This is a genomic window from Commensalibacter melissae (genome assembly GCF_009734185.1).
Classification (GTDB): Bacteria; Pseudomonadota; Alphaproteobacteria; order Acetobacterales; family Acetobacteraceae; genus Commensalibacter; species Commensalibacter melissae.
The window spans coordinates 590,858-821,543 of record NZ_CP046393.1; the positions used below are offsets into that span (position 1 = coordinate 590,858).

Below are 230,686 nucleotides of genomic sequence, written 5' to 3' on the forward strand. Positions count from 1 at the left end.
TTTGTTTGTTTGTATTAAGAGCATAAATAAATCATATATCCACCACAGCCAGACAATTCCGCAAAAAACATAACCTATCAGGACTATTTTTGTAACTAATCCTAAAACCATAAGGAAAGCCATCAGGATACCGGTAAAAAATTTGTTGATATAGATACGATGCACCCCGAAGAAACCCAAAAAAAACCAAAGGATCATAGCGATTACAAATGATCGGTTTCTAACATTTAAATTGGTTACCAGACTTATTAATCTTTTACATTCCTTTAAAGTTAAATTGTTATTGAACATTGATGATTAGCTTCCATTAAAAATTAATGATCAATGTATTATATAGTTTAAATATTTTGATTTTAAATGTATTGGGATATGGGAATGTACTATTAACTGTTTGTTAAAAATATAAATAAATTATTGATTTATGTTTGATCAATGTTCATTATTATTGAACATTGATTGTAAATAATATGCAACAAACTTTGAATCATTCAAGAAACTATTCTATTCTTCATAAAAAGCGCAAAGTTTGTTTCCATCAGGATCACGAAGATAAGCCAGATATTTATTTGTTCCTTTGCGTAAACCTGGAGGGTCCTCAATTGACACACCACCATTGGCTATTCCTGCGGCATGGAATTGATTGACCTGTTCGGGAGAGTTCATTTGAAATCCGATAGTTCCACCATTGGAATAAGTTGCAGCCTGTCCGTTGATTGGCTTGCAAATAATCAGTTTTTGACCATCCTTCGCATAAAAAGGGCGCCTCTTTTTATCAAATCCTGAATCGGAAAGATTCATAACCTTGAAAATAGCATCATAGAATTTCTTTGCTTTTTCTACATTGTTAGTGCCGACGCAGATGTGACTGAATAACATATTTATTTCCTTATAGAATTACTTGATTTGTATAAATAGGTTAGAATTGATATTGCCTTTTCACAATGAATTTTTTAATCTTTTGATTGTTTTTGAAGAAAAATGAGAGAAATTAAATCGTATCTCTCCTTGAGACCCTCCAAACTCTTCACCCTTTGCAATAATTATTTTTTGTTTTAACCATTCCTGTAAAAGGGTGGACAATTCCTTGTTTTTGTCTGGAGGACATTTTGAATAGAGATAAAGTCCACCTTTTGGAGGTTGAATTTGGAACAGAGATTGGTAATTTTGATCCAACCAATGACATAAATTCTTTGCTTTTTTCGAAAGTTTTTTCTGTAAAAAATTGAAATGATTATCCATTTGATGGGTTAAATAATACTGGGCAAGTAATTGTGGTAAAACACTTGTTCCACCCTCGATTTGACGTCTAACATTGGCAAGCTGATGGATAATGGGACGAGGGGCTATAATCCAACCAGCACGGATTGCTTTACCAATATATTTAGATAAAGAACCAAGATATATAACCTGTTTGTATTTGTCATACATTTTGATAGATCTACAATCAGTATTCTCATCAAATGAAAGCAGGCTATATGCATCATCTTCAATAAGTGGAATTTGATTATCATGACAAAGCCGTAGGATTTCTTTTTTACGAAAAGATGAAAGGATTGAACCGGTTGGATTTTGAAAAACTGGATTTAAAAAAATCATTTTTACGGGATGTTTACGAATCAATTTCTGGAGTATTTCTGGGTTCACCCCATTTTGATCCAGTGCAGCAGGATGAACACGTAAACCGGAAGCTTGAAAAATGGGAAGTCGGAAAAAAGAGGAAGGGGTTTCTACCGCAATATGATCGCCTGGCCCTAACAAGGTTTGAGTCAATAAAAAAAGGGCTTGCTGAGTTCCAGTTGTAATCAGAATTTCGGATAGGTCAACTGATATACCTATACGTTTTTTCATATGATATTGAACGGCCTGGCGAAAGGAATAAAGACCTAGAAGTGTAGTTTCATCATCTTGTTCTAACGATAGAACATGTTGCCAGGGTAAATCGGTAGGATCAATTTTTGGTAAAAGGGAAGGTGCAAGATCACCAGTTGCCATATCAATAAGGTTGATATGCTTTTCCTGGGCCTTTTTACGTAATTCTTGTATATGAATCTGATAGGGATCTCGCTGATATTGGGTATATACCGATTTGACAGGATACCAATTCATTGATGGATAAAGATTTATTTCATGTTTGAGCGGATTTACATACGATCCACTGCCTATTTTTCGAATTAATAATTTTCGATCTGTCAATTCGTTCAATGCACGGATAACAGTTGAACGATTGATGTTCAGGAGATGGCTCAACTGCCTTTCAGAAGGCAATCGTTCACCAGGACCCAGGGTACCATTGATAATGGCTTGCTGAATAAGATGAATAAGTTGTTGATATAACGGTTTATTGGAAGAGGAAGACAAAGTCCACATGATGATCAAACCCTGAGCACAGAGTCATGATATAATATAAATATATTTTTTCTATCTTATTTTTTCATAATCATTGTGGAATTATTTTCATTATTGGATATTATTAAGCTAGGATCTTGATTATAAAACATATCCCTTGCAAAATTGCCAATTGTATTTGTTGTAAAGGCGTCGAACGATCCTCCTACTATCCCTCCAACAAATGGAACAATTTTTGTCAAATTTATAATTCCAGTTGATCCTGCTTTGGTTATCAATCGAAAACCTACTGCTTGGTTAATAGTTTTAAGCATTTCACGTGTTATATATTTTTGTATTGTAGAAATTGTGAGTTTCTGTGTGATTTGAACTCCAGCTTTTTTGAAAATTTCAGAAATACTACTACCTGTAAGACATGTATAACATAAAGTTCTAACTTCATCTTGTTTGGGATCAAATTTATTTATGCATGCAATAGCTGTTACCATGCGTAATTGTATATATATAACAGAGGCTATATTGGCTGGTACGGCTAACGGTAAGGTTATAAGGCCACCCATGTTTGATAAAAAACCAGAAGTGGCTGCTTTAGAATTTTGCCATCTAATGAGACTGTTAATAGCATCTAATTTGTTATAATTACTATTTTTTAAATACGATTCACCTAAATTTTGAGCACTTACAAAAGTTTGGAATCCATTTATTGAATTATTGTATGCCCAATCAAGGGTTTTAACCATTAAATTTGTCTTTTTTTCAATATCACGAGTATTCATAATAGTTACTTTACAGTTATTTCATTTTGGTTAAAAAATAATTACAATTATTGATTTAATCAAATAAATTTTTAAAATAATTGTAATAAATGAGGTAATTTTAAAGTGAGGTTATAAATTTAATTATATATAAATTGGATGGGTTTGAATCATACCAATTGGATGTTTTAATTCCCTGAATGTTTATGCATGATAATCTTAATTTAAACCGGAGAATATATTAATGAATAAAAAAGTAGGATCTGAAAGAGTAAAACGTGGTATGGCCCAAATGCAAAAGGGTGGGGTCATTATGGATGTTGTGAATGCAGAACAGGCAAAGGTAGCAGAAGCAGCGGGTGCAGTTGCCGTGATGGCTCTGGAACGGGTTCCTTCTGATATCCGTGCTGCTGGAGGGGTGGCTCGTATGGCTGATCCAACTATTGTCGAGGCTGTTATGAGAGCGGTGACTATTCCTGTAATGGCAAAAGCCCGGATTGGTCACATTGCCGAAGCTCGCGTACTTGAAGCGATGGGTGTTGATTATATTGATGAAAGCGAGGTTCTTACACCTGCAGATGATGAATACCATTTGCTGAAAAGTGAATATACAGTGCCTTTTGTGTGTGGATGCCGTGATTTAGGTGAAGCGTTGCGCCGTATCGGAGAAGGTGCCTCTATGTTAAGGACCAAGGGGGAACCGGGCACAGGTAATATTGTTGAAGCTGTACGTCATATGCGCAAGGTTCAGTCACAAATTCATCATGTAATGGGATTGAAAGACGATGAATTGATGGTATATGCACGTGATCTTGGTACACCTTATGAATTGATTAAACAGGTCAAACAACTTGGCAAATTACCTGTTGTAAATTTTGCTGCGGGCGGTGTGGCAACACCTGCGGATGCGGCCTTGATGATGTCATTGGGTGCTGATGGTGTTTTTGTTGGATCCGGTATCTTCAAATCAGAAAATCCCGAAAAATTTGCCCGTGCAATTGTTCAGGCAACAACTCATTATGAAGATTACAGATTGATTGCCGAATTATCCAAGGGGTTGGGTGTGCCAATGAAAGGTATTGAAATGAGCAAATTATCAGTGGATGAACGAATGCAAGAACGGTCCCACTAGATTTTGGGAAGGGGGAAATTTAAATTTCCCCTTTATGAAATTTTTATAATGTTGATTAAAAAGGTATATATGAACCATTATGTATAAAAAAATTGGGGTTCTTGCGTTACAAGGAGCAGTGAGTGAGCATATTGCCCAGTTGCAGGGATTGGGTGTTTTGGGAATTGAGATCAAAACAGCAGAAGATCTTAAGCGGGTGAAGGGATTGATTATACCTGGTGGTGAATCAACAGCAATCAGCCGTTTGATACAAGAAGTTGGACTTTATGAACCAATACGTGATTTTGCAAGAAAAAATCCGGTTTTTGGTACTTGTGCAGGCTTAATTTTGTGTGGTTCCTCTATTACAGATGGTGGAGAGAAATTAAAACTTTTAAATTTGATCGACATTGACGTAACACGTAATGGTTTCGGTCGTCAGATTGACAGTTTTGAAGTTGATTTGGATATAAGGAATATAGGAAAAAATATTCCTTCCGTTTTTATTCGCGCCCCTTATATTGCTTCAGTTGGTGAAGATGTAAATGTCCTGGCGGAATATGATAAAAAAATCGTTATGGCGGAACAGGGGAATATTCTAGTTTGTTCTTTTCATCCCGAATTGACTGATGATAATCATGTAATGCGTTATTTTATGGATAAAATTCCGGATTAATTCTTGAAAAAATCATTTATTAATTACAAATTTTTAAAAAATTTAGCCAATATCTTAATAAATTATTGATATTGGCTTATTTATATGAAACTGTTTTATTTGTTAAAATAAATTTAATTCCATTCATCCAGTTTCCAATCGCCTTTATTCCAGTCATTATGCAATTCTGTCGCTTTTTCTTCTAAATTTTGATCTAAGATAGCCTGATGTATAGTTCGCATTAGTCTTTGGTAATAGGCAAGATTATGCCAGGTTAGCAACATTGCTCCAAGGATTTCCTTGCTGCGGAAAAGATGATGGATATAGGCACGACTGTGTTTTGAACAGGCGAGGCAATCACATTCTGGATCAATAGGTCGCCGATCATGAATGTGACAGGCGTTTTTCATATTAAGTGTGCCACGGCTTGTATAGGCACGACCGGTTCTTCCCGCTCTTGTTGGCATGACACAATCGAACATGTCAATCCCCCGCATAACTGATCCCAACATATCCTGTGGCGTTCCCACACCCATTAGATAACGAGGTTTGTCTGATGGAAGATAGGGAACAGTCACATCAAGGGTTTCAAACATTTGTTCTTGGGGTTCACCAACAGCAAGTCCGCCAATTGCATAACCTTCAAATCCTATTTTGTTTAATGCTTCCGCGCTTTCAATCCTTAAATCGGGTTCAATACCTCCCTGAACAATGCCGAATTGAGCATAACCAGGTCTTGTCTTGAAGCGTTTTCTTGACCGTTCCGCCCAACGCATCGACATACGCATTGAGCTGGCAATGGTATCATGACTGGCTGGAAGTGCAGGACATTCATCAAAACACATGGTTATGGTGGCATCAAGCAGATATTGAATATCCGTCGAGGATTCTGGTGTCAATTTATATGTGGATCCGTCAATATGAGAACGAAAGGTAACACCTTCCTCGTTCAGTTTACGTAAGGCCCCCAGAGACATAACCTGAAACCCGCCAGAATCCGTTAAAATAGGTCCAGACCAATCCATAAATTTGTGTAATCCACCCAGTTCATGAATCAGTTCCGCCCCTGGACGAAGCATCAGATGATAGGTGTTTCCCAATACTATTCCCGCTCCGGTTGAACGGACAGCATCCATGGTCATGGCTTTGACTGTTCCCACTGTTCCTACAGGCATGAAGGTTGGCGTGATTACGTCGCCATGAGCAGTATGTAATATTCCCGCACGGGCTTTATGATCTTGAGCTTGTTGTGTCCAATGGAATTTTAACGATGTCATGATTAGTGTGTCAAATTAAAAAAGGTCAATTTATTGATGTTATATAAATTTATTCTATGAAAAGGAAGATTAAAAAATTATCTAATTATCATGGATATTGAAAATTTATCATAATCTGGGGGATAATGATCATTAATAAAATGATTATATTCTTTGAAATTCTTACGAGTTTTTAAAAACCTGAATATTTTAACATTATAATTGATAAATATTATATTTAAAGATAGGCATTTAATATAGTTAATATTCATTCAGTAATAAATTAAAGTTATTTAAGCGAAAATTTAATAAATTCTAAAATTGATTTTATGTCATTATTTTTGACAGTAGAATGTAAAAAAAATATTTTTTTTTATATTTGATATTGTGTCCATCCTTGGTTCATGCCCAATCTTATGGTGAAAAATTGGTTCAAGCGACAATAGATAATTTAAAACCGGCCTATTGTAAAAATCATTTAGCTAAAATAATAAATATTGTTGAAAATTGTTACGTAAATGCAGATAAGGACGATAACCATAATTTAATCAATCAAAGTATTGCAGAAGATATGGCTGTTGTTGGTTCTATTCAGAAAAAACAGAATCAGTTTCTTAATTTCTCCTAGAAAAATCCCTATAATAATTTATCTTGCATGAAACCTGAAAATGTTTCATTTATTTAAAATGACAGGGTTGTTATAACTCAAGAAATTAAAATACTTTGTTTATTATAAAAATTCTTTTTCAATAATACATGCATCCCCGTAAGAATAAAAACGATAATTGTTTCGAATAGCATGTTCATAGGCTTGACGCATTTTTTCTGTTCCACCAAAAGCGCAAACCAGCATAAATAATGTGGATCTGGGTAAATGAAAATTAGTCATCAAAATATCGATGGATCTGAATTGATGACCTGGACGTATAAAAATGGATGTTTCCTGTTGAAAAGGGTGAAATATTCCTTGTTGATCAATTGCACTTTCCAATAATCGCAAGGTTGTTGTTCCCACCGCGATAATACGTCTTTTTTCAACTTTAGCTTGATTCAATCGTTCAGCGTTTTCTGGACTGAGCACGCCATATTCTGCATGCATATGGTGATCATTGATGTTTTCACTTCGCACTGGTAAAAATGTTCCAGCACCCACATGTAGAGTAAGGGCCAGCCGTTCAACACCTTTATGATCAAGCTGGGTTAATAATTCTTCTGTAAAATGCAATCCGGCTGTAGGAGCGGCAACTGCACCAGGATTTTGTGAAAATATTGTGTAATAATCCAGCTCATCCCTTTCAGTTGGTCCATAGGGACGACGAATATAGGGAGGTAGCGCCAATTGACCAGATGTATTAAGCCATTTATCAAATTCATTACCCTCAAGATTAAAACGGATGAACGCACCACCACCTGTTTCAAGTTTTACCACTGTGGCAAAACATTTTTTATCTGGAAAATCAAGGCGGTCTTGTTTCTTTAAACGTTTACTGTTTTTGATCAATACATGCCAAGTACCATCTCCCATCGGTCGATCAAGTGTAATGCCAATGTGAGCCATACCCCTTTGTGCGAATAATTTGGCGGGAATGACCTTTGTATCATTGGCAATCAAGATATCACCTTTTTGAAAATAACAGGGTAAATCCCGTATTGTTTTATCCTGAAATTTTCCCGATTTTGATGGAATGTAAAGAAGTTTGGCAGCCTCTCTGGGACGGGCCGGATGCTGGGCAATGCAATGTTCAGGAAGCTTGAAATCAAAATCTGCAGTAAGATCAGTCATGGATTATTATGGTTGGGCCATTAAAAAATGTTGAGAATATACATTTATTAAATGTATATTTCGGTTAGAAAGATCAAGAGATAAGAATTATTGGTTCTCTTGGCAAGTGTACAAACGAACTGTATCGTCTTCATAACGTATATCATTTAATGTTTTTTCTTCAGTTAAAATACGGCATCCTGTCACATCGGGATTATCTTTTGCTCCAACGCGATAATAAGCCAATGAATTCTTTACTGGTTTCCCTTGTTTAATCGTATCATTATTAAAATTACCCATAACCATAAAGGATAATCTTTCCGCCTGTGTTATCTCATGTGGCGTGAAAATGGCGCTGGTTAGAGGGAAAGCGTTTTTTTGTAATTGATCGTAATAGGCAGGTAACTTATTTTTCGAAAATTGATGCAAGGTACTCATATTATAGATTAATGCAATGATTGCTAATAATAAGGTTAGTAATTTTGTATAATAATTAACATCACGCCCAATTAAAATGGCACTGATGATACAGATCAAAATTATATGGGTATAACTGTAATGGGCCAGTCTTGTTTTGGCGAGACTGAAGATCAGAAAACTTGACAGGATTGCAGAAAGAATGATTAAAATATCATATGAAAACATTTTCCATTTTCTAAATGAAAAAGAATAAATCAAGGCGAAAATGAAAATTATGGTGATCAGACTAAAATGATCCACAAGCTGATTAAAAAAATACCAGATGGAATGGTAATGACCTGTAATACGGTCAGAGGCTCTGGCTATAAGGTCATAGCGGTACATTTCCTTGATAAAATCGAACTTGTCATAGGGGTAACGTAATGCTAGCCAGATTAATATAGGTGAAAAAAAAACGATTATGGGAAAGGTAAATGATTTTATTGAAAGCTGTTTGTTTTTGAATAAATAACCGTAAGCAATAAAATAGGGAATAGCCATAAAAAGAGCATGCCAGCTTTTTGTTAAAAAAGCCAAGGCAGAAAAAAAAGCCGCAAGTGCAATATGTCGGGTATCATTTTTACTTGCTAGGGCGATTACAACCATAACTTGGCAAAATATATAAAAAGCATCCGCGTCTCCAGAACGGAAACCGTGGGTTTTGATTATCAGGGATGCAGTAAATAATAGGGATAAAAAAAGAATGGAGCTGATTATATTATATTTTTTATATGTGTAATAACAGACAATACTGCAAAGCAGTATTGTTGAGACTATTGAAAATAATCGTACCGTTAAAATGGATTTTCCAAATAAAGAAATGATAATACAAGTTGGTAAAAAGCTGAGTATGGGCTTTAAATTCCACATATCAGTTTTATTCATCCATGTGTTGATAATCCAGTTTTTATTGATATTCATTTCAATTGAACTGACTGCATGACGGCTTTCGTCCCAGCTATCGAAATGGGTAAGATTTATGTGATAGAAAAGGGTGCAATAGAAAATTGCAAGAAGTATAAACAATAGAATAATAAAAAAATTTTTTCTTGTTAATAAAAACATAATTATTCAGTCATCATTATAAAAAGCGGGGTTTTATTCATAATTAATTATTTCGTTAGAAAATATAGGGTTTGAATGAGCGTTAAAATGTTAATTTATAAATTTTTACAAGAAAATAAAGATATTTCGTTCTGATCATGTTTATTTTTTAATTCTGTTACTTTTTCAGTTATGGGATGACATCGATTGATATCGGAATTGTCATTGCCTTGATCACGATAAAAAACCAGTGCTTTTGATATGGGTTTTCCATATTTGATTTTATCATAATTGAAATTGCCAAATACCATGATGGCTAAACGTTCATTCTGTTCTATATGTTGTGGTACATATAAGGTATTATATTTTGGATAGGCATTTTTTTGAAGTTGATAATAATAGTCTGGCAAATGTATTGAAGAGATTTTATGTAGATTGGTAAATGCAAAAATAACTGCTATAAAACTTAGAATAATAATAAAATATCGGGTATATTTATTAATGTCTCGACCAATCAAAATACTTGTGACCAGACAGATTAATATAATATGCGTATAGCCATAATGGTAAAGTTTTGTTTTAGCCATACTGTAAATCAGCAGACTACTCAAAATGGCTGATAAATAAATGATGATATCATAAGTTAAAAAATGTTTTTTCCTATATTTGTAACTATAAAATATGGAAAATATAAATGTTAAAAAAATGAGGCCAAAATTATTGAATAAAATTTTTATAAAATAATTCCAGCCATGAATATGATTTTCAATCATATGGGAGGAGCGTTTTATTAAATCATAACGCACCATTTCTTTGATAAAAGCAAAACCATCATATTGATAACGTATGCCAAGCCATATTAATATGGGCAAACTAAAACAAATGACAGGATATAAAATAGCTTTTATATTGAACCGATGGCTTTTAATTAGATAACCATAGGAAATTAAAAAGGGTAAGCCCAGGAAAAGAGCATGCCAACTTTTTGCTAGAAAAGCTAACGATGAAAAAAAAGCGGCCAGAGTAATATGAAAATGATCATACTTTGTTGCTAATGATAATGTTGCGATAATTTGACAAAGGATAAAAAATGAATCAATGTCGCCGCTTCTGAAAGCATGGTTACGAATTAAAAGTGAGGTTGTAAATAGAAGTGAAATAAAAAGAATGGCTGTGTAAATATTATATTTTTTAATTGTATAATAACAGACAAGATTACATAAAAATATTGCACATAAAAGAGAAAAAAGACGGATTGCTAGAATTGATTTGCCAAAAAGTAAAATCATTAGACAAGTTGGCAGAAAACTTAAAATAGGTTTTAAATTCCACATGTCGGGTTGGCCAGCCCAACTGTTTATAATATAATTATGATTGTAGATCATTTCCAAAGCACTGACGCCGTGTCGGCTCTCATCAGAACTGGCAAAAGGGATTTGGTTGATATGAAAGAATAGAATAAAAATAAATAAACCCATTAAGGCTATTAATAAAATATTCCAAAAATTCTTTATGATTATTAACATGTTTAAAATATTTATAGATTAAAAATAATTTTTTTATATTAAAATGATTCGGAGTCAATGAATATTATACAATAAAATTCTATATAATAATAAATTTATAATGAATATAAAGACTTGCAGTTTATTTGTTATTGTGAAGGAATATAATTTAAATATTTAAATTATATTAGAAACTACGAAGCATGATAGTAGGATTAATAGTCTAATCAACTATGATATTTTTTATAATCTGGATAATCTACTAGTTTCATAAATCGCTTTATGTTGTAATTAATCTATCTTTAACAAAAGTTATATTTTAACTATTAAAAAAATGATTAATATTTTTTATAGCACAATACGGTTTATTACCAATTAAACTTTTGGTTTTGTTAAACTATTTATCATTTGATATTATATTATAAAATTTAATCGGTTTTTTTTCTAAAAGCATCTAAACTTATAACCTGTGATTTCTCTTTCGATGCGTTACTTTCCTTAGAAGGTTTAGCATCTTTTAATTCTTCCATATTATTTGTAACTGTACGGAGTGTTTGAACAGGTGTCTTTTCTTCAGATTGAATCACGGTTAGACTAGAGGGAATAGGCTGAAAATTAAATGCTAGATTAACAAACGGATCTGCAAACCCAATAACAGATCCGAACGGAATAACCAATATACTCCCAACTCCGCCAAATGAAAGACCAACAGACATTTGCTGTTTAATTCTGTTGATTTTCAGATCCCAAAATTGATGTTGTAAAACAATCGTCATTTCTTCTGGATATTTTTCTTTAAGTTGGGGTGGAAGAATCACATCAGGATAGTCGGTTTTAAACTGGATATAGAAATTATGACTCCCAGGCAGTCCATCTTTTGCAACTGATTCCAGAGCTTTTAACATGACCTCACGATAGGCAGCTTCAATCCATTCATTATATGGTAAAAGGGAAGGGGGGTTTTCGTTAGAACCTGAATTATCTGAATTGGTCATTGTCTAAACTTTAACTATAAAATCAATAATCTAAAGTGAAGGGTTTCTGTTGCCCGGCACCCTTCAAGCCGCGCTTGTCACATTGGCTTATTAGGCCGCGATAGCGTGTGCCTCGAAATTATCGTTGGCATTTGTAAAAAACAGTCCGATAACGGTGGTACAATACCGAGCAAAAAATATATCTTTACTACGCGTGTCGATCCTGTTTCGTCCCCATAAGCTTTATGGTGGAGACGCCGGGTACCGCCCCCGGGTCCACTACGCCTATTTCATATACCGTTTATTGCCATAGTTGGGTAAACCAACAATTTTAATATAATAATATTTCACTAATAAAAAAAGGGGAAATTAATTTTTTTTGATCCAAATTAAATTTCTGGGTAACCGTAATTAATTTCCAATTGTTTTTACTTATTATTTCTTTATAATTTTCCGTAATAATCTTAACAGGAAATAAGCGATGAAAAAATCAGTAATCTTTGGAACAACCGCAGTCATTCTTGTACTAGGTTCAAGTCTTGGAGGTGGATATATCTATCTTCAGCATCAGCTACACAATCGTCTTGATGCGGGAATTAAAATGTTGGAGCAATCCTTTCCGGGTTCTTCTATTGTTTATGATCGCAGTGTAACCAATGTATTCACACGTAGTGCCATTTTGGAAAAAGTGAAGATCAAAGGCCAGTCTGGGCAATTATATACAATGGATAAATTGAATATCAAATCTGGTTCACGTAATGGATTGATGAGCGCTACAATTGATAATTTTGAGACAAAAATTGATAGTGACTTGATGATGAATAACGGGCAGATTCACGTTGATCATATTGATTTAAACAATTTTGTTCCCAGAAAGGATTTGCTTGACATCGATGCATCTGGAAAAATCAAGAGTGTTTATTTTTCAAAGGCAAAATTTGATTTGTTAAATCTGAAGAATATTACAATGAAATTATCTTCTGGATCGGAAAAGATAGCAATAGCTCAATATCAAATCAAAAATTATGGATTAGATCGAAAATCCGACCAAACTTTGAATGATTTCCGTTATTATGATAAAGTTAACAATCGGGACAATTATTTCAATATTCAATCACTTCAGATTAAGGATTTGAGTTTTGCTAAATTTTTCCAAAATATTGAATATGGAAAAACATTTGAATTTGCAAGTGACGAACCTAAACTTTTTCATATTAAAAATGTCGAATTAAAAATTGATGCTGCACGATACCAGCTTGGTGACATGCAAATTTCGACAGAAAAAGATGGAAAAAACCGTTTGTTTAGAGGTAATAAATTCGATAACTTACAATTACAAACCGATAGTGATCCAAGACTGTACGCTTTAAAGCAATATGGTTATGATCAACTAAATCTGTTCGGGAATTTGTCCGCGCAGTATCATTATGATCTGCAAGAATGGAATCTTGAACCGTTCCAGATTGGTGCAAAAAATATTGGGAATGTAAAAATTAATGCTCGTGTAAAAGGTCCGGAAAAACCATCAGCAAATAATGAAATGGCAATGATAAATGATTATAAGATTGTATCCTTTACAATGCATTTTCGTGATGATGGATTAATACAACATTTGGCTGATCTTAAAAGCCGTGAAAAGAATGAATCCGTTGATCAGATTAAGCAAGAATGGATTGAGGATTTACAGAAACCCGATAGAGATTTTCCGGAATTGTCTAAACAAGCTGGAAATGCTGTCATTGATGTTATTCATCATCCGGATCATGAGCTTACAATTGAGGTTAATCCGGATAAACCTTATTCATTTTTAGATCTAACTTCATATAATGCTAGTCAGATAATTGATCATTTGAATATTAAGGTTCATAGTGATTCTAAGCATTAATAATGGATTTTATAAAATAAATTCATGAATTTATTCGGCTGGATTGAATAAACTTACATAAATTACATTTTCAAGATGTGCAAAATGAATAAATTGAAAAAAGTATTTTTCTCTCTATTTGTTTTGCTTTTTATTTATTATAGGACTGAATTTATATAATATACGTTATGGGGAGGCTCCGTTCATATTAGAATACACGCATAATGCCCTGACACGGATTGCAGGAAAAAAGGGCATTATTCATATTCCAAGGCGTTTGTCCTTAAAGTTTTCCAAACGGTCATTTTCGAGAATATAAATGTGATGCTTGAAGATGGTAGTCATTTAAATGTTAAGAAAATAGGGATTTCAAATAACGGTTTCTGGGAAACTTCAATATAGAAAACCGTTTTAAACAGGGTTCATGTGAACTTTGATATTGGCAGAATAAATGCTGAAAATTGGCGGATTAAATCTTTATCCCATCAGCTAAGCGGGATAGATTATTTTTACAAGACCAGAGTATCGGAAAAGTCAGGGTATCAAATTCATATTAACTATTTGAGAACAGAGGGTATGGGAAACGGTACAAGAATTATTTTGGGAAGTATAGCCAATTTTTTATATAAAACAGGCTATCATTCAATTACGGTTGATTTTTCATATGATGATAATCAGTCATTTTTTACTAATGAAGCCTGCTATATATTTCGGAAAAAATTTTGTCCACATTGATCTGTCCTGTTTATTGGGTTTGAATTTAAAGCCGCATTTTTTTTAAATAGCTAACGAGGGGAATATGCAAATCATGACTGTTAAAAACCATTAAAATCATATATTTTAGGAAAATAGTTTTATACTGGTTTATAAATAATTTCTTAGTCGTACTTAAAATGAGTAAATAGATTATTATGGCACTTACAGAAGAACAACAGGCAGATATTAAAGCGCAGTCAAGTCAGCAACTTTATACAAAACGACCAATTTCACCAGGTTTGGAAGAAATGCTTTATCAAGCTTTTCCAGTACTGGATCATGGATTTGTCAGGGTTGTCGATTATATGGGTAATGATTCTGCAATTGTTCAGGCAGCCCGAGTTTCATATGGAACCGGTACAAAAAAAGTATCGGAAGACCGTGGTTTAATTCGATATTTAATGCGTCATTATCACACAACCCCTTTTGAAATGTGTGAAATTAAGTTTCATGTTAAATTACCAATTTTTGTAGCACGACAATGGATTCGTCATCGTACGGCCAGCGTGAATGAATATTCGGCCCGATATTCAATAATGGATAGAGAATTCTATATTCCCGAACCTCGCGTATTGGCAATGCAAAGTAAGGTTAATCATCAAGGTCGGGGAGAAGTTCTTTCTGCTGACCAATCAGAGGCAGTTCTATCGCTTTTACGTAATGATGCGCAAAAATGCTATGATGATTATGAAAAAATGCTTCGTAATCCTGAAGAAAATGGTTTTGGGCTGGCTCGTGAGCTTGCCAGAATGAACTTGACCTTGAACAGTTATAGTCAATGGTACTGGAAGATTAACTTACATAATTTATTTCATTTCTTGCAGTTAAGAATTGACTCGCATGCACAATATGAAATCCGTGTTTATGCTGAAGTAATGCTGAAAACGGTTCGGGCATGGGTTCCTCTGGCTTGTGAGGCATTTGAAGATTATCGCAAAGGAGCTGTAACATTTTCCTCGACCATGATGAATGTTATTGGCAAGTTGTTAAATGGACAATCTGTTGATCAAGCTGACAGTGGATTAAGCAAACGTGAATGGACAGAAATGATGCAGATTCTGGATCATTACAAATCCTAGAGTTAATGTGTATATAAAATCTCTTGGAAAGATTGAAAATGGAAAAACTTTTATATGTTGCTGGTATTATCATTTTATTTATCGGCATTGTTGCAGCGATGTGGTTTCTTCCTTTTGGACGTAATCTAGATGCGGATAATCAGTATCTACATGAGACTTTTTATACAAAGAAAAAATGAACTATGCTAAATATTTGATTATAAATATGAAAGTAGTTGAAAATTTCATTATGGATTATAAAGATAAAAAGAATCTTCCTGTCGATGAATATGAGTATGAATTGCCTGGTAAATCCGTCCATTCATCATCTGAATCAATGGGAGAAAGTTTTTTTACCCAACCTTCAAATCTTGATTCTAATATTAAACCTCTAGATCCAAATCAAAAAATCGAATTTGCCACTTTACGCCCTTGGTATATTGCCTGTACTTTCGTTTTGGTTTTGGGGTTGATTTTCGAATTTGGAATTTTAGGAAAAAACGGAAAGCAGGGACCTTTATGTCGGTATATGCCAAAAAATAAGGTTTGTTATGTTTTGGCAGGTCCTGGATCTTCTTTAGAGAAATAGATTCGGGGTGACAGGGTTTTTAGGAATTTTTGCTATTTGCAAGTCCTGTTTTACAAATGGCGGGATAAATTAAATCTGCAATAGCATGGTAGGCTTGACTTTCTGGGCCATCAGGTTGTTGAACGGTTATGGGAATTCCCTCATCTGATGCCGTACGGATCGCAGGTAAAATAGGTATTTCCCCCAAAAAAGGGATATTCAAAGCTTTGGCTTCTTTTTTAACACCATCCTGTCCAAATATATAGGTTTTTTCCTGACAACGAGGGCAAAGAAAATAAGACATATTTTCAATGATACCCAATATAGGGGTTCGCGTTTTCTGAAAAAGAGAAATACCTCTTTTGGCATCCAATAAAGCAATATCCTGAGGTGTGGAAACCATTATAGCACCATCTAATTTAATGGATTGGCCAAGGGTAATTTGAACATCACCCGTCCCAGGAGGCATATCAATCAACATGATATCCAACTCTCCCCATTTTACGTCTGACAACAGTTGTTTGACCGCTCCCATTACCATGGGTCCCCGCCATATAACCGCCTGATTCGTGGGAACCAGCATGCCAATGGAAATTGCTGAAATACCCCATGCCGTCATTGGGATCAGTTTGTGGTCTCTTACTTCTACCTTGCCTTTTAGATCAAGCATATGTGGAATGGAAGGGCCATAGATATCAGCGTCCATGATGCCAACCTTTAATCCTTTTTGGGACAAGGCAATCGCAAGATTGACAGTTGTTGAGGATTTTCCAACACCTCCTTTTCCCGAAGCGATTGCAATGACACATTTAACCGAATTGAGAGTTTCAATGGGTTTGGCATTTTTTATATTATTTGCTTTTATTGAAGTTGTATCTGATTTGGTATGACCGGTTTGTTTGGGTGGGAATACCAAGCGTTTTGATATGGTTGGATCATGTAAGCCGGAAGAAATGGCATTCATAAAAACACGGGCTTGTTCCACATCTTTAAGCTGACTTAAATGGTGTTCGATTTTTGCCCGTAATGGTTCCACTTGAGCGGGATCGACATTGGGGACTTTTAACGTTATATGTATTTTTTGGTTTTCAATATGAAGCGTTTCAATCAAATCAGTGTCTAGCAGCCGAATATGGGGAGACCATGGAAGCGTAAAATCTTTCAAAGCCTCTTTGACTTTTTGCCGGTTAATTGAAATAGGGTTATTCATGTAAAACCTTGAAGAAACAATCATTAAAAAATGTAATTATCAAGTTTATTTTAAAAAGTATATAACAGATTTGTAAAGTTGTAATGAAGCTCTGAAACTAATTTTCTTCATTTTATTTAGAAAGAAAATGTAGAATTAATTGGAAAGAATCGTTAAGGAATAAAGTTCTGTTCAAACAGCAAAAAAAATCAAAAAGGGATCATCGTATCGATGCTTTGCGTGGATTGGCGCTGATCATGATGTATATTGACCATATTCCTGAAAATCTTCTAAATCGTTTTACCATGCGGAATGTAGGGTTTGCCGATGCAGCAGAAATTTTCGTATTATTAGCTGGATATGCTTCCTGGCTTGCATATGGAAGAAGGATTCCGCTTGACGGGTTTTGGAAAATTTGCAAAAGGATTTTTGCACGTTGCTGGAAAATTTATCTTTTTCAGATAGGCTTGGTATTAATTACATTATTCAGCATCTATCAGTGGCGTCGAATATGGATATTGCCAGTTGATTTTTTAGAGCCTGAATTGGCGCATGGTCACAGTATCTTAAGAGTATTCTGGCGGTTGTTGCTTCTGGACGCATTGCCAAGTAATCTGAATATTTTGCCACTCTATATCATTTTACTCGCCTTTTTTCCCATCCTTTATTTAATCATGAAATATCGTTGGTGGTTGGCGTTGGGAATAAGTTTTTTGCTATGGGGTTGGGTTAATCTTGATCCATGGTTCAATTTTCCTAACTGGCTTGATCCTGATGGTTGGTTTTTTAATCCTTTAGCATGGCAGTTTTTATTCACGCTTGGGGTTTATGGTTCTATTCTTGCAGGTAAGCATGAAGGTAATTTTCCATATTTTGTATGGTTACAGGGACTTGCTATCGCTTATTTAATCTTTTCTTTCCTAGAAGCGTTTCCATGGGGATATTGGGGATTACCCGATTTGAGATTGATAGAACTGCATACTCCTGCAAAGGCTTATCTTTCACCATTGCGATTGATGGACGTTATCGCAATATTTTACCTTGTTCAATCTTCAAAATGGACCAAACAATTTTCCGAAAATAAAGTTGGACAGCTTTTGGCTTTATATGGTCGACACTCGCTGGAGGTTTTTTCCTTGAGTACGGTTTTTGATCTATGGGGGCGTTTGATGTTCGCTAGCTGGGGACAATCATTATTTTTGCAGCTAGGTATAAATTGTATCGCAATATATATTCTTTATCTCCTGTCTTTATATCTTGATAAAAAAAGACAACGATTAAGAACTATCAATCTAAGATCCCAATAATATTATTAAAGTTCAATAATTTCAAAAATCAGGATTTATTCAGAAATAAGCTTATCATGAATTCATGTCTAAGATGTTAGAATTTTAAAACAGTGTAACCATAAAATCATGATTTTAGATAGATTTATATTTATTTTAATGAATTTTATGGTTAAATTAATTCAGTTATTTGATCTCTGCATGTTTTTAGAAAAGAGATAAGTTTGCGCATGAAGTAACCTGTAATAATGCTGTTATTATTTTTAATGAATAAAGAATAAGTATGTCAAAAAATCTTTTTCAAGGGGATTTGATACGTTGTTTGATCCTTACCATGGGGATTTTCGGTTTGGTTTCAACTCATCGGTTGCAAGCTCAACCTGCTGTTAACTTACCTTTTATAGGTCGTTTAACTTGGCCAGATAAATTTAGTTCTCGATGTTCTTCTGGTAGTTTTGCAAATGTTGCCGAAAAATTATTGCCGACGGTGGTTAATATCTCAACCAGTCGAGTTCTTAAACCGGGGCAGCATGACGATGAAGATGATGACAATACGGAGGATACCGCTTCTGATCCAGATTCCCCTTTCGAAAAATTCTTTCAAAACTATATGAATGGCAAGAGTGGTCCTGATGACGGTATGGATCATCTTCAGGCGTTGGGTTCTGGTTTCATTATTGATTCATCAGGCCTTATCGTAACAAATTATCATGTTATTAAAGATGCCGACCAGATTTTGATAACTTTACAGGATAATCGGACGGTTAAAGCTGTATTAAAGGGATATGACGAAAGAACAGATATTGCCTTACTTAAGATTAATGTGAAAGAACCATTAACCATTGCGCATTTTGGCAATAGTGATTATTCAAGGATAGGTGACTGGGTTTTGGCGATTGGTAACCCATATGGTTTATCTGGAACCGTGACATTCGGTATTATTTCGTCAAGGGGAAGGGATATAGAACAGGGGCCATATGACGATTTTATTCAGACAGATGCCCCAATCAACAAGGGAAATTCCGGAGGTCCCTTATTTAACATCAAAGGAGAGGTCATAGGCATTAATACAGCTATTTTTTCACCTTCTGGAGGGTCAATAGGTATTGCTTTCGCCATACCTGCCAATGAGGCAAGGGATATTATCAATCAGCTTCGTGTAAACGGCAAGGTGACTCGTGGATGGATTGGTGTTCGTATCCAGGAAATTAATGAAAGTATAGCGAGTAGCCTGAATGTAAAACCGTTTCAGGGAGCCTTGGTTGTAAAAATTGAGAAGGGTAGCCCTGCTGATAAAGCTGGATTAAAATCTGGCGATATCATAGAAAAAATAAATAGCCAGGTTGTTACAGCCCACACAATGCCAAGGATGGTTGCTGCCGCTCCCATTCATTCACAAATTAATTTAACAGTTATAAGACGGGGAAAAGTTGTTGATTTACCCATAGAGATACAAAATCTTGAAGAAAATGAGGAAAGTAAGGAGAGTGATATTCAAGATGAAAAGGCAAGGGTATTAGTAATTAAAGATCTGAATATTACGGTCAGTACGATAACGAATTTACTAAGACAGAAATATAATCTGGCAGAAAAACAGCAGGGCGTTGTAGTGACCACCGTACATCATAAAGAGAAAAATTTGATGCAGCGTTTAAAGCCTGGAGATGTAATTGTGGGAACAAATACTAAAACTGTAAATGATGTTGATATGCTTCAACAGGCAATCACAAGTGTAAAAAAAGAAAACAGAAATCCTGCTTCAATGCTTTTGCTGGTTCAAAGCGGTTCCGTTATGCATTGGGTTGCAGTCCCGTTCGTTTCCGAAAGAAACAAAAGCGATCATAAACGATAATTCTGATCATGGATTCCAGGATTTACGGTTAATCGAGCAAGGTATAAATGAGGTTTGGAATTAAAAAGCTGAATTTATATCCCGCTGTTATTCAAAGTGTTCGGTTATTATTATCTGTAGCAACAGCAAGCCTACTTGCACATCTATGTAAATTGAACGAACCTTATTGGGCTTTAATTACAGCTGTTATCGTGACGCAAAGTCGTATCGCTCAAACCCTTCAGACCAGTCGTGATCAAATTATTGGTTCTCTGATTGGTGGAATTGCAGGGATCATAGCCATTGCCTTGCAGATTTATTGTGGCTGGTCACCGATTATAGTGTTTACAATCGTAATGATTCCGATGGTTATGTTCGTTTCATGGCGTCCCACCATGAGGCTTGGAGTTGTGACACTTGCAGTCGTTTTTCTATTCCCTTCACCCGGAGGGATTTTTGAAAGACCTTTTGATCGTATCTTTTCAATTGTTGTAGGTGTATTGGCCTCTTTATTGGTTAGTTATTGTATATTGAGACCTCAGGCTAGATATCATGCCTTTTTACATGCCAAGGAAGCTTTTAGTAAATTATATAAATTATTGCACGCTGTATTGATTGAAGGAATTTCATGGGATGCTGTTGAAGCTAAAAATGATGAAATCATTACAGAACTTCGCGAATTGGCCAGTGATATAGATGAAGCACGTAAAGAACGACCTACCTGTGTTTTGGAAGAAACGGATCCTGTGCTTGTGCAATTATTTCCAATTTTGCGACGTTTGCAAAGTGATAGTATTTTTGTGGCAAGAGCAATGGAGGCTTATGGTCAAAAATTACATCCCAATACCGAAAAAGCCTTGGAACATGCTTTAAAAGAAATATTTTATTTTTTTAAAATTCAGTCTGTAAGACAGGCCAACGGCAAACATAAAAAATTGCGGAATGCCTGTGATATTCATGTTGATTTTGATTCCTTGTTAAATCCACTGCTGGAAGAGGCTAAAAAATCTTGCCCTTCCATCATTCAATTTACATTAAAGGCGCTTTGTAATGATTTTTGCAGAGGTCATGATATCTTTTCCTCATGAAATGCTTTTAACGATATTATTTTGGTTTCTTATAGTTTGAGATTTCATCATCGCTTAATGTTCTTGCTTCATTGGCAAGCATTATTGGTATGCCATCCCTAATTGGATATGCCAGACCTGCATTGCAACTGATCAGTTCATCAGCTTTACGATCATAAATAAGAGGGCCTTTTGTCACAGGACAGACAAGGATTGAAAGCAGTTTTGGATCAATGGGAGGGGTATTTTGAGACATTTGTTTATCCTTTAATGAATTAGATAAATTCTATTGGCAATCGGGCTTAAGAAAATAATAAGGTTGATAATTGACGACGCCCCTGTAACGTAGCTGGATCGTCAAATCCCCAAGATTCAAAAAAACGTAACAATTGTTTTTTTGCAGCTTCATCATTCCAGCTTTTGTCTCTTTTCATAATTTCAAGCAATTCATGTGCGGCTTCATTTCTTTTTCCGGCACCATTTAAAGCGGTTGCCAGTTCATAGCGTGCCTGATAATTATCTGGATCCGATTTGATTTTATCCATTAATGCCTGTGTTTCCCCAGTGTTTTTTTTACCTTCCAGAGCAAGTTCAATAGCAGATTTCGCACCTATAATTTCAGCATGATCTTGTATGGATTCCGGAACTTGTTCAAGACTTTCCTGTGCCGCTTCTGGTCCTGTACTGGCAAGAATTGATCGTATCAACCCGCCCCATGCTTCCGGTTTTTCAGGTTCCAGTTCAAGGGCTTGGGAAAAAACACCCATTGCCTCATCGAATTTTTTGTCATGCAACAATGATTGTCCCTGTTCAATTAAATCCGTGCTGGGCATTGCACTACCAGCGGTTTTTAATAATTGACTGACAAATTGTTGAATTGCATTTTCAGCTTGCACCCCTTGAAATAAATCGACTATTTGCCCCTGCCAAAAAGCAGCAACCAGAGGGATAGACTGAATGGGAAGGCCGATCTGCATCAACTGTTGGACAAGAGCTTGATTCGCATCTATGTCGATTTTTACAAGTTTTACGCGTCCTTGAGTGGCATTTGCAATTTTTTCCAATAATGGTGTAAGTTGTTTGCAAGGGTTGCACCAATTCGCCCAAAAATCAACTAAAACAGGAATTTTTTGGCTGGCTTCAACGACTTCCTGAACAAAGTTATTTTGATTACCTTCAATAATACTCGTTTTGGAAGAAGAAGCCGAGGAAATGGCTGTTCCATGTTCAGTCAAAAGTTGACCTTTTGCAGGTTGGGACGGGGAGTTAAAAAGCGCCATAAATCATATCCTGTTTCATTTAAATGAAAAATTTGATTCTCATATGTTTAACAATTTCTAGGTATTAGAATTGATTTTTGTATATATTATAGTGGATGAGAGACAGGAAATAAAAATAATTTTTAATTTTTGTTTTTTCCGCTTGCATCTTTAATAGAAATATCATAAAAGGCTTTTACGCTCTTCAGAGCGGGCGTAGCTCAGGGGTAGAGCACAACCTTGCCAAGGTTGGGGTCGTGGGTTCGAATCCCATCGCCCGCTCCAATTAATAATTTATTAAGTTAAATATTACTTAATATAGATTAATTTTTTAATCAAATAATCATTATATTTTCTGTAGCGTACAAAAGAAATTATATGAAATTAATTCATATATTGTTATTAAATGTATAAATGCTTGAGAATAAGATATTATCGTCATAACTTGGTGTTTATTTTAAATATTCCAACTAAATATAGTTCGTAATAAATTCAAAAGGTTATATGATTTTTTATTTCAAAAATAATTCATATAAACTGAAAATTTCCATTATTGATTTTTCTTGGAATTCATTATTTAAATTTTTATCAGATAATTTGTCATTTCAACAAATATATATCGTTATTTTTAAATCATATTTTTAAGTTAATATAATGAAGTTATCGTAATTAGTGTTTTAAAGCTTTTATGGTCTTTACATGACAAAAAATTGATAATTTTAAAAAAACCAAATTTTATAATTTTTAAATATGGTTCAAGAGATTAAATTTAATCAGAAAAAATTGTCTTTATATTGTGCAATAGGTTCGCAGCTATTATGTATCAATCATTATTTTTTTAATGGACTAGATAAAGATTGAAGAGTAATTGTGAAAAAAAAGTTATTGGTTTTACTTTTTATTTTATTGGGATTTGGAATTTGTGTTCAAGCGCAAATTCCATGTCAAAATAAGTTTTTATATGGAAAACCGCCAGTTATTGAATGGCCGATAAAAACAGTCTGCTTTAAAGATTATGCCGCTTCTTTTTCAGATATAACTTTGGGGAATATTTATTCAGCTGAATTTTTGACAAAAAATCAGGTAATGGCTAGTAAGAATATGAAAAGATATGGTAAATTTGATAATCGTGATCCTGTTATCAGGGATTACAGAGGGTCAGGTTTTGATCGTGGTCATATGACGCCTAGTGGGGATATGCCTGATTATCAATCTCAGGTACAGACTTTTATCTCTAGTAATATTGTACCTCAGACAAAGCAGCTGAATAGTGGAAAATGGAACTGGATTGAACATAATGTAAGGAAAATGGCAATATCCTACGATCAGTTATATGTTATAACAGGTTCTTATTTTCAGGAACCGGTCAAAAGAATCGGTTATGACGGAGTATGGATTCCGTATGCAGTCTGGAAAGCGGTTTATATTCCGTCCTTAAAAAAGGGTGGGGTTTATTTTTGTAAAAATTCACATAGGCCTGTATGTTATCGCATGAGTATAGCTTTTTTCATTTACAAAACCGGGATTGATCCTTTTCCAGCGTTATCCAATGATATCAAGGAAAATAAATTTCCCTTGCCTAAACCTATTCGTCCAAGGGTTAAGTAATATTTTTATATTTTGAAGACAAGAATTGAATTTAATATAGAATACTGTTTCTGACCTTTTTGAATAGTTAATGAGAATTTTATTGTATTATGCTTTTTATCAGCATATTTTTCATACACTTATGTGTATTGGTAGTACCGGGCCCTGATTTTCTATTAAATTCTAGAACAGGGTTAACAGGCAATAAAAAAGCTGTCATTCAAGTTGTAACGGGTACAACATTGAGGGCAATTATCTGGGTTTTGTTCTCGTTGTTGGGATTGCACCTTATTTTTCAATATTACCCTTTTTTACGAGAATTAGTTTTATTTGGCGGGTCAGTTTATTTATTTTATCTGGCATTTCAGATTTACAGATCGGCTGATTTACCATTGCCGGCAGAGCACGGCATTGGTCATTCATATTTTTTTACTGGATTGCTTACCAATTTAACCAACCCGAAAGCTTTACTCTATTTTTCAAGTATTTTTTCAATTATTCATTTTGGGTCAAATCCTTCCACTGTTTTTTTTATTTTTATTATGATAACGCTTGAAACCCTGATCTGGTTTCTTTTTGTAGGATTGGCTTTTTCACATTCCGGGATACAAAAACAATAAGTCTAGGATAGATAGATTATTAGCATGTGTTTTTATAATGTTTGCATGCTCAATTATATTTAAATTATTTGTAAAATAAACTATCCTTATTATGTATAATTAAGTTGGTATTAAACTATTTAGTATATTCCATGGTTGTGAATATTTGAAAATAGGAACACATAATCAGAGGATTTGTGATGTTAACGATTATTCAATCTCCGTCAAAATATATCCAAGGTGCTGGTGCACTTGAAAAAGTTGGTAAATATGCCTTGATGCTGGCCAATAGTTATTTGGTTGTCGCTGATAGTTTTGTAATGAATTTGACACAAGCCACATTGGAAAAAAGTTTCCAAATTTCCTCGGTGCAGGCATATTTTGAAATTTTTAGGGGAGAGTGTTGTAAAAAAGAGATTAATCGTTTAGGGAAAATTCTACAGAGGCACGGTTGCAAAGGGGTTGTCGGTGTTGGTGGCGGGAAAGCCCTTGATACAGCGAAAGCCATTGCGTTTTATAATAAGGTTCCGGTTATAATTGTGCCGACAGCTGCATCGAATGATGCGCCGACCAGTGCTTTATCTGTAATTTATACCGAAGATGGTGCTTTTGAGGAATATTTGATGTATCCTTCCAATCCTGATATGGTAATTATGGATAGCACAATTGTTGCCAATGCACCCCTTCGTTTATTGATTTCAGGAATGGGAGATGCATTATCTACCTATTTTGAAGCCAGAGCCTGTTATGAGGCAAGAGCTGTCTCCATGGCAGGGGGGCAATCAACATTGGCAGCCTTGAATTTGGCCAGGTTATGTTATGAAACCTTGTTGGAGGAAGGGTTGAAGGCGAAAGCGGCTGTCGAGGCTGGAGTTGCTATAAAAGCTGTCGACCACATTATCGAGGCGAATACGTATTTAAGTGGTATCGGATTTGAAAGTTCTGGCCTGGCAGGGGCACATGCAATCCATAATGGATTAACCGTTCTTGAAGAATGTCATTCCATGTTACACGGTGAAAAAGTTGCATTCGGCACATTAGCCCAGCTTGTACTTGAAAATGCGAAACAGGAAGAATTGGAAACCGTTCTTGATTTTTGTGTACAAATAGGTTTACCGGTTACTCTTGACCAAATTGGTATACAGGATAATGATGATCTTAAGGGAAAAATAATGAAAGTGGCAAAGGCAAGTTGTGCTAAAGATGACACTATACACAACATGCCTTTCGAAGTTACTGAAGATCAGGTTTATGCCGCTATTATGGCTGCTGATAGAATTGGTCATAAATGGTTAAAAAACTATAATATTGTTTTGTAGCTGCATACAATCATACGCAATTTCGTGAGATTGTGTATGATATTTTGTTAATTATTTTGTATTGGATTGAAAATCAATTTTTCTTAAATTAGAAAGCGCCCTAAAATTACATTCCTTGACATGATAAATCATACATTCTTCAGTTTCATGTGGATTTTTTAGGGATTGTCCATCCTGGTCAAAAGATATCCTGCATTTCTTATAGCTGATAATTAATTTATTTTTCTTGAGTGCAAAAGGATCAACAAAACCCGTAATCTCAATTTTGCAGCTTGGAGTGTTATAATGAATCATGCCATAAGCGGGATAGTATGGCATATAACCTACAGCTGCATAATTAACCTGAGTTCTGTTTTCATAGAGAATTAAATTAACGGGGTCCTTTTCGACAGTTTGTTCTGTAATGGATTGTGATGAATGAGATGGATTCATTGCCATTGTGGGTAAAGATAAAATAATGCAGATAATTGTAAATGCATATTTTATTTTTGATATCAAGGATAAGGATTTCATTTGGGTTGACCTTTTTCTTCGGATTTGCTTGAAGAAATATTCTCTTTAATCGTTATCGGATAAATACGGTTTACTATTGGCAATGTTTCAAAAGAGCAAAAATCCCCATGCCATGTACTACAAGGAATTGTCTCACTAAGTATTTTCAATTGATGGTTTTTTGTAATTTGCATAGATATTTTGCAATAGGGATCTTCTTTGGCAGTGAATTCTAGTTTTGATGGATCATGATGGTTGAGTATCGTATTTCCATGGGTATTTGCCTGACAGGTAGGAGAATTGTAGGTTATTAAAGTTGCTCCGGGATGGATGGGATCTAAGGCTATGACATAATTTTTGCTTATGCCGACATGGCTTTCGAAAATTTCTATTTGTGGTAAAATTCTAGACGCTTTATTTAATGGACCGATTTTAACACTGGATTTTGTGTTTGAAGATCTTGCATATGTCAAATTCGATAGAACAGTCAAAGAGATTATTAGAGACAGGATTGTATACGATAAATATTTTATCAATCTAAAACTCCACATTAGGGTTTTAATAAAAATTATTCTAAATGAAGGTTTAGGATAAACGTAATCTTGTTCTGATTTCAAGCTTGTAAAAAATTAAAGCTTAAGAATCAAATTGTGAAAATTAGAATGCCATATTTTATATTAATAATAATGGCATTTATTTTAAATCAGTTCATTTCATAAAAAAGTTGTTGAATAGTATCTAATTCATTAATCTTGTTTGCCAAGATAAGTTGTAACAAAATTCTAGCTTTTTGCGGGTTTAAATCAGCTGCGGCTATAAATTGGTTGGCATCATCATTAACTTCAACATTACGATTGACAAATCCGCTCCCCGTTCTGCTGGATCGAACAACAATAACGCCCTTACTTGCGACCTTTTTCAATGCTTGTATTGCCTGGGTTGATGTATTTCCATCGCCAACACCAGCAAGGATTATGCCTTTTGCACCTCTTTTGACCGCATCATGAATAAGATCTCCATCCATTTGGATATGAGAATAAATAATATCAACACGCGGAAAAGGAGCTTTTTCAGGAATGGTGTAAATATGTTTCCTTGCATTACTGGACGTACGGTAAAAATATACATGATTATTATTGATAATGCCGATTGGCCCTGTATTGGGGGATTGAAAAGTTTGGAGGCTGGTTGTATGGCTTTTTTGAACAGAATGTGCATCATAAATCATGTCATTCATTACTATCATGACAGGTTGGTGATAAGCCTCAGGGCGTGTAGCCAATTTAACAGCATTGACAAGATTGGATGCACCATCTGAACTGATAGAATTGGTCGGGCGCATTGCACCCGTCAAAATAATTGGTTTTTTCGAATTTATAAGTTTATTAAGAAAAAAAGCGGTTTCTTCCATGGTATCAGTGCCATGGGTAATGATAATTCCTGATATCGAAGGATCATTTTCAGCAGCCTGAACTTTTTTGGCCAATTTTAACAAAATTGTATCAGACATATCCTGAGAACCGATTTGCGCCACAGGAACAACATGAATTTTTGCCATGTTTTGTAAAGCAGGTATGGAAGCGATAAGATCTTCTCCTTTGGTGTTGCCTGCTTTATATTCGAGCTTGTCTGTTGTTGCTGATCCTGCGATGGTTCCTCCGGTAGTTAGTACAAGAATCTGTTTTTTTTCAGGTTTGATAACACGATCTATATTATTCATCGGTTTATCTTTCTCAGTTTTTGCATAAGAAGGGGAAAGTAAAATTAGACTTAATCCTATGGGGATAATTAAAAACTGAAAGAGGGGTCTAGGTAAAATATTCATTATATCAGAATTAATTTTATATAATTTAATTATATTGATTGATCCAGGTTACTACCCTACCCATATTCAATATACTATTTTTCTATTAATTAAAAATATTATTATTAATATGCTCTATAACTCTATAAAGAGACAAGGTACAGGTTAAATGGTTTTAAGTGTGTTCAAAAAAGGCTGTAAACGATTCATGATGCCTTATTTTTCACAGTGGAAGATGACAATTTTACCTGTTTTGCAAAAGGGATATAAAACAGATTTTATACAGATAACTGAAAATTGTGACATGATCTGTTTAATTGATCTATCTTACGCCCTGCATCCACAATCATTCATTAATACGATAGAATTTGAATGTGGAGATCCTACGATAAATCTGAATGAATTCTTGATTTCAAAACGTAAATTTTCAGTCAATATTTCCGGAGGAAAAATAAATACGAAATCGACGATTGCATTTAAAATCATTACTGATACAGGATTAGAGCAAATTTTTACGGTTTTACTGGATGTTATTGGTCAAAATAAAACAGTTTATAATCAAAGGCATGGTTTAAGAAAACCTGAATTATGGGTTATTAACAGCGATCCAGATCAAAATTATAAACAGGAATTTGGATTATCCTGGATTGAAGGTGATTTATTATTAAATCTTAAAACACTTAATCTCTGGCAATATGACTCTAAAATTAATTCAAAATGGTTCAAGATTTTTACAATGCAGGGGGTTGTTAAGCCGGTTCCAATTGAATATAACCTTTTTGACAAATCTTGTCTATCGCAAATTGAAAAATCATCAAGACCTGATATAAAAAGGAATTCATTGTATAATGAGAATATTGATGTCAAGTCTATTCATACAGATGCATTTATATCTGGGAATCCTATAGGAAAAGGGATTTCTGTCGTTACAGAAGGAATGATTGCCGGACAAAGTCTTTATATTGGAACAGCAGGAATAAAACCTAAAAATATTTATCTTGGTTGTAATGGGGTTGTTTCGACTAAACATCTTTCAGCAGATTTTTTGCAACTCGCATTCTTTTCCATTAAAGAACTACCAAATTATGTTCCAATAGGCACATTAATATTATGCCATGATTATCCAGGTTATTCTTCACCAGTTTTACTTTGCTCCATCAAGGATAAACCGAAAAATTCTGGGGAATGGAATATTGTTAATGATAAAGTCTTGGTAAAAAATAACATATCGGGAAAACCGGATTTAACTGTAGTTTCTTCCAATTTATCATTATTGGATGATGATAAAATTGTAGAGATAAGACCCTCGGTCACAAATATTTCAAATCGGACTGTTAAACCTGTTCCGTCAGAAAAATCTTTTTCTACAAATAATCACCATTATATAAGGTTGTCATCCAAAGATTCAATCATACCATATTCAAAGAAAATAGAAAATTCATGGACTAAACTTAAACTGGATAAAATATCCCCTGTTCAAAACATTTCAGATGAATGGCAAAATAAAAATGAATTATGGCAAATTCCCGCAACGGGTTTGTTACAAATAAATGGCTCATTCATATTCAAGGAAGAAAATATGGATTTGTCAGGACCAATCTCTTTTCATGGTGGCGATCAATTGGTTTTAAAAATTGTTAAAACCGGAAAAACAATTCTGTTTCAACCTGTTAATCAAATTGAATTTCCCCTGATTCCTTATATCAATGATGTGATGAATACAATTTGTGCCAGTCCAAAGTTAACTTTTTCTAATGCGATTCCTGTAACAAAAGGAGATCAAATAAGTTTTGAAACGGTTTATTTGCATCAGCCTGATGCCTTGAAAAACAATCTGGACCTGAAAATTAATAAAGCTATTTTCGAGATATATATCTTATAAGTAATTTTATCAGGTTCAAAGTGAAAAATAGTTGAATAACCATACGATTCTATAGCCTGAAACATATACTCATCGATAGATCCAAATTTGTTTGTATAATATATGACAGTATGACCAAGAATATAAATTTTATAAATCAATGGGAAGTTATTTAAATAAATATTCAGTTTTGCTGAGGTAGATGAAGCAAAAAAGTTTGTTTCAATCTTATCTTTGTTGTCTCTATGAAGTTATGCCGCAAATTTATTTATTTCTAGCTTGATGCATTGAAGAAGATGTCCAAATCCGATAAGCAAGAGTTATATCGTCCGGAACATAAACAACGAGGGGTAGTTTGCTATTGTAGTTTATAAAGGTTAAATTGGTCGTAATTGAAACCTGCTTCTCTTGTTTAATGTTCTGTGGACAGGCCATCAGGGTAGAAGCCGGTTTGCTGATTTTGTCTAATCTGTAAAAATCATATCCCCATCCTTGAATTGTTTGTGTTGTCATATGACCGTGGATTATGACCGTGTTACAGTCTGATTTAATTTTTTTCTGGGGAATCAATTCAACACGTGCATTGTATTCATTTGAAAGGGGTGGTAGTTGAATTACGATTCTTTGATATCCTTTTTCTGCTTTAGGCCATATGGATAGTTGATTTTTACCAAGATTAGCAGAAGCATGATATAGTGGTATTAAATAACACATGGATAAAAGAAGAAGAAATTGTTTTCGAATTAACATTTTTATTTCCTAAATGATAATTTTAGTTTTTAATTATAAGTTATGATAGTAAAATTATTCAACAAGACCTTGTAATTTTAATCTCAAATATAATTTTTAATTAAAGTAAAAGGGATTTAAATATATTAATTTAAATTTTGAAAATTTGCAGGGTTGATCATTTGAGGGGTGTTGTTTAATTGCTATGAAACTTTATATTTACGAACATTGTCCTTTTTGTGTCATGACAAAAATGATTTTTGTTTTAAAAAATTATCCCGTCGAAATATCATATTTACTATATGATGACATTCATGGTCCCATGCAAATGGTAGGGCGCAAACAGTTGCCTATATTGGAATATCAGCAAAATCGCTTTATGCCGGAAAGTCGTGATATTATTAACTATATTGATACAACCATAGATAAGCCAAAGATTACGTTGCCTGATAATGAAGGAATTATGGAATGGATCAGTCATGTTCAACGTTTTATTTATCGCTTGACCTATCCTCGTTGGGTAAATGCACCGTTTCCTGAATTTTCTACAGAAGAGGCAAAGAAATATTACCGTAAAAAAAAGGACCCCTCTGGCGGGGGATTTGTTTCTGATCTGGCTGATCCGAGCTTGATCCAGAGAACTCAAAAGGCGATTGACTGTCTGGAACCCTTAATGAAAAATTATCCTTTGTTGGATTTGAAACGGCAGCTATCTTGGAACGACTTTTCACTTTACAGTATGCTTCACTCGCTATCGATTATCAAGGGGATTACCTATGGCGTCAATGTTGATCGATGGCGTAAGAAAGTTTCTGAAACATGTTCCATTCCTTTGAATGATGCTTTTGCAAACTGAATGTGTTTTATGTAACTCTGTGATGAATGACTTGACCGATTATTATTAAAACGGGACTACCTATTTTTTTTTGCATAACCAAATCAGGTAAGGTTTTTAAATTTCCGATAATTACCTGCTGATCGTGAAAGGTTCCTTTTTCAATCGCAGCAGCAGGCCATGTTTGATCCAATCCTTTATCAATAAGTGTTTTACATAAAAGAGGTAAAGAAGAAAGTCCCATATAAATGACCAAGGTTTGGTCTTTAAATATCATGTTCTCCCATGGTAGGTTAAGTTGATCTGTTTTCTTGGTATGACCAGTTAAAAATAAGCAGGCCTGTGCACATTCACGATGTGTTAGGGGAATTCCGGCATATGCCGCACAACCATTAGAAGCGGAGATGCCGGGTATAATTTTAAATGGAATTTCAGCATGCATTAATGCCTCGGCCTCTTCCCCACCGCGACCAAATATAAAAGGATCACCACCTTTCAATCGTAAAACACGTTTGCCTTGTTGTGCATATTTGATTAGTGAATCATTTATTTCTTCTTGTTTTAAAGTATGGTGATTTTTTTGTTTTCCTACAAAAAATAATAATGCATCACGACGTATGTAATCTAGGATTTTGGGTGATAATAAATTATCATATAAAATAACATCAGCATTTTGCAGGTGATGAAGTGCTTTTATGGTTAGTAAATCCGGATCACCCGGTCCTGCCCCAACCAGCCATACCTCACCTTTCTTCAAAAAAGATTCTTTTGCAATATTCTTGAGAAAATCAAATGCTTGTTTTTCTTTTTGTTGGCTAATAAGAGAAGTGCCATAGCCATCAATGAATCTTTCCCATAACCGTTGTCGTTCTTGATGGGTTGATAATATTTCCTTGGCCCAATTCCTGTGTTTTCCGATGAATGAAGCTAATGGACCTATGAATTGTCCTAGTAGAGGTTCAATTTTTTGACGTATTCGCCGTCCCAATACAGGAGCGGAACCTCCTGTGGAGATGGCGATCTGCACGGGATTACGATCAATAATCGAAGGAGTGATAAAGGTAGATAATTCCGCATTATCAACGGTGCAGACAGGAATATTTAATTTTTTTGCCCATAGGGAAATATGAGTATTATAATCATGATTATCAGTCGTGATAAAAATTAAGGTAGCGTCTTTCGCATTTTGAATAAAATCATTTTCGTTTAGTAAAGGGGAACAAAATTTAATCAGTTTTTCTTTTTCATAGGTTTGCAATTCTTTATTAAAGGTTTGCGCATAAACTTCAATTTGTACATTTTTCCTTAATAAAAGCCTGATTTTACGTGCCGCAATTCTACCCCCGCCAATTATCACTATTCGTGTTCCATCAATACGCAAAGTTATTGGAAAATAAGAGGGAACTTCCGAATTTATCAAATTGTTATTCATGGATAGTAGAGAGTAAATAGAGTTTCAACTGAAGAAATTTATCTGACAAAAAGCCTCATATTTATTTAAACAAATAATTTGTAAAAATAAAGAGAAAACAGAAAAAACACGTAAGAAAATAGTTCTTAATTATCTGGGGTGTATCTTTGCGATGACGGATATGATTTTTTTAGTCATAAATGTGAAAGATATAAATCTCATATCTTGAGAAGCATATTTTTCTTTTGTAAAAAAAGATTGATGATGATAAATATGAAAACATTATAAATTAAGGTTTGGATGACTATATGAAGACCTATGATAAAGGGGTCAGGCCATTGTAAACAATAAATCTATCCGTAAACAATTCTATTCAACTTAATTGTAGCGTTTCTGAAATAAAGTTAATTTTATGATCAATTTGATGATGCAAGAAACGGATTTTGTCTATAGTGAAAAAAGCCTTGAATATGATCCTACCTAATAACCCACGTTTCAACAAGATCGCTTTTATCTTAGTTTTATTGGGTAGCATAATCTATATTATTCTTCATTTGCGTGAAGACATAATAGGCGTTACCAATCCATCTTTTCTGGCATTTGTATTATTGGCTCTGGCTCTTGTTATTGCTTTGGGTTTTGAATTTATAAACGGTTTTCATGACACGGCCAATGCTGTTGCAACTGTAATTTACAGCAATTCCTTGCCGCCAATTGTAGCTGTTGTCTGGTCAGGTTTATGGAATTTCCTGGGTGTCTTGTGTTCAAGCGGCGCTGTTGCTTTTACAATAGTTTCTCTTTTACCTGTTGAATTAGTTCTCAAGGTTGGAAGTGAAGCTGGATTTTCAATGGTTTTTGCATTACTTCTGGCTGCAGTGATCTGGAATTTGGTAACTTGGTTTTTCGGGATTCCGAATTCTTCATCTCATACTTTAATTGGTTCGATTTTGGGCGTTGGTCTAATGAATCAGTTGCTTATGGGAAATAACAGGGCAAGTGGTGTTGACTGGGGACAGGCTTTGCAGGTTTTCAAGGCCCTTGTATTCAGTCCTTTGGCAGGATTTACGATTGCATTACTGGGAATGTTTCTGTTGAAGAATTTTTTGCCCATAACCTCATTTTACAAAGTACCTGAAGTAGGAAAGACACCTCCTTGGCCGATCCGTTTATTATTGATTCTTACATGTACCGGTGTAAGCTTTAGTCATGGTTCAAATGATGGGCAAAAGGGTATGGGATTAATCATGCTTATTTTGATAGGAACCGTACCAACCGCATATGCGTTGAATAATGCGGTTTCATCAAAACAAGTCGAGAATTTCATGAATAAAGCGGTAGTTATTGATCAAGTTCTCATGAAATATAATAATAATCCGGATTTACCTACAATTGATCAAAGTCGTCAAATTCTGACAAAAACAATTCAGTCCAGTAAAATTTTTCCCGAAACTATTCCTGCTATTCGGATGATGTTGCAATCTATCCAGCATGATGTAAATAACAAGGAAACGTTTAAGCAAGTCCCTGTTGAATATCAGGCCAATTTAAGAAACGATTTGTATTTGGTGGAACAGAATCTGGTGCATTTTACCAAGGTATCTCCCCTGACATCTTCTCAAAAGGATTTATTTGAAAAATTCGAGAAAGAGATTGTCACGGCAATACAATTTATTCCTCCGTGGGTCAAGGCTGTAATTGCAATTGCCTTAGGTTTGGGAACAATGGTTGGATGGAAAAGAGTGGTTGTTACAGTAGGCAGAAAAATTGGTAAAAATGAAATGAGCTATGGTCAAGGTGCGGTTGCTGAAACTGTCGCAATGACAATGATACAAATGGGAAATCAGTTTCATATGCCTATTAGCACCACTCATGTCGTGACTTCTGCGGTGGCAGGAACTGCACTGGCCAATGGTGATGGTATTCAATGGAGAACAATACGTAATATGGCAATGGCGTGGATTTTAACCTTGCCTGTTTCAATTATGTTATCTGCAGTTCTATTTTGGATATTTTTAAAATTATTTTAGTTTGGAATTTATGTTCAATAAACGAATAAAATTTTTGTGTAAAATGTCTACATATCTTGAAATAAATAAAAAATCTGTAAATAATTTGGTAAAATTACATATCGTTTTTCTATATTTGTATATAGAAAAACGTAAAGATAAAAATCTGTTTATTGTATGTTTTTATTTCATTCAATAACAAACTGTAAAGAACTAACAAATGTATCATTAAATAATCAAATTTGTTTTGTCATATTAGAAAAAAATTCATAACATGCTTTGTTAAAGTTGAGCTGGCTATTCAGGAAATGGGAACAATTAAATATTTGAGTTATTTTTTTATGTATCAAACTAAATCACGCTTCTCCGGAATATAAAGATATTTTTCTTGGATTTGTTAGAATGGATTTATAGCAGTCTGACCATTTATTCTTGAAATTTTTGTTGTATAAAATGCTTTCCTGACAGGGGGCAATATACCAAAGATTATTATTAAGTTCCTCTTCCAGCTGTCCTGGTGACCAATTGGCATGACCAAGGGCTAGTAACGCTTTTGAAGGACCATGTCCTTCTGATAAATCACGTAAGATATCTAGGCTTGTACTCAATTTGATTTGTTTTGTTACATAGATTGATTCCTTACCTTTCCAGTCATTTGTATGCAGAACCAGACCATGGGCATTTTCAATTGGACCACCCGCTGTAATGGAAAAATTATTTGATGTTGGCATCGTTTTAATTCCAAGCTGATTTAGCAATTCTTTTGGAGTTGGTTTGGCAATATGGCGGTTAATGACAATGCCCATTGTACCTTCCTTCGGAGAATATGCACAAATAAATACAACCGTCTGTGCAAATGCGGGTGAGGTTGTAAAAGGACTTGACATTAGAAAACAGCCTGCCAATCCTTTGGTAAGATCAAGGAAAGAATGTGTCATTTTTCAAAGAAACCAAATATAATAATTTATTTAAAATGAGATGATTCAAATTAAACTATACTATCAGATTTAATGAAATGTAAATGAACAGCTTTTAATGGTCCGTTTCAAAAAAATAATTTATAATTGCGGTGATGTAATTATTATAATTTACTTATTTTTTTTAATAGTTAGGGGAACGAAAATCATGAGGGGAACGGTACTGGTCACAGGTGCATCGGCTGGATTTGGAATGGCAATAGCCGAAGTATTGGTGCAGGAGGGTTATCAGGTTGTTGCAGCAGCACGTAGGATGAATAAATTGGAATCCCTATCAAGCAAACATCCTGAAAAAATTTTTCCACTTGAAATGGATATGACCAAATCAGAATTGTTTTTGCGTCAATTAGGTAGTTTACCAGCTAAATTTCAGAATATTGATGTTTTGGTCAATAATGCAGGATTGGCACTTGGCGTGGAGCCAATTCCCAATATTGATTTAAAGGATTGGGATCGGATGGTTCAAACAAATATTATCGGATTAATTCATTTGACTCAGTTGGTTATTAGTGGAATGCTTAAAAGAAAGAGGGGACATATTATTTCCTTGGGCAGTATTGCAGGTACGTATCCATATCGTGGTGGGAATGTTTATGGTGCGACAAAGGCATTTGTTAAACAGTTTATGTTAAATCTTAAAACTGATCTGGTTGGCACTGCATTGAAGGTAACAAATATTGAACCGGGTCTTTGTGGTGGAACCGAATTTAGCGAGGTAAGACTAAAAGATTCTGCTAAAGGTAAAGAAGTTTACAAAGGTACAATTCCCTTAACAGCTATGGATATTGCTGAAACGGTACGTTGGATTTTAAGTCTTCCCTCTCATGTCAATGTTAATCGAATTGAACTTATGCCTGTTTGCCAAGCGCCGGGTGGGGTTGCAGTAGTAAAAACAGGAAATTGATATATCGTAATAATTTATCGTTAACATTAAAGGAGCTTTAAATGTCGGATCAATCAATACGTGAGTTGTTAAGAACAAAATATCGTGTAGAGGATGGAAAAAAATTTCTTATAACGGATTATAATGCGGATGATACTGCCGGATTATCCCTATCTCCCAAAGAAGCAAAAAAAGTGCTGAAGAAACGTATTAAACGGTTAAGCTATTTACAAGAGCTGTTATTTGCGAATGGGCATTCAGCTTTATTGGTCGCTTTGCAAGGTATGGATACTTCTGGTAAGGACGGCACGATTAAACATGTCACTTCTGGAATAAATCCGCAGGGCATTACGATAACTTCATTTAAGCAGCCTGGTCCTGTAGAATTGATGCATGATTATTTGTGGCGTATTCATATGGCCGTTCCTTCCAGAGGTAAGATTACGATTTTTAATCGAAGTCATTATGAGGAAGTGCTTGTTACCAAGGTTCATCCCTCTATTTTGGCCAATCAAAAACTACCATTGCGGGTGCTTAACAATAAAAATTTCTGGTCTGACCGTTATGAAGATATTCGTAATTTCGAAAAATATATTTATCGACAAGGTATTGGAATAGTTAAATGTTTTTTAAATATATCCAAAGAGGAACAGCGCAAGCGTTTATTGGCACGTTTGGAAAATAAAGAAAAACAATGGAAATTTTCCCCCAATGATCCAAAAGAGCGTCAATTTTGGGAAGAATATCAAGGTGCATATCAAGAGGTTATTGTACAGACAGCGGCACCAAACGCCCCCTGGTTTGTGATTCCTGCCAACAACAAATGGTTTGCACGTTTGGTTGTTGCGGAAATCATGATTGATGAATTGGAAAAACTTCATATTCCAGAACCCAAGCCAAGTCAAGAAGTTCTGGAATCTTTAAATTCACTGAAAGCTGAATTAGGAGGTAAATTTTCTAATAATAAAGTAGGAAAAAAAATCAAAAAGAATAAAAAAATCGGTAAAGATAAAAAAATAAAAAATCTAAATAAGTCTAAGGAATAATCTTCAATGATTATTGAAGCTCGTTTTTTTTCTTGGCTGTTCATATTGTCCAGCCTCTTTTTTTACTCTTTTCAAAGTCTGGCACAACCTGCTTCTGATAAATGTGATAATGAAAATTTTTTACATATTCAACAAGAGTATGAAAATAATATTGAACATTTAACTTTTAAGGATGTTCCTGTTCATCTTTGTGGTAAGGTGATCACAGTAAGTGATGCACGTTATACCAGAAGTGGCTTACATGGTTATTTTTATCTTTATATCGGGAAAGGTGTATCTATTCGAATTGTGAATAATCTCGATGAAATGAAAGCTCCAACCTGGCCTTGGGTAAAAAGAGGGGACTATGCTGAAGTTGTCGGGCGATATTATTATGATAGTCCAAGACATCAGGGAGTTGATTGGACGCATAAGGGAGCAAGCAGAAAATGGCCCTATCCAGGTTATGTGATTATAAATGGTATAAAATATTATTAATTCAATTAGAATTTTAAATATAAAAATAAGATTATGCGTTTTGAAACATCATTTTTTGAAATTTTGATGATAAAGTAGAATATATTTTAAACCAGCTCGTTTTTTCTTGATAGAATTGAATTTATTTCTTTTATGCAATTAAGGAATATTTTATTATTTTTTACTATTACATGAACTTTGCCACCTTTTGTTAATGTACCAAACAATATTTCATTAGAGAGGGGTTTGTTAATAAAGTCCTGAATAATACGATGCATAGGGCGTGCTCCATATAATGGATCATATCCATTTTCAACCAGCCAATCCTTTGCCGATTTGGAAATTTCTATAATAATGTTTTTATTTGATAATCTAGTGTTTAATTCATTAATGAATTTATCAATAATTTGAGCAACGATTGGTTTTGATAAAGGTCTAAAATTAATAATCGCATCAAGACGATTTCTGAATTCTGGTGAAAATTTTTCGTTTATGGCCTCGTTTGCATATCCTGCTTGATGATTTTTTACAAAACCAATTGCTGAACGAGCAAATTCTGTTGCCCCTGTATTGGTGGTCATAATAATGATAATATTTCGAAAATTAATTTCCTTACCATTATGATCTGTTAAAATACCATGATCCATTACCTGTAAAAGAATATTATGTAAATCAGGATGAGCTTTTTCAATTTCATCAAGAAGAAGAATGGCATAGGGATTCTGGTCAATTATATCTGTCAACAATCCACCCTGATCAAAACCGATATAACCGGGTGGTGCACCAATCATTCTTGAAACAGAGTGTTTTTCCATATATTCAGACATGTCGTATCGGATAAGCTTGATGCCAAGATGAATTGAAAGTTGTCGAGCGATTTCTGTTTTTCCAACGCCTGTTGGTCCTGCAAAGAGGTAGTTACCTATTGGTTTTCTTTCGGAACGCAATCCTGCACGGGAAATTCTTATGGCTGAAGCTAATGTCTCAATTGCTTGATCCTGCCCAAAAATAACTTTTTTCAGTTTATTATCAATTTGAGAGAGAACCTTTTTATCACTGGTTGAAACAGTATTTTCAGGAATGCGGGCGATATTAGCAATTGTTTTTTCAATGTCATTGACTGTAATCGTTTTTTTGCGTTTTTTGGCAGGGGAAATGGCCTGTATAGCACCAACCTCATCAATTATGTCTAATGCTTTATCAGGAAATTTACGGTCATGAATATATCTGGCAGATAGGGTAACCGCTGTTTCAAGAGCATCATGAGTGTATTTTACATTGTGATATTTTTCATAATTTTTTTTAAGACCTTTTAAGATGTTGATTGTTTCATCTATCGAAGGTTCGGGAATATCGATTTTTTGAAATCTTCTGACTAAGGCATGATCTTTTTCAATATATTGCCGATATTCCTTATAGGTAGTTGATCCGATACATTTTAAACTGCCTTCGGCGAGTGCAGGTTTTAAAAGGTTTGATGCATCCATGGATCCGTTTGAAGTGGAACCAGCCCCGACTATTGTATGAATTTCGTCAATAAAAAGAATGGCATTTTTTTCTTGTTTAATGGATTGAATGAGGGATTTTAAACGTTCTTCAAAATCACCTCTATATCGTGTACCAGCCAATAAAACTCCCATGTCTAATGCATAAATTATAGAATTATGCAATAACTCAGGTGCTGTCTTGTTTACAATCTGTAAGGCGAGACCTTCTATAATAGCGGTTTTTCCTACACCAGGATTTCCAACCAATAATGGATTGTTTTTTGTCCGGCGTGCCAATATTTGGATTGCACGCTGAATTTCATATTGCCTTCCAATCAAGGGATCAATACGGTTTTGACGGGCTTTATCGTTTAGATTAACGCAATAAAGTTGTAAGGGATTGGTATTCTTAGAGTTTGAATTTTCTTTTTCAGTATAGGTAAACAGATCATTCAACTGGTTATCGATATCATTCTGAGGTAAAAAATTTGATCCAAAAAAATGGGTGGATTCTGTATTTTTTGTTATACCATGTGCGATAAAATTCAGAATGTCCAATTTTGACAAATTATGCATTTGTAAAAAGTAAACCGCATGACTTTCCTGCTCAGAAAAAAGAGCAATTAAAACATGCACGGCACTAATTTTTTCACTTGGGTCTGAAGAAAGATGGACAGACGCGTTTTGAATGACCCTTTGAAATGCATGCGTGGGTTTGGGGGATGGTTTTTTTTCAGTTACTAGAATATTCAGGTCATTTTTAATAAATGTGAAGATATCTTGACGTAATTTTTCAAGATTTATCTGACAGGCTTCAAAAATTACAATAGCATCGGGATCGCCTGTTAATGCATAGAGCAAATGTTCAAGCGTCATGTATTCATGTTGAAAATTTAAAGCAAACTCAAAAGCTTGTCGTAAGGAATGTTCTAAGTTATCAGATAACATCATTTAAACTTTCAAACTGTGAAATATCGAAAGAGAAATCCTACATATTCCTTTTATTTATTATATAGTTATTGAAAAGGGTTTATACAGTTAATATTTTGATCAAATCATATTTAATTAAATTTATTCTTTTTCTAATAGGCATTGCAGTGGATATTGATGTTGTTTGGCAAGATTCATAACCTGCATAACTTTTGTTTCAGCAACCTCGTATGTGAATATACCACATATTCCTATTCCATTGTGATGGATTTTTAACATGATTGAAACAGCATTTTCAGTTGTTTTTCTGAATATTGTTTCCAATGTGTAAATGACAAAATTCATGGGAGTGAAATCATCATTGAGCATAAGAACTTTATACAGGGTGGGTTTCTTCAAATTTGTTTTTGTCAGCGTTTTTGTGTTCTTTCTAGAATCATGCTGGTTCTGGTTGGAAGTCATACAATAAAGAGAAAATGATTTACTAAAGGGATTCATTATGATGTATTTGGAGTGCATTTTATAAATTTCATAAAATATTTTGTTAAGGTTCAAATTAAGGAAGAATCAAATTGAATGATTTTGATTTGGACTTGTATGGTTACAAAATATGGCGTAAATTCAGATGTATATTTTTTATATGAATATAAAGTTCCAAATATATATTCGTAAAGATAGTAGTGCAATTTCTTGTAACGTTTTGTTTAACATGGGGATTTGATTCCAAAAATAAACAAAACAATTTAAGAAGTTAATCATTTTTAAAGGTTAAGTAAACGTTTAATGAAAAAGAAGCTGGAAAATTAAAGTGTCCACTTATTGCAATCATATAAAAAAATTGAAACAGTTAAACTTTACCGTAAGTCTTAAGAAAATTATGAGAAAAACGTCTAGGAATTTTTTCTTAGTTTTTTTTACGGCTGTATATTCTTATACACTATTTTATGCGCATTGTGCGCATGCCCAGTATGTAGGACGAATCAGTTCAATTGTAATGGACGTTAATGGCCGAGTCTTGTCAGAACAGGATGCTGATTTGAAACGGTTTCCAGCCAGTTTGACAAAAATGATGACCTTATATATGGCATTTCGTGCCTTAAATGCCAATGCCATACGATTTGATCAGAGAATTCCTATAACCATTCATGCAGCTTCAATGGAACCTTCCAAATTAGGAGTCCGTCCAGGTTCATATATTACTGTCAGGGAAGCTGTTTTAGGCTTGATTACTAAATCCGCGAATGATGCGGCTAGCGCTCTTGGTGAATTTATTGGAGGTGGAGACGAAGAACGCTTTGCCAAAATGATGACACAACAGGCCAAAGTTTTGGGAATGAATCGGACACGTTTTTATAATGCTTCTGGCCTTCCAAATCCTGGGCAACTAACAACTGCGCGTGATTTGGCAATTTTGGCACAACATTTGATTTCGGATTTTCCTCAATATTATCCTTTGTTCAGAACACCTTACTTTTATTTTCGTGGACGGACAATTCCCAATCACGATCCCTTGTTAAAAGGTTATGCTGGCGCGGATGGGTTAAAAACAGGTTATACAGCTGCGGCAGGGCATAATCTTGTAGGATCAGCCGTTCATGATAATGTCCGTTTGATTGGTGTTGTTATGGGTGCACCAAGTAATGGTTCACGAAATCAATACATGATGAGTGCACTAGATGACGGATTTGCAAAAAGTGGTGTGGCTCCTGTTGCTAGACCGGTTTATCTGGCAAGAACAAATTCCTTGAAAAAACACCCACGTTATAATAAACATCCAAAAGTAATTCTTGTTCGTGCAACCCGTACTACAAGAGGTAAAAAGTCGGTTGAAGTGGCACAGGCCTCGTCACGTACTTCAATTGCAAAAAAACGGGATTCGATTTTTAAGCGTAATATCAAAAAGGCGGCTGTGAGACATCATACCATATCCAGACATAATCGGAAAAAGTAAGACTGGACAGGGATCATAATCCTAGCTAGGTATATAAGAAAAGTTCGTAAATTATACCAAGTTATTTATTATTGGTAATTTGATAAAGTCTTATTGGAGAGTTAGGAATGACAGATCGTCGCATGATGTTTTACACTCAAGAGGATTTTGTTGGGTTAAGAGCTGTGGGACGTTTGGCAGCAGAAACACTTGACATGATTACTCCTCATGTTCAGGAAGGTGTTACAACAGACGAACTTAACCAGATTATTCATGATTATACAATTGATAAAGGTGCCATTCCAGCACCACTTAACTATCGTGGTTTTCCAAAATCTTGTTGTATATCTATCAATCATGTAGTTTGTCACGGTATTCCTGGAGATCGTAAATTAAAAAATGGAGATATTGTTAATATCGATGTTACATCTATTCTTGATGGATGGTTTGGTGACAGTAGCCGTATGTATGTCGTTGGCAAGGCCTCACGTTTGGCACAACGATTGATAGATGTAACCTATGAAAGTCTGAAAAGGGCAATAGATATTGTTAAACCCGGGAACACTTTGGGAGATATAGGTTACGTCATTCAGCAATATGCAGAATCACAGCGTTTTTCTGTTGTACGCGATTTTTGTGGTCATGGAATTGGACGCGTTTTTCATCAAGAACCCAATGTATTGCATTATGGAAAAAAGGGGCAGGGACTTGTGCTAAAACCAGGAATGGTTTTCACTATTGAACCTATGTTAAACGCTGGTAAGGCAGACGTTAAAATTCTTGATGATGACTGGACAGCCGTAACGCGTGATCGATCTCTCAGTGCGCAATTTGAACATATGATGGGAGTAACTGAAGATGGATGTGAAGTATTCACCTATTCACCCAAAGGTTGGAATTGTCCTCCTTATATTTGATGATTTTTATCAAAATGGAAATTAATAAATCAAAATTTGATAAAGAGTTATATAAAATGAATATTTGTTTGAAATTCTAATTTAAGACTAATAAATTCATCAAAACAATATAGATGAGAATTTCAAAAACGTTGTAATATTGAGTTATTTAGAATTTCTAGATAGAGTTGAAACTTAATTTCAATCAAGTTTTTTATTTTTGGAAACTCCAAATAATTATTTATTTATAAAATTATTATAAATTAAAGTATTTACCATAGGATAAGAATGCTTTGGTCTTGTATTTAAACAATATATCAAGACCAAAAGTTTTAATTAATGTTTTAAAAACGTTCATTAAACTGGCATTATTATAAAATTGACTATCGAGCATTATAAATGATGTTAATTTGTTTAGTTCAATTAAAATTATAAATAATAAAACAAACGGTTGTCTTATTAAGTCTTTATTTAATTATTATATATAGATATTATAAGTCAATTTATAGTGATTTGAACTTTCAAAAATGAAAGATATAAAATGTCCAATTTCTTTTTTAATGATCGTGCTTCATTAGTGAATGATGCTATTGAAGGTACATTAGTCACAGCTCCCTATAATAATCTTGTGAAACTTGATACTGACCCTTCTATGCGAATTGTGGTTCGTAAAGACTGGGATAAGAAAAAAGTTGCCGTTATTTCGGGGGGGGGATCTGGACATGAGCCTACTCATTTGGGATTTGTCGGTAAAGGGATGTTGACAGCCGCTGTATGTGGCGATTTGTTTGCCTCTCCTTCAGTTGATGCCGTATTGACCGCCATTACAACAGTAACAGGTGAAGCTGGCTGTTTATTGGTAATCAAAAATTATACAGGAGATCGTTTAAATTTTGGACTTGCGGCTGAAAAGGCAAAACAGTTAGGCTACAAGGTAGAAGTTGTTATGGTTAAGGATGATATTTCTTTACCTGACAATAAACAGCCACGTGGTATTGCTGGCACTATTTTTGTCCATAAAATGGCCGGTTATGCTGCCGAGACCGGGTATTCTCTTGAGGAAGTTAAAAAATTTGTTGATTATGCAAATAGGCAGATTTTTAGCCTGGGAGTTGCCATGACTGGGTGTGATTTACCCCAGTCCCAAAGTGATGATAAACGAATTCCGGAAGGGTCTATTGAACTGGGTCTTGGTATTCATGGTGAACCAGGCGCCACGACAATTAATACTCAAAATAGTCGTGAAATCATGGATATCATGACAGCAAAAATCAAGGCTTGTATAAATGATTCGGATCGTCTTGCCGTCATGTTGAATAATCTGGGCGGTGTTTCGGTTACAGAAATGGCCATTTTGGCTAAAGAACTTTCATATTCTGCACTTGCTTCAAATATTGACTGGATTGTAGGACCAGACTGGTTTACGACAGCGCTTGACATGAAGGGCTTTTCATTATCAGCCATGGTTTTGGATGACAAAATCGTCAGCGCTTTGACAGCACCTGTTGAAATTACAGGATCTTTTAAGGCTGTTCAACCTGCTAAAATTGTACATATGCCTGTTAATCCTGTTGAAACTAAAGTGCAATTCACACCTTCTGATAATCCAGTTGTGGCAAATGTTATCGCCGTTGTTACAAAGACATTGAGTGATCTTGAAGGAAAATTGAATGATCTGGATGCCAAGGTTGGGGATGGAGATACAGGTTCAACATTTGCTGCAGGGGCAAGAGGTATTGCCGAATTGTTAAATACCAATCAATTACCCCTAAACGATCTGACAAAACTCTGTCTAGTCATTGGTGAAAGACTGGCTGTTGTTATGGGGGGCTCCAGTGGCGTTTTAATGTCGATTTTCTTTACTGCAACAGGTCAAAAAATCGCTGAAGGTTCATCATTTGTTGAAGGTCTTGTATTTGGCTTAAAACAGATGAAACATTATGGTGGAGCTGACCTTGGGGATCGTACGATGATTGATGCTTTGCAACCTGCTTTGGAAATATTGCTTAAAGATCAGAATGATTTAAAAGGCGCCGTTCAAGCGGCTGAAAAAGGCGTTGAAAATACGGCAAAAGCAACGAAAGCAAATGCAGGACGTTCATCCTATTTGAACAGTGGTAGTTTGGCGGGAAATCCTGATCCGGGTGCTGTAGCTGTCGCAGATGTTTTTACAGCCTTGTCAAAACAGTGTCCAAATAGATAAGTTATAAATTATTCTTGAAAAGCTGGCTATGTTGTAATAACAAGCTAGCTTTAATTTTTGGATAATGAGAAATCAAATTTTATTGGTCATATACTTCTACTTGATTTAAATGTAATATATTTTCGTCATAAAGACTTATTTTGACATATTGAGCGTTAATATTATTCACTTTTATAATTAATGGATTGCCATCGGCTCCACCAAAAATAATTCCGTCAGGATAATCAGCGACAATTATCCAGTTTTCGTGATCATCAGATATTTCAACTTTTATTTTTGAGGCACGATCTTCAAAGTTTAGACGGTTATAAATTATTATATGTTTAATGTTGATTGTGCGAGGTAATTCCAGTTTCCACCAAGGGTTATATTCCGTTGCAGTATGAAAATTGTAATCTGGACCAATACGTCCATTAACTGCGCCCGCAGCATCTTTGTATATGTTATTGAATTTTGAATGTGCACAAACGGATGATTGTGAAGCTTTACCACCAAGCGCCCAGTTTACGGCCTCAGGTTTTTTTATCCATCTTTCCTGAAGTGCAATTTCATTGAATTGTTGATAAAAACCCACATTTCCTGTCTTTTTTATTGTATCATGAATATATTGATAAAAGTCACTGGGCTTAAGATTCTTTAGACCTCTTCTTAATGAAGAACGTGGATTGAAAATTGGATTGATACCGTCATGTGTTATGCAACGTTCCACAAAATCTTTGCCTTTGACAGGATGGCATATCGTTCCATGAATATTAACATATGGATCAAGATAGTAATAACCACTACAAAAATCATATGGTTGTAATTTGCAAAAATTGCGCAATTCTTCTACAATAGGATTTTCCATTTCAAAAACAGCTGATGGAATAAATCCCTCACAATATGGCCATATGATGGAATTATCATTATTGTATAGGTGTGAAATTTCCTGTTTTTTTACAAGAAGATGGTCAATTGCCCGAGCGGATAGTGCCAATACCGGTAAAAAACAATATTTAGAATTTTTAAAATAGGGTGTTATCGTATCTTTGAAAACTCAATGATCCGGTATACTTAAAATGTTGTGGGCAATTAAATCTGTCTGTTTTTTTTCAAGGGATGTTATTAAGGGGTCTAGATTAATATTTATTAAGACATCATTTTCAATCATTATATAATGATTATAGTTAGGCAAGGCTTTGCGTAAGGCATATAAAGGATAATCAGCGTTATACCATAAAGTTTTTTGACCGGGAATATTCGGGATATTGAATTCAGAAAAATCAGAGGTATGACCTATTTTAGGAAAATCACCTACATCCAAGATCTCCCTGCTTTCATCAGCAAGAATAATAAAATCAGCTTTGCTAAAAGAACCTTTAAGGCGTCTTGCCATATATTCGATATCATCATTCCAAATATGAGTTCTAAATGCAATAATAACACTCATTGAAAAAACCTTAAAATAAAATATTGAAAGTTAATATATATTTTGTAAGTGTTATTTTGTCTATTTTTATATTAAAAATAAAATTGTGTTATGTTTGTTTATGCAAGATATAAAGAATATTTCTTTAATAGATTTTTTCAGAAATATTTTAATTAAATAATACACGTTCAGGAAGTAATATGAAAAGCGTAATTAAAGAAATAAGACAAAAAAAATATAAATATTCATTAGGTATATTACTCCTTTCAAGTGGTTGTTTTTCTGGGGCAGTTTATGCGCAGGTTGGTAATGGGGTTGATGCCTTAGCATTTGGTGAGGTTGCTCAAGAAACCATGTCTTCAGAACCTGTTGTGGCGTCAAAAGGAATGGTTGTTTCGGCAAGTAATCTTGCTGCAAAAATTGGATCTGAGGTTTTAAAGAATGGCGGAAATGCAGCTGATGCAGCTGTGGCAGTTGCCTATGCAATGGCGGTTACCTATCCTGCCGCTGGAAATTTAGGGGGTGGGGGGTTCCTCACGCTTCGTTCACCAAATGGACAGGCTTATTTTATAGATTTTCGAGAGAAGGCGCCAAAAGCAGCAACTTCCAAAATGTTTGTTGACAGTAATGGAAAGAAAATTCCCAATGCTTCTATATTGGGATGGAAAGCTGTTGCTATTCCGGGAACGGTGGCAGGTATGGAAATGTTGCGTAAACGATGGGGAAGCAAGTCTCGTGCGGAATTAATGGCCCCAGCTATTAAACTTGCGCAAAATGGATATATCTTGACGCAGGAAGATATCGATCTGATGGCGACTTCTCTGTCTGATTTTGCCAAAGATCGCAATGCAGCTAAAATTTTTCTTAAATCAGATGGAAATCCATGGAAAAAAGGGGATATCTTTCGTCAAAAAGATTTGGCAGATACCTTGCAAACTATTTCAAAGCATGGGGAAGATGTTTTCTATCATGGTTCAATTGCAAAAAAAATAGTTAATGCCAGTAAAAAGCATGGTGGAATATTGTCCTTGAAAGATTTTGAAAATTATCATCCACGAATGATGCTGCCATTAACCTGTTCTTATCGAGGTTATCATATTGATACAGCCCCGCCTCCAAGTGGAGGGGGAATAGCTTTGTGCGAAATGTTAAATATTTTATCCGGTTATGATTTACATAAAATGGGTCTTCAGACAGTTCCTGCGGTGGAAAGACAGGTTGAAGCAATGCGTCGGGCCTATTCAGATCGGAGAGATTTGGGGGATCCAGAATTTGTTGATAATCCTGTAAAACACCTGAATGATCCCGATTATGCAGAAAAAATACGCAAAAGCCTGACCTTTAAAAAAGCGGTTAATTCCTCTGATTTGGTTCCAGGAAAGGTTACCGAGGCAACATCGTTGAATAAGAAGGAAAGAAAAGCATTATTATCACATGAAAGAAATGAAACGACGCATTTTTCTGTTATTGACAAGGATGGCATGGCGGTTTCATTAACCTATACGCTTAATGGCTGGTATGGAGCGAGGGTTGTTGCTGGCAATACCGGTATAATTATGAATGACGAAATGGATGATTTCTCCACGGTGCCAGGTGAAGCAAATATGTATGGAATAATCGGGGGTAAGGCTAATGAAATTGCCCCGGGGAAAACGCCCTTATCTTCAATGACACCAACAATAGTTTCCAAAGACAATAAGGTCTTTATGGTTATAGGCAGCCCTGGGGGGTCAAGAATTCCCACTATTATTCTTTCTGTGATAACAGGTGTCATTGATTACAAAATGAATATTCAGCAGGCGATTAATCTCCCCCGTATACATGAACAATGGCAGCCTCAGGGAATTCAGCTTGAACATAATGCGTTAAGCGGTCAAGTTCGTAAAATTTTAAAAAGAAAAAACTATCCCTTGGATCTTTACTCTACTTGGGGAATTGCCGAAGGGATTCTTGTTGAACATGATAAAAACGGAAAGACTGTTTATTATGGCGGGATGGATTATCGTCATGCTGGCGGGGGAGCGATAGGATATTAATTTTTGATTATACATATAAAAAATAATTTTTTTGAAAATCAAAAAAAATACTTGCCAATTTTTTTTAATTTGTAATAGAAAGAAACTGGAAAGCTTGGGTGGACGAACACCTTGTGAACTCGGTCAGGTCCGGAAGGAAGCAGCCATCACGAGTATCGTTTGGGTCATTCAAGCTTTCCTTGGATTTAAGACAAATAAATTAGAATCTCAGGTAATTTAGTGGTATAATCAAAATTCGCAAAACCTGATTTTATCATATTTTCTGGAATGGTTGTTAATGAAAGATATTCCGGACGAGCAATTACCCACCCCAGATATAGAGTCTGCTGGATTATTTGAATCCTTATCGAGCGATGATTCTGAGATCAAACCCTCATCTGATGAAAAGTCCTATCGTGTCTTGGCACGAAAATATAGACCTCAGGATTTCAAGGATTTGATCGGTCAAGAAACGATGGTACGCACTCTGCGCAATGCTTTTGCAATGGGTAGAGTTGCTCATGCTTTTATGCTTACGGGAGTTAGAGGAGTTGGCAAAACAACAACCGCCCGTATTATCGCGCGTGCATTAAATTGTATAGGGGTTGATGGTCAGGGTGGACCTACGGCAGATCCCTGTGGTGTTTGTCCAAATTGCAAGGCAATTTTGGCAGATCGGCATCCTGATGTATTGGAGATTGATGCAGCTTCTCATACAGGTGTTGATGATGTAAGGGAAATTATAGACGGTTCACGTTTCCGTCCCATTCAGGCCAGGATGAAGGTTTATATCATTGATGAAGTTCATATGTTATCGCGTAATGCGTTTAATGCATTGTTGAAAACACTCGAGGAGCCACCTGACCAGGTTACATTCATTTTTGCGACAACTGAAATTCGCAAGGTTCCCGTAACGGTATTATCACGTTGTCAACGGTTTGATCTGCGACGTGTCCCGCAGGATCAGCTAAGTCAATTTTTTCAAAAAATTTCAAATCGGGAAAAAGTAAACATATCTGATGAGGCTATTCATTTGATTGCGCGTGCAGCTGATGGATCGGTCCGGGATGGTTTATCCTTGTTAGATCAGGCTATTGCACTTGGCCGTGCCACTATCCCTGATCAGCCAGAAAATGATAAGCGGGATCATGAAATAACGGCTGAAGCTGTTTCAGGCATGTTGGGTTTTGCGGATAAAACCCTAATATTCGATTTACTTGAAGCGGTTATGTCAGGAAAAGCTGATCAGGTTCTAAGCTTGACTGAACAGGCTTATGCAGGTGGCGTTGATCTGGGCGTGTTATTATCCGATCTTCTGGAACTAATTCATCTTCTTTCAAGAATGAAATCATTGCCAAATTTGCAAAATAGTTCTGAATTATCAGAACTTGAACGAAATCGTGGTGGTCATATGGCTTCCGTGCTTTCCATACCCGTATTGGGCCGCGCATGGCAAATGCTGCTTAAAGGGATTAAGGAGGTTGATATGGCTCCCAATCGTAAGGCAGCAGCTGAAATGATTTTGATTCGTTTATGTTTTATAGCCGATTTACCCACTCCTGGTGAAATAATCAATCATTTATCCAATTCCCCGGAAAAGAAGTCAGACCAATATTCTCATCATTCCTCATTATCATCTTCAGATATGCAATCATCAAAGCCAACGTCATTGGTATCTGTATCAAAAGAGGGTGTCAATTTTCATGGATATGGTAAAGCTTATGCCTTAAATTCATTGATACAACCAAAATCTGAAGTCCTGTCATTACCTAAACAAAATCCTGAGATCGAAAACCCCAAAATTTTATGGAACAGTTGGCGGGAAATTATATCTTTTGTAAAGCAGCAACAGGCTGCAATTTTGCATGCCCATTTACGTAACGCGGTTCATCTGGTTAAATTCGCACCACCAATGATTGAAATAAGAATTGAAGATAGGGCTCCCGCAAATCTGCCCCAACAATTATCAAGATTGTTGAATGAACATTCAGGGTTGCGATGGACAATTGTTCTTTCCCAGCAAAAGGGTGAACCAACCTTGATGGAACAGGAATCTTTACAGGTTCAGGCCGATTTTGACAAAGTTGCATCTGAACCAATCGTAAAAGAAATTATGCGTATATTTCCTGGGGCTGTTGTTAATAAGGTTATCAATCCACATCTTGATGAATATGGTCTATTTCCAGAACACAATTCATTTACAGACAGGGATGAGCAAAGTATGTCAGATCTTGAAACTGAAAAAAAATCAGCAATGATAGATGATTTTGACGAATTGACATATAATTAATCTCAAAATTAAATTTTGAAAGAGAATTGAATGAAAAATTTTGCCAATCTTATGAAACAAGCTTCTCAAATGCAAAGCAAGATGACCGAGATGCAAGAAAAGCTTGCCGCCATTACAATTGAGGGTGTATCAGGGGCCGGTATGGTAACTGTAACATTGGGTGGAAAAGGTGACATGAAATCTATAAAAATCGATCCGAAATTGGCTGATCCAGCTGAAATGGAAATGTTGCAGGATCTTATTGTTGCAGCTTACAGTGACGCACGTAGGCGACTTGATGAAACAACACAGGAGGAAATGCAGAAAGTTACCGGGGGAATAAATCTTCCTGAAGGTTTAAAATTTCCTTTCTAATTTGACCAGAAGTTATTTTGTGAATATTGGTAATAAAGGTAATTTGTTGTTAGTTAATTATCTTGGTAAGAAGAGGGTATCGTGGGTGGTCCTGAAATTGAACGGCTAATTTCTTTATTTGGTAAATTACCTGGTTTTGGACCACGTTCGGCGCGTCGTGTTGTTTTGTCATTACTAAAACAGCCACATTCCCGTATGATTCCCTTGGCAAACGCGTTAGAACAGGCAGCCAAGATGGTGAGAATCTGTTCTTCCTGTGGTAATTTGGATAGCAGTGACCCATGCCAGATCTGTAATGATTTAAATCGTAATCGTGAATTGATTTGTATCGTTGAGACAGTTGGGGATTTATGGGCACTGGAAAAAACCGGAGCGTTCAGGGGATATTATCAGGTGTTGGGCGGCACCTTATCCCCCTTGGCTGGGGTAGGGCCAGAGGATTTAAATCTAGCGCCTCTTTTAAAAAGGTTGAAGCGCAATGAAGTCAAGGAAATTATTCTTGCACTTGGTGCTACGGTTGAGGGTGTAACAACTATGCATTGGCTATATGATCAATTGTTACCCTGGCATGTAAAAATTACCCGTGTTGGTCAAGGCATTCCAATGGGTGGCTCACTGGAAATTCTTGATGAAGGAACCCTGACAGCGGCTTTGACCGCCAGACGTCCAGCTTAGTTATGCAAATTCGTAATTTTTTACTGCAAAAATCATGTTGTTTATGATAATAAGTTGCATCTTTACAAAATAAAGGAAAGTTCTGTGTCCAATCAAGGGAGATCAACTAATTTTTTCCCAGTTTCTGATTCACTCCCTAAAGTTGCTTTTATTACGGGGGCGACCGTAAGGTTAGGGCGTGAAATTGCTTTAACCTTGGCAAGATTTGGATTTGATATTGTTTTACATGCCCGTAAGCGCACTCAAGAAGCTGAAACATTGATAGAGGAAATTCGGCAGCTTGGGAGAAATGTAATTCTACTGACAGCCGATCTTTCCGATGCTGATCAGGTTAAACGCCTGATGGGACTGGCAGTAGAGCAATTGGGATCAATGGGTATTCTGATTAATAATGCAAGTGTATTTGAGCGCGATGAATGGGATAGTGTAACCCTGCAATCCTGGCAAGAACATTTAATGCCCAATTTATGGGCCCCTTTTCAGTTAATTCAGGATTTTGCAAAATTATTACCGAAGCAATCTAGTGGATGTGTTATTAATTTGCTTGATCAACGTGTATGGTCTCTAACACCACATTTTGTCAGTTATACAGTATCCAAATCCGCATTATGGACATTAACACAAACAATGGCCCTAGCATTGGCACATAAATCAATTCGAGTCAATGCAGTTGGACCCGGTCCAGCAATGGCCCATAAACGTCAAACCGCCGAACAATTTGCCAATCAATGCAAATCTGTTCCGTTGCAGCGTGGCACGTCTGCACAGGAAGTGGCGCGAGCGGTACTAAGCTTGATATGTTTACCATCTGTGACGGGACAGATGATCGCTTTGGATGGAGGGCAACATTTACAGTGGTCACCGACATTAATGCCAGATAAAAACGAGTAAAACAGGATTTATTTATGAATTTTTCCCTAGTATGGTCAGGGCATTATGACATACCCTTACGTCGTATTTTTATTCGTGACTTAATTTTGATGGCACGTATAGGTGTTTATGATTTTGAACAGGAAAATACTCAGCGTATTCAATTGAATATTTCCATTGGAATTCCGGAAGAAAAAGGCGTTGGTCCAGACATTTTATCCCGGACGGTATCCTATGCGGATATTGTTGATGATGTAAAAGACACTGTTCTTCAGACCCATTTTCATTTGGTCGAAACGTTGGCTGAGACCTTGGCTGACCGTATCTTGAAAGATAAGAGGATTCAGGTTGTTCGCGTCATGATTGAAAAACTGGATATTATTCCGGAGACAGCTGGGGTCGGCGTTGAAATTGAACGATGGAATAGATAAAGTCTGCTATTAATACCAGAAAATTTGCAAAATACTTTTTTATCTTTAATTGATTAAATACAAATTTATTAAAATTCAAGTTTGTTATGATATCAAATGCGATTTAAATGGTAAGACTGGTTAATGTATTTATAACCAGAAAAGAGGAATTCATAATGAATTCCTGTATCATTTTTAAGAATCGTTATCGTCGTCGTTATTTTTAATTGCTTCTATTTCAGAGCCGATAGCATCAACATCGTCCTCAAGATCTGAAGCATCCTCAATTACATCATCGACATCAGCATCTGAATTTTCCAGATCATCAGTATCAATAATGGTATCGATTTCTTTTTCTTCGTCCAGATTGCCGCTTCCTTCAATTTGACGATGACGAGGTAGTTCAATGGGTTGTTCAGTGCCACATTTTGGGCATACAGGTAACATTTTGTTTAAATCATAAAAACGAGTCCCACAAGCACAACATGTTCTTTTAATACCCAATTCTAGCTTGACCATTTATGTATCCTGTTCTCTGATCGAAAAAATAAAACATAAATATGGCGAAATGCCAGTTTATTGTCTTATTGTCAAATGATAAAATACGATTTGTTGATTTAAATCAAAGTTTTTTTTGTTTTTATACTCTATTTGTTAAATTGGAAAATAAAATTATGACAGTTACTCACTCAAAACGACCACTTGTTGTTTCTTTTCTACAACAGCCTTTGAAAGGTAAAGTGAATGTTCCAGGTGACAAATCAATCAGCCATCGTGCTCTAATGTTATCGGCTCTGGCAAATGGAGAAACAAAAATCACGGGGTTGCTTGAGGGTGAGGATGTTATGCAAACCGCTCAGGTCATGCGTGCTTTGGGAGCAATTATTCATCAAAAGGCACCCGGTGAATGGCACGTTATAGGCAAGGGGGTTGGATATCTGAATGAACCCGATGATGTTTTGAATATGGGAAATTCCGGAACGTCGGCGCGGTTGTTGAGTGGGATTTTATCAACACATAATATTTTCAGCGTTATGACAGGTGATTGCAGTTTGAGAAAACGCCCCATGAGAAGAGTTATAGAACCCTTGAGCCAGACTGGTGCCCAGTTTATTACGCGCAATGAAGGACGTTTGCCTATGGCGATCAAGGGAGTGGAAAAGGCTAATCCCGTTACATACCGGTTACCTGTTGCGTCTGCCCAGGTAAAATCCGCCATTTTGTTGGCGGGTCTAAATGCCAATGGCATGACAATTGTAGAAGAACCGATTGCAACAAGAGATCATACAGAAAATATGTTGAATCATTTTGGGGTAAAGGTTGATATTAGCACCTTAGCTGAAAAAGGTCGCAAAATCTGTTTGCAAGGCCCAACAAAACTAGTAGCTAAAGATGTTAATGTTCCAGGTGATCCATCCTCTGCTGCATTTGTAATGGTAGCTGGCTTGATTATTTCCGGATCAGAAATACTGATAGAGAATGTTGGACTTAATCCTTTGAGAACCGGGATAATTGAAGCGTTGAAAATGATGGGAGCAAATTTGCAGATATCTAATAAGCGTCAGGAAGGTGGTGAAATAACGGGTGATATCATTGTTAAAAACACGACATTAAAGGGTGTTGATCTTCCGGTTTCAATTGTCCCATCCATGATAGATGAATTTCCAATTCTATCGGTTGCTGCTGCGTATGCCAAAGGCGAGAGCCGTTTTAGAGGATTGGCAGAATTACGGGTTAAGGAAAGTGATCGGTTTAATAGCATCATAAACATGTTGCGGAAAAATGGTGTTTCTGTTGAATCTCACGGAGATGATATGATTATTGAGGGTACCTTTGGCAATATTCTAGGGGGAGGCGAAGTTGAAACCCATATGGATCATCGATTGGCAATGAGCGCTTCAATCTTGGGATTAGTTGCAAAAAAAACGATAACTATCGATGATATTCGTTTTATACGCACCAGTTTTCCTGGATATTTTGAATTGATGAATTCACTGGGATGTGGATTTCAAATATAAAATATAATTATAACTTAATATAAAGGCTAATAAATATTCATTATGGATAAAAATATAATTATAGCAATCGATGGACCTTCAGGAGTGGGAAAGGGAACATTGGCCAAGTCAGTAGCTGATTATTTTCATTTACCTTATCTTGATACGGGATTGCTTTATCGGGCAGTTGGTAGAAAAATGCTGGATGCAGGTGAAAAACCAGATTCCAAATCTGTCCTGGCTTTTGCTGAAAATCTTCAAGAAAAAGATTGGTTAAGAAATGATCTGCGTATACCTGAAGTGGATAAAGCGGCCAGCCAGGTTGCTGCCAATCCAAAAATCAGAGCCGCTTTATTAAATGTTCAACGCAATTTTGCCATGTTAAGAGGCGGGGTTATGGATGGTCGGGATATTGGAACGGTTATTTTTCCTTCCGCTGATTTTAAATTTTATCTTACGGCCTCACCAAGGATACGGGCAGAAAGACGCTGGTTGCAATTTGCGAATTCTTTAAAAGCGGAAAATAAAGAACAGCAGATTAACAAAATAGAGATGGATTTGAAAACCAGGGATGAAATGGATTCGTCTCGAGAAGTAGCTCCGTTAAAACCTGCAGAGGATGCTATTGTAATTGATACAGATCATTTGACAGCTCTGGAGGTTCTAGAAAAAGTGGTTAATAAAGTAAAAAGACATAATAATTGTTAAAAAGATAAGAAATTTAAATTTATCTTTAATAAATTATTGAAAAAAAAGTAACTTCCTTATATGCTCCCCTCTATTCTTAAAGAATAGAATAAATTATTTTTTCGTTGAAATTGTTTCATGAATTCAATCGTGAAAAAGTCGTATTTTTATAAATAGATTCATTCTATTTTGGAAACGCGCAAATTAAAGTCTGTATATAAAAGGCAATATTTGTCTTTAAATGTGACTGGGATTACAGAAACTCATGGCTGCAGCCACCACACAAACCCCTAATGATCATTTTGGTGGGGAAGATTTTGCTACGCTTTTAGATGAAACCCTTGGACAAGATATTGGGTTCGAAGGCTCCGTTGTTGTAGGTAAAATTGTTCGTTTAACGGATGATTATGCGATCGTTGATGTCGGTTTAAAAAGTGAAGGACGTGTTCCTTTAAAAGAATTCGCACCTGCGGGTGTAAAGGCAGAAGTTAAACCAGGCGATATGGTTGAACTTTATGTGGAACGTTACGAAGATCGTGACGGTTCAATTCTGCTTTCACGTGAAAAGGCACGTCGTGAAGAGGCATGGTCTGCTCTTGAAAAAGCATTTGAAAATAACCAACGCATAAACGGAACCATTTTCGGTCGTGTCAAAGGTGGATTTACTGTTGATTTAGGTGGGGCAATGGCTTTCTTACCTGGATCACAAGTTGATATTCGCCCTATCCGTGATATCAACCCCATGATTGGTGTAGCACAGCCTTTCCAAATTTTGAAAATGGATCGTGCCCGTGGGAATATTGTTGTTTCTCGTCGTGCGGTATTGGAGGAAACACGTGCTGAACAACGCAGCGAGTTGATACAAGGATTAAAAGAGGGCATGATTCTGGATGGTGTTGTAAAGAACATCACGGATTATGGCGCCTTTGTTGACTTGGGTGGTGTTGACGGATTATTGCATGTCACGGATATAGCCTGGAAACGTGTCAATCATCCAGCTGAAGCTTTACAGATTGGTCAGCCGGTACGTGTTCAGGTTATTCGTTTCAATCCTGAAACGCATCGTATTTCTTTGGGTATGAAACAGCTTGAAGCTGATCCATGGGAAAATGTCACAACAAAATATCCTGTTGGCTCACGATTTACTGGTCGCGTTACAAATATCACGGATTATGGTGCTTTTGTTGAATTGGAACCTGGAGTCGAGGGGCTTGTTCATATTTCCGAAATGTCTTGGACAAAGAAAAATGTTCATCCCGGCAAAATTGTATCAACATCTCAGGAAGTTGATATTGTTGTATTGGATGTTGATAGTTCAAAACGTCGTATTTCATTAGGTTTGAAACAGGTTCAACCAAATCCTTGGCAACAGTTTGCTGATACACATCAGGTGGGTTCTGAAATTGAAGGTGAAATCCGCAATATCACCGAATTCGGCCTGTTTATCGGTCTATCAGCCGATATTGATGGTATGGTTCATATGTCTGATCTTTCATGGGATGAACCTGGTGAAGTTGCTATTACTCACTTTAAAAAAGGTGACGTTGTTAAAGCAAAAGTACTTGATGTGGATGTTGAAAAAGAACGTATTTCATTGGGTATCAAACAGTTAAGTGAAGATTCTGTTGCAGATGCACTTGCAAAAGTCAACAAGGGCAGTATTGTTACATGTACCATTACCGGTATTCAACAAAATGGTATTGATGTAAGTGTTAATGACATTTTAAGTGGATTCATACGACGTACCGAACTTTCTCGTGACAAGGCGGAACAACGTCCGGAACGTTTTAACGTCGGTGACCGTGTAGATGCTAAGGTTGTTTCAATTGATAAAAATGCACGTCGTTTAACCTTAACGATTAAAGGACGTGAAGTTGAGGAGGATAAACAGGCTATTTCTGATTATGGGTCCTCAGATAGTGGCGCCTCCTTGGGAGATATTCTTGGAGCAGCTTTCCGACGCCGGAATGAAAATGAACCGGATGTAGAATAAGTTTTTATTATTTTTAATTTTTAAAAAACAGGCTTTGTAAAAAGTCTGTTTTTTTATTGATACAATTTATTCTTTTAATGAAAACTGTTAAAAGATAATTTTTATAATTTTAAAAAATTATAATTCAAATTGGTTGTGATTACGCAATCTTTTGTAGTATATCGTATATAAATTATATTTTTTACTAAAATCATAGATTTTGTTACTTTTTCTAATTAATTAAGAATTATTAAGTATTTATCATGGCAGTCATTTACAATACAAATTATACGCATAACTCTAATTCTTACTTAACTCTTGCTGTTTTTTGGGCAGCAAAAAAACTATGGGGAGAAGATAATGTTGTTGTAGTTGATAATATGGATATCTTGTCAGTTGCAGCAAGTGGAGAACATGAAGTTATTATTTGTATTGATGGACAGCGAACTGATTATGAATTGATGAAAAGGCTTAGACCGTGTTTTAAAACCATGATTTTCTGGGCTTTTGAAGATCCCTTCATGTTGGATTTCAATGTTCAGGTAACGACTATTTTTGATTATGTGTTTACAAACGACCCTATTTGCGTGAAGGCCTATCAAACAGAAGCATTTTATTTACCTTTGGCTGCAAGTGATCAAATTCATTATCGTAAAGTGAAAGAAACTGATGCGCTGGATTATGATATATGTTTTGCGGGGACAATGTGGCCAAACCGTGTTGATATTTTACGTCGTGTTATAATTGCCTTTCCCCAGGCACGGTATAAATTGATTTGCCCTGGGAATGAATATTTGCCACCTTTGCCAGCTGATTTGAGTGAAAGGGTTATACATAGACCTGTAAGTATTGAAGCGTTTACTGATTTTGCCAATGCAAGTAAAGTTACCTTAACAATGTTTCGCAATTATGCTAGTCATGGAGATATAGGGCAGGCAACTGCACCTGGTCCACGTCTATATGAATTGGGTTTGGCTGGTACAGCACAGATTGTGGAGTTGCCAGCAGGTATGAATGAGAAATATTTAAAAGAGATTAATGGCGTTGCTATTGCTCATAATACTGAAGAAATCATTAAACAGATCGCAGAGGTGATTGAAAAAAAGAATATCAGAAAGAAAATGGCGATTTCTTCCCAGCAATCTGTAATGAAATCACATTTGTATCAAAATCGTTTGAAAATTATTGAAGATGTGACTCAGGCGGATTTTTCTTTAAAGAAAAAAGAGAAAAAAATTATTGTTGAATCTCAGTTTAAAAAAAAATTGAAGGTCTTATTTGTCACGCATTCCACTATTCGTGAACAAGTATGGGGTGGCATTGAAGTATATCAGCAGATTATTTCTTTTGGACTAGTAAAAGATGTGGAATTTTATTATTGGCTTCGTAGAAGAGGTGCATGTACGCTAACAGATTCTAATGGTCAAGAATTGGAACGGTTTGACATGCCAGATGTGGGCTGGTTGGATTCCATGAATGATGCCGGGGAAGAAACTGCCTTTTCGAATATAATTAATCAATATGGATTTGATGTGGTCCACATTCAGCATTTAGGCCATCACACTCTTTCCTTACCGATTATAGCCAAGGCTTGCGGTGTTGGAACGGTTTTTTCTTTTCATGATTTTCTGGCGGTTTGTTCTCATTATAATCTTTTGAATTACGAACAACGTTACTGTCGTATTGAAGAAAATAAAGATGTTGGAACTTGTGATGTTTGTCTTAAAATTTCTGAAAAGCTGGATTTTGGTGTGCAACAGACACGACGTGCATTTGTTGGAAAGGTCATGAAATCCATTGATGCGTTTTTATATGGAACACAACATTCGTTTGATGTGGCAAAATATATTTATCCTGTTGTGGAAAGTAAAAAAAATTATATTCTTGGTATCCCTTCGCCAGACACAACAATACCTTTGATAAAAAAAGAGTTCAAACCCTTGGAAGGCAGAAAACTGAAAGTTGCGACTGTTGGTAATTTTATCCGTTCAAAGGGTGCAGATACGATTTTATCCATATTACAGACTGCCAATCCAAATTTGTATGAATTTCATATTTTTGGATATATGCAGCCTGACTATGAATCTGTCCTAAAAGATTTGAAACTTGATAATATTATATTGCATGGTTCATATGGATTGGGTGAAGTTTCGGCATTGCAGGTAGCAGATGTAGCCCTGATATTGTCAATATGGCCCGAAACATATTGTATATCGCTTTCTGAAGTTTGGCAGAATGGGTTAATTCCCATTGTGACAGATGTTGGTGCGTTAAAAGATCGTGTGCAGGATGGAATTAATGGATTTACGGTTCCCATCGGGGATGTGAATCTGGTTATTGATCGATTGGAACTGATACGTTCCGATGAAATATTGCGTCAGAAGCTTATCAATAACATTTCACCTGATTTATGGGTCAATTCAAAAGAATATGCTGAAAAATTATTGCAAGTTTACGATGAAGTCGTTCCTATAAATATGTTGGGTAACAGCGGGTTACGATGGGATATAGGGCGGCTTCATTATATTCCACATGCATCTTGGAAAGAGCAGGCACCACCTCGTCATATTTTTGATGCGCCCACAAGTAGCAGTCTTTATATCGAGCTTCCACAGGAAATTGAAGATTGGGCAGTTGTACAGGGAGCACATTTTTATATTGATGATATCTGTTATCATATTCTTAATGTCGATGATGACAGTAAATTTAAAGAGGCAGATGAATTCCATATTCGTGGATGGTTTATTTATCCTGATATGTCCAATGCAGGAAATTTGTATACGGTTTTGATTCATCAGGATAGTGATTTGACAATTTTCTTAAAATGCGATCGAGAAAGTCGGGAGGATGTGGCATCTAATTTTGTTAATGCTCCTGTACGAAATGGATTTTCGTGTAAATCAGCATTGAGAGGAAAATGGTGTGAGGGCCGTTTCAGAATTGGCTTGATTAATGTTGTCAATGGAATAGCGGCATTTCAACTGGCTGGTTACGAAATAAAGGTTAACGCCGGAAAAGTTGTTAAAATCTATAATGAATTTCATGATAATCAGGTTATATTAGATGATTTTCTGCGTATTACTGAAAAAGATGGTATTATGCGTGGAATAAAATTAAGTGATATTTCTGAAAATAGATTGTTTCATAAAAATTTAGGTAAACTAGAATATTATATTCAAAATTTATCTACGGATGTTAATCCGGAAAATGAAAAAGCAGGGAATTTGCTTAAAATTTCTGGATGGGCCTTTGATCGCACAACAAGTAAGGCAGGGCAGATATATCTTGCCTTTGTTAATGAATCTTTTAAAAACTGTTTTTTTGTTGCCACATCAAGATTTATTCGTCATGAAACAATTTCAGTTTTTCAAAATGTTCCATTAAACAATGGCTTTTACATACAATTGGATTTACAGAAAGGATATTCTCTAAAATTAGAAGGAAAATTTCAAATTTTTCTGATTAATCTCATTCATAATGAATTTTTGGTTGTTCCAGTGAATATTTCTGTGAATTTTAAAAATAACCAGGTCAGTAATATTATGGATGATATAATAAATGAAGATACAATTGATCAATATACGGATTTTTTGAAAAGAAAATTATTTAGGGAGTGATTTTAATTAATAAAAATAATTTCAAATAAATTTTAACTAGCGATAAGTATAATTATTTAAGTAGCTATTTTAATTAAAATATAAGGTGGTAAATTGTGTATGATAGTGAAGAAAAACAACCCAAATGGATGGTTTTCGACTTAGAATGGTATCGTAATCGGTATAAAAGTTTTTCGTTACTGATACAGGATATATATCAAGGCGATGTTTTTGCTTATCATTCAACTAATGGGTATAAGGTTGGAAATTCGCCCAATCCGTATTTTGATGAAAAATGGTATTTGACAAAATATTATGATGTAAAGGAGCTTATAAAAAAGGGGAAATACACTTCTGGATTTGATCATTACTGTAAAATTGGCTTTAAAGATCATTCACCACATTGGTTATTTTCAGAAACATTTTATAAAAAACATAATCCAGAAATAAATGACCTAATTGGCGAGGGAAAACCTTATATTAATGGTTATGATCATTATTTACGGGTTGGAGATAAATCCTGCCTTACAGGAAGTTTTTTTTTCAATCCTTGTTTGTATTTATCCCAAAAAGAGAATTTAGACGAAATTACAGAATATGGTCCATATCAATATGTTTTAACAAATGATACGGATGATTTCGATAAATTCAGACTTTCATGGTTTTTTGATCCAAATTGGTATGGAAATACATATTCAAAGGAAACATTAAAAACCACCAATTATCAATACTTGAATCTTCTCCATCATTATCTATCCAATCCAACACCAACATTATTCTCGCCTTTGGAACAATTTTCCGAACAATTTTATCTTGAAAATTATAAGGATTTATCTCCTTCGATTTTGATGGATGGTCATGGACTTTTTCGAAATGGTTATGAACATTTTATTGTATGTGGATGCAAGGAAAAACGAAAACCATTGAAGGATTTTGATTATAATCAATTTTCTGATGAGATATTTGAAAAAATTGCAAAAGACAATCTATATCTGAATATATTTGAATATTGGGTGGCTCAACAGGATTTGCATCTTTTAGATAAATTCATGGAAATCCAAAAAAAATATTCAAACGATAAAGACAAAATCGAAAATAGTTTTGATATACAAAAATCAGTAAAGAATCAAGAGACCGTTGAATCTGGGGATGTTTCAGACTCCATATCTATGCGAAAAAATGAAAAAGGGTTTCCAGTTATCGAGGATAACATTTCTAATATTGAAAAGGAAATAGCCTCTTCAGATTATATGCCAATATGGCAGGCTTTTGATGAAAAATGGTATGTTCACAAATATGATCATGTAACTTCAAAAATGAAGGCACTGGAAGTTGATAATGTTGAAGAATATTATAAAACATTTGGTTGTTTTGAAGGTCATTCCCCCAATCCTTATTTTGATGAGGAATGGTATTTACAGAAATATCCTGATGTAAAATTAATGGTTGATTGCCATCAATTTAGTAGTGGTTTTCAACATTATTGCAAGGAGGGATATCATACCCATGATCCACATTGGTTATTTTCTGAAAAATATTACAAAAAAGTAAATCCACATTTGACAAATGAGAATTTGGAAAGGAATGGATTTGTTAATGGATATGACCATTTTCTGAAAGTAGGAGATATTGAGGGAAATAGTGGCAGTCTTTTTTTTAACAGTAATTTTTTCATTGGAAAATATCAACAGGCCATTAAGGAAGGGTTATCGCCTTATCAACATTATCTAAAATATTTGGATGAAATTGATAGTAAAATACAGGTATCCTGGTATTTTGATCCAGAATGGTATGCGCAGAATTATCCAGAAATAACAAAGGCAATTTCAGAAGGAATATTCAACAATTATATTCATCATTATCTAGTAAACAATCAAGCTTTCAATTTCAATCCAAATGCCTGGTTTGATGAATCCTTTTATGATCAAAAATATAAAAGCCAGCTTGAAAATGTTCAAGCGTTCAAAAAATATAGAAATGGATATGCTCATTTTATTTACGAGGGAATACAGCTTTTTTGGGATCCCTGTGAAGAAATAAATTTACAGCAATATGCTGCGGATAAAGCTGTTAAACAGGATATTCAAAAGGGACTTTATCCAAATGCCTATATTCGATTGCTAGCTAGCGGAACAAATTATGGGGGACAGAATAAGGATTTACCTGTTTCGTCACAATCTGATAGTTTGCCAATTCAAAAAAATATAGAAAATGACAAGGATGCAGTTGATCAAGCATTATGGGCTAAATTTGATGGGGAATGGTATATAAAAACTTATCCTGACCTAAGTGAAAGAATGAAAAATTGTGGTTTGGATGATGTGGAAATTTATTATAATCAGGTAGGTTCAATTTTAGGACATTCTCCCAATCCCTACTTTGATGAGGAATGGTATTTACAACGATATCCTGAATTAAGAAAAAATATTGATCGTGGAGCGTTTAAATCAGGTTTTGAGCATTATTGTAATCAGGGTTATTTGACACATGATCCTCACTGGCTTTTTTCAACACATTATTATTTAAAAAATAACGCTGATTTTATTCATGAAGTTATTAATGATTCCCAATATATTAATGCCTATGATCATTATCTGAAAAAAGGGGATGGATTACGTCGTACAGGATCCTTGTTATTTGATCCTTCAATCTATCAACAGGCATGTTATGAACGTGAAGATGTAAAGCACAGTCAAAACCCTTATAGAAATTTTCTTTATTATCTTAGTGATGTTGAAAAAAATACAAATGTCTCTCTTTATTTTGACACATCATGGTATTTAAAAAAATATCCTGATGTAAAACAAAAAATTGCTGATGGTGAATATCTTTGTGCTTTACATCATTATTGTTTGAATGAAACACCAAAACTATTTAATCCATCTCCATGGTTTGAAGAAGAATTTTACCTAGATCATTATAAGGATATAAATCAAGCCATTGAATCAACAGCAAGTTTTAGAAACGGCTATGATCATTTCATACATTATGGTGCGTTAGAACTTCGTTCTCCAAGGATCGATATTAGTCTGCACGAATATTATCTATCAGGGGATATTCGTGATAAGGTTGAAACGGGTATATTTAGGGATGCTTTTGCTGCTTATGTATTTGAACAAAAACTTGATCAGTGGATAAATAAGCAACCTGATGATTCTCATTATCGCTTAACTAATGAAACAAAGGAAAGCAGAACATATTTTAAAAAAAAATCAAGGCTTGTTTTACCATCGGTTGTTCATGAAAAGCTTGATTTCTCCTATAAGGGTCAGGCGGATATCTGTGTAATTATGTTGATGCACAATAATCTGACGGTAACATTGACCGCGTTGGCATCCCTTCGTTCTAATTTTAATGGGAATATACAATTACTCTTGGGTGATAATCATTCGATAGATGATAGTCAATTTATCCAAGGTTGTTTGATCGGTGCTTCCGTAAACCGTTTTCCCTATAATTTTGGCTTTGGTAAGGCATGTAACATATTGATGGAAGACGTTGATGCCCCGATTGTTATCTTTTTGAATAATGACATTAATTTATTGCCGGGAGCAATTGATGCACTTTGTAAACGGTTGACTTCAGCAGATAATATTGGTGCAGTCGGAGGTAAAATAATTCATCCAGATGGATTGCTTCAAGAGGCAGGCCAGATTATTTGGCGGGATGGAACAACGACAGGGTATTTGAGAGGAAAAGACCCATTAATTCCCGAGGCGAATTTTGTTCGGGATGTTGATTACTGTTCAGCGGCGATGTTGGCAGTAAAATCAAAAGTGCTGAAGGAATTGAATGGATTTTCCCCTATTTATTATCCAGCCTACTTTGAGGATACGGACTTTTGTGTTCGGATGATAAAGGCAGGATATCGTATTGTATATGATCCCAATGCAGTTGTGGAACATATGGAGTATTGTTCAAGCAATCCGATTATTTCAAGTGGTTTGATAAAGCGAAACCATCGATTATTTGCCAGAGAACATGCGGATTTTTTAAGGTTTCAATCTCCCCGGCATAGTGACAATGTTTTAATTGCGCGACAGAGACGAAATATAAATAAAAGAATTTTATTCATTGAGGATAGGGTTCCTTTAAAACATCTTGGGTCTGGGTATATTCGTTCAAATGACATTATCTTTCAAATGTCTGAATTAGGGTATGAAGTGACGGTTTATCCTATAAATTACTTTTATCCCCATGTTTATCAGATTTATTCAAGCATGCCTGATACGGTTGAGGTATTGTTCAATCATACAGTTGAACATCTTCGTGATTTCTTTAAGGAAAGGGCGGGATATTATGATTTGGTTTGGATAGGAAGAACCCATAATTTAAATAGAATATTGCCCATGATGGGTGAAGCTAGCCGTTATTTACCCCAGGAAATAATCCTTGATACAGAGGTTGTTGCGACACCCCGGACACGATTGCAGGCAAAGCTATTGGAAAAGGAAATAGACGAAAATTTTCAACAGGCTCTGGAGGAGGAGTTATCCTGTGCAAAACATTGTCAAGAAATTGTAGCCGTTAATGAAATTGATGCAAACTATATTCGACAGGCAGGATTTAACAATGTCGATATTCTCGGACATAGTATCAACATACGCAAATCACAAAAGGAATGGAAAGAGCGCAAAAATATTCTTTTTGTTGGCGCTTTGCATGATGATCAGGCACCTAATTATGACAGTTTGAAATGGTTTATAACTTCTGTGATGCCGATTTTGATTGATAAAATGGGATCGGATTTTACTTTTTCAATTGCAGGCTATGTAAATCCCTCTGTTGATATATCCGCCTTGATTAATTATCCTGATATAGATTTTTTGGGAATGGTGCCAGATTTGTCCAGTTTATATGATGATCATCGTGTCTATATCGCACCAACGAGATTTGCGGGTGGCATTCCCTATAAGTTACATGAAGCTGCATCCTATGGAATTCCTATCGTGGCGTCAAATTTATTGGTGGAACAACTGGGATGGCAAGATGAGAGGGATATTCTTGCAGCCTCCACGGATAATCCGGAATTTTTTGCCTCGCAAATTATTAGGTTGTACCAGACGGAGGAATTATGGAATCAACTGCGTCAAAATGCCCTTGATCGTATTGCTCGCGAATGCAATCGTGAACGGTTTAAGGAGCAGTTGCAGTCAATTTTATCAAAAGTTATTTTACACAGGTGTTAAAAGGTTCATATGGCTATAAAATCAAAAAATAAATTTCAAAAAACTAAAAATGAAAAAGTAATGGTATGCAGTGGTGGACGTTATGAATCGCAGGCCAATGCGCAGATCCGTGAAGCCATTATATCAGGTTGGGAAAGTGTTTTTGGTGAAGGTAATGTAATTTCCACGAATATTGCAGGAGCCGCGGCTGCAATTGAGTATATAAAACCTAAGATTGTTTTTTCAATTGGATCATATTTGCCGGAAAGCACCTATTTTGGAGAAGTATGTCACAGGGCAAAAAAATTCGGTGCGATCACCATTTTTTGGGCGACAGAAGATCCATATGAACAAGATGCCAATTACAGAATTATTGACGATTTCGATGTAATATTTTCCTGTGATCGTTGGGGAACGAATTTTTATAATCATCCACATACCCATTTTTTACCTTTGGCAGCTTGTGAAAAGTTGCATTACCGTCCCATTGACGAAACCATTGAAAAAACGGTTGATGTCATGTTTTGTGGTGTTGCATTTGGTAGCCGCAAGGATGTCATGCGCAGCATAAAACCAGCCCTGACAAATCTAAAAGTAAAAATTATCGGCCCGGGTTGGGGTGAATTCGGGATTGGCTTTTCAGATGCCAGGATAGAGAAAGATCAGTTAATTGAGTTATATCAGCGCTCGAAAATTGTTCTTAATTTGGGTCGTAGCCTTCATTTTGAAAATAAACGGTATATGATTATGCCTTCAAACCCTGGACCAAGAACGTTCGAGGCATCTGCTGCAGGTGCTATGCAGCTTTTTCATGAAGATAATTATGCAATTCATGATTTTTATGAACGGGATGAGGTCCCGGTTTTTTCAACACGTTATGATTTTCAACAACAACTTGATAAATATTTGAATGATCCAGATTTATTATTGGAAACGGCTAAAAAAGCACAGGCACGCACTCTGCGGGATCATCTTTATAATAACCGAATTCAGACCGTTATGGAAATTTTGAAAAATGATGGATTTCTAGATTAGATTATATTTTAGAAAAATTATTTGATATCATTTATTTAAGACAGGAAAAAAATTTTAAATATGCGGGGATTTATACTCAATTTTATCATTCAGACTAATACAGGGTATATCTCAGGCGATGATGGGCAGCGTTACGAATTTAGTGGCGATGAATGGAAGGAAAATATCGTCCCTCAAAAAGGGACCTGTGTTGATTTTCAAGTCAATCAACTCGGTAGGGCTGTTGCAGTTTTTATATTAATTGATGATAAAAATGTTCATTTTATGAATAAAATTCAATCACGGACCCAATATGAACAAAAACTTGAAAACGAAAAAAACTATACGATCATAGGATGGTTTAGTAAATGCATCAGAAATTATGTTAATTTTGAAGGAAGGGCCAGAAGAACAGAATTTTGGTCGTTTCAAAGTTGTTACTGGGCCGTTTTTTTTATTGGACTACTCATAATTGGCCTGTTATTTTCTGCTACCATTGTTCAAACGGATACTTCATTCGATGGAATACTAATGTTTGAGGTCTGTCTATATCTATCAATATTCTTGTGGAGTGTATTTAGCATTGTAATGTTTATTCCCATGATTTCCGTTGCGGTCAGACGTCTTCATGATATTAATTTGTCAGGTTTTTGGTTGCTTCTTCATTTCATACCCGTTGGTTCAATTGCTGTTTGGATCATGTTTTGCATTGATACTAAATATGAGGATAATCAATGGGGGCCTCCAGCAAAATTAAAATATAGATAACTGATTTTCATTCCTTTTCTTTAACAGTTTTACAGAAAAGGGATTTTTGTTATCAGTCTGGATAATATAAAATAAAAAAATATAAAATAATCTATGTTAATAATTTTAACAGTATTGTTTGTAATTCTATAAAAATATTAATTCTATTATTATGGAATTATTTTGGTTGTTTGTATAATTATTTATTATTACAATATAAATACAAAGATTGGGATATTCCGGAATATTGACCAGAATATTCAATAATCAGGTGTTTCTGATAATTCGGTGAATGCAAAAAGTCCACCATTTATCTTTATTGAAAAGGGTGCAAACAGATGAACATGTCAGAGAATAACATTGATGTATCTAACCAATATGATAATGAAGAAAATTATACAATCATTGATTGGTTTAATAGATGTATAAAAAATTATTTGACAGTAGAGGGAAGGGCTGGAAGAAAGGAATTCTGGTATTTTCTGCTTATCTTTCTTACCGTTCTAGTTATAAGCACGGTCGTTCTTTTTTATGTTGTATATAATATAGGATCATCATCCCATCCAGTCTTGTCAATTCTTGTATGGGTTATTTATCTTTTTATTTTCTGTTGGCTTTTATTTACGTTCATTCCCCTGATTTCGGTTTCAATCAGGCGTTTGCATGATATTAATCTATCGGGGTGGTGGTTATTGCTATATTTTACCGTCATAGGGTCATTAGCCCTTATTATCATGTTTTGTATTGATAGCAAACCAACGGAAAACAGATGGGGAAAGCCTGCCCATAATATAAATCAATAGTGATTACTTGATTATGAAATAATATCTCATTCATTCAAATTTCAGGTTAAAATATTACAAAATCAAAATAAGTGATATTATGAATGAGATATACTGTGGATAAATTTTCTGACATTTTAGGTGGTGATAATCAAGATATCACGGAGTATTTGGATTATTATGTTCTTGATAAAAAAGAGCCAGAATTTGCTGTATTGTTAACTGGTAAATGGGGCATCGGTAAAACATATTATATCGATGCATATTCAGGGGCTGATAAATTACAAAATAGCAAAGTCATTTTAAGCGAGGGTGGATTATCTAAATTTATAATTGAATTTGTTTATAATATATTGGTATTTATCTATCAAAAGTTGGTATCTGTTGGTATAAAATTTGATCATTATCTTGCATTCGAACCTGATCGATTAAATAAAGTATTATCAAGAAAAGTATTATCAAAAAATGAAAAATTAAAAAAATATAATATACGATTTATCAAGATCAGCGTATTCGGTATCAAAACTATAGAAGAGCTTGAAAGTAGATTGACTAAATCAATTTTTGGTAATTTTAATATTCTATCAGATATTGCTTCCTTATTGATTAAAAATTCAAATTTTTCTAATTTTGCCAACCCTTATTTTTCCTTACTCAAGGCATTTATTCCATTAACAACTTTTCCAGATATAAAAAAAAAATTGAAATCGATTATTTCATCAGAGAAAAAACATAATCTGGTTTATATTCTTGATGATTTGGAAAGATCAGATATTCCCTTAAAAGAGTTGCTGGGCTGGATCAATCAAGTTGTAGAGATTGAAAAAATGAAAGTTATCCTTATAGCGAATGAGGAAAAGCTTTTGATTGAACAATCTGAAATTTCTGAGATTGAGGATAACGAAAAAAACAACAAAGACAGTAATAGGCAACCTGATAATGTAAATCAGGGTAATGTAATTGATCGCAATAAACAGGCTGTAGATCCTGAAATTCTGAAAAAATCCTATTTATATAAAGAATTTAAAGAGAAAGTCATTGGGAAAACTTTCAAAATTCATTCCAATTTTGAAGCTGTAGTGAATTATTTTTTATTTACTGGCGAGAATGGTACAGAACCCAACAAATATAAAAAGCTTATCGCACAACATTATGATTTTATTAAACAGATTTATAAAGATGGTCAGATTGCCACACCAAATTTAAGGGGGTTTAAACAGGCCATAGATGATTGTGAATATTTGTTACAAAATATCAAAGACGATTATTATCCTCTGGAAAAGGATAATGAATTAACGGGTGAAGAAAGAGAAAATAACAACTTAAAAAATATTTTTTTTGAGACGTTAATTAAAAATTTTTTTATTTTTAAATTAATAATTATTGAATGGAAAATAACGGATAATGATTTATCTAAAAAAATCAGATGCGATATAAATAAAATAGTTAATCCACGCCATTTTATTAATAGTGATCCACCAGAATTAAAAGAAATTTATGCTAAAAATTATAAACTTCTGGAAATTATGGATAAAAGAGGATTTTTTTTTATAATTATTTAGAGAGGTTTTTTCTTGGACTTAATTCAATACAAACTACTATATTTGAATGGCATGTATGGATTAATATTCTATTTAGATTAGATTTTACCAATATAGATAAAAACATTAAAAGTTTTTTTGATAAGAATCGTAAGGATTTATTGGATAAATTATTTTTTTATAGATCATTAGATGAAAAAGATTTTCAAAATTTACTTAATGAATTTAGGGTTAATTATTTTTCGTTAGAATATTTGGATTTCCCTATATTTTTTCACTATTTGGGATTAATTATTCATTTTAATGAAAATAAATTGATTAAGGAAGATATAAATTCAATTAAGAAGCTTGCAGTTGATTATATCATGAAATGTTGCAAGACATGGATAATAAAATATGGAAATGATGTAGATTGTGATTTACGTTATAATCCAAAAAATTATGATTTTGTATCGCGTCATAATCCTGTTTTTTCTGAAATATTGGAAGATTTTAAAGAGTCCAAAGAAGAATGTATTTCTGAATTGTCAAGAGAAGAAGTAAGTGAAAAATTAAAAAAAATAATTCAGATGTTAAGGGGAGAAGAAAATAACGATTTTGATAATGTAATTTACTTTAATGATGAAAATCGGCAAAAAGAAATTTTTATCAACAATGATTATATTGCTGAATTTGTTCAGGCAATAGTAAATTGTAAAAATTCATTGATACACGATTTTCATCATGCATTACATTTACGGTATAATAGTAACCATTCTTATAATAAAGAGATTCTTATTAAAGAAGAACCTTTTTGGCAAACAGTTGTTGAAAAACTTACAGAATATATAAAAAATTACGATAGTAATAATTCTCTTAGAACCGTTAAAATTGTAAATTTGGAATTGCTGATAAAAGAAATTCAAGAATTTATAAAGAAACTTCAAAAATTAAAGGATTTTGAAAAGTATAAAAACATGATTTCTTAATCTAAATAAATAATGAATGAGGTTGAGTTGTTTATTGTTTTAGATTAGCCGCATCTTTGGTAATCTGAGCGAGGTCATCAATTCTGATCCATGTTTTAAAGGCTTTCCGAATATCGCCGGCACTCATCCGATAATAGATTTGAGCTGATCTTTGTGGTGTGTCCAGGGGCAATCCCAATTCGCTGAAGGTCAAATATTGTGACGCGAGTTTGTCAATGCTGGAACGTTGCAATGGGATGCTCCTCAGCAATGACGCCTTGGCCAGTTGCAGTTCATGTTCGCTGACGGGTTGCGTCTGCATGGCCTGCAAGTCTTTCAGGGCTGCCTTGCGGGCGAGATCAACCTTGTCAGGATCCGCACCAAAACTGATGTTATATCCCGCACGTGTGCGGGACCAGTCAAAAGAGCTGTTTACGTTATAGACATATCCTGTCTTAACCCGCAAGTCTTTGTAAAACCGTCCTGCAAATCCGCCACTTAATATTTCATTGCCAAGGTTCAGGGCATAATGATCCGGATGGTAAACGTTCATCGGAATGGATTCAACCAATGCGACGCTGCTTTGCACTGCGCTTTTATCGGGAACATGAATGTAGGAGGTCTTGCTATTTGGACGTTGAGGCAAATCAAGATTGGGCCTGACACCTTTCGCCTTCCATGACCCGAAATATTTTTCAACGGTTGCCTGCGCTTTTTCAGGCGTTATGTTGCCTGCCACAACAATTGTTGTAAGGTCTGGACGAAAGGATTGCTGAATTTTTTCAGGTCAAAACCGGAAATTACTGATATTTAAATATTATATTTTTCTTTTCTCAATTTTACATATTCATTGATAAGTAATTCTGTATTCATATGAGATTCTTGTGAATAAAAACTTAAATGAGAGACAGTAAAATCGGAAAATAAAGCTGTTTTACGATTTAAATATTGTGGTGTATTGCTTGTTAAAATTTGTTCATCATCGCATTGAAAAGGCAACATCATAAAGCGTAAATCTCTTCCTTTCCAAGATATAAAATTAATTGATAACCTTTTGTCCCATTCTACAATTTTTGATGTTAAAGGTAGGGGCTTTCCACGATTTTTAATGAAATAAGAGTGCAGCTTTTCAGCTTTTTCTCCATTTTCCCATAAACTACCCTTAAAACCGTTAGGTGGAAGTTCAAATTCACCTACCTCATCAGGGATGGATAAATTCTCTTTTTGAAAATAGGCACATACGCCGTTGTTGACAACGTTTGCTGATAACAGGAAATATTCATCATTTCTTCGTCTAAAATCAATGAATTCCTTCAGTTTTTCAAGTTCAATATAAACTATATCATCATCACATTTCAAGAAAACATCATCTTTGAAAAGGTCAATTCTTGATGCATAATATCGATAGGCATGATAATAGGGATAAGATTCGTTCGGGTTGCCTATGAATTGTTTTATTTTGTCATTGACATAACAGAACTCCAGCCATGCACCAAATCCGCCTTGCAAGTATAGTTTTGGTATATCGTCTCTATTAAGGAGGTTGAATGTTGGAAATTCATATCCGTTAATTGAAATATTTATGTCGTTATCACTTCCTCTGCTGATCGTGAGGATATTATCACAGTAAGCGTTTAGGAGAGTGAAAAATTCTATTTTAAAAATTTTCTCTGTATCGTCTCTATTATTGTCATATAAATATTTGGAATCAATTCTTCTTATTTCTGAACCAGAATTACCCCATCCACCTATGACAACCTCTGTAAATTTATCCTGGTTTTTTTCTATAAATGCAATATGAAAATCATTTGATATTCTTAAAGGAATGGTAAGTTTAGAATTCTTGGGTAAATCTTTATAAAATTGGTAACCGGCATTATCTTGCATATATGCTATTGGCCCATAACTGTTTCTGATATATTCTTTATCAGTTTTATTACGGGTAAAATCCCATATATGCCATTCATCTAATAAATTATTGTTTAGTGCATATCGTATATATTGATTTAAATTTTCCATCCTGTCTTGGCGACCGGCAAATGTAATTAAAATATTTTTTGACATATAAATCCCCAAAACTTAATTTTTATAAGATGATGAATAAAGATTATAATTTTTGTTTTAAAATAGCAACAATATATAATTTTATTTCTGGTTAATTGGCCCTTTGGTAATCTGGGCGAGGTCATCAATTCTGATCCATGTTTTAAAGGCTTTCCGAATATCGCCGGCACTCATCCGATAATAGATTTGAGCTGATCTTTGTGGTGTGTCCAGGGGCAATCCCAATTCGCTGAAGGTCAAATATTGTGACGCGAGTTTGTCAATGCTGGAACGTTGCAATGGGATGCTCCTCAGCAATGACGCCTTGGCCAGTTGCAGTTCATGTTCGCTGACGGGTTGCGTCTGCATGGCCTGCAAGTCTTTCAGGGCTGCCTTGCGGGCGAGATCAACCTTGTCAGGATCCGCACCAAAACTGATGTTATATCCCGCACGTGTGCGGGACCAGTCAAAAGAGCTGTTTACGTTATAGACATATCCTGTCTTAACCCGCAAGTCTTTGTAAAACCGTCCTGCAAATCCGCCACTTAATATTTCATTGCCAAGGTTCAGGGCATAATGATCCGGATGGTAAACGTTCATCGGAATGGATTCAACCAATGCGACGCTGCTTTGCACTGCGCTTTTATCGGGAACATGAATGTAGGAGGTCTTGCTATTTGGACGTTGAGGCAAATCAAGATTGGGCCTGACACCTTTCGCCTTCCATGACCCGAAATATTTTTCAACGGTTGCCTGCGCTTTTTCAGGCGTTATGTTGCCTGCCACAACAATTGTTGTAAGGTCTGGACGAAAGGATTGCTGATAGAAATTTTCCAAATCATTTAAGGTTAATTTCATAACTTTTTCAGGGACTGGCTGACGTAAACTTGGGTCATTAATGGGATTAACCGCTTTTGCAATGGATCTGTCAAAATGATAACCTGGGGACTGGTATAATCCTTTTAGAGACTGCGTTGTTTGTGATTTGACGATATCTAGGTTTTCTTGTTTGAAAGACGGATTTAACTCGCTATCAGCCAATAACTGCATACCACGGTCAAAATAGGGCGTAAGAACAGATAACGAAAAGTCGCTTCCTGTATTGATATCGGCAGCGATGTCATCAATCTGTTTGCGAAAAGCCAGACGATCATAAGTCTTGGTCCCATACTTGAACATCTCATCTGTAATGTCTGAAATACCTTCCTTATCTTTTTCCTCTTGCATACTTGAGTTCTGTCGAATGGCACCGAATACACTTATGGTATCACTGACATTGATTGGCTGAACAATCAAACGAATACCATTTTTCAGGGTTATATCTGTAGGTAAAGGGGATGCCTTGGGTATATTAAGTTTTTTCAGTGCCTTATCAGCCCATTCAGGCAAGGGGACAGGTCTATCAGGAATTGAGGTAAAAGATTCAGCACCTCCATAACCTTTTTTCGATAGAGGATTTCCGGAATCCTCAGGTGTGAGAATCGCCGTGATCGCTTCTTCCGGTTTTAAAATCCTTTTTGCTAATTGGTTAACTTTTTCTGGAGTGACTGCATTAAGAGCGGCAATCATATCATCAGGACTATTTAATTCCTGAAAAGCCAAGGCATTTGACCAGCTGCTGGCCAATCCCGTGATACTGTTGGCAGAGAATTTGAGGGATGCAATCTCCTTGCGTTTTGCCGCTTCGACAAGTTCGGCCGGAACACCATTTTCATGAAAATATCTAAGGATTGTCTGAACCTCGTTCAAAAGGGATTGATGATTCCTGTTTTTTGGAAATGCTGCAATAGCCACGCCAAAGCCCGTATTGCCTTTGGGAATATATTCAAAATCAGCTGACAGGGCCTTTCCTTGTGGCACTAAACCATATAACTTTTCCCGCTGGCTTGAAATAACGTCACTCAGAATGGTCGCGGCGGCATAATCACTGGATTTTTCCCCAGGCATACGCCATGCCATTGTTATAAGTCCAGCTGGGAGATCCGTTGGAAAATGTAATGTTTTGGCTTTTATTGGCCTTAATTTGAAAGAGGTTTGTTTGGGCAGATTTTTGCGAGGTAGGGAGGAAAAATTTTGTTTGACAGTTGCCAGGGTTTTTTGAGGATCAATATCGCCTGAGATAACAAGAATTGCATTATTGGGTGTGTAGTATGTTTCATAGAATTCACGCAAATCCTGTACGGTTGTTTTATCAAAAGATGGACGGGTCCCCAAAGCATCATGTTCATATGGGGTGTCCTTGAATAAAATCTTTTGTAATTCAGAAACATATTTATAAATTGGATTGGACAAATCCCTTGAAACTTCTTGTTCAATCGCTCCACGTTCCTTGTCCCAATCCGCGGCATTTAAGCTTAATCCATTCATTCGTAAAGCTTCAATTTTCAGGATAACATCTAAATCTTCGGCAGGAGCTGTGTAATAATACTGTGTGACGTGTTCTGTGGTAAAGGCATTATAGCTTCCGCCCAATTGTGCCCCGATAATTGCCAGCTGATCCTTGTCTAGACCTTTGCTTCCACGAAACATCATATGTTCCAATGCGTGTGCAGTTCCCGGGAATCCCTTTGGCGTTTGGTTGGAGCCGGCAAGATAGTTGACTTGCGCCGTAACAACAGGGGCCAAATTATTTTTAATGATAATCACCCGTAATCCATTTTTCAAAGTGGCGCGAATTACCTGCTGTTTTGAAGAAGATATATTTTTTGATGAAATATGATTGGTGGGAACAGAATAGGCAGGATGAAGAAACCCGCTAAAAGGGGTGGTTGCAAGCAAAGTCAAGCTTAGTGTCAAAGGGGGTAGGATTGATCTCATGTCTTTGATTTCCTGTTCGGGTCTTGTCTATATAAAATATTTAAAACAGGGTTGTTTAATTTGTAAAAGCTAATCTTGCTTAATTACAGAGGATCTGTCAAAGACAATCTATTGTAAGATTGGATATATTAACTTGATTTGTATGAAAAAGGATAATTCGTAATTTTCTTAAAAAGTAAGATAGTAACATCTTACTTTAATAAGATATCCATATTGAATAAAATTTGAATTATGATTCTTGTTCCGTTGCGTGATCGGAATTTAAAGTGATGTATCGACCTATAGAAATTTGTTTGATCAGATCAAATTGTTTGTCAATGAAGTCAATATGTTTTTCTTCAGAATCCAAAATTGAAACAAAAATATGACGAGTCACGTAATCTTGTATCTGTTCACAATAGGAAACTGCCTCGCGTAAATCTTTGCAAGCCTTCATCTCCATCTGGCGATCAGCATGGAGGATCTCTTCAACTGACTGACCAATCTGTACGGTGTTTAGTCTTTGCATATTGGGCAATCCGTCAAGCATGAGAATACGTTCAATCAGCGAATCTGCATGTTTCATTTCCTCAATGGATTCCTGGTATTCTTTTTTGCCAAGAATGGTGACCCCCCAATGACACAGGGTTTTGTAGTGAAGATAATATTGATTGATGGCTGTTAATTCATTTGTAAGTTGAATATTCAAATATTCAATTACTTTTTTATCTTTGATCATTAATGAAATCCTAGTTGCTGTATGTTTAAATTACTTGCATTTTATTTAAATAATCTTTGTGATTATTTCGTTAATTATATGTTTTTTTTGTAAATAAAAAAAGAAATAAATCCATAATCAAAAAAAGTTTATATACGTAATAAAAAAATTGTAGACACAGTTATTAAGAATGGTTATTATAATCATTATTAACAACCTAGTTGTGATGGGGCCTTGGCGATGTATATTTGTTCATGTCGTGCATTAACCGACAAGGATATAGGAAATGCTATTAAGGATGGTGCAGACTGTCCAAGCAAAATCTATAAATCTTGTGGTTCAAAACCCGACTGTGGTCGATGTATTCAACGGATTTTGATTATGTTGAAAGAACATAGGCAAAACGCGATCCAACCCTAATTTTGTATGTTTGTTTCTTGATATCCTTTAACCCGCTTTTTAATTAAAGCGGGTTCTTTTTGTGAAGGTTAAAATATAATTTTTTGGAAATGTATATTGTTTGATTAAGCTTGATATAATGCTATAACTTTTTTAAAAGTTGCTGGATAAAAGTTTCATGTTTTCAAATAATAAACCCCCCATTTCTGATCGAATTCTCGCTCTTGATCTATGGTTACTGGATCGTTTTTTTCAACCAATTGCTGACCGTCTGCCAGAAAAATGGTCAGCATTGAAAATTGGAATGAGTTTACAGCTCGGATCGCTGGTTTTTTCAGCCGGTTCCCTGATTCTACTTGTTCTTTATTTTGAAATGAGTGTTTTTTCTGTGCTTTTTAATGTAATGGCATGGTGTCTTGGCGTGTTATTTTATCTATCCATTTATCGTATGCAATCCATTATTCGGATAGGATTTCTCAATCCTTTTCGTATGATGCTGGCAGGCATAAGAATTATCTCGATTCCATTTGCAATCTATTCAATCTATCTAGGAATCGTTGCGGATCAGCGTTTTCAGGAAACATTATTATTGAACAGCATCAGTAATACAATTTTTGTATTTGGCATCTATCTTATCTCCTGTCAGCCCAACCCTCCGCCAGAAAAGAAATGTCAAACCGTTTTTTCATTGAATACAATGTAAAAAATATTTTAATTCCATAAAAAGAAGTTTTTAAAAATGGTAATCATGAATCTTTATTCAAATCGTATAAAAGCTGAAAAAGCTATCAAAAATGATGTCTATGTTTATGACTGTTTTTCTGAAGAATTAAAAACATAGATTTTTTTCATTTTAAAGGATTTATTAGAAACCGAATATAATTGATATTTAGAAGACAGTAATTTTTTTGGATTTCTATTTATAATATTTTATCAAGGGAATGAAGGAAAAAATTTTTAGATTTTTCTAATTCATTGAATTTTATTGATCGATTCGAATCTTATATTATCAGTAATGATAATTATGAACATGTTTTAGATTTAATTGAATGTGTAATTAATATAAGGACAGCAAGTTTTTCAAAAGTTAATCCCTATTATGAGTTTAAAAACGATAAAATTTTAATTGAGTTGATTGAGGAATTGAATAAACGTTTTCTTTATGCGGGCGTAGAGTATCAGTATGAAAATGGTGAAATAATCCGTATTGATCATCAATATGTTCATAAGGAAATCGTTAAACCTGCATTAGAGATTATCCATAATCAGGCTTTTGAAAAGGTTAATGAAGAATATAATAACGCACATAAACATTACCGGAATCAATATATCAAGGATTGTATTGTCGCATGTAATCGTGCTTTTGAATCATTGTTGAAATCGATTTGCAATGAATGTGAATGAGAATATGATCCAAACAACCGGGCCAGTGACCTTATAAAAATTATACACAAAAATGGATTGTTTCCTGTTGGGATGGAAAAGACAATCGACAATTATATCATGACTCTCAAAACAGGGGTGCCAGAATTGCGAAATCATTTTGGTGGTCACGGCAGTTCGTCTCAATCTTCATCGCCATCAATTTATATGGCGGAATATGTTTTACATCTTACCGCGACAAATATTGTTTTTTTATATAATGTTTTCAGGGATTATCAATCCAAACAGAATTAAGGATTGTTTTTCTGATATTCCATGACTCTCTGTTCAGCTATATTTCGCCACGGTGCATCTGAAGATGCGCGTTGTAAGGCCTGTTGAAAAAGAGTGAATGATTCTTCGGTCATATGACCATTTTTTTGAATTATCAGTTCGGCAATTTGCGCGGCCAGGTAAGGGTCAAAACGTTGGTCAAGGGCTGTTTTCCAGGCTTGAATAGCATTGTCTAATTGACCTTGTTCAGCTTCAATCCGACCCAGTAAGAGGTAACCTTCTATCCGTTTCGGATCATTATAAGCAAGCGTGACAATTTTTTCTTTCAATTGTTTTACATAAGGTGCGAGATCTTTATTCTGTTTTTGCTGTTCAGCTATTCTTGTCCGTAAGGGTTGAGAAGGTAAGGCAGGTACACCATTAAGCAAATAGAGACCTATAGCGGTCAGGGGAATGCAAATCAAGCCGCACAGAATAAAAAAATGACCATTGGTTGCCGGATCACAAGATATGAAATTATTTTTTTCACTTTGATCGTCCGAATTTAAAAGCCTGCGTTGAATTTCAAGTTTTGCCTGATGATATTCTTCTGGTAAAATCAATTCCTGCCGCAATTCACTTTCCAGTTCTTTAAGTTGTAACTGGTAAAAAGCTATTGAAGGATTATTCGCTATTGAAGGATATTTTTTTCGGTACAGACTTATAAAACAGGGTATCAAACTGATAAGACTGATTAAAATCATCATTATCCATAACATGGATCAAGGTTCTTTCATCAATTTTTCAAGACGTTTTTCTTCATCTTTATTTAAGGGAGATGGCTTCAACTCTTTTTTCCTGAAATTTATGAGAGCTATTAGACACCCTGTCAAAAGGGCAAGTAAAGGCATAAACCACAATAACGCGGTTGCAAGATTAAAGGGAGGACTTAACCGCACGAAATTGCCGTAACGGTCAACCATCCATTGGATGATTTGATCATCGGTTTCACCAGCCTGAACATGTTGGCGAACGACTTTTCTTAGATCCCTTGCCAGTTCGGCATTACTGTCTTCTATGGATTCATTCTGGCAAACAAGACAGCGTAATTGCGAACCAATTTCTTCGGCTTTTTTTTCCTGCCGTTGGTTTGGCAATATTTCATCAGGGCTGTCGAGACCATAGGTGGGAATAGAAAAAAAGTTAATGATTATCAGGACAAGAATGATAACTAATCGCATTGATCAAGTCCCTACAAGCGAAAGCAGGGATGAAACAGCAGTTTTATCCAAAGGTTTGGCATAATGCCAACGTATAATTCCCCCCGGGATAATAAGAAAACTTTCAGGCACACCTGAAATTCCCCAATTGATCCCAATCATCCCCTCATCATCCTGTCCTAGATATTGATATGGATTTTCATGACGGTTTAGAAACTGGTCTATCGTATTATTTTTGTCTTTATAAGCTATGCCCCATATGGAAAGCCTGGTGGAAAGCTGATTCAAAATTGGCATCTCACTGATACAGGGTAGACACCATGAAGCAAAAAAATTGATTAATACGGGTTTGTGCTGTTGCTTTAACAATAGACTGTCAAAATTTTTGTAGGATAATATTGGCTTGAGTTTGAAATCCGGAATAGGTTTGTTCAAATTGGGAAGTTCTATTTTATGTGGATCGAATTTTCCTTTTTTTAAACTGGATAGCATCGTGGCAAACCCTCCACCTGCAAGAACGGTTGCACCCAGTGGTAATCCCCATATCAATCGTCGTCGGGTAATGGATTTCATGATGATTGTTCCATATTTTGCATAGAAAATTTTTTATTGTTCTTATTGGCGCAAAGATCAATAAGGGTGATGATACCTCCTAATATCATAATGAAACCACCGATCCAGATCCAGGGTGCCAAGGGGTTGAAATGTAATCTCAGGACATAGACGCTAGCTTTGTCATGATTGTTCCTGTTATCTCCAAGAACAGCGTACAAATCAGCGATAAAATTGGTATGAATGGCTACATCTGTTATGACCTGTTGCTGGCGAGGAAAAAAATGTCGGGCAGGAAACATCCAGCATATTGTTTTATTATGTCTACTGATTTTAAGAACCGCTTCCTCGGATTGATAGTTGGGTCCATTTCTTTTCTGTACAGATTCCAGGGTCCATTCATAACCCGCCAGATGCAGAGTTGTCCCAATAGGTACCTCAACAATTTTTTGTTGACTATAGGCCATTCCCACAATCCCCAATAAGGTAACAGCAACGCCAATATGAGCTATATAGGCAGCATAAAAGGATCTAGGTAAATTTTTCATCCGGCTGATATTATTTTTGAAAGAGGTATGAAATAAAGATAATTTACCGCTGAAATCTGCGAGGGCACCCATGATTACCCAGAATGAAACCCCTGTCGCAATCGCTGGTAAGAAACGATGTAAATAAATAAAACTTACGATGACGATAATGATCGTAATAATTCCCATAATGGATAAAGGACGAAGCAAATTTTTTATTTTTGCTTTTTTAAATGCCAACCAAGGTGCAAAGGCCATAAAAAAAATTGCAATGAGGGCCGGAGGGATAAAGGTTTTGTCAAAAAAGGGTTTTCCAACGGAAATAGTTTCTCCATCAATCATTTGTAAAACAGGAGGGTAGAGGGTGCCTACCAAAATAATGGCAGCCAGGGAGCAGAATAATATATTGTTGAGAATGATTGAGCCTTCTCGAGATAGGGGCGCAAATAATGCCGTGAATAAAAGAAGTGGAGCCTGCCACGCAAACAGAACCAAAGCACCTCCACAAATAATTGTTAGTAATACAAGAATGAAAATTCCACGAGTTGGATCTGATGCAAATGCGTGTACGGAATTTAATATGCCAGAACGAACCAGAAAAGTTCCACATAATGCAAGAGAAAAAGTTATAATGGAAAGAAAAATCGTCCATGCTTTCAGGGCTTCACGTTTTTCAACGATCAAGGCTGAGTGTAATAAGGCGGTTCCCGTCAACCATGGAATTAATGCGGCATTTTCGACAGGATCCCAAAACCAGTAGCCTCCCCATCCAAGAACATAGTAGGACCACCATGATCCAATTGCTATACCAGCGGTAAGAAAAATCCATGCAGTAATAACCCAGGGTCTAATCCATCGTCCCCAGGCTGCATCAACTCGTTTTTCCATCAATGCGGCAACAGCAAAGGCGAATGGAATTGAAAAACCTACATAGCCAGTATAAAGAATTGGGGGATGAAACGCCAATCCCGGGTCCTGAAGTAGCGGGTTCATTCCTTGACCTTCCATCGGGGCAGGCCAGATTCGCAGGAAAGGATTTGATGTAATCAGGCAAAAAAGTTCAAAACCAGCTGCGCATCCGCCAAGAATGGCTATGATTTTTATTCTCAATGAAAATGGAAGATGATGACTGAAACTTGAAAAAAGAACCCCGAAAAAGGAAAGTATAAATGCCCACAAGAGAATTGAACCTTCGTGATTTCCCCATATGCCTGTTACTTTATAAAGAATGGGTTTGTCACTTGCACTATTCTGTAAGATATTTTGCACAGAAAAGTCATTATTCAATGCTGCTGTAACCAAACAAATAAATGTTATCAACAGAGTGAAAAACTGTCCCCATGCCAGGGGGGACGCTAGATTCATTAAATGAAAATTATATTTTTTGTTTCCTAGTAATGGCAGAACAAATTGAGCCCCCGCCAAACAGCAGGCAAGTGCCAATGCAAAATGACCAAGTTCGGGACTTAGAAGAATTGAAAACATTTGTCATTCCATTGCTTATTGGGGTTTTATCATGTGGTTCCAGCTGTCTGGATCGGGTGGTGGACCAAAACGCGGATCCCACTTGCCATTTTTGCGCAAAGCGTCGGCGATTTCTTTAGGCATGTAAGTTTCATCATGTTTGGCCAATACTTCAGTGGCGATGAATATTCCTTGAGGATTTAAGTAACCAATGGCAATAACGCTTTGTCCCTCTCGAAATAGATCAGGTAAAATGCCTCTATATTTTACATGAATGGCAGCTTTTCCATCTGTAATATCAAATATAGCGATTGGTGTGTGATGGTCATTCTGATGATGAAGGGAGTTGGCTACAACCATTCCTCCCAATCGTATTGTGGTAGAATTAGATATAGATTGGTTTATGAGTTGGGAAGGAACTTTGAAATAGACCAAATTACTTGAAAAAGCTGATAAAATCAATGTGATTGCAATCGCGAAGCCCATCATGCAAGTTAGGATTATCCATAGACGTTGAGTTTTACGTTTCATGATTAAGTTTTTTCATAATGTCCAGTTTATTTTTTGCCTGGTGAAACCGTCTATAAGTGGTAAGCCATAAAGCCAAAACAGTTAACAGGGTAATTCCATAAGCGGAAATCAAGTAGGGGAGATGCGACATGATCATTGCATTGACAAAGATTGTGAATTGATAAGTAGGCGATGGATCTGGTTTTCAAGAATGGCGGTTCGAATTCGTGTAAATAGTATACCTATAAATCCAAGGGAAAAACCTAGCGAACAGAAAATCAATGGGGTAGCAATGGAAAGAGTGATTGAAGAGGCATGGGTTAAGCTGAATGTATTTGGCTGATGTAATGTGTTCCACCATTGAACACTGAATTTGATTATAGGGAGATCAAAAACGCCTGCAAGGGCAAGAATGGAAGCTGCCTTATAACCCTTTTGAGGTTCATCAAAGGCATGACATAAAGTGATATGTCCTAAATAGAGAAAAAACAATATCAGAACTGATGTTAATCGTGCATCCCAAACCCACCAAGTGCCCCACATGGGTTTTCCCCAAATGGACCCCGTTATTAAACATAGGGCAGTTACAATAGCTCCAACAGGTCCAATTTCTTTGGCCGCTAGATCGGCTAAGGGATGTTTCCAGACTAGGGATGAAAAACCGCAAAAAGCAAGTAAAATATAACCGGCACTGGCAAGCATGGCCATGGGAACATGAATATACATAATTCTTACGCTATCCCCTTGCTGCCAATCTGCTGGGGAGATAAAAAGGCCCCATATTATTCCAATGACGATGAAAAGCAAAGCAAACCCGTTGATCCAGGGCTGCAGTTTTGTCGTAAACTGAAAAAAAATTTTCGGATTTGCCAATCGATTGATTGAAAAAAATCGATTACTTCTTGGTTTTGATAGAGTTCTTGAATCAGTCATTGAAAAATAATCAGGGTTTATGGAAAATAAGAGGATATTTTATATTTAAAAAACTGGCAAGCTTATCCATTCTTGGTCATAATATGTTTTTTTATTTATGATTTGTAAAGTAGTGATGGGAGAACAAATGTTATTTGTAATAATGTGTAATGACAAACCTTCGTCTCTAGAAATGAGAATGGCTGTTCGCTCTCAACATCTGGCGTATCTTAAGACTTATGAAAAACAAATAAAAATTGCTGGCCCCTTATTGGATAATGAGGGAAAAAGTTGTGGCTCACTTATTATTCTGAATGTGGAAGATCGTGCGGCTGCTGAGGGATTTGCCATCAGTGATCCTTATGCAAAAGCAGGTCTATTTGAAAGTGTCGTAATTCGTTCCTTTAAGGAAGTTTGTTCTGAAGGTCAGATGCTAATATAATTAATTTTATTCATTTGACCAGGAAATTAAGGTTTTTGTTGTTAATGTAACGATTCCCCACAAACTCATTGTCATGAATGATAATATCAAAAGGGCGGCAAACATCAAATCTGTTTGAAAACGGTTGTTGGCGTTTTGCATTAAATATCCCAAACCGGAAGACGCTCCGACCCATTCTCCAATGACCGCACCGATGGGAGCGATAGCTGCCGCGATTTTCAAGCCTGACGAAAAAGCGGGTAAAGCAGCAGGAATACGTATAAATAAAAGTTGTCGTAAGGCAGAGGTATTCATGGTTTTGCTTAAATCAAGATATCCTTGAGGTGTTCTGTTTAGGCCATCAAAAAATGATGAGGTTACGGGAAAAAAAATCATTATAACGGTCATTACAACCTTTGAACTTATTCCGAAACCAAACCATAATACGAGTAAAGGGGCTAGAGCAAAGGTGGGAATTGATTGACTGATAATGATGATGGGCATTAACCAGTGACGGAGAAAAGGAACAAGTATCATAAAAAGAGCAAGAAACATTCCAAAAAAACATCCAATTACCAACCCTATTATGGTTTCTTGTGTTGTTGTAAGCGTGGCTTGCCATAAAAGCTGATGATTAATGTTTAGAGCCTGAATGACCGCTAAAGGTGAGGGTAAAAGATAAGCGGGGATGTAATTGAAAAAACTGATCAACCACCAGACAAAAATCAAGCTTCCGATTAATGAAACAATGCGGATACTTATTAAAAAAGATTCATGTAAATGAGTTTTCATGATTGTGTTTTTTCTATCAAAAGAGATAATAAATGGGCTTGGGCCTTTTGTAAGTCGAGATTTTCCAGCGGATGAGGTATAGATCCAGGAACTACCAAAGAATCGTATAGTTTTGCAGGAGTTCCTGCCATAATCTGAATTTGTTCTCCCAATCGACAAGCTTCGAAAGGATCATGTGTGATAAGAATAACCGTTTTACCTTTCAACAATTTTGCCGTATAGGTTTGCATGTTGGTTCGTGTTACACTATCCAATGCTGAAAAAGGTTCATCCATTAAAACGATGGGGCGATTTTCATACAGTGTTCTTGCAAGAGCGATACGTTGACGCATTCCGCCAGACAGTTCGGATGGATATGCATTTGCAACATGGGATAAGCCTACTTGTTTAAGGATATCTAAAGCTTTATGCCGATTTGGTTTTTCACCACGGAGTTTACTGCCTAGGGTGACATTATGTAGTATTCTTGCCCAAGGCATTAACAGATCCTGTTGTCCCATATAACTGATTCGTTTTGATAAAGATTTGTTATCATCCGCTTTGACGCTTCCCAGCTTACAATGTTGCAATCCTGCAATAATTTTTAAAAGACTACTTTTACCCACACCACTCGCACCAAGAATAATACTGAATTTTCCGGCTGGAAAAACAGTGTTTAGATTTTTGAACAATTGACAATTATTGAAGGTTAATGAAACATTCTCTATCAAAATGCTTGGGGGATTGTAATCAGACATTATTTTCAGTTAATCCAAATGGAATTGAAATGCGAGGGGGAAAGGCAAGCTGGTAATCTCTTCCACGTTGCAGGGAATAATTGGGATTATAAAATGGATCATGATTTATGATTTTTAAATGTTTTTTCTTCAGGGAAAGAATTTCCTGTCGTTCTTTTCCGGCACGTTCACCCTTGTAATGATTTCCGAGTGAAAGAGATTCGTAATGAATCAATTGTGCATTCTGACACTGGATGATATGATATTTTTTCTCTCTTAAACGTAAACAGAAATCAATATCGTTATATGCTATTTCAAATGTCTCATCAAATCCATTTACCTCGTTAAAAGCCAGACGACGAATAACCATACAGGCACCTGTCACGGCACTGACCTCATGATCATGCGTCAGGTAAAAATTATCTGACTTGTGAAAACGACCGGCATGTTCACATAAATTAGCGGCACCCATTATAACGCCCGCATGCTGAATATTTTTATCAGGATAAAATAGTTTTGCACCAACAGCACCTACTTTTTCATTTTGCATATGACCCATCATTAAGGATAACCAGTTTTGATCCAGAGGTTCAATATCATCGTTTATTAGGGCTATAAAAGGGTATTTAGAATGTCTGATGGCAACGTTGCAACTTTTCGAAAAATTGAATTGATCCGTTTCAACAAACAGAACTTTTAAATGTTTATGATACTGGAATGAACTGAGAAATTTCTCCTGTTGTTTTGTCAACGGTTTATTTTGCGAGATGACAAGAATAATTTCTAATCTTGGGTAAGAGGTTTTTTTTATTAGTTTTGTAATACATTGATGTATGGTTTCGGAACCGAGGGTTGTCGGGATGATGAGACTTACGGGATCTTGATAATTTATATAATTTATATCAAAGGGAAATATATGGGTATTAACGTTAAATTGCCAATTCAGCTCAGTTTTGAAAATTTTGATGATTTCAATTGTTTCATTTTTATCATGTAATGATATTTTTGCAGTTCTATGACTTAAGATCAGAGGGACATGATAAATAAAATGATTTTTTTTCCATAAATAAAGAGCTAAAGCCATTCTAATGGCATGGATGGAACGAATTGGAGAATCAAATTCTTTTATGAAATCATCAAATATATCTTTTCTGATAATCCATATATCTTGGGTAAGAAAACCTGTCAGTAGAATCGACAAGTTAAAATTTTGTTTGAATACAGGGTTGCTGTGTTCATTCAGATTATTGATTTCATCTGAATCAGCGTAAAGTGCGGCCGGATAATGTTGACGAGCAGCCTGATCGGCAAAAACAGCCAAACTGTGTTCTTCTAAAATTTCGTTTGAATTTTTAAGAATGATATAATGTGCTTGAAAAGCTTGGGGAGTGGTTCTTCCTCTAGTATTCGGATGTTGGTAAAAATTGTTCCAGTCAATTTCCATGGTTTTACCATAATATGTAAATAATGAAAAAACAGGCCATAGATGAATATAATTACTTTCATATAGTTTCTTTATCTCGTTACCATTCCAGTTTTCATATAAATTGTACCAATATTTATATGATAAATTAGGAAAAAATATTTGTTGATTTTGTAATAATCCCATTCGAATACGTTTGTTTAGATGAATGAAGGGATAACAAAAAATTTTTATAAAAGTAAAAGGATTTATAATAATTAATATTAAAGCCGTTGTTAAGCGGCTCAGAGCCCGAATTTTTACTGATGAAACTGATTGTAAAGCGGAATTAAAAATTTTGGCGATTGGATAGATTCGTAAACAGTTCGTTTTCTCAGGAAGATAAACAAGAGATACACGCCAAAAGTTGGGAAGAAACCTACCGGAGACAAGATAAGTTAAAGGTTCAAATGTTGGGTTATCCCTATGGTTTATATATAGATACAATGGGATCGTTTTGGGTAATTTTTTATGTAATTTTACGGAAATCAGGCACCATTTTTTTTGATATTTAGAGGGTAATAACCTTTCAAAATAGAAAAAATCTCGGAAAAGTGACATCTCATCTCACGTTTGTTATTCGACAATTATTTTAAATTATAAAATTATTAAAAACTTAATTTGGTTTATTTTAACATTTTTGAATAAAAATTGAAATATTTGTGAAATTATATTTCAATCTTAAGTGGCTTATAAATGGGTATTGAGCTTATTTTCGTCTAATAAAATTATATAGGGGTCATTGATAATGGTAAACAATATTGAAGCCGTACAAAGTAACCTCTCATATGGACGTAAAAAAGGGTTTTTACGATCATGTACAATGGGTATTCTTTTTTTGAAGATCTCGATTTCATTTTCTTATGCAAATGTCTATCAGACTAACCGATGGAGATCAAATATAACTCCTTTTTTAAATAAAGAAAAAGAAGAAAAAAAAGACAAAGATGAAAATGATCAACAGGCTGAATATATTTGTTATGAAAAATCCATCCGTTGCACAATGTGGAATGCGGATAGGGTCGTAAATGTTGATCCATATAAAGACCTTCATTATCAAGTAGGTTATTCAACGCTTGCCTTTCCAAAGGGAAGACCGACATTTTATTCAGCGAGTAAAAAACTTAGTATCGCTTTTGGTCTTTATATTAATTACGACATTGGGGCTTTATTAGGTCCAAACAAACGAGCAAATGGACCAAAAGTTTCAAGTTATCAAGGAACTTTACGTCGTGGACGTCCGATTATTGTTGTAAAATATACTGATTTCGCCTTAACGGTTACACCAGATATTGGACGTTTTGGACTTGAACATCATGATCTGTTCGGAGCGGATTTGAAATATACAGGTATTAAGAATCTGGTAATTGGAGGGGGTTTACTCCAACCCACTTTATCAATGTTGGATTCTGAAACTTCCAGGGGATTTTTTCTTGCAGAACGACCCATGGTTATCGATATGTTAAGAAATGTTGCCGGAGGGGAACCTCGTGCTGGTTTTAATGTTATTCATTGGGGGCAGCGATACCTTATCAGTGTTGGCTATACAGGGCAACGCGTTGGTAAAAAATTTACCAATTTTCAACAGGGGCAGAAGGGAGGCGTTTTAAGATTGGCGGGTCGTCCAATAGCTTCAAGAAATATTGATCTTCATTTGGGCGTAACAGGAACATTTGCCGTTCATGGTGAAAATAGAAAATATTCTATTGTAAGTTATAATGAATCCCGTCTTTTCCCATCCGCGGCAGATTTTAAGACAGGAACCATCAATGGTGTCAACAGTATATGGGCTGTAGGTCCTGAATTTGCCTTACGATGGAAAAGGTTGATTTTTCAAGGGGAATATTATTCATTTTTTATGCCAAGAAAGAATGAGGGATATGGACATAATGATAATCTTCATTTTTGGGGATGGTATGGAAGTTTAAATTACGCGATTTTCGGGGCTCATCGTCATTATTTACCCTCTCGCGCTATTTTTGCAGCACCAGAAGGTTCACTGTTTAATCCTGCCGCTGGGGATTGGGGAGCTTTGGAATGGTCAGTTCGTTGGAGTTATCTGAACCTCAATAGTCATGCTAGGGATTATGAAAATAACAAATATGCAGCAGGAGTGCAAGGTGGAAAACAGAAAGTCATAGCAACGGGGTTTAACTGGTATCCGTCACCACATTTCAGGGTGATGATTGATTATAATCATATAATTTCATCACGTTCTAGAAACAATTTATGGCATTTAAGAAAAAAGGATAGCAATCTAATAATTTCACGTTTACAACTAACTTTTTAAGGTTTTGAAGTGCTATTTTTAAAATTTATTTAACATGAAAAATTATTTTTTCTAAATATAATACTATATTTTAACGTAAATAAAAATATATTACAAAAATATTGTATACATAATCAATACTGGATACATTAATATTTGAAAAAAATAATTGAAAATTCTTTCAAAGATTAAACAGGTCTTTATTAAAGAAAATCCATGGAAATTGTAAAATGCGAAAATCTTATGAAACTTCTATGGCTTTTTCAAAATTCGGGATTTATTCAATATCATTATATTTTTTATTGAATTGGGTTTCAGCCGCGAAAGCCAATGATGATTCTTTATTCCAAACAAATCAAATCACTTATTTGGATCCATATAAAAATATAATTTATGACATGGGTGATTTTAAAATCAGCTTTCCCAAAGGTAAATTTTTATTAAAATCAATAGATAATCATTTCAGTCTATCAATTGGAACGTCCATTCAATATGATATTGGTGGTTTCATAGGATCCGATAAAAAACATAATCAACCCGATATGGGTGGGTCACAGGCTGTATTGAGGCGTGCAAGATTTATCATAACAATTACCTATGATAACTTTAAAATTATTGTTGCACCTGATGTTGGACGTGGTGCATTGGTTAATGATTCATTTCATGAGATTAATCTTAATTATACCGGGTTTCATCATACAGATTTATCCATTGGTTTGATACAACCATCAGTCACTTTGCTGGGATCTGAAACATCTGCAGGATTTACCCTGGTAGAACGCCCCATGATCATTGATCTTGTAAGAAATATAGCTGGTGCGAATGCCAGAATAGGATTTACAGCCTCTCATTGGGGAAAAAATTATTATATTGGCGCTTCAGTTACCGGACAGCGTTTTGGTAAATTTTATCAGGATTTTCAAAAGAATCAAAAAGGGGGAATTATTCGTGCTGTCATCCATCCAATAGGATCTCAAAATTATGATTTGCATATGGGAGTGAGTGGAACGGTCGCATTTCATGGAGATAATCGGAGATATTCCATGAATGCACTGCCAGAGGCCTTTATCTGGCCGGGGCGTCCCTATATTCGTACCGGAAAAATTAACGGGGTAAACAATGTTTGGGCAATAGGTCCTGAATTCGCCTTTAGATTCAACCGTTTTATTATTCAGTCAGAATATTACTCAATTGATTTGCAAAGAAATTCGGAAAATAATTCACGCCGATCAAATTTAAAGTTTGCTGGATGGTATGTCAGTACAAATTATGTCTTGTTCGGTCAACCAAGACAATATTTTTCCGAACGTGCCTATTTTTCCGCACCAAAAAATGCGCTTTTTAATCCAGTGGTAGGGGATTGGGGAGCACTGGAATGGACAGCACGCTGGAGCACCATGAATTTAAACAGCCATCGATACGATTGGGATAACGGCAAACCAAAAAATATACATGGTGGAAAACAGCACGTTATCGCAACAGGTTTCAATTGGTATCCAGCTGATCAGATGCGATTTTCGCTTGAATATAATTATGTTTTTGCCACTCGTTCAAGAAATAATTATTATAATAGTGCTGGTCGTAAAAGTAATATTCTCATTTCTCGTATCGAATTTAATTTTTAGAAATTTAATTCTCCCAAGGGCTTGATTTTTAGAGGTAAGGCTTTAAGCTGTTTTTGAGAATATACAAATTTAAAAGGATTTGAATGATTATTCATTACTGAAATGAGACAAAATTTATAAACAGAACTGCTCTGTTTAATCTTTCTTCAGTTTAAAGCTGTTAATACAGTAGGATCCTTCATGATTCAAAAAAATCGAATAAATAGTGTAGAGGCCTTATATAGGAATATAAGACCTATTTTGTCATGTTCATTTAATATTATTGTTTTAAAAGCTACTATTTCTTTTGCCTATGCCCAAACAGAACGTGTTTCTAATTCATTGATTTCTGCGTTGCCTAATTCCAGGAACAAACAATCCATCTACCTATGTTTGGATCATAAACAGGATTGTACAATGTGGAATGCTGACAAAATTCGAAACATTGATATTTATAGGGATATTTCTTATCAAATAGGTCATTTCAATTTGAATTTTCCCAAGGGACGTCCAACTCTGGTCTCCAGTGATCGTCGATTCAGTATCTCTCTTGGGGCAAGTATACAGTTTGATATTGGTGGGATTATAGGTCCGGATAATAAACGCAATGGATCCAGAATGGATGGTTCACAGGCATTTTTGCGTAGGGGGCGATTTAATGTTGCTATCCGCTATGATGATTTCATCATTAACATAACACCGGATGCAGGGCGCCCAGCATTGGTTAATAATTCCATTTATGAGGCCTATTTAAAATATGTCGGATTTGAAAACACCATTATCGCTATCGGTCTGTTACAACCTCCCATAACTATGCTGGATACTGAAAGCTCAAATGGATTTATTCTGGTTGAACGTCCAATGATTGTTGATCTGGTTAGAAATTTAACAGGATCAGATGCCCGTCTTGCCTTGATGATGACTCACTGGAATAAACGGTATTATCTTAGCGCTTCAGTTACCGGGCAAAGGTTGGGAGGAACCTATCAGGATTTTCAAAGAAATGAACTTGGCGGTATTGTAAGAGCGGCGGTAAGACCTTTAGCTATCAATCATTATGATATGCATTTGGGTTTATCAACAACTTTTGTGACACATGGTGATAGCCGAAAATATTCATTAAGTACGGGACAGGAGGGGCAAGTTTGGTTGGGCCGTCCTTATTTGCGAACAGGAACTGTTCAGGGTGTAAATAATATATGGGCAATAGGACCTGAATTTGCGGTAAGATTGAATCGTTTTCTGATACAGTCTGAATATTACTCCATGTTTTTGCAACGGGTTGCGGAAAAGTCAGGCAATAGGCCCAATTTGCATTTTTCTGGCTGGTATATTAGCGTCAATTATGTCCTGTTTGGACAACCAAGATCCTATGATGAAAGTAAAGCTGTTTTCACTCCCCCTGTCGGGAGCTTTTTCAATCCTGTCGCGGGAGAGTGGGGAGCTTTGGAATGGTCAATCCGATGGAGTAACATGAACCTTAATCATTATAAATATCGTATGAATGAAAACGGTCATTATCTTGGGGTTCAAGGAGGAAAACAAAATATATTTGCAACAGGGTTGAATTGGTATCCCTCGTCACATATGCGGATATCACTTGATTATAATCATGTAATGGCGACACGGTCTAGAAACAATTACTATAATTCAACTGGACGCACAAGTAATCTGGTTTTGTCCAGGGTACAATTTACATTTTGACAAACTAATAAAGTTCCAGTTGTTCATGTTGTTTATTTTGTTGAATTTTAACAGCATCTTCAAGATCAATTGAAATCAGTTGGCTTATGCCGCGTTCCTGCATCGTGACACCATAGAGGCGTTGCATGTGACTCATGGTAAGTTGATGATGGGTTACAACTAAAAAACGTGTCCCTGCATGTGACATGTCAGACAACAATCTACAGAAACGTTCAACATTGGGATCATCTAGAGGGGCATCAACTTCATCAAGAATACAAATTGGAACAGGATTACATCGGCTGACAGCAAATACAAGCGATAAGGTTGTCAACGCTTGCTCACCACCAGAAAGTAAAGAAAGCGTTGAAAGATTTTTTCCTGGAGGTTGAGCATAAATTTCCAAACCGGATTGTAATGGATCTTCATGAGGTAAAAGCTTAAGATAAGCTTGTCCGCCATTAAACATACGGGTAAATAATTCCTGAAAATGATGATCCACTTCCTTAAAAATAGCGTTTAATTTGCTTCTTCCCTGTTTATTAAGTTTATAGATAGATTCACGTAACTGTTGGATTGCTGTGGTTAATTCATTGAATTCGTTTTCAAGATGGTTAAGTTCTGTCAGTTTTTCCTGATATTCGAGGTCTGCCCGCAAATTGACAGCTCCAAGTGCTTCCCGCTGTGCCTTCAATGATGCAATTGAATTTTTTAATTTTTTTTCTGCCTGATCATCCAGATCATGATCATTTCTCTCGTTTGACAGGTTTTTGATTTCGTCGGTAATGTCGCTATCAAGTTGAGCAAATACAATCTCGGCTTGTTCTTTTTTGGTTTCGGCTTTTATAAGTTGTTCTTGAATTTTATTTTTTTCCAGCTTTATATTTTGTAAATTCTGTTCGGCATTTTTTTTTGCTTGATCATATTCTATATTTCTTTTTTGCAATTCTTGATAATTTGCAATAGATTGCCGTTCTGCATTTTTAAATTCATTAAGTTTGGATTTTAAGATTTCAGGTAGTTTATCTATATCTTTAAGTTGATTTTCAAGATTCAGTATTTTTTTTAGAATTTGCTCTTTTTCGTTTTGTCTTTCCCTGAAATGTTCTTGCCATTTGTCCAATTGCTGAGCAAGGGATTCTTTTTGAATGTCCAGATTATCTTTTTCTTGAAGAATTAAATGATAGTCAAGCCGTTTTTTTTCTTTTTCTGTTTCATTAATTCCATAGTCCTCTTTCAGTTTTTTTAATTTATTTTCCATTTCTTCACAATTAATGCGATGATTCAAATTATATTCCGCTTGATGAAAAAGAACGAAAATTTCTTTTAGATCGTTTTCAAGTTTATGACATCGTGGAGTCAGGGCATCCAGCCGGCTTTGCTGCTGAATAGTAATTTCCTTAAGAGATTGATAAGAAAATTGAGCCTGATTTAATTCAGTTTCCGTTTTTAGAAAAAATTCATTTTCATTATCTAACTTTTTGCTAAGCGTATTGATCGTATCTTCAATAACATGAACAGATTGAAATATTTCTTTAGGATTTTCTGCTTGATTAAGTTGTCTTTCCAAATTATTTAAATTTTTCCTATTTCTATCAATCTCTATTTCAAGATGTGCAAGTTTTTCCTGTAGAGATTCAATCTGGATTTTGTTTTGTGCATTTTGGTTCAAGCGTTGTTGATATTGTTCCTTGACTAAGGAATATTGATGTTCAAATCTATTAAAATCCTCTTTTTTTTGCTGAACAATCCGTTCTTTTTCTTGTTCTATAAGTAAATATTGATAAATTTTCTCTTTATCTGGCAAGGGTATCTGAGTCTTTTTATGTGCTTGTTCAAAATATAATTTTTTTGTTTTAAGTTCGTTTTGAGCCTGTTGGACAGCAGGTTCAATGGCGTTAAATTGAGTCTCGGCCATTCTGGCTTCATTTTGCAAAGCGTAAAAATCCTGAGTAATTATTTGTGCCCGTTTTTCAATATCCCTATATTCGCTTTTGATTTGCAATAATTTATTTTTAAATTGTATTTGTGTATTTTTTAATTGTTCATACAACTTTTCTATCTGTGGTGATTTTTGTAAATGACGTTTTAAATCCTCTTCGATATTTTGCAGAAGGTGTTTTTGAACCAATCGTTGTGCAGATTTGTTTTGAATGGCATGTGTTTGGTAATAACCATCCCAGCGCCAGATATCTCCTTGTTGAGTAGCCAGCATTTGCCCTGGTAAAAGATAGGGAAAAAGTTTATTCCCTTCTTCAACTGAATTTACAATTCCAATTTGCTGAAATGCTCTTTGTAAGGGCGGTGGCGGGGAAATAACATCAAACAGGGTTGGCAATGCACCTGTTAATGTTGTCTTGATATTACTTAGGGTAACCCAGCCCCGGGATGCATCAAGACCAGTTGGTGCATCAATAGTGTCATCAAAAATTGCAGCTATAGTTTTTATCCATTTTTGAGGTATTGATAAAGGATCAAGAACGGCTGGTAATTCAGTATTGATGTTTTCTTCTGATGTTTGTTTAAGGATTTGTGCCAATCCTTGCTGTCTTGCTTCTAAATTACGAATTTCACTTTCATGTTGTTGGACAATGGAAGACTGTTTTTCCAAAGCTTCTGTATTTTTCTTTAGGTCATTTTCTATTTGTTCAATTAATTGATGCTGTTTTTTTAATTGTAAATTAATATTTTCATATTGTGTTTGTTTTTCCTGAAGATATTCAGGAGCAATTAGCTGTTTGGCCAGATATTCCTGTTGTTTGGTTAAAGTCTCGAATGAATTCTGTGCCTGTTGTAAGTTGGTATGAATTATGTCAAGATTCTTTTTGTTTTGATCATGGATCTGTAATGCTTGATTATAAGAATTTTCCTGTTCAAGGCGTTTTTTTATGGCTGCTTGATGATGCTCGAGTGCCAAATCAATTTCTTTTTTACTTTTTTCAAGAGTAATTTGTGTGTTGATTAACTTTTCCTGAAATTGTTGTTGTTCTTCTGTTGTTAAAGACTGACTTTGCAGTTGAGTGATTTGATTTATAGTATTTTGATAATCATCATTTAATCGCTTTTTTTGTGATTTGATTTGTCTTATTGTCTGATTGAGATCATTATAATTTTTTTCTAACTGTTGGGCATGATAAGTTTGTTTTTCCTTTTCAAATTCCTTGGACTGAATGGTTTTCTGAAGAATTTGTCGGTTTGCTTCAATCTCCTCTAGTTTTTTTTCGAGAATATTTAGTTGCTCTCGTTTTTTTTGCAGTTTTTCAGCTGAAGGAAGTTTTTCAAGACAACTTTTTTGTTCGGATAAAAGCTGTTCATATTCGGATTGAAATTTGGTTTTTTCATCATTCACCTGATTAAAATATTGCGTTATCTCATGATTTTTATTTATAGATGCAGACAGTTTTTTTTCATCTTCATGGATTAAATCAAGCAGGATAGCACTTTTTTCTTTTAGGGTTTTAACCTCCTGTTCAATCTGGAGAATTTTTGTTGGATGATGGTCAAGTTTTTCATTAATTGTGTTGATTTTGATTAGAATATTTTCCTGATCGGATTGATTATTTTCAAGATGAGACTGTATGTCTATCAATTGGGTTTTGTTTTCTCTCAGCCGGTCATTCAATTGTTTTATTTCTTGTGTTTTCTGATTTAATTCATTTTCAAGTTCAGAAATCTGCTGGCGCTGATGATCACAATGAACGCGCGTCTGAATTTCCTGTTGATGCAGGGTAGCAGATTCTTTTTCCATAGCTTTCAGATTGTTGTGCAAATCCAGAATACAATTTTCTTTTTCCCTAATTCTACTTAGAATAATTGAAATTTGCATTTTAAGATCAAGAAGCTGTTTTTGCGCTCGTTGGTAATAAAGTATCTGCAAATTGGTTTCTTTATCGCGTACAGCTGTAGATATCTCACGGTATCTAGTGGCTTGTACAGATTGTTCTTTAAGTGTTTGGGTTTGATTTGTCAGCTGCTCTTTCAGGTCATTTAATCTGTCTAGATTTTCTTCAGTTGCTTTTAATTTCAGCTCTGCCTCTCGTCGACGGTTATATAACCCAGATATCCCTGCAGCTTCTTCTAGAACCTGTCTTCTTTCCTCTGGTGAGGCGGAAATAAGTTGTGCTATGCGATTTTGACTTATAATTGCTGTTGAACGTGGACCTGATCCAAGATCAGCAAATAGGGTTTGAATGTCCCTGGCGCGTTGTATTTTTCCATTAAGGCGATATTGACTGCCTCCTTCCCGTTCAATTTGGCGGGAAATCTCAATTTGATTTTGGTTATGAAAACAGTTTGGAATAACCTCATCAAACCCGTTTTCGGTTTGGTTTTTAATATTTTCAAGAGTTATTGCAACTTCGCCAATGTTAAAGGCTGCACGTCGTGCAGTTCCTGCAAATATGACATCATCCATTCCTGTACCCCGCAGGGAACGGGCGGAACTTTCCCCCATAACCCAGCGAATAGCCTCTACAATATTTGATTTACCACATCCATTGGGACCAACTATACCAGTTAATCCAGGTAAAATATCAAGTGAAGTCGTATTTGCGAAACTTTTAAAACCAGAAATTTTTAAATGGGTAAAATATATTGACATATAAGTTTGTTGGTAATGAAATTATGAAGGTACAGTTCTTGTCAACGCATCATTAACTTCCTGATCAAATTTATCAAGCGTTAATTCACCGACAACCTTTTTACCGTTGAAGATAAAGGTTGGTGTACTGTCTATTTTGAAATGTTTTTCAGCGTAATTGCTTTCTTCCAATATTATTTTTTGAATTGCATCATCATGAGTTACCTGCTGAAAACGCTCTTTGGACATACCAGCCAAAATCGAATATTTTTGCAATTCTTGCAAGGGATCAGCATTTTCATTGAAAGCCCATTGATCAAGATTACTCAGGAGGGCTGTAATAAACGGTTTATATTGATCTACTGGTAGGGAGCGTGCCACAATCGCGGCTTTTAGAGCTACTTTATCTAGGGGAAAATCTTTAAAAATGTAGAAAACTTTTCCAGTATCAATATATTTTTTTTGTATTTGAGGAAGTATATCATGTGCAAAACGTCCACAATGCACACAGGTTAGCGAAAACCATTCTTCAACATGAACTTTTGCATTGGAATTCCCGAGTGTACGAGGAGTTGAAAATTTTTTAGGTATTTCCGCATGAGTGGGAATTTTGGTCGCCATAATAGTCAAAACAGGCAAAACTGAGGCTAGTAAGGAGCGTCGTGTTATGGACATGATATTATTTCCAGTAAAATAAGTTTAAGTATGAGAGAAATTACAATTTAGATAATAATCCAAAGGATTGGTAAAATTATTAATTATTTCTCATTTATAATTTTTATAACAAAGAAAAACCATACAGTTCTGGAAAGCAAGTTAAAAAAATTCTCAACCACTACGAAATATAAAGTATACAGCACCCATAACGCATAAACCGGCCCATAAATAATCAAGCTTAAAAGACTGATGCATGAAAAATATGCTGAAAGGGATAAATACGGAAAGAGTTATTGCTTCCTGCATGATCTTTAACTCACCAAGAGATAGTTTTGTAAACCCAATCCTGTTGGCAGGAACCTGGATAAGATATTCTCCAAGAGCGATGCCCCAGCTGATTAATGCAGCTATATACCAGGGTTTGCCGGATAATGTTTTTAAATGACCATACCATGCATAGGTCATGAACAAATTTGAGCAGACAAGCATCAATGCTGTAATAAGCCAAACAGGCATATATTTTCCTTATGTTCGTAGGGTTGTTGGTGATATCAATCTTGGAATGATTGAAATGAATAAGATGTAAAGAGTAATATTATTTCCAATATAATTTATTTAAAAATGAATTTTTAAATAAATTGGGATTGTTATTTGTGTCTCGATTTCTATTTTTTAAAATATTAATACTGGTTTTTTAATTTGTATTCCCTAATATAATGTTGGTAACATCTTGGTGATTCATCAAAATATGCAGTATTTTCAAAAAGGAGATTTGGATGATTATTGTTTGTGGTGATGTTTTAATTGACTTCATTCCCGATAAAACAAAAGATGGTGCAGATTGCTATTGTCCAGCCCCGGGCGGATCTTGTGCAAATATATCTGTTGCAATAGGTCGTCTTGGTGGCGCTGTCGGATTTATGGGAGGAATTTCCACTGATTTTTGGGGTGAGAAATTGATGGAATTTCTCGAAACATCCAACGTTGATGTAAGATATGTTGCTAGAGGAAACCAACAAACAACCCTTGCCTTTGTTGAATTGGGCAATGAAGAACCCGCCTATGCCTTTTATGATGAAAATACTGTATCGAGATTATGGGTCCGTTCACAATCCCCCGGATTTTCCGACGATGTCAATTTGATCCACATTGGTTCTACTTCTCTGATTGAACCTCCTATTTCTGAATCTTGTGAGCAGATGTTCAGAATGGAAAAAGGAAAAAGAATTTTATCAATTGATCCAAATTGTCGACCCAGCAATACACATCATCCAGCTGTTTATAGAGCACGTATGGCACGTCTGACAGCCATGGCGGATATTATTAAATTATCCAAATCTGATCTGGAATTCTTATTGCCTGACACCAGAGTTGATGATGCTGCCAAACATTGGATCAATCAGGGTACCTCCATTGTTATTATTACACGTGGAAGCAAGGGTGTTCTTTGTTATCTGCCAGGTCATGAAGTCATTGATGTTCCACCTGATTATATTGATGATGTGGTAGATTCAATCGGGGCAGGGGATACCTTTATGGCGGCAACCCTGACCTATTTACAAAAAAATGGATTTTTGACACTTGACAAAATTAAGATTATCACGCCTGCTGAAATTACCAAAGCCTTAAAATATGCATCGGTTGCTGCGGCAATGATTTGTGAACGGCGTGGAGCCAATCCTCCTTGGGAACAAGAGGTTGATGAACGGATTAAAAGGAAAGCTATAAAATTATAGAGTGATATGAACCCTGTTTGATAATCAGGGTTATATATTGTTTGAATTGGTTTCTGATAGGGTGTCTGAATCGTTGGATGTGGGTAAAGACCAGTTCTGAGGGATATGCATTCGCAGACGACGTATATGTCGCGGGTCAGCCTCCAGAACCCTGAATATCAATCCAGATGGGTGAGTTAATACCTCTCCCTTGGTCGGAATATGTTCAGCCAGATGGAAAACAAGTCCACCCAACGTATCCATATCTGAATTTTTTTCTTCTTCGGTCAAGAATGTTCCAATTTTTTCCTCAAGATCTTCAAGATGTGCTCTTGCATCCACATCCAGCGTATTGTTTCCCCGTTCGATAATCATGTTGGCCTCAGGTTCATCATGTTCATCAGCAATATCGCCCACGATTGTTTCCACTAGATCTTCAATCGTTATCAATCCATCAATGCTGCCATACTCATCAATTACCAGCCCCAAATGAATCCGGTGTACACGCATTTGTAGCAGGAGATCAAGAACTGGTATTTGAGGTGCGATAAAAAGGGGCTGTCGAATGACTTTACCAAAATCGAAATCTTCACTGTGTCCAATATAGGAAATAAGATCCTTAACGTGCAACATCCCCTGGATATTGTCTAATTCCTGATGATAGACAGGAACTCGGGAATGATTTTCATGCTGCATAATTTCCAGTGCCTGCTTGAAACTGATTGAATCATCAATGGCAAATATATCAGCTCTTGGTATCATTACATCATCAGCCGTTTTATCTTTCAATCTCAATATATTGGAGATCAGTAATCGCTCATGTGGATTGAATTCCTCCTTGTTGTCATCGGGAATTGTAGGTAAATGATTGTTTTTGTCATCTACAAGGTTGACAATTGATTGTCGCAAATTGTGCTGATATCTTTGATGGAACCAACGTTTAAAAAAAGATTTGTAACGGTTTGGCTTTGTGTTTGATTGTGACTGTTCTGATGCGGTATTATTCGGCGCATTATTACCTGGCGCACGAAACATGGCTATATACTCCCAAAAGACGAGTTTTTCCAGGGATTCGGGATCCTGATTTTACCTAAAAGATAGGATTCCTTCATTTCCATGGTTTTTGTTTCATTACATTTAAGGTGGTCATATCCCTTTAAATGTAATAAGCCGTGAAAAATAAGGTGTGTCAAATGATGGCGCATTGGTTTTCGGGCTCGACGGGATTCTTTTTGAATGGTTTCCAGGGCAAGAATAATGTCCCCTCCATAGGATTGGGGATCTGGATGCTCAAAAGTAAGAACATTTGTAGGCTTATTTTTATTCCTGAATTGGCAATTCAATTTTCGTATTGTCTGGTCATTGGCAAAACAAAGCGTGGTTTGTTCAGCAAAAGGTTGCAGGGTATAAATACGGTATATCAATTCCTTGAGATCAGGAATCAGTTTATACCACCTCTTGTCTTGTATAATTACTACTTCACTAAAAAGAAAATCAAGAATTTGATATCGATATTGCCGGAAGAGGGATGTCATCAGGAAATTTCTTTCTAGGATTTATTCTCGGAAAATATTTTTAATTTTGCTGACTGTTTGTCATAAGCCCTTACAATACGGTTAACAAGAGGATGTCTGACAACATCTTCCGCCTTGAAACGAAGAATCTCAATACCGGAAACACCCTGTAACGTATCAATTGCATCCTTTAATCCTGATTTGATCATGGGGGGCAGATCAATTTGGCTAAGATCACCGGTTATGACCATTCGTGAACCAGCCCCTAACCGTGTCAAAAACATTTTCATCTGAGCAGGAGTGGTATTTTGGGCTTCATCAAGTATGATATAGGCATGTTCAAGTGTTCTACCTCGCATAAAGGCAAGGGGAGCCACTTCAATTTCCCCGCTGGTCAGTCTTTTGACAACTTGATCTCCTGGCATCATGGCGTATAGAGCATCGTAAAGGGGACGAAGATATGGGTCAATTTTGTCTTTCATATCTCCAGGCAGAAATCCCAATCGCTCGCCAGCCTCTACAGCGGGACGAGATAGAATAATACGATCAATCTGACCAGATAAAAGCATGGAAACTGCTTGGGCTACAGCAAGAAATGTTTTTCCTGTTCCAGCAGGGCCAATTCCGAAAACCATTTCATTTCTTGCTAGCATTTTCAAATAGTTTGCCTGTCCCGTTGTACGAGGTGAAATAGTACCTTTACGTACAGAAATTGTTGGAATTGATTCTGGTTGTTTGAGTTCCATGGATTCAGGAGGTTCATTTTGTTTTGATGGATAAAGAATGGATAAGAGTCCGTTATAGGCCATGCGTATGAAATTATTAACGATGGTAGAGTTAATTTCATTATGGGTATATATATGTTGATACAGATTGCTTACTACTGTTTTAGCAAGTTCAACCTGTTGGATATCCCCTTCTATGACCAGATAGTTTCCCCGACAACCCATGTTGACCTGAAGTTCGTTTTCAATTTGAACCAAATAACGGTCATGATCTCCCAACATTTGAGCCAGTAATAAATTGTCAGGAAATTGCAGGGTTGTTTTTAAAAAAGATTCGTTTTTTACTTCTTCTGATAAAAGAATGGGATAAATCTGTAGGGAAACTTTATTATTCAAAATGGTTCCTTTTTAAACTAATGTTCCTGAAAGCGAATTTGTCAAAGATTTATCAATTCTAACTTGACATTCCCGACCGATTAGCGATGTGTCACCCTGAATGTGAACCGCTTGCAAATAGGGGGATTTTCCCGTTATCTGACCTTGTTTTCGACCTTTACCAACAAAAAGGATGGGAATGGTACGTCCGACCGTATTCTGGTTAAATTGATCTTGCTGTTCTCTTAACAAAGCCTGTAAGGCCTGAAGACGAGCATCTTTTTCTTCTTCCCTAACCTGATGCATGGAAATAGCGGCAGCCGTTCCGGGTCTGGGGGAATATTTAAAGGAAAAAGTTTGTGAAAACTGAACGTCACGGATAAGTTGCATGGTATCTTCAAAATCTTTTAGGTTTTCACCAGGATGACCGACAATAAAGTCTGAAGATAAAGCAATATCAGGACGTGCCTTGCGCAATTTATCTATAATCTTACGGTATTCATCAGCTGTATGTCCACGGTTCATGGCCTTGAGAATACGGTCTGATCCGGACTGAACTGGCAAATGCAGAAATGGCATTAATGCAGGTAAATCACGATGTGCGTTGATAAGGCTGTCATCCATATCCCTTGGATGGGAAGTCGTGTAACGAATACGGCTTAATTCTGGTAATGATGAAAGTTTTTCTGCAAGACGAGCAAGATTCCAAATGTTTCCGTCAGGACCCTCTCCATGATAGGCATTGACGTTTTGACCAAGTAAAGTGATTTCCTTTACGCCAATACTGCAAAGATGAGTAGCTTCATCAAGAATTGTCTGTACAGGACGACTGACTTCGGCACCACGTGTATAGGGAACAACACAGAATGAACAAAATTTATCACATCCCTCTTGAATTGTTAAGAAAGCACTGTAACCTGTATTTTCCTGAGGTATGGGCAAAAAATCAAATTTGCTTTCAACAGGAAAATCGGTTTCGATTATGCTCCCCGATTGCCGGGCCACTTCCAAAATCATTTTTGGAAGACGGTGATAAGTTTGAGGACCTAACACGATATCAACATAGGGAGCCCTCTGAAGAATGATATTTCCCTCAGCCTGAGCTACACATCCAGCCACTGCTATAAGGGTGGGGTTCCCCAGCTGATTGCGATATTCCTTTATCTGTTTCAAACGTCCTAGTTCTGAAAAAACCTTTTCAGTGGCTTTATCGCGTATATGGCAAGTGTTAAGAATGAGAACATCCGCCTGTTCAGCTTTATCCGTTACTTTGTATCCTAATGGACGCAGCAAATCGACCATTCGGTTGCTGTCATAAACATTCATTTGACATCCCCATGTGATTATATGCAGATATCGCCGTGATGTTTCATTATCTAAATGTGCATTTGTCAAAGTAAAGTCTCGTTGAACCATATCAGGATTTTGCCTTGGTATTAGGATATTTTTGAATTACAATAAAATACACTTTTTATAAAAAGACAGGAATAGATACAAGCTATTTATCCATTAATATATGAAAATTAATATTCAAATTGAAGATAAGTAAAAGGTTTTTATTATTTAAATATGAATTAATATTTTGTATATCCAGAAATGTTGCAAGAAAAAATTGAATTAGTTCATTAACATTTATATAACTTAATATAGGTATGATAAATCGTAATTCATATTTTATCGGATAGAAAATATCAAATTATTTTCTTTATTTCATCTTTAGAATGGTTTGATCTTAATGCAATAGTACCCTTGGCAATAATATCCCAGGTTTCCTGCGCAAGATGTTTACGGGTCTTGAAATTTTCTGGATATAAAGGATCATGAAAAATAACGGATGCATGCATATCGGAATATTGACTGAGATTCCATAAATGTGGTGCCAATTCCATATCACCATACCAGCAGTAAATGGGTCGGGTGAACCTGTTGACAGGTAACATGTCCAAACGATCATATGTAATTGAAATTGGTTGAATAATGGGTGTTTTATAAGTTATGGTGTTCTTACCATGGGGTTTTGCCAATGCAAAAAAAGATGACATAAAAGGGTATAAATGCGATCCATCAGAAGAGGTGCCTTCTGGAAATAAGATTAGGCTATCATTGTTTTTTAATCTTGATTGTAGTTCAATTTGTTCTTTAGCTGTTGAGTGTCGTTGTCTGCTGACAAAGGAGACGCGGCCAAGTTTACATAAAATACTGATAAGAGGCCAGGTTCCGACTTCCTTTTTTGCAACAAAACATCCAGGCAATAATCCGCCTATAGTGACGATATCCAGCCATGAACAATGATTGGCAATGTATAAGATTGGACGATCCTGTCCTTTTTTTGAGTCCAGGGCAATAATCTTGCCGAAGGTATGAAGGCGTAGCCCCAGTAATTTTCCTACAATATACCAATAATACCTTGCAAAATTGGTTTTTAATTTTCCAGGGAGTTTGACAAAGATTGATTGTACTGGAATAGCCATTCCAGTCCATCCCAAAATGGTGAAGATTCTGAGAATTGCCCTAATTTTTTTCAAAAATTTAGGATTATAGGTATTAACTGCATTTTCATTATTGTCAAATAATGAATTGAAACCTATACGTGACCTATCTTTAATTTTTTTATTATTTGACTGAAGAATAATATTCTTAATTTTGGATAACATAAATAACAAAATTCATAATTTTAACAAAAAATAAAATACAGTTTTCTCAGTATTGTAATATAAAAGTAATAATCACGGGCTTTATAATTGTTATCTGAAAATATGTGTAACGACAAGATTTATTCATAAAGAAAAATTTAAAATAATTTACCAAATTTTTGGCGTTTTTTTATTTTAATGTATTTTTCTTTTGAAGAGTTCCTTTAATTTTTATAAAAGAAAATACTTTTTATAAAATCCAATTTTTATTCAGTATACTATAGGGAATATGCGTTTTGTCATCTTTGTGGTTTTGGTTTGAAAACGAAAAATCCATACAATATAAAGGTGATAATAGAAAATTAGGCATTCGTGATTATTTCATATTCATAGTGTTATTTATTTTGAGCTGTTTTAAGCAGGGAGTGGCTGCAGATCCTCAATATTATAGAGTGAAAATATATTCAATAGGAAATGAGACAATTGATAAAGTTTTGTCAAACACATCCAATTTAGTTACTTTACAAAAAACAAATGCTGTAAATGCGTTTGCGTTGGCTGGTCGAATTAAAAGTGATTATGCCCGTTTTAAAAATGCTATGGACAGTTTCGGATATTATGATGCGAAAATCAGTATCAAGGTTGGAACTGCGGCTGCGTTACATAATCAAAAAAATGTAAAATTGAATAAAAGAGAGCAATCCGATGATATATTCAAACATGAAAAAGATATCATTGCCAATGGAATAATTGATGGTGCAAGTACGGATTTACCAAATTTTATTGATAAAGTGCCTGTCCAGCAGGATGTTATCATTATTGTTCATATCCAAAAGGGATCCCAATATCGCATAGGTCAGTTAGAGTTCAAGAACTTACAAAAAAATGAAATCATCCAGTTATCAGCTAAGCAGCAAAGGGAATTCGGATTGAAAATTGGTGATCCTGCCGTTTCCGCTGATATCGTTGCCGCTCGGGACAAACTGATCAAGGGGTTGCAGGAAGAGGGACATGCCTTGGCTAAAATGGGAGAGCCCGTTGCCTATCTGCATCCAGACAATAAAACCTTGAATGTTGTTTTTGATATGAATATGGGTCCTGTAGTGGACATAGGTGATATCGATTTCAAAGGTTTGAAAAAGGTCAACGCGAAATATATTCGTCGCCGATTGTTATTGCATGCTGGACAGTTATATCAACCCTCAACTATTGAAAACGCACGCATGGATCTTTCTTCAACTGGTGTTTTTTCGAGTATTGATATGCACGTTGCAGATCATGTTGATCAATCGGGTCGAATACCATTAACCATAACCTTTAAAGAGACTAAACGAAGAACCGTAAGTGTTGAAGCGGGATATTCGACGGATCTTGGGGGAAGGTTAGGTGCAAAATGGACGCATCATAATATATTTGGTAATGCCGAACAGTTAAAATTGGCAGCCATAGCGACGGGTATAGCAGGAACAGCCCAACGGGGACTGGGATATGATGTGTATGCGGATTTTACCAAACCTGATTTTGGACATCGTAACCAGGATTTTAATGCACGTATTGAAGCTGTAAAACAGAAGCTGTACTCGTATAATCAAACAGCGTTTCTTGCAAAGGTTGGAATGACAAGAAAATTTGGTAAACGCTGGAGCATGTCAGCTTATTTGGGTGGAATACAAGAACATATTATTCAGCGAGGTGAAAGAAACAATTATACCATGATCAACCTTCCACTGGGTGCGGCATATGATGGAACAGACTTGGTCAATCCAATGATGTCTCCAGATCACGGAATGAAAGCGTCTGTATCTATAACGCCGACGGAATCTTTTGGAGACAAGACTATATTTTTTGCAATCATGCAAGGAACAGCCTCTACCTATTTTGATTTAACGCATCTGGGATTAACGAAACCTGGTCGTTCAATTTTTGCATTTCGTGGAAACATTGGCAGTATTCAAGGGGCCTCACGAATGAATCTTCCCCCTGACCAACGTTTGTACGCAGGAGGTACTTCAACTGTAAGAGGATTCCGTTTCCAGGGTGTCGGTCCTCAATTTAAGGGGAGTAAATATGCAAAAGGGGGAAAGGCAATGGATACGGGAACGGCTGAATTCCGGCAAAGAATACTTGGACAATTTGGTGCCCAAGCCTTTATTGATGCCGGTCAGGTCAGCAGTGACAGTATGCCTTTTGAGGGGAAGGTTCAGGTAGGTGTTGGTGGTGGATTTCGATATTATACGCCCATGGGGCCCATACGTTTAGATATCGCAGTACCCGTTAAGCGACCATATCGAGGAGATCGGTTCGAAGTTTATATAGGTTTGGGGGAAACTTTTTAATGTCTCAATCTAGTAAGGAACCTGAAAAGAAGCAATCCATTGACAAAGTGCCAAGGAATATAAAGGTTAGAAAAGTCAAATATTCTATAATCAAGAGTATATTATGGTTTCTGGCAAGCATACTCATATTGCTTGTAGCTATGGTTTTTGCATTATTCATTTATCTTAATACGCAGAGTGGAAAAGAATTTCTTTCAGATAAAATTGATGTTTGGACCGATCATTCCATAAATGTTAAGGGAATTCACGGGAATTTTCCTAATCATCTGATTGTTGAAGAAATCACGTTGAAAAAATTGCCATCAACGGATAAACCGTGGTTAATATTAAAAAAAGTCAAACTTGATTGGTCTTTTTTTGAATTACTGTATAAAAAATTATTTATTCAAAGTCTTTTGGCTGAAGAAATTGATATTGAGGATTTACCAAAATCCACACAATCACCAGACGCATCATATTCCACATCATCCGATTTGTCATTTTTATGGTTGTTTGCCTCGATTAACCATTTACAAATTAATAAATTGCATCTTGCTCAGACAATTTTTTCAAAAACGTTAGATTTAAAGGTTAACGGAAAACTATCGACTTCTAATATATTATTCTTTCTAGATGAATTTAAACTGAATGCATTGCCTGACACAAATCTGGAGCTTGATGGTGAAGAACTTAATAAATCAACAAATCTTTCCTTGAAGTTAACAGTTAAAAATCATCAGGTTTCAAAAGGACAGTTAACTTTTTTGGCAAAATCCAATCCAGATGGAATTCTTGAACGTTTATTAAAGTCCGATCAATTAACTCCCTTATCATTTAATTTGTCGCTTGATGGACCGTTTGATTCATTGAATACAAAAATGGAACTGAAATCAAATCAGACGTATTTAAGGGAAAATGGACATATTGACCTTAATCATTCAAAAATGAATGTTGATTTATCCGGTCATTCTCCAGCAGTGACCTTGAATCCGCAAATTCATTGGGATGGATGGGATCTAGATGCCAGATTGACTGGATTATTGACAAAACCAATCGGTCAGGGAAAATTCAAACTGGTCAATCTAGCGGCTGGTAAAACGTTTTTGAATAATCTTATTGTTTCTTTTTCGGGAGAGCAAAATGATGATTTGCAAGCCATAAATTCAAGGCAAATCGATAGAGCTCATATACATTTAATTGCAGAGGGGTTGCGTGTTCCCGGAAAACATCCAATGATGTTTGCCAAAGTCCCAATTATAGCTGATGCTGTATATGGAATAAATGAACCTGAACAATCAATTGATTTTCGAGTTCAACATGATCTTGTGAAGGCTGTGGGACATATCTTTTTTTACCCTGTCTTAAAAGGATCAATTGATCTGGCTCTACCACATTTAAGTGATATAGCCGAATTGACAGGTGTTAGGTTGGGAGGTCAATCAGTATTCAATCTTGCTTTTACAATGCCAGAGCATGCAGATAATCCAATTGTATTTGATTTGGATGGTCCCATACAGGTTAATCAAGGATTACCTGCAATGGTAAATATGGTTGGATCCAAGGGACATCTTGGTATTCATGCACGTATTTTCCATAAAGAAAAACCTGATATCTATTTGGATAATTTGACAATATCAGGTCAAAATTTATCAATTCAAGGTAATGGACATTTATTGGATCAACAGGTCAGGGCGGTTGTTAATCTTAATATAGATAATCTTATGGCACTTTCCCCGTTATTGACGGGTCAGGGAAAGGCGGTTTTAAAAGCTGATGGATCTCTGGAAGATCTGGGTTTGAGATTTGAAATGGCTACTAAATTTCAAACATCATCAAAAAGAGATTATGCAATAGCGCCAAGCGATTTAAAAATGAAGGCTGAGCTGAATCATTTATTTGCGCTACCAACGCTTTTGGTATCCTTGAATGGAAATCTTGACCGTTCACCGATAGAAATGGAACTGTTGGCAAGTCAAAAGAAAAATACTGATAATTATTATTTTAATTTAAGAAAATTGAATTGGCGATCCTTGAATGGTCTCGCTGATTTTAGTATTTCCGGTAAAAATATAATTCCTAATGGTAACCTTGATATAAAAATAACTCGATTGGCCGATTTTAAAAAATTGGTTCGACAGAATATTGAAGGCAATCTTGCCTTACAAATTCATTCCTCACCGCATACAAACCAAAAATTATTCGTTAATGCAAGCAGCAAAGTGAATATGCCTAATTACAGGTTCAATAATTTGCTTTTAACGGGTTATATTGATTATCCATTAGATAAACCCTTAATCAATTTAAAGGCGCAAATTTCGGATTTTCAGCTTCCACAGGCAAAAGGTAATATCCAGTTAAGTGCCAATGGTTTTATCGATAACTTGAAAGTAGTGGCAAATGCTGATTTTCCTTCGTTAATGAAAAGTAAAGGTGCATTTGATACAGCACTATTGTTAGATTTGAAGAAAAAAAATGTTTTTTTGCAAAAACTGAATGCATTGGCAAAAGGTGAAAATATACACCTGACTGCTCCAGCCAAGGTGGATTTTGGGGAGAAAGTAGCCATAGATCATTTTCGTTTAACCTTGGCTCCTCCAAATGCGCCCTTGGCCATTATCGATTTGGCTGGAGTAATTATGCCAGCATTAAATTTGAATGCTAGTATTCAAAATGTGACTCCTGCCATTTTAAGACCTTTTTTACCTCAGTTACAGGCTAATGGAACCTTGGATGCCCAGGCCAGGTTAAAAGGGACGTTGGAAAAACCCACAGGTTCAATTCAAATTAAAGCAGCGAATATTAAAATGCTTACAGGAGAAGCCGCCTCTCTACCTGTTGCACAATTGATTTCTCGGACAAATTTGATGGGTAAAAATGCCCAAACGCATACGCATTTACAGATGGGAAAGAAATTTGATTTGAGTATGAATGGTTTAATACCTTTAAATTCAAATGGTAAGATGGATTTGAATCTTGAAGGGAAAATTGATTTGGGATTGGGAAATGCGATTGCGGGTGCCTATGGTCAGCAAGTCAAGGGCAATATCAATCTTGCCATGCAAATTGGGGGAAGTTTTATGGAACCGATTGTTAATGGAACTGTACAGCTTTTCAAAGGAAGTTTTAGAGATTACGCACAAGGGACAAGTATTCAGGATATACAGGCAAAGCTTGTTGGGAAAAAAGATCATATAACCCTTGAATCACTTACTGCCAAGGCGGGACATGGGGATATATATGCCAATGGACAAATTGGAGTTTTTCAACCGGGTATTCCCGTAAGCTTGCATATGAATATGAAAAATGCCCGTCCATTGGTTAGTGATTTGTTAACAGCCATTCTTGATGGTGATATCGATGTTAGTGGAATGGCAAAATCAAAAATTGATATGAAGGGAACAATTCGGATCAAACATGCCGAGATTAATATACCGCATTCTATTTCAAGTTCTGTTGTACCATTAAAAGTAATTCGTCCAGGTGACAAGATTGAAACAGAAAGCAGGCCAAATCTTCCAGGACCCATTATCGGTTTGGATTTAACCATTAAATCTGCCGGTCAAATCTTGGTTCAAGGTTTCGGACTGTTTACAGATATGGCAGGCGCATTGCATATCACTGGAACAGCTGATGCGCCTTCAGTTGCGGGGGGAATGAAGATGCAAAACGGTCATATTGATCTTTCAGGAATATCATTGGATTTCACAAGGGGTGTGATCGGGTTTCAGGGAAGTAATGTAGATCGCAAGATTGATCCCTCTCTGGATTTTGAGGTAAAAAAAACGGTTGAAGGAAACACGGCCAGATTATTGATTACAGGTTTTGCAAGTTCACCCAAAATCACGTTAACCTCTTCCCCTCCATTGTCACAAGACAGGGTTCTAGCCATTCTATTATTTGGTGTTGATTCACAAAGTCTTTCGGCAACCCAAATGGCAGAAATAGGATTGGCATTGGCAACGTTGGGTGGACAAAGTGCAGGGATTGATCCCTTGGGTACCGTGAGAAAAAGCCTTGGATTGGATCGACTTTCTTTAGGAGGGGGGAGTCGTAGCAATGAAAATGGAGGCTCCAATAATGGAGCAAGTGTTGCGGCAGGGAAGTATGTGGCAAAAGGTGTTTATATTGGTGCCAAACAATCTACAGGCAATGCAGGTACACAGGCCGAGATGCAGATTGATATCACCAAACACTTGAAAGCTACTGCAACGGTTGGTACGGGAAAAGACAATTCAAGATTTGTTACCCCAGATAATGATCCAGGTAGTAACGTGGGATTGCTTTATGAGTTTGATTATTAAGGTAAATTAGAAAATATTAATTTTAATTTGATATCAAGAATTTATACAACCAATCAGGAATTCGCTTATTTAACATTAAAAAAGGACGATTTGAATATGTTTTGAAACAGTATGATTATTCAAGCGTCTTTTTTTCTTAAAGCTGTTATTCTTTCCAGTTTTTTAATTTGCTAGTTTTTCCAATGCCAGGATTGAAAGCATTGCAAGGATCAAGATCTTTGTAAAAATTCTTCAAAGGATCTTTAGCGGGGTAAAGATGACCGACATTATGTTCAGCGGGATATTCCGCTCCTCTTTGATCAAGAATTCTCAACATTTTTTCTTCAAGTGCAAATACATCATATCCTTTTTGAATAATATAATCCTGATGAAAAACGTGACAAAAGAAATGACCGTAATATAATTTATGGAGAATTGGTTCTTCTATTTCTTCAGGCAAATGTTCCACCCATTCTTTATCATTACGGCGTAGGGCAACATCAATGGCCAGAATATTTTCAACCGTATCCGTATGGACATTCCTGTAACGAACAGCAGCGCCTGCCACGGCAAAGCGATGCAGGAATGCTTTGCGACCTTCTTCGGCATTGCATTCAAAAAAGCTACCCGATGTTTTTTCCTTAAAATAAGATTTTAAATGGGAACGAACAGGTTCAATTTCTTCTTTGCCCACTTTCAATAGCAAATGATGTTCATATTTTTTTGCATATTCGTTCATTCGTTCCGGCAAATGCTGAGGAAATAATTTACTAAAAAACTGCATTGCCTTGTCACTGAAATGTTTTGGGAAAAACGGGATTTTATTTGTAATAAAATCAAATTTGTTTTTCAGGGAGAATAATTGTGGAATATATGCAGTACCCAGACAATTTATAAAAATGAATGTATCTTTTCCGTAAATAGCGGCAATATTGTAAGCATCTTGATGGATATACTCACCGGATATGGGAACTATTTTCTTGCTGAGCATATTATATCGAATATTGGTAAGATCATTTGGATCGTTTGTACCGATATAAAAAACTCTTGTTTCCTTTTCCTGTGGAAATGTATCAAGGCGTACAGCAAAAATTGAGAGTTTACCGGCACATCCAGAGGCTTCATATAAATGATTGGGATCGGCATTATAACGGGCGGGTGTAGGGGCATCAACTTCGCAGACATGATCCCTATAATGATGGTCTGAACAGCATTTATCAGATTGTTTTATCAATTCATGATCAAAATTACCGTGATCAAGTCGTCCCAGAATTTCCTCAGGTGTGTTTCCCAACTCAACGCCAAGATGATTAACAAGTTCTAATTTACCCTCTTTGTTACATTGGGCATAAAGGGCCATCTCGGTATAGGCGGGGCCTCGCTGAACCAATGCTCCACCAGAATTATTGCTTATTCCTCCAAGAACTGAAGCACCGATGCAAGATGATCCGATTACAGAATGAGGATCACGATGATAGGGCCTTAATTTTTGTTCAAGTTCATTTAAAGTCGCCCCGGGAAGACATATTACCTGCTCACCATTATTAATCACATAAATTTTTTTCATTTTCATGGTGTTAATAATGACAATGTCACGATCATAATCATTGCCATCGGGGGTAGATCCACCGGTCAATCCAGTATTGGCGGCCTGCATGATAATTATTACATTTGATTCTATACAGGCCTTGACAACATTCCACTGATCCAGAATATGCTCTGGCGTTACAATTGCTATTGCTTTCCCAGATCCATATCGAAAACCATTACAATATAATCCCATTTTGGATGGGTCAGTTATAACGTTTCTGCTTCCAGATATTTTTGTTAATTGAACAATCAAATTTTGATTGGATGTATTATGAGAGGCAGAGATCGATTTTTTTTGAAAAAACATTTTGTATACGCTTTTGACAATCTAAAAATTATTCAGGTTCTAATAACCTTTATAAATAGTTAATAAGCCTTTTATCATACTCGTTTAATATCATTTGTAAAGGATAACAAAATGTCATTATATATTCATTTATTATAAATAAAGACATGAAAAAAAAGGAGAGTAACTCTCCTTTCATTGTAATTGTAATGATCAATTGATAAATTCTAAGCTGTTTTCATCACGTTTGTTAATTCGTTGAGAACGTCTTCTGGTTTTTTTGATTCCAAAACGGCCACCTCGGTTACAAAACGGTCTTGAGCCGCTTCAAATAGTTTTCTTTCGCTAAAACTGCCATCGAGACTGTCAGCATTTCTGCGTAGATCCCTTAAAACTTCAGCAATCTGCATCAGATCACCAGAATTGATTTTTTCCTGGTAAACCAAAGCCCGTCTTGCCCACATACCTTTGCTGATTTGCGGCTTGCTTTTAATAATTGACATGGCTTTTCCGACAATTTCACGGGAAGCAATTTTGCGTAATCCAGCTTTTTTTGCTTTATCTAAAGGGATACGCAGGGTCATCTGATTATCTGGAAAAGAGATCTGGATCATTTCCAGTTTCGTGCCTGCAATCTCTTCCACGCCAATACGATCAATTCGGCCTACACCATGTGCAGCATAAACAATGGCATCGCCTTCTTGAAAAGGAAAAGAGGTTTTACTATTGGATTGTTGTGCGGCGGTTTCTGCGACGGCTGCTTGAGCCATTTCGTCGGTTACACCACCTTTGGAAGAATTTTTCAATACACTCATTTAATATACTATACCATATTCAGGATAAATTGTCATTTGATATTTTAGAAAAGGCAAAATTTTATATAATGTGTATATATAGGTATTTTATTTTAATTTACCATTGAATTCCGTTAATGGAAGGAATAGGGCGTTGAGAAGATTGATTGATTTGTTCAAGCAAATCGATCTCGATGCTGCGTGACATTGTTAACATGGGCAAGGAATGCGGACTTTCATCAAAGGGATCTTGCAAATCATTTCCAATTCGGTCCAGAGCCAAAAATAAAAAACCCACAAGTGCGGACCCTAATGGTGTGATCCACCCAAGTGTATCCACCATTGAAAAAGGAAGAATGATGCAGATAACTTCACTTAGTAAACGGGGCAGGGTGGAAAACTGGATTGATAAGGGTGTATTTTTAATTCTTTCCAAGGCACCTTGTGCATTGGCCAAGTCAGATAAAATTCTGTCGATTTGAGAGTGAAGGGCGCCGTCAATATTTTTTTGGCGGCTTTCCTGGGTTACCATATAGCCGATCTGAACAAGAATGCCATTAGGCTGGTTGCGCTGATTTTTAATATAGGTTTGAATGGAATGGGGCAATATTTTTTTTACATTATAACTGGTCAGGGAATTTTTATTTCTTAAATGATAGGATAGACTGTATGCATATCCGGCCATGGCATATATAAGCTCGGGTTTGCTATCGAGAATACTCATGCATTGCCTGGCAAATGATCGACAGTTATTTGTGACTGATCCCCAATGTATACGTGCCTCCCACCATCGATTATATGCCGTATTGTTTCTGAAATTCATAAAAAGGACGAGCACAGATCCAATCAGGGCGGTTGGTAATGCTGATTGATCAAACCAGTGTAGATTAAAAATTTTATATCCAATGACGACTAGCATGTCCCAAATAAATAAAATGAGTAAAGGTTTAAAACTTGTCTGTATAAGAAAAAGAAGTCCACGTTTCGGGTTTACAATCATAGTTTAATTTTCATCATTATAATGTATAGTTATTGATTTTACTAAACAAACTAATGGAAAACTATGGTTTATTTTTGTTGATTGTATTTTTTCTTTAAAAAATTGATTATGTATTGAAATACAATTACATGTTTTTACTTAACATAATAATTCATCAATTTTTGCAAGGATTTCTTCTGAATTCCTTCAGAATCAAAATTGTCAGGATCAAGCCAGTCATTAAATGCCTTGGAGAGTTTTGGAAATTCAAGGTCAAGAATTGAATACCATGCTGTATCCCGGTTACGGCCATGAATAACCAAAGCTTGACGGAATATTCCCTCGAATGTGAAACCATAGCGTAATGCCGCAGCACGAGAGGGTGCATTTAAGGTATCACATTTCCATTCAAGACGACGATAACCAAGTTCCTCGAATGCATATTTCATTAAAAGATAGATTGCCTCCGTGGCCATTGTTGTTTTTTTTAATCGTCCAGAAAAAATAACGCTACCAATTTCTATCACACCATTTGTTGGATCTATTCGCATGAGAGCAATTGAACCGATTGCTTGATTGGAATTCTTGTCAAGAATTGCATAATGAAATGGATCTTTGATATTTTCTAATTTAAGTAGCCATTCCCGATATTCATTAAAGTCATTAAACGGGCCGGATAAAAGATAGGTCCATAGCCCTTTATCAGTACCGTTAAAAAAGGCATCATAAAGTTGCAAAGCATGTTGTCTGACATTTATGCGTTCAAGCCGGCAATATTGTCCCGTGATTGTTTCTTTTTTGGGAAGCTTTGCTTTTTTCCATGAAGGAAGAGCTTGACCAATCGGTTGTTGATAAACATTAAAACGGATCGACATCGTGGACCTTTCTATGAGAGGAATAATTCTAGTAAGGCAAAATTACTGTTAGAAATTGAATAAGCATTTTTTTAGTGGAGCTATACGAAAGAATGACATTCTGGAATGAAAAACTATATTTGATTAAAATTTTTTATATCTTTTTGGGGAGACTTGCCAAATATGGCTTTGTAATCATGACTAAAATGTGAGGGACTTTCATAACCAACCTGATAGGAAGCAGTGGCAGCGTTAAGATTATTATTGATCATCAGACGTTTTGCTTCATGAACGCGTAACCATTTTTGATATTGTAACGGGCTTTTTCCGGTTATTTGGCGAAAATGATGATGCAAGCTTGAGGGGCTCATGTTAACAGCACTGGCAAGATGGCTTATTTTCAAGGGTTGAGAATAATTTTGTTTAAGCCATTCGATTGCTTTTCTGATATTAGATCCTGTATTACCAGTTGTTATAATCTGTAAAAGAATTGGTGCGGCATCGCTGGTTAACAGTCGATAGTAAATTTCCCTGATGACTAACGGGGCAAGAACTGGAATGGTTTCGGGCTCATCCATTAAGGATAAAAGTCTGTACATGGGTTCCAAAAAGGATACATTAACACTGCAAATAGATACACTGCTACATTTCGTTTTGTTTGAATTCCTAAGATCAATTTGTGTACTTAACTCTGCAATAATATTGCGTTCCAAATTTAAGGAAATTCCAAAACAGGGTTTAATAGGGGATGCTTCCATTATTTGGCTGTTCGTAGGGATGTCCAGAGAAGTAATGAGCAAATGATGTTTGTCGTATGGAAAGATATTTTTATCAATAATTATCTGTTTAGTACCTTGGCATAACAAACTGATACTCGGTTGATAAAAACAGGCACATGCTTGATGAGGTGTCTCTTGTCTAAAAAGTTTGAGATCTTTAATCAGGGTGTTATGTGCACCCGTTGTTTTTACATGTCGTTCAAGAATATTGATTATTTTTTGATAAAATAATTCGGTTTGACTGTCTGAAGACTGATTGAGTGTCATTATAATGGATTAGACAAATTGATGATTATTCAGATTTTATAAGTAAACATAAATTATTTGCAGGATCAGGTAATTATTACGGAATATCAAGATATTATACAACGCTTTTTTTATCGTATTATTTATTTGAAAATCAAACAATAGAAAAGATTTTCGATAATTTTCATATCATATTTGAGATAAAAAAATGAAGTATACAAATCTAGGTCGTACAGGTCTTAAAGTATCGAGATTATGTTTGGGATGCATGAGTTTCGGTGAACCCAACCGGTTGCCACAAGCCTGGTCAATTGATGAAACTGCTGCACGCCCTTTTTTTAGACAGGCCATTGAGGCGGGAATTAATTTTTTTGATACGGCAAATATTTATTCTGGAGGCAGTTCAGAGGAAATAACGGGGCGAGCATTGAATGATATGGCACGGCGAGAAGAAATTGTGGTGGCGACCAAGGCTTTTTTTCCTTGGCGGAATTCGCCTAATACAGGTTTTCTATCGCGTAAAGCTCTTTTTCAATCAATTGATGACAGTTTGTCACGATTAAAAATGGATTATGTAGATCTTTACCAAATTCACCGTTTTGACCATGGAACCCCGATCGAGGAAACCATGGAGGCCTTGCATGACATCGTGAAATCAGGAAAGGTTCGCTATATTGGAGCATCCTCTATGGAAACATGGCGTTTTGCCAAAATGCAACATATTGCAAGGCAAAATGGATGGACACGTTTTGTTTCCATGCAGCCTCAATATAATTTGCTTTATCGGGAAGAGGAACGGGAAATGTTGCCTTTTTGTGCGGATCAAGGTATTGGTGTCATTCCTTGGAGTCCAATGGCAAGGGGACGATTGACTCGTGATTTTGATGAAGTTACACGACGTACTCAAAATGATGCTTTTGCTTTGAAAATGTATCAGGATGCAGAACAGCAGGATCGAAAAGTCGTGGAGGTTGTCGCAAAGATTGCCAACTTGCATCATGTCCCTCGTGCATATGTTGCATTGGGCTGGTTATTATCAAAAAAATACGTAACGGCACCTATTATTGGGGTAACAAAGGCTGAACATTTGACAACGGCTGTAAAGGCGCTTGATTTTTCTTTAACAGAAAATGAAATAAACAGTCTTGAAGCACCGTATGTACCGCATCCTGTAAATGGAATTATTCCTCCATTGTCAAAGGAACCTATGACGATTACACCGCCCAGGGTTTAGATATTCCAATTCATTTGAATTGCATTATCTGCAAAATCAAAAATATTTAAAATTGCAAACAAAAAGATTGAGCTATCATGAGATATCGATTTTTGGGAAGAACAGGTCTGAAGATAAGTGATTTATGTCTTGGAACCATGAATTTTGGTGATGTCACGGATGAAAAAGAAAGCTGCATGATTATGGATAAGGCAATTGATGCAGGAATTAATTTTTTTGATACGGCAGATGTTTATGGAGGATTACAATGGCCAGAAATTCCTAGGGGATATGGCATTTCTGAAGAAATTATAGGACGATGGTTTAAAAAGAGCGGTCAGAGAGACAAGGTTATATTGGCTACCAAAGTTTACCAGCCTATGGATTTTGGGCCGAATGACCGGTATTTGTCAGCTTATCATATTCGAAAAGCGTGTGAAGACAGTTTGCGACGCTTAAAAACTGATCATATTGATCTTTATCAAATGCATCATATTGATCGAGAAACTCCATGGGAGGAAATATGGCAGGCAATGGAGTTATTGGTTCAACAGGGAAAAGTTTTATATATAGGAAGTTGTAATTTTGCTGGTTGGCAAATAGCCACTGCTCAGGGATTGGCCAAGGAACGTCATTTTTACGGACTGGTTTCTGAGCAAAGCCCCTATAATCTGACAGAACGTACAGTTGAGCTGGAAGTCCTTCCATCCTGTCGATATCATGGTCTTGGATTTATTCCCTATTCTCCATTGGCAGGTGGATTGCTTGGGGGTGTCCTCTCGAAACAGAAAAATGGCGAGCGACGTTTTAGAGAACAGGAACTGAAAATAATTGAAAAATTAAGATACCAACTTGAAAAATATGAGAATCTTGCTGCTGAACTTAAAATAACTCCTGCAAATTTAGCCCTTGCCTGGTTAAGACATCAACCTGATGTCACAGCACCGATTATTGGACCTCGTACTGAAACACAGCTGGATAATGCTATTGAAGGGCTTTCCATTACATTGTCAGATGAAATAATACATACTTTAAATGATATTTGGCCCGGTATGGGGGGTGAGGCACCTGAAGCCTATGCCTGGTAGAAATTTTTCAAGTCTATAATTATTGATGATAAATTCATATAATCATGTGAATTAATTTATTTCGAAAAATTGTGAAAATAAGATTAAATAAATTATTTTCACAATTTTTATTTGATTTTAAAACAATGTTGTCAGTCAGAAATTGTTTCGTTATGTTTTAAATTTTTAGAAATTTTGGCTTTTTGACTTTCAGTGCGTAATTGTCCGCATGCTGCAAGAATATCACGCCCTCTTGGGGTGCGGATGGGCGAGGAATAACCTGCCTGCATAATGATATCGGCAAACTTTTGCACCTGTTCAGTTTTGGAGGGTTTGTAATCACTGCCTGGCCATGGATTAAATGGAATTAGATTAACCTTGGCATGAATACCCTTTAATAGATGCACCAGTTCACGTGCATCTGATTCACTGTCATTAATTCCCCTTAACATAATGTATTCAAACGTTATACGACGTGAATTACTTGCTGCAGGGTATCGACGGCAGGCTGCCAGAACGTCTTTTATAGGATATTTACGATTTAAGGGAACGAGCTCATTTCGTAAATCATCCCTGACAGCATGAAGGGAAATGGCTAGATTAATTGCCAGTTCCCTTCCACATTGATCCATCATGGGAACTACACCGGACGTTGACAAGGTAATCCGGCGACGAGAGATTCCAATTCCCTCATCATCCATAACGATACGCATTGCCTTGGCAACATTGTCATAATTATAAAGAGGTTCGCCCATTCCCATCAGAACTATGGTTGATAGAAGACGGGGTCTTCCAGCGGTCGGAGTTGGCCATTCATTATAACTATCCCTTGCCGCCATGAATTGACCCACGATTTCTGTTGCACCAAGATTTCGAACCAGATTTTGCGTGCCGGTATGACAAAAACGGCAGGACAACGTACATCCGACCTGTGAGGAAATGCAGACAGCACCACGATCTTCTCGACGATCTGGAATATAAACTGTTTCAGCTTCTTGTTTATCCCTGAAGCGAAAAAGAAACTTACGGGTATCATCTTTTGAGGTCTGTTGCATAACCAGTTCCGGTCGGCTGATCACACAATGTTCTGCCAATTTGGCTTGCAAGGGTTTACTGATTGAACTCATCAAAGAGAAATCGGTAACACCTTTATGATAAATCCAGTGCCATAACTGTTTCGTACGGAAGGATTTTTCCCCCATACCCATTAGGACCTCTTCCAATTCTTCCCGTGAAAGTCCAACAAGTTCTTGTCTTCCATCTGATAATTTCAAGGACGGAGGACTGAAAAGTGCTGACTTTGCTAGAATTCTTTTTTTTTCTTCTTCAGAAAAATCGGAGATAATAGGGGTATTCATAAAGAAACGATTCAATTGATAATAAATAAAAGAAATTAGGAACGCAGATAAGAGCCGTTAATTTCAATATAACCTTGTGTTAGGTTACAGCTCCAAATTTTTGCGTGTCCTTCTCCCAGATTCAGGTTGACTTTAATTTTTATGACTTGTTCTTGCATATGCTTGTTAACTTTATCTTGGTCATAATCTGATAAAACCTCACCTTGTTTGGCAACCCAAATATTACCTATTGCCACTGACAAAAGGTCACGGTCGGCTGGTTCGCCGGCTTTGCCTACCGCCATTACAACACGTCCCCAATTGGCATCCTCACCTGTTATTGCTGTTTTCACAAGAGGGGAGTTACCGATTGATTGTCCGATTTTAAAAGCTGATTCATTGTTAACGGCACCTTCAACCTTGATTTCAATCAGTTTTGTTACGCCTTCACCATCCCTAATAACCAAAAGAGCCAATTCTTGTAACAATTTTTCTAAGGCATTTGAAAAATTGCTTAATCTTGGGTCATCAATATCATTGATTTCGGTATTGGGGGTCTGACCCGTGGCAAATAAAAGAAGGGTATCAGAGGTTGATGTATCGGAATCAACTGTTATTGAATTAAAGGTTGTTTTGACCTTTTCATTTAATAATTTTTGTAAGACAGTAGCGGGCAATTTTGCGTCAGTTGTAACAAAACAAAGCATAGTGGCCATATCAGGTGCGATCATACCGCTCCCCTTGGCGATTCCCTGAATAGTGACAGGAATATTGTCAATATCTGTTTTAAGGGAAAAGCCTTTGGCAAATGTATCCGTAGTCAGGATTGCTTGAGCTGTTTCCTTCCATTGATCAGAAGCCAATTTCGAATAAAGTTCTGGAAGATAATTGATGATTTTTTGATAAGGAAGCTGTTCGCCAATAACCCCTGTAGAGGCAACAAAAATTTCTTCGGGTGTGCAGTTTATTGTTTTTGCAGCTGCCTGTGCTGAATATTTAACTGCATCAAAACCTGCCTGACCCGTAAATACATTGGCAATACCGGCATTGACAAGTAATCCCCTGGCTTTACCGCGATATAAAATTTTTCTGCACCAATCGATAGGTGCACCTGGACATTTGTTTTTGGTAAATACTCCTGCGACGGTTGTGTTCGGAGCGAATTCCATTAACGATAAATCAAGACGTCCAGTATATCGTAATCCTGCTTGAACAGATGCAAGTTTTACACCGGCAACGGGGCAAAGTTCAGGGAGGGTTACGGCAAGCGGAGAAACAGGATAACTCGACATGGTAGACTCTTTTTCAACAATGGAGCAAAATAATGGATACGACAGGATTGATTCATATCCGGTTATAATGAAATATTTATATTTTATAAAAAATGTTTTTTACAAGTTTTCTTTATAAGAAAAAAGAGTTTAATGATATGTTTTTTGAACTAAATTCTTTAGGGATATTAATCAATAAACATTCTGAATTTATAAAAGGGAAAATTTATTTTCCCTTTTATAAAAATTTTTAATGGTTTGTTCTGTCAGAGTTATTTTTTTTGTGTGGCAGGCATTTGTGTTAAAGAATGAATGGCTTCATCATTTTTGGTAATTTTACTTTGTTTAATTACATTTTCAATAATGGTTTTCATTCTTTGTTGATACAGGTTTTTGCGAATTTCATCTTTTACCTTATCCAATGGTGGTACCGGAGCGTTTCTATAACCAAGAACCTTGATGACATGCCAACCAAATTGGGTTTTCACCGGAGCGGTTGTAATTGTATTTGCTTTCAGCGCAAAGGCTGCATTGATGAATTCCGGTGCAAGAGGGTCATTTTGTTTGACCCATCCCAAATCACCGCCATTTTCGCTACCGCTCTCTTTATCGGTTGAATATTGTTTGGCAAGATTAGCGAAATTTTTGCCTGCATGAAGTTGACTGATGATTTTTACAGCTTCCGGTTGTGTTTTTACAAGAATATGACATATATGCGCCTCTTTAACAGGGGCTGCGTTGGCGAAATGCTGATCGTAAAAAGTTTGAATGGCTTTATCGTCAATTGGATTTTGTTTTAAATTCTTTTCCAATTCAGATTTTTGGAATGTCGAAAACAGGATATCCTTTTGCATGAATTCAATTTGTTGCTTGACCTCAGGGGAATTCTGTAAATTCTGTTTTTCAGCAACTTGTAGAACTGCATTTTGAACAATTAATTGCTGAAGGATTATTGTTGTCAAAACAGGTGCAGGCAGACTTTTATATTGATCAGGCAACATCTTGCGCATATTTTGGATATCATGATACGTAATATTTTTATCATTAACAGTTGCCAAAACAGTATTTTCATCTATTTTGCTAGGACTTGACTGATTTTGAGCGGCAGGTGCTGACGGGGTAGTTGTGACAGCAGGTTCAGCGGCAATAACTGCTGTTGTCAAAAGGCTTGAGGAAAAAAGAAGGGTTGCTGCAAATTTGAATGATTTGTTGTAAAAAGACATATAGTACCTTTATTTATTGAGAGGATTAAAGATAATTTTGAATATGTTTATATCATGGAAAGGTGAAATTGTCCCATTATTTTAATAAAGTTCCTTTCTTGAAAAAAGTTAAACCACTTTTAAAATTTTAAAATGATATTTATGGTGTAAGTAAAGTTGGTTATAATACCGGTGAACTTATTTCTATATGTATTTTTCTGTCTGGATTGAATTGTGTTCTAATTTAATTATAACTAGCCCTTTGTAATGACAGGCAGGATTACAAAGCGTTATTTGGAAAACATTGATGTTTGCAAAATTTGCCCGTGTCTTTTTCGGCACCTCTAATGAGCGTTCATTAAAAGCTTATCAAAAGCGACTACCTGAAATCAATCAATTGGAACCTGAAATACAGGCTCTGGATGATGTTGCATTGGCTAATAAAACGGTTGAATTTCGTCAAAGGTTAGCTGATGGAGAAACACTGGACAATTTATTGCCAGAAGCGTTTGCTGTAGTCAGAGAAGCTTCGAAAAGGGTTTTGGGAATGCGTCATTTCGATGTCCAGCTAATCGGGGGAATGGTTCTTCACGATGGTAAGGTTGCCGAAATGCGTACGGGTGAAGGTAAAACATTGGTGGCAACCTTGGCCGTATATCTGAATGCACTATCGGGAAAAGGGGTGCATGTTGTAACGGTGAATGATTATCTTGCCTCACGTGATGCTGCTGAAATGGGCCGGCTCTATAGTTTTCTTGGCATGAATGTCGGAACGATTATCGCGGATTTGAGTGATATTGAACGTAAGGCTGCTTATGCCGCCGATATTACATATGGGACAAATAATGAATTCGGCTTCGACTATCTTCGCGATAATATGAAATACAGTCTTGATGAAATGGTTCAGCGTCCGTTTAATTACGCCATTGTGGATGAAGTTGATTCGATCTTGATAGATGAGGCTCGTACTCCATTGATTATTTCGGGGGTTGCGGATGACAGTTCAGATCTATATCGTTCCGTTGATGAAATTATAAAAGAGATAGTCAAAGATCCTGCCAATTATGAAAAAGATGAAAAATTCCGGAATGTCATTCCAACAGAATTGGGAACCGAACATATAGAGCAGTTAATGCGTGAAAAGGGTGTATTGAAAGAGGGGGGGCTGTATGACACTCATAATATCGCGTTGGTGCATCATATGCAGCAGGCATTACGGGCGCATACCTTGTTTGCCAGGGATGTGGATTATATCGTCCGTAACAATAAGGTCATTCTAATTGATGAATTTACTGGGCGTATGATGGATGGACGTCGATATTCCGATGGATTGCATCAAGCACTGGAAGCCAAGGAACATGTGGAAATACAGCAGGAAAACCAGACTCTAGCTTCAATCACTTTTCAAAATTATTTCCGTCTTTATCCGAAACTCGCCGGTATGACGGGAACGGCAATGACAGAAGCCGATGAATTTGCCGAAATTTACAAGCTGGACGTTGTGTCAATTCCAACCAATCTTAAAGTTCAGCGTAAGGATGAACATGATGAAATCTATCTGACCGCGGCTGAAAAATATGATGCGGTTAGCCAGCTTATCGAAGAGGTTCATAAAAAGAAACAGCCTATCTTGGTTGGAACAACATCGATTGAGAAAAGTGAGCATCTTTCAAATTTGTTAAATAAAAAAGGCATAAAGCATAATGTATTGAATGCGCGTTTTCATGAAAAAGAAGCCCAGATAGTTGCTCAAGCTGGAGTTCCGGGAGCCATTACAATTGCCACGAATATGGCGGGTCGCGGTACTGACATTAAATTGGGTGGGAATGTGGATATGCTTATCCATCAGCAGCTTTCCCATATCGAGGATGAAGATGAACGCTTGAAACAAGAAACGGCCCTTAAAGAAAAAGTTCAAAAAGATCATGAACTGGTTAAAGAGAGCGGCGGACTGTTTGTAATTGGTACTGAACGTCATGAAAGTCGTCGAATTGACAACCAGTTGCGAGGACGTTCGGGGCGTCAGGGAGATCCGGGAAATTCACGTTTCTTTTTATCCCTCGAGGATGACCTGATGCGGATATTTGGTTCCGAACGCATGGGTGGTATGCTTCAAAAAATGGGCTTGAAAAAAGGGGAGGCCATTGTTCACCCCTGGATCAACAAGGCACTTGAAAAAGCCCAGAAAAAAGTTGAGGCGCGCAATTTCGATATGCGTAAAAACACTTTGAAATATGATGATGTCATCAATGATCAACGTAAGGAGGTATATTCTCAGCGTCGGGAATATATGGCTCTGGAAGATGTTTCAGAAGTGATTGCATCTATGAGACATGATGTGATCAATATGTTGATCGAAAAATACATACCTGAAAAATCCTTTGCAGAACAATGGCATATTAACGAATTAACCGCGGATGTAAAACGGATATTCAATCTTGATCTACCGATTAAGGAATGGTCTGAAGAGAAAGATATTTCAATTGATACACTTGAAGAGCGCATTACGAAAGCCGCTAATGAAATGATGGCCACCAAGGTCGCGAATTATGGTGTTTCAATTATGCGATATGTTGAAAAGCAAGTTTTGCTAACAACGCTTGATGCTGTGTGGAAAGAACATTTGTTGCGATTAGATCAAATGCGTCAGGGTATCGGACTGCGGGCCTATGGTCAGAAAGATCCGCTTAATGAATATAAGAAGGAGGCTTTTGTTCTTTTCAATTATATGCTGGATGAGCTTCGTGAACGGATTACCTCACTTTTGGCCAAGGTTGAAGTCAATGTCTCTGATGATGAAGGGGAAAATTCTTCTTCGGATCTTATAGAGGGGGAAACCCCTCAGACACTATCTGATGCACCAAAAGAATGGGCAGATACGCCTAGAAATGCACCATGTCCATGTGGTTCAGGAAAAAAATTTAAACATTGTCATGGTCGGTTTGTTTAAAAATCGGGACATGTTTATTAGATTAAGATTGAAATCAAACTGTAAGAATTAAGAGAAATATTAATGGCAGGACATTCGCAATTTAAAAATATTATGCATCGCAAAGGGGCTCAGGATGCCCGTCGGGCAAAAGAATTTTCAAAAATAATTCGTGAAATAACCGTTTCAGCAAAATCGGGTTTACCAGATCCAGCCGCCAATCCCCGTTTACGTGCAGCCATTGCGGCAGCTCGTGCTGTCAATATGCCAAAGGACAATATTGATCGTGCGATTAAGAAAGCCGCAGGTGGCGCAGATGGAGATAATTATCAAGAAGTGCGCTATGAAGGATATGGTCCATCCGGAGTTGCCATTATCGTTGAGGCATTGACAGATAATCGTAATCGTACAGCTTCAGATGTTAGGGCCGCATTCAATAAATATGGCGGATCCTTGGGGGAAATGAATTCTGTCGCATTCATGTTTGAACGTATGGGTGTTATTACCTATACCAAAACGGTTGCAAATTTTGATTCAATATTTGAGGCGGCTATTGAGGCAGAAGCGGATAATGTCGAAGAAAATGATGATGTTTATGAAATAACATGTGCGATGGAAAATTTCTTTGCAGTCCGTGACGCATTGGAAGCCCGGTTTAAAGATCCTGAAAGTGCAAAAATTGAATGGCGTCCATCCAATACAGTTGCATTAGATGAAGATAATGCTCGCACCTTGCTAAAATTAATTGAAGTTCTGGAAGATCATGATGATGTTCAGAATGTTTTTGCCAATTTTGACCTTTCGGACGAGATTGCTGAACGGCTATCGGCTTAAGAGTTGTGGTTAGAATTCTTGGGATAGATCCCGGTTTACGGTTTACCGGATGGGGGATAATTGATGCATGTGACAATCGTCTTACCTATGTGGCAAGTGGTGTCCTGTCTACGAATAGTGATCATTTTGTTCCTCAACGTCTCTGTGTATTAGCATCAGGTTTGGAAAAACTGATTGGTCTTTATCAACCTGAAGAGGTTGCGGTTGAAGAAACCTATGTCAACCGGAATGGCTCTGCCACCTTGAAATTGGGATATGCTAGGGGGGTGGCATTATTAGTACCCGCGCAAAAATATATTAATGTTAATGAATATGGTGCTAAAACAGTTAAGCGTGCCGTGGTTGGAACGGGAGCGGCGACCAAAGATCAGGTATCTGTTATGATTCAGCGTTTATTGCCGGGAGCCAAAATTCCAAGAGCTGATGCAGCTGACGCTTTGGCGATAGCGATTTGTCATGCCCATCATCGGATAAGTCAAATTCGTGTTAATAAAGGAACAATAATGGCATGATAGGACAATTGACTGGGCTTTTGATTGACCAAAATGACAGGGATCGTTGTCTCATTGACGTGAATGGGGTGGGATATGTGGTCTATGTTTCAAGCCGGACCTTATCAAAATTGCCTCGTCCTCCAGAAATTGCCCGTGTATTGATTGAAACCATCGTCAGAGAGGATGCCATATTACTTTATGGATTTGCTGATGGAAAGGAACAGGAATGGTTCAGGATGCTAACAACGGTACAAGGTGTTGGGGTTCGTATGGCGCTGGCGATTCAATCCGTTCTTACGCCGGATGAATTGACTTCGGCCATTATGACAGCTGACAAGGCAAGTTTAATGCGGGCTTCAGGTGTAGGGGCAAGATTGGCTACGCGCATCTTAACTGAACTGAATGGTAAAGTGGCTTCTGGTTCAGATGTGATTAATTCAATTACAATTTCAGGTCAGACAACCGACAATAATGAGACTAATATTGTTGTGGATGTGTTACTGGCCCTGGAGGGACTTGGATTTCGTCGAATGGAATCCCAACCAATCGTCGGGCGAGTGATTAAAGGTTTGAAAGAGAAAAATCAACCCCTTCAACTTGATCATATTATTCGAGAAGCTTTACGTGAGTTGGCCCGATGAAGTCTGAAATAAATCGTCCCATAGATGCAACAAAACGTCAGGAAGACACTGTGGAGGTTGCGTTAAGACCTCAATCTCTGGCTGAATTCATTGGGCAAAAATCATCACGAGAAAACCTTTCAATTTTTATAGAGGCGGCAAGACAGCGAGATGAGGCGTTGGACCATGTTTTGTTACATGGACCACCAGGGCTGGGAAAAACAACCTTGGCGCAGATTGTTTCCAGGGAGTTGGGGGTTGGTTTTCGTGCAACATCTGGACCCGTAATTCAAAGGGCTGGTGATTTGGCGGCAATTTTAACCAATTTACAACCAAGGGATGTATTATTTATTGATGAAATTCATCGATTGCATCCTTCAATTGAAGAAATTCTTTATCCGGCAATGGAGGATTTCCAACTTGATTTAATAATCGGGGAAGGACCTGCGGCTCGATCGGTTCGTATAGATTTGCCCCCTTTTACGCTTGTCGCAGCAACAACACGGTCAGGTTTGCTTGCCACACCTTTGCGGGATCGGTTTGGCATTCCGTTACGGTTGATATTTTATACAACAGATGAACTCAAATTGATTGTTGAAAGAGGGGCCTGTAAGCTAGGATTTGAATTGACTGAAGATGGGGCTGCGGAAATTGCCAGAAGATCTCGTGGGACGCCCAGAATAGCGGGCAGGTTGTTACGTCGTGTACGTGATTTTGCGTTTGTCAAGCATAAGAGTGAAAAAGCGGTTGATCGCGAGATTGCTGATGCAGCCTTATCAAGATTGGAGGTTGATCAGCTTGGATTGGATGCAATGGATCGTCGCTATTTATTGCGTATTGCTGAATTTCATCAGGGTGGGCCGGTCGGTGTTGAAACGTTAGCTGCGGCCTTGGCAGAATCAAGGGATACTCTTGAAGATGTTATTGAACCTTTCCTGATCCAGGAAGGTTTGGTTCTTCGTACAAGTCGTGGCCGTGTTTTGGGAGAGAGAGGCTGGCAACATCTTCATCTGAAACCCCCTGCATTATTAAATACTCAATTTGATTTGCTGGATAATGATGTGGAAGAGGAATGAAAATCATGGAGATCATCCCTAGTAATTCATTTGACAAAGGTATAAGTAATCCTGCTTTGGCGAAAGAGGAAGTCAAAACTTACCGGTTCAGGGTTTGTTATGAAGATGTTGATGCGGCAGGTATCGTCTATCATGCCCGTTATTTCGGAATTGCAGATCGCGCTCGGACAGAAAGTATACGACGGTTGGGTGGAACAACCAGTGATTTGTACAAGGATTTCGGCTTGATTTTGGTTGTGAGGGAAGCCGAGATTAAATTCCGAAAACCCTTGTATATTGATGAACTGGTTATTGTAAAAACAAATATAATCACAACTTTGGGGGCAAGTTGTTGGTTATCACAAGTTTTTTTCCGTAATGAAGAAATTGTGACTGAATTAAAAATTCAGCTGGTTTGTCTGAAGAAGGAAACCTATATACCAGCTCCTTTTCCAGCGGATTGGAAAAGAATTTTTGCTGCCATGATATAGGCAAACCAGTTCGAATAAATTTTTACTCATTATCAAAACAAGATTGTTTTTATTGGAAAAAAAATATATCAAATGGATATTGGAAAATAATAAATAGTCTCAAGTTATATATGAAATTAAATTGAGTGAGACTAATTGTGCAGGAGGCATTTTTGGATCCATCAATTAATGCAGCAAATCTGGCCACACCATCGGCCAGTTTGTCCCCTTGGGCGCTCTTTGTTCATGCGGCGCTAGTAGTTAAACTTGTTATGATAGGCCTGGTTTGTGCCAGTATTTGGGTATGGGCTGTAATTTTTGATAAATATTTTACCCTCCGCAAGGTTAAACGTCAGGCAGATGAATTCGAGGATTTATTCTGGTCAGGTGGGAGTCTTGATGAATTATATGAAAATATTGGGGTGAAACCAACCCATCCCATGGCTGCAGTTTTTAGTGCGGGTATGGGTGAATGGCGTCGATCAGCAAGAATTAATGGAATTGAGATGAGCAGTGAGGGAGTCAAACAGCGAATTGATCGTGCCATGTCAATCACTATTACTCGTGAAATGGAACGCCTTGAAAGATGGGTGACTTTTTTGGCAACAGTAGGGCCGGTGGCACCTTTTATCGGATTGTTTGGAACGGTGTGGGGTATCATGCATGCTTTTGCTTCCATTGCACAATCCAATAACACAAGTCTGGCAGTGGTTGCCCCTGGTATTTCAGAAGCATTATTCGCGACGGCACTGGGTTTGTTGACAGCCATTCCCGCTGTAGTGGCCTATAATTTTGTTAATAACAAGCTTAATTTATTTGCTGAAAGACTTGAAGGTTTTGCAGCTGAATTTAGTGCGATTCTTTCTCGTCAATCTGAAGCAAAAGAAAATCAGGAATAAAATCAATGGGATTTTCTTTAGAGGGTCGAAACAGACGGGGGCGTGGCAGACGTCCACAGGCAGATATTAACGTTACACCGATGGTTGATGTCATGTTGGTTCTGTTAATTATTTTCATGGTTGCGGCTCCTATGATGACAAGCGGAATTAATGTTGATTTACCAAAAACTGCCGCGAAGCCTGTAAATGCAGATACCAAACCGATTACTGTTACAGTCAGGGAAGATGGATCCGTTTATTTGGGAGACAATGTTGTAGATATGAATCAATTGGTGGAGCAGTTGAAAGTCATGTCTCAGAATGATTCTGAACATCGTATCTTTGTTAAGGGAGATCAGCATATCAATTACGGCAGGGTCATGGAAGTGATGGGACGTGTTACAGCTGGAGGATTTACGCATGTCGCGTTACTTGCACAAATGCCTGATACAACATCCAACCCTTCTTCAAAAACGCCATAATTGAGGATTATGTATTTTGCTGGGCATGTACCGTTCTGAGAGAAAAATTTTCAGATGCTCTTTTTTGGCATCAATCGGAACGCATTTTGGGGTTATCGTTCTGGCGATTCTATTATCATGGTTATTTCATTTTGCGCCTCCACCCCCACCCCCTGAAGAAAAACCAGTAGAGATTGAATTTACAAGCGATAATGCAGGACAAGAAGTTCCCGCTAAATCGGAGCAAGATTCCCCGAACCCGAATGCGCCTGCATTGGAAAAACTGGATGCTCCACCTGCGCCAACACCTACTAAAACTGAACCTGTCGAAGAAACGCCTCCACCTCCGCCTCCACCTCCACCAATGCCCCCTCCACCTGATGCGGTTGCAAAAATGGAAAAACAGGATTCGATTTTACCTAAAGCTGTTGAAACCCCCGCACCTGCAGAGGTAACGTTACCACCTACTGTTTCACCATTGGCATCCTCTTCAAATTCTCATGTTCCATCCCCACCATCACCAATGCCTATGCCCACTGCGTTACCTCAGGTGCAGAATTTCTCTCGATTGACAAAAATGGAAAAAGCAAAAAAAGAAATTCCTGATACACATTCACTTGAATCGACGTTGGATGCCTATCAAGCTGACCAGAAACAAACACATCCTCCCAGAGCCAAAGCAAATCCAAGACAGGGAGGGGCTCCTAATGGTGGTGGAGCGAGAAATGGCGATATCACAAGAGGGCTTTCAGCAGGTCAGCAGGGGAAAATAGCGGCATCTGTTCGTCGATGTTATGTTGAAGACACAGCAGCAAAAGATTATGCTAATTTTGTGGCACATTTAATTGTAACAATTGATGCTTCAGGAGAGGCTAGAATAGTTAAATTTGATTCAGTGACTCAGGCAAAAATGAATGCTGATTCAACATATAGGGCATTAGCAGAACGGGCAAGGGACGCCGTGTTAAGTCCTGTATGTTCAAAATTGCCGATACCTTCAAATCTGTTGGGAAAGACGGGTCAGATTCGTTTTGTATTCCGTCCATAATTATGTCTAAATTTGTAAGTTAATATGCATTATCAATAATAGGGAAAATAGGATTATGCGCTCAATAATTTCTGATAATGATGCTGATATTTTACGGGATGTTTTAATTCCTCGCCGAAAAATTTTGTATGGATGTGTAGCAGGTGGAATTGTGGCAACACCTTTATCATCTGCATTTGCGCAGCAAGCCGGCGGTGCAGATGAAATTACAGTTGATCGGGCAAGAAACGAGCCTATCCCTATTGTTATTCCTGATTTTGGTTCTGGGAATGGCGGCGCCATAACTCAGGTATTAACGGATGACTTGAATAATACAGGGTTATTTCGAGTTATTAGTAGTACATCACCAACCTCTACACCTGATTTTGCCGCCTATAAAGCCATGGGGGCTCGTGCTATCGTGACTGGATCAGAGGTGAATGGGCGAGTTGAATTTCGGCTATGGAATGCGTTGACCGGTGAACAGATTCAGGGAACAGCCTATTCGATTTCCGGGTCAGGTGCCATAAGTGAGGATCTTCGTCGTGTTTCCCATATGATAGGGGACGTTATTTATGAGCGTTTATTGGGGGATAAGGGATATTTCAATACACGAATTGCATATGTTGCACAGACCGGCCGCCGGTCAGATCCCACAAAACGTCTGGCAATCATGGATTATGACGGTGCTAACAGTCGAATCTTAACCAGCGGGCGCTGGCTTGTCTTGACGCCCCGATTCAGTCCTGTTTCTAATCAGATAGCATTTATGTCTTATGTCAATAACCGTCCTCGAGTTTACTTGTTTGATCTTCAATCAGGCAGACAAAGAATTTTGGGAGATTTTTCGGGTATATCTTTTGCACCGCGTTTTTCGCCTGATGGAAGGTCTGTCATTATGTCTGTAACAAGGGGAGGAGGTTCTGATCTTTATTCTGTTGATCTGGGTTCGGGCAGCAAACGTCAATTAACCAGTTCCGGGGCTATTGATACGAGCCCTTGTTATAGTCCTGATGGATCTCAAATTGTTTTTTCTTCAGATCGGGGTGGAAGACAGCAATTATACATAATGAGTGCAAATGGTGGTGGAGTCCGACGTATTTCTTATGGAAACGGTAGTTATGCAGGCCCCGTATGGTCACCAAGAGGTGACCTTATTGCGTTTGTGAGAATTGGCGGCGGTGGATTCTCATTGGGTGTTATGGCGCCTGACGGTACTGGAGAAAGAATTTTAACCCAAGGTTTCACTGTCGAAAGCCCAACATTTTGTTCAAATGGCCGTGTTATGGCGTTCTGTAACCAATCGTCTGCCGGTGCGCGTGGAAGTGGTTTTTCTTCATCCATCAAGATGATTGATGTTTCCGGTTTTCATGAGAGAAGCATTCCTACATCAACGATGGCGATGGATCCTTCTTGGTCTTCTGGCAACAGTTAAAATAAATTTTGGAAATAAAATAAAATTATTGCGGTAAAAAATTCAATTTTTGCTAAAATCGCTTGTGTATTTAACTTGTTTAGATATAAATGAAAGACTAGAATTGAAATTGATATGTCTTTCATAAAATAAGACTTTTTGGATTTTGATTTTGATTTTTTTAGGCAATATTTACCAACATAAAAGTTGAGAAAATAGAAAGCCGTTTTGTAGGAATACATACAATGAATATAAAGCTTATTAGTGCTTTTGGTGCTGCGTTATTACTAGCAGCATGTTCTGGCGGAGATCATAAAGGTGCGACAACCGGTAATGGTGGTGGAACACAAGCTCCAACCGTGAGCGGTCCAGTTCCTGGAAGTCAAGCTGATTTAGTTGCTAATGTTGGTGATCGTGTTTTCTTTGAATTCAATTCAAACAAATTAACGGATGATGCTCGCGCAACCTTGAATCGTCAGGCTGATTGGTTGAAAAAATATCCAAATGTCCAGGTCATGATTGCCGGTAACTGCGATGATCGCGGCACAGAAGAATATAATATTGCATTAGGGTCTCGCCGCGCAAATGCAGCTCGGGATTATTTGGTATCCTTGGGCGTTGCATCAGATCGTATGACAACCATTTCATATGGTAAGGATAAACCTATTGCTGAAGGTGACAACGAAGAAGCATGGTCACAGAACCGTAATGCGACTACTTCAGTTCGTTAATTCCTAGCTCGATAACTTTTCAATAAAAGCCGGTAATACGTATATACGTTATGCCGGCTTTTTGTTATGTAATGTAAAAGAACGTAATTTATAAATGGTTAAAGCTTTTTGAATTTATTATCAAATGAGGGATAGTAAAGGGTTTGGCAATGATAACGAAGCAAAAACATTCAAGAATTTCTAATTTATTTTCAATTGATCATCCAAAGGTCAAAGGAAGTATAACAGGTTTATTTCTATCAATTATGATTTGTCCTTTTTACAGTAATGCCCAGGAAAATAACAGTCGTCAGGTTATTGCGCTACAAAACCAGGTCGCACAATTAAAATCGCAAATCAGCCAGCTTCAGGCACAGAATACTAATTTTAATGATGATTCTGATAATTATCGTAAAAAAAAGCATAAAGATAAAGATGAGGATGATAGTTTATCAACAAATAACGGTTTACTTCCCGATTTAGTTAGCCGGATAAACAATCTAGAAGATCAGCAAAGGGTTATGAGAGGCGAAATTGATGATTTGTCAAACCAATTGAAAACTCAAAATGATCTTATCAATAAAAAAATTGATGATATGAATTTTGCTGCTGGTCGTGGAGGCGCTTCCAATGGTTCTTCAGATGATGTGGTAACTGATTCAAAAAGTGAGGTTTCTAAAAAATCATCAATTTCCGATGATTCAGGAACAATTAAATCTGCAAAACCTGAAACAGGTTCAACCTTGAGAGATGGTCAACAGGCATTGTTGAATGGTAATTTTCAGATCGCAGAATCCATCGCCCAAAAAATTTTATCCACGCCTGAAGGTGCCAAGTCCCCTAGTGCACGATATTTGCTGGCTCAGGCTCAGGCTGGACAAGGAAATTTCAAGGCTTCATCAGTAAATTATTATGCTGTTTATAAAAATTTTCCTAAATCTCCCAAGGCTCCATCTGCTTTGTTGGGTGTAGGATATTTAATGTTAAAAAATGGCAAGGTTCAGGAAGCTTGTCAGGCTGTAAGTCTGCTTCATAGTAAATATCCAAATGTTTCAACCCAGGTGAAATCTTCTGCCTTGAATTTAAGTCGTAAAGCTAAATGTTCTTGATTTGTTAAATCTGTATGGATGATATTTTAAAACCTGTATCTCAAGATGAATTTAATTCTTGTATTGAGTCATTGGGACCTTGGGGTAATGATGATGAAAAGTTGCCACCCATTGTATTGGCTGTATCTGGTGGTGCAGATAGTTTGTGTCTTGCATTGTTGGCATCCCGTTGGCGACGAAATGTATTTTCTTTAATTGTAGATCATGGAATTCGGTCAAATTCGGCTATAGAGGCAGCACTTACACAAGAAAGATTGAAGGATCTTGGAATTGAATCAAAAGTTCTGACATTAGATAATCTAAAACCTGGAGCCGCATTGGAAGAAAGAGCGCGTATTGAGCGTTACAAAATATTAATTCAGACATGTTGTAAAATGGGAAGCATAGATTTGCTTTTGGGTCATCATGCTGGGGATCAGGCGGAAACTGTACTGATGCGAATACGTGCCGGAAGTGGTGAGGATGGAATTGCCGCTATGGCTGCTATTACGGATTTGCCGCAGATAAGGTTAATAAGACCTTTACTATCGATCGCACCACAACGTTTGAGAATAACCTTAAAACAGGAAGGGATTATATGGGTCGAGGATCCATCCAATCAGGATCTAAAATTTCAGAGAAATCAGGTGAGAAAGGAATTGTCGTCGGCCTGGGCATCTTCAGGATCTGTTTCAATACTATTACATCGCTCGCGGGAAGAGAGTAAAAAAAGAATGAAAAAAGATCAGGATCAGGCTGTTTTTGTTACAGAAAACATTTTGATCAGATCAGAAGGATTTGCTTATTTTTCCACCAAAGGTATGGATGAAAGAACGCTGGGTGCTTTAATCAGAACAATTTCCGGTTCTGTGTATGCACCCTTGCAGAAATCAATTAATCGGCTTGTTCAATCAATGCGCAAAGTTACTCTTGGTGGCGTACAAATTATGCCAGCTGGAAGGTTGGGAAATGGTTGGTTGATGATTAGAGAAACAACTGTTATTGAAAAGGCAAAAATGGCCCGGCCAAATACGATTTGGGATTATCGTTTTCGAGTTATTATGCCAGAATATGATATTAGTGATAAAGTTACGATTGCTGCATTAGGTAAATCTTACAAACAGTTTTCATGTAGAGAGGGATTGCCTGTTTGCATTTTGAAAACATTACCCGCTTTTTGGCATAATGATAAATTATTGGCTGTGCCTCATTTGGGAATATATTCGGACGAGTCCGTTAAAGAATGGGATATTGTTTTCCAGCCTAGACAATCCTTGACACAAAGTCATCTTTTTTCGACCACAAAATTAGCTTAATTATGTAATTATGTTTATAATAAATCGGTTTAAATTCAATATTTTTAAGGAAAAATATTTTTTAGGGTAGGAAAGATTTGTTTCAGTTCTTATGTTATTAAGTAAGAGATAAATTGTAATATGAAGAATATAAAATGATATATATTAAATATTCTTTTTTTAAAAACGTGTTTATCCTAAAACATGGAAATATAAAGTAGAATGAAAAATTTTGGGCGTAATTTAAGTTTATGGATACTCGTTATTGTATCAGTAATGTTAGTGGTTGGATATTTTCGACCAAGCAGTAATGTTGTTGTGGACAATCAAGTTAGTTATTCTAAATTCCTAGGCGATGTTAACGCTGGAAATGTTAAATCAGTTGTCATACAGGACCGGTATTTAACTGGAACAAGTCAGGATGGCAAGAAATTTCAAACCTATTTGCCAACACAGGATACTTCGCTTTTATCAACCCTCACTGACCATAAAGTTACGATAGAGGTTAAACCTGTTGATAATCATCCAAATCTTTTTTGGCAGCTTGTATTGAATTTATTGCCAACCTTGCTGATTATCGGTTTATTTATTCTTCTTATGCGCAATATGCAAAGCGCAGGGGGAAAGGCAATGGGATTTGGTAAATCCAAGGCCCGTTTGCTGACTGAAAAACAGGGACGTGTCACGTTTGCGGATGTGGCGGGAATTGATGAAGCTAAAAGCGAGCTGGAAGAAATTGTTGAATTCCTCAAAGATCCACAAAAATTTCAGCGGCTGGGTGGCAGAATACCAAAAGGGGTCTTGTTGGTTGGCCCTCCTGGAACAGGGAAAACCTTATTGGCGCGTGCGATTGCTGGCGAGGCAAATGTTCCATTTTTTACAATTTCAGGTTCTGATTTTGTAGAAATGTTTGTTGGAGTGGGGGCTTCTCGTGTTCGAGATATGTTTGAACAGGGTAAAAAAGCTGCTCCCTGTATTATTTTTATCGATGAAATTGACGCCGTTGGACGTCATCGTGGTGCCGGTCTCGGTGGTGGTAATGATGAGCGAGAACAGACTTTAAATCAGATGCTGGTTGAAATGGATGGATTTGACAGCAATGAAAGCGTAATTCTCATAGCCGCAACGAACAGGCCTGATGTTTTGGATCCAGCATTGTTACGTCCAGGAAGATTTGATCGTCAGGTTGTTGTGCCTAATCCTGATGTCGGGGGTCGTGAAAAAATCCTTCGCGTACATATGAAAAAGGTTCCGTTAGCATCTGATGTTGATCCAAGAGTAATTGCCCGTGGAACACCAGGTTTTTCTGGTGCTGATCTTGCAAATCTTGTTAATGAGGCGGCTTTGTTGGCTGCACGGTTAAACCGTCGAACAGTATCGATGCTAGAATTTGAAAATGCCAAAGACAAGGTCATGATGGGTTCAGAACGTCGTTCACTGGTCATGAGTGAAGATGAGAAAAAAATGACCGCGTATCATGAAGGCGGGCATGCCATTTGCGCATTATTTACTCCTGGATGTGATCCGGTACATAAGGCTACAATTATTCCACGTGGACGCGCATTGGGAATGGTGATGAGTCTACCGGAAGGCGATCGCTATTCAAAAAGCAAATCGAAATGTTTGGCTGAACTGGTTCTTGCCATGGGTGGACGTTGTGCTGAATCAATGATTTTTGGTCCGGAAAATGTTTCAAACGGTGCATCTGGCGATATCAAAATGGCGACGGATCTTGCACGACGGATGGTTACTGAATGGGGTATGAGTGAAAAAATTGGACTTGTTTCTTATGCTGAAAATGAACAAGAGGTTTTTCTGGGTCATTCCATGGGACAAGGTAAAAATATTTCTAGTGAAACCGTTCATGAAATAGAAGCCGAAGTTAAACGTTTGATTGATGATGCACATAAACGTGCAACAGCGTTGTTAGAAGAGCACAGGGAAGATCTTGAAAGATTGGCTCAAGGTCTTTTGGAATATGAAACTTTAAGTGGAGAGGAAATCAGACAGGTTCTTCGCGGTGAAAAAATTGAACGTAGCCTTGTTGATGACACGACAAAAAAATTGAGATCATCAATCGATGTGGCTCATCATTCAGGTGATAATGTTGGTTCTGATAAAATAAAAAAGGATGATGCTGGTCATGCTGATAATCCTGTTCCTGCAACAGGTGTTAATTTTGAGGAACATAACTAGGATTTTAATTTTTATGGATTAAAACTATTTTTTAAGTGAAAAGAATATATTCTTTTCACTTATTTTATTTGAGATTGATATTAGATGACAGTGTCATGGTTATAGTGTTAAGAATGATATGATTATAAATCCTACAGGATTTTTATTTGGAAATTCAGCCCAGTTTGCAATCAAAAATGAGCTTGCATTACCTTTTGCAGGTCAAGAAAAAAAAGTTGCCTTTTCAATGATTGAGATAATTGAGAATCAAAAACTGGAAATTGGGTATGTCAAAGATTGTTTTCATTCACCCTTATATTCTAATCAGATGAGAAAAATAACAACTGCCTCGCCTTTGGCTGGATTGCCTGAAGGTTCTCTAATTATGGGTATACTGAATGTAACGCCTGATAGTTTTAGTGATGGTGGCAAACATTATTCAAGTTCAACTGCTATTCGGGCCGCTCATAAAATGGTTGAGGATGGTGCGACAGTAATCGATATTGGTGGTGAAAGTACACGGCCTGGCTCTCAACCTGTGTCAACTAAAGAGGAATGTCGTAGAATTATTCCTGTTGTCAAAGCATTAAAAGGATGTGGTGCCTATTTGTCTGTTGATACGCGTCATGCTGAAACAATGAAATATGCCTTAGATGCAGGAGCTGATTTAATTAATGATATTTCTGCTCTTGATGATAGGGAAAGTGCACAGGTTATTTCTCAGGCTCAATGTCCTGTGATTTTGATGCATATGCGTGGAAATCCCCAGACAATGCATCAATATAAGAATTACAACAATGTTTTGGTTGATGTTTTTGCAGAATTGCAAAGAAAAATTCAAAAAGCGGTAAATGCAGGTATTCGTCGTGAAAATGTAATACTTGATCCGGGTATAGGTTTTGCAAAGAATAATTTTCAAAATATGGAACTTTTAAAAAAATTCGCCGCTTTTGCTAACTTAGGTTGCCGTTTGCTTCTAGCAGTCTCCAGAAAACGTTTTATTAGCGAAATTGCTGGAAAAATGAATTTTGAGAAATATGATGCCGCTACCATGATAGCGTCATCTCCAGCATTTTATTTTGGAAATTCAATTATTCGTGTTCACAATGTGCCCGCTGCGGTACAAAGCATGAAAATGTGGCAGACTTTATATGGTTGATTTCTGTCATATCAATTGTGATGTTTTATTGTTTAACATGGGAAAAATTAATGAAAAATCATAGATTACTTTTTGGAACAGATGGAATTCGTGGTACAGCCAATAGTGATCCTATGACGGTAGAAGTGGCACAGAAGCTTGGTCAAGCTGCAGGATTGATGTTCATGGCTGGAAAAGACCATAGAAGACATCAAGTTTTGATCGGCAAAGATACACGTTTATCAGGCTATATGATTGAAAGTGCCTTGGTTGCCGGTTTTTTATCGGCAGGAATGGATGTGATTCTGGTTGGTCCGATGCCTACGCCAGCGATTGCAATGTTAACTCGCTCCTTGCGTGCTGATCTTGGGGTTATGATTTCTGCATCACATAATCCATTCCAGGATAATGGAATAAAAATTTTTAACAGAGATGGATTTAAGCTTTCCGATGCACAGGAGCTTGAAATTGAAGCCATGATGCGATCTGATTTGTCAGGTCAATTGGCTGGTAATGAACATATTGGTCGGGCCGTACGTCTGGATGATGCAGCAGGTCGCTATATTGAGCATGCAAAGGCTTCTTTTCCCCGTGGGTGTCGCCTTGATGGTTTGAAAATCGTTATTGATTGTGCAAATGGTTCCGCTTATCATGTGGCTCCCAAGGCATTGTGGGAGTTGGGCGCAGAAGTTATATCGCTTGGATGTAAACCGAACGGTTTAAATATTAATAAAAATTGTGGCTCAACACATCCAGAAACGTTAATCAAATCTGTGTTGGAGCATAAGGCTGATTTGGGAATAGCCCTCGATGGTGATGCTGATCGTATGCTGTTGGTTGATGAAGAGGGCAAGCTTATCGATGGTGATCAGATTCTGGCTTTAATTGCATCTTCCTGGGATAGAAAAAAAATGCTCCAAAATCATTCAATTGTAGCGACAGTGATGTCCAATATGGGACTCGAGCAGTTTTTGAATGATACCGGAATTCAATTAACGAGAACCTGTGTAGGTGATCGTTATGTTGTTGAAAAGATGCGTCAACTTGGATGTAATGTTGGAGGGGAACAGTCTGGGCATATGATCCTTTCTGAATTTTCAACGACCGGTGATGGTCTTATTGCTGCATTGCAAGTATTGGCAGTTATTATTGAAGAGGGTAAAAAAGCAAGTGAAGTATGTAGAATGTTTATGCCGTTTCCTCAAAAGTTATATAATATTCGTTTTAACGGAAAAAACCCTTTAAATACCGAAGCAGTTAAAAAAGTCGTAAGGGATGCGGAATTGAAATTGGGTAAAGAGGGAAGAGTCCTTCTAAGGAAAAGTGGGACAGAACCCTTGATTCGTATTATGGTTGAGGCAAAGGATAATCAGCTTGTGGATCTTGTGTTACAGAAATTAAAACAAGTGATTGAAAATAATATCTAGGTATTGACTTTATGTAGTTAAATATGAAAGCATGTTGTCTATTATTTGATGATTTATTGAATAATATTCCTTTGGGACAGAAAGTATCTCTTTTATGCTTTGAACGAAAGGAGAGAGGGTTTTATCCTGATCATAACAATTTTCAATCATGTTTTGAATCATTGTTAAAGTCATTTCCGGATGGAACTGTAATCCAATTACATTATTCTTTATCATAAAGGCCTGGTGTGGGCAACCTTGACTAAATGCGAGTAATTTGGCATGTGCTGGAATATCAAATTGTTCACCATGCCATAAAAATGTGACAAAATTTTCAGGCCATTTGATTTTCTTACTCTCCTTGGATTGAATTACCTGAATAGGAAACCAACCAATTTCTTTATGCTTAGCGATTGTAATATGGGCATTATAAATGTCAGCAATTAATTGAGCCCCCAAACAAATGCCTAGAGTTGGAATATTTTTATTTATTAAGTTTTTAATTAATTGTTTTTCTTTTGATAACCATTTATATTTTTTTTCATCATGAACACTCATGGGACCACCCATGATAATTAAAAGATTGATGTTATAGGAAAGAGGAATGTTTTTTTCATCCATTTCGTACAATTTCAAAATAATTGTTTCATATTGATGTATTTTTAGCCAATCAAGAATATAACCCGGTGTCTCAAAAGAAGCATGCTGCAAGATTAAAGCCTTCAAGATTGTTTCCTTTGGTATGTATGTTTATGTTAAAAATTTTGAAGAATTATAATAATATTATTAGCAAATTGAAATAAAAAAGCCTCTTGATATGAGATCAAGAGGCTTTGATGATTTATCAATGGATAAACTAAAGAGTTTTATCCCCTTTGTGCCAGCTGCAAGGACAAAGACCCCCGTTTTGCAAAGCATCAAGAATGCGAAGGAATTCTTCTGGATTGCGACCAACAGACAGGTCATTTGCACTGACGTGACGGATAATCCCTTCTGGATCAACAATATATGTCGCTCTTAAATCAACACCAGCTTCATAATGAAGAATACCTAATGCTGCAGAAAGTTCGCGCTTGTTGTCAGCCAGCATTGGAATTTTCAGATTTTTTAAAGTTTCATTATGAAGACGCCAGTTTAAATGAACATATTCAGAGTCAATCGATACACCGTAAACAGCAGTGTTACGTTCTGAAAATTCTGTTTCCATGTCGCTAAAAGCCGCGATTTCCGTTGGGCAAATGAATGTGAAATCCATAGGCCAAAAGAAAAATAATTTCCATTTACCCTTGTCGCTTTGATTATTGATCGTTATAAATTCTCCATTCAGTCCATCAGGACCAGCAGGAACAGTTGTAAGACTAAAAGATGGAAATTGATCACCAACAGTCAACATATTATTTTCTCCTAATAAAATAACATTATAAAATTTTTTTTGGTTCCTCTATTAATATGTGTAAAAAATGCTAATATTTCAAATGAAATATTTAGTAATGAATGATTGAAAAAAACGATGGAAGCACTCCCTTCGCCGCAACAATTACGTTATCTTATTGCATTGTCAGAATTACATCATTTTGGTCGTGCGGCAAATGCCTGCTCTGTCACACAGTCAACATTATCTGCAGGAATTTTAAGTTTAGAACGTCAGTTGAATGTCTCTATATTGGATAGAACAGCGGGAAAAAGGGTTGTATTTACACCATTGGGACAGGAAATAGCTGAACAAGCAAGAATTGCATTACAGGGTTTGGAAACGGTTCGTGAAATGGTAAGTTTTGCGCATGAACCACTTTCCTCTTCTTTGAGGCTTGGAATCATTCCCACAATTGCACCTTATATTTTATCTTTTTTGGTTAGGGAAATTCGGAAAACCTATCCAAAACTAACTTTGACTATTCAGGAAGATATAACTGAAAATCTAATGGAAAAATTATTCATTGGATATCTTGATTTATTGATTATTGCAATGCCCTGTTCCTGTGGAGGTGCGGATACCTATGCGCTTTATAAAGACAAATTCTATTTAATAACACCCAAGGATCATGTCTTAGCCTCTTTGGATAGGGTGTCATTACATCAGATTGATCCAAAAGAAATTATAATGTTGCAAGATGGTCATTGTTTACGCGATCAGACCATTGATATGTGTCGACAAAGTCAGACCATGAAAGCGGTCAACGATTTCAGCAACAATTTTGTCGCCTCTTCTCTGGATACGGTAATAAGTATGGTTGAAGTCGGTTTGGGAATTGCATTTATTCCCGAAATGGTTATTAAATCCGGTGCAATAGTAAACAAGGATGTAGCTGTCTGTTCTTTAGAGGGAAATCCAGCCTGGAGAACAATTGGCCTAGCCTGGCGTAGAAATTCATTGAGATCGGCAGAATTCAAGCAATTTGAAAAAGTTTTCCAAAAGCTTAAACTTTAGAAAATAATCGCTTTGCATTTGACATTTTTTAATTTTTCTTTATATAAAAAGGGACTTTTGTATTTATTGCCTGGGATGAATTAATTATGAAAATCAGAAATAGTTTACGTTCTGCGAAACTCCGCGATAAAGATTGTCGCATTGTTCGCCGTCATGGAAAAGTATATGTAATCAACAAGAAAAATCCGCGTATGAAAGCACGTCAAGGTTAGTTCTAAATTTGTTTTACTTTTTACAATCCTCTGTTTAAGAGGATTTTTTATAGAATATACAATTCAAACAATATGCGTTTAAAAAAGTTATTTTTTGTCTTTTACTAAATCTGAACGTACCATTTCAACATAATCTGGATTTGCATTTGTATTTGATTCCGGTATGCCTTTTGCAATCAAATAAATACGAGTGGCCGGAATACCCTGATTAATTAAGACAGCACGTATAGTAAGCCCACGATTTAAGGCGTTTCTTCTTGGTGTAGATATATCATCAACAGTTCCATGACTATATGCATTAAGGTAAATCTGAACGTTAGGATTCCGCTTAAGTACATTAGCCATATCCATTACCGTTTTCATCATTATTTCGTTTAATTCAGATTCATCTCCCTTAAAATTAATGATGGTGTGTTGATCATTAACCACGACATTTCCTTGGGCTTTAGGATTAATCTTAGGCATGGCAGGAGGGGCTGGTGGATGTAAAGGTACGTTTAGCTCTGGATCTCTAAAAACAGGGTTGGGAGGTGGGGAATTGGGAATTGACGGGATGGCAGCTTGTGTTTGTTTTGGTTTTGACTGTGAAATTTTGGCAGGATTTGTTGGTTGTTTTGCGTGTTTGGAAATAGAAGTTGCTTTTTTATTTTTTGTCGATTTTGGTTGGATATTTTTTGCAGGACCTAGATTATTCAAGGCTGAATTATTGACACTAACCTGGGCAAAAATCATGTTATTCCAAGAAGAAAACAATACGGTTGAAAATATGGTCAAATAATAAAGATGCTTTTTTTTTAGTGCCGATGCAGAAGATGATAAAAAAAACATTTGATGAATTCTCAACCTGTTAGAATAAAAGAATAACTAAAATTAATTATCATTAATTATCAAGGTTTGGAAATGTTTTCTAATATTGTCTCCCTAATTTTAGGAAAAAGCGCTGCATTTCCTGCAACGGTATTAACGGATATTTTTAGATCATCTAATGGATTTCCTTCAGGATCGGTTACATATCCGCCCGCTTCCTTGACCAATAGAATTCCTGCGGCAACATCCCAGGGTTTTAAATCCATTTCCCAAAAACCTTCATAACGGCCTGCTGCAACCCATGCTAAATCTAGGGCAGCGGCACCATAGCGTCTTATTCCTGCAATTTTTGGCATGACTGATTTAAGGATTTTTACAAATTTTTCCTGTTTATTAATGTCGGAAATGGCAAAAGGAATGCCAGTGGCAAGTACAGCCTGAAACATGTCTCGTCGAGAGGAAACGCGAAGGCGACGTTCATTCAGAAAAGCGCCGACACCCTTTTCAGCCCAAAACATTTCATTGGCAACCGGATTATAAATAACGCCGGCAACGATTTCAACCTGCCCTTTATCATTACGTTTCTGAAGGCCTATGGAAATTGCCCAATGTGGAATTCCATGTAAAAAATTAGTTGTTCCATCAAGAGGATCTACAACCCAGCGCCAGTTCCAGTTATCTCCCCCTGAGGCACCACTTTCTTCCATAAGAAAGGCATATCCGGGTCTCGCTTTACTGAGTTCTGTTTTAATAGTCGATTCGGCCTTTAGGTCTGCCTGCGATACGAAGTCCCCGGGACCTTTGACACTCACTTGCAACATCTCAACTTCATTAAAATCACGAAGAAGCGTGCGTGCAGCTTTTTGTGCTGCATTTTGCATTACGGTCATATGAGGGGAAAGTCGAATCGCCATTAATTTTTCCTAGAATTTATAAAAGGCATTTGAATTTTTCAGTTAGTATTTAACCTAACTTAATAATACAAATTTAAAAAGATGTCTTTCTTAATTGACTAAGATTTGACATCTTTTCTTTAGATCAAAATAAAAATGGTTTAGGTTTAAAACTATAAAAAAGCCTAATTTTTTGCTCTTTCAACATAGCTGCCATCTTCTGTTCGTACAACGATTTTTTCTCCAGCCTCGATAAAAGGGGGAACCATTGTTTTTACACCATTGGATAACATGGCGGGCTTATAGGAAGAACTTGCTGTTTGACCTTTTACCACAGGTTCGGCCTCAACAATTTCCAAGGTTACCTGAGGGGGCAATGTGACGGAAATGGGATCGCCCTCAACCAAATTGACTATGACCTTCATATTATCCTGCAGAAACGCAACCTGATCCCCAAGTATATCTTTTGGCAACATAAATTGTTCAAAAGTTTCCGGATCCATGAACACAAGATTATCACCATCTTCATAAGAGTAATTATATTCTTTGTCTTCGGTTAACAGACGTTCGACGGTATCGGCAGTACGCCAACGTTCATTGGTTTTGTTGCCTGTTTTAAGATCACGCATTTCGACTTGAATAAAGGCACCGCCTTTACCAGGTGTGATGATTTGCTGCTTAAGGACAGACCACCGACGTCCATCATGTTCAATAACCTGACCTGCACGGATTTGGTTTGCCTGTTGTTTCATAATACTCTCTGATGATTAAAATTCTAAAAAGACGGTTTATCGTTCTTTTTATATAAAATGGACTAGGCGTTGCTGCAAGATATAATTTAAATTTTATGATTATGATTTTTAGGGTCAAGAATCGAGGATGGTTTTTCGGGATCATAATAGTCTGGTCCCAATGGAACTTTTCCATACCCTCCAGGAATATCAAGAACATAGGTAGGCCAAGCTATACCTGTAACGCGCCCTCTTAATGCACGAAGTAATTCCTGTCCATTATTAATGGGTACATAAAATCGATTGGTGCCAGGCGCTTTATCCAGCTGATGTAAATAATAGGGCTTTATCCGCCATTCAACAAAAGATCTCAATAGGTTTTCCAGCGTATCAATATTATCATTCACATTTTTCAATAATACGGATTGGCTAAGAAGAGGTATCCCTCTCGAGAGCAAACTGCGAATGGCCTTGAATGCGTAAGGGGTAAATTCAGCTGGATGATTGGCATGAACAACGATCCATAGCGCCTTGTCTGTGTCCAGACTTTCAATAAAGATCTTGTTCATAAGAGAGGGTGCGGAAAAGGGGACACGTGTATGAATCCGTATGGTTGAAACATGCGGTATGTTATTTATTTCTTGTATAATCAGTTTCATTCGGCGTGGCGAAAGAATAAAGGGGTCGCCCCCTGAAAGAATAACTTCACGAATTTTGGAATGTTTTTCAATCCATTGAAGTGCTGCAATCAATTCTCTGTCATTAAGTAAACCGTGATCTGGGCCAACATGTTCCCTGCGGAAACAGAAGCGGCAATAGACAGGACAAATCTGTAGAGGTTTCAATAATACACGGTCTTCATAACGATGAACAATCCCTTTGATTGGTGATAATGCTTCATCTCCAATGGGATCATGCATTTCATCCGGGGTAATTTTCAATTCATCAGGATGAGGAATGTATTGTAGACCGATTGGGTTGGGGTCATTCTTTTCAAAATCATGAATAAGATTCACCATTTCAGGAGAAATGGCGGTGGCATAAAACTGTTCCAATTCTTGCAGAGGCTTTCTAATGGTTTGATCAATTAGCCTGGAATCAATTAAATCCTGAACATTTCGAAGTGTTTTTGATGTCATGAATTTTTTCTTGCTTTGAAGAGGAAAGCTTTTATTTAATTTAAATTGTTACATATTTAAAGACATAAATAAATTTCTCAACATAATAAGGAACCCTGCAATATTATGTCTGATCTTAGAGTATCGATAGCCGATCGTTTACCTTTATTGAAACGTCGTCAATGGATCATGAAATCCATTCGCAGTTTTTTTGATGCTCGAGGATACATGGAAATTGAAACGCCTTATTTGGTCAAAACTCCTGGGGAGGAAGTCCATTTACATCCGTTTCATTCGGTATATGAAACTCCTCAAGGAGAAAAACACAATCTCTTTCTTCATACCAGTCCAGAATTTTCCATGAAGAAGGTAATGGCAGAAATTCATCAGCCTATTTTTCAATTGGCACGGGTTTGGAGAAATCAGGAGGGAGGTAATATTCATTCATCAGAATTCACGATGTTGGAATGGTACAGACCAAACTGTTCCCTTGGTGATCTTATGGATGAATCAGAATTGCTGTTAAAGAGGTTATTGCCACCTTATATTGATTATAATCATTACAAGCTTGATTTTACCAAACCGTTTCAACGTCTGACAATTCAACAAGCCTTTGAGATTTATGTTGGTATTGACTTGCTTGATCTTCCTGAAGATGTTGCCTTATTGGCAAAGGCGGCAAAGGTTGATGCAAGGAATAATGAAACATGGGAAGATTTGTTCTTTCGTCTTCTATTGGAAAAAGTCGAACCGAATATAGGAAGACAAAATCCAACGTTCCTGACCCATTGGCCTTTAAGCCAAGCAGCCCTGGCAAAAAAGGATCCCTTGGATCCGCGGGTGGCTTTGCGATTCGAATTATATGCAGGAGGTTTGGAACTGGCAAATGCATTTGAAGAATTGACCGATCCACTGGAGCAGAGAAAAAGATTTGTTTACGATCGTCAGCGTCGTTCTGAATTATATCCTGAAATGAAATATTGGGAGATGGATGAGGAATTATTGCTTTCACTTGAAAAATTACCTGTGTGTTCGGGAATTGCCATGGGTGTAGATCGATTGGTCATGTTGGCAACAGGTGTGACCAATATACAGAATATATTATGGGTATGAATAACGTAGTTTTATTGATAGAAATAAATGATTGAATGCTTGTCGAAATGTTTATTACAAGTTAAATCATAAAGATATTATGTCTAATGTTTATTAAACGCTGGCAAGAGTAAGAATTTAATATAAGGATTTTGACAGGATGAGACATTTAAACGGTGGTAATTGGGCTGATAAAAATTATTTAAAAAAAATTTCAATTCAAATTTGTGGTTTTATAGGACTACTCTCATTAGTTAATTGTTCCAATAGTGGTGTCCCCGAGCATGAACGAGAATGTCAATGGCATGGGAGCCCATCCTGGTATTGCCGTCATACTGCCAAAGTTGATACATATTATACGAAAGGGAGCACAAAACTTTATTTTATTCCTTCTTACAATAATGTTAAAGAATTTCCAGTGCCTAATATGCCTGTTTATGCTGACGAATCATTGGATCAAACAGTAAGAGCTTCTATCGTGTTGGCGGATTATACGGCGGCATTGCGGAAAACAGGTCTGTTATCGATTATTGAACGTCGGGGTCCCTATACGCTTTTTGCAGTACCAAATGCACCAATGGAAAAGCCTAAATTTTTTGTGAATGGTTCATTGATGGACGTTCAGAATGAATCTTATTTGAAAAGATTGATGGGGTATACAATAGTGTTTGGAAGTTATTCACCTGAATATCTTAAAAAACTGGTATTGCAACATAATGGAACTTACACTCTAACAACCTATTATAATGATCCATTATATATTTCCTTGGACGATACTAAACAGCAATTGATAGTTAAAAACAAGGTTGGAGAGAGAAATAAAATCTGGGTAAATGGTATTCCCCAGGCCAATGGTTTCATATATGTGACTCAGGATTTACTAAATGTTGTTCCATAATTGAAAGAAATTTTGTAAATCGCAATAAAAGGTATGAAAGTCATTTTCAAATATAGGTTCGTATTATTTTTTTTATATAGTTTTCTATATTTCTATCCCTTTCATTGCGTGGGCATACCAGAATCAAATCGATCGTGATATACGTTAAAAAATTAAACAGATAAAACATAATACTCGTTTAATCATTTTTGGCAAAAAACAGCAATTGATCAAGTTTCAGCATTGTATTTAGCAGTTCATAATTATGATTTCAGAAATGATTTAATTCGTATTGGATATTCTCCCTCTTAAAAAAACTGGATGTTGCTTATGTCGGTATTATTAAAGAAAAAACAACGATTTTTTTAGTAACGCATGTGTACCTATAGATGGATACAAAGTTATCGATTCCCGTTTTAAAGCCTGTAGTAAAAACAAACCTAGTATTATCGTTTTAAGAAATTTTTTTTAGTTAATAATTTTATCCAAGATAATTGCAGATTTATTATTATTACTAATTATAGGAATGGTTATTCTTGCTCAGCCTCATTTATAGATTTTAACATTTCTTTGATTCCTTGGGCTGGACCTTCAGCATGTCCCCATACAGCATTTATAACAGCAAGAAAATCTGCGCCAGCCTTTACAAGGGGTTTGCAATTTTCAGGTGTAATGCCGCCAATTGCAACTACAGGAAGTTCCATTAATTCTGACCACCATTTTAAGAGTTCAACAGGAGTGCGAATTTCTGTATTTTTGGTTGGTGAAGGAAAAAAGGCGCCATAGGCAATATAATCAGCGCCGCTTTCACCAGCTTGCATTGCCAAGTCTTTACTGTCGTAACAGGAAACACCTAATTGTAAATGATCCCCAACAATTTGTCGGGCTTGTTGTATAGGCATATCTTCCATACCTATATGAACACCATCACATTCAAATTTTTTTGCCAGATCTGGACGGTCATTAAGTATAAAAGCAATATCACGTTCCTGAACGACAGGTTTAAGAATTTCAATTGCTTGGCATATTTCAAGGTCCGTGACGTTTTTTAAACGAAGTTGAACAGCTGCAATAGGTCCGGCTTCAAGGGCTTCAACGAGTAAGGGTTTAAATTTTTCTGGATTAAGTTGGGGTGGTGTTAATAAGTATAACTGGCAATTAGACATTATCTTGTTAATTCGATATTGGATTGTTTTTGATAAAAAGATAGGTTAGAACCTGTTTAATAAAAAGATATAGATATGTATAAAGAATAAATAATGTTCCATTTCTGTTTTAATGAAAATAATGTTGGTCACTTTTACTAAATATATCGTTGTTGGAATAGCGAATACCCTCTTAACTTTAGGTATTAGTTTTATTCTTATATATTTTAAAGTCAATTTGTATTTGGCTAATATTATTGGATATATTTTTGGATTTATTTTAAGTTTTATTTTAAATTCATTATTTACTTTTTCAGTACAATTAACTGTTTTAAGGTTTTCAAAATTTTTTATAACTTTTTTACTTTGTTATTTTTTAAACCTCTTAGGGATGAAAATATTCTTAGATTTTATTTTGATATCTTCTAATTTAAAAGCCTATTTTGCCCAATTGATTGGAATGGTCGTTTATACTTTGAATAGTTTTTTTATTAATAAATTCTGGGTCATGAAATAAATAATACATTGATGTTATTGTATGAGAATGGAAGATAAAAGGGATTTTTATAAAGCGGGGTGAAATATGGACAAAGAGACAATTCCCTCATTAGCTCTGATCGTGCCTTGTTATAACGAATCGGAGATATTTAAACATAGTTTAAATATTTTAAAAAACTTTCTCAATTGCTTGGTTGAAGAAAAAAAAATCAAGGAAAATAGCTATATTCTTTTTATTGATGATGGAAGTGAAGATGATAGTTGGCAGCAAATTATACTGGCTTCACGTGAATTATCCTGTGTAAGAGGAATAAAATTATCCAGAAATTGTGGGCATCAAGTTGCACTGATAGCGGGTTTATCTTCGGTTGATACGGACATATGTATCAGTATCGATGCAGATTTGCAGGATGATATACAATGTATAGACAAAATGGTTGAAAAATATAAACAGGGATTTGAAATTGTTTATGGCGTCAGAAAGGATCGTTCCACGGATACTGTTTTTAAAAGAGGAACCGCAATTTTATTTTATCAATTAATGGAAAAAATGGGGGTTGAACAAATTGCCAACCATGCGGATTATCGTCTGTTAAGTTATCGTGCTTTGCAGAGTCTGCTGAAATTCAAAGAACGTAATATATATATACGTGGTTTGATACCTTTACTTGGTTACAAACAAGCCAGGGTCTATTACACAAGAAGTGAACGTCTGGCGGGTGAATCAAAATATCCATTGAAGAAGATGTTAGGACTTGCACTAGAAGGGATTACCTCTTTTTCAATAATACCTTTGAGAATAATTTGTTTTATTGGATTTATAACTTGTTTTATTTCACTAATTGCAATTGGCTATATATTGACTGAAAAAATGATGGGCTATGTTGTTCAGGGTTGGGCTTCTGTTCTTATATCAATCTTTTTTTTAGGTGGAGTGCAACTTTTTTCTTTGGGAATTATAGGTGAATATATCGGAAAAATTTATATGGAAGTAAAAAAGCGTCCCAAATTTTTTATTGAAGATACTATAATGAAGGAATAATAAATTATTTATTAATAAAAGCGTTTTAATTATGTAATAAAACGCCTTTATATTATATGCAAACTATAGTTATTATTTTTTAAAGATATCAACAAGTTTATTTAAAATTTCTAAGGCTTCATGACGTGGGCGCTGAAAGACATTACGTCCAATTATAGCTCCGTTTGCACCGCCATCTTTTAGTGATTGATATGTTTCTAAAAGATTTTTTTCCGAGGTATGGGTTCCGCCTGAAAAAATAACCAATCGACGTCCGGCAAAAGCGGATTGCATGATATGTTCAGTGCGTTTGGTTAAACTGGAAATGTCAATTTTTTCTTTTTCATACACTTTTTTGGCTTCAGGCAAATGTAGATGAGCCGTGGGTGGCTTAATTTTAATAATATGGGCACCCATTTGAGCGGCAATATGTGCGGCATAGGCACAGACGTCAATGGCTGTTTCACCATCTTTATCCAGTGAGGGGCCGCGTGGATAACTCCAAATGACTGAAATTAATCCAACGGATTTTGCTTCCTCAATAATTTCCTGAAGATTTCTCATTTGATCATAAAAATAATCACTTGCGGGATATATTGTATATCCGATACCGACACAACCTAAACGGAGAGCTTCCTTAACTGAACCTGTTATTCCCTGATTTTTTGCATTGTTCAGGCAATTTGCATTGTTAAGTTTAAGAATGGTTGGAATTTGATGGGCATAGATGCCGGCCCCACATTCCAACGCTCCCAATGGAGCAGCATAAGCGTTCAATCCTGCGTCAATGGCAAGTTCATAATGATAATGAGGATCATAGGCCGCTGGATTGACAGCGAATGATCTTGCTGGTCCATGTTCTACCCCTTGATCAACAGGGAGAATAATAAGTTTGCCTGTTCCCGATAGTTTACCGTGCATTAACAACCGTGCAAGATTACGTTTTGTTACCGGGCTATCACTTTCGTAATTATTAAGAATATGTTTAATTTGAGGGGTTAGTTTCATTGTTAAACCTAAAAACAAATCATTAGAGAAGTGAAAAATTATAATATTCTTTTCCAGAAAGGATAGTAAAATTAAGTTTATGTGATTTTTTGTAATATGAAATAATCATTACTTAGAAGTAAGAGAATCTTAATTCGGTCAAGTCAAAACTTTCTGAACGTTTGGTTAAAATAATCGCTTGAAGTGAGTCCGCACGATTTTTGAGGAGGTTAAACTGTTTTGATTTTGAATTAAAGAGTATTTTTTTTTGGCCAAGTCTCAAAGCCGCCAATGCCAATCCGGCATTATCGTAGCAATCGAGTGCATCATCAATTGGATTTGAAAAAAGTTGTTTGCCAAATTTTATAAGTTGCATCCACCAGCGTACACCCATATAAGCAACAGCATTCTGGGGAGAGATGAAAGTTATAGGGCAGTAATTATTTTTAATATGTGAATTAATAAAGTAAAATTGGGATAAATGATTGACGGTAAAAAAGTATGCATTTGTATCAGTAGTGTATTTATTAAATGAGAAAATTATATTTTTTTGTGATATAAAAGTGAATTTATGGGCTTGCATTTTGGATAAGTGTCTTTTTTTAAGTATTTAATTGATAATTACCTTTAAAAAATAAAAAGGTTTTTATTATTTGGATATCATATAAGGTGTAATAACATGGAAACGCATGAAATCATTAGTACAATTGAATCTGATAATAAAAACAATTCAGAAAAAATAAATATATTGTCCATAAACAATTCTGAAGAGGGAAATAATCAGGATTCATCAGATAAAAAGCTTGAAAAGGCCTTTGATAAAATAGAATTTTTTTTAGACAAAAAATTATCTTCACCTGATTTTATAAATTCAAATAAAAATGCAGATAAAATTTTAGCAAATTTAGACATTTTAATTACCCAGGTAAAAGATGTATTATTAAAAGTGGATTAGTTGGAAAATAAAATTAACAAGATCGTTAGAGATGAAAGAATGGCGCAAGTAACAATTTCCATTAATGGTTTTAATTATACAGTTGGATGTGAGGATGGGCAGGAAGGTCATTTACAGGCAATGGCCAATATTGTTGAACAACATATAGATATGATACGAAAGATAGGGGGTCAGAGTGGTGAGGGACGCTTGTTGGCTCTGGCAAGCCTGATTATGGCGGATAAGCTTCATGACATAACTAATCAATTGAATGTATTGGAAAAGAAACAAAATGAGCATGAGATTGAGGTTTTAAGAAACAAGAACCGTGAATTGCAAGAACAATTAAAATATTTCTCCGAACGGGCGGAGACTATTGCAGACAGGATTGAAATAGCCTAAATATATAATGGAGGCTGCCTGGTTCGTTAGAAAGTTCATCTCCTGGGCCGATAATTTCTTCCAAGGGAGCTGGCGCTGACGTAATCGTGGTTTCGTTATTCTGGCACCCACCTGTATTTGCAGGTCCGGAAGAGCTGACAGTTCGACGGCTATGGCGGCTTCTTTATTTTTATTAAAAGACATAGATGCAAAATATTTCAAATCAAAAAAAAATGCTGCGACAAAAAATGCGGCAATTAAGAATTGAAAATCAAATTTTACAGCAAAAAAAAAATAAACAGTTAAATCGAAATATTGTTCAGTATATTCATAAAAAACATTTTCGTAGTCAGAAAGTTGCGTTTTTTTGGCCTCTTGAATTTGAAGCGGACATACGGGATAGTTTGCATGAATTATATCGGCAGGGATATCGTATTCTATTACCCGAAACGCCACCGGTGGGATTGGCCTTGCAGTTTCACTTATGGTATCCGGAAGTGCAGTTGAGGCCTGGACGGTATAAAACCTTATATCCAGATACGGAAATCATGCACCCCCAGATAATTATGCTACCCTTACTTGCATTTGACCGGAAGGGTAACCGATTGGGTTATGGTGGAGGGTATTATGATAGAACATTGGCTGTTTATCCGACGGTTAAAACCGCTGGTATTGCTTTTTCCTATCAAGAGGTATCAACCGTACCGGTTGAAAAATTTGATTGTTCTTTACAAACGATTATTACTGAAACAGAGATTATTTACAGTCAGAAGGATTAAAGGTGCGTATTGCTTTTCTAGGGGATATAGTAGGTCGTAGCGGTCGAGAAGCCGTTATAAAAGAATTGCCCATGTTAAGATCTAAACTAAGTTTGGATCAGGTTATTGTAAATGCAGAAAATGCCAGTCATGGATTTGGGTTGTCTCCTATTATCGCACAGGATCTTTTCAGGGCGGGTGTCGATGTTATTACCTTAGGTAATCACAGTTGGGATCGTAAAGACCTGATTGCCTATATCGCACAGGATCCACGTATAGTCAGACCTATTAACTATCCCATCGGGACTCCGGGACAAGGCTATTATATCTCCTTTACAAAGGATGAAAAAAAAATTTTGGTTATCAATGCAATGGGTCGTCTATATATGGATCCGCTTGATGATCCTTTTAAAATGATTGAAACTCTTTTGATATCTTATCGCTTGGGTGAAACAGTAGATGCCATATTGATAGATATACATGCCGAGGCTTCAAGTGAGAAAATGTCTCTTGGATATTATCTGGATGGAAAAGTTTCTGCGGTTATAGGAACGCATACGCATGTTCCTACCGCTGATTATCGGATTTTGCCGTTGGGTACTGCCTATCAAACGGATGCGGGTATGTGTGGGGATTATAACAGTGTCATCGGTATGCAGAAAGAAGCGGCCATTAACCGTTTTGTTACAAAAATGCCTGGATATCGTTTTCAGCCAGCCGAAGGATCAGCCACTATTTGTGGATTATTCATTGAAATAGATGATGCAACGGGATTGGCAAAACGTACGTTCCCCATTCGTTTCCAGGGGGAGCTGGACACTTTTTTGCCTGATATAAAATAAAATAAAATAGAATACAACTCATTGCCGCAATAAAATATAATTGATTTTTAAATCCATATCAAAATGATCTGGAAGATCCGGAGGGATTTTGGGTAGTTGTGCATTTCTGAACATTCCAAGGATTGCCGCATCCAGAGAGTCAGAACCTGAGGAGTTGGTAAGATTTATCGAGAGAACCTGTCCATCCCGGCTGATAACGACATGAACGGAAGGACTGCCATCTTCTCCTTTACGAATAGCATCAGGTGGATAATACATATGTTGTTGGATCCAGGCTGCAATTAAATCACTGTAATCGGAACTTACCCCTTTAATAGTAAATTTATCTGCATATGGAGTATTGATTTTACCATTTTTGACTAGAGGACCAGTGGACATATTAATGGCTGAACGTGACCCCTGGGGTCTTATTTTTGCCATTCTGCGATGAGAAGCGTTTGGATTTTCATTAAAATCCAAGTTTGTCAGGTTTTCAAAAGGTGATTGAGATCTTACGGGATGAGCAGTTTTTCTTTTGATCCGTGGGGGAATATTTTTATAAAAATATTTATGTTCTTGATTTAAATTGATTTTCCTGTTTTTGTGTCTCGATTTTTCTTTTTTGGATGGTATTGGTTCCGCATCGGGTTGTGGAACTGTTATTCTGTTTTCAGATGGGTTTTCATCGGGTTGTGGAACTGAGGCTATTTTTGGAGGTACAAGAAGCGAATCAGGAATGGGAGGGGGAGAAATCGCCTTGCTTGGGGCCGATTCCCCATTATATCCTTCACCTTTTAATCCTGATTGTCCTGTTGATCGAGGTAGAAAAACGACATCTACTGGTTTACCCTGACTACTATTTCCATATGGATTGGTATTTTTGTGATTTATATAGAGGCTTCCCACAAAAATAAGAAGTACAATAATTCCATGAAAAAAAAGGGAAGTGGTAAAATCTAAAAAAAAAGGATGTTTTTTTGATTGGTCAGGAACATGAAGACAGGAATTTTTATCTATTGAATAGTGTAAAAATCGACCTGTTATAATTTTCTCAAGTTTATTGTCAATATTATCAAAAAGTCTAAAATTGCTATTGAAAGGTTCTTTGCGAAGAAGTTTGAAGCCTTTCAATAAATGGTTATAATTTTTAGGGCGATCCAGCAGGGAAGGTTTTAAATGGCATACCGATTGATGATGAATTACTGATCGATCTGATTTTTGAACCAAATTCCAATATAAATGACGTTTGCCTTTTCGTTTGCCAGATATTGGGGAAGGGTGTCTACCAATGTTCATTCGACTGTAATTTTCTTCGGATGGAATGTTTATTGACTAAAACTTTATCTATTTAACATAATGTAATCTAAAAAAGAATAAATCTTCGATTAAAATAATAATTAATATTATTTCTACATATTATCGTGTCATTAAACTGGATATGAGATAATGACTATTTTAATGATCAAATCATCATCTGACATTGAACAGGGAATGTGGTTTCTTGAAAAAACAGATCAAGATCTAGCAAAAATTATTGATAAAGAAGGACCCTGTCGATTGAAAATCGATAGGAAAACGCCTTATGATGCCTTATTACAGGCCATAGCGGGGCAGCAATTGCACGCAAATGCAGCGAACGCTATTTTAAACAGGTTGAAATTGGCTAATTCAGGAGCTTTGCCAGATCCTAAAACTTTATTAAAATTAAACCCAGATCAATTACGAGATTGCGGCTTTTCATTTCGCAAGATCGATTCCCTATACGCTTTGGCCATGGCTACCCTGGATGGTATTGTTCCAAGCTATGAAGAGGCTTTAACTTTATCAGATCAAGATCTTATTGACCGTATAACCGTTCTGCCGGGAATTGGACGCTGGACGGTTGAAATGTTTTTAATTTTTACACTTGGTCGTATGGATATCATGCCAAAAGATGATTTTGGAATTAGGGAAGGGTGGCGTATTTGTAAAAATCTTGCACTGCAGCCTAAACCCAAACAACTGGAAATTGCCACCAGGATATGGAGTCCATTCAGGACAATCGGGGCATGGTATTTATGGCGAGCTGTTGAGCAATCAAAACCTTTGAATAAACGTAACCCTTTAACATTATAAAATTAATCAGAAAATTGTGATAGATCCAGAACAATTTTTCCGATATGCTTATTGCTTTCCATCAATTGATGCGCCTTTCTGACTTGTTCAAATGGAAAAATCTTGAAAACTTGAGGTTCAATAATTCCGGTATCTAAAAGTGGCCATACATGTTTATGTAAAGCGCGTGCGATTTTTCCCTTAAATTTTGTATCACGAGGTCTTAAAGTGCTGCCTGTAACAGTAACACGCTTCATGGCGATCAATCCCAGATTCACATTTTCCGCTTTTATACCTCCTTGGAATGATATGATAACCAAACGTCCTTCTTCACTGAGAGATTTAATATTATCACTGAAATAAGAAGCGCCCATAATATCTAAAATCAGATTAACACCTTGTTTATTCGTAAGCGATTTTATTTTTTCATAAAAATTATCTTTTTTATAATTTATAAAGTCAGTTGCGCCCAATTTTTTACAAAAACTCCCTTTCTCTTCAGTGCCAACAGTCGTATAAATGGTTGCTCCAAAAGCTTTGGCCAATTGAATTGCGGTAGTGCCTATTCCGCCACTGCCGCCATGGATTAGAAGGGAATCATTCGGTTTCAGATTGCCGATTGCAAAAAGGTTTGTCCAAACTGTAAAAAAAGTTTCAGGTAAAGCCGCCGCTTTTATAGCGTTATATTGTTTGGGCCATGGAAGACACTGTACGTAGGGGACAGAACAGTATTGTGCATATCCACCACCATTTGTTAATGCACAAACTTTGTCTCCGATGGAAAAATGGGAATTTGATGGGGATGAAACAATTTCTCCTGCTATTTCTAAACCCAAATGTGGATTTGCATTTTTGGGAGGCGGATAATTGCCCTGTCTTTGAACGATGTCAGGACGATTGATACCGGCAGCTTCAACCTTTATTAAAACTTCATTTCTTCTTGGTAAGGGAATGGGAATACTGGATAATTTCAAAACGTCTGGATTACCCGGTTGATCAAAGATTACCGCTTGCATCATAGAGGGAAGAGAAATGGACATATATTAATGCTTTCATGAATAAGGAGTAATTACAGTTTATTTGACCATAAAAAGGAATATTTTATAATAAAATGTAATTTACATGGAAAAAATATATGAAACTCTGTAGATTTATCTTTTCAATTCACCCTTATATTTCTCTAACATATTGATTACATGCTTTATAACAGTTTATCTGATTTAGTGGCCGGTTTACCCAGACATTATCGTTTATTGGGAATAGATCCTGGTAAAAAACAAATTGGGTTAGCCTTATCCGATATAACCCTGATGCTTGCTTCCCCTTTTTCTGTTGTAAAAAGAGGGAAACTATCCGTTTTTGCTCAGTACTTGAAAGAATTATCTATAAAAGAAGAAGTTGGGGGTCTTGTTTGCGGATTACCTTTGTCGCTGGATGGTGACTTTGGGCCTGCAGCACAAGCAGCTAAAGATTGGATTATGGCTGTTTCTAATATGAGTGGTCTTCCGGCCTGTCTGTGGGATGAACGGTTGTCTTCCAGCGCAGTTAACCGCTTTTTGATTAATGAAGCGGATTTAAGCAGGAAAAAAAGGGATGAAATTGTAGATAAAATGGCTGCGAGTTATATATTACAAGCCGCTCTTGATACTTTAAAACCCAAGTAAATTATCTTTTGTTGCAGAAGTGGCGCCCAATGCATTGAGATATGATCGATAGATATCAAGCCTTTTTTTTGATTCTTGAATTTCGGCTTGGGGTATGGGCTTTGTTTTGTCATATCTTGATCGAAGGTTTATTATAGATTGATAAGCCTCATAACGATACCGTTTGAGCCGTTCAAATGAGGCTGGATCGGCTTTACCATAAAAATTGTGTATATAACGCTCATTCAAGTTAACCATGTTTTTATATTCATTTTGGACATGCTCGAGAATTGATTGCTGTTTTTTGGATGCACATGCAAATAAAAAAGGAAAGCAGATGAAAAAAATGAAATATTTAACATATCGTTTTGGCGTTTGTGTCATATGAAATTAATTCTTCATGAAATATGGCCGATTAAAAAATGGATCAATCATCAATACAAGATGTATATCTATAATTATACTAGGCATGAATGATCAAGATGAAAATAGTTATAAATAAAAATCAATTGTTCGTTCATTATAATATATTCGTATAAAAAAAAATTTTCCTTTAAATGACAAATAATGATGATTAACGCAAATAACCCATATTTAAAACAAGTTAAGCGATTAATATTCAAGCAAAATGTATATTTTTTTATTCTTGCGTTTTGCAGTGGACTCATTGGGGCAATTTCAGTTCAGCTATTAAATATTTTGTCCCTTACTCTCCACAAATTCTTATTTCATTTGGATGGAAATGGTCATTTGTCGGGATTAAGTTACGTTAATCCATGGTATTGTATATTTATTCCCATGATCGGAGCGATAGGTTTATTCCTTGTCCGTTATTATATGGGTCAATTTTTCAGTGCAAAAATTGCAGATATAATTGAAGCAAATGCATTATACGGTGGTAAGCTTTCTGTCAAAGACAGTTTTTATTTAACGCTGCAGACCCTTTTGTCCAATGGGTTCGGTATTTCCTTGGGATTGGAATCTGCCTATACACAGGTTAGTGCCGCAGCAGCATCCAAAATCGGACGCTTCTTTAAAATTAAACAGAATAAATTGAGAATACTTGTTGGCTGTGGAGCGGCAGGAGCCATCGGTGCAGCCTTCAACTCGATTTTAGGAGGGGCTTTTTATGGATTTGAAATTGTTTTAGCCTCATATAATTTTATAAATTTCCCCTATATCATGATTGCTGCAATGTCTGGATATATAATGATTCATTGTTTGGGTGGTGCAGGACCCGTTTTTCATATTGTTCCGGATTCTATCCATTATATTGATTATGGAATTGTATGTATTTTTTCACTGATTTGCGCAATCATTGCCATTATGGTCATGTATGGGGCGACACGTATTGAAATTTATATAAATCAGTTGAGAATTCCGAAAATTTATGGACTGGTTGCTGGAGCCCTGATGGTGGGAGGAATGGGTATCCTGACCCCTGCTGTATTGGGATCTGGTCATGGTTTTCTTTGGGTTGTCTTGGATCATGGTATTGCCTTTAAATTGGCAGTTTTTATTTTGTTTTTAAAGGCAATCGCCTCATCCGTTTCTCTGGGTGTGGGATTTAGGGGAGGATTGTTTTTTGCTTCAATGATGCTTGGTGGAACAGCGGGAATTGTCTATGGCAATATTGTATTATATCTAGGGATTCATACATTTTCCCCTCTTGTATATGCGGCAATAGGGATGGCGGTCATGTCGGCGAGTATTATTGGCGGTCCCTTAAGCATGATGTTTTTATCTCTTGATATGACGCAAAGTTATTCTATGACAAGTGTGATTATTTTAGCTGTTATTGTGGCTATCGTTACAGTGAGAAAAATATTTGGATATTCCTTTGCAACCTGGCGTTTCCATTTGAGTGGAAAAAAAATTCGCTCAGCTTTGGATATCAGTGGATTGACGAGAACGACCGCACAGACATTGATGAAACCTGTTGATTTTACGCTTGATTATAATTTACCTCTTAATCAGGTTATACATTCGCTGCAATTTCATCATAAAGAGTTATTAATATTAAAGAATGAGGAGAATGAATATGCAGGATTGGTCGAATTAAAAGATATATTTGAGAATTTGGTTCATTATCAAGAACAAATCGGGGAACTTGCAATCAGAAAAAATCGGGTTTTGACTCCGGGTATGAATATCAAAGAAATGATGGATGGTTTTGATGACATACATGAATGCCCATGGCTTATTGTTGTGCGTGGAACCGACAATTATGAAATAATGGGCATTGTAAATGAGGATGATGTTCTGAATCGATATAATGAAATTCTTGAAAGACAGATAAAAGATCTGACAGGAATGAAATTATATAGAGAGCTATAATGATATAAGGCACTCAATAAAGTGCCTTATAAATGAAAATTGTGTCAGATCAATGAAATAGAAAATTATTTGGACTAGTCAAGTGTGTGACGGTTAAAAGCCTTGAACCATTGGTTGCCAAATTCAGTTACAGCGGCAAGAACTGCTGGATCAGCAATGAAAAGATCAAAAATGCTTGGTGGCAGGGTAATACCAGCAGATCCGATCATCATGCATTCTAAAGCCTGACGGGGGCTTTTGAAGCTTGCATTAACGATTTCAACATCTGGTTTGTGTTGGGAAATCAAGCTTTGTAATTCTTTAACGGTTTCGGGGCCATTTCCACCTTGTGCATCAATTCTGCTGACATAAGGGGAAAGATATTTGGCACCTGCCAAAGCCGCCATAAATCCTTGAGCGGCACCATAGATTGAAGTTCCCAGGGTTGGGATGCCTTCCTTGGTTAATTCTTTGATGGCAACCAGACCATTAGGGGTTACAGGAACCTTAACAATAAGGTTTTCTACACGAGAGGTCAGTGTATGAGCGTCTTTGATCATACCTTCTACAGTTGGAGAGATTACTTGAGCAAGCAACATTCCCTTTCCACCCATTGCATCACGGATGGCTGGTAACAAATCAAAAACGGACTTGCCACTTGCTGCAACAATACCGGGATTGGTTGTAACACCATCAACAGGTACCATCGCACAAATTCTTTTAATGTCTTCTACATCAGCTGTATCAAGTAAAAATTTCATATTTTATACACCTTTTTAGAATTATTTAAATGATTTAAATTCGTTATATGATAAATAATATGTGAACATTAATAATGCTAGTGTAAAAAATGATTTTTGTTAAGTTTTTTGATAAAAAAATCAATTTTTTGTGATATTTATTCGATTCAATTTATAATTGAACAGTTTTATGGCTCTAATTGGTAATAAAATTACAAAAATTGATAGAATCAGTTATTATTTTTAAATTGTGATTTTATTTAAATTTTTTAAATAATATTTTTTAATTTGACATTTAAAAACTTAATAGTTCGTTTTTTTATATCCTTGCTGTAGGAATGACTGATTAAAGATCAGCAAGGATATTTATTTAAATTTTAGACAGAGTAATACATATCAAATTCGACAGGGTGAGGCGTGTGTTCGAAGCGATATACTTCTTCCCATTTGATTTTGCAATAACTGTCAATCTGGTCCTGAGTAAATACATTTCCCGCCAATAGGAAATCATGATCAGCTGCAAGGGCTTCCAATGCTTCACGTAAGGAGCCACATACGGTTGGAATTTCTTTAAGTTCTTCAGGAGGTAGATCGTAAAGATCCTTGTCCATTGCATCACCAGGATGAATTTTGTTTTTGATGCCGTCAATTCCAGCCATTAGCATTGCCGCAAATGCGAGATATGGGTTTGCTGTTGGATCGGGGAAACGGATTTCAACACGTTTTGCTTTAGGGCTGGTCACATATGGAATGCGACAGGAGGCGGAACGGTTGCGAGCCGAATAGGCTAACAAGACAGGAGCCTCAAATCCTGGAATCAATCTTTTGTATGAATTGGTGGATGGATTTGTAAAAGCGTTTAACGCTTTTGCATGTTTAATAATTCCACCAATATAATACAGGGCTTGATCTGAAAGATCGGCATAGCCATTTCCTGCAAAATTTGGAGTGTTGTTTTTCCAGATAGATTGATGGACATGCATACCAGTGCCATTATCACCATAAATTGGTTTTGGCATGAATGTTGCAGTTTTGCCATATGAATTTGCAACATTATGAACGCAGTATTTATAGATCTGCATAAAATCAGCGGAACGTACTAGGGTGGCAAAAGCCACTCCCAATTCGTGTTGAGACTGGGCAACCTCATGATGATGTTTTTCGATAGGCAATCCCATCTCACCCATCGTGCTTAGCATTTCTGCACGCAAGTCATTTTCCGTATCAACAGGTGGAACAGGAAAATAGCCTCCCTTCACCCGAGGACGATGTCCCATGTTTCCTTCGGGATAATCTTTTAGGTTTGCATCAGGGCCTTCTATACTATCGAGTTGATAGATACCATAATTTGAACCGACACCGAATTTGACATTATCGAAAATGAAGAATTCTGCTTCTGGCCCAAAATAAGCCGTATCGCCAATTCCTGTTGATTTTAGGTATTGTTCAGCCAGTTTCGCAGTGGAACGAGGATCACGATTGTAAGCGGTTCCCGTTGCAGGATCAATGATATCACAAATAAGAATAAGCTGGGGTTTCGCCGTAAATGGATCCATAACTGCTGTAAATGGATCAGGCATTAAAATCATGTCACTTTCATTAATCGCCTTCCATCCGGCGATGGAAGAACCGTCAAACATAATGCCATCCTCAAAAATATCAGGCTCTATGGTTGATACATATTGTGTGGTATGATGCCATTTTCCCCGTGGATCCGTAAAACGGAAATCAACAAATTCCACAGAATTTTCCTGAAGCAGATCCATAATTTTGGCAATAGCCTCTTCTTTGGAAATTGAAGAAGAAATCAATTGGTCGGCCATGTAATATTAGTCCTTATTATATGATAGAAATTTATGCATTCAAAAACGTAACAGTGTCATCTATAAAGATAATATTTTTCGTCCCATATGGTTATAACTCTCAAAGGGATACTTCATTTTGTCAAAATGAAAAAGATAAAATTGATTATAAAGCTTCAACGCCACTTTCACCTGTACGAATGCGAATGGCATTTTCCACAGGAATAACAAAAATCTTTCCATCACCGATTCGGCCAGTTCTTGCTGTATTGAGGATGATGTCAATTGCACGTTCGACGATATCCGCACTACAGACAAATTCGATTTTAACCTTGGGTAAAAAATCAACGACATATTCAGCACCACGATAAAGTTCGGTATGGCCTTTTTGGCGGCCGAACCCTTTTACTTCTGTTACCGTAATTCCTTGAAGGCCAATCTCTTGAAGCGCTTCTTTAACCTCATCGAGTTTAAAAGGCTTAATAATGGCTTCGATTTTTTTTATCATCTTGTTTCTCTATATTCATCAAATAAAAATTATATAGCGATAATACTGTTACTGTTTACGATAACAATATTAAAGAATGTTTGGAAAGTTCTGTCCAGTGTAAAGATATAGAGAATTTTTAACAATGAATAGAACAATTTAATAAAAAATGTCTATTATTTAAACATTATGCCTATTTTTTATATTATTTATTTAAAAATGTTATAAAATAGACAATGATTTGTAGGGTTTATGTAATTTTTTTGCCTAAATTTTTATCATAAAAAATTTTAATTTATAAATTGCAAATTATTGTTTTTTATAAATTAAAGGCGTTTTTCCCACATCTGTTCGATATATCATGGAAGATTCTTTTTCAACAAAATGAATATTGAATTGGCATTTATGTTTCAATTTTTCAAAAAGGGAATGTGATAGAGTGTTTTTTTTATCAGATTCAATCAATGATTGTATCATTATATCGCAAATTTTGTCTTTATGTTTATCATATTGATTCTTCATTTCATAAAGATTTGAAATCGCAATTATTAAATTTAAGGTTTCAGTATTTTGGTTTATTTGGAATTGAAATTCCTCAGCAATTTTGTTGAAGCTAAAAATGGAATCAGTTTCCAGTTTCTTAGATAATAATGTCAGGAAATGTGGAGCATAAAATTGATGATTTATCAAAGAGATAAAATCGTCACTGCGGCCTACATATTCAAACTGTATTGAATTGAGAAATCGGCTGGTATAATTTGGACGCCTTATGACGCGATCCCCTAATTTATAACGCAAGACAGGGGCTTCATTTGCAAATAATCTTGTGACAACAAGATCTCCTTCTTCGTTTTCTCGAACCCATTTTCCGTTTTTATTGACAATTTCTATCAGATGTAAACCGGGAACAGCTGTTAGAATTGAACTTTCCGGATTGAGTTGTAAACCTATAGTTTCCGCTTGTGTAGCAGCAAAAAAACTCAATATGATTAAATTCTGATAGATATCTTTTAAATCAGATTTAATTTTTTCTGGAAGACATCCACTGCCATATAGAGCTATTCTCAAACTACCTTTTTGTTGATCATTTAATTCACTTGCATAAGGAACGAGCATGGCGATATCGCGGACAATGCCCATGAAACCTTTTTGTCCCGGATTTTGCATAATACGCTGATAAATTTTAGCGGACATGGGTCCGATACCAAGATAATTAACATTTGGAATTTCTTGTAAAACTCCACCAACCATGGTTCCGCTGCTCCATAATTGACTGTCAGAGAGAGTGGTGCCAATCCATTTGGCCTGTTGTTCTTCCATATAACGTGAAATAATATGTTTTCCGATAAAATTTCCTGCCCATCTGTAAGTATCCCTTAATTCTTTTTTTGAAAATACGATTTCAGAAGATCTTCCTGAGGCGGTACCTCCACTGTTGGCAATTTGAAAATTACCATTTTCGATCGGGACAATCATACCTGGACGTTTGCCAGAAAATAAATCTGTATAAATTTCTTTATCAGTAAGCGGAATGGCGGAAAAAGTTTCAAAATCGTTTAATTTTTCCTTGCCAATCGCTTGATCAATACGTTCTTTCCAAATAGGGTTGACTCGACATATCTCGATCAGCTGTTTTAATCTTTTAAGGATAAATTCGTTCTGTATTTCAAATGGAATTGCATCAAAGTAAGTTTCCGTTAACCGTTCAAAATAGCGAATGGTTGATAAAAACGTTGGAAATTGAGCAATATTTTGGATTGATTGTGGATTAAACAAAAAATCAGGAAAAACAGTTTTCAGTAATTCCTTGCTTGGATGGATATGCAAGATAGGGGCTCCTTGGGAAAATATGGGGATGGAATGAATTTAAAAGGTTTTAAGAATGGAATTTGCTGCGGTTTCAATATGTTTGGTCAGGTCAGCGATATCATCCATTGAGATTTCATGATTCATGATAACGATACGGAGGGCGGTGATATGATCTAGATCCACTTTTGAAATGAAATAGCGTCCTTCATCACGGATTTTATCTCTTATTTTTAATTGTAAATAATTCAATTTTTCTTTCGATAGTTTTTTTTCATTTGGCAAATATCTGAAGCAAAGAATGTTGGATTCAGGTTTGTGCAAGGTTTCAAAATTATCTAGAGTCTGTAGATATTTGTATGCTTGAAAGGTGGTTTTGACTAGAAGGTTTAATTTGGTTGCGAAAAATTGTTGACCGTATAAAGACCAAACAACCCATAAATTTAAAATGGAAGGCCGTTTGGTACATTCGAAATTTTTAGTTCCACTTTCGAATTTTGTTATTTCATCTTCAAATTCCTCTGTAACATAACTGGCTTGAATCGGAAATGTATGCTTTGTTTTATCACCATTTTTATAAAATAATAATGTACAAGCCGCAGGAACAAATAATGTTTTATGAGCGTCAAGACAAAAAGAGTCAGCATATGTTAAGCCTGCTACTCGGTTTCTTAATTGATCGGAAACTAGAAAGGATCCGCTATGTGCTGCATCAACATGAAACCAGGCTTTATATTTAATGGCGAGTTCCGACAATTCTTTTAAGGGATCAATAGCCCCAATGCTTGTACTACCTGCAGCAGCGATAATACAGAAAATATCTTTTCCGTTTTTATGGGCTTTATTTAAAATTTGCTTTGCTTGTTTTATACAGATTTGTCTTTGAGCGTTCAGGGGTAATAAAATGATATTGTCTTGACCAAGACCAATAATGCCAGCAATCCGGCTGACAGAAAAATGTGCATCCGTTCCTATAGCTATGGTAGGTACAAGGTTTTTTTGATCAGCATTTCCTTTTTTCCAGATATTTGGGTATTTGTTATTGCGGGCGGTTATTACCGCGGTTAAATTGGCCAAACTAGCTCCAGAGGTTGAAATCATGCCATAATTACTATTTTCCCATCCCAAAAATTTAGCAAATTTTTCCGCAATTATTTTGTCTGCTACATTAGGTAGGGGGCCGCATTCATAAAATGATGCTGGCTGGGGGCAAAGAGAATTTACAACATCATAAATGGCTGAAACAGGAATGACCGATGAAAATTGTCTGGCCATATATCCTGTAGAATTTACTTTGATTGCAGTATTGATGTGTAAATCAACAATCTGGTTTAGTCGTTCAATAATTGACTCACCGGATTTGTGATCTGTCAGATGAAGGGCAATATTGAGGAGTTCATGCGGAGTAATACAATGAATTCCTTTCTTGGTTTTATCTTGAAGCAATTTATAAAGTTTTTGTTGAATTTTTTCAAATAAAAATGAAATATTATTTGGGTTAAAAGCATCATATAATATTGAGTTATTTTTATTTATAATTTTATTACTGGATACCTTATAGTTATTCATTGAAATACTTTCTTAATATTTATAATTCAATTTTTAGGTTGTATATTATCCATAATAAAATAAGTATTACATAAATTAAAAAGACAAATAACAGTCAAAAAAAGAAAAATTGTTTAGAAATTACTTAACAGGATTATTAATAAATTATTTATATTTTGTCTGAAATACATTGATATTTGTCAATTTTACTTATTATTAATTTACCTAATTGGACTGTATTTTAATAAAGCCTGTTATTGCATGGAATTTACATTGATGAAAAATACAGTTCTTATCATTATAGACTTACAAAATGATTATTATCCAAATGGAAAATTTCCATTATTTAATATGAATTCTGTTGGTAAAAGCAGCATGAAAGTTTTAGCTGCCGCACGGCAACATCATATTCCAGTCATCCATATACAACATCAGTTTCCCATGAAGGATGCCCCCTTTTTTGTTCAGCATACTGAAGGGGTGAAAATTAATAAGGATGTAAAACCATTGGATAATGAAATATGTATTACAAAAAATTATCCTAACGCTTTTAAAGGAACGGAATTGAAGTCCGCTCTTGATAGACATAATTATAAAAATCTTATCGTTATAGGTGCCATGTCCCAAATGTGCGTTGATGCGACAGTCAGGACAGCCTTAGATTATGGATATCAGGTGACATTGATCCCTGATTGTATTGCGTCAAAAGAAATAACCTTTAACGATGTTGAAGTGCCTGCACCAAAGGTTCATGCTGCAATGTTATGGATATTATCTTTTGCTGGTGCCAAAATTATGCCCAAAGATGAATTTTTGGCACATCTATCTTAAATGAAAATGAATTACGATATATTATCATGTTTGACCGTTATCTAAATACGATTGAAACAGTGATGGCTAATAATCATGCTGTTTTTCTGGGAACATCTCAAGCAGTAACTTTGCTCTATCTGGATTATAAAATTTCATCAAAACAATTTAAAATTGCTTTGGAAAATTACATAAATAAAAATCCATTACTGCAACAAAAACTGGTCATTCAGAATAAAAAATGGTGTTTGCAGAAAAATTCTCATCCCGTTTCTAATTTTGAAGTTTTTAGATACGAGGACAAAATTAAAGATTTTGATTTGATTCTTGAAAAAGAAGTTAATAACATTCTTGATTATAATCAAGTTTTATCAAAACTGAAAATTATCTATCCTGTCCAGAATAAAGGTTGCATAATTATCCTTACTCAACATCATGCAATCATGGATACCTATTCAGCAAAAAAAATTCTTAAAGATTTAATAGATTCAATTTCTATTGACGAAGAAGAAAAATATTATGAACATTTTCCTGTATGGAAATATTTCAATGCAAAAGAGGTGGCTGATTGCGATATCCGTCAAGTCCATAAACCTGACAATGATTTTTCACAGGCTTTGAAAATCTTTGATAATCCCTTGCCTCTAAAATGGACCGCTGTTGATACATGGATTATTAACCCATCGCTCTTATCATCCATGGAATATTATGCAAAGAAATTGGATTGTAAACTTAATTCCCTTTTGACTGTCATTTATTCAATTGCTGTAATGAAACTTTTAAATATTAATAACATTAATACTTATAGTGCAGTAACCTACCGTAAAAATAACGATTTGATGAATCAATTGGGTTGTTTATTAGATGTTGTGAATATCAATGTAAAAATCTGGGATATTGATGATTCAGTCAGGAGGTTTGAAAGGGAAATAAGTTATATTAAGAAACACTTATCCAAAGAACTGGAAACTACCAGCCAGATTCTTGCGGATGCAAAAAAACAAAAGCTGTCTTTTCAAAAGGCTGTAAGATTGTGCGAAGGATTGGGATTCACCAATAGTGGTAGAACAGATACCTTAAAGTTTGAAAATGATATAAATGTTCTTGCCTATCGGTCCGTTGCCAATCGCACATCTGGTGCATTGTTATTTACGTATCATATGTCATTTCATAAGGGAAGTTTGATAACAAGTGTTTTAACATCGCAATTATTACTGGATAAAAAATCCATTCAGTTATTTATTCAAAATATCAATAAATACATTAAAATAATTGATCAGAGAGTGAAGTTGATGAAAGCTCAGGATTAAATCTATCTTGAACGGATTTTATATTTGTTTCGATAATCTCTTGGGGTGAGACAGGTGATCTTGGTAAAATTTTTTCTGAACGAACTTGAATTAGCATAACCAAGATTCCATGAAATTTGTTCAATAGGCATATCGGTTGTTTCAAGAAGACCTTTGGCATATTCAATGCAAAAATTCTGTATGTAATTTTTTGGAAGCAGTTTGGTGGCTTTTTTAAAACGTCTTAAGAAAGTTCGTTCTTCAAGGCCCGATTGAATAACAAGATTTTTGACGTTTATATCATGAATATCTGCATTCATAAGCCAATATTGCGCCTTAAGGATGGCTGTATCATTATGATCCAGTTTTGGAAAAAAAGACATATATTGATTTTGAAGATCTCTTGGTGGATCAACATTCATGAATTGAGTCGTTTTTAGCATTATATGATGGCCAAAAAATTTTTCTACAATATATAATCCAATATCGACCCAGGACATGATTCCACCACTAGTGATAAGAGTTTCGTTATCAACCAGAAGTTTGCTTTTATTTACAATGATTTTTGGAAATTTTTTTTTAAGGGTATCAGCATATAACCAATGGGTTGTGGCTTCCTTTCCATTCAACAACCCCGTTTCAGCCAGAATAAATGTTCCAACACAGATTGCCGCAATTATGGATTGTTGAGAATGATGATGTCTAATAAAATTAATTATTTCGCCAATATTATCCGGAGTATGGATTCCGCTCATACAGGGAGGAATAATGATCACGTCTTGTTTTGCCAGAAAATTTGTAAAATCGTGATCGTTGGAAATTACCTTGACCTGAATTTTTTTAAATGAGTTACACGCATATTCTGCCAGATTAAATAAATCAATCAAACCGTTGATAGCTGTCTGTTGATGATCTGAATAAGAAATAATTACAATTTTTAAGTTAAATTGATTCGTCATCATGGATTAAAACCAAATTTGTAGGGTATCAATTACCCTACAAAATAAATTATTGATTTAAAAGTGGTTTTAAAAAAACGCCTGTATAACTATTTGGTGACTTGGCAATTTGTTCTGGTGTTCCTGTTGCTACGATTTCACCACCGCCACTTCCACCTTCAGGTCCGAGATCAATAACCCAATCAGCGGTTTTGATAACCTCCAAATTATGTTCGATAACAATAATGGTATTTCCCTGATCAACCAGTGTATGTAAAACCTCCAGTAACTTACGTACATCTTCCGTATGTAGTCCTGTTGTAGGTTCATCAAGAATATATAGGGTTCTTCCCGTTGCCCGCCTTGCCAGTTCCTTGGAAAGTTTGATACGCTGTGCCTCTCCTCCTGAAAGGGTGGTGGCCTGTTGTCCAAGATGAATGTAGCCAAGTCCAACCTGTTTTAGTATGTTTAGACGGTCGTAAATTCTGGGAGCGGATGAAAATAATGGTATGGCTTCATCTACTGAAAGATTTAGAATATCGGCAATGGAGTGGCCCTTGAATTTGATTTCCAACGTTTCCCGATTGTATCTTGCTCCTTTACAGGTATCACAGGTAACAAACATATCTGGAAGAAAGTGCATTTCAATTTTTATGACCCCATCTCCTTGACAGGCTTCACATCGTCCGCCCTTGACATTAAAGGAAAAGCGTCCTGGCTTGTAACCTCGTGCACGGCTTTCCGGCAGCTCTGCAAACCATTCTCTAATTGGTGTGAATAAATCTGTATAGGTTGCAGGGTTGGAACGGGGGGTGCGTCCAATGGGGGATTGGTCTATGTCAATGATTTTATCAAGTAGTGGAATATTCTTGATGGATTTATATGGAGAGGGTACAGCATTCGAACCCATCAATTGTCTGGAAAGGGCCTTATAAAGCGTATCAATGATCAGGGTGGATTTTCCACCCCCCGAAACACCCGTTACGGCGATAAAGGTTCCAAGGGGAAAATCAACAGTAACATTTTTTAAATTGTTACCTGTTGCGTTACACAGTGTTAATATTTGCTTTTTATTCATTTTCCTTCTTTTTTTGGGAATGGCAATGAATTTTCGGCCACTCAGATAATCGCCGGTAAGGCTATCCGGATTTTTTTCCACTTCCTTGGGTGTGCCCATGGCAACGACATGTCCCCCCATGATGCCAGCCCCGGGGCCCATATCAATAAGATAGTCAGAAGCCTTGATCGTGTCTTCGTCATGCTCAACAACGATCAAGGTGTTTCCAAGGTTTTTTAAACGATCAAGAGTGCCGAGCAACCGTTCATTATCCCGTTGATGTAATCCGATTGACGGTTCATCCAGAACGTATAAAACCCCTGTCAGTCCAGATCCAATTTGACTGGCCAGACGAATGCGCTGGCTTTCACCTCCAGATAGTGTGGCTGAACATCTGGATAATGTAAGATAATCAAGGCCGACATCATTGAGAAATTTCAAGCGGTCAATAATTTCTCGCAGAATTCGATGGGCAATTTCTGCTTTTTGAGGGGATAGAGTTTCTTCAACACTGGAAAACCATTTTAATGCTTGATGGATGGGATAATCTGCAATTTCTGCAATGTTTTTATTGTTTATTTTGACACATAAAGCTTCGGGTTTAAGTCGGGCGCCATGACAAGCGTGACAAGGATAATCCGCCCGAAAGCGATTGAGATCTTCCCTAATGATATGACTGTCAGTTGAATGATAGCGTTTATCTAGATTTTTGATCACCCCTTCAAAAGGTTGAGTTACAGTATAGGATTTTTTTTCATCATGATAGTGAATCGGAATTTTTTCATCTGTACCATGCAGAATGGCATGTTGAATTTTTCCAGGGATTTTTTCCCATGGCGTGTTGATTTTAAAATGAAAATGTTCGGCTAGACTTGCCAAAGTTTGTTGATAATAGGGCAGTGAAGTATTTTTCCATGCTGAAATAGCCCCTTTTCCCAGTGAAAGTGCAGGATTGGGAATGATCAGGTCTGGGTCGAAAAAGCTTTCAGTCCCGATACCGTCACATACTGGACATGCACCTTGGGGTGCATTGAAGGAAAAAAGTCTTGGTTCAATTTCTTCAAGAGTAAATCCGCTTTCAGGACAAGAATAACGTGATGAAAAGCTTAAATGAATTGATTTTCTTTTTTCATCTTTACGTAAGACCTCCTCCACTTGTGCAAGACCATCGGAAAGGGATAAGGCTATTTCAAAACTATCTGCCAATCGATTTTCTATACCCTGTTTAACGATGATGCGATCAACAACCACCTCGATCGTATGTTTAAGTTTACGATTTAATTCCGGCGCTTCTGAAATGTCATATAGTTTCCCGTCAATTTTAACCCGTGTAAAACCCTTGCGTTGAAGTTCCGCAAGCTCTTTTCTGTATTCCCCTTTACGACTTCGTACAATGGGGGATAATAACATCAATCGGGTGCCTTCGGACAACTCCATCACTCGATCAACCATCTGGCTGACGGTTTGTGCTTCAATTGGTAATCCCGTAATCGGTGAAAAAGGGGTTCCTGCTCGTGCCCATAACAGGCGCATATAATCATGAATTTCAGTAATGGTGCCAACTGTTGAACGTGGATTGCGGGATGTTGTTTTTTGTTCGATTGATATCGCGGGAGACAGCCCCTCAATGGATTCAACATCGGGTTTCCCCATTAATTCCAAAAACTGGCGTGCATAGGCTGAAAGGCTTTCAACATAACGTCTTTGTCCTTCCGCATATATAGTGTCAAAAGCCAAAGAGGATTTTCCCGATCCGGAAAGGCCCGTGATAACCGTCATCTTGTTTCTGGGAATATCAACATCAATATTATGTAAATTGTGGACTTTTGCTCCACGCACTTTAATATGGGTAAGCGCAGTCGGTGATTTATTTTTCATGATATGATTGTTATATGGTTTTGTGTCTTGTGATTACTGTTTTAAAAAAATTACAGGATGGTATAGAAAGAATATAATTCTTTTAAAGATGGAAAAAAAGTAAAGATATAGCATTTTTTACTATAAAGAAATGAGGATAAAATGGCAGGAAGTGTTAATAAGGTGATTTTGGTTGGAAATCTTGGACGAGACCCTGAAGTTAGAAGTGCACAAACAGGCGCCAAGATAGTTACTCTCGCAATTGCCACCAGTGATACCTGGAACGATCGTCAGACTGGTGAACGTAAGGATCTGACAGAATGGCATAGAGTGGTAATTTTTAATGAGCGTCTTGCTGATGTCGCAGAAAAATATTTACGTAAGGGTCGCAAGGTTTTTATTGAGGGAATATTAAGAACCCGGAAATGGACTGATCAGCAAGGTGTTGAACGGTATAGCACAGATGTGGTTGTTGATCGGTTTAGAGGAGAACTGGTTTTATTGGATAGCGCGCGAAGTGGTGGAGATTCAATGGATAATTATGGTTCGGAATCATCATTTACACCACCACCTGCGGCCCGTTCAGCCAGTAATGCATCATCTGGTAATAGATCCAATTCCAGTTGGGATGCTTCCATGCCAGGTAATAATGATTTGGATGATGAAATTCCCTTCTAAGTCTATCGATGAAGTTTTGATCACTGGAATATTATTGATGTTATTGGTTTGATAATAACTTGTATATTTTTAGTGATCCGCGCTCTAACTAAATATAAACAGAATGTTATAAAAAAAAGATACGATCTTATTTTCATGACGTGATAATATTAGATCTAAATAGTAAACCCTTTTGTATTTTTGTTTTTATCAAGCTTATGATCATAAAATTATTTATTTTCTTTCCACTATAAAACTTATAAGTTTTACTCTATATTATAGGGATATTATTATTTAAGGGTTATTTTGCAAAGATCATAAAGACATTCTTACGTTGTAACCTGATTTAAAGTTATTTGTTTGTAGATTAGTTTATAATTAATTAAATGATGGATCTGCCTTGACCGATTTACCAGAAAATACTTCATCCTTTTCAACCGATATTACCCCTGTTACCGTTGAAGAGGAAATGCAAACCTCTTATCTGGCGTATGCCATGTCTGTAATTGTCAGTCGTGCTTTACCGGATGTCAGAGATGGGTTGAAACCCGTTCATCGTCGAATTTTATATTCAATGTTTGAAAGTGGTTTGACCCCTGATAAACCTTATCGTAAATCTGCCCGTGCTGTTGGGGATGTGATGAGCAAATATCATCCGCATGGGGACTCATCAATTTATGATGCCATGGTAAGAATGGCACAGCGTTGGTCTATGCGGGTATGTCTGGTTGACGGTCAGGGGAATTTCGGGTCTGTTGATGGGGACTCTCCAGCTGCTATGCGTTATACAGAAGCACGTCTGGGGAAACCTGCCATATTTTTATTGGAAGACATAAATCAGGATACAGTTGATTTTCAGCCAAATTATGATGAAAGCGAGCAGGAACCCGTTATCTTGCCCGCAGCCTATCCAAATCTTTTAATAAACGGTGCCTCGGGTATTGCAGTAGGAATGGCGACGAATATACCGCCTCACAACCCTGGAGAAATTATCGATGCCACCTTGGCATTAATTGCCAATCCAGACATGGATCTTGCACAATTAATGCAAATTGTACCTGGTCCAGATTTTTCCACTGGCGGTATCATTCTTGGACGTTCAGGTATTCGTAATGCATTTGAAACGGGACGTGGATCAATACTGGTGCGCGGACGTGCCAGTATCGAGGAAATTCGCAAGGACAGGCAGGCCATTATTATCACCGAGATTCCCTTTCAGGTAAACAAAGCGACTTTACAAGAGAAAATTGCGGAGCTTGTACGTAATAAGCAGATTGAAGGTATCTCCGATATCCGTGATGAAAGTGATCGTTCTGGTATGCGGGTGGTCATTGAAATCAAACGTGATGCTACCGCGGAGGTGGTCTTAAATCAATTATACCGCTTTACCCAGCTACAGACGACTTTTGGTGTGAATATGCTTGCATTAACCAATGGAAAACCTCAGTTACTGGGATTGAAAGATGCGTTAAATGCCTTTATCTCCTTCCGTGAGGAAGTGATTTTGCGTCGGGCGCGATTTGAATTAAGAAAATCTAGGGATCGGGCGCATCTATTGTTGGGTCTGGTTATCGCGGTTGCTAATATAGATGAAGTTATCGCTTTAATCCGCTCGGCTCCGGATACGGTAACAGCTCGTGATCAATTATTAAATCGGTCCTGGCCTGCGGAAGATATCCAAAGTCTTTTAAACCTTATCCAAGATGAAGGTAATACATTAAAAGACGGAAGAGTTTATCTCAGTGAAGTGCAGGTTCGTGGTATTCTTGAATTGAGATTGCAACGGTTAACCGGTTTGGAACGTGAAAAAATTCAAAGTGAACTAATGGAAGTTTCAAAACGGATTGAGGAATTGCTGGAAATTATTGCGAGTCATTTGCGTCGTATGGAAATTATGCGTGATGAACTTGTTTGTGTAAGATCTGCAATTGCCTGTGAAAGAATGACCGATATTGTCGATTATGAAGGCGACCAAACTGATGAAAGCCTGATTGAACCTGGACAGATGGTTGTAACCATAACACGTGAGGGATTTATCAAGCGTACCCCACTGGACACTTTTCGTTCTCAAAATCGTGGGGGTCGTGGCAGAACTGGGGCCGGAAGACGTGGAGATGATATAATTACACGATCCTTTAACGCGCATACACATCAATGGGTAATATTTTTCTCTTCTGGAGGAAAGGCGTACCGTGCAAAAGTTTGGCATTTACCAGAAGCCAGCCCAACGTCAAAAGGTAGAGCATTGGTCAATTTATTGCCTGATTTAGGAAATGATGAGGTGACAACAGTATTGCCTTTGCCTCAGGATGAGGAATTGTGGTCAGACTTGCATCTTGTGTTCGCCACCTCATCCGGAAACGTCAGACGTAATCGCCTGAGTGATTTTGGAAATATACGTTCTTCCGGTTTGATTGCCATGAAACTAGATGAACATGAACGGCTTATAGGGGTTGCTACCTGTCAGGAAGGTCAGGATGTTCTTTTGGCCACCAATAAAGGTCGGGCTATACGTTTCCAGATTACCGACAGTTCTTTGCGCGTTTTCTCCGGACGTGGAAGTACCGGTGTTCGTGGTATCAAATTGGCTGATAATGATGAGGTTATTTCCTTAACTGTCTTAAATCATGTTAATATTTTAACTTCTGAACGACTTGATTATTTACGTTACAGTAATGCGAAACGACGTGCGGAAAATGCCGAAACCAGTGATGATGAAACGATTGTTGAAAGTGAAGTTCTGTTTGAGGACGAAGTTGAAAATAATGAATCTGCTGTAGAGCTGACAACAGGACGCTTAAGCGAGCTACAACGGTCTGAGGAAATTCTTCTGACGGTAACCAATGCCGGTTTTGGTAAACGGACTTCCGCTTATGAATATCGAGTAAGTGGTCGAGGCGGATTGGGTATTGCTAATATAAATCTGACGGGCAAGAACGGGGATGCCGTTGTTGCAACATTTGCGGTATGGGAAAATACAGATGTAATGATGGTGACGGACAAGGGACGTTTGATTCGCGTGCCAGTTAACCAGATACGGATTACATCAAGAACAGGAATGGGAGTAACTTTATTCCGTATTGATGAAGGGGAAACGGTCAGTAGTGTTTTTCCTGTGATTGATAATTCTGATGACAGTGATGAAAATCAGACAGACACCGATTCAGCCTTATCAGAAGATGAGGATGAATAGGGAATGCCGAGAATAGGATTTTATCCAGGCACATTTGATCCTATAACGAATGGTCATATTGATATTATTAAAAGGGCCGTTCGTATTGTGGACAAATTAATCATAGGGGTCGCTTTAAATGCAAATAAGCAGCCCTTATGGTCTTTGGAAGAGCGTGTGACATGTATTCATGAAGCCTTGATTGAGGAATTTGGTGAAGTCTGCAAAATCTTAAACCATAGCGGATGCGATATTGATGTTATCGGATTTGACAATCTTCTAGTTGATTGTGCAAAAAAATATAATGCGCAAATTCTTATACGCGGTTTAAGACAGGCAACAGATTTTGATTTTGAATTTCAGATGTGTCTAATGAATCAATGTTTGGATCCAAACATCGAAACGATTTTTTTAGTTGCCACTGAACAAAATCGGAGTATAGCTTCAAGATTTGTAAAAGAAGTGGCTTTATTGGGCGGGGATATATCATCCTTTGTTCCAAAGTCTACTTATAACAGGTTTCAGAAGATGTTCTTGAAATCGTGAAATAACAAATTATTCATGTAAATAAAGTGAAAAAATAATGGAAAATAATAAAAAACTATCAGCAGATACAATTCATATGAAATTGAAGGATGGAACGGTCATTATAAAATTGCGTCCAGATCTTGCACCATTGGCAGCGGAACGTTTGGTCGCGTTGACTGAAAGTGGATTTTACGATAATACCCCTTTCCATCGTGTTATAGAGGGTTTTATGGCTCAGGGAGGCGATCCAAGTGGTACAGGTACCAAAGGGAGTGACTTGCCAGATTTGCCCGCTGAGTTTACAAAAAAAGAGGGTTTTCGTCGTGGTACAATAGGCATGGCACGTACAATGGATCCAAACAGTGCCAACAGTCAGTTTTTTATCATGTTTGAAGAGGCACCGCATTTGAATGGTCAATATACAATTGTTGGCGAAGTTATCGAGGGAATGGAATATGTAGATCAGATTAAAAGGGGAACCGGGGCAAATGGTATGGTTCAAGATCCGGACCGTATTGTTCGAATGATTACAGTTTCATAACTAAATTTTTTAAAGAAAATGAAAAATAGTGGTTGACTTCTTTGCGAATAACCACTATTTCAATGCTCACACCGCAAGAAAACAGCGGACTTTCTAAGAGCCGGTAGCTCAGTTGGTAGAGCATTCGACTTTTAATCGAATGGTCGAGGGTTCGAATCCCTCCCGGCTCACCATCAAAGAATGATGGATATCAAATCCCCTTATAATTCAGTATTTTAAACGTATGTAAATATAATACAAATATATGTTTATGACGTTGTCAATGTTTTCACAACAATTTTAAAAAAAATTTTAAATTAATTTTTTAACGTAGATAAATAGATAATTTCTTTAATATGATATAATTTTTTTGTATTATATTATTTTCTTTTTGAAAAAAGAAATAATAGTTAAAAAAGTATATTTTTTCTAGTTTTTGTAAGGCTTAATGCATCCAGATTTGTAAAGTTTGGATTGATCTGCCTCTTGCAGTATGATAAATTGGTAACGATTATTTGATAGTGCTTCAGTTGAGTTCTTTTTTCTTTCTTGAGGCACATATTGAAAAAATTGATAGCAAAAATATTGGATCAAATTTTTGCAAATAAATAGTTAAATCATTATCAGGAGAAATTCATTGGTATACACTGTTGGTCAATATCTTGCCACACGGCTTGCCCAACTTGGGTTAAACCATGTTTTTGCAGTAGCAGGTGATTATAACCTTATACTATTAGATGAACTGGAAAAAGTTTCAGAATTAAAACAGGTTTATTGCAGCAATGAGCTTAATTGTGGATTTGCAGCCGAAGGGTATGCTCGTTCACGTGGACTGGGAGCTGCCGTTGTAACTTTTAGTGTTGGTGCATTTAGTGCATTTAACGCTGTTGGTGGTGCTGCAGCTGAGAATTTGCCTTTAATCTTGATTTCTGGTGCACCTAATAACAATGATTATGGCAGCGGACACATTTTACACCATACAACGGGTCATTATGACTATTCATATCAGCTTGAAATGGCCAAATATATCACGGTTGCGGCTGTCTCAATAACACATGCCGATACAGCGCCAGCCTTGATTGATCATGCAATTCGTCAGGCTTTATATCATCAGAAACCTGTATATATCGAATTATCTTGTAATATTGTTAATTTGCCTTGTGCAAGACCAGGACCAATCACCAGTCTGACCTATGAAAAAAGTAGTGATGTTGATTCATTGGAGGCTGCAGCAAAAGCTTGTCTGGAAAAAATCAACAATGCCAAAAATCCTGTTATTGTAGTTGGCAATAAAACACGTGCTGCAGCTGCAGAAAAAGAAGTGGTTGCATTGGCCAAACATTTAGGATGTCCTGTGGCCACTATGGCGCATGCGAAAAGTTTCTTCCCTGAGGAAGATCCTCATTATATTGGAACTTTCTGGGGTGAAATCAGTTCACCTGGTGTCGAGGAATATGTTAAGAATTCCGATTGTCGTATTTATGTTGGCGCGGTATTCAACGATTATTCAACGGTTGGATGGACTTCCCATTTATATGATGAGGATAAGGATATTCTATTTTCTCCGCATCATTTACGTGCAGCAAAAACAGAATTCAGCGGTTTCAAACTAAAAAACATTCTAAAACACATCATACCTCTTATCAAAAAGAATTCAACTGCATTGGAAGCTTTTAAAGCTAAGCATCATGCTGAAAAAGCTGCTGCCGTTGCAGAAGGTAATGCACCTTTAACAACAGTTGAACTAACACGTCAAATTCAAGGAATTATTGACAATAATACAACGATTTTCCTTGAAACAGGGGATTCATGGTTCCATGGTATGCATTACAAGCTTCCTAATGGAGCTCGTGTTGAATCAGAAATGCAATGGGGACATATTGGTTGGTCTGTTCCAGCAATTTTTGGTTATGCAGTCAGTGCCCCTGAACGTCGAAATATTGTGATGGTCGGTGATGGTTCATTTCAATTGACAGCTCAAGAAGTTGCTCAAATGATTCGTCATAATTTGAACGTCATTATTATCTTGATCAATAACCAGGGTTATACGATTGAGGTCAAAATTCATGACGGTCCTTACAATCGTGTTAAAAATTGGGATTACGCGAATATCATCAACACGTTTAATGCCGAAGACGGTCATGGACTTGGTTTGAAAGCTAAAAATGGCGCAGAATTGGCTGATGCGATGAAAACAGCGCTTAATCATAAACAAGGTCCGGTTTTAATCGAGGTTGCTATTGATCCTCAAGATTGTTCTCCTGATCTTGTTGTTTGGGGCAAGAAAGTTGCCAAGGCGAATTCAAGACCACCACGTGAAAAAAAATAAAATCATCAAATAATTTAGTATAAAACCTTTTCATGATTGTTTCATGAAAAGGTTTTCTTGTTTAGATATTTACCTAAAAAGTTCGTCCACAGGCTTGTTAAGATAGACCGGTAAAACCTCCTGTGGGATTCCATCCATTTTCAAAAATCCCTGTTCCAACCATATGATCCGATTGCACCATTTTATAAGAATTTGTGGCGAATGAGTTGAAATAATTAAAATTTGTGATTTTTTTACGATATTTTCCAATCTGTGCGTGGCTTTGAGCATAAATCCTTCATCACCTGTCATGAACCATTCGTCCATTAATAGGATTTGTGGATCAATTGCAGTGATGAGACCAAAACCCAATCGCAAATTCATACCAGAACTGTAGGTTTTTACCGGTAAGTCAATGTAGGGTCCTAATTCAGAAAATTCAATGACCTTTTCTTCAATTTCATTCATCTGCTTATGGGGAACACCATCAATATAACATCTTAATCGTATATTTTCTCTTCCCGTTAATTCAGGATTCATTCCAACTGATGGATCTAATAATGAGCTAATATGACCTTCAATACGAAGATGACCGCTTACCGGTTCATAAATTCCTGACATCGTACGTAAAAGAGTTGTTTTTCCGGCACCATTTGTACCGATCAAACCTACTCTTTCTCCACCCTTAATGCTAAAGCTTATATCGCGCAAGCTTTGAACATAAATTTTTTTGTGTTTGTCTTCGCTAAGACGTCCAGAAAGGAAAATATTGGTAACTTTTCGTAAATTACGCATATTTTCATGATATAAAGGAAAAGATATATAAAGATTTTTTACGGTAATATAGGGCATGATATCTAAATCCAGTAGGGAATGCGAAAACGTGTTTTACTGAAAATGAAAATTGCGGTTACCCATAATATCAGGCTGTAAACAATCGCAGCAAACCAGATAGATGAAGAGACATATTCTCCAAGAATGGGTGCGCGCACAATTTCAAACAAAGGGTACAGTGGATCTAGAAGCATATAGTTTTTGTTGAAATGAATGAAATTAATTTTCCAGATAATGGGAGTTATAAAAAACAAAGCTTGCATTATACTGGTTATAATAGGTGGAACATCTTTGAATCTGGTGCCAAGAATACCGATCAATAAACAAATAGCTAAACTATCCAGTGTCCATAATATACCAGAGGGAATTAAAAGATATAGGGTATAGGGTAAGACCTTTAGAATGCAGAAGACAATTACAATGACTAATAGGTTATGGATAAGGATTAGGAAATTACTGATGATACTTCGCCATGCATATACGCTGTAGGGTAGACGTGTGGATAAAATCAATTTCTCAGAATTGGTAAATATTGTGCAGCTATCAATTGTTAAAGTGCTTATAAAAGTCCATAAAACTACGGAAAGGGAAACATAGGGAAGATATTCATGAATATTAATGTGTAAAAGATATGCATAAAGAAAACCAATAGTCGCAATTTTACTTCCCATTATAATGGTGATCCAAAAAGGCCCCAGAATTGATCCCCGATAGCGTAATTTAATATCTGTCCAACCCAATTTACAATTTAACCTCCATTTCACAAATCCTTCCAGAATATCTAAAACGGCAAGTTTGATATTTTGTGAAAACTTTACAGGGCCAAGATCAAGGATCGGTTCTTTTGGTAAAATCTGATTATCATTTGACATTGCAAAGTCCATATATTTATTGGCGATTAAATAATAAATAAAATTAAAATATAGTGTTTAAAATTGCTTTTCAAACAAAAAAACAGCATTGATCGGTTTCAAAATAATTGCATCAATACTTTATAATACTTTTTATTTATGAATATTTTTAATGATTATTTATAATAATTGTTAATATTGTAACAATAATAATATAAATTTAATTTAAAATAATTTCTACATTATTTGATTTGATCAGTTCTCGAAAATATTATCATAAATTAATAGGTTATTTAGATAACGTGTCGTATAAATAAAAAAGTGAATAATTTTCAGTTATTAAAATATGTTGATCAAATGAAAAATATATCTATGCATGAAGTCAAAGATGCTGTCCTTGTTGGTGCTGGCATTGTAAGCTCTACATTGGGCACATTATTAAAAGAATTTAATCCTGATTATAAAATTACCATTTTAGAAAGATGTTCCGAAGGTGGCGATGAAAGTTCAGCGGCATGGAATAATGCGGGAACAGGTCATGCAGGTTTATGCGAATTGAATTACACTCCCTTTATTAAGGGGGAGGAAATAAATTTAACCCGCGCAATTGTCACGAATTCCAGATTTGAGACTTCACGCTTGTTTTGGAGCTATTTGGTCGAGCAAGGGAAATTTACAACGGTTCGGGATTTTATAAATCCAGTACCTCATTGCAGTTTTGTTTATGGGGCTGATAATGTTGCTTTTTTAAAGCATCGATATGATAAAATTCGTGAATTTGCAGGATTTGCAAAAATGGAATTCACTGAAGATCATCAAAAAGTAAAAGAATGGGCGCCGCTGGTTGGTAATGGTCGAAATGCAAGTGAAAAAATTGCATTGACACGTGTGAAGGGCGGTACTGATGTCAATTATGGTGCCTTGACACGTAAATTATTGGCACAACTTGAAAAATATGATGACGTTTCCATTCAATATGATGAGCAGGTTGTTGATATCAAACGGGTTAATGGTGTTTGGGAAATAAAATATAAAAATCGGATAAGTGGTTACGAAAATATTGTTTTATCAAAATTCGTTTTTATAGGTGCAGGTGGCGCAGCGCTATTATTGTTACAGAAATCCGGCATACCTGAGGGACGTGGACTGGGTGGATTTCCAGTAAGCGGTCAATGGTTACGATGTGATAATCCCACGATTGTAGAACAGCACCATGCCAAGGTTTACAGCCTATCCATGGAAGGATTGCCTACTGTTGTGGCACCGCATTTGGATACACGTGTCATTGATGGTAATAAATCAATCCTGTTTGGTCCATTTGCCGGATTTACAACTAAATTTCTAAAAAAGGGTTCATATTTTGATTTCCTTTCATCAGTTCGTTTGGAAAATATTGAACCTTTATTATCTGTGGCGATACATAATATTGACTTTATTCGTTATCTTATTCGACAGAGTACACAAACGATGGATGACCGTATTAATGCTTTACTCCGTTTCTATCCCCAGGCAAAAAAATCAGATTGGAAACTTCAAGTTGCTGGACAGCGTGTTCAAATTATCAAAAGAGATCCATATGGTAAACCAATCCTGCAAATGGGTACCGAGGTTATAACATCCAGTGATAAATCCCTTGCCGCTTTACTGGGTGCTTCTCCTGGTGCCTCTGTATCAGTTTCAATTATGATAAACCTGATTAAAAAATGTTTTCCTGAGCAAATCCAGGGAAAATGGGCCAAAAAATTGCATGAAATATTCCCTGCTGAAGAACAGGAACTTCAAAAAGATGCAAGAACTTATAACAAATTGCATGATTTTTCTGATAAAGCGTTGCAGTTAACTTAGGATTTTATCTGAATAGTTTCAAATACCCATTTAAAATGGGTATTTTTATTTCAAATCTTTAATAAGTCGATCAAAATTATTATTTCCTTTGTTTACTCTTTCTTGCATTTTTGAAATAATTTTGCACGTCGCATATTGACGCCATAAATTACAAAGAAAGAATCCCAATACTCCTATAAAAACACCAATTGCTACGTAGAGCATGTTATCTTGGGGCAAAAGACCCATGATCCAACTGCTTAATGCACCAAGAATGAATTGAATGGTTCCCAATAATGCGGATGCACTTCCTATTTTTCTTCCATGTAGGGTAAAGGCAAATATGGTACAATTAGGAAAAATAAATCCTAGGCACCCCATGATGATTACAATTGGAGAACAAACCAATATAATGCCTAGCCAATTATGAGGTAGTGGTAAAAAGCAAAGAATAATAAACAGGATTGAAACGATAAATGCTACATTTACCGCACAGTTTGTTAAAAAGCTTGGTTTAAATTTGTTGATTAAAATACCATTGAGCTGATTACAACTGGCAATTACAGCGGAATTGATACCAAACCAAAGTGCTAGCTGCAATTTAGAAAAATGCATAACATTACTCAATATATCAGGTGTACCGCTCAAATAGGCAAATATCATGAAAAGTCCAAAACTGGTTATCAAAGTGTTTGAACTAAAGACAGGCTCTTGAACAATGCGAATATATCGCCATAAAATTGATCGGATAGAGGATTGAATGCGGTATTTAATGGGTAAAGTGTCAGGAAGCATTATTATTACTGAAACAGTGCCCAAAAAGCCGTAGATTGTCATTATCCAGAATAGGACACGCCAGGGAAATTTGGCAACAATAAGACCACCAAGTGTTGGCGCTGCAATAGGAACAATCGCACCAACCAATGCCAGTTGCGCCATTATTTTAATGCCTCTCTTTCCGGTGGCAATATCCCTTACCATGGCTCGAGGAACAACCATGGCGGTTGAACCTCCTAGCGATGAAAGAAGGCGGCATAAGCAAAAAAGATAAAAATTTGAAAAGATTGCACAACCAGCCGAACCTAAAGTGAAAAGTAACATGCCTAAAAATAGAGGAGCCCGACGTCCGTATCGGTCAGATATCGGACCAGATGTAAATTGACCAATGGCTAAGCCAATAAACCATACCGTTAAGGTGATCTGAGCTGCACCATTGCCATAACCTGCCAAATCTTGACTGATCTGAGGAAAGGCGGGAAGATACATATCTGTTGCAAGGGGACCAATCGCAGTCAACAGGCCAAGTATGACTATAATCCACCAGGATAAATCTATAGTGTTTAGGTTATCTTGTTTCAATTTATTCATAGTTTCGTTTTAAATTTATTATGTTAATAAATAGATTATTAATGAATTAATTCAATATAAATTAAATGTTATGTATAAAAATATCGGTTTATCAGGCTGATGATTTTATCATTTACACCTTACAAATTTTTTGTGCATATGATGGAATAAAGGATAAAAACATCTCAATTTATAATTTTAGATCATCAAGAATTTTGTTCAGCATTCGTAAATAATAATTTCCAAAAAGAATGTAATGAATAATCAAAGGGAATATTTGATAAATTGCCAAACGTTTTTGCCATCCCTTTTCAAGAAGATTATAAGATTGATAAAAAATGTCATAAGGATTACCAAAAAGGTTTAACATGGCAATATCAACTTCATTATGGCCATAATAACAGGCTGGGTCAATTAAATAGGGTTGATTGTAGTGGGCAAGGATATTACCAGTCCACAAATCTCCATGAAGGAGGCTGGCTATAGGATGATCAGGCAAAAAATCATCAAGTTTGATAATAAGATGTTCTATTTTTTTGGCAGTTGTTACGGGTAAATGGGACAGGTAACATGCCAAACGCCATTCACCCCAAAATTTTACCCAACTAGATGAGGGTGTATTGATGACATTGATTGTTCCAAAAGCATAATTGTCCTCCCAGCCATAATTGGAGTTATGGATGTTATGAAGTTTGGTTAACATTTTTCCAAGATTGGACCATGTTTCCAAGGAAAAAGAATTTGTTTCCTTAATTCTTTCCAAAATTAAAATTTCTGAATTGGCAAGAATGACCTTTGGAACATCAATGCCATTACTTGCAAGAAATTTAAGCATTTTTCCTTCACTTTGAGGAGATGCACCATTTTTGATCACATAATTTTTCTTGTTTTTTGTTATGATATGGAATGTTTCGGAAACATCACCCTGGGTTAAGGGTTGTGCTTGTTCTATCTTGTCATTAAGATATTTTTCCGCAATAGAAATGAGAGCAGAGGGAGGGTAAATATTCATGATATTTGCTGTTCAAAATAATTTGCCAGATTATGACAAGCCTCATTTATTTGAGACCATGTTCGTGAAAAAGCATCTTGATTTCTGTAATAGGGATCTGAAATTTCTTCATTCTGATAATTGGGAATATAATCAAGCAATAATTTTATTTTACTATCTGTATCATATGGTGCCAATTTTTTTAATTGAACGATATTTTTATGATCCATGCCAATTATATGCGTAAAATCATGAAAATCCTGTAGCTGAATTTGCCTTCCAAGATAATGGCGAATGTCTATTCCATATTTCATGACCTCATGTATGGTACGCGGATCTGGGGGTTGATCAACATGCCATGCTCCCAACCCAGCAGAATCAACAAAAACTGGCAATTTCCTTTTTTTGACTTCTAGACTGAAAGCAGCTTCAGCCATGGGGGAACGACAAATATTACCCAAACAGACAAACAATACTGAATATAAAGTCATAGAAAACTCAATGTTATGATAATAAATTATTGAGAAATATATTGATTTCGCAAATCTATTTTTATGTTAAAATACTTTTGCTATCATGACAATGCTAAGCTTCATAAGTTTTTTAACTGTTTTAATAAGCAAATTTGGTAATTTATACAAATTAATATATAGTAACTGCTATAATTATGATGATTCATATATCAGTCTATTATAATTTATTTTATGTTAGTTATTTTTTCATATAGAATATAGATTTTGTTAATTTAACTATTTAAAATAATAAAAATTCTGAATGGTTTAAATCAAGGGGATGATAGGTGCCTGCTGGTGAAATTGTTGATCCAACCAAAAATCCAGTAAATCGTTTGTGGCGTTTTTTTCTGCGAATTGGTATTCCCGTGCTTGGGGTTATTTTGGTTTCTTTTGTCGTGGTTGGGGTAACCCTTCATTCTTATCACACGACAAAAGCTGGGATTTCAAAATTATCACATGTGATTTTGCGGACCGAACAATCTAGGATTTCCGAAGAAATATTGTCTTATCTCAATCCAGCCACCAAGGGTGGGGGATTGGCGGTTGATATGTTAAGTCATATTCCATCCGAATATAAATGGGGAATGTTTTATAGTTATGCGATGAGCAGTTTACATCGTACGAAACAGGCTGAATCTTTTTATTTGGCTGATAGTGATGGTCGTTTCAATATGGTTGAACGTGTTCCTGATCATCCTGACCAAGTAAGGGTTATAACATTGGAGCCAGATCAAAAAGGTGGACGTTTTTTAGAGGAATATCACATTTTTGACAGTAAAAAGGTTATTAAAACACGTTATATGCCAGCCAACGCCTATGATCCTCGTTTACGTGCCTGGTATCATACAGCAGTTGAAAATAATAAATTGACTTGGTCATCACCTGTTTTGATGCCAACAAAAAAAGGCTTGGCGGTGACGGCATCTATACCTTTTGTGGATAAAGATGGAAAAAAAAATGTTTTTGCAATGAATATCTCCTTGCAAGAATTGACGAAATTTTTGGCTTCCATAAAATTGAGCAATAATGCGCGGATCATAATCATTGACAATACTGGTCACATTATTGCCTCTCCCAATCTATTGACCTATTTTGTTGGAAATGAATGGAATCCTCAAGATTCAAAAATCAATCCTGCGGTAAATCCCGTGATAGCTAGAGCATATGATCAATTTCAGATCCAAGGTTCTGGTATTCATTCCTTTAAAATGGAAAAAAAACCTGATCTTGGTCAGGGACAGGATCAGAAAAAAAATTCAAAAAATATTATTGATAAACAGAAACAAGTCGCTGGCAATTATATTTGCGTAACTTCCAGATTGCCTGATTCAATACAGAAATGGGTTATCATGATTGTTATACCAGAAAAAGATTTTTCTGGTTTTGTAGCTTCAGGTGCAAAGCAGAATCTGCTTTTTTCCTTGTTGGTTGTTGCATTGGCCGCATCAATGGCGGGATTACTGATTTATCAGGGACATCGTATGGATAAACTTGGTCTGCGTTTCCAGCATATTCAAAATGTGGTTGAACAGGAAAGTGACGCTATAGAGATGGTAGCATCAACTCCGGAAGTTTTTGACCCCAGAAATGAAGCGCTTATTCTTACCGAAAAACTTTGCAAGCTGGTTTCTGCACATCGAGTCAGTATTTGGCATTTTTCAACTGATCATAAATCCTTGATTTGCAATGATATATATGATCGGACAGAAGATAATCATGCTGGTGGATATGAATATTCTATTTCGGAATTACCCAATTTTTTTGAATTGCTTGATGCAGGTGAAACAGTTGTTGTGGACAATGCTGAACATGATCAGAGAACGGCTGCATTATATCGATTGTTTATGAGCTCTGTTTCTACTCGATCGCTGATGATTACCCCTGTTTTAGGTAAAAATGGAACAATAGGGGCAATTCTGGTTGAGGATACGCCTTATCTTTATAATATAAATCATATCACAAAAATTTTTGCGGGGCTGGTTACAATGCGTTTTGTTGCGGCCCAAGTTGAATTTGACCAGATTGGCAAACACCAAAGACTACACTATGAAAATGGTAAAGTTTTTTCTCAGAAAGAATTTTTGAAAAAAACGGTCAAAGATGATTTGGAAAATACGGAAAAAGATATTAATCATGATTATCTGATAGATCCGGGTCAGTTTTCAAAAAATAAAATTGATTTTGGTCAATTTGATAAACAAGGTGAACAAACCATATATCCTGCTGTTGCGATGATGGATATTTCATTTAGTGGGTTTTTGTCTTCTGATATTCAACATACGGTGGAATTAATCAAACCTGTCAAAAATTTAGTCATTGTATTGGAGCAAATCGCACAGAAATATGGTATTTTCTACGTAAGAATTATGGGAGGTCATCTGATCGCTGTGACGGGATGTTCAAAGGAGCCAGACATCACCGCCCCGATCAGATTGGCCCAAGCGGCAATAGATATGCGAGAGGCCTGTCTGGAGATTATTCCCCATAAATATACAAGTTCAACATTTGGGATTGGAATAGATGTTGGTCCAGCAATCGGGTCCTGGTTTGGCAAGGACGCAAAAACTTTTGCATTATGGGGGCCTGTGGTCGGAATGTCTTCATTGATGGCACAAATGGCCAAAGATGATGCAACGATTCAAGTGACACAAGAAGCCTATGCGGCTTTAAGAAACGATTTCCTGTTCAGATCAAGAGGAAATTTCTTTATTCCTGATATGGGTGTTGCTGATATATTTATTCTTGCTGGCAGACGATGAACGATTATCAAAATAATAATGACCAGTATACCAAAAGGGGGAGTGCTCCCAGATCGGATAAACAGGTCGAAACGATTTTATCGAGTTTGAATGATAATGGTATTCATGATGTCGATCAATATATGGAATCCATTCGTATTCGTGAAGCTGAACAGGAGCAAACATTATATCAACGTTTGAAAACTGTAGAACCGGGTTTCTTTTCGATTTTCAGAAAAATCGGAATTGTTATTTTCTGGTACATGCAGCCTGTTCTGAATGTAATTGGTTCAGCAACGCGCAGTTATTTTCGGTTTCTTTTGTCTGTTCTGGCAGTTTCATGGGGAGTGCTGGTTGAAAGCATCTCTCCTCTAACATGGCGCAGGACAGTAAAGTATGAATTCAAAAGAATGGTAGGGTTGGCCATTGGCGGTGGATTTTTCAGCACTTTCTTTACGGCTAGTCTTGCGGGTTTGGCTGTGGTTTCTCAAGCGATTTTATGGCTTGGCGCAGCAGGATTAACCAAAATGACTGGACCCATCCTGGTTACAGTTCTGGTTCGAGAACTGGCCCCGGTGCTGGTAGGAATGATTTTATTAGGAAGAAATGGCATTCTGACCGTAACGGAATGCAGTTTACTAGCAATGGGTGGACAGCTTAAATTTTTTACGTCTATGGGAATAGATGCTTTTATAACCATTGTAGTGCCAAGAGCCTGGGCTTTTACTATTGCCAGTTTTACCCTGGGAATGGTTTTTGGTATTATCTCGTTATTCATGGGTTACCTGGTAACTTATTTTATGGGGACAATGCATGATTCCATTTGGATGTTCTACAGTAATATCCTCGCCGCAATGACGGGATGGGATTATATTCTGGTACCCTCAAAATTTATCGTTATGGGTTTTTTGATTGGTGTTGGTTCTTGTATCACTGGTATGAATGTCAAAGTTACAGATGATCCTGCAACGTTATTGCCCAAAGGTTTTACGCGCGGTATTTTGCTCATCATGGTGGTTAATATTTTATTTACAATAGGATTTTAGTGATGGTGGATAAAATATTATTGAATATAGATAACGCCAAACCTTCATTTGAAGAAAGCGCGTTGCCTTATGTGCCATACAATTTAAAATTGCGGGCAGGCGAATGTATCATTGTTGAAACGGGCAGTATGGAGTTATCAACTGCTTTAGCAGATTTATGTAGTGGTATTGTCAAGTTAGATGAAGGAAGTGTCAAATTTGAAGGGATGGAATGGTCTTCTTTGAATGAGCCAAGATTATCTGCCTTAAGGGGAAGAATAGGTCGTATATTTCAACAGGGTGGTTGGGTTGATATGTATCCTGTCGCAATCAATATCTTGATGCCAATGTTGCATCATTCCTCTTTAGCTATCGATAAATTGACCAAGCAGGCTTTGACACTATGTCGAATTTTTGGTTTGCCTGGTCTTCCCATGGATACGCCTCGCCATATGATGCCGGTAGATTTACATAGGGCTGCATGTGTGAGGGCCTTGTTGGGAAACCCTGATCTAATTTTATTGGAGCACCCTTTTGAAGGATTTTCAGAAGATTTGTTATTCCCACTGTTTGAAATGTTGAATACGGCACAAAATAAAGGGGCCGGTGTTATTTGCTTTACACAACAGTTTTCTTTGTGGAATTATTATAGGGAACGGGTGACGCATTGGATGCGGTTGCAGGAAAAAGGGTTAACATTGGAAAATCAATAAGAATATTTATCCTTAATTGCATGAATGATACGGTTATAAAATAAAATGTTTAACAGCAAACGATACACAAAAGCGCGACAGTTATTTCAGCTAAGATATGCTAATGAGTGGACAGGTGGTCTTGTTCTTTTATGCTTATTAGCATTTATTGGTGCAATTATTGAAGCTGGTGTATTACGGGACTGGCTTACCCCTGCGGCACAACTGAATATTATCCTGCCACAAACAGGTGTTGACAATCTATCGGTTGGAGATGATGTGGAGGTATTCGGTATTAATGCGGGGACCATACAAAAAATCAATGTCAATTCTGATGGTGGTTTAACGGCAATCGCAATGCTGGATCCCCAGATCAGAACTTTTATCAGACGAGATAGTACAGTCACCATCAAACGTAAATTTGCCGTAGCAGGTGCCGCTTTTGTTTCTATAACAAGAGGATATAGTACGCCGCTAAATTGGCGTTATGCTGTTTTGTCGGCGAAGACAGAGCCTAATCCTGCAGACCAGATTTCACAAATGGTATTGCAAATTCATAAACGTATTGTTCCAATTATGGATAGTGCAAAAAATATGATGGCTTCACTTGAAATGACAGTTGAGGGAATTCAACAGGGGCGTGGAACAGTTGGTCGTTTGGTTAATAATGATGAATTAATCAGAAGAGCTGAAAATATGGTTCAAACAATCAACAATGTTATTGAACAATTGAAACCGATTGAAAATAATATTAATCATGTTGTTAAAAATTCTGATAAGGTCATGGTTAATTTCAAAAAAGTTTCCAGAGATTTAAGCAAGGCTTCACCTTCTTTGAAACCGATAGCTAAAAATGTTCAAGATGCAACGGCAGAGTTGCCGGATATGATGATTCAATTGCAATCAACAATGGGTGATCTACAACGATTGATTATACAACTGAAAAGTATGTGGATATTGGGTGGAAATGGAAAAGCGCCTCATAAAACAAAACGTCTACATGCAAGAGAGGTAAGACCATGATAGGAAATTTAGGAAAGATTCCGTTTTGTCTTACAGGTTTTCTATTTCTGGCAGCATGCGGCGTTACACAAAATGATCCACCTAGAGATGAGCCTTTGCAACGAACTATGGACGTTGCCAAACAGGGAGTATTTTATAATCGGTTAAAACAGGCTGAAATAAATTATCTAAAATCATATCAATTTGCTTTAACCCGTGATGATCAGAATGATATTGAGAATGCAGGTTATAATTTGGCTGTTGTTCAGTTGGATATGAATAATAAGCAGAAGGCTTATGAAACTGTTCAGGCTGTCCGTAACGAATTATATATTAGAGACGAAAAAAATAGTCCTCAACTGGATTTAGTTGAAGCAGCCATTTTATACCGGTTGCATCGTCAAGACGAGGCTTTGAGACTTTTACAAAATGCGGTACAAACGTCGCAAGATGATATACGGGAACGGGCTTATTTTTTCATAGGATTGATTGCTAACGATCAAAATAATATTTCCCTGTTGGTTAAAGCTTCTCAAAAGCTTGATCAATTAATTCTAAAAGATAAAAATGCAAGAAAAGAGGATAGTTGGAAAGCGGATCAAGGTGAATTGCATGCATTGTTGAATTATAGAAATGGGAAATATGATGATGCTATTACCACGTCAAGATTTGTAGAGGTAAGCCGTCGTCAACAAATTGAATATAGAGCAATGGTTAGGGCGCTTGTTATTCAGGCTATGGCTTATGAATCAAAAGGTGATCGGATTCAGGCAGCCAATTTATATATAAGGGCTGGCAAAAGTGCCCGATTTTTAAAAGAATATACAGATGCCAAGAATTATTTGTATAAAGCTGTTGCATTACAGGCTGATCAAATAACTAATAATTTGGCATCTCATGAATTATCAACTGTGAGACAAGAAGAATTTAAAATGAAAGAAAATTCTTTAGATAAAAATTAATGGCAATAATAATAATTTTATTTAAGAAATAGAGCTAAAATCGCTAAATATAGCCAACCAAAAATAAGAAGAGTACCTCCGATTGGTGCTATGGGTAAAAATGGATGAAAACCGGTAAAACTGATGTAAAAGACACCTGAGCAAAACAAAGTTAATCCTAGAATAAATATACATCCGATTAGAAAAAAATGTAAATTTAGTTTCCATATTTTTTGTAATATGGAAACTGATATCAAGGCTAATCCGTGAATGAATAATATATTATCCGCTATTCGACTCATATTTCTGCCATCATTAATAAAATATTGATCTGGTAAATGGGAGGTGAGGGAAGAAAATATAACTGCCAGTAAACAGTAAAGTGCCCCGAAGGCGAGAGAAATATTAATAAATAAAAATTTTCTTTGGAATTCCATTTTTCACCTTATTTATACGATTTAAAGAGTTGAAAAAAAACTATTTATGAATTAAGTATAAAAAAATAATATAAAGATTTAAGATGGCAAAGAGGTTAAAAGAATAATAAAAAAAATTGTGTATTATTAATTATAAAACAAAATTATATTAAAAGTATTTTATAATATTGCAAAATATATTAATTTTTTAGGCAATACTAAATAAAAACGTGTAAGTCAAAAAATAACAATTAAGTTTATTAATTCATTGTAAATAGCGAAATAAACTTGAATATTTGTTTAAAAAATCGAAAATATTAATTTTTCTAGAGATTTATCACTAGAATTTATCACTTAATAACCAATATAAACCAATAAAAATATTTATACTTAATAATAAGCATGATTTTTAAAGTGGGAATTTTTTTTAATGAGAACTGATAATAAAGAAGAAAAATTTTCGAATATAACTGATATAGATGCTGTTAAAAGGGCGTTGGAAAGTATAGGGGATTCTACAAATAAAAAGACAGTGAAAGAAAAAGGAAATGATAGTTTTCCTAAAAGACGGTTTATCAGGGATCAAGGAGTAATTGTTAAAAAACAGAATTCAGAAAAATTTTCTAGAAAAACATATTTTCAAGATTTTTCTGTTGATGATAAACTGTCAAAATATAACCGAAAATTATCGATAACAAACGAAAAAGATGAAAATAGTTTCAAAACAATTCTTAAACATGTAGAAATACTTGTCGAGAAAATGACATTGATGCAAAAACAAGTCGAGAATTTGGAAAAATTGAATATTAAACTTTCAGAACAATTCAAGAGTGTGACATCCAGTTTTAATAAACCAAATGAAATTGAGACTGTTGAGGTTATGGAAGATGATGATATTGTTGATGAATTGGGACAAAAACCGGTCAAATGGTGGATTAGAAAGCTTGACTAATGTCCAAACTGATTGTTAAACATTATGAAAATTTATGGAAAGGACATTTTAAACTTGATAGAGCAGAAGCTGTTCAGAAATATTCGGATGGTAATGAAAAGTCTGTCAAGCGTGAAATATTAAGAGTAAATGACAGTGTTGCGGTTTTATTATTTCGTCATGATAATGGAAACATTATTTTAACTTCACAATGGCGGGCACCTGTTCTTGCAAGAGGTGACGATAATAATCCGGTTATAGAAGTATGTGCAGGCAACATAGATTCATCAGATTATGATCCCTTAAGAAAAAATCCATTGGAAGCGGCTTATCAAGCTGCTTATCGAGAGGCAAAAGAAGAGACAGGTTGGCATATAAATCAGTTGTACCATTTATTTGCCTTGTATAGTTCGCCAGGAATCACAACAGAAAAAATATATTATTTTATCGCTTCCGTGGATAAGCAAGATCAAAAGGGTGGTGGATTACGACAGGAAGGCGAAAATATTGAAATATTGGAAATGAAATTGACGTTGGCCTTTGAATGGATCAAAGAAAATAAAATTGTTGATTTAAAAACGGTATTTTTGTTACAGTATTTCGGTAATAATATTAATCTATTTATGTAAGACCAAATATTTATATGTAATTCAAATAATCTTTTGGCTGAAAAATCAATATAATTATATCAGTCTGCATCATGTTTTGTAGAAAAAAAGTCGTGCAGACGAAATATTTTATATTTATCTGTCTATACGGTTATATTGTTTTTAATTGTAATTAGTGTTGATTTTAACTAGTATTTACTCGTTTATAAATTTAAAACGTGTAAAGATAATTTGTAACAGAAGAATAAGGAATAAGTCGTGGTATTTCGTCGGGATCTTTTGCGTACTACAGCAGGAGCCTCCTTGGTTGGAATAGTTGGTGGAATAACAAATATTTCCCCAGTATCTCTTGCAAAAGCAGATGAACATAATTCTGTGGATCAGGGAAAACCATTTGATCAAACTACGGTAAGACAATTGGCAAAATCAATGGCGCAACGTGCGTATAAGGCACCTGATGATCATTTGCCAGATGTGATTGACAAACTAGATTTTGATGGATTTAGGGGAATTGAATTCCGCCATGAAAGAGCTTTATGGAATAATGAAAATTTAAATTTTGCTATTGAATTCTTTCCGAGAGGTTTTTTATATCGACCACGTATAGATATTCACGAGGTAATTGATGGGGTTTCCAAGCCTGTTCAATATCATTCTGACATGTTTTCCTATGCGGATCCTAAACACAAAATTGATCAGGATTTAGGATTTTCTGGCCTGAAATTGATGACCAAACTCAATCAATCGGAAACGATGGAAGAATTTGCAGTATTTTTAGGTGCATCCTATTTCAGGGCGATAGCCAAAGGTCAACAATATGGTTTGTCTGCGCGTGGTTTTGCTAAGGGAACCGCGGATCCACAAGGGGAAGAATTTCCTCTATTTCGGGCGTTCTGGATTGTCAAGCCTAAAAACGGCATTGAATCGTTGGTTATATATGCATTGCTAGACAGCCCTTCATTAACCGGGGCATATTGCTTTACAATTCGCCCAGGTAACATGACAATATTCGATGTTGAAACCCATATCTATCCCCGTAAATTAATTTCTAATGGCGGAATTGCTCCTTTGACTGGCATGTTTTATTTTGATGCCAATGATCGTAATCACATTGATGATTGGCGTCCTGCCGCCCATGACAGTGAGGGTCTTCTTATATGGACGGGTACAGGACAACAAATATGGAGACCTTTAACCAATCCAGTTGATTTACAATATTCTGTTTTTGTTGATAATGCGTTAAAGGGTTTTGGCCTAATTCAACGTAAACATGCCTTTAGCCAGTATGAAGATCTGTCTTTGCATTATGAATTAAGACCAACCGCTTGGGTTGAACCCGTGGGTGAATGGCAAGCGGGTAGTGTCAATTTGGTGGAAATACCTTCCCCCAGTGAAGTCAATGATAATATTGTGGCATTCTGGCGCCCCAAAGAAGTTTTTAGAGAAGGAAAAGAATATACCTTTACTTACCGTTTATATTGGGGATGGGATAATCCATGGACAACATCCTTATCTCGTATTGCTGCAACCAGAATAGGGGCAGTTGTTGATAAACCGGATGTAAGATTTATTTGTATAGATTTTTTTGATGGTCCATTGAACGGCTATTCATCGGACAAACAATTGCATGTCAATGTATCCTCTTCCACGGGTCAAATTAGCAATATAAGCATGTATTCAGATACAAATTTGCATAAATGGAGAACGACTTTTGAGTTCGATCCTAAAGGAGCTAAAATGGCTGAATTGAAATGTGTTTTAATGGATGGGGATCAACCAATTTCCGAACAATGGATCTATCGTTGGACACCGTAACATATTTGTGAAATTTATTGTTTAATAACCCAAGCATGAAAAGCTTGGGATTTTTTTTAGGTAGGTATAAGAAACGGTTATTATTTTCAAATATCATTTATCCATGTATGAGTAAATTGATTTTATAATCAACTTCTTGGATGCATTTGTTTCCAGTCTATTGAAATATTTATATTTGTAAGTTAGGCTTCGGGTATTTTAAATAGGAGAAAAAAATACTTATGGTTGAATTAAAGGTCAATAATCATTGTCATCTGCAAAATGATTTGAATGAAATCAAATTTCAGGACTTAACAGCTGACAAATTTGAATTTGCTGCCCTTCCTCCAGAATCTCCTATTGAAATGCCTGTGCAAAATTTATTTTCAAGGCCAAATATTTATAATCGTTCTAAAAGAATGAAAACTGAACCAAAGACAATTTTCTTTAGAAGATTGTTTGTTTTTTTATTATCTTTTTTATTAACGGCGTACGCCTCCTACGAAATGAATCTAGTGTTTAACAGCACAGGCATGAATTCCCTTGGCGTTATTATTCTGATTATTTTTACAGTATTGTTTTTATGGATTGCCTTTTCTTTTGTTTCATCACTTGGAGGATTTTTTGAGCAATTGAAACAAAAGGGAGGTCTTTCGCTAAATATCGATCCCAAAGCACAAATTCCTAATTTGCGTAATAAGACAGCAGTGCTAATGCCTACCTACAACGAGGATCCACATCGTGTTTTGGCTGGTTTGAAAGCAATCTTTAACAGTCTTCAAGCGACTGGTCAGGGTGATCACTTTGATTATTTCATTTTATCGGACACTACCGATCCGGATGTATGGGTTGAGGAAGAGGCAACTTATTTACGCCTAATTGAAGAAACAAAGGGTCTAAATAAGATTTTTTATCGACGCCGTTTTGAAAATACCGATCGTAAGGCTGGAAATTTGGGGGAATGGGTTCGACGTTTTGGTGGGGCTTATGAACATATGTTGACTCTTGATGCGGATAGCCTGATGGAAGGGGACACGATAGTAAGAATCTGTGCAGCCATGGAAGAAAACCCAGAAGTTGGATTGATTCAAACTTTACCGGTTATTGTCAATGGCACAACGTTGTTTGCGCGCTTGCAACAATTTGCCGGACGGGTTTATGGTCCTACTATCGCTTATGGTTTAGCATGGTGGCACGGGTCAGAAAGTAATTATTGGGGACATAATGCGATCATACGGATCAAGGCTTTTGCCGAGCAGGCTGGATTGCCCCATCTTCCGGCAGTGAGAAAACCTTTTGGTGGCATGATCATGAGTCATGATTTTGTTGAGGCGGCTTTGATGAGAAGGGGGAGATGGGCTATTCATATGGTTCCTGCATTACAGGGTTCCTATGAGGAAAGTCCGCCTTCTTTGACTGATATTGCTATCCGTGATCGTCGTTGGTGTCAGGGGAATTTGCAACATGCCATGATAATTCCAACAAAAAAGTTGAGCTGGATAAGTCGTATACATATGATAACAGGTATTGGGGCGTATGTAATGTCACCATTGTGGCTGTTATTTTTGCTTGCCGGTATTCTGGTATCACTACAGGCTTTATTCATGAAACCGGAATATTTCAGTACAACGGATCGCGTATTATTTCCTCACTGGCCCCAGGTTGATCCAGTTCAGGCTGAATATGTTTTTATTTTAACCATGCTTGTTTTGTTGGCCCCTAAATTTTTAGCGTGGATTGCCCTTTTGGCCAATCCTTTTTTAAGAAAAGGATGCGGTGGAGAAATCAAGGCTTTGTTTTCCATTGTTATTGAAACGCTTGTAGGTGGATTGATTGCACCTGTTGCGATGTTGATTCAAACCGCGGCGGTAGCGTCAATATTGTTGGGATATGATTCAGGATGGAATGCCCAACGTAGAGACGTCGGTTATATTCCTTTAAAAGATGTTATCCGGGATTATTGGCCACATACAGTTATTGGTATTTTAATGGGTGCAGCTGCCTGGGCAGTTTCTTTTTCTTTATTTTTATGGATGACACCTGTATTGCTGGGATTATTATTGGCAATTCCTCTAGTATGGATGACTTCAAGTCAGAAAATCGGAATTTTATGTCGCAAATTGGGTTTGCTAATCATTCCTGAAGAAGTTAATCCGCCAAATATTTTGCGACTTGATAAAAAAGAAAAAGAAAAAATTGCAAATTTGGAAGTTAAAAATGCCTTTCACAATTTAGATAACAGTAAGCTAATTCAATTTCATTTGACTCAGCTCCCTCAGGAACGGAATAAAGGGGAAGCTATTAATGCAAATGAATTGGTCAGTATTGTTAAAATTGAGGAGGCAGACAATCGTCAGCAACTTTTGGAGAATTTAACAAAAGCGGAAAAATCGGCTGTACTAGCTTGTAAAAAAGCTCTCATCAAATTTTTTAAAGTGCCATTATAAAGATTATAAAAAATGAGATAAAATCTTTAGAGATTGTCTTACTTCTATGCTAGGAAGTAAGACTTAAAATAAATCATATAATTTTTTATAGTTTTTCATTTTTAAAAATTAATTCAGAATGTAATTTGTTGAACAATCAACGATTTAGTTAAATAGATTAGATAATGATTATTATTTAATATTCGTTTTTCAAAAACAATAAATGGTTTTGTTTTTATCTCTATTGTTCGATAAACGCATGTTTTTTTCCAATTCAAAAATTTTTTCTGTCAAAATTTTACTAGATTGATTTGTTTTTTTTCCTTTTTTGGTTAAAATTACAAACTCTACGTTATTGGCTTTATGAGAATAACGCTGGCTGCTGACACGATAACGTTTATAAATTTTTGCAAAAATTGATACACGGCCAATTGTACAGTTTTGGCGTATCATTTCCTCCAAAGGTATAAAACCATCTGTACTATAGCTAGTCATTATCCATTGTGTAGGTAGAGTCTGAAGAAGTGTATTATAAGCATCACTTGCCTGTTTGCGAATGGTATAAGCACTTTTTCGGTTTTTTCTCCAATCCTTACGAATTGCAGATTTATCTCGGCAGGAAATTTTGTTGGATATATTAGGCTTGTCCCACAAGGTAATACTGTTCAGGACATGATAATTGGATCCGTATGGATGCTGGTTATAGGGTGGATCTAAATAGGCAATTGAGTAATCAGGTAAATTCATATTTTGTAATTTTTCAGCAAGAAGTTGCGCATCCATTTGAAAAATTAAATTTTCCTGATGATTGTTAAAAAATTGTATAGGTTGTAGCTTTAAATCTCCCGCAATACGATAAAGGGCGGTTTTTGTTTGTCCGCCCCATCCCTTATGAAAGCCTTTGAAAACGCCACTTGTATTTGCATGATAACACGCACAATAAAGTAGTGGAGCAAGCAGGCAGGCAAATTGAATTTCGCTAAGTTTATTTTTTTGTTCCCATTCGAATATTTTTTCACGTATTGCATCAATTTTTAAACCGTTTTTTCGCATGTAAAAAAGCCGGTCTTTGGATAAATCATATTGGTCATCATTTTCAGGACATAAATGAGAGGTTACCCAATTTTGTATCGGTGGCAGATTATTTAGATACAGCAAAATATCTTCATAGGATTGTTCATTGAAGAATTTGGGAGAAGATTGTATCTGTATTGAAGCAATATTGAGGATTCGGCTATAAGGTTCCCAATCATTGGAAAATACGCGATAGCCTATTTTTTTTGCAAGGCGGCTGACTACTCCGCTGCCTGAAAATAAATCTATAAACAATCCATTTTTTGGCGAACCATTAGTTTTGGACAGACCGAGATGAATTAAATCCAATAATTTTCGTTTATTCCCTATATAAGGTATAAGTTGATTAAATAAAAAGTTATCAGTTTGATAAGCTGAATGTTTTTCTTTATTCCACTGCATTTAGTATATTAAACTTGTATGGTTTACTTGTCACGATCATGAAGGAAGAGAAATAACAAAATTATCATAGAGTAAATTTGATCAAAAATTTGTTTTGTATGGAAAATATTACATTTTATAATGACGTAAATTCATTACGTTTATAACCTTGAACGAATAAAGCGGATAGTAACGAGGTATGCTGAATTTTATTTATAATTTTTTCAGCAACAATCGGTTTGGGATAAAAACCGATACCTAATCCTGCAGAACTCAACATGGGCAAATCGTTAGCACCATCGCCAATTGCCATTGTTTCATCATTGGACAAGGAAAGTTTTTTTGTAAGGCGTTGAAGATGATTCAACTTAGCTTCTTTTCCAAGAATGGGAGGAATAACCTTTCCATCAAGCATATTATCCTGAAAACTTAATTGATTTGCATGATTTTCATCAAATTGACAAATCTGGCTTACTTTTTCGGTAAAATAGGTGAACCCACCGGAAATTAAAGCTGTATGCGCATAATGGTTTTTCATTGTAGCTACAAGAATTTTTGCCCCTTCATTGAGTTTTGTTTTATTCCAGGTTTTTTCCAAAAAATTTATAGAAACGTTTTTCAGCAGGGCGATTCTTTCTTTTAGGGCTGTTTCAAAATCAAGTTCACCATTCATGGCACGTTCGGTTATTGCAGAAATGCGATCGCCAATTCCTGCTTCAGCAGCTAGGTCATCAAGTGTTTCATTTTTCACGATAGTACTGTCCATATCGGCTATTAAAAGCCTTTTTTTTCTGTGCGTGGAACAGGTTATAAAAAAATCGGCCTCATCAATATCCAGCGATTTTTTTATATCTTGATAAAGTGGCAGAGCTCCAGTTAGATTATTTATGGAAGCTGGAGCGATAAAATCTATCGCTTCTTCATGAGAAAGCCATTGATAATTCAGATATGAGAATTTCTGTCTAACTCGATCTATAATTGATTGATTAAGCAATGAGGGTGGTGTTACCAAAGTAAAAATAAAGGACATAAAATTATCCGTGATAAGATTGGGGCTTTAACATAATGAATTCAGATCAATTTGATTTTGGTTAACTTTTAATGATTTTTCTCATAAAAACAAGAACTTCTGAAATTTAATTATATAAAGCGGTTTTCAGGGAATTGTTTTATAACTAATTAGTGATTCAATTATTATGAATAAACCAAAACATGGATTATGCTTATGGAACAGGCGGTGCTTCAATCACGGTCTTTAAATAATGAATTGCGGCAGGGGAAAAAAAATTGGGCGGTTATTGTTGCCGGTCCAACATGTTCAGGTAAATCTTTCCTCGCTTTACAGCTTGCACAAAGTTTAAATGGATCAATTATCAATGCGGATGCAATGCAATGTTATGCTGATTTACGTATCATAACCGCTCGTCCCTCTTTTGAGGATGAAAAACGAGTTCCACATTATTTATATGGGGTGTTGCCTTGGTATGAAACGGGTAATGTTGGTTGGTGGCGACAACAGGCACTTAATCAGTTGCAGAAAATATGGGAAAATCATAAATTGCCTGTATTATGTGGTGGAACAGGCATGTATTTTCATTCCTTAATTCATGGTATTGCCATGATACCTGAACCGGATCCGTCAATAAGGAAACAGGCACGTCAGTTGGTCAATGATGGAAAACTAGCGGATTTATATAATGAATTGGCCAAAGAAGATCCTGAATCGGTCGAGGAATTAAAATCTAATGATTCTCAAAGAATTGCTCGAGCATGGGAAGTCTGGAAATCAAGTGGGAAAGGATTGAGATATTGGCAAAAACATGCACATTTACCTGGTGCAGATTGTAATTTTATTGTTATTCGCCTTGCACCTGAGCGTTCTGTTTTACGTCAAGCCGTAGCTAATCGTTTTGGATTGATGATTGATGAAGGTGCACTGGAAGAGGTTAAACTGTATGCGGAAAAAAAACCGTCTTTGTCATGTCCTTTGTCCAGAGCTCATGGAGTTCCAGAGTTCATGGCTTATCTTAATAACAGGATTTCTATTAAAGAGGCCGTTGAACAGGCTGTAAAGAATACGCAACGATACATTAAGCGTCAGGAAACATGGTTTTCACATCGAATTTTGGCGCCAGTGCAGCAAACTTGTATTTTTAATTCAAGAATAGACAAAAATACGCAATATTTGCAAAGAATTATTAAAAAATCTGAACTTTTTATTAATAGTTTTATTGACGAATAATCATTTATTGATTAGGGTAATTTCAATAATAATTTATAAGATAAGATTAAACTGCAAATCATTTTATTTGGTTTAAATTTATATTCTATTAATACCAAGGATTAATTGAAAATGACAGAGGCTATGCAAAAGAACGGTAATAATGCTCTTAAAGAAAAAAAAAATTATGATATGACTGGAGCAGAAGTTCTTTTACAGGTACTCGTTGATCAGGGTGTGGATATTATTTTTGGATATCCGGGGGGGGCTGTTCTGCCCATTTATGATGTTTTATTCAAGCAAAAGAACATTCGCCATATTCTAACACGCCATGAACAGGCTGCCGTGCATGCCGCAGAAGCCTATGCCCGTTCAACGGGAAAGGTAGGTGTTGTTTTGGTTACCAGTGGACCGGGCGCAACCAATACCGTCACTGGGTTGGTGGATGCCTTAATGGACTCCGTTCCCATTGTTTGTATCAGTGGACAGGTCTTCAGAAGTTTGATTGGTAATGACGCTTTTCAAGAAGCGGACACGGTTGGGATTACTAGGGCCGCGACTAAATTTAATTATCTGGTTAAGGACACGGAAAAATTGGCTCAGAAATTGCATGAGGCATTTTATATAGCCAAAACAGGTAGGCCCGGACCTGTTCTTGTCGATATTCCTAAAGATGTCACTTTAGAAAAAGCACCCTATATTAAGAAAAACAAAGTTGAACCTTATCCATCTTATAGACCGGTTACTGAACCCGATGAAAATCAGGTTGTAAAAGCGGTAGATGCAATGAAAAAGGCAAAGCGTCCCTTATTCTATATAGGAGGTGGGGTTATTAATGCTGGAAAAAAGGCATGTGAATCGTTAAAGAGATTGGTTAACTTAACCGATTTTCCGTGTACTGCTACGTTAATGGGTCTTGGTGCATTTCCCGGTTCAGACAAGCATTTTCTCGGCATGTTAGGAATGCATGGAACTTATGAAGCAAATATGGCCACCCATGATTGTGATGTCTTGATTGCTTTGGGTGCGCGATTTGATGACCGTGTTACAGGCAGTGTAAAACATTTCTCACCGAATTCCATTAAAATACATGCTGATATTGACCCTTCTCAAATTAACAAGATTGTAATTGTTGACATACCTATTGTCGGGGACGTGGCCAAAACGATCGAATTGATGATCAAGCTATGGGACAAAAGGGAAGATCAGAAAAAAGATTTGAAAAACTGGTGGAAACAAATTGAAGCATGGCAGTCAATAGAGTGCCTGAAATATGATCAGGATAAATCAAAGGGCAGTATTGTAAAGCCCCAGCATGCCATTCGTTCGCTTTACAAAGCAGTTAAAAAAAGAAAAAAAGAGGCATATGTAACAACAGAAGTCGGTCAGCACCAAATGTGGGCAGCTCAATATTATATTTTTGATCAGCCTAATCATTTCATGACATCTGGTGGATTGGGAACCATGGGGTATGGATTACCGGCTTCTGTAGGAACACAAATTGCGCATCCCGAGGATCTTGTTATAGATATTGCAGGCGAGGCCTCTACTATGATGAACATTCAGGAACTGGCCACAATCAAACAATATCGTCTGCCAGTGAAGATTTTTATCTTGAATAACCATTATATGGGTATGGTGCGACAGTGGCAGGAATTGGTTCATGGTGGACGCTATTCTGAAAGTTACAGTGAAAGTCTGCCTGATTTCGTCAAATTGGCGGAAAGTTTTGGCATTAAGGGATTGAGAATAGAAACGATTGATGACTTGGATAATGTCATTGATGTAATGCTTGATGAGCCGGGACCAGTGTTGGTTGATGTTTGTGTTCAGCAAGAGGAAAATTGTTTTCCAATGATTCCAGCGGGTGCACCCCACAATCAGATGATATTGGGACCAAATAAAAAATAAGGCTTGGCATTTTTTATTTTATTTTAATGTTGGGAATAAAAATGGGCAATCAACGTAATAATGTATCGTTATCGGAAGTCATCGAAGATAAAGATAATTTTGTTAAAGCTGTTTTTTCTTTGATTGTTGAAAATGAAAGTGGTGTTCTGTCCCGTGTTATAGGTCTGTTGTCGGGACGCGGGTATAATATTGAAAGTCTTACTGTCGCGCCTGTAAATAAGGATGAAAAGAAATCCAGAATCAATATTCTGACTTCTGGTACTCCCATGGTGATTGATCAAATCAAAGAGCAGTTAAGTAGGCAGGTTCCTGTCTATCATGTTGTTAATTTATGTGAACAGAGTTCATATGTTGCACGCGAATTAGCATTAATTAAGGTTGTTTCCAAAGGAAATGAAAGAACAGAAGCGTTAAATTTGGCTGGTGCATTCCGGGCACAGGTTGTTGATGCAAGTATTGATTCCCTTGTGTTTGAACTGACTGGTAAAACTGAAAAAATAAATGCTTTTGTGGATTTATTACGTCCATTGGGTTTGGTAGAATTGTCCAGAACAGGTATTGCCGCCATTGGACGTGGTTGTCATACAATTTATTAAATTGAAAATTTGTAAGGATTATTAAGATGCGTGTTTATTATGATCGTGACGCAGATGTTAATTTGATCAAGAATAAAAAAGTTGCCGTATTGGGCTATGGCAGCCAGGGTCATGCCCATGCAAACAATATGAAAGATAGTGGGGTAAAAGATATTGTAATTGGTCTTCGTCCAGGATCCAAGAGTGCACAAAAAGCAGAAGTGGCTGGTTTAAAGGTTATGAGTGTGGCAGATGCTGCTGCCTGGGCTGACGTTGTTATGATTTTGACTCCAGATGAAACGCAAGGGGATTTATATCGTGAAGAACTGGAAAAAAATCTTAAGCAAGGAGCCGCAATTGCCTTTGCACATGGTTTAGCCATTCATTTCAAGATTATTGAACCTCGTCCTGATCTGGATGTTTTCATGATTGCTCCAAAAGGTCCAGGCCACACTGTTCGTTCAGAATATCAGCGTGGTGGAGGGGTTCCATGTTTGGTTGCCGTTCACCAGAATCCTTCAGGTAATGCCCTAGAGATTGCGCTTTCTTATGCCGCCGCAATAGGTGGTGGCCGTTCTGGCGTTATTGAAACAACCTTTCGTGAGGAATGTGAAACAGATCTTTTTGGTGAACAAGCGGTATTATGTGGTGGATTGGTAGACTTGATCCGAAATGGGTTTGAAACGCTTGTTGAAGCAGGCTATGCACCTGAAATGGCATATTTTGAGTGTCTTCATGAGGTTAAGTTGATTGTTGACCTTATTTATGAGGGAGGGTTTGCCAATATGAACTATTCAATTTCAAATACAGCGGAATATGGAGAATATGTTTCAGGTCCTCGGGTTATTACAGAAGAATCTCGTAACGCCATGCGGAATATTTTAAAAGATATTCAGGATGGAACCTTTGTTAATAAATTTATGACTGATAATAAGGTTGGACAAATAAGTTTAAAAGCACGTCGCCAGCAATTGAACAATCATCCAATTGAACAGGTTGGTGGAAAATTACGTGAAATGATGCCATGGATTACAAAAAACCGTTTGGTTGATAAAAGTAAAAACTAGTTTTTTAATTTTTTTCGTTTTAAAAAGGGCTATGACTTAATAAAAAATCATAGCTTTTTTTGTGCAAAAAATAGAAAATTACCAGCTTATTGAACGATCCAGCTGTTTGTTCAAGGCATTAGTTTTATCAAGGATATTAGCAATGAATTGATCTTTTTCACTCGCTTTGAAATAATTGAAAATATCCTGTATTGTATTGAGTGCTGTATATCCCCGGTTATTCTTAAACAACTTTTCAGCATGGTCATACATACCCTGCGCAATTAGTCGTTTGATATTGATATTTTGATCGTCAATATAAAAATTAATCAGTTGATCATATGTTTGTTTAATTTCAATACCTTTATGTAACATAATTTGAAGCTTTGCTTTTTTTAAAATTGCATCGGCACCATTATAGCGGGTTTTTGGATTATTTTTATGATGGGCAACAGCGATAAATTCTGTATAAGTTGTAAGAGCCTGATCATATTGCTGTGAATTGATTTGAAGTTCGGCCTTGGTTAGATAGGCATTGCTGATTTCATAATATAATTTCTCGTCTTGAGTATCCTTATAAAGTTTTATTACGTCGGTTAAATATTGCAAGGCGAATTTGCTCTGTTTCTGTTTTTCCAAAATAATGCTTTTATTGATATATGCCTTGATAATTATGTCATTCAGGTCATTTTGTTCTGAATCATGAACTGATTTATATTTGTTCAAGATCTGGTCGTAGACAGAAGAGGCCTGGTTCAAGCGGTTAAGATCAGTGAGGATATTGGCTTTGGTAAGCAGTGCCATAGCGACGATCTTCCTGATTTTTGGGTTGGTGAATTGTGAAAAATCATCATGAATTTGGTTGCATAGAGCTAACGCTGTATCTGTATCATGTTTACTGTTTAAAATCTGCGTTTTACCTAACAGGGCAATGGATTTGTAATATGGCAAATCTTCATCTTTGTTTGTAGAGGCATTGATTTTTGCCAGAATTTCATCATAGGTTTTTAATGCGGCGTTTTGTGGATCATTGCCAAATAAATCTTTTTGATTTTCAGGAATGTGAACTACGCGATGAAGTATTTCGGCTCGATATAACAAATTTTGCAAAAGAAATTTTTTGATCTGAGGATTGGGATCATCATGATATAACCGAATAAATGCATTGCTGTTATAAAGTGCTATTCCCCATTCTTTACGGTCAAGACGGTTTTTGGTTCTGGCCATAATGGATCGGGCAGTGATTAACCGAAGGGTTGGATCTTTGTCTTTGACAAATTTTTCTACAATTGATGAATGGATGTTGAGGGCTGTATCATGATGCCCAGTTTCGTTCAGAATTACAGTTTCATTATACATAACCTGAGCAATCATGCGCTTAATATCAATTTTCTGATCAGATCCATATGTGGAAACCAAATATGAAAAGGCTAGCATGGCTTCATCATATTGTTTTTGTTGAAGTAAGAGGTTACCTTGGTTAAACCGCGCTTTTGCTACATCATACCGTATTTTTTTATTGTTGCTACCCATGTAGAGGTTGCTGAGTTGTTCATAGGTAATGATGGCTCCTTCAATATCATGAAGATTGGTAAGGATTTCGGCTTTTTTTAATAAACCCTTGGCTACAATTTTCTGAATTGTCTTATTGTGACGATTACCGTAATATTCTGACAGAAAACTAAAGTCCCCCATAGCCTGTAATGGTTTGTTATTTTTCAGATATAAATATCCAGATTGCAAGGCTGCATCTGCGTGATTTTCGCTTTGCACTTCATAGCGATAATATATTCCAATACCAACACATGTTAAGAAAATGAAAGCATATAAAATTATTTTTTTACGCATGAATATTACTTTACCCTTAATTTAAAATATTTGGGGATAATCCTGACTATTTTATCGTTTTTTTTGAATAATTACACTTTAATTTAAAAATAAAATATTTTTCACTCGACAATGAAAATTCTATTTTCTGTTAGGATTATAAATTTAGGATTAACAATTATACCATAATTGCAATCTATTTATAAGATGAATAGCCAGAAATTCATAACATATTGTGTTTAATTATATATTATTTAATTTTCAGGAAAGAACATATGAAAAAAAAGAATTTGGGCAAAACAGGATTGCAAATTGATATTATAGATCTTTATCAATCGAATTAGATGGATGAAAATATAGCTTATAAAGAAACGCTTTTTGCCTATGAACAACTTTTGAAAGAAGGAAAGATCCGTGCCATAGGTGTATCAAATCCCAATTTGAAACAATTGTCAAATTTCGATACAGGTTGTCCACAAAGCAGTAATTATATATATCAAACATTACAATCTGAATATAATCTTTACGACAATCCGCAATTTGATGATACATTACGTAATCTTGTGATCAGAAAAAATATTGAGGTAATTATTTATTATAGTCTTAATTCAAGATTTTTAACGGGGAAATATCGAAATTATGAAGATATGATCACAGTGCGAGAAATGACAAGATTGCCACATACTTGAATGATCAGGGCATGCGGATTTTGAAAAACTTTAGATAAGATTTCAGTCAATCATCATGTTAATCAGGCATTTATAGCTTTGGCATGGTCGCACGCACAAAAAGAAGTTGCCGGCCTCTATTGCAAGTGCGACAAGTACCAAGTCAACTAAAGGATTTAATTAATTTTTTAATGTTAAATCTATTACTTGCTGAATTATCTGACCTGGATCAGGCAAGTATGAAACAGTGGCAATTAAATGGTTCAAGAGATTTTCAGACTTGGATTTTACCCTAAACCTTTTTAACTGCTAAAATAATAATCATGCTGATAATACAGGCAGTTCCTAGCCAGTCTATTAAGGTAAATTTCACATTTAAAAGGAAAACAGAGAAAAAAACAGCTGATAACGGTTCCACCGTTGCTAAAATGCTACCTTTTGTGCTGCCCAATAATTTTATTCCTATAAGATAGAAAAGAAAACCAAACATTCCTCCACCAAAAATGACTATCATCAGTTCAATCCAGTTAACAACATTTAGATTTACCTCTAGATGCCAGAAAGGGTAGAAAAAATTGAGAATGATCCCGCCGATTAACATACCCCATCCCGCAATGGTTGAGGTATTATATTTTTGGAGAAGGGGGATTGGATATAATGTATAAATTACCGAACTAAGAATACTGATACCACCGTATAACAAAGCTTTTGGGGGAAGGGTGATTTCATAAATCGAACCGTTTGTAATGATACAGAATGTTCCTGTAATTGCTAAGATAATGGATAGGATAACATATAAAGAGGGAGGTTTTCTCAAATAGATAGTCAATATGACTGCAATGACGATTGGATATAAATATTGCAATATTGTTGCTGTTGCCGCATTGGAATATTTAACGGTTAAAAAGTAGCAGAGTTGTGAAACAAGAATGCCAAAAATTGAAAAATTCACCAGGTAGATAATGTCTTTTCTGTTTTTTAAGGGAAGAAAAATATTTTTCCCGTATTTGCGATAACAAAGTCCTAACAGGATTGTTCCAGGTAACCACATGCGTATCGCGATCATCCAGGCTGTATCAATATGAACGGTTTGCAAAAGATATTGTCCGATTACACCACTCAATCCCCATAGGCAGCCAGCAAGGATGGCAAAAAACATTCCTTTTGTTTGATCAGAGAATTTAAAACGGTATGGGGATTTATCCGGGGAAATTGTATTGTTCATGTTTGAATACTTCATGAAAATATTTAAGTGAATTAAATTCACTATTAAAAATATTTGGATGACTCAATAAATGGCTAAATGCTTATTTAATAAACTTTTTTGAAAAATAAAGTTTAATTTTAGTGAGATTGGTAGATTTTTCTTGAGCTTAACTTAAATAGTGTTTATATAACACACTACGTTTATGGGTTGGGCTTGGAAAATGGGCTGCCCTTCTTATGACGTAAGTTTCGATGTTAGCAATAACGTATCCAGAATTTTTAAGGAGTATGAAATGCCCAAGATCAAGACCAAGTCATCGGTCAAGAAAAGATTTAAAATCACGGCAACAGGTAAGGTGCTGGCTGGTCCAGGTAACAAACGTCACGGTTTGATTAATCGTACCCAAAAAGCAAAACGCAGCAATCGCGGGACACAGGTATTGGAACCACAGGATGGTCGTACAATTAAACAATGGGCCCCATACGGTCTGCCACGCTAAGGAGTACAAAGAACTATGGCAAGAGTTAAAAGAGGTGTTACCACACACGCCCGTCATAAAAAGGTGTTGGATCAATCCAAGGGTTTTCGCGGTCGTTCGTCAACCAATTATCGCATTGCGCTTGAACGTTTGGAAAAATCTTTACAATATGCATATCGTGATCGCCGCGTTAAAAAACGAGATTTCCGTTCATTGTGGATTCAACGTATCAATGCCGCTGTTCGTGAACATGGATTGACCTATAGCCGTTTTATCAATGGTCTGAATAAGGCTGGTATCGAGCTGGATCGTAAAGTGTTATCTGCAATTGCTTATGATGATGCAGCAACCTTTGCAGAAATCGTTAAAAAGGTTCAGGCTGCACTTGCTTAACTTTTTATGAGATTAATCTGTTCATGAAAATGAATGGAATAGAGAGGGTTGTCTGATGACAGCCCTTTTTTGTTTATTGAGGGGTTAGATGGATAAGGATCTTGAAATCATAAAGCAGGAAACGCTTCATGCTTTAGATCAGGCACAGGATTTGCGTGCATGGGACAGTGTTCGGGTATCAGCGTTGGGGAAATCAGCCCCGTTGGTACAGAAATTGAAAGAATTGGGAAAGGTTGAACCTGAATTACGTAAAGAGCGTGGTCGTGTTTTAAATGAATTAAGAAATGAGCTGACCAAAGCAATTGAAATACGTAAGGCCATTCTTGAGGAAAAAGCGTTAAATGAAAAATTGAATGCGGAGGCAGTTGATGTCTCAATGCCTGTTTCTGTTGTAAAAGGTACATTGCATCCCTTGCAACGAACAATCGAAGAAATTGTTGCCATTTTTGCGGCAATGAACTTCAAGGTTGCAGAAGGGCCTAATATCGATACGGATTGGTTTAATTTTTCTGCGTTGAACATTGATGAAAACCATCCCGCGCGTGCTGATCATGATACGTTCTATCTCCCCTCCAAATCTACAGATGAACAGCAACTATTATTAAGGACTCAGACTTCAACAGTACAAATTCGCACGCTTTTGGAACAGGAACCTCCCATACGCATCATTGCACCAGGTCGTACCTATCGTGCAGATCATGACGCAACTCATTCACCGATGTTTCATCAGTGCGAGGGTATGGTTGTAGAGAAAAATATCACTTTGGGTCATTTAAAGGGATGTCTTGTAGATTTCCTTAGAGCTTTTTTTGGAATACCAAATTTACCCGTTCGTTTTCGTTCGTCCTATTTTCCGTTTACTGAACCTTCCATGGAAATCGATATCGGCTGGAACCGCAAAACTGGAGAATTGGGTGGTGGTTCGGATTGGCTTGAAATTCTCGGCGCAGGGATGATGCATCCACGTGTATTGGCAAATTGCGGTGTTGATCCTCGTGAATGGCAAGCTTTCGCTTTTGGTGTCGGTATCGAACGTCTGACGATGTTAAAATATGGAATTGCTGATTTGCGGTCATTTTATGAAGGTGATGTACGTTGGCTGCGTTATTACGGGTTTCCCCCTTTCAAATCCCCAAGCATTCATGAAGGGATATAGGAAATGAAATTTACACTGTCTTGGCTTCATGATCATTTGGATACAAATAGATCTCTTGAAGATATATGTGCAGCCTTGAATAAAATCGGTTTGGAAGTGGAAGGGGTCGAGGATCCTGGTAAAACACTGGCACCTTTTAGGACAGCCAAAATTATTTCTGCCGAACAGCATCCCAATGCTGACCGTCTTCGTGTTTGTCATGTTGATGCTGGTAAAGGATTTGAAGATATTCAGATTGTTTGTGGTGCACCCAATGCCTGTGCTGGGCTAATAACGGTTTTGGCACCTGTTGGTACCTATGTGCCTGGAAGTGATATTACAATCAAAGCGGGTAAAATCCGTGGAGAGCAAAGTAATGGCATGATGTGTTCTTCCCGTGAATTAAATCTGGGAGATGATCATGATGGTATTATGGAATTGCCAGTTGATACTCCAATAGGTGTATCTTATGCAGAATATGCCCAGTTGAATGATCCAGTCATTGAAATTGCTATCACTCCAAATCGTGGTGACGCATTATCAATAAGAAATATAGCCCGAGATTTGTCTGTCGCCGGTATGGGAACACTGAAACCACTGAAGGTTCCAAAAATACAAGCGCAATTTTCATCAGCTTTGAGTTGGAATAACCAATATGAAGACGCCTGTCCCTGGATTCTGGGCAGAACAATTCGAAATGTTAAAAATGGTCCAAGTCCCGAATGGTTACAGAAACGCTTAAGAGCTGTTGGAATAAGACCAATTTCATGTTTGGTTGATATAACCAATTATTTTGCCTTTGATCTTGGGCGTCCATTGCATGTTTATGATCTGGACAGGATTGCAGGCAAGCAGCTAACAATATGTCATGGCAATGGTGAAAAATTCCTGGCCTTGGATGAGAAAGAATATCAGGTCACTGACAAAGATTGTGTCATGATTGATGAAGCCGGTGTTCAATCCTTGGCAGGATTGATGGGTGGTGAAAAAACAGGTGTCAGTGAGAATACAACAGATATCTTTCTTGAATGCGCTCTTTTCGATCCTGCTTTGATTGCCTTGAGTGGTCGACGTCATATGATCGTGACTGATGCGCGACAGAGGTTTGAACGGGGCGTTGATCAGGCTTTGTTACCAGATGCGATCGAATTGGCTACGCAAATGATTATCAAATTGTGTGGGGGGCAGGCAAGCGATGTGGTTCATGCAGGTCAAGAACCCAAATGGCAGCGTACAGCAACCTTGCATTATAATCGTTTGAAAGATTATGGTGGATTGACAGTATCGGAAAATAGGGTTTCGGAAATACTGACCAATCTTGGTTTTGTGATTGCAGAAAAAAATTCGGAATGGATAAGGGTTGATGTACCTTCATGGCGTAATGATATCGCAATGTCCATCAAAATGGCCTATAATTCCAAGTTGGATGTGGTAAAAAAAGACAAACTGCTTGATTCTGTAAGAGCCTTGGAGGGTGAAGCAGATTTGGTGGAAGAAATATTGCGCATAGAGGGATTGGATAAAATTCCCGCCTGTTCCATGCCTTTGATTCAGCCCGTTCCTTCACCTGCATTGACAACAGATCAGGAGCGTTCTATTCTTTGTTCCCGTTTGCTTGCTGCACAAGGTTTGATCGAAACAGTAAATTTTTCATTTGTAGATCATGAAATTGCTGCACGATTGGGGGAAGCACCTGAATCTTTACGTTTAATGAATCCAATTTCAAATGATATGGATCAATTACGGCCGACCCCTCTGGCTTCGATCCTGCCTGTTATGCAGCGTAACATAACACGTGGTATTGGTGATATTGGACTTTTCGAAACTGGGCCTGCCTTTACACGAAATCAGGAACGCCTTATTGCAGCCGGTGCACGGTACGGACATATGCAACGTCAATATGATGGTAAAGCACCAAAAGTTACTTTATGGGATGTAAAAAAGGATGTTTTAACGGTTCTCGATGGACTGGGCATATCAATTGATTCTTTAAAAACGGTTGGTGAAACACCGAATTATTATCATCCCGGACGTTCTGGCCGGTTGAGTTTGGGGCCAAAAAATATATTGGCTTATTTTGGTGAGTTGCATCCTTCTTTGGTAAAAGAATTTGGTTTTGATCAGGCTCCCATGATTTTTGAAATTATGCTTGATACAGTAATTCCAAAGAAGATTACCAGGAAAAAGGCACCTGTACTTTCAATCTTTCAACCCTTAAAGCGTGATTTTGCCTTTGTTTTAAAAGACGGGACCCCTGTCGAGCAGCTTTTACAGGTCGTTAAACAGGCTGATCGCAAATATATAAATTCGGTTGAATTGTTTGATGTTTATAGAGGAGATAAAGTTCAGGCAGATCATAAATCCGTCGCTGTTCAGGTAACTATCCAGCCAAATGACCGAACATTGAAAGATGAGGAAATAGAGGCAATCTCCCAAAAAATCATCAAGGAAGTTGCACGTTTGCTTGGTGGAAATTTAAGATAAATTTAGTCTGTTTGTATTAAAGCCCATGTAAGAAGCCGTTACATGGGCTTTTTAAATTCCGCGATATATTTATATATTTACTATTTCACTCTTAATTTTGTCTGGTCTAAATATTATGCCTGTGACGAATAAATCCTTGGGGAATTTTTCTTTTAATCTGTTTGCGACTCTGTCAGGACTTTTGACGATTTTATTATGGTCAAGTCTGGCCATCATGACAACTTTTGTAGCCTCAATACCCCGATTTGAGCTTCTATGGTTTGGTTTCGGTTTGTCTTTTGTTATTGGAACATTGATTCTGGTCCTAACGGGACGTTTAAATGAAATGAAACAGCCATTAAAACCCTGGATCACCGGATTTAGTGGAATTTTCTTTTTTCATTTGTTCTATTTTTTAGGATTGGCTTTGGCACCGCCAGCGCAGGTAACCTTGATGTCATATCTATGGCCAACAATGCTGGTTGTTTGCAGCGCTTTTTTAAGTAAGCGACAGTTTCATATAGCATATTTGATTGGCGTTCTGATGGGATTGGCCGGGACTGTTTTTTTAATGTATGGAGGAAAAAATACAGTAATTACCCCGTGGGTTTTATTAGGGTATTTTCTTGGTTTTTTATGTGCCATCGTATGGACAATCTATTCATTGGTTAATAGAAAATATGTAAATGTTCCAGCTGGCATGCTGATTGGTGTTTGCGGTGGAATTTCATTGGTAGCCATGCTGATTCATTTCAGTATTGAACCAACAGTCATCCCATCCCTGAAAGAAATGATAATCTTGATCTATATGGGTTGCGGTCCGATGGGAATTGCCTTTCTTGCCTGGGATTATGCCTCAAAAAATGCTAATATGTCGTTATTGGGAAGCTTGGCCTATTTGGCACCTTTACTATCCATGGTATGGCTGGTGGTGGCCGGTAAGGCTCCAGCAACATTTGGATTGGGAATGGCTGTTATTTTAATTGTGGGGGGAGCAATAGTTGCAACTTACCCTTTAAAACATGTAAAAGAATAGCAATCTTTGTAAAAAATCTATAGATATATAACTAAAGTTAAATTTGATTTATTGAGACAGTCTTATTGATATTGGTGCACCATGACAGATACGCCTTTGGAATCTATTCGTAATTTTTCTATTATCGCTCATATTGATCATGGGAAATCCACCCTTGCTGATCGTCTTATCCAGGCATGTGGTGCATTGACGCAAAGGGAAATGCAAGCCCAGGTTTTGGATAATATGGATATTGAGCGTGAACGTGGCATTACGATCAAGGCGCAAACTGTAAGACTGCATTATAAGGCAAAAGATGGAAAGACCTATATCCTTAATTTAATGGATACACCTGGTCATGTGGATTTTGCCTATGAAGTAAGCCGTTCTCTTGCCGCTTGTGAAGGATCGTTGCTGGTCGTTGATGCATCTCAGGGGGTAGAGGCGCAAACCCTGGCGAATGTGTATCAGGCCATTGATGCAAACCATGAGATTGTTCCAGTTTTAAACAAGGTTGATTTACCAGCTGCGGATGTTGAAAAAACCAAGGAACAGATTGAGGAAATCATAGGCATTCCGGCAGATGATGCCATTGGCGTCTCGGCAAAAACAGGTTTGAATATTGATGCGGTTTTAGAAGCATTGGTGACCCGTTTACCTTCTCCCAAAGGGGATTTGGAGGCACCTTTGCAAGCTTTGTTGGTGGATAGTTGGTATGATACTTACCTTGGCGTCATTATTTTAGTGCGTATTAAAGAAGGTCGCCTTAAAAAGGGGATGCGTATTCGCATGATGTCAAACAACAGAACATATCATGTTGAACAGGTGGGTGTTTTCACGCCCCATATGCGCGAGGTTGAATCTCTGGGTGCTGGAGAGCTGGGTTTTATCAATGCCGCGATTAAAACCGTGGCAGATTGTCATGTGGGTGATACGATTACCGATGATCGCCGACCTGCGACCGAACCTTTGGCTGGATTTAAGCCATCAATTCCCGTTGTTTGGTGTGGATTATATCCAATGGATGCCGATGACTTTGAAAAGCTGAGAGAAAGTCTAGGTAAATTGCAGCTTAATGATGCATCATTTCATTATGAACCAGAAACTTCCGCTGCGTTGGGATTTGGTTTCCGCTGTGGATTTCTGGGATTGTTACATCTTGAAATTATACAGGAACGGTTAAGTCGAGAATTTGATCTTAACCTGATAGCTACAGCACCCTCGGTTGTTTATCATTTATACAAACGGGATGGGACGATTGAGGATCTTCATAATCCTGCTGACATGCCTGATCCCACCCTGATTGAAAAAATAGAGGAACCATGGATAAAAGCATCCATTATGGTTCCTGATGAATATCTGGGAGCTGTATTGGGTTTATGTACAGAACGCCGTGGTCAACAGGTTGACCTGACGTATGTTGGGGCAAGGGCAATGGTTGTTTATCGCCTGCCGTTAAATGAGGTTGTCTTTGATTTCTATGATCGCCTCAAGTCCGCGACACGAGGATATGCCAGTTTTGACTATCATATGGATGGCTATGAAGAAAGTGATTTGGTTCGAATTAGCATTTTGGTAAATCAGGAACCTGTTGATGCCTTGGCCTTTGTTGCTCACCGTTCCGTAGCGGAATCACGCGGACGGGCAATCTGTGCCAAATTGAAAGACTTAATTCCGCGTCAACTGTTCAAGATTGCCATCCAGGCAGCAATAGGGGGTCGTGTCATAGCGCGTGAAACCATTGGGGCCCTATCAAAGGATGTTACTGCCAAATGTTACGGAGGTGACATTTCTCGAAAACGTAAACTGCTTGAAAAACAAAAAGAAGGTAAAAAACGTATGCGACAATTTGGTAAAGTTGAGATTCCTCAATCAGCCTTTTTAGCAGCATTGAAAATTGACCGATAATTTTTGATACAAGATTTTCATTATTACTCTGACCTATTTGATTTTTTGAAAAATATCAAATAGGTTTTTTATTGTTGATTTGTCTGAATGCTAGCGTTTCTTTTAATTTGTACTTTGATTTATTTTTCTGCTTTTTTTTATTTTTTGGGTAAAAATCAAGTTCCTTTAAAAAAAGGGTTTACATTTCTTTCCAGTCGTAAAAATAAAAATCATATTAATTATAAAAATTGTAAACATGAATTATTTTCCGCTGACGATTTTATTTATAAACGATATGCAGAACAAAACACTAACATTAACCGATGTAATCTATATCCTGTAATCCCCGTTAATTTCGAATCCATTTTCATATTTAATTGTCTGCAAATGTGGTTGATCGATAAGAGATTGCATTGGTATATAGGTTTTGAAGTGTCAATGGGGGCATTCATCAAGACTGATTCTTCCTTGCCCCAGGAAATTCAAGATCAAGCTTTTTGGGCCTATAATAATAAACGTGTTGATTTTTTACTGGTTAATTGCTTCGGAACACCCAAATTGGTAATTGAATATCATGGTTCTGGTCATAACCTTTCAAGGGATGCAGAGGACCGAATGAAAATCAAACGGGCTATTTTATACAAAGCAGCCATTCCTTTGTTTGAAATTAGTTATACGATGTCTAAAAATGAGATTATTTATTGGTTAAATCAGTTTTACAAGGAACATATCAAAAGTGATGAGAGGGGTTGAAATCGAACCTACAGTTAAAAATTCATAAAGTTTTTAAAACCATATTGAATTCGATATAAAAGATCAGTTTAATATTTAAATATATGAAAATTATATATGAATCATTTTTTGAAATTTATTTTAATCTATATTGTTAAATGGTTTAATTTCAGTTTTAAAGTTTTTCAGAAATAATCTTTGTTTTTTATGAAATTTTTCTTGCCTAATATGAAAAAATTGTTATCTTTCATTTTTAGTTAACCTTTTACGGAGAGATGGCCGAGTGGCTTAAGGCGCACGCTTGGAAAGCGTGTGTACGTGAATAGCGTACCGTGGGTTCGAATCCCACTTTCTCCGCCAGTCAATAAAACATTATCCCACATCACCTCACATTTTCCCCAGAAAACTAGCATTTTTTGATAAAACCACTAAACATTGTCCAACATTATATGACATTTGAATGCATTTAATATTGGGGTATATAATTTTTCATCTTGGGGTATATCAATGTTAACGGATAAGGCCATAATAACAGCTAAATATCAGGAACAGGGTAAAAACAAACTTTATGAATGTGGTTTATACCTGGTTATAATAAAAGCAAATTCCAAAATATGGCGTTTTAAATACACTTTCGCAAAAAAGTGAAATACTAACATTTGATTCTTATGCTTAAATACCATTAGCAGACATGTGAGAAGCAAAATATGGTTAAAGCTATCGATCTTGGAATTGCTAATTTACAACAAAAATTTTTTCAATCTATACAGCAAAAAAATGTTTTAAAAATATTTTAATGATTGGTGGATTCAAATAAAGATAAGTATTTGAAGCTTATATATAATCTTTAAATGTAATATTATTTCTAAATTTGAAATTAATATCGCATGCATACTTCTAAAAGAAATAACATATAGGAAAAAAAATGACTGAAAAAAATAATATTCTTGAGCCATATCTCTGAAGAAAAAGAATTGGCAATATTATTAAAAAAAATATTAAAGAATTGCTCCTATCTTCAGTTGATGTTTTTGTATCTAGCGACGATCAAAGTATAACACTTGGCAATAAGTGGCTTGAAACAGTCAGTAACAATCTAGAAAAGTGCATTCTAATCATTGTTTTGTGTAGTCAAGAAAGCATTAAAAAACCATGGATAAATTTTGAATGTGGAGCTGGATGGTCGCGAAAAATACCAATTATACCTATCTGTCACTCTAATATAACAGTTGCCAACTTACCCATTCCATTAAATCTATTGCAAGGATTTGATATACAAAAACAAGGTAAATTAACAGAATTAATATTCAGAATAGCGAAAGAAATAAATATTGATACATCAAAAAAAGTAGATGAACTATCCATATTACAAGAAATAAAAGAATTTGAAAAAAATTATCAGATAAATTCTAAAATAAAAAACGAACTAAAGGAGATAGAAGAATTCACCCCATCTTTAAATAGATTTACTCAGTCATTATTTGATGACATTAAACAAAATCTAAAAAATTTACAAAAAAATCAAGTTTTAGAATTTCAATATAAATCTAATGGAGGAATATCTTTAACAAACGAAGCAACAGAAATAAAGGGAACACTTCATTTAAATTTTAAAGACTTTTTTAACATTTACAAACAATATTTAACTTCAAATCTTACAACATCACTCCTCTAGAATGATATTGTTCTTTTTTTCGTTTTCATTGACCTACTTTGAATCTTTACTCTAAATTTTTCGATTATTTTAGATAATAAAAATTTTGAAGAAATCTCAAAAAAGATAAAGGTCAATCTTCATATTGCATTAGAGAAAATTATGCTCACTTTAATTATATGGAAAAAGTGCAATGGAATAAAATAATAGAATTGACAATTTTAACACTACATGTTAAATTTTTATTTAAAGTAGACTATTTGTAATTTTTTATTAAAAAGCGGTGGCTTATTTCAGTTGAATTTAAAAATATATCAGATTTTTAATAGGGATGGGATAGTTGTGTTTTTCACAGAATCCATGTATTGAAGGTAATTCGCTAGTGCGTTTCATCGGTAGCTATTAAGATTCTTTGGTATATGTATTCTTTATAAATTAATTATTTATTGAGAAATTGAGGAATTTTACGGGTGTAAACCTGATAAATTTTAGTTTCTAGGTAAAATTTAAAAAATACCAATCAAGCTGCTGTTTTTATATTTATAGGTTATACCTAGGTTCCTTTAGATTTCATCATGGTTATATTTGAATAGCAGCTGATTAATTTCACATATAATGGCAATGATTAGTATTAGTGCAGCTTTAAGGATTGCTGGGACTTGCAGTTTTTTGTCAACACGATTTTGAATGAGATATTCGAAGATTTTGGTGAGAATTCATTGTTAGAACTCACCTTGGTAAGACGTGCTGAAATATAATTTGGTGAAGTTCCAAAGTGTGTTGCCCTATTAATAGGCAGCTGATGAAGTGTATGATGATTGTATAGAGCTTGAAATTGTTCCTTGAATATTTAATGAAGAACGATTGTCAATTGTTCATACTGTGATTTATGAAGATCCTGACATCCAGCTTTATGGTCAGATCTTTTTTGCCATTTCCAGAATGTATGAAAACTTAAATATTTTCTGTTTCTTATCCTAAAAGGAACGAGTTTAGGAATGGGTGAAGGTAGCAAACCATTTACAGTTAATTTACCAACAAGTTTTACTGGAAGGTTCAAATATGTTTTGAAACAAGTAAGCAGTAATAAATCTTCTGTTATTGCCGCAAATGATTGTCAACAATAATTAATTAACTTTTTGTATTTATCAATCAGAATACAGTTTTTGACAAATCATGTTGATATTATGATTTGGTATTGGCGATTACTTTTGAAATGTTCCAGATGAAAAAGATTTATTCCTATTAATATAAAAACAATGGAACAGATGGAAGGTTTCAGGATTATTAAGAATCTGTTCAAGAAATATCAATAAAAATTAAATTGTTTCAGCATTAAATGAAGATAAAGATCATGTATTATCCACTTTTATTCATATTTAATGAAGCAACGTTGTCAAATATATAAAACAAACAATGTCGCCATAATATTATGGGTAGGCATTGTTTTATAATATCAATTTAATAAAAACCGTTCTTGTGAACGGTTTTTTTATTAAGGATAAATAGATGAATAATTATTTAATTAATAATAATGAACCAAAAATTTTACCGGTGAATGAAACTCTATGTAAATCTCAAAAAAATAATATTATTGAACAAAATGATCGTGAAATATTTGAGTTGCCAGGTGGATGTTTGAGTGGAACAATACTGCGTTTATCTTGCAAGGGACCAACAGAGCAAAAATTCTATAGTTTTTCTATAAAAAACCGTATGCTTGAAAATGATACAATCGCAACTGTTAGGTTTAGTCCAACAAGCGATAGTAATGTTACGGCGGATAAATATTCGCTTCAGGAACAAACTTTTACAGTTCGTTTCAATGGAGGGGAACTTAATAAAGATGTCCCCTTGAAATGTGAAGTCAAGACAGAAAAAGAGGAGATTTTAGATTTTGTCTGTATTCTTCCAATTCGTGCGGAGGGTGTGCTGTATGAGAATAATGATGGTCTTGTCGTCATTATGGGGGCTATAGGTCCAAAAGGGGAAAAAGGTGATAATAATTTAAACGATGAAACAACAGATTTACATGTTAAATCAATCAATTCCTCAGCTCTCGTTACAACAAAAGCCGCCCCTTCAGCCTCACTTTTTTCAATAGTAAATAAGGTATATGAAACACGTTCATTTAATCTGCCAAACAGACCAATTGAAATTACAATGCATAGAGGCGGGAAAGCAAGAATTATAGAAAATACAGTATATAATGCTGTAAATTCTTATCGTGCCCATCAAGAGATATCCTTTGAATTTGATATTTAGTCAACAGCTACGGATGGAAAATTCATTATATGGCATGACAATCAAACCGACAGACTGCTTGATCATAGTTTGGAATTGCGAACGTCAACCTATGAAGATCTAAAATCTTTACGTTTTTCTGGCTTTAAAAATACACCTTATTATGATGTTGTCAAATTAAGTTCACTAAATGAATGGTGTCAGTTTATAGCAAAAGTCAATCGTCCATTTTATCCTGAAATCAAGAGGTTTGAAACTATAGATCAAGTTACGCAAATTGTAAAAACTATTCAATCTTATGGATTAAGCCATCTGGCGACTTTTCAAAATGGTGTTTATTCAGTATTGGAACATGTTCGTTCTTTGGATTCAAAATGTCGTGTAGGGTATTTACAATTTGGAGAAGACAACAATATCGATTCAGCTATTAAACAAATGCAAACTTTGGGAAACGGGGTTTTGTTATGGCAAATTGACACTGTTTCGCAAGATCCCTCAATTGTACAAAAATGCATTGATGCCGATGTTGGATTGAGTGTTTGGACTGCTGAAAATGATAGAAATTTTTTGAAAACACTTAAAACGGGGACGACTTCAGTAATGTGTAACAATTATCCTGTCCAAGCGTTTTAATTAAGGGGTTGAAAATGAAAGATATTATAATAGCGGGTCGTGAACTGTCACAATTTCCAATAAAAATAAATGGAACATCAACAATTGACAAGAATAGTGATGGGATATGGACATTTAAATCAACAGATACGAACAGTAATGCTTATGGATATTATAATGTTCCTGCGATATTTAGTGAAACAATTAGTATTACAGTGACGGCAGTATCCTTTGAAGAAGCTGATAACAATCAAAAATACCCTTCGATTGCTGTACGTTGGATATCAGCTAATGGAGTATGGAAACAGTCATCAGAAAATTATGTAAATTCAACAATGGTTGGAGTATATATGGCTGAGTTGACCATCAATGAATTTGTTGATCCAGGTGATATCATTCAAGTTTCATTTGGTCATTTCCGTCCGTCCATGGCATCTGGAAAATTTTTTGATGCACAAGTCAATATATCAAATAGTATGTATCCAGTTGTAAGAAAAATGTTTGCCTCGACATTGACAATCGAAGCGAGTAAAGCCGGTGAATTTCCCTATTTTTCTTATAAAACCCAATTCCAACAGTTAAATTTGAATACGATAAAGTGGGATGATAACAGCACCTTAATATTGCAGGATGATCAGCTGAAAGTGGCAAATGCAGAAAATAATCTTTGGTACGTTAATCCGAAAATATTGATGTCCTTACCAGAACTTAGTGATTATTCTACAGTTAATGTTTTTCATGGAATGTATGATTGGACTGGTGGAAGTTTCAAGTTGACTTTTGCAGATACAAAAACTGGAAAATTAGTTGATTTTAAAACTGATGCTACAAAAAAATTGGTAATACAATATGAAATAAATATATGATGGAATACTTGATTATTAATTAAAATGGATAAAGGATGCATTGGAGATTATTTATAGGAATAATATATAATGCATCTTGTTAAAGAAATTTTTTTATATTTTCATAAATATTGAATTTTACCGCATTATAATTGTGGTGCTCTTGGAGGGTAATAATTATGGCTGTATGCCCATATTTTGTTGGGACATAGATATTTCATTTGATATGCGTATTGAAGAAAGAGTTGGCTTATATGGTGGTTATTATTATGGATTTGTTGGAGTTCATAATTATTCAGAATTATGTCAAAGCAGCATCCAAGGGTTAAACTTGGAACAGCGGCAGTTTAAATATTATATGTAGCTTGAATATTTTTATTTATTACGTATTAAAAATAATATTAGTTCAAGAAACTAATATTGATGGATAAATTCGTTTTATTGTTATAAAATATCACGTAATGTTGTAATGACATTCAATGTTATTTACTGTCAGTAAAATTATACCTATCCAAATTATTAATTTAATTCATTTTTAAATAAAGATGTGGATTTATGGTACATTCTGCAGTTTCAGTTGAGAATGAATTTTTCTGTCTCGCAAAAGATGAAGATAAGTCAATTACAAATATGAAATTTCAGAAATTGCCTTACATTGCACATAATTGGAGTTTAGCTTTACTAAAGTCAACCTTTAATTTCTTCACGTGTATGAGTAACATTTTGTAAGTTTTCTTTTAGAATTTTATCAGAAAAAGGAGCGTCATTATTTGATTGTATATTGATGTTGTATTTTGAAATAATGGTTTGTAAAAGTTTATTTATGATGCCTCTTTTTTTGATCTTCATTTAAATCAGATTTGAAAATCTTGTTAATTTATCTTATTAGGAACTGATTATTCCGTAAAAGTTGCCGCCTTGCATCAAGCTTATGTTTGGTTTTTAAAATAGATGAAGAAATTTCTTTTCTTTTGGTCAAGGTAAAATTCTTTATTCAAATATGGTCTTTCATGCCAGCTATGTGATTGTCAGGATTTGGCGAAAAACTCTTGATGTGTCAAGAAAACGGTTTAAAGGAAAGCAAATCTAAATTATTGAATAAAGTCTTAAACTTTTATATGAATAAATTAGGTTATGAAAAAAATGCATTAGCCAAAATAATACAATGCAATATCGACGACCTAGATCAATTGATAAGGTTGAATTCATATAATTAAAATTATTGTTTTACAACAGTAAAACTTCAGTCACCCACCCATTGCGGTGGGTTTTTTATTATCCACTCCTCATTCTAAAAAGGAAAAATTAGCATGACCAAAACGACAGGTGGAATTTATCTGAACCATTTGAAACATGAGGTGATAACACCAGTCCTGAATTATATAAATCTTGGTGGTCAAAGGGCGATCAATCAGGTAACGGGAACTTTTCTGGTGGAGGGATATGCATGCAACTATACATATCTCAGGCAGCTTGGCAAGGGGCCGGCGTTGGGGCCATGTCAGATGGAGCCCGTTACCTATCATGATATCTGGGACAATTATCTCAACAATGCCAGAAGGCAGCCACTAAGAAGTCTTTTAATGCATATCGCGGGTGATTTTAACCTGGACAACAGGGGGATACCGAAACCCGAGACATTGACAGGAAACCTTTTCTTTGCCGCGGCCATGTGCCGCGTTTTCTATATCCGGATCAGGGAGATACTGCCTGATTCCCACAATGCAACGGCAATGGCCCAGTATCACAAGAAGTATTACAATACGGCATTGGGAAAGGCGGATTGGCAAAAGAATATCGACCGTTTCCAGCAGGCCATTGATTGTTAGGATTTATATGTTTTATTCTTTAAATAAAGAAGCATTTATAGGCTTCTAAAATATCTTTAAAATAAAAAAAACAAGCTTTTTCATTTCGGGGTATAATGTGGGGTATAAATAAGATAAAAATATTAAATTTATTTTATTTATCAAATTGTTATTTGTTTAATTCGTCGGACACCTTCTCCGCCATTTAATAAGTTATTCTGTATAATTTACATTTCCCAAAAATATTGAGTTTTTTTTGTAATTTTATCATGTTTTGATATTATGAAAAAATTATCAGTTAATAAAAAAGAAATTTATATCTTTTGTTTTATTTTGTTACAATTCTTTAGATTAGCGAGTTTTTATTATTATTATTGCTTCAATTTCAAACAAAGTATCATCCAAAAAAATTTACAAACCGCTTTTGTTGATCCATCTAAAACTATCTAATTCATTAATTTGTTTTTCTATCTTTTTTTTATTTGTCAACCTTGTCATATTAATGGGTAGTTCTTAAGGATTATTAAAAAAAACAAATAAATTTTTTAAAATTTACAATATATTATCAATGTTCTGCTTAGTATAAGACTTGGTGATGTTATCATGGTTATTGATGTTATTTTTGCGGTAGTCAGGGTTTTGCAGGAAAGTTATTGACGCTTTTATTTTTGAATATTTTATGACATAATGTCAATATTATTTCCAAATAAAATAATGTTGGATTAAAATGTTACGTACAGAATTCGCACAATTACGAGAACAGGCTGGGATTTCCATTAAAGATTTGGCTAATGAGGCAGGTTTTACACAAAGAACATTATATAGATGGGAAAAGGGTGAAGCCGTTCCGCGTAAGGCTGTTATGACATTATTACAAAACAAGATAACCATTGCGGGAAATGGACAATGTAAATTCAGGTTCATTGATCTATTTGCGGGCATAGGGGGGTTGAGACGTGGATTTGACCGGATTGGCGGTCAATGTGTGTTTACAAGCGAATGGAATATGTATTCGCAAAAAACCTATAGGGCCAATTATGCATGCAATCATGAAATTGCGGGTGATATAACCAGGATAAGTGAGCGGGATATACCTGATCACGATATCCTGCTGGCGGGTTTTCCATGTCAGCCATTTTCAATTGCCGGCGTGTCAAAAAAAATATCCCTGGGATTGAAGCACGGGTTTGCATGTGAGACACAGGGCAACCTGTTTTTCGATGTCGCGCGTATTATCAGATATCATCGTCCAAGATGTTTCCTGTTGGAGAATGTGAAAAATCTTGTCAGTCATGACAGGGGAAGAACCTTTTCAATCATTCGCAATGTGTTGGAACATGAGCTTGGGTATTGCCTGCACTGGCGTATCATTGATGGAAAAGGGTTTGTTCCCCAGCATCGTGAGCGTATTTTTATCGTCGGGTTTCTGGATAAAAACGATTTCAGTTTTGACACATTATCCTTGCCCGATCCGTTGTCAGGACCCCGCCTCTCGGCAATCCTTCACCCTGAAAACGGTAGTGAAAAACCGGAAAGCCACTATACCGTGGGAAAAAAGGCCGCTGTTTCCGAAAAATACACGTTATCCGATAAATTATGGAAATATCTGCAAAACTATGCTGACAAGCATAAAAAGGCGGGAAACGGTTTTGGTTTTGGACTGTGCGATCATGACAGTGTGGCCAGAACATTGTCGGCACGCTATTACAAGGACGGATCTGAAATTCTTGTCTCACAGGGATGCGATAAAAACCCGAGACGGTTGACCCCGAGAGAATGTGCGCGGCTTATGGGGTTTGACAGGCCTGGGCAATCAGATTTTAAAATTCCCGTTTCGGATACCCAGGCATACAGGCAATTCGGAAATGCGGTCGTGGTTCCTGTTGTTGAGGCTGTTGCCAGACATATACTTCCCCATTTGCAAAATTGACAAGTGTTTCATTATTAAAATGATCGATATTGTTGATCAGAAAACTAGAAGTAGAATAATGTCGTGTATTCATTGTAAAAATACAGCTCCTGAAATGTTTATACGCAGAATATTGCATTCACGAGGTTATCGTTACAGGTTGCATGATCATAAACTGCCCGGCAAGCCAGATATGGTTTTTCGAAAATATAATGCTGTAATTTTTATTCATGGCTGTTTTTGGCATGGGCATGACTGCCATTTGTTTAGGATGCCTTCATCAAGAGTGAAATTCTGGAAAAATAAGATAGAGACAAATAAGAAAAGGGATATGAATGTTATTTGTAATCTTAGGGAACTTGGTTGGAGGTCGATGATTATATGGGAGTGTGCCATTAAGGGGAAAAAAAAGGTTTCTGTAGAAGACCTGGTGTCTATTACCGATTACTGGTTTCGTAAATGTAATGATAATATGCAAGTTAGAGGAAAGTAAATGGCCTCATTAAATGAACTTTCTTATTGGCTGAATGAACAGAGAAGAATGGATAGGGTCTGGTATGTAAAACGTCTTTCAGCCAATGATACTTTGGCATC

At 36.3% G+C, this 230,686-nt stretch carries 199 protein-coding genes, 3 tRNA genes, 3 other RNA genes and 1 pseudogene (2 of these 206 cut by a window edge); 123 read left to right on the plus strand and 83 right to left on the minus strand.

The genetic code is table 11. From position 1 onward, the window contains the following. From GN303_RS08920 to GN303_RS02660, 4 genes are all read right to left on the minus strand, one after another. On the minus strand, positions 1 to 291 hold the 5' portion of the coding sequence (locus tag GN303_RS08920; RefSeq protein WP_110438699.1) for an NINE protein. Its footprint begins 24 nt before the window's first position; only the first 291 of its 315 coding nucleotides appear in the window; the start codon lies at positions 289 to 291; its stop codon lies off the left edge, out of view. Between the two features lie 210 nt (positions 292 to 501). Continuing rightward, the gene (locus tag GN303_RS02650) at positions 502 to 876 is read right to left on the minus strand and encodes a VOC family protein (RefSeq protein ID WP_110438700.1); all 375 of its coding nucleotides are present in this window, start codon (positions 874 to 876) and stop codon (positions 502 to 504) included. Positions 877 to 936: 60 nt separating this feature from the next. Then, the gene (locus tag GN303_RS02655) at positions 937 to 2,367 is read right to left on the minus strand and encodes an aminotransferase-like domain-containing protein (protein WP_110438701.1); all 1,431 of its coding nucleotides are present in this window, start codon (positions 2,365 to 2,367) and stop codon (positions 937 to 939) included. 56 nt (positions 2,368 to 2,423) lie between these two features. Then, complete coding sequence (locus GN303_RS02660; protein ID WP_110438702.1) at positions 2,424 to 3,122, minus strand: EcsC family protein; 699 nt, start codon at positions 3,120 to 3,122, stop codon at positions 2,424 to 2,426. Between the two features lie 223 nt (positions 3,123 to 3,345). Between GN303_RS02660 and pdxS the strand changes: the two genes are divergently transcribed. Together pdxS and pdxT are read left to right on the plus strand one after the other, a co-directional pair. Beyond that, positions 3,346 to 4,233: a pyridoxal 5'-phosphate synthase lyase subunit PdxS gene (pdxS, locus tag GN303_RS02665; RefSeq protein WP_110438703.1), complete on the plus strand. Its 888-nt coding sequence runs from the start codon at positions 3,346 to 3,348 to the stop codon at positions 4,231 to 4,233. Between the two features lie 79 nt (positions 4,234 to 4,312). Then, positions 4,313 to 4,888, plus strand: a complete 576-nt coding sequence (gene pdxT, locus GN303_RS02670; protein ID WP_110438704.1) for a pyridoxal 5'-phosphate synthase glutaminase subunit PdxT — start codon at positions 4,313 to 4,315, stop codon at positions 4,886 to 4,888. Positions 4,889 to 5,001: 113 nt separating this feature from the next. Here pdxT and tgt read toward each other — a convergent pair whose 3' ends face one another. Next, positions 5,002 to 6,144 (minus strand): tRNA guanosine(34) transglycosylase Tgt, encoded by a 1,143-nt coding sequence (gene tgt, locus GN303_RS02675; RefSeq protein WP_110438705.1) that lies wholly within the window; start codon positions 6,142 to 6,144, stop codon positions 5,002 to 5,004. Between the two features lie 376 nt (positions 6,145 to 6,520). On the opposite strand from tgt, the gene GN303_RS02680 reads away from it, so the two are divergent. Beyond that, positions 6,521 to 6,751 (plus strand): hypothetical protein, encoded by a 231-nt coding sequence (locus GN303_RS02680; protein WP_110438706.1) that lies wholly within the window; start codon positions 6,521 to 6,523, stop codon positions 6,749 to 6,751. Between the two features lie 102 nt (positions 6,752 to 6,853). Here the strand turns inward: GN303_RS02680 and queA are convergent, their stop codons facing one another. The 5 genes from queA to ssrA form a co-directional block, all read right to left on the minus strand. Further along, complete coding sequence (gene queA / locus GN303_RS02685; RefSeq protein WP_110438707.1) at positions 6,854 to 7,906, minus strand: tRNA preQ1(34) S-adenosylmethionine ribosyltransferase-isomerase QueA; 1,053 nt, start codon at positions 7,904 to 7,906, stop codon at positions 6,854 to 6,856. An 87-nt stretch (positions 7,907 to 7,993) separates the two neighbouring features. Continuing rightward, entirely contained in the window at positions 7,994 to 9,409 is a 1,416-nt protein-coding gene (locus GN303_RS02690; protein WP_110438708.1) for an ArnT family glycosyltransferase, read from the minus strand. Between the two features lie 95 nt (positions 9,410 to 9,504). Continuing rightward, positions 9,505 to 10,773 carry an ArnT family glycosyltransferase gene (locus tag GN303_RS02695; protein ID WP_197037469.1) on the minus strand — a complete coding sequence of 423 codons (1,269 nt, stop codon included), beginning with the start codon at positions 10,771 to 10,773 and terminating at the stop codon, positions 9,505 to 9,507. Between the two features lie 548 nt (positions 10,774 to 11,321). Further along, the gene (locus GN303_RS02700) at positions 11,322 to 11,888 is read right to left on the minus strand and encodes an SspB family protein (RefSeq protein WP_110438710.1); all 567 of its coding nucleotides are present in this window, start codon (positions 11,886 to 11,888) and stop codon (positions 11,322 to 11,324) included. Between the two features lie 34 nt (positions 11,889 to 11,922). Beyond that, positions 11,923 to 12,233: a transfer-messenger RNA gene (gene ssrA / locus GN303_RS02705) on the minus strand. 115 nt (positions 12,234 to 12,348) lie between these two features. Here ssrA and GN303_RS02710 point away from each other — a divergent pair. From GN303_RS02710 to GN303_RS02730, 5 genes are all read left to right on the plus strand, one after another. Continuing rightward, the gene (locus GN303_RS02710; RefSeq protein WP_110438711.1) at positions 12,349 to 13,752 is read left to right on the plus strand and encodes a hypothetical protein; all 1,404 of its coding nucleotides are present in this window, start codon (positions 12,349 to 12,351) and stop codon (positions 13,750 to 13,752) included. 405 nt (positions 13,753 to 14,157) lie between these two features. Then, positions 14,158 to 14,466: a hypothetical protein gene (locus GN303_RS02715; protein ID WP_110438712.1), complete on the plus strand. Its 309-nt coding sequence runs from the start codon at positions 14,158 to 14,160 to the stop codon at positions 14,464 to 14,466. A 176-nt stretch (positions 14,467 to 14,642) separates the two neighbouring features. Next, positions 14,643 to 15,566, plus strand: coding sequence for an FAD-dependent thymidylate synthase (gene thyX, locus GN303_RS02720; protein WP_110438713.1), 924 nt, complete (start codon positions 14,643 to 14,645; stop codon positions 15,564 to 15,566). Positions 15,567 to 15,604: 38 nt separating this feature from the next. Beyond that, a complete protein-coding gene (locus GN303_RS02725) occupies positions 15,605 to 15,745 on the plus strand; it encodes a hypothetical protein (RefSeq protein WP_155565153.1) in 141 nt (46 codons plus the stop codon). Between the two features lie 26 nt (positions 15,746 to 15,771). Further along, entirely contained in the window at positions 15,772 to 16,134 is a 363-nt protein-coding gene (locus GN303_RS02730; protein ID WP_146206659.1) for a hypothetical protein, read from the plus strand. A gap of 19 nt (positions 16,135 to 16,153) precedes the next feature. Here the strand turns inward: GN303_RS02730 and GN303_RS02735 are convergent, their stop codons facing one another. After that, positions 16,154 to 17,323, minus strand: a complete 1,170-nt coding sequence (locus GN303_RS02735) for an Mrp/NBP35 family ATP-binding protein (RefSeq protein WP_110438715.1) — start codon at positions 17,321 to 17,323, stop codon at positions 16,154 to 16,156. Between the two features lie 236 nt (positions 17,324 to 17,559). Here GN303_RS02735 and GN303_RS02740 point away from each other — a divergent pair, with 236 nt between their 5' ends. The 3 genes from GN303_RS02740 to GN303_RS02750 all read left to right on the plus strand — a co-directional run bounded on the left by GN303_RS02740 (position 17,560) and on the right by GN303_RS02750 (position 21,507). Next, positions 17,560 to 18,609, plus strand: coding sequence for an OpgC family protein (locus GN303_RS02740; protein ID WP_231504058.1), 1,050 nt, complete (start codon positions 17,560 to 17,562; stop codon positions 18,607 to 18,609). Between the two features lie 262 nt (positions 18,610 to 18,871). Beyond that, positions 18,872 to 20,440 carry a Do family serine endopeptidase gene (locus GN303_RS02745; protein WP_231504059.1) on the plus strand — a complete coding sequence of 523 codons (1,569 nt, stop codon included), beginning with the start codon at positions 18,872 to 18,874 and terminating at the stop codon, positions 20,438 to 20,440. Positions 20,441 to 20,487: 47 nt separating this feature from the next. Continuing rightward, the gene (locus GN303_RS02750; protein ID WP_110438717.1) at positions 20,488 to 21,507 is read left to right on the plus strand and encodes an FUSC family protein; all 1,020 of its coding nucleotides are present in this window, start codon (positions 20,488 to 20,490) and stop codon (positions 21,505 to 21,507) included. Between the two features lie 16 nt (positions 21,508 to 21,523). Here GN303_RS02750 and GN303_RS02755 read toward each other — a convergent pair whose 3' ends face one another. After that, positions 21,524 to 21,742: a Trm112 family protein gene (locus tag GN303_RS02755; protein ID WP_110438718.1), complete on the minus strand. Its 219-nt coding sequence runs from the start codon at positions 21,740 to 21,742 to the stop codon at positions 21,524 to 21,526. 46 nt (positions 21,743 to 21,788) lie between these two features. Continuing rightward, entirely contained in the window at positions 21,789 to 22,766 is a 978-nt protein-coding gene (locus GN303_RS02760) for a thioredoxin family protein (protein ID WP_110438719.1), read from the minus strand. Positions 22,767 to 22,955: 189 nt separating this feature from the next. Here GN303_RS02760 and GN303_RS02765 point away from each other — a divergent pair. From GN303_RS02765 to GN303_RS02780, 4 genes are all read left to right on the plus strand, one after another. Next, a tRNA-Gly gene (locus GN303_RS02765) sits at positions 22,956 to 23,030 on the plus strand. A gap of 585 nt (positions 23,031 to 23,615) precedes the next feature. Continuing rightward, positions 23,616 to 24,353 carry a DNA/RNA non-specific endonuclease gene (locus tag GN303_RS02770; RefSeq protein ID WP_158523866.1) on the plus strand — a complete coding sequence of 246 codons (738 nt, stop codon included), beginning with the start codon at positions 23,616 to 23,618 and terminating at the stop codon, positions 24,351 to 24,353. 89 nt (positions 24,354 to 24,442) lie between these two features. Further along, complete coding sequence (locus GN303_RS02775) at positions 24,443 to 24,952, plus strand: LysE family transporter (protein WP_110438721.1); 510 nt, start codon at positions 24,443 to 24,445, stop codon at positions 24,950 to 24,952. Positions 24,953 to 25,131: 179 nt separating this feature from the next. Continuing rightward, positions 25,132 to 26,250 carry a glycerol dehydrogenase gene (locus tag GN303_RS02780; RefSeq protein WP_110438722.1) on the plus strand — a complete coding sequence of 373 codons (1,119 nt, stop codon included), beginning with the start codon at positions 25,132 to 25,134 and terminating at the stop codon, positions 26,248 to 26,250. Positions 26,251 to 26,301: 51 nt separating this feature from the next. On the opposite strand, the gene GN303_RS02785 is transcribed toward GN303_RS02780, so the two are convergent. The 3 genes from GN303_RS02785 to GN303_RS02795 form a co-directional block, all read right to left on the minus strand. Next, complete coding sequence (locus tag GN303_RS02785) at positions 26,302 to 26,763, minus strand: hypothetical protein (RefSeq protein WP_110438723.1); 462 nt, start codon at positions 26,761 to 26,763, stop codon at positions 26,302 to 26,304. Next, entirely contained in the window at positions 26,760 to 27,278 is a 519-nt protein-coding gene (locus tag GN303_RS02790; RefSeq protein WP_146206660.1) for a hypothetical protein, read from the minus strand. The genes GN303_RS02785 and GN303_RS02790 overlap by 4 nt, the downstream gene beginning before the upstream one ends. Before the next feature lie 167 nt (positions 27,279 to 27,445). Beyond that, positions 27,446 to 28,462 (minus strand): asparaginase, encoded by a 1,017-nt coding sequence (locus GN303_RS02795; protein WP_110438725.1) that lies wholly within the window; start codon positions 28,460 to 28,462, stop codon positions 27,446 to 27,448. 253 nt (positions 28,463 to 28,715) lie between these two features. Between GN303_RS02795 and GN303_RS02800 the strand changes: the two genes are divergently transcribed. Continuing rightward, a complete protein-coding gene (locus GN303_RS02800; protein WP_110438726.1) occupies positions 28,716 to 30,428 on the plus strand; it encodes a hypothetical protein in 1,713 nt (570 codons plus the stop codon). Between the two features lie 243 nt (positions 30,429 to 30,671). Here the strand turns inward: GN303_RS02800 and GN303_RS02805 are convergent, their stop codons facing one another. Then, a complete protein-coding gene (locus GN303_RS02805) occupies positions 30,672 to 31,157 on the minus strand; it encodes an ecotin (RefSeq protein ID WP_110438727.1) in 486 nt (161 codons plus the stop codon). A gap of 184 nt (positions 31,158 to 31,341) precedes the next feature. Between GN303_RS02805 and grxB the strand changes: the two genes are divergently transcribed. After that, positions 31,342 to 31,992, plus strand: coding sequence for a glutaredoxin 2 (gene grxB / locus GN303_RS02810; RefSeq protein WP_110438728.1), 651 nt, complete (start codon positions 31,342 to 31,344; stop codon positions 31,990 to 31,992). Between the two features lie 7 nt (positions 31,993 to 31,999). Here grxB and cysG read toward each other — a convergent pair whose 3' ends face one another. After that, positions 32,000 to 33,391 carry a siroheme synthase CysG gene (cysG, locus tag GN303_RS02815; protein ID WP_231504060.1) on the minus strand — a complete coding sequence of 464 codons (1,392 nt, stop codon included), beginning with the start codon at positions 33,389 to 33,391 and terminating at the stop codon, positions 32,000 to 32,002. Between the two features lie 443 nt (positions 33,392 to 33,834). Between cysG and GN303_RS02820 the strand changes: the two genes are divergently transcribed. Then, on the plus strand, positions 33,835 to 35,409 hold the full coding sequence (locus tag GN303_RS02820) for an inorganic phosphate transporter (protein ID WP_231504073.1): 1,575 nt from the start codon (positions 33,835 to 33,837) through the stop codon (positions 35,407 to 35,409). A gap of 335 nt (positions 35,410 to 35,744) precedes the next feature. On the opposite strand, the gene GN303_RS02825 is transcribed toward GN303_RS02820, so the two are convergent. Then, positions 35,745 to 36,326, minus strand: coding sequence for a YqgE/AlgH family protein (locus GN303_RS02825; RefSeq protein WP_110438730.1), 582 nt, complete (start codon positions 36,324 to 36,326; stop codon positions 35,745 to 35,747). A gap of 187 nt (positions 36,327 to 36,513) precedes the next feature. Between GN303_RS02825 and GN303_RS02830 the strand changes: the two genes are divergently transcribed. The 3 genes from GN303_RS02830 to GN303_RS02840 are packed head-to-tail and all read left to right on the plus strand — an operon-like array spanning position 36,514 to position 38,771. Continuing rightward, complete coding sequence (locus tag GN303_RS02830; RefSeq protein ID WP_110438998.1) at positions 36,514 to 37,269, plus strand: SDR family NAD(P)-dependent oxidoreductase; 756 nt, start codon at positions 36,514 to 36,516, stop codon at positions 37,267 to 37,269. 41 nt (positions 37,270 to 37,310) lie between these two features. Then, positions 37,311 to 38,294, plus strand: coding sequence for a PPK2 family polyphosphate kinase (locus GN303_RS02835; RefSeq protein WP_110438731.1), 984 nt, complete (start codon positions 37,311 to 37,313; stop codon positions 38,292 to 38,294). Between the two features lie 6 nt (positions 38,295 to 38,300). After that, positions 38,301 to 38,771 (plus strand): DUF3465 domain-containing protein, encoded by a 471-nt coding sequence (locus GN303_RS02840; protein WP_110438732.1) that lies wholly within the window; start codon positions 38,301 to 38,303, stop codon positions 38,769 to 38,771. A gap of 86 nt (positions 38,772 to 38,857) precedes the next feature. On the opposite strand, the gene clpA is transcribed toward GN303_RS02840, so the two are convergent. Beyond that, on the minus strand, positions 38,858 to 41,185 hold the full coding sequence (clpA, locus tag GN303_RS02845) for an ATP-dependent Clp protease ATP-binding subunit ClpA (protein WP_110438999.1): 2,328 nt from the start codon (positions 41,183 to 41,185) through the stop codon (positions 38,858 to 38,860). 123 nt (positions 41,186 to 41,308) lie between these two features. Next, a complete protein-coding gene (clpS, locus tag GN303_RS02850) occupies positions 41,309 to 41,629 on the minus strand; it encodes an ATP-dependent Clp protease adapter ClpS (RefSeq protein WP_196424101.1) in 321 nt (106 codons plus the stop codon). 532 nt (positions 41,630 to 42,161) lie between these two features. Between clpS and GN303_RS02855 the strand changes: the two genes are divergently transcribed. From GN303_RS02855 to GN303_RS02865, 3 genes are all read left to right on the plus strand, one after another. After that, on the plus strand, positions 42,162 to 43,118 hold the full coding sequence (locus GN303_RS02855) for a D-alanyl-D-alanine carboxypeptidase family protein (protein ID WP_231504074.1): 957 nt from the start codon (positions 42,162 to 42,164) through the stop codon (positions 43,116 to 43,118). A gap of 107 nt (positions 43,119 to 43,225) precedes the next feature. Further along, on the plus strand, positions 43,226 to 44,014 hold the full coding sequence (gene map / locus GN303_RS02860; protein ID WP_162988552.1) for a type I methionyl aminopeptidase: 789 nt from the start codon (positions 43,226 to 43,228) through the stop codon (positions 44,012 to 44,014). Between the two features lie 520 nt (positions 44,015 to 44,534). Next, complete coding sequence (locus GN303_RS02865) at positions 44,535 to 46,196, plus strand: dihydroxyacetone kinase subunit DhaK (protein ID WP_110438735.1); 1,662 nt, start codon at positions 44,535 to 44,537, stop codon at positions 46,194 to 46,196. 79 nt (positions 46,197 to 46,275) lie between these two features. Here the strand turns inward: GN303_RS02865 and GN303_RS02870 are convergent, their stop codons facing one another. Together GN303_RS02870 and GN303_RS02875 are read right to left on the minus strand one after the other, a co-directional pair. Then, the gene (locus tag GN303_RS02870) at positions 46,276 to 47,172 is read right to left on the minus strand and encodes a discoidin domain-containing protein (RefSeq protein ID WP_110438736.1); all 897 of its coding nucleotides are present in this window, start codon (positions 47,170 to 47,172) and stop codon (positions 46,276 to 46,278) included. A gap of 60 nt (positions 47,173 to 47,232) precedes the next feature. Then, positions 47,233 to 47,625 (minus strand): hypothetical protein, encoded by a 393-nt coding sequence (locus GN303_RS02875; protein ID WP_110438737.1) that lies wholly within the window; start codon positions 47,623 to 47,625, stop codon positions 47,233 to 47,235. A gap of 179 nt (positions 47,626 to 47,804) precedes the next feature. Here GN303_RS02875 and ggt point away from each other — a divergent pair, with 179 nt between their 5' ends. From ggt to folB, 7 genes are all read left to right on the plus strand, one after another. Beyond that, on the plus strand, positions 47,805 to 49,640 hold the full coding sequence (gene ggt / locus GN303_RS02880; protein ID WP_110438738.1) for a gamma-glutamyltransferase: 1,836 nt from the start codon (positions 47,805 to 47,807) through the stop codon (positions 49,638 to 49,640). 87 nt (positions 49,641 to 49,727) lie between these two features. Then, an RNA gene (ffs, locus tag GN303_RS02885) (signal recognition particle sRNA small type) lies at positions 49,728 to 49,822 on the plus strand. A 95-nt stretch (positions 49,823 to 49,917) separates the two neighbouring features. Next, positions 49,918 to 51,909: a DNA polymerase III subunit gamma/tau gene (locus GN303_RS02890; protein ID WP_110438739.1), complete on the plus strand. Its 1,992-nt coding sequence runs from the start codon at positions 49,918 to 49,920 to the stop codon at positions 51,907 to 51,909. A gap of 30 nt (positions 51,910 to 51,939) precedes the next feature. Continuing rightward, positions 51,940 to 52,263: a YbaB/EbfC family nucleoid-associated protein gene (locus GN303_RS02895; protein WP_110438740.1), complete on the plus strand. Its 324-nt coding sequence runs from the start codon at positions 51,940 to 51,942 to the stop codon at positions 52,261 to 52,263. 81 nt (positions 52,264 to 52,344) lie between these two features. Next, positions 52,345 to 52,938, plus strand: a complete 594-nt coding sequence (gene recR / locus GN303_RS02900) for a recombination mediator RecR (RefSeq protein ID WP_110438741.1) — start codon at positions 52,345 to 52,347, stop codon at positions 52,936 to 52,938. 84 nt (positions 52,939 to 53,022) lie between these two features. Next, complete coding sequence (locus tag GN303_RS02905) at positions 53,023 to 53,829, plus strand: SDR family oxidoreductase (protein ID WP_110438742.1); 807 nt, start codon at positions 53,023 to 53,025, stop codon at positions 53,827 to 53,829. Positions 53,830 to 53,843: 14 nt separating this feature from the next. Then, positions 53,844 to 54,239, plus strand: a complete 396-nt coding sequence (gene folB / locus GN303_RS02910; RefSeq protein ID WP_110438743.1) for a dihydroneopterin aldolase — start codon at positions 53,844 to 53,846, stop codon at positions 54,237 to 54,239. A 174-nt stretch (positions 54,240 to 54,413) separates the two neighbouring features. Here the strand turns inward: folB and GN303_RS02915 are convergent, their stop codons facing one another. Continuing rightward, positions 54,414 to 54,737, minus strand: a complete 324-nt coding sequence (locus GN303_RS02915) for a TIGR02300 family protein (RefSeq protein WP_110438744.1) — start codon at positions 54,735 to 54,737, stop codon at positions 54,414 to 54,416. A 155-nt stretch (positions 54,738 to 54,892) separates the two neighbouring features. Between GN303_RS02915 and aroA the strand changes: the two genes are divergently transcribed. The 10 genes from aroA to GN303_RS02965 all read left to right on the plus strand — a co-directional run bounded on the left by aroA (position 54,893) and on the right by GN303_RS02965 (position 72,690). Next, entirely contained in the window at positions 54,893 to 56,236 is a 1,344-nt protein-coding gene (gene aroA, locus GN303_RS02920; protein ID WP_110439001.1) for a 3-phosphoshikimate 1-carboxyvinyltransferase, read from the plus strand. 42 nt (positions 56,237 to 56,278) lie between these two features. After that, positions 56,279 to 56,923, plus strand: coding sequence for a (d)CMP kinase (gene cmk / locus GN303_RS02925; protein ID WP_110438745.1), 645 nt, complete (start codon positions 56,279 to 56,281; stop codon positions 56,921 to 56,923). Positions 56,924 to 57,167: 244 nt separating this feature from the next. Next, complete coding sequence (rpsA, locus tag GN303_RS02930; protein WP_110438746.1) at positions 57,168 to 58,895, plus strand: 30S ribosomal protein S1; 1,728 nt, start codon at positions 57,168 to 57,170, stop codon at positions 58,893 to 58,895. Positions 58,896 to 59,137: 242 nt separating this feature from the next. Next, complete coding sequence (locus tag GN303_RS02935; RefSeq protein ID WP_110438747.1) at positions 59,138 to 62,491, plus strand: glycosyltransferase; 3,354 nt, start codon at positions 59,138 to 59,140, stop codon at positions 62,489 to 62,491. A gap of 95 nt (positions 62,492 to 62,586) precedes the next feature. Next, positions 62,587 to 67,659 (plus strand): glycosyltransferase, encoded by a 5,073-nt coding sequence (locus tag GN303_RS02940; RefSeq protein WP_110438748.1) that lies wholly within the window; start codon positions 62,587 to 62,589, stop codon positions 67,657 to 67,659. Between the two features lie 9 nt (positions 67,660 to 67,668). Further along, entirely contained in the window at positions 67,669 to 68,673 is a 1,005-nt protein-coding gene (locus GN303_RS02945) for a CgeB family protein (RefSeq protein ID WP_110438749.1), read from the plus strand. 60 nt (positions 68,674 to 68,733) lie between these two features. Then, complete coding sequence (locus GN303_RS02950; protein ID WP_110438750.1) at positions 68,734 to 69,420, plus strand: DUF805 domain-containing protein; 687 nt, start codon at positions 68,734 to 68,736, stop codon at positions 69,418 to 69,420. Positions 69,421 to 69,743: 323 nt separating this feature from the next. Beyond that, positions 69,744 to 70,202, plus strand: a complete 459-nt coding sequence (locus tag GN303_RS02955; RefSeq protein WP_158523867.1) for a DUF805 domain-containing protein — start codon at positions 69,744 to 69,746, stop codon at positions 70,200 to 70,202. 95 nt (positions 70,203 to 70,297) lie between these two features. Next, positions 70,298 to 71,743: a P-loop NTPase fold protein gene (locus GN303_RS02960; RefSeq protein WP_158523868.1), complete on the plus strand. Its 1,446-nt coding sequence runs from the start codon at positions 70,298 to 70,300 to the stop codon at positions 71,741 to 71,743. Positions 71,744 to 71,883: 140 nt separating this feature from the next. Then, positions 71,884 to 72,690: a hypothetical protein gene (locus tag GN303_RS02965; protein ID WP_110438753.1), complete on the plus strand. Its 807-nt coding sequence runs from the start codon at positions 71,884 to 71,886 to the stop codon at positions 72,688 to 72,690. Positions 72,691 to 72,721: 31 nt separating this feature from the next. Here GN303_RS02965 and GN303_RS02970 read toward each other — a convergent pair whose 3' ends face one another. The 4 genes from GN303_RS02970 to bfr all read right to left on the minus strand — a co-directional run bounded on the left by GN303_RS02970 (position 72,722) and on the right by bfr (position 78,247). Beyond that, the gene (locus GN303_RS02970) at positions 72,722 to 73,408 is read right to left on the minus strand and encodes a M16 family metallopeptidase (protein ID WP_231504062.1); all 687 of its coding nucleotides are present in this window, start codon (positions 73,406 to 73,408) and stop codon (positions 72,722 to 72,724) included. A 71-nt stretch (positions 73,409 to 73,479) separates the two neighbouring features. Then, the gene (locus tag GN303_RS02975; protein WP_110438755.1) at positions 73,480 to 74,733 is read right to left on the minus strand and encodes a DUF6250 domain-containing protein; all 1,254 of its coding nucleotides are present in this window, start codon (positions 74,731 to 74,733) and stop codon (positions 73,480 to 73,482) included. A gap of 81 nt (positions 74,734 to 74,814) precedes the next feature. Continuing rightward, positions 74,815 to 77,529 carry a M16 family metallopeptidase gene (locus GN303_RS02980; protein ID WP_110438756.1) on the minus strand — a complete coding sequence of 905 codons (2,715 nt, stop codon included), beginning with the start codon at positions 77,527 to 77,529 and terminating at the stop codon, positions 74,815 to 74,817. Between the two features lie 229 nt (positions 77,530 to 77,758). Beyond that, complete coding sequence (bfr, locus tag GN303_RS02985; protein ID WP_110438757.1) at positions 77,759 to 78,247, minus strand: bacterioferritin; 489 nt, start codon at positions 78,245 to 78,247, stop codon at positions 77,759 to 77,761. A 219-nt stretch (positions 78,248 to 78,466) separates the two neighbouring features. Here bfr and GN303_RS02990 point away from each other — a divergent pair, with 219 nt between their 5' ends. The 3 genes and pseudogenes from GN303_RS02990 to GN303_RS08925 all read left to right on the plus strand — a co-directional run bounded on the left by GN303_RS02990 (position 78,467) and on the right by GN303_RS08925 (position 80,302). After that, entirely contained in the window at positions 78,467 to 78,646 is a 180-nt protein-coding gene (locus GN303_RS02990) for a (2Fe-2S)-binding protein (RefSeq protein WP_110438758.1), read from the plus strand. Between the two features lie 157 nt (positions 78,647 to 78,803). Next, positions 78,804 to 79,328, plus strand: coding sequence for a hypothetical protein (locus GN303_RS02995; protein ID WP_110438759.1), 525 nt, complete (start codon positions 78,804 to 78,806; stop codon positions 79,326 to 79,328). A gap of 272 nt (positions 79,329 to 79,600) precedes the next feature. Continuing rightward, positions 79,601 to 80,302: pseudogene (locus GN303_RS08925) on the plus strand (STM4504/CBY_0614 family protein). Here GN303_RS08925 and ccmI read toward each other — a convergent pair. The 7 genes from ccmI to GN303_RS03040 are packed head-to-tail and all read right to left on the minus strand — an operon-like array spanning position 80,299 to position 85,466. After that, entirely contained in the window at positions 80,299 to 81,027 is a 729-nt protein-coding gene (gene ccmI, locus GN303_RS03010; protein WP_158523869.1) for a c-type cytochrome biogenesis protein CcmI, read from the minus strand. The pseudogene GN303_RS08925 and the gene ccmI sit on opposite strands and share 4 nt — an antisense overlap. 15 nt (positions 81,028 to 81,042) lie before the next feature. Then, positions 81,043 to 81,501, minus strand: a complete 459-nt coding sequence (locus GN303_RS03015) for a cytochrome c-type biogenesis protein (RefSeq protein WP_110438763.1) — start codon at positions 81,499 to 81,501, stop codon at positions 81,043 to 81,045. Positions 81,502 to 81,504: 3 nt separating this feature from the next. After that, complete coding sequence (locus GN303_RS03020; RefSeq protein ID WP_110438764.1) at positions 81,505 to 82,053, minus strand: redoxin family protein; 549 nt, start codon at positions 82,051 to 82,053, stop codon at positions 81,505 to 81,507. Continuing rightward, complete coding sequence (locus GN303_RS03025) at positions 82,050 to 84,044, minus strand: heme lyase CcmF/NrfE family subunit (RefSeq protein ID WP_110438765.1); 1,995 nt, start codon at positions 84,042 to 84,044, stop codon at positions 82,050 to 82,052. Before GN303_RS03025 ends, GN303_RS03020 begins: the two co-directional genes overlap by 4 nt. Before the next feature lie 15 nt (positions 84,045 to 84,059). Beyond that, the gene (gene ccmE / locus GN303_RS03030) at positions 84,060 to 84,554 is read right to left on the minus strand and encodes a cytochrome c maturation protein CcmE (RefSeq protein WP_110438766.1); all 495 of its coding nucleotides are present in this window, start codon (positions 84,552 to 84,554) and stop codon (positions 84,060 to 84,062) included. Continuing rightward, the gene (locus tag GN303_RS03035; RefSeq protein WP_158523870.1) at positions 84,544 to 84,684 is read right to left on the minus strand and encodes a heme exporter protein CcmD; all 141 of its coding nucleotides are present in this window, start codon (positions 84,682 to 84,684) and stop codon (positions 84,544 to 84,546) included. Before GN303_RS03035 ends, ccmE begins: the two co-directional genes overlap by 11 nt. Positions 84,685 to 84,686: 2 nt before the next feature. After that, the gene (locus tag GN303_RS03040; protein ID WP_110438768.1) at positions 84,687 to 85,466 is read right to left on the minus strand and encodes a heme ABC transporter permease; all 780 of its coding nucleotides are present in this window, start codon (positions 85,464 to 85,466) and stop codon (positions 84,687 to 84,689) included. A gap of 127 nt (positions 85,467 to 85,593) precedes the next feature. Here GN303_RS03040 and GN303_RS03045 point away from each other — a divergent pair, with 127 nt between their 5' ends. Continuing rightward, complete coding sequence (locus GN303_RS03045; protein ID WP_110438769.1) at positions 85,594 to 85,887, plus strand: YciI family protein; 294 nt, start codon at positions 85,594 to 85,596, stop codon at positions 85,885 to 85,887. Between the two features lie 6 nt (positions 85,888 to 85,893). Here the strand turns inward: GN303_RS03045 and GN303_RS03050 are convergent, their stop codons facing one another. Genes GN303_RS03050 through GN303_RS03060 form a run of 3 tightly spaced genes read right to left on the minus strand, consistent with a single transcriptional unit; the run spans position 85,894 to position 89,397 of the window. Then, complete coding sequence (locus GN303_RS03050; RefSeq protein WP_110438770.1) at positions 85,894 to 86,658, minus strand: ABC transporter permease; 765 nt, start codon at positions 86,656 to 86,658, stop codon at positions 85,894 to 85,896. Continuing rightward, positions 86,655 to 87,395: an ABC transporter ATP-binding protein gene (locus GN303_RS03055; protein WP_110438771.1), complete on the minus strand. Its 741-nt coding sequence runs from the start codon at positions 87,393 to 87,395 to the stop codon at positions 86,655 to 86,657. The genes GN303_RS03050 and GN303_RS03055 overlap by 4 nt, the downstream gene beginning before the upstream one ends. After that, entirely contained in the window at positions 87,388 to 89,397 is a 2,010-nt protein-coding gene (locus GN303_RS03060) for a glycosyltransferase (protein ID WP_110438772.1), read from the minus strand. Before GN303_RS03060 ends, GN303_RS03055 begins: the two co-directional genes overlap by 8 nt. A gap of 187 nt (positions 89,398 to 89,584) precedes the next feature. Here GN303_RS03060 and GN303_RS03065 point away from each other — a divergent pair, with 187 nt between their 5' ends. From GN303_RS03065 to GN303_RS03075, 3 genes are all read left to right on the plus strand, one after another. Then, complete coding sequence (locus GN303_RS03065; protein ID WP_110438773.1) at positions 89,585 to 91,126, plus strand: OprO/OprP family phosphate-selective porin; 1,542 nt, start codon at positions 89,585 to 89,587, stop codon at positions 91,124 to 91,126. A 209-nt stretch (positions 91,127 to 91,335) separates the two neighbouring features. Then, the gene (locus GN303_RS03070; protein ID WP_110438774.1) at positions 91,336 to 92,730 is read left to right on the plus strand and encodes an OprO/OprP family phosphate-selective porin; all 1,395 of its coding nucleotides are present in this window, start codon (positions 91,336 to 91,338) and stop codon (positions 92,728 to 92,730) included. A 180-nt stretch (positions 92,731 to 92,910) separates the two neighbouring features. After that, positions 92,911 to 94,413: an OprO/OprP family phosphate-selective porin gene (locus tag GN303_RS03075; protein ID WP_110438775.1), complete on the plus strand. Its 1,503-nt coding sequence runs from the start codon at positions 92,911 to 92,913 to the stop codon at positions 94,411 to 94,413. Between the two features lie 4 nt (positions 94,414 to 94,417). Here GN303_RS03075 and GN303_RS03080 read toward each other — a convergent pair whose 3' ends face one another. The 3 genes from GN303_RS03080 to GN303_RS03090 all read right to left on the minus strand — a co-directional run bounded on the left by GN303_RS03080 (position 94,418) and on the right by GN303_RS03090 (position 100,144). Next, positions 94,418 to 98,992, minus strand: a complete 4,575-nt coding sequence (locus tag GN303_RS03080) for an AAA family ATPase (RefSeq protein WP_110438776.1) — start codon at positions 98,990 to 98,992, stop codon at positions 94,418 to 94,420. A 21-nt stretch (positions 98,993 to 99,013) separates the two neighbouring features. After that, positions 99,014 to 99,646 (minus strand): thioredoxin domain-containing protein, encoded by a 633-nt coding sequence (locus GN303_RS03085; RefSeq protein WP_110438777.1) that lies wholly within the window; start codon positions 99,644 to 99,646, stop codon positions 99,014 to 99,016. Positions 99,647 to 99,799: 153 nt separating this feature from the next. After that, positions 99,800 to 100,144 (minus strand): DMT family protein, encoded by a 345-nt coding sequence (locus tag GN303_RS03090; RefSeq protein WP_110438778.1) that lies wholly within the window; start codon positions 100,142 to 100,144, stop codon positions 99,800 to 99,802. A 260-nt stretch (positions 100,145 to 100,404) separates the two neighbouring features. Here GN303_RS03090 and GN303_RS03095 point away from each other — a divergent pair, with 260 nt between their 5' ends. Further along, positions 100,405 to 101,364, plus strand: a complete 960-nt coding sequence (locus GN303_RS03095) for a carbohydrate kinase family protein (protein WP_110438779.1) — start codon at positions 100,405 to 100,407, stop codon at positions 101,362 to 101,364. A gap of 30 nt (positions 101,365 to 101,394) precedes the next feature. Here GN303_RS03095 and GN303_RS03100 read toward each other — a convergent pair whose 3' ends face one another. The 5 genes from GN303_RS03100 to GN303_RS03120 all read right to left on the minus strand — a co-directional run bounded on the left by GN303_RS03100 (position 101,395) and on the right by GN303_RS03120 (position 106,428). Next, positions 101,395 to 102,378 (minus strand): hemolysin family protein, encoded by a 984-nt coding sequence (locus GN303_RS03100; RefSeq protein ID WP_110438780.1) that lies wholly within the window; start codon positions 102,376 to 102,378, stop codon positions 101,395 to 101,397. 2 nt (positions 102,379 to 102,380) lie between these two features. Next, a complete protein-coding gene (gene ybeY / locus GN303_RS03105) occupies positions 102,381 to 102,878 on the minus strand; it encodes an rRNA maturation RNase YbeY (protein ID WP_110438781.1) in 498 nt (165 codons plus the stop codon). A 14-nt stretch (positions 102,879 to 102,892) separates the two neighbouring features. Then, complete coding sequence (locus tag GN303_RS03110; RefSeq protein ID WP_110439002.1) at positions 102,893 to 103,864, minus strand: PhoH family protein; 972 nt, start codon at positions 103,862 to 103,864, stop codon at positions 102,893 to 102,895. 126 nt (positions 103,865 to 103,990) lie between these two features. Further along, complete coding sequence (gene miaB / locus GN303_RS03115) at positions 103,991 to 105,373, minus strand: tRNA (N6-isopentenyl adenosine(37)-C2)-methylthiotransferase MiaB (protein ID WP_110438782.1); 1,383 nt, start codon at positions 105,371 to 105,373, stop codon at positions 103,991 to 103,993. A gap of 275 nt (positions 105,374 to 105,648) precedes the next feature. Beyond that, positions 105,649 to 106,428, minus strand: a complete 780-nt coding sequence (locus GN303_RS03120; protein WP_158523871.1) for a lysophospholipid acyltransferase family protein — start codon at positions 106,426 to 106,428, stop codon at positions 105,649 to 105,651. Positions 106,429 to 106,886: 458 nt separating this feature from the next. Here GN303_RS03120 and GN303_RS03125 point away from each other — a divergent pair, with 458 nt between their 5' ends. Next, positions 106,887 to 108,926 (plus strand): autotransporter assembly complex protein TamA, encoded by a 2,040-nt coding sequence (locus GN303_RS03125; RefSeq protein ID WP_231504063.1) that lies wholly within the window; start codon positions 106,887 to 106,889, stop codon positions 108,924 to 108,926. After that, the gene (locus GN303_RS03130) at positions 108,926 to 113,206 is read left to right on the plus strand and encodes a translocation/assembly module TamB domain-containing protein (protein ID WP_110438784.1); all 4,281 of its coding nucleotides are present in this window, start codon (positions 108,926 to 108,928) and stop codon (positions 113,204 to 113,206) included. Before GN303_RS03125 ends, GN303_RS03130 begins: the two co-directional genes overlap by 1 nt. A 145-nt stretch (positions 113,207 to 113,351) precedes the next feature. Here GN303_RS03130 and dld read toward each other — a convergent pair whose 3' ends face one another. The 5 genes from dld to GN303_RS03155 form a co-directional block, all read right to left on the minus strand. Continuing rightward, on the minus strand, positions 113,352 to 115,082 hold the full coding sequence (gene dld / locus GN303_RS03135; RefSeq protein WP_110438785.1) for a D-lactate dehydrogenase: 1,731 nt from the start codon (positions 115,080 to 115,082) through the stop codon (positions 113,352 to 113,354). Positions 115,083 to 115,288: 206 nt separating this feature from the next. Next, entirely contained in the window at positions 115,289 to 115,876 is a 588-nt protein-coding gene (locus tag GN303_RS03140) for a CarD family transcriptional regulator (protein ID WP_110438786.1), read from the minus strand. Between the two features lie 97 nt (positions 115,877 to 115,973). After that, complete coding sequence (locus GN303_RS03145; RefSeq protein ID WP_110438787.1) at positions 115,974 to 116,855, minus strand: bestrophin family protein; 882 nt, start codon at positions 116,853 to 116,855, stop codon at positions 115,974 to 115,976. A 134-nt stretch (positions 116,856 to 116,989) separates the two neighbouring features. After that, entirely contained in the window at positions 116,990 to 117,709 is a 720-nt protein-coding gene (locus GN303_RS03150) for a GNAT family N-acetyltransferase (RefSeq protein WP_110438788.1), read from the minus strand. A 113-nt stretch (positions 117,710 to 117,822) separates the two neighbouring features. Continuing rightward, on the minus strand, positions 117,823 to 118,734 hold the full coding sequence (locus GN303_RS03155) for an AraC family transcriptional regulator (protein ID WP_110438789.1): 912 nt from the start codon (positions 118,732 to 118,734) through the stop codon (positions 117,823 to 117,825). A 187-nt stretch (positions 118,735 to 118,921) separates the two neighbouring features. On the opposite strand from GN303_RS03155, the gene GN303_RS03160 reads away from it, so the two are divergent. Both GN303_RS03160 and GN303_RS03165 read left to right on the plus strand, forming a co-directional pair. Beyond that, entirely contained in the window at positions 118,922 to 119,947 is a 1,026-nt protein-coding gene (locus GN303_RS03160) for an aldo/keto reductase (RefSeq protein WP_110438790.1), read from the plus strand. A gap of 77 nt (positions 119,948 to 120,024) precedes the next feature. After that, positions 120,025 to 121,014 (plus strand): aldo/keto reductase, encoded by a 990-nt coding sequence (locus tag GN303_RS03165; protein WP_110438791.1) that lies wholly within the window; start codon positions 120,025 to 120,027, stop codon positions 121,012 to 121,014. 131 nt (positions 121,015 to 121,145) lie between these two features. Here GN303_RS03165 and rlmN read toward each other — a convergent pair whose 3' ends face one another. The 3 genes from rlmN to GN303_RS03180 all read right to left on the minus strand — a co-directional run bounded on the left by rlmN (position 121,146) and on the right by GN303_RS03180 (position 124,824). Continuing rightward, complete coding sequence (gene rlmN / locus GN303_RS03170) at positions 121,146 to 122,351, minus strand: 23S rRNA (adenine(2503)-C(2))-methyltransferase RlmN (protein WP_110438792.1); 1,206 nt, start codon at positions 122,349 to 122,351, stop codon at positions 121,146 to 121,148. A gap of 35 nt (positions 122,352 to 122,386) precedes the next feature. After that, positions 122,387 to 123,622 (minus strand): bifunctional glutamate N-acetyltransferase/amino-acid acetyltransferase ArgJ, encoded by a 1,236-nt coding sequence (gene argJ / locus GN303_RS03175; RefSeq protein ID WP_110438793.1) that lies wholly within the window; start codon positions 123,620 to 123,622, stop codon positions 122,387 to 122,389. A gap of 251 nt (positions 123,623 to 123,873) precedes the next feature. After that, the gene (locus GN303_RS03180; protein ID WP_110438794.1) at positions 123,874 to 124,824 is read right to left on the minus strand and encodes a peptidylprolyl isomerase; all 951 of its coding nucleotides are present in this window, start codon (positions 124,822 to 124,824) and stop codon (positions 123,874 to 123,876) included. A 286-nt stretch (positions 124,825 to 125,110) separates the two neighbouring features. Here GN303_RS03180 and secA point away from each other — a divergent pair, with 286 nt between their 5' ends. The 16 genes from secA (at position 125,111) to glmM (ending at position 142,818) form a co-directional block, all read left to right on the plus strand. Then, a complete protein-coding gene (gene secA / locus GN303_RS03185) occupies positions 125,111 to 127,753 on the plus strand; it encodes a preprotein translocase subunit SecA (RefSeq protein ID WP_110438795.1) in 2,643 nt (880 codons plus the stop codon). A gap of 63 nt (positions 127,754 to 127,816) precedes the next feature. Further along, positions 127,817 to 128,566, plus strand: a complete 750-nt coding sequence (locus GN303_RS03190) for a YebC/PmpR family DNA-binding transcriptional regulator (RefSeq protein ID WP_110438796.1) — start codon at positions 127,817 to 127,819, stop codon at positions 128,564 to 128,566. 5 nt (positions 128,567 to 128,571) lie between these two features. Continuing rightward, complete coding sequence (gene ruvC, locus GN303_RS03195) at positions 128,572 to 129,078, plus strand: crossover junction endodeoxyribonuclease RuvC (protein ID WP_110438797.1); 507 nt, start codon at positions 128,572 to 128,574, stop codon at positions 129,076 to 129,078. Further along, positions 129,075 to 129,701: a Holliday junction branch migration protein RuvA gene (gene ruvA / locus GN303_RS03200; protein WP_110438798.1), complete on the plus strand. Its 627-nt coding sequence runs from the start codon at positions 129,075 to 129,077 to the stop codon at positions 129,699 to 129,701. Before ruvC ends, ruvA begins: the two co-directional genes overlap by 4 nt. Next, positions 129,698 to 130,756 carry a Holliday junction branch migration DNA helicase RuvB gene (gene ruvB, locus GN303_RS03205; RefSeq protein WP_110438799.1) on the plus strand — a complete coding sequence of 353 codons (1,059 nt, stop codon included), beginning with the start codon at positions 129,698 to 129,700 and terminating at the stop codon, positions 130,754 to 130,756. Before ruvA ends, ruvB begins: the two co-directional genes overlap by 4 nt. A 5-nt stretch (positions 130,757 to 130,761) precedes the next feature. After that, entirely contained in the window at positions 130,762 to 131,226 is a 465-nt protein-coding gene (locus tag GN303_RS03210; RefSeq protein ID WP_158523872.1) for a YbgC/FadM family acyl-CoA thioesterase, read from the plus strand. Between the two features lie 152 nt (positions 131,227 to 131,378). Next, the gene (tolQ, locus tag GN303_RS03215; protein ID WP_110439004.1) at positions 131,379 to 132,104 is read left to right on the plus strand and encodes a protein TolQ; all 726 of its coding nucleotides are present in this window, start codon (positions 131,379 to 131,381) and stop codon (positions 132,102 to 132,104) included. A 5-nt stretch (positions 132,105 to 132,109) separates the two neighbouring features. Beyond that, positions 132,110 to 132,565, plus strand: coding sequence for a protein TolR (tolR, locus tag GN303_RS03220; protein WP_110438801.1), 456 nt, complete (start codon positions 132,110 to 132,112; stop codon positions 132,563 to 132,565). Positions 132,566 to 132,590: 25 nt separating this feature from the next. Next, on the plus strand, positions 132,591 to 133,592 hold the full coding sequence (locus GN303_RS03225; RefSeq protein WP_408735527.1) for an energy transducer TonB: 1,002 nt from the start codon (positions 132,591 to 132,593) through the stop codon (positions 133,590 to 133,592). A gap of 55 nt (positions 133,593 to 133,647) precedes the next feature. After that, the gene (gene tolB / locus GN303_RS03230; protein ID WP_110438803.1) at positions 133,648 to 135,006 is read left to right on the plus strand and encodes a Tol-Pal system beta propeller repeat protein TolB; all 1,359 of its coding nucleotides are present in this window, start codon (positions 133,648 to 133,650) and stop codon (positions 135,004 to 135,006) included. A gap of 224 nt (positions 135,007 to 135,230) precedes the next feature. Further along, positions 135,231 to 135,716 (plus strand): peptidoglycan-associated lipoprotein Pal, encoded by a 486-nt coding sequence (pal, locus tag GN303_RS03235; protein ID WP_110438805.1) that lies wholly within the window; start codon positions 135,231 to 135,233, stop codon positions 135,714 to 135,716. A 149-nt stretch (positions 135,717 to 135,865) separates the two neighbouring features. Further along, positions 135,866 to 136,804, plus strand: coding sequence for a tol-pal system YbgF family protein (locus tag GN303_RS03240; RefSeq protein WP_110438806.1), 939 nt, complete (start codon positions 135,866 to 135,868; stop codon positions 136,802 to 136,804). Positions 136,805 to 136,818: 14 nt separating this feature from the next. Further along, positions 136,819 to 138,099: a tRNA lysidine(34) synthetase TilS gene (gene tilS / locus GN303_RS03245; protein WP_110438807.1), complete on the plus strand. Its 1,281-nt coding sequence runs from the start codon at positions 136,819 to 136,821 to the stop codon at positions 138,097 to 138,099. 201 nt (positions 138,100 to 138,300) lie between these two features. Then, positions 138,301 to 140,274, plus strand: coding sequence for an ATP-dependent zinc metalloprotease FtsH (gene ftsH / locus GN303_RS03250; RefSeq protein ID WP_110438808.1), 1,974 nt, complete (start codon positions 138,301 to 138,303; stop codon positions 140,272 to 140,274). A 118-nt stretch (positions 140,275 to 140,392) separates the two neighbouring features. Beyond that, positions 140,393 to 141,412, plus strand: coding sequence for a dihydropteroate synthase (gene folP, locus GN303_RS03255; RefSeq protein WP_110438809.1), 1,020 nt, complete (start codon positions 140,393 to 140,395; stop codon positions 141,410 to 141,412). Positions 141,413 to 141,462: 50 nt separating this feature from the next. Next, positions 141,463 to 142,818 (plus strand): phosphoglucosamine mutase, encoded by a 1,356-nt coding sequence (gene glmM / locus GN303_RS03260; RefSeq protein ID WP_110439005.1) that lies wholly within the window; start codon positions 141,463 to 141,465, stop codon positions 142,816 to 142,818. 9 nt (positions 142,819 to 142,827) lie between these two features. Here the strand turns inward: glmM and GN303_RS03265 are convergent, their stop codons facing one another. Both GN303_RS03265 and GN303_RS03270 read right to left on the minus strand, forming a co-directional pair. Then, entirely contained in the window at positions 142,828 to 143,418 is a 591-nt protein-coding gene (locus GN303_RS03265) for a type 1 glutamine amidotransferase (protein ID WP_156188445.1), read from the minus strand. Positions 143,419 to 143,653: 235 nt separating this feature from the next. Further along, complete coding sequence (locus GN303_RS03270; protein WP_110438811.1) at positions 143,654 to 144,190, minus strand: peroxiredoxin; 537 nt, start codon at positions 144,188 to 144,190, stop codon at positions 143,654 to 143,656. Positions 144,191 to 144,307: 117 nt separating this feature from the next. Between GN303_RS03270 and GN303_RS03275 the strand changes: the two genes are divergently transcribed. Together GN303_RS03275 and ykgO are read left to right on the plus strand one after the other, a co-directional pair. Then, a complete protein-coding gene (locus GN303_RS03275) occupies positions 144,308 to 145,225 on the plus strand; it encodes a hydrogen peroxide-inducible genes activator (protein WP_110438812.1) in 918 nt (305 codons plus the stop codon). A gap of 86 nt (positions 145,226 to 145,311) precedes the next feature. Then, on the plus strand, positions 145,312 to 145,437 hold the full coding sequence (gene ykgO, locus GN303_RS03280) for a type B 50S ribosomal protein L36 (protein WP_110438813.1): 126 nt from the start codon (positions 145,312 to 145,314) through the stop codon (positions 145,435 to 145,437). An 87-nt stretch (positions 145,438 to 145,524) separates the two neighbouring features. On the opposite strand, the gene GN303_RS03285 is transcribed toward ykgO, so the two are convergent. From GN303_RS03285 to GN303_RS03300, 4 genes are all read right to left on the minus strand, one after another. After that, on the minus strand, positions 145,525 to 146,265 hold the full coding sequence (locus tag GN303_RS03285; protein WP_110438814.1) for an OmpA family protein: 741 nt from the start codon (positions 146,263 to 146,265) through the stop codon (positions 145,525 to 145,527). Positions 146,266 to 146,324: 59 nt separating this feature from the next. After that, a complete protein-coding gene (locus tag GN303_RS03290; RefSeq protein ID WP_110439006.1) occupies positions 146,325 to 147,152 on the minus strand; it encodes an inositol monophosphatase family protein in 828 nt (275 codons plus the stop codon). Positions 147,153 to 147,322: 170 nt separating this feature from the next. Then, positions 147,323 to 147,889, minus strand: a complete 567-nt coding sequence (gene efp / locus GN303_RS03295; RefSeq protein WP_110438815.1) for an elongation factor P — start codon at positions 147,887 to 147,889, stop codon at positions 147,323 to 147,325. 86 nt (positions 147,890 to 147,975) lie between these two features. Then, positions 147,976 to 149,007, minus strand: a complete 1,032-nt coding sequence (locus tag GN303_RS03300; RefSeq protein ID WP_110438816.1) for a lysine-2,3-aminomutase-like protein — start codon at positions 149,005 to 149,007, stop codon at positions 147,976 to 147,978. Positions 149,008 to 149,112: 105 nt separating this feature from the next. Between GN303_RS03300 and epmA the strand changes: the two genes are divergently transcribed. Together epmA and GN303_RS03310 are read left to right on the plus strand one after the other, a co-directional pair. Continuing rightward, positions 149,113 to 150,099 (plus strand): EF-P lysine aminoacylase EpmA, encoded by a 987-nt coding sequence (gene epmA / locus GN303_RS03305; protein WP_110438817.1) that lies wholly within the window; start codon positions 149,113 to 149,115, stop codon positions 150,097 to 150,099. A gap of 139 nt (positions 150,100 to 150,238) precedes the next feature. Next, positions 150,239 to 150,976, plus strand: coding sequence for a fasciclin domain-containing protein (locus GN303_RS03310; RefSeq protein ID WP_110438818.1), 738 nt, complete (start codon positions 150,239 to 150,241; stop codon positions 150,974 to 150,976). 509 nt (positions 150,977 to 151,485) lie between these two features. On the opposite strand, the gene thiE is transcribed toward GN303_RS03310, so the two are convergent. After that, positions 151,486 to 152,121, minus strand: a complete 636-nt coding sequence (gene thiE, locus GN303_RS03315) for a thiamine phosphate synthase (protein ID WP_110438819.1) — start codon at positions 152,119 to 152,121, stop codon at positions 151,486 to 151,488. Positions 152,122 to 152,242: 121 nt separating this feature from the next. Between thiE and GN303_RS08930 the strand changes: the two genes are divergently transcribed. Both GN303_RS08930 and GN303_RS03325 read left to right on the plus strand, forming a co-directional pair. After that, positions 152,243 to 152,617: a GtrA family protein gene (locus GN303_RS08930; protein ID WP_158523873.1), complete on the plus strand. Its 375-nt coding sequence runs from the start codon at positions 152,243 to 152,245 to the stop codon at positions 152,615 to 152,617. A 66-nt stretch (positions 152,618 to 152,683) separates the two neighbouring features. Next, positions 152,684 to 153,640 carry a glycosyltransferase family 2 protein gene (locus GN303_RS03325; protein ID WP_110438821.1) on the plus strand — a complete coding sequence of 319 codons (957 nt, stop codon included), beginning with the start codon at positions 152,684 to 152,686 and terminating at the stop codon, positions 153,638 to 153,640. Positions 153,641 to 153,712: 72 nt separating this feature from the next. Here the strand turns inward: GN303_RS03325 and GN303_RS03330 are convergent, their stop codons facing one another. Together GN303_RS03330 and GN303_RS03335 are read right to left on the minus strand one after the other, a co-directional pair. Continuing rightward, entirely contained in the window at positions 153,713 to 154,627 is a 915-nt protein-coding gene (locus GN303_RS03330) for a class I fructose-bisphosphate aldolase (protein WP_110438822.1), read from the minus strand. Between the two features lie 112 nt (positions 154,628 to 154,739). Further along, positions 154,740 to 155,189, minus strand: a complete 450-nt coding sequence (locus GN303_RS03335) for a hypothetical protein (RefSeq protein ID WP_110438823.1) — start codon at positions 155,187 to 155,189, stop codon at positions 154,740 to 154,742. A gap of 96 nt (positions 155,190 to 155,285) precedes the next feature. On the opposite strand from GN303_RS03335, the gene GN303_RS03340 reads away from it, so the two are divergent. The 5 genes from GN303_RS03340 (at position 155,286) to GN303_RS03360 (ending at position 157,521) form a co-directional block, all read left to right on the plus strand. After that, positions 155,286 to 155,561, plus strand: coding sequence for a hypothetical protein (locus tag GN303_RS03340; protein WP_110438824.1), 276 nt, complete (start codon positions 155,286 to 155,288; stop codon positions 155,559 to 155,561). A gap of 39 nt (positions 155,562 to 155,600) precedes the next feature. Further along, the gene (locus GN303_RS03345) at positions 155,601 to 155,942 is read left to right on the plus strand and encodes a cell division protein ZapA (protein WP_110439007.1); all 342 of its coding nucleotides are present in this window, start codon (positions 155,601 to 155,603) and stop codon (positions 155,940 to 155,942) included. 8 nt (positions 155,943 to 155,950) lie between these two features. Beyond that, positions 155,951 to 156,107, plus strand: a non-coding RNA gene (gene ssrS / locus GN303_RS03350) — 6S RNA. Between the two features lie 20 nt (positions 156,108 to 156,127). After that, positions 156,128 to 156,700 carry a 5-formyltetrahydrofolate cyclo-ligase gene (locus GN303_RS03355; protein ID WP_110438825.1) on the plus strand — a complete coding sequence of 191 codons (573 nt, stop codon included), beginning with the start codon at positions 156,128 to 156,130 and terminating at the stop codon, positions 156,698 to 156,700. 2 nt (positions 156,701 to 156,702) lie between these two features. Then, positions 156,703 to 157,521 carry a TIGR00282 family metallophosphoesterase gene (locus GN303_RS03360; RefSeq protein ID WP_110438826.1) on the plus strand — a complete coding sequence of 273 codons (819 nt, stop codon included), beginning with the start codon at positions 156,703 to 156,705 and terminating at the stop codon, positions 157,519 to 157,521. An 18-nt stretch (positions 157,522 to 157,539) separates the two neighbouring features. Here GN303_RS03360 and GN303_RS03365 read toward each other — a convergent pair whose 3' ends face one another. Next, the gene (locus tag GN303_RS03365; RefSeq protein WP_110438827.1) at positions 157,540 to 158,796 is read right to left on the minus strand and encodes an energy transducer TonB; all 1,257 of its coding nucleotides are present in this window, start codon (positions 158,794 to 158,796) and stop codon (positions 157,540 to 157,542) included. 150 nt (positions 158,797 to 158,946) lie between these two features. Between GN303_RS03365 and GN303_RS03370 the strand changes: the two genes are divergently transcribed. Further along, a complete protein-coding gene (locus tag GN303_RS03370) occupies positions 158,947 to 159,615 on the plus strand; it encodes a DNA-3-methyladenine glycosylase family protein (RefSeq protein ID WP_231504064.1) in 669 nt (222 codons plus the stop codon). A 2-nt stretch (positions 159,616 to 159,617) separates the two neighbouring features. Here GN303_RS03370 and GN303_RS03375 read toward each other — a convergent pair whose 3' ends face one another. Further along, the gene (locus GN303_RS03375) at positions 159,618 to 160,634 is read right to left on the minus strand and encodes an NAD(P)H-quinone oxidoreductase (protein WP_231504065.1); all 1,017 of its coding nucleotides are present in this window, start codon (positions 160,632 to 160,634) and stop codon (positions 159,618 to 159,620) included. Between the two features lie 156 nt (positions 160,635 to 160,790). Here GN303_RS03375 and ruvX point away from each other — a divergent pair, with 156 nt between their 5' ends. Further along, on the plus strand, positions 160,791 to 161,258 hold the full coding sequence (ruvX, locus tag GN303_RS03380) for a Holliday junction resolvase RuvX (RefSeq protein WP_110438828.1): 468 nt from the start codon (positions 160,791 to 160,793) through the stop codon (positions 161,256 to 161,258). Here ruvX and GN303_RS03385 read toward each other — a convergent pair. Continuing rightward, complete coding sequence (locus tag GN303_RS03385) at positions 161,244 to 161,621, minus strand: hypothetical protein (protein WP_110438829.1); 378 nt, start codon at positions 161,619 to 161,621, stop codon at positions 161,244 to 161,246. The genes ruvX and GN303_RS03385 overlap by 15 nt on opposite strands. Before the next feature lie 366 nt (positions 161,622 to 161,987). Here GN303_RS03385 and GN303_RS03390 point away from each other — a divergent pair, with 366 nt between their 5' ends. Next, positions 161,988 to 163,574: a chloride channel protein gene (locus tag GN303_RS03390; RefSeq protein ID WP_158523874.1), complete on the plus strand. Its 1,587-nt coding sequence runs from the start codon at positions 161,988 to 161,990 to the stop codon at positions 163,572 to 163,574. Positions 163,575 to 163,648: 74 nt separating this feature from the next. Here GN303_RS03390 and GN303_RS03395 read toward each other — a convergent pair whose 3' ends face one another. From GN303_RS03395 to GN303_RS03415, 5 genes are all read right to left on the minus strand, one after another. Then, a complete protein-coding gene (locus GN303_RS03395; RefSeq protein ID WP_110438831.1) occupies positions 163,649 to 164,314 on the minus strand; it encodes a transaldolase family protein in 666 nt (221 codons plus the stop codon). A gap of 356 nt (positions 164,315 to 164,670) precedes the next feature. Next, a complete protein-coding gene (glnA, locus tag GN303_RS03400; RefSeq protein ID WP_370533592.1) occupies positions 164,671 to 166,059 on the minus strand; it encodes a type I glutamate--ammonia ligase in 1,389 nt (462 codons plus the stop codon). A gap of 202 nt (positions 166,060 to 166,261) precedes the next feature. Further along, positions 166,262 to 166,600: a P-II family nitrogen regulator gene (locus GN303_RS03405; protein ID WP_110439010.1), complete on the minus strand. Its 339-nt coding sequence runs from the start codon at positions 166,598 to 166,600 to the stop codon at positions 166,262 to 166,264. 291 nt (positions 166,601 to 166,891) lie between these two features. Then, complete coding sequence (locus tag GN303_RS03410) at positions 166,892 to 168,409, minus strand: phenylacetate--CoA ligase family protein (RefSeq protein WP_110438833.1); 1,518 nt, start codon at positions 168,407 to 168,409, stop codon at positions 166,892 to 166,894. A gap of 39 nt (positions 168,410 to 168,448) precedes the next feature. Beyond that, positions 168,449 to 169,957 carry a pyridoxal phosphate-dependent decarboxylase family protein gene (locus GN303_RS03415; RefSeq protein WP_110438834.1) on the minus strand — a complete coding sequence of 503 codons (1,509 nt, stop codon included), beginning with the start codon at positions 169,955 to 169,957 and terminating at the stop codon, positions 168,449 to 168,451. Positions 169,958 to 170,212: 255 nt separating this feature from the next. Between GN303_RS03415 and GN303_RS03420 the strand changes: the two genes are divergently transcribed. Continuing rightward, positions 170,213 to 170,767: a cysteine hydrolase family protein gene (locus GN303_RS03420; protein ID WP_158523875.1), complete on the plus strand. Its 555-nt coding sequence runs from the start codon at positions 170,213 to 170,215 to the stop codon at positions 170,765 to 170,767. A 26-nt stretch (positions 170,768 to 170,793) separates the two neighbouring features. After that, positions 170,794 to 172,056 carry a hypothetical protein gene (locus GN303_RS03425; protein WP_110438836.1) on the plus strand — a complete coding sequence of 421 codons (1,263 nt, stop codon included), beginning with the start codon at positions 170,794 to 170,796 and terminating at the stop codon, positions 172,054 to 172,056. A 2-nt stretch (positions 172,057 to 172,058) separates the two neighbouring features. Here GN303_RS03425 and GN303_RS03430 read toward each other — a convergent pair whose 3' ends face one another. Both GN303_RS03430 and uvrA read right to left on the minus strand, forming a co-directional pair. Next, entirely contained in the window at positions 172,059 to 172,997 is a 939-nt protein-coding gene (locus GN303_RS03430) for a GlxA family transcriptional regulator (RefSeq protein WP_110438837.1), read from the minus strand. Between the two features lie 46 nt (positions 172,998 to 173,043). Beyond that, positions 173,044 to 175,908 carry an excinuclease ABC subunit UvrA gene (uvrA, locus tag GN303_RS03435; protein WP_110438838.1) on the minus strand — a complete coding sequence of 955 codons (2,865 nt, stop codon included), beginning with the start codon at positions 175,906 to 175,908 and terminating at the stop codon, positions 173,044 to 173,046. Between the two features lie 141 nt (positions 175,909 to 176,049). On the opposite strand from uvrA, the gene ssb reads away from it, so the two are divergent. The 6 genes from ssb to GN303_RS03465 all read left to right on the plus strand — a co-directional run bounded on the left by ssb (position 176,050) and on the right by GN303_RS03465 (position 183,093). Beyond that, positions 176,050 to 176,565 (plus strand): single-stranded DNA-binding protein, encoded by a 516-nt coding sequence (ssb, locus tag GN303_RS03440; RefSeq protein WP_110438839.1) that lies wholly within the window; start codon positions 176,050 to 176,052, stop codon positions 176,563 to 176,565. A gap of 448 nt (positions 176,566 to 177,013) precedes the next feature. Next, positions 177,014 to 179,737: a DNA gyrase subunit A gene (gene gyrA, locus GN303_RS03445; protein WP_408735534.1), complete on the plus strand. Its 2,724-nt coding sequence runs from the start codon at positions 177,014 to 177,016 to the stop codon at positions 179,735 to 179,737. 3 nt (positions 179,738 to 179,740) lie between these two features. Next, positions 179,741 to 180,262 carry a pantetheine-phosphate adenylyltransferase gene (coaD, locus tag GN303_RS03450; RefSeq protein WP_110438841.1) on the plus strand — a complete coding sequence of 174 codons (522 nt, stop codon included), beginning with the start codon at positions 179,741 to 179,743 and terminating at the stop codon, positions 180,260 to 180,262. Between the two features lie 37 nt (positions 180,263 to 180,299). Then, positions 180,300 to 180,785 (plus strand): peptidylprolyl isomerase, encoded by a 486-nt coding sequence (locus GN303_RS03455; protein ID WP_230873415.1) that lies wholly within the window; start codon positions 180,300 to 180,302, stop codon positions 180,783 to 180,785. A gap of 97 nt (positions 180,786 to 180,882) precedes the next feature. Further along, a tRNA-Lys gene (locus GN303_RS03460) sits at positions 180,883 to 180,958 on the plus strand. Between the two features lie 443 nt (positions 180,959 to 181,401). Continuing rightward, the gene (locus GN303_RS03465) at positions 181,402 to 183,093 is read left to right on the plus strand and encodes an alpha-keto acid decarboxylase family protein (RefSeq protein ID WP_110438842.1); all 1,692 of its coding nucleotides are present in this window, start codon (positions 181,402 to 181,404) and stop codon (positions 183,091 to 183,093) included. 69 nt (positions 183,094 to 183,162) lie between these two features. On the opposite strand, the gene GN303_RS03470 is transcribed toward GN303_RS03465, so the two are convergent. Next, positions 183,163 to 183,924, minus strand: a complete 762-nt coding sequence (locus GN303_RS03470) for an ABC transporter ATP-binding protein (protein ID WP_110438843.1) — start codon at positions 183,922 to 183,924, stop codon at positions 183,163 to 183,165. Positions 183,925 to 183,929: 5 nt separating this feature from the next. Next, positions 183,930 to 184,778, minus strand: a complete 849-nt coding sequence (locus GN303_RS03475) for an ABC transporter permease (RefSeq protein ID WP_158523876.1) — start codon at positions 184,776 to 184,778, stop codon at positions 183,930 to 183,932. A 336-nt stretch (positions 184,779 to 185,114) separates the two neighbouring features. On the opposite strand from GN303_RS03475, the gene mqo reads away from it, so the two are divergent. Further along, entirely contained in the window at positions 185,115 to 186,602 is a 1,488-nt protein-coding gene (gene mqo / locus GN303_RS03480) for a malate dehydrogenase (quinone) (RefSeq protein ID WP_197037471.1), read from the plus strand. A gap of 45 nt (positions 186,603 to 186,647) precedes the next feature. On the opposite strand, the gene GN303_RS03485 is transcribed toward mqo, so the two are convergent. The 3 genes from GN303_RS03485 to GN303_RS03495 form a co-directional block, all read right to left on the minus strand. Further along, the gene (locus tag GN303_RS03485) at positions 186,648 to 187,949 is read right to left on the minus strand and encodes a multidrug effflux MFS transporter (RefSeq protein WP_110438845.1); all 1,302 of its coding nucleotides are present in this window, start codon (positions 187,947 to 187,949) and stop codon (positions 186,648 to 186,650) included. 169 nt (positions 187,950 to 188,118) lie between these two features. Further along, the gene (locus GN303_RS03490; RefSeq protein ID WP_110438846.1) at positions 188,119 to 188,940 is read right to left on the minus strand and encodes a fructosamine kinase family protein; all 822 of its coding nucleotides are present in this window, start codon (positions 188,938 to 188,940) and stop codon (positions 188,119 to 188,121) included. Beyond that, positions 188,937 to 189,410: a low molecular weight protein-tyrosine-phosphatase gene (locus tag GN303_RS03495; protein ID WP_110438847.1), complete on the minus strand. Its 474-nt coding sequence runs from the start codon at positions 189,408 to 189,410 to the stop codon at positions 188,937 to 188,939. The genes GN303_RS03490 and GN303_RS03495 overlap by 4 nt, the downstream gene beginning before the upstream one ends. A gap of 308 nt (positions 189,411 to 189,718) precedes the next feature. Between GN303_RS03495 and GN303_RS03500 the strand changes: the two genes are divergently transcribed. From GN303_RS03500 to GN303_RS03520, 5 genes are read left to right on the plus strand one after another with little or no spacing between them, the layout of a single operon-like run. Then, complete coding sequence (locus GN303_RS03500) at positions 189,719 to 192,193, plus strand: adenylate/guanylate cyclase domain-containing protein (protein ID WP_110438848.1); 2,475 nt, start codon at positions 189,719 to 189,721, stop codon at positions 192,191 to 192,193. Next, a complete protein-coding gene (locus tag GN303_RS03505; RefSeq protein ID WP_110438849.1) occupies positions 192,190 to 193,218 on the plus strand; it encodes an MlaE family ABC transporter permease in 1,029 nt (342 codons plus the stop codon). The genes GN303_RS03500 and GN303_RS03505 overlap by 4 nt, the downstream gene beginning before the upstream one ends. Positions 193,219 to 193,220: 2 nt before the next feature. Continuing rightward, positions 193,221 to 193,910, plus strand: a complete 690-nt coding sequence (locus GN303_RS03510; protein WP_110438850.1) for a P-loop NTPase family protein — start codon at positions 193,221 to 193,223, stop codon at positions 193,908 to 193,910. 45 nt (positions 193,911 to 193,955) lie between these two features. Then, positions 193,956 to 194,912, plus strand: a complete 957-nt coding sequence (locus GN303_RS03515; protein WP_110438851.1) for an MlaD family protein — start codon at positions 193,956 to 193,958, stop codon at positions 194,910 to 194,912. Next, positions 194,909 to 195,853 (plus strand): hypothetical protein, encoded by a 945-nt coding sequence (locus GN303_RS03520; protein ID WP_110438852.1) that lies wholly within the window; start codon positions 194,909 to 194,911, stop codon positions 195,851 to 195,853. The genes GN303_RS03515 and GN303_RS03520 overlap by 4 nt, the downstream gene beginning before the upstream one ends. A 17-nt stretch (positions 195,854 to 195,870) precedes the next feature. Here GN303_RS03520 and GN303_RS03525 read toward each other — a convergent pair whose 3' ends face one another. Beyond that, positions 195,871 to 196,269 (minus strand): DUF423 domain-containing protein, encoded by a 399-nt coding sequence (locus GN303_RS03525; protein WP_110438853.1) that lies wholly within the window; start codon positions 196,267 to 196,269, stop codon positions 195,871 to 195,873. A 409-nt stretch (positions 196,270 to 196,678) separates the two neighbouring features. On the opposite strand from GN303_RS03525, the gene GN303_RS03530 reads away from it, so the two are divergent. The 4 genes from GN303_RS03530 to mdoH all read left to right on the plus strand — a co-directional run bounded on the left by GN303_RS03530 (position 196,679) and on the right by mdoH (position 202,028). Further along, positions 196,679 to 197,200 carry a hypothetical protein gene (locus GN303_RS03530; RefSeq protein WP_110438854.1) on the plus strand — a complete coding sequence of 174 codons (522 nt, stop codon included), beginning with the start codon at positions 196,679 to 196,681 and terminating at the stop codon, positions 197,198 to 197,200. Further along, positions 197,200 to 197,808 carry an NUDIX domain-containing protein gene (locus GN303_RS03535; RefSeq protein WP_110438855.1) on the plus strand — a complete coding sequence of 203 codons (609 nt, stop codon included), beginning with the start codon at positions 197,200 to 197,202 and terminating at the stop codon, positions 197,806 to 197,808. The genes GN303_RS03530 and GN303_RS03535 overlap by 1 nt, the downstream gene beginning before the upstream one ends. Positions 197,809 to 198,045: 237 nt before the next feature. Continuing rightward, positions 198,046 to 199,602, plus strand: a complete 1,557-nt coding sequence (locus GN303_RS03540; RefSeq protein WP_110438856.1) for a glucan biosynthesis protein — start codon at positions 198,046 to 198,048, stop codon at positions 199,600 to 199,602. A gap of 221 nt (positions 199,603 to 199,823) precedes the next feature. Beyond that, positions 199,824 to 202,028, plus strand: a complete 2,205-nt coding sequence (gene mdoH / locus GN303_RS03545; protein ID WP_110438857.1) for a glucans biosynthesis glucosyltransferase MdoH — start codon at positions 199,824 to 199,826, stop codon at positions 202,026 to 202,028. A gap of 189 nt (positions 202,029 to 202,217) precedes the next feature. On the opposite strand, the gene GN303_RS03550 is transcribed toward mdoH, so the two are convergent. Both GN303_RS03550 and serB read right to left on the minus strand, forming a co-directional pair. Continuing rightward, positions 202,218 to 203,483 carry a DNA adenine methylase gene (locus GN303_RS03550; protein WP_110438858.1) on the minus strand — a complete coding sequence of 422 codons (1,266 nt, stop codon included), beginning with the start codon at positions 203,481 to 203,483 and terminating at the stop codon, positions 202,218 to 202,220. Positions 203,484 to 203,598: 115 nt separating this feature from the next. Next, positions 203,599 to 204,492, minus strand: coding sequence for a phosphoserine phosphatase SerB (gene serB, locus GN303_RS03555; protein ID WP_110438859.1), 894 nt, complete (start codon positions 204,490 to 204,492; stop codon positions 203,599 to 203,601). Between the two features lie 195 nt (positions 204,493 to 204,687). On the opposite strand from serB, the gene miaA reads away from it, so the two are divergent. From miaA to ilvC, 4 genes are all read left to right on the plus strand, one after another. Next, the gene (miaA, locus tag GN303_RS03560; protein WP_110438860.1) at positions 204,688 to 205,704 is read left to right on the plus strand and encodes a tRNA (adenosine(37)-N6)-dimethylallyltransferase MiaA; all 1,017 of its coding nucleotides are present in this window, start codon (positions 204,688 to 204,690) and stop codon (positions 205,702 to 205,704) included. A 111-nt stretch (positions 205,705 to 205,815) separates the two neighbouring features. Beyond that, positions 205,816 to 207,594: a biosynthetic-type acetolactate synthase large subunit gene (ilvB, locus tag GN303_RS03565; protein ID WP_408735531.1), complete on the plus strand. Its 1,779-nt coding sequence runs from the start codon at positions 205,816 to 205,818 to the stop codon at positions 207,592 to 207,594. 41 nt (positions 207,595 to 207,635) lie between these two features. Continuing rightward, complete coding sequence (ilvN, locus tag GN303_RS03570) at positions 207,636 to 208,190, plus strand: acetolactate synthase small subunit (protein ID WP_110439014.1); 555 nt, start codon at positions 207,636 to 207,638, stop codon at positions 208,188 to 208,190. 26 nt (positions 208,191 to 208,216) lie between these two features. Beyond that, positions 208,217 to 209,236 carry a ketol-acid reductoisomerase gene (gene ilvC / locus GN303_RS03575; protein WP_110438861.1) on the plus strand — a complete coding sequence of 340 codons (1,020 nt, stop codon included), beginning with the start codon at positions 208,217 to 208,219 and terminating at the stop codon, positions 209,234 to 209,236. 78 nt (positions 209,237 to 209,314) lie between these two features. Here the strand turns inward: ilvC and GN303_RS03580 are convergent, their stop codons facing one another. After that, entirely contained in the window at positions 209,315 to 211,063 is a 1,749-nt protein-coding gene (locus GN303_RS03580; protein WP_110438862.1) for a tetratricopeptide repeat protein, read from the minus strand. Positions 211,064 to 211,386: 323 nt separating this feature from the next. Between GN303_RS03580 and GN303_RS03585 the strand changes: the two genes are divergently transcribed. After that, on the plus strand, positions 211,387 to 211,731 hold the full coding sequence (locus GN303_RS03585; protein WP_110438863.1) for an aldo/keto reductase: 345 nt from the start codon (positions 211,387 to 211,389) through the stop codon (positions 211,729 to 211,731). A 271-nt stretch (positions 211,732 to 212,002) separates the two neighbouring features. Here GN303_RS03585 and GN303_RS03590 read toward each other — a convergent pair whose 3' ends face one another. After that, positions 212,003 to 212,935, minus strand: a complete 933-nt coding sequence (locus GN303_RS03590; protein WP_110438864.1) for a DMT family transporter — start codon at positions 212,933 to 212,935, stop codon at positions 212,003 to 212,005. 274 nt (positions 212,936 to 213,209) lie between these two features. Between GN303_RS03590 and rpmI the strand changes: the two genes are divergently transcribed. The 17 genes from rpmI to GN303_RS03670 all read left to right on the plus strand — a co-directional run. Beyond that, on the plus strand, positions 213,210 to 213,416 hold the full coding sequence (rpmI, locus tag GN303_RS03595) for a 50S ribosomal protein L35 (protein ID WP_110438865.1): 207 nt from the start codon (positions 213,210 to 213,212) through the stop codon (positions 213,414 to 213,416). Between the two features lie 15 nt (positions 213,417 to 213,431). After that, positions 213,432 to 213,788, plus strand: a complete 357-nt coding sequence (rplT, locus tag GN303_RS03600) for a 50S ribosomal protein L20 (protein WP_110438866.1) — start codon at positions 213,432 to 213,434, stop codon at positions 213,786 to 213,788. An 88-nt stretch (positions 213,789 to 213,876) separates the two neighbouring features. Next, positions 213,877 to 214,944, plus strand: coding sequence for a phenylalanine--tRNA ligase subunit alpha (gene pheS / locus GN303_RS03605; RefSeq protein WP_110438867.1), 1,068 nt, complete (start codon positions 213,877 to 213,879; stop codon positions 214,942 to 214,944). Positions 214,945 to 214,947: 3 nt separating this feature from the next. Continuing rightward, a complete protein-coding gene (gene pheT / locus GN303_RS03610) occupies positions 214,948 to 217,407 on the plus strand; it encodes a phenylalanine--tRNA ligase subunit beta (protein ID WP_110438868.1) in 2,460 nt (819 codons plus the stop codon). A 115-nt stretch (positions 217,408 to 217,522) separates the two neighbouring features. Then, positions 217,523 to 218,422: a DMT family transporter gene (locus GN303_RS03615; protein ID WP_110438869.1), complete on the plus strand. Its 900-nt coding sequence runs from the start codon at positions 217,523 to 217,525 to the stop codon at positions 218,420 to 218,422. An 81-nt stretch (positions 218,423 to 218,503) separates the two neighbouring features. Then, positions 218,504 to 220,309: a translation elongation factor 4 gene (gene lepA / locus GN303_RS03620; RefSeq protein ID WP_110438870.1), complete on the plus strand. Its 1,806-nt coding sequence runs from the start codon at positions 218,504 to 218,506 to the stop codon at positions 220,307 to 220,309. Between the two features lie 144 nt (positions 220,310 to 220,453). Next, positions 220,454 to 221,041: a DUF2726 domain-containing protein gene (locus GN303_RS03625; RefSeq protein ID WP_197037472.1), complete on the plus strand. Its 588-nt coding sequence runs from the start codon at positions 220,454 to 220,456 to the stop codon at positions 221,039 to 221,041. Between the two features lie 248 nt (positions 221,042 to 221,289). Further along, positions 221,290 to 221,380 (plus strand) — tRNA-Ser (locus GN303_RS03630). A gap of 646 nt (positions 221,381 to 222,026) precedes the next feature. Then, positions 222,027 to 222,695, plus strand: a complete 669-nt coding sequence (locus GN303_RS03635; protein WP_158523877.1) for a TIR domain-containing protein — start codon at positions 222,027 to 222,029, stop codon at positions 222,693 to 222,695. A 977-nt stretch (positions 222,696 to 223,672) separates the two neighbouring features. Continuing rightward, a complete protein-coding gene (locus GN303_RS08880) occupies positions 223,673 to 223,801 on the plus strand; it encodes a hypothetical protein (RefSeq protein ID WP_255412358.1) in 129 nt (42 codons plus the stop codon). 382 nt (positions 223,802 to 224,183) lie between these two features. After that, on the plus strand, positions 224,184 to 224,939 hold the full coding sequence (locus GN303_RS03640; protein WP_110438873.1) for a phage fiber-tail adaptor protein: 756 nt from the start codon (positions 224,184 to 224,186) through the stop codon (positions 224,937 to 224,939). 24 nt (positions 224,940 to 224,963) lie between these two features. Then, positions 224,964 to 225,551, plus strand: coding sequence for a glycerophosphodiester phosphodiesterase (locus GN303_RS03645; RefSeq protein ID WP_110438874.1), 588 nt, complete (start codon positions 224,964 to 224,966; stop codon positions 225,549 to 225,551). Between the two features lie 14 nt (positions 225,552 to 225,565). Next, positions 225,566 to 226,396 (plus strand): hypothetical protein, encoded by an 831-nt coding sequence (locus GN303_RS03650; protein WP_110438875.1) that lies wholly within the window; start codon positions 225,566 to 225,568, stop codon positions 226,394 to 226,396. A 1,289-nt stretch (positions 226,397 to 227,685) separates the two neighbouring features. Continuing rightward, positions 227,686 to 228,204 (plus strand): hypothetical protein, encoded by a 519-nt coding sequence (locus tag GN303_RS03655; protein ID WP_110438877.1) that lies wholly within the window; start codon positions 227,686 to 227,688, stop codon positions 228,202 to 228,204. A 706-nt stretch (positions 228,205 to 228,910) separates the two neighbouring features. After that, positions 228,911 to 230,113 (plus strand): DNA (cytosine-5-)-methyltransferase, encoded by a 1,203-nt coding sequence (dcm, locus tag GN303_RS03660; RefSeq protein WP_110438878.1) that lies wholly within the window; start codon positions 228,911 to 228,913, stop codon positions 230,111 to 230,113. A 19-nt stretch (positions 230,114 to 230,132) separates the two neighbouring features. Beyond that, the gene (locus tag GN303_RS03665) at positions 230,133 to 230,585 is read left to right on the plus strand and encodes a very short patch repair endonuclease (protein WP_110438879.1); all 453 of its coding nucleotides are present in this window, start codon (positions 230,133 to 230,135) and stop codon (positions 230,583 to 230,585) included. Continuing rightward, a protein-coding gene (locus tag GN303_RS03670; RefSeq protein WP_110438880.1) for a type II restriction endonuclease crosses the window boundary here: on the plus strand, positions 230,586 to 230,686 show its 5' end (the start). It continues 1,120 nt past the right edge of the window; only the first 101 of its 1,221 coding nucleotides appear in the window; its start codon is at positions 230,586 to 230,588; the stop codon falls past the right edge of the window.

Coding starts and splice junctions, on each gene's coding strand:
- GN303_RS02740 (WP_231504058.1), top strand. CDS start 17,560: ATGATGTATATTGACCATATTCCTGAAAATCTTCTAAATCGTTTTACC.
- tolB (WP_110438803.1), top strand. CDS start 133,648: ATGCGCTCAATAATTTCTGATAATGATGCTGATATTTTACGGGATGTT.
- map (WP_162988552.1), top strand. CDS start 43,226: ATGACAGATCGTCGCATGATGTTTTACACTCAAGAGGATTTTGTTGGG.
- GN303_RS03590 (WP_110438864.1), bottom strand. CDS start 212,935: ATGAACAATACAATTTCCCCGGATAAATCCCCATACCGTTTTAAATTC.
- pheT (WP_110438868.1), top strand. CDS start 214,948: ATGAAATTTACACTGTCTTGGCTTCATGATCATTTGGATACAAATAGA.
- GN303_RS03420 (WP_158523875.1), top strand. CDS start 170,213: ATGAAAAATACAGTTCTTATCATTATAGACTTACAAAATGATTATTAT.
- cmk (WP_110438745.1), top strand. CDS start 56,279: ATGGATAAAAATATAATTATAGCAATCGATGGACCTTCAGGAGTGGGA.
- lepA (WP_110438870.1), top strand. CDS start 218,504: ATGACAGATACGCCTTTGGAATCTATTCGTAATTTTTCTATTATCGCT.
- GN303_RS03510 (WP_110438850.1), top strand. CDS start 193,221: ATGGTGGATAAAATATTATTGAATATAGATAACGCCAAACCTTCATTT.
- clpA (WP_110438999.1), bottom strand. CDS start 41,185: ATGTTATCTGATAACTTAGAACATTCCTTACGACAAGCTTTTGAGTTT.
- thiE (WP_110438819.1), bottom strand. CDS start 152,121: ATGTCTAATTGCCAGTTATACTTATTAACACCACCCCAACTTAATCCA.
- GN303_RS03080 (WP_110438776.1), bottom strand. CDS start 98,992: ATGTCAATATATTTTACCCATTTAAAAATTTCTGGTTTTAAAAGTTTC.
- GN303_RS03045 (WP_110438769.1), top strand. CDS start 85,594: ATGTTATTTGTAATAATGTGTAATGACAAACCTTCGTCTCTAGAAATG.
- GN303_RS02995 (WP_110438759.1), top strand. CDS start 78,804: ATGTTTTCAAATAATAAACCCCCCATTTCTGATCGAATTCTCGCTCTT.
- GN303_RS03165 (WP_110438791.1), top strand. CDS start 120,025: ATGAGATATCGATTTTTGGGAAGAACAGGTCTGAAGATAAGTGATTTA.
- GN303_RS08880 (WP_255412358.1), top strand. CDS start 223,673: ATGGGTGAAGGTAGCAAACCATTTACAGTTAATTTACCAACAAGTTTT.
- GN303_RS02890 (WP_110438739.1), top strand. CDS start 49,918: ATGAAAGATATTCCGGACGAGCAATTACCCACCCCAGATATAGAGTCT.
- GN303_RS03265 (WP_156188445.1), bottom strand. CDS start 143,418: ATGGATGAAAAAAACATTCCTCTTTCCTATAACATCAATCTTTTAATT.
- GN303_RS02840 (WP_110438732.1), top strand. CDS start 38,301: ATGATTATTGAAGCTCGTTTTTTTTCTTGGCTGTTCATATTGTCCAGC.
- GN303_RS02795 (WP_110438725.1), bottom strand. CDS start 28,462: ATGAATAATATAGATCGTGTTATCAAACCTGAAAAAAAACAGATTCTT.
- GN303_RS02865 (WP_110438735.1), top strand. CDS start 44,535: ATGTCCAATTTCTTTTTTAATGATCGTGCTTCATTAGTGAATGATGCT.
- GN303_RS03340 (WP_110438824.1), top strand. CDS start 155,286: ATGGAAACGCATGAAATCATTAGTACAATTGAATCTGATAATAAAAAC.
- GN303_RS02945 (WP_110438749.1), top strand. CDS start 67,669: ATGGCTATAAAATCAAAAAATAAATTTCAAAAAACTAAAAATGAAAAA.
- GN303_RS02990 (WP_110438758.1), top strand. CDS start 78,467: ATGTATATTTGTTCATGTCGTGCATTAACCGACAAGGATATAGGAAAT.
- GN303_RS03070 (WP_110438774.1), top strand. CDS start 91,336: ATGCGAAAATCTTATGAAACTTCTATGGCTTTTTCAAAATTCGGGATT.
- ruvA (WP_110438798.1), top strand. CDS start 129,075: ATGATAGGACAATTGACTGGGCTTTTGATTGACCAAAATGACAGGGAT.
- GN303_RS03395 (WP_110438831.1), bottom strand. CDS start 164,314: ATGAAATTTTTACTTGATACAGCTGATGTAGAAGACATTAAAAGAATT.
- GN303_RS02750 (WP_110438717.1), top strand. CDS start 20,488: ATGAGGTTTGGAATTAAAAAGCTGAATTTATATCCCGCTGTTATTCAA.
- ykgO (WP_110438813.1), top strand. CDS start 145,312: ATGAAAATCAGAAATAGTTTACGTTCTGCGAAACTCCGCGATAAAGAT.
- GN303_RS03490 (WP_110438846.1), bottom strand. CDS start 188,940: ATGAATATTTACCCTCCCTCTGCTCTCATTTCTATTGCGGAAAAATAT.
- rpsA (WP_110438746.1), top strand. CDS start 57,168: ATGGCTGCAGCCACCACACAAACCCCTAATGATCATTTTGGTGGGGAA.
- coaD (WP_110438841.1), top strand. CDS start 179,741: ATGCCGAGAATAGGATTTTATCCAGGCACATTTGATCCTATAACGAAT.
- GN303_RS03495 (WP_110438847.1), bottom strand. CDS start 189,410: ATGACTTTATATTCAGTATTGTTTGTCTGTTTGGGTAATATTTGTCGT.
- GN303_RS03580 (WP_110438862.1), bottom strand. CDS start 211,063: ATGCGTAAAAAAATAATTTTATATGCTTTCATTTTCTTAACATGTGTT.
- GN303_RS03160 (WP_110438790.1), top strand. CDS start 118,922: ATGAAGTATACAAATCTAGGTCGTACAGGTCTTAAAGTATCGAGATTA.
- GN303_RS02735 (WP_110438715.1), bottom strand. CDS start 17,323: ATGAATAACCCTATTTCAATTAACCGGCAAAAAGTCAAAGAGGCTTTG.
- GN303_RS02950 (WP_110438750.1), top strand. CDS start 68,734: ATGCGGGGATTTATACTCAATTTTATCATTCAGACTAATACAGGGTAT.
- GN303_RS03370 (WP_231504064.1), top strand. CDS start 158,947: ATGACTATTTTAATGATCAAATCATCATCTGACATTGAACAGGGAATG.
- pdxT (WP_110438704.1), top strand. CDS start 4,313: ATGTATAAAAAAATTGGGGTTCTTGCGTTACAAGGAGCAGTGAGTGAG.
- GN303_RS02980 (WP_110438756.1), bottom strand. CDS start 77,529: ATGAGATCAATCCTACCCCCTTTGACACTAAGCTTGACTTTGCTTGCA.
- GN303_RS03100 (WP_110438780.1), bottom strand. CDS start 102,378: ATGTTTCGTGCGCCAGGTAATAATGCGCCGAATAATACCGCATCAGAA.
- glnA (WP_370533592.1), bottom strand. CDS start 166,059: ATGGATCTGCTTCAGGAAAATTCTGTGGAATTTGTTGATTTCCGTTTT.
- pal (WP_110438805.1), top strand. CDS start 135,231: ATGAATATAAAGCTTATTAGTGCTTTTGGTGCTGCGTTATTACTAGCA.
- pheS (WP_110438867.1), top strand. CDS start 213,877: ATGGATAAGGATCTTGAAATCATAAAGCAGGAAACGCTTCATGCTTTA.
- GN303_RS03550 (WP_110438858.1), bottom strand. CDS start 203,483: ATGCAGTGGAATAAAGAAAAACATTCAGCTTATCAAACTGATAACTTT.
- GN303_RS02935 (WP_110438747.1), top strand. CDS start 59,138: ATGGCAGTCATTTACAATACAAATTATACGCATAACTCTAATTCTTAC.
- tolR (WP_110438801.1), top strand. CDS start 132,110: ATGGGATTTTCTTTAGAGGGTCGAAACAGACGGGGGCGTGGCAGACGT.
- GN303_RS03110 (WP_110439002.1), bottom strand. CDS start 103,864: ATGTTGGGAGATCATGACCGTTATTTGGTTCAAATTGAAAACGAACTT.
- dld (WP_110438785.1), bottom strand. CDS start 115,082: ATGTTTTTTCAAAAAAAATCGATCTCTGCCTCTCATAATACATCCAAT.
- GN303_RS03050 (WP_110438770.1), bottom strand. CDS start 86,658: ATGAAAACTCATTTACATGAATCTTTTTTAATAAGTATCCGCATTGTT.
- GN303_RS03345 (WP_110439007.1), top strand. CDS start 155,601: ATGGCGCAAGTAACAATTTCCATTAATGGTTTTAATTATACAGTTGGA.
- GN303_RS03300 (WP_110438816.1), bottom strand. CDS start 149,007: ATGACATCAAAAACACTTCGAAATGTTCAGGATTTAATTGATTCCAGG.
- tilS (WP_110438807.1), top strand. CDS start 136,819: ATGGATGATATTTTAAAACCTGTATCTCAAGATGAATTTAATTCTTGT.
- GN303_RS02875 (WP_110438737.1), bottom strand. CDS start 47,625: ATGAGTGTTATTATTGCATTTAGAACTCATATTTGGAATGATGATATC.
- GN303_RS03470 (WP_110438843.1), bottom strand. CDS start 183,924: ATGCCCTATATTACCGTAAAAAATCTTTATATATCTTTTCCTTTATAT.
- GN303_RS03025 (WP_110438765.1), bottom strand. CDS start 84,044: ATGTTTTCAATTCTTCTAAGTCCCGAACTTGGTCATTTTGCATTGGCA.
- GN303_RS03325 (WP_110438821.1), top strand. CDS start 152,684: ATGGACAAAGAGACAATTCCCTCATTAGCTCTGATCGTGCCTTGTTAT.
- GN303_RS03475 (WP_158523876.1), bottom strand. CDS start 184,778: ATGTCAAATGATAATCAGATTTTACCAAAAGAACCGATCCTTGATCTT.
- GN303_RS03090 (WP_110438778.1), bottom strand. CDS start 100,144: ATGCCTGTTTGGCTTATTACAGCATTGATGCTTGTCTGCTCAAATTTG.
- epmA (WP_110438817.1), top strand. CDS start 149,113: ATGTCTGATCTTAGAGTATCGATAGCCGATCGTTTACCTTTATTGAAA.
- GN303_RS03455 (WP_230873415.1), top strand. CDS start 180,300: ATGGAAAATAATAAAAAACTATCAGCAGATACAATTCATATGAAATTG.
- ybeY (WP_110438781.1), bottom strand. CDS start 102,878: ATGACATCCCTCTTCCGGCAATATCGATATCAAATTCTTGATTTTCTT.
- GN303_RS02955 (WP_158523867.1), top strand. CDS start 69,744: ATGTCAGAGAATAACATTGATGTATCTAACCAATATGATAATGAAGAA.
- tgt (WP_110438705.1), bottom strand. CDS start 6,144: ATGACATCGTTAAAATTCCATTGGACACAACAAGCTCAAGATCATAAA.
- argJ (WP_110438793.1), bottom strand. CDS start 123,622: ATGTCGAGTTATCCTGTTTCTCCGCTTGCCGTAACCCTCCCTGAACTT.
- GN303_RS03240 (WP_110438806.1), top strand. CDS start 135,866: ATGATAACGAAGCAAAAACATTCAAGAATTTCTAATTTATTTTCAATT.
- GN303_RS02975 (WP_110438755.1), bottom strand. CDS start 74,733: ATGTCAAAAAATATTTTAATTACATTTGCCGGTCGCCAAGACAGGATG.
- ccmE (WP_110438766.1), bottom strand. CDS start 84,554: ATGAAACGTAAAACTCAACGTCTATGGATAATCCTAACTTGCATGATG.
- GN303_RS03650 (WP_110438875.1), top strand. CDS start 225,566: ATGAAAGATATTATAATAGCGGGTCGTGAACTGTCACAATTTCCAATA.
- GN303_RS02755 (WP_110438718.1), bottom strand. CDS start 21,742: ATGTCTCAAAATACCCCTCCCATTGATCCAAAACTGCTTTCAATCCTT.
- queA (WP_110438707.1), bottom strand. CDS start 7,906: ATGACTGATCTTACTGCAGATTTTGATTTCAAGCTTCCTGAACATTGC.
- mqo (WP_197037471.1), top strand. CDS start 185,115: ATGAAAAATATATCTATGCATGAAGTCAAAGATGCTGTCCTTGTTGGT.
- GN303_RS03145 (WP_110438787.1), bottom strand. CDS start 116,855: ATGATTGTAAACCCGAAACGTGGACTTCTTTTTCTTATACAGACAAGT.
- GN303_RS03150 (WP_110438788.1), bottom strand. CDS start 117,709: ATGTCGATCCGTTTTAATGTTTATCAACAACCGATTGGTCAAGCTCTT.
- GN303_RS03085 (WP_110438777.1), bottom strand. CDS start 99,646: ATGTCCATAACACGACGCTCCTTACTAGCCTCAGTTTTGCCTGTTTTG.
- GN303_RS03020 (WP_110438764.1), bottom strand. CDS start 82,053: ATGAAATCCATTACCCGACGACGATTGATATGGGGATTACCACTGGGT.
- ilvN (WP_110439014.1), top strand. CDS start 207,636: ATGGGCAATCAACGTAATAATGTATCGTTATCGGAAGTCATCGAAGAT.
- ccmI (WP_158523869.1), bottom strand. CDS start 81,027: ATGATGATTTTAATCAGTCTTATCAGTTTGATACCCTGTTTTATAAGT.
- rpmI (WP_110438865.1), top strand. CDS start 213,210: ATGCCCAAGATCAAGACCAAGTCATCGGTCAAGAAAAGATTTAAAATC.
- ssb (WP_110438839.1), top strand. CDS start 176,050: ATGGCAGGAAGTGTTAATAAGGTGATTTTGGTTGGAAATCTTGGACGA.
- GN303_RS03415 (WP_110438834.1), bottom strand. CDS start 169,957: ATGAATAACTATAAGGTATCCAGTAATAAAATTATAAATAAAAATAAC.
- GN303_RS03425 (WP_110438836.1), top strand. CDS start 170,794: ATGTTTGACCGTTATCTAAATACGATTGAAACAGTGATGGCTAATAAT.
- GN303_RS03270 (WP_110438811.1), bottom strand. CDS start 144,190: ATGTTGACTGTTGGTGATCAATTTCCATCTTTTAGTCTTACAACTGTT.
- GN303_RS03665 (WP_110438879.1), top strand. CDS start 230,133: ATGATCGATATTGTTGATCAGAAAACTAGAAGTAGAATAATGTCGTGT.
- efp (WP_110438815.1), bottom strand. CDS start 147,889: ATGAAACAACAGGCAAACCAAATCCGTGCAGGTCAGGTTATTGAACAT.
- folB (WP_110438743.1), top strand. CDS start 53,844: ATGAATTTTTCCCTAGTATGGTCAGGGCATTATGACATACCCTTACGT.
- GN303_RS03355 (WP_110438825.1), top strand. CDS start 156,128: ATGCAAAATATTTCAAATCAAAAAAAAATGCTGCGACAAAAAATGCGG.
- glmM (WP_110439005.1), top strand. CDS start 141,463: ATGAAAAATCATAGATTACTTTTTGGAACAGATGGAATTCGTGGTACA.
- GN303_RS02915 (WP_110438744.1), bottom strand. CDS start 54,737: ATGGTCAAGCTAGAATTGGGTATTAAAAGAACATGTTGTGCTTGTGGG.
- GN303_RS03040 (WP_110438768.1), bottom strand. CDS start 85,466: ATGACTGATTCAAGAACTCTATCAAAACCAAGAAGTAATCGATTTTTT.
- miaA (WP_110438860.1), top strand. CDS start 204,688: ATGGAACAGGCGGTGCTTCAATCACGGTCTTTAAATAATGAATTGCGG.
- GN303_RS02785 (WP_110438723.1), bottom strand. CDS start 26,763: ATGAAATCCTTATCCTTGATATCAAAAATAAAATATGCATTTACAATT.
- GN303_RS03375 (WP_231504065.1), bottom strand. CDS start 160,634: ATGTCCATTTCTCTTCCCTCTATGATGCAAGCGGTAATCTTTGATCAA.
- GN303_RS03430 (WP_110438837.1), bottom strand. CDS start 172,997: ATGATGACGAATCAATTTAACTTAAAAATTGTAATTATTTCTTATTCA.
- GN303_RS03130 (WP_110438784.1), top strand. CDS start 108,926: ATGTCTCAATCTAGTAAGGAACCTGAAAAGAAGCAATCCATTGACAAA.
- GN303_RS03385 (WP_110438829.1), bottom strand. CDS start 161,621: ATGACACAAACGCCAAAACGATATGTTAAATATTTCATTTTTTTCATC.
- GN303_RS03505 (WP_110438849.1), top strand. CDS start 192,190: ATGAACGATTATCAAAATAATAATGACCAGTATACCAAAAGGGGGAGT.
- GN303_RS03210 (WP_158523872.1), top strand. CDS start 130,762: ATGGAGATCATCCCTAGTAATTCATTTGACAAAGGTATAAGTAATCCT.
- GN303_RS03535 (WP_110438855.1), top strand. CDS start 197,200: ATGTCCAAACTGATTGTTAAACATTATGAAAATTTATGGAAAGGACAT.
- aroA (WP_110439001.1), top strand. CDS start 54,893: ATGACAGTTACTCACTCAAAACGACCACTTGTTGTTTCTTTTCTACAA.
- GN303_RS03035 (WP_158523870.1), bottom strand. CDS start 84,684: ATGTCGCATCTCCCCTACTTGATTTCCGCTTATGGAATTACCCTGTTA.
- ilvB (WP_408735531.1), top strand. CDS start 205,816: ATGACAGAGGCTATGCAAAAGAACGGTAATAATGCTCTTAAAGAAAAA.
- GN303_RS03615 (WP_110438869.1), top strand. CDS start 217,523: ATGCCTGTGACGAATAAATCCTTGGGGAATTTTTCTTTTAATCTGTTT.
- uvrA (WP_110438838.1), bottom strand. CDS start 175,908: ATGAAAAATAAATCACCGACTGCGCTTACCCATATTAAAGTGCGTGGA.
- GN303_RS03640 (WP_110438873.1), top strand. CDS start 224,184: ATGAATAATTATTTAATTAATAATAATGAACCAAAAATTTTACCGGTG.
- GN303_RS03075 (WP_110438775.1), top strand. CDS start 92,911: ATGATTCAAAAAAATCGAATAAATAGTGTAGAGGCCTTATATAGGAAT.
- GN303_RS03095 (WP_110438779.1), top strand. CDS start 100,405: ATGATTATTGTTTGTGGTGATGTTTTAATTGACTTCATTCCCGATAAA.
- GN303_RS03140 (WP_110438786.1), bottom strand. CDS start 115,876: ATGAGTGTATTGAAAAATTCTTCCAAAGGTGGTGTAACCGACGAAATG.
- folP (WP_110438809.1), top strand. CDS start 140,393: ATGATTATAAATCCTACAGGATTTTTATTTGGAAATTCAGCCCAGTTT.
- GN303_RS03485 (WP_110438845.1), bottom strand. CDS start 187,949: ATGAATAAATTGAAACAAGATAACCTAAACACTATAGATTTATCCTGG.
- GN303_RS02730 (WP_146206659.1), top strand. CDS start 15,772: ATGAAAGTAGTTGAAAATTTCATTATGGATTATAAAGATAAAAAGAAT.
- GN303_RS03655 (WP_110438877.1), top strand. CDS start 227,686: ATGACCAAAACGACAGGTGGAATTTATCTGAACCATTTGAAACATGAG.
- GN303_RS03275 (WP_110438812.1), top strand. CDS start 144,308: ATGGAAGCACTCCCTTCGCCGCAACAATTACGTTATCTTATTGCATTG.
- GN303_RS03515 (WP_110438851.1), top strand. CDS start 193,956: ATGTTTAACAGCAAACGATACACAAAAGCGCGACAGTTATTTCAGCTA.
- GN303_RS03530 (WP_110438854.1), top strand. CDS start 196,679: ATGAGAACTGATAATAAAGAAGAAAAATTTTCGAATATAACTGATATA.
- mdoH (WP_110438857.1), top strand. CDS start 199,824: ATGGTTGAATTAAAGGTCAATAATCATTGTCATCTGCAAAATGATTTG.
- GN303_RS02830 (WP_110438998.1), top strand. CDS start 36,514: ATGAGGGGAACGGTACTGGTCACAGGTGCATCGGCTGGATTTGGAATG.
- GN303_RS03310 (WP_110438818.1), top strand. CDS start 150,239: ATGAGACATTTAAACGGTGGTAATTGGGCTGATAAAAATTATTTAAAA.
- grxB (WP_110438728.1), top strand. CDS start 31,342: ATGAAACTTTATATTTACGAACATTGTCCTTTTTGTGTCATGACAAAA.
- GN303_RS02825 (WP_110438730.1), bottom strand. CDS start 36,326: ATGACACATTCTTTCCTTGATCTTACCAAAGGATTGGCAGGCTGTTTT.
- gyrA (WP_408735534.1), top strand. CDS start 177,014: ATGCAAACCTCTTATCTGGCGTATGCCATGTCTGTAATTGTCAGTCGT.
- GN303_RS02650 (WP_110438700.1), bottom strand. CDS start 876: ATGTTATTCAGTCACATCTGCGTCGGCACTAACAATGTAGAAAAAGCA.
- GN303_RS02775 (WP_110438721.1), top strand. CDS start 24,443: ATGCTTTTTATCAGCATATTTTTCATACACTTATGTGTATTGGTAGTA.
- GN303_RS03190 (WP_110438796.1), top strand. CDS start 127,817: ATGGCAGGACATTCGCAATTTAAAAATATTATGCATCGCAAAGGGGCT.
- serB (WP_110438859.1), bottom strand. CDS start 204,492: ATGTCCTTTATTTTTACTTTGGTAACACCACCCTCATTGCTTAATCAA.
- GN303_RS02690 (WP_110438708.1), bottom strand. CDS start 9,409: ATGTTTTTATTAACAAGAAAAAATTTTTTTATTATTCTATTGTTTATA.
- GN303_RS03585 (WP_110438863.1), top strand. CDS start 211,387: ATGGATGAAAATATAGCTTATAAAGAAACGCTTTTTGCCTATGAACAA.
- GN303_RS02710 (WP_110438711.1), top strand. CDS start 12,349: ATGAAAAAATCAGTAATCTTTGGAACAACCGCAGTCATTCTTGTACTA.
- GN303_RS03330 (WP_110438822.1), bottom strand. CDS start 154,627: ATGAAACTAACCCCTCAAATTAAACATATTCTTAATAATTACGAAAGT.
- dcm (WP_110438878.1), top strand. CDS start 228,911: ATGTTACGTACAGAATTCGCACAATTACGAGAACAGGCTGGGATTTCC.
- GN303_RS03015 (WP_110438763.1), bottom strand. CDS start 81,501: ATGCGATTAGTTATCATTCTTGTCCTGATAATCATTAACTTTTTTTCT.
- GN303_RS03520 (WP_110438852.1), top strand. CDS start 194,909: ATGATAGGAAATTTAGGAAAGATTCCGTTTTGTCTTACAGGTTTTCTA.
- GN303_RS02800 (WP_110438726.1), top strand. CDS start 28,716: ATGGTTTTAAGTGTGTTCAAAAAAGGCTGTAAACGATTCATGATGCCT.
- bfr (WP_110438757.1), bottom strand. CDS start 78,247: ATGATCAAAGATAAAAAAGTAATTGAATATTTGAATATTCAACTTACA.
- clpS (WP_196424101.1), bottom strand. CDS start 41,629: ATGACTTCCAACCAGAACCAGCATGATTCTAGAAAGAACACAAAAACG.
- GN303_RS03225 (WP_408735527.1), top strand. CDS start 132,591: ATGTACCGTTCTGAGAGAAAAATTTTCAGATGCTCTTTTTTGGCATCA.
- GN303_RS03060 (WP_110438772.1), bottom strand. CDS start 89,397: ATGTCACTTTTCCGAGATTTTTTCTATTTTGAAAGGTTATTACCCTCT.
- GN303_RS03055 (WP_110438771.1), bottom strand. CDS start 87,395: ATGTCTGATTACAATCCCCCAAGCATTTTGATAGAGAATGTTTCATTA.
- GN303_RS02760 (WP_110438719.1), bottom strand. CDS start 22,766: ATGGCGCTTTTTAACTCCCCGTCCCAACCTGCAAAAGGTCAACTTTTG.
- GN303_RS02660 (WP_110438702.1), bottom strand. CDS start 3,122: ATGAATACTCGTGATATTGAAAAAAAGACAAATTTAATGGTTAAAACC.
- GN303_RS02725 (WP_155565153.1), top strand. CDS start 15,605: ATGGAAAAACTTTTATATGTTGCTGGTATTATCATTTTATTTATCGGC.
- rlmN (WP_110438792.1), bottom strand. CDS start 122,351: ATGAATACCCCTATTATCTCCGATTTTTCTGAAGAAGAAAAAAAAAGA.
- miaB (WP_110438782.1), bottom strand. CDS start 105,373: ATGGTTCAACGAGACTTTACTTTGACAAATGCACATTTAGATAATGAA.
- GN303_RS02835 (WP_110438731.1), top strand. CDS start 37,311: ATGTCGGATCAATCAATACGTGAGTTGTTAAGAACAAAATATCGTGTA.
- GN303_RS03365 (WP_110438827.1), bottom strand. CDS start 158,796: ATGAACATTGGTAGACACCCTTCCCCAATATCTGGCAAACGAAAAGGC.
- GN303_RS02695 (WP_197037469.1), bottom strand. CDS start 10,773: ATGATCTACAATCATAATTATATTATAAACAGTTGGGCTGGCCAACCC.
- GN303_RS03065 (WP_110438773.1), top strand. CDS start 89,585: ATGGTAAACAATATTGAAGCCGTACAAAGTAACCTCTCATATGGACGT.
- GN303_RS08930 (WP_158523873.1), top strand. CDS start 152,243: ATGTTGGTCACTTTTACTAAATATATCGTTGTTGGAATAGCGAATACC.
- GN303_RS02805 (WP_110438727.1), bottom strand. CDS start 31,157: ATGTTAATTCGAAAACAATTTCTTCTTCTTTTATCCATGTGTTATTTA.
- thyX (WP_110438713.1), top strand. CDS start 14,643: ATGGCACTTACAGAAGAACAACAGGCAGATATTAAAGCGCAGTCAAGT.
- GN303_RS03155 (WP_110438789.1), bottom strand. CDS start 118,734: ATGACACTCAATCAGTCTTCAGACAGTCAAACCGAATTATTTTATCAA.
- GN303_RS02745 (WP_231504059.1), top strand. CDS start 18,872: ATGTCAAAAAATCTTTTTCAAGGGGATTTGATACGTTGTTTGATCCTT.
- ruvB (WP_110438799.1), top strand. CDS start 129,698: ATGAAGTCTGAAATAAATCGTCCCATAGATGCAACAAAACGTCAGGAA.
- GN303_RS03285 (WP_110438814.1), bottom strand. CDS start 146,265: ATGTTTTTTTTATCATCTTCTGCATCGGCACTAAAAAAAAAGCATCTT.
- pdxS (WP_110438703.1), top strand. CDS start 3,346: ATGAATAAAAAAGTAGGATCTGAAAGAGTAAAACGTGGTATGGCCCAA.
- ftsH (WP_110438808.1), top strand. CDS start 138,301: ATGAAAAATTTTGGGCGTAATTTAAGTTTATGGATACTCGTTATTGTA.
- GN303_RS03525 (WP_110438853.1), bottom strand. CDS start 196,269: ATGGAATTCCAAAGAAAATTTTTATTTATTAATATTTCTCTCGCCTTC.
- GN303_RS02895 (WP_110438740.1), top strand. CDS start 51,940: ATGAAAAATTTTGCCAATCTTATGAAACAAGCTTCTCAAATGCAAAGC.
- GN303_RS02655 (WP_110438701.1), bottom strand. CDS start 2,367: ATGTGGACTTTGTCTTCCTCTTCCAATAAACCGTTATATCAACAACTT.
- GN303_RS03120 (WP_158523871.1), bottom strand. CDS start 106,428: ATGGCTATTCCAGTACAATCAATCTTTGTCAAACTCCCTGGAAAATTA.
- GN303_RS03335 (WP_110438823.1), bottom strand. CDS start 155,189: ATGCAAGCCCATAAATTCACTTTTATATCACAAAAAAATATAATTTTC.
- secA (WP_110438795.1), top strand. CDS start 125,111: ATGTTTGCAAAATTTGCCCGTGTCTTTTTCGGCACCTCTAATGAGCGT.
- rplT (WP_110438866.1), top strand. CDS start 213,432: ATGGCAAGAGTTAAAAGAGGTGTTACCACACACGCCCGTCATAAAAAG.
- GN303_RS03180 (WP_110438794.1), bottom strand. CDS start 124,824: ATGTCTTTTTACAACAAATCATTCAAATTTGCAGCAACCCTTCTTTTT.
- ggt (WP_110438738.1), top strand. CDS start 47,805: ATGAAAAGCGTAATTAAAGAAATAAGACAAAAAAAATATAAATATTCA.
- GN303_RS02780 (WP_110438722.1), top strand. CDS start 25,132: ATGTTAACGATTATTCAATCTCCGTCAAAATATATCCAAGGTGCTGGT.
- ilvC (WP_110438861.1), top strand. CDS start 208,217: ATGCGTGTTTATTATGATCGTGACGCAGATGTTAATTTGATCAAGAAT.
- GN303_RS02700 (WP_110438710.1), bottom strand. CDS start 11,888: ATGACCAATTCAGATAATTCAGGTTCTAACGAAAACCCCCCTTCCCTT.
- GN303_RS02855 (WP_231504074.1), top strand. CDS start 42,162: ATGGACGTTAATGGCCGAGTCTTGTCAGAACAGGATGCTGATTTGAAA.
- ruvX (WP_110438828.1), top strand. CDS start 160,791: ATGCTTTATAACAGTTTATCTGATTTAGTGGCCGGTTTACCCAGACAT.